The organism is Bacillus sp. B1(2022) (assembly GCF_040259625.1).
GTDB classification, from domain to species: domain Bacteria; phylum Bacillota; class Bacilli; order Bacillales; family Bacillaceae; genus Bacillus; species Bacillus velezensis.
Window position 1 is genome coordinate 401,926 of sequence record NZ_JANIFO010000001.1, and the last position, 226,327, is coordinate 628,252.

Consider the following 226,327-nt stretch of genomic DNA (forward strand, 5'->3'; position numbering starts at 1 on the left):
TTTATGTCAGCCGCGGTGGCAGCAAGCGTCATATGGGGCGCGTCTGCCGGGCCGCTGTCCGAAACTCATGCTTATTCAGCCGTGACTGCGCCGGTTTTTGATGCTGATGAGGCATTGGACACGATGCATGATCTGAGTGAAACCATCGGACCGCGGGAAACCGGAACTGCGAAAGAAAAGGAAGCGGCTGAATACATATCGAATCGCCTGCGGGCTCAGGGCGCCAGTGTCAAAGTACAGTCATTTCCATTGAAAAAGTACTTTTCAGGTTCAGTCACAGCGGGAGATCATGAATTCCCGCTCCGCTCCGCTGATCAATCCGCTGTTGAAAAAGAGCTGAGAATTGAGGGAGGGATTTTTGACGGCGGCTGCGGATCACGCGATGACGTAACAGGAGCCAAAGGAAAGATTGCAGTGATACGCGAAGGAAAGATCCCCGTTTCTCAAAAGATCAAACATGCCGAACAAGCGGGAGCCAAAGCAGTCATTATTTATAATCAGACAACAAAACCGCTCGCCGTCCGTCCGCATACCGATAAAGGAATCACGATACCGGCGGCGGGTATGAAAAAAGAAGACGGTGAAGCACTGCTGCAGGAAAAGCAGGCAGTCATTCAATTTAAAAACTATAAAAACCGCACCTCACAAAATATTATAGGAACGCGCAAAGCGGCACAGGCCAACTCTTCTGATGCTGATATTATTTATGTCACAGCGCATTATGACAGCGTAAAAGGCGCGCCCGGAGCGGATGATAACGCCTCAGGCACATCTGCCGTTCTGGAAATCAGCAAGCAATTCACACACATACCGAAAGACAAAGAGATCCGCTTTATCCTGTTCGGTGCAGAAGAATTATGGTCTGCGGGTTCATCTTATTACGTCAGTACACTCACGAACAATGAAAGAAAGCACAGCCAGGCCAATTTTAATGCCGATATGATTGCGACTGACTGGGAAGAAGCGAGTCAAATGTGTGTCACGACTCCTGACGGCAGGGAAAACCCGAGTGTCCGGTATGCTGAAAAAGCCGCTGAAAAATCCCGCTTGGTCAAGCCCAACCTGATTCAGCTCGGTTACTCAGACCATGTCTCTTTTTATGAAGCAGGGATTCCGTCGGCTAACTGGATTTGGCTCAGCCCCGATACACAGGAGCCGGGGCCTTGGTATCACACCGAGAATGATAATATGAAACACATCAGCAAAGAACGATTAGAGAAAGCGGGATCACTCGTTTCCGCGGCTGTAACTGAGGCAGTGAAAGAATAAAAAAACAGGCTTCGGCCTGTTTTTTTATATTATTTTCTGTATATTCTCTCAATTAAGGGAGATTTTCTCACTCGTTACCAGATATATACCATTTGACAGGATTTTATTTTACAAATAAAAGAAAAATAAATAGATAATACCTAATTTATAAAAGGATGTAAAACTCATTTATCAAATTTTAACTTTTGTTATAATTGCGATATCGATCGATATTTGTTTTAAATTGTAAAAAACAATACTCTTTTCTATCTATTAGGGGGCGAAAAATGAATACTGTCACAAAAGAAGCCAGCAACCTTGGTCAAAAACGGCTGTTACATCTGATTGAAACGAAGCAGGCGATTGTAGGCGTGTTAGGCATGGGATATGTGGGATTCCCTCTTGCGCTGGAATGTGTCGATAAAGGATACAATGTTATCGGATTCGACAAAAACAGTGAAAAGGTTTCCTTGTTAGCCGCCGGAAGCAGCCATATTCAAGATATAGAGGACGACAGACTGAACTCGGCTTTACAAACAAAACGCTTTCAAATCAGCGCCGACATGTCGCTCATCCAAAAATGCGACATCATTGTGATATGTGTGCCGACACCCCTGAACAAAAAAGACAAGATCCCCGATTTAACCTACATCGACAGTGCAGTTGACAGCATGATCGCTTATGGAAGGCAGCATCAGCTTTTAATTTTAGAAAGCACCACCTATCCCGGAACAACGAAAAAAAAGATTGCCGACAGAATGGCATCAAGCCGCGGCATGAAAATAGGAACAGACTTTTTTACGGCTTATTCTCCGGAAAGAATCGATCCGGGCAACAGGCAATATGAAGTTTCAGATATTCCTAAAGTAGTCGGCGGTACCACACAGACTTGCACAGAACTTGCCTCAGCGTTTTACAGCACCATTGTTACAAGCATTCACCCGGTCACCTCACCCGAAGTAGCTGAAACAGCTAAACTCCTAGAGAATACTTATCGTTATGTCAATATAGCTCTTATCAATGAAATGGCGCTTAATTGCCGTGAACTTGATATTGATATATGGGAAGTCATCTGCGCGGCGGACACGAAGCCGTTCGGCTTTCAAAAATTTATCCCGGGCCCCGGAGTCGGAGGCCATTGTATCCCGATTGATCCTTTTTACTTCAAATGGATCGCGAATGAAAAAGGGCTGCAGACAAAATTAATTGATCTCGCGGACGAAATCAATTCCAACATGCCGATTTCTGTCTCTGACTATGCTTTGAAACTGGCGGGCAAAGACAAATGCAGCATCTTAATAATAGGGGCCGCTTATAAAAAAAATACAAATGACCCGCGTGAATCCTCAGTGTTTACGATAATGGAAGAATTGATGGACAAGGGATGCGCGATTGATTATCATGATCCGTTTATCAGCGAGATCCGCTTGAACGACGGAAGCCGCAAACAATCTGTCCCATTCACAAAAGAACAAATCAATCAGTACGACGTCATCATCATTCATACAGATCACGATGTCATCGACTACAGTATTTTGAAGGATGCCTCACCGATTATCTTTGACACAAGAAATGTATGCAAGGAAAAATCAGCCGACAATTGCAGAGTTGTCACTTTATAGGAGGGAACGGTCATTAGTAATCGATTTATCTCTTTTCACAGACCTGATATGACAAACGAAGAAATCGCAAGCGTAACCGAAACGATTCAATCGGGCTGGATTTCGAAAGGCCCGAAGGTAATCGATTTTGAAAAAAAGCTGGGAGAATGTATAGGAGCCGAACACGTCATCAGCTGTAATTCAGGCACCGCTGCATTACATATGGCTTTATTGGCGCTCGGGGTGGGAGAAGGCGATGAAGTCATCGTGCCGAGCTTCACGTTCTGTTCCAGCGTCAATGTCATTCTGCACGCCGGAGCCGTTCCTGTGTTTGCGGATATATGCGAGAAAAGTCTATGTGCCGATCCTGAAGATGTCAGGAAGAAAATAACGCCGCGCACAAAAGCGGTAATTGCGGTTCATTTTGCCGGCTATCCGGCTGATCTGGAAAACTTGCAATCCATTTGTAAAGAAAACGGATTGTATCTGATTGAAGACGCCGCTCATGCGCTCGGTACAAAATATAACGGAAGCATGATCGGCACTCACGGCGATGCCGTGTGCTTCAGCTTTTATGCCACCAAAAATATTACAACGGGGGAAGGCGGAGCCCTCGTCATGAAAGACGAACAGGCCGCAGAAAGAGCGAGGCTGTACGGATGGCACGGCATCACAAAAAATGCCTGGAACCGGTACGGTGAAAAAGGCAGCTGGAGATACGACGTTTTACTGCCGGGCTTTAAATATAATATGACGGATATTCAGGCCGCGCTCGGTCTGGTTCAATTGAAGCGCGCAAACGACATTCAAGAAAAACGGGAACAGATCGCTCAATTTTATGTACGTGAACTTTCAGGCCAATCTGACAAAGCGGCGCTTCCGCTTTCTGACATTCCAAGCGGCATAACGCACTCATGGCATTTATTTATTTTGCGGATTCGAGAAAACGGCGGTATGGACAGAGATCTGTTTATTGAGAAAATGAAAGAAAAACAAATCGGGCTGAGCGTGCACTTTATTCCCGTGCATTTGCATCCTTACTATAAAAAACATTTTCCTGCCGAGCTTCCGGTAACTGAACGTGTTTTCCGGGAGATCGTATCACTGCCTCTTTACAGCCAGTTATCAGATGAGGATTGCAGCTATATTGTCAAGTCTATAAAAGAAGTGTTGACTATCAGCCAGGAGGTAGGATCATGAAACATATTGCGATTATCGGAGGAGCCGGTTTTATCGGAAGCGAACTGGCGGCATTATTACAGGATAAAGGTTATCACACCATCATTGCAGACCAAAAGAAGCCGGCTTTTGACACTGAATACCGCCAAACGGATATCCTTGACCGGACGTCCCTCCGCGAATCACTGCGGGGAGCGGATGCGGTTGTCCATTTGGCGGCAATGGTCGGAGTGGACAGCTGCCGAAGCAATGAAGAGGACGTCATACGGGTCAATTTTGAAGGAACGAAAAACGTCACTGAGGTATGCGGTGAATTGGGAATCAGCACACTTCTTTTCTCATCGAGTTCAGAAGTGTTCGGAGATTCACCGGATTTTCCTTATACCGAGACAAGCAGAAAGCTTCCGAAATCGGCTTACGGAAAAGCCAAACTGCAATCAGAGGAATATTTGAGAGAACAGGCTTCCGACGAACTTCATATTCGGGTCGTCCGGTACTTTAATGTATACGGGCCGAAACAGCGCGAGGATTTTGTCATCAACAAGTTTTTCAGCCTGGCCGAGAATGGCTCTGAGCTGCCTCTTTACGGGGACGGCGGACAAATACGCTGCTTCAGCTACATCAGTGATATCGTCACCGGAACTTATCTCGCTCTCACTCATGAAGGAGCCGTCTTTGAAGACTTCAATATCGGGAACGACCAGCCGATCACGATAAAAGAACTGGCTGAAAAAGTCAATGTGCTCTCAGGCAGAGAGAAGGATAACTATCTGTTTAAAAAGCTGGGCGAAGACGGCGTGAGGGGAAAAGACATCGAGATTTTTAAACGGGCGCCGTCAATCGAGAAGGCGAAACGTTTGCTCGGTTACGCTCCGAAAGTAAGTCTGAATGAAGGCCTGGAGATCATAAAAGATGAAAGACAAAAGCACAAACTTTCACTTTCCTAAAAACCCGGAAGAGATCAAGTATCCCGTTTATCCGGGTCAGTTTTCAGTCAGCGGCCGTCTGCGCGCGGTGAAGCACTTGCTTACTGCCGGACAAAGCGGACTGACTGAAAAACTGGAAAAACGTTACGGAAAAGGGGTCGTGCTGACCTCCAGCGGCAGTGCGGCACTGGTGCTCGCATTAACTTATTCGGGGGCCGGGCCGGGGAAAGAAGTGATTTTCTCATCCTTCAGCTGCCCGAATGTCATTGATGCCGTGCTGCAATCCGGTGCGACGCCTGTGTTTGCGCAGCTGGATGAGCATCTATCCTTATCTTTTGAGGATGTCAAAAAAAAAGCGACGAGGCGTACGTGTGCGGTTATCCTCACACATGTATACGGCCGGAGAGAAAATATCGCTATCATTAACTGGGCGAAGGAAAACGGAATTGCTGTCATTGATGATGCCGCTCAAGCCATGTTTACAAAACAAGCGGATACATTTGCCGGCGGTTTGGGCGATTTCGGCATTTTAAGCTTCGGCCCCTCAAAGCCGCTTGCGAGTATCGGAGGCGGCGCGTTAATCGCGCCGAAAGAATGGCTGCGGCAAAAAGCAAATCTCCCGATGGAACAGCGCAGCCAAGTGGCAGCTGACTATCGAATTTATATCAGAAATCAAAGAATCCAGGCTGTAATGAAACGGAAACGGTATCATCCCATTTCATATATGTTTAGAAAAGCGGGCGCCATGCCTTCCATGAAAGCCACAAAGCTCGAAGCTCTGCCGGATAAACCGGCTGTTGTACCCGTGCTTCGCATGCATCCGGCAAGGGAAGCCATTATTGATGATCAGCTTTCACGTATGGATCAGCTTGTAACAGCTTCGCTCCAAAACTTAGAGACGGCGGGAGAAATCTTTGCAAAGGCGGGAGAAACAAACGGCATAAGAATGATCCAGCCCCAAGAAGGAGAACATCTGAATTATTTAACAATTGTATTTCCCCGGGATGAAGAGCGGTACGGGTGTTCCGTTTATTTAGCTGAAAGAGGCATCCAAACATGCTGGAACTATCTTCCCCTCGGACGTATTCCGATTTATGAAACATACGCGGGGGAAGGCGGGGAAGACCCGCTTTGGAAGAGAGTTCTTTCTCTGCCGTTTAAACCCCCTCTTCAAAAGGAGCAAGTCAGATATATAGCCGAATCCGTTTTATCATATTATGAGCAAAAGAATAAGACTGAATAGTGGTGATAACTATGCAAAAAACAGCAGTATACACGACCCGCCAGCCATGGGATCGGGCCGCTGACATGTATCAGGCGGGATTGTTTCAAAGCTATGATTGGGGAATCCTCATGGAAGAGCTTCCCGGCACGTCATTTCACCCTGTCAGACTGACAACGGACGGAGGACAAGTCATCTATCTTCCGCTTTTTGAACAGAAGGGCGTATTATCCGGCAATATGATCGGATACGGCGGCGTTATTTCAGATCGCCCCATCTCATTTGAATGGCTTCAAAGTGAAATCCAGACCATATTCGGCCGGAACATATCCCGGATGCTGCTGCCGTACGGTCAGACTTCTTTTACAGAAGAAATCGGGGAAGGGTGGACGGAAAAGGCAACACGGATCCTTACGCTTCCGGACACGTTTGACGAACTTTGGACGGGCATTTCCGGAAAAGCCCGGACAGCAGTCAGATACGCTGAAAAAGAGAATATTGTCACCCGGCTGATCGGGCGAAAAGAACTTGGCGCGTTTTATGACCTCTACAAAGAGCATACGTCGGCAATCGGCGCGGCTTATGTGCTGAGCCAGGGCTTTTTCCAAAAACTGCTTGACACGTTTGCGGATCGAATGTTTTGGGTCGGAGCATATCAGGATGAGACGCTGATCAGCAGCAGTATTTTTCTCTATGACCGCTCTCATTTCTATTATTGGCAGAATATAAACAGCCTGGCGGGAAAAAAAGCGCAGGCCTCTTACTTATTGATGCGTGACGCTTTGCAATTCGCCATTAGCCACAAGCTTCAATGGGCTGATTTTGGCTATTCACACAGTAAAGAAATCGCAAGACCGAAACGATATTGGGGAGCTGAAGAAAAACAATGCCGACTTTTTACGAAACCGGAATGAAAACAATAAGCGGCCATCAATCCAGTTATCTGCCGTGGTACGGTTTTTTTGAAAAAATGTATAAGTCGGATCTGTTTGCCATTCATGACACAGCTCAATTTGAGAAAAAAGGATTTCTCAACCGCAACAGAATCAAAACGCCGCAGGGCCCCAGATGGCTGACGGTGCCTTTGCAGATGAAACAATATAAAGACATAGAGCTTCGGCATATGAAAATCGACCAGACACAGGATTGGCGGAAAAAACATTGGATGGCGATTAAAATGAACTATGCGAAAGCTCCCTATTTTGAGCGATACCAGCATTTTTTTCAAGATGTCTATCAGAGGGAGTGGGAATATCTCCATGATTTGAATATGCACATCATTGAATTTTTCCGAAAAGAGCTCCGAATTGAAACGCCGCTCTGTTATGTCTCTGAGCTTGAATGCCGGAAGGAGAAAAAAAGCGATTTTGTTTTAGCGCTTTGTCAGGAGCTGGGGGCGGACCGTTATTATTCAGGCAGTCAGGGTTCCGACTATTTAATAGAAAGCGATTTTGAAAGAAACGGAATTGTCATTGAGTATCAGCAGATCCGACATTTTGGCTATCCTCAATTATTCGGGGAGCATATTCCTCACCTCTCCATGCTCGATATGCTGATGAACTGCGGAGCGGATACAGCTGAAATGTTAGTTAAAGGAGGGCAATATGATGAAAGTAATGGTATTTGCAGCGCATCCCGACGATGAAATTATCGGCGTCGGCGGCACGCTCGCCAAACATGTCCGCCAAGGTGACAGCGTGTCGGCAGTCATTATGGCGGAAGGCAAATCATCAAGAAAAACGGATTACAAAAAGCCTGAAGATTCCGTTATGGAGCATTCTAATCAAGAAACGGAGCAGGCGCTCAGCACTTTGGGCATCCATGATTTTGTCAGGCTGAACCTTCCTGATAACAGAATGGATTCAATGGATTTGCTGGATGTCGTGAAGGAAGCGGAGAAACAAATCAATCGTTTTCAGCCTGACATTGTGTATACCCAGTACGGCGGTGACATTAATATTGACCACTCCGTCGTATTCAGAGCGGTCATGACGGCAACCCGTCCGCTTCCCGGTCATACGGTAAAACGGGTTTTTGCCTATGAAACATTGTCTTCGACGGAATGGAATTACTGCCAGAAGGATCAGTTTCATGCCAACTTCTTCGTTAATATTGAAGACGAGCTTAAAACGAAATTGAAATCGATGGCGTGTTACGGCTCCGAGCTCAGAGACTTCCCTCATCCCCGCTCTTTGCAGGCAATCGAACATAATGCCCGTGTATGGGGAGCAAAATCGGGTTTTTCCGCTGCGGAAGCGTTTATGCTTGTGAGAGGAACATGGTGACTGTCCTATGATTGCTCAAATTCCGTTTTTCGGACTTGATCCGAAGCAAATCGATGAGAAATGGGTGGAAGCGGGATACGGTCTGGAAGCGAATATTTTTGACGGCCATTCCTTTGAGGAAGCGGATTATATCAAAACATTTAATCAGACGCTGGAATATGCGAAACAGCTTGACCCTTCATTATTGACGCTGCATTTCCCGACAGATCATGCCGATTATGTGCATGAAGATCACATCAAAAAACAGCTTTATCACTTTGCGGAGCTCGCTGTGAAATACGGCGCCAAAGGCATAACTGTTCATGCGAATCAATTTATGACGGTTGAGGAATTTCAAGTCTATGACCTGGAAGGAAACCGTAAAAAAATCATTGAATTTTTCGCGGAGTTTGATGAGCAGCTGAAAGGGACGGACATTTGGATCGGTGTGGAAAACCTTCCGATCATCGGGAATATGGGAGAGGATTTTGATCCGGTTTTCATTTATCCTGAGGATTTTACAGAGCTGGTTCAGCTGGATCTGAAGCATGTCGGTATTACGTGGGATCTGTGCCATTGGGCGATTACCTATCAGACTCACTTGTCTTCCGCTCTTATGTTCAGAAATGATCAGCTGAAATATCCCGATTTCTTTCAGTTTCTTTCGATAAAAGAGAGCATTAAGCATTATCACTTCAGCTCATTTCGCCAGCTTGCGTTCCCGCATGGCGGCGTCCGCTGTTTTGAGGGCCGCCATCCGAGTGAAGGGACAATCGCTGAGGAGCTGCTGAGACGGGCTGCAGATACTTTGCAGGAGCTTTATCGGAATCAAGATACCGGTATTGTATTTGAGGTGATGGAAGAGGATTATACGGAAAGACGGGAATCATGGAGAACGCTGGAATGGTTCGGCGGTGTTTCTGATGACGAGGATCAAAAAAGGGTCTGATATGACATATCGAACACCGAACTATGCAAAGCTTTGGTGTGCACAGGTGTTTTCTTCAGCAGCGGACGGGGTCTGGCTCATTGCTCTGCCGCTGCTAGTGCTGGAATTGACCGGCAGCAAAATTCTGGTCGGCGTTATTTCTTTTATCGAACTCGTGCCGTTGACATTTGGCGTGCTGGCGGGGCCGCTGATTGATTTATTCCGGAAAAAGTCGATCTTGTATTTGTGCAATACGGGCCGGGCCGCCATTATGATCCTCTTGGCGGTGCTCAGCGCGAACGATTTATTAACCGTGTGGATAGCCGGGGTGTGCGCCTTTTGTCTATCTCTGCAATCGATGCTGTTTGCGCCGGCGAAAGTCGCGATCATTCCGCTGCTCGTCCGCAAACAGCATCTTGATCAGGCGACATCTCTGATCAATACGAGTGACTTGATCGGACTCATCGTCGGAAAATTGATCAGCGGGATCATGATTGCGGCTATTCCGTTCGGGATGCTGTTTGCCCTAAACGGCACTGCTTTTTTGATCTCTGCGGCATTTATCGCGTTCATTCGTATTTCAGAACAGCCCAATGAAAAAAGCAACGGAACTGAAGATGTAAAAGCCGGTTACAGAATGCTGAAAGGAAATGCGGCATGGCTGACATCGGTCGGATACTTTTTCGTCGTAAATCTCGTCATTGCCGGCCTTATTTCAGTAATGGGGCCGATTCTTGCTGTGGAGCGTTTTCAGCAGAACTATTCTGTATGGTTTGCCGTCATGTATTCAATGTTTCAGGCGGGGATGCTTTTGGGCAATCTGGCCGTATTTTTCAAATGGAATACAAAACGCTTGAACCGGCTGTACCCGCGGACGTTAACGGCAGCGGGACTGCTCATGATGCTGCTGTTTTTTCCCCTTCATGGGTTTGAGTGCATCATTTTCCTGGTGCTTGGCATCATCATCTCGTATATTGATGTGCAAACGGTGCTGTATTTCCAAAAGACGGTTCCGGCCGCATATTTCGGAAGGGTTTTTGCACTGATTTTTTCCATTGTCAAAATGGGTGAACCGCTGTCGGCCGCTGTCTACACAGGGCTTCTGCTGTTGATGAATGCGGATTATATTTTTGCGGCGGTCGGACTGACCCTTACGATCGTTTTTGCTATTTTTTCAGTCAGACAAGGGAGTCAAAGAAATACAGAGAAACAAGCGGATCAATCCGTTTGAATGTTAAACGAAAGGGCGCCGATATCAGCCGGCGCCCTTTTTATCATAAATCCAAATAAAGCCGTATCATATCCCGGCATTGAATGCCGTTTTCAAAAATGTCTTCATCATAATGTCTGATAAAAAAATCATGGTCGACAGCCTGAATGCGGAATCCGCATTTTTGATAGAGTGACAGCTGATGAATACTGGAATTTCCGGTGCCGATTTCAATCGTGTCAGCCCCCGATTGTCTCGCTTTTTCAATGGCATCCCGCACCAGCTGTTTTCCGAATCCCCTGTTCTGCAGCGATTCTTTTACCGCGATGTTTACGATTTCTATCGTTTTAGGCCTTGTTTGCAATAAAACGTAAACCCCTGCAAGCTCGTCTGACGTCCAAGCCGTATAGCATTCTCCTCTTACAAGATAATCATCGACAATCTCTTTCGATGGATCGGCCAGCAGCAATAGTTCATACAGCGCTTCATCCGGCTCCGCGGCTTTTCGGATGCTCAGTTTTTGCATGTCCGTTTCTCCTCCTTCGTTATGATCGACAGCTATTTTTGAAAATAACTCCAAAATCATTCTACTTTATTATAAAATATGAAACATAGGAAAAGTTATACAAGTTTTGCAGATTGAATAGGAGGAAAGTCATGTTTTTTTGTAAGCATTGCGGCCAGCAGAACAATGAAGAAGCGCATTTCTGTAAAGAATGCGGAAAACCGATCGGGAAAGGAAGCCGGCTGGAGCGGCAGGCGGCTGTAAAAGCGGCTGAACCTGCTTCACAAATGAGAAAGCCGATCCCTAAAAAAACGCTCTTCATGTGGGGCGGCATTGCCGCAGCGCTGATCTTATTGATTGCCGCATATAAAACCGGAGCCTGGCTGACATCTGAAAAAAGGCTCACAGATCAATTCGAACAGGCGGTTCATGACGGGGACACGAAAAAGCTCGCAGCCCTGCTCACTCCTTCAGACAAAAAACTGAAGCTGAATGAGACCAATGTCAAACCGCTCCTTGCATACGCAAAGAAACACGATGAACTGCTGGCAGCGCTTCGCGGCAATTCATCAGAAAAAGATGCGGTATACGTCAAAAAAGAGGGAAAAACCCTTCTTTTGTTTGACCATTACGAACTGAAAGTCGATCCGGTTTATTTCCGCGTCACCAGCAATTATAAAGGCGCCGATCTTTATATCAACAGCGAGAAAACAGGTACGGTCAAAAAAGCCGATGAAACCCAAATCTTCGGTCCGTATGCACCGGGTGTCTACACGGCGGAAGCCAAGCTTAAAAATGAGACGGTTGACGTTGTCAAAAAGCAAGAGGCAGAGGCAGCCGGCAGCCGGAATGTTGAGTTTGACCTGCCGTTAGACGCCGAGGATGTGACATTCACTCCGGCAGACAGCTTCAAAAGCGCGAAAGGCGATCTGCTGATAAACGGCAAGTCCGTACATAAAGATCCGTTTACATCCGTTACATACGGTCCGCTCTTAACTGACGGTTCCATGACAGCCGCCGTGGAGGCTGATTTTCCTTGGGGAAAAATGAAAACTGCCGATGTCCCGATCAACAGTACTGATGTGGACTTAACGCTTATCCCGGATCAAGATACACAACAAACAATCATGGACACGATTGTCAAAACAACGAAACAGTATACAAAAGCGATGGCAGACGGAAATACCGATCAGATGACCGAGGCTGGTTCCGCCTGGAAAGAGCAGACGAAAGAAGTGGTATCCGGCATGAAGAGTTCCGGCACCTTTTTGAAGGATCAGTATAAAGAGACAAGCTTTGATCTGGATTCATTTGCGATTTCTCAAGAGAACGGCCGCTGGCAAGTAACTGTTACGGGTAAAGAGCTTCATGAGTCTGCTTATTTCGACGGGAATACGAAGCCTGATATGGAAGAGGCTGAGCCGAGCTTTCACTATGTACTCTCATATGATACAAAACATAAAAAATGGGTTTTCGAAAAAGCTGACCCTGCCTCAGATTCTTCTGGGACAAATGTAAAAAAAATAAAAAACGACCAGCCGAAAACCTATACATCAGCATGGGCATCTTCCGAAGGAAACACAGCTTCAGGCAGCGTGACAAACGAGCAAGTCACATCGTTTATGACTGATTACCTGACAAATCAATCAAGCGCCGTCAGCCTTAACAATTTTGCCATCATGGCGGGCAATTTAGAAGAGGGGAGCCCTTTGTATGCTGATCAGCAGAAACTGGTCAAAAAATTGCACAGCGAGGGGACGACCGAAGTATTTAATGAAGTGAATGTCAAAAGCTTTTCACAGAAAGGCTCTCATCTGACGATTCATACGTACGAGGAGTTTTATATTACGAAAGCCGGCGGCAGTCCGAAGCTCAGAACATACAATTGGACGTATGGCGGCGTTGTTAAAGACGGAAGAATTTATTTAACATCCATTCAATAAAAAAACCCCCGCGCCAATCAGGCGGCGGGGGTTTCCGTTTTTAAAAGAAGAAATAATTCATGAGTTCTTTTATATAATGCTTGATCGTGAATTGAAACGTTACGCAAATGATCAAATAGATGACGATAACAGAATAAATGATATCCGCCTTAGCCGTGAGCTGATGCTGATAGCTCGCCAGCATGAGCGGAGGCACGGCAAACGCCGCTCCTAAAAGACCGACAGCCAGAATGGTGAAGCAAACGGTTGTATGAAGCAGCATAAAAATGAGGGCAAGAAGCAAAATAGCTGTAAACGGAATCAAAAATGCCCCGAATCTGGACAGCGAATCTTTAAATGACACCTGGGCGCCGCCGGCCTTCAAAGCGATAAAAATCAAGAGATACAGGCAAAAAACGCATAATGCAAAGGTAAGCGCCGGTTTGATCACAATCGCGGTAAAACTGACGTCACGAAAGCCGTCTGATAAGAGAATATAAAACATAATCGGCGTCACCAGGCAGAAAAGCACCATGTTGATGATGCTGCTGACAAGCTGTTCGCCGCCTGTCGTTTTACATGTTTGATACGGTCTCTTTAACACATCAAGCACGAATAAGGCAAATTGCTTTGAAGCCTGCTTAGCCGCGGCGCCGGCCTGAGCGGCCTGGCCTTGCGTTTGGCCTGCGCCTCCCTGCCCGGGCTGGGGCGCCCCGCACTTTTCACAAAACTTTCCGCCATCAGTATGATGGCCGCATTGAGAACAATACATTCTAAAACTCCTTTTACAAGTAATATAGGGATTTTGTTCAATATTTACATTATAAAAGAAAATAGGACGGATGTAACGGAGTTTTCTAAAGATATACAAATCACTTTCTCTATGAATTGATAATAGAGAAAAAGTACCCATTATGGTAGAATTTTAATGAAGCTGATGGATATCATGTCTCTCGGCGCATTGATTCAGAGTGAAAAAGGAAATTAACGCATGCTAAAAAAATTGAAAATGCTTTATCGGCTGTTGAAATTCGGAAAAGGCTTATGGAGATAACAAACAGAAAAAACCGTCCTTACAAGGACGGTTTTTTTCTGTTTCCGGATCGTCCGGCTGAGGTTATAAAAAGCAGACCCCGGGGTAAAAACCATGCATAAGAAACAGCGGAGAACAAAACATAACTCAATAACGGCAAGTCATAAGGAGGTACGCATGTTTTCATTCATCATTCATGTCTTCATTTCACTGTTTGCAGTCTCCAATCCCATCGGAAACGTGCCGATTTTTCTTTCACTGACGGAAGGGTACTCGGAGAAAGAACGGACAGCGATCGCGCGCAAGGCTTCCGTGCTGTCGTTTATCATCTTGGCGGCTTTTTTAATCTTCGGCCATCTGATCTTTAAACTGTTTGACATTAACATTCATGCCTTGCGTATCGCGGGCGGCATTTTTATTTTCGGCATCGCTTATAATCTTCTGAACGCGAAGAAATCTCATGTGCAGTCTCTCCATCATGAAGAGAAAGGGGAGAGCAAGGAGAAAGCTGATATATCTGTGACGCCTTTGTCGATTCCGATTATCGCCGGACCCGGTACGATCGCGACGGTGATGAGTCTGTCGGCCGGCCATGGCGGCATCTTCCATTACATCAGCGTGCTTATCGGCATTGCGGCCGTCATCGCGATGACGTTCATCTTCTTTCACTATTCATCTTTCATCAGCAATAAGCTCGGGAAAACCGAAATGAACGTCATTACCCGACTGATGGGGCTGATTTTGGCGGTGGTGGCGATCGGCATGATCGGCGCCGGTCTGAAAGGCATGTTCCCGATATTGGTTTCCTGACTTAAAAAAGCAGCGCCCGGTTATCTTCGGGTGCTGCTTTTTTCTATTTTCGGCACATGCTGAAACACTTCTTCACTCTCAAAAAATTCTATCAAACGGCTCAGCCAGTCATAATAATGGAGCCAATCCGTCAGTTCATCCAAAAGCTGACGGGCTTTTTCTTCAATATCGGGACTGAGATTTTCCGATTCCAGAAGCTCAGTCAGTTCGCGGTTCAGCTTTTTATAGAGCATTTTGTTTTTGCTGACCGCCTTTGTCCAATTTGCCGTAAACAGGGAGATAAACGTCTGGTAATAATCACGCTCGACGTCATAAAGGTCTTTCCGAACGCCTTTTTCAAACACTTTTTCAGCCAGATTGACATCGGTCATTTCGCGGACCACCTGGCTCATCCTCGTTTTGCTCATCCCGGTCGCCTCTGACAGCTCATTTAACGTCATCGGCTTGCGGTTCATATAAATAATACCGAGCACACGTCCGAGTGTGGCCGGCATTCCGAATGTATGCATATTCTCGGCGATTCTCTCAATGAGATGCTCTTCAGCATGCCCGATGATATCAAGAGCGTTTTTTTCCACGGCTGATCATCCCTTCACTGGCTTTTCATGCTGACAATATATCATATTTTTTACAGTTGATGAAAAAGATGATGCGGCAGGATATGCGAGCTATCGGGAGCGATTGTAAGAACATCCGCATTGTCAGCGGGATAACATGAAAAAATACGTATATTGTATATAATTTCAACACATTGTAAACTTTTTATTTTACAAATTTCATCTTATAATAAAGATTATACTTTTCAGAAAAATAACGGAACCCTTCGGAGGTGCACGGATTGCTGAGATTAGAAAATGTATCAAAAGTCTATAAAGGCGGAAAAAAAGCTGTCAACAGCATTGATTTAAATATCGAAAAAGGCGAGTTTATTTGTTTTATCGGGCCGAGCGGCTGCGGAAAAACGACGACGATGAAAATGATTAACAGACTGATTGAGCCGTCATCCGGAAAGATTTTTATCGATGGCGAAAACATTATGGAGCAGGACCCGGTGGAGCTGAGACGGAAAATCGGCTACGTCATTCAGCAGATCGGACTTTTCCCTCATATGACCATTCAGCAGAACATTTCCCTCGTGCCGAAACTGCTGAAATGGCCGGAACAAAAGCGGAAGGAACGGGCGCGGGAGCTTTTGAAGCTCGTCGATATGGGCCCGGAATATTTAGACCGCTATCCTCACGAGCTGAGCGGGGGACAGCAGCAGAGAATCGGCGTGCTGCGCGCCCTTGCAGCGGAACCTCCCCTTATTCTCATGGATGAACCGTTCGGAGCGCTTGACCCGATTACGCGGGATTCCCTTCAGGAAGAATTCAAAAAACTGCAAAGAACATTGAATAAAACGATTGTGTTTGTAACCCACGATATGGATGAAGCCATTAAGCTGGCTGACCGGATCGTCATTTTAAAAGCGGGAGAGATCGTTCAGGCCGGCACTCCTGATGACATTCTCCGGAATCCGGCTAATGAGTTTGTCGAAGAATTTATCGGCAAAGAACGGTTATTGCAATCAAGACCGGATATTGAACGCGTCGAGCAGATGATGAATAAAAAGCCTGTCACCGTTACGGCGGACAAAACGCTTTCACAGGCGATACAGGTGATGCGGGAGCACCGTGTCGATTCCCTGCTTGTCGTTGATGACCTGAATGTGCTGCAAGGGTATGTGGATGTCGAGATCATTGATCAGAACCGGAAAAAAGCGAGCCTTGTCGGCGACGTGCTCCGCTCTGATCTGTATACAGTCGAGCAGGGGACACTGCTGCGCGATACCGTACGCAAAATTTTAAAGCGCGGAATGAAATATGTACCCGTCGTTGATGAACAAAGGCATTTAGTCGGAATTGTCACGAGAGCGAGCCTTGTCGACATCGTTTACGATTCAATCTGGGGCGAGGAAGACCAGCTGGTGACAGGCTGACAAGGGGAGGAACGCTTACAATGAATGAAATGATTAAGTTTTTGCAGACGAACGGCGGAGAACTGTTATATAAAACGTGGGAGCATTTATACATTTCGATCATCGCCGTCATATTAGGCATTGTCGTCGCCGTTCCGCTCGGAGTGGCGCTGACGAGAATGAAAAAGGGCGCAGGCGCCGTCATCGGCGCCGTCAACATTGTGCAGACCTTGCCGAGTCTCGCGATACTGGCGTTTTTTATCCCGCTGTTAGGCGTGGGAAAGGTGCCCGCGATCGTCGCGCTGTTTTTCTATTCGGTGCTGCCGATTCTCAGGAACACGTATACCGGCATTCAAGGCGTAAACAAAAATCTGCTGGAATCGGGAAAAGGCATCGGCATGACGGTCTGGGAGCAGATCAGGCTTGTGGAACTGCCGCTTGCGGTTCCGGTGATCATGGCGGGCATCCGCACATCCACCATTTATCTGATCGGCTGGGCGACGCTTGCTTCCTTTATCGGGGGCGGCGGGCTCGGAGACTATATTTTTATCGGCCTGAATCTCTATCAGCCTGAATATATTATCGGCGGCGCCGTGCCGGTCACCATTTTAGCCATTATCATTGATTATCTGCTAGCGGCGACGGAACGGAAGGTGACGCCGAAAGGGCTGAAAGGACTGAAGGAAGTATCATAAGGAGTTGGCTGTTTTGAAAAAAAACCAAAAGAGATGGATGTGCGCACTGGCGCTGTCAGCTGCTCTGCTTCTAGGCGGCTGTTCCCTTCCCGGCCTGAGCGGGGCTTCCGATGATACGATTAAAATCGGGGCGCAAAGCATGACGGAATCAGAAATTATCGCCAATATGATCGCACAGATGATTGAGCACAATACAGACTTGAATACGGCATTAATTAAAAACCTCGGATCGAACTATGTCCAGCAGCAAGCGATGCTCGGCGGTGAAATCGATATCGCCGCGACGCGCTACTCGGGAACGGATTTAACGAGCACCCTCGGCATGGAAGCGGAAAAAGACCCGAAAAAAGCATTATCCATCGTACAGAAAGAATTTGAGAAACGCTTCCATTACAAATGGTTTGATTCTTACGGATTTGAGAACACATACGCTTTTACCGTCACGAAAGAGCTTGCGGAAAAAGACCATTTAGACAAAGTGTCCGATATTAAGAAGCATGCGGATCAATTTAAGCTCGGTGTAGACAATGCGTGGCTGAAAAGAAAAGGTGACGGCTATAAAGGCTTTACCGACACGTACGGTTTTGAATTCGGCACAACCTATCCGATGCAGATCGGACTTGTATACGATGCCGTGAAAAACGGGAAAATGGACGCCGTCCTCGCTTATTCAACGGACGGACGGATTAAAGCGTACGATCTGAAAATTTTAAAAGACGACAAGCAATTTTTCCCGCCGTATGACTGTTCGCCGGTCATTCCCGACAGTGTGCTGAAGCAGCATCCTGAACTGAAGGGCATTGTGAATAAACTGATCGGCAAAATCGATACGGAAACGATGCAGGAATTGAATTACGAGGTGGACGGCAAGCTGAAAGAACCGTCCGTCGTCGCTAAAGAATTTTTGGAGAAACATCATTATTTTGAATAAGAAATGAGGTGGGGCAAATGGAAGTGCTGCAGCAGCTCGGCACTTATTATTCTCAAAACGGCGCCTATGTGCTTCAGGAGTTTTACCGCCATTTTCTCATGTCGGTATACGGCGTTTTATTTGCGGCGATCGTCGGGGTTCCGCTCGGCATCTTCATTGCCAGGCACAGAACATTAAGCGGCTGGGTATTCGCGGTGACAAACGTGATTCAGACCGTGCCGGCGCTTGCGATGCTTGCGGTGCTGATGCTCGTCATGGGGCTCGGCGCCAATACGGTGATATTGTCGCTGTTTTTATATTCGCTTCTTCCGATCATCCGGAATACGTACACGGGAATCGCCAGCATTGAACACGCTTATCTTGAATCGGGAAAAGCGATGGGCATGACCAAATTTCAGGTGCTCCGCATGGTGGAGCTGCCGCTTGCGCTTTCCGTCATCATGGCGGGGCTGCGGACGGCGCTCGTCATCGCGATCGGTATTACGGCAATCGGTACGTTTGTCGGCGCGGGCGGACTCGGTGACATTATTGTCAGGGGCTCAAACGCCACGAACGGAACCGCGATTATTTTGGCCGGCGCCATTCCGACAGCGCTGATGGCCGTTATCGCAGATCTTGTGATGTCATGGCTGGAGCGGGCGCTGAGTCCGGTGAGAAAGAAAAAACGAACCAAAGCGCCGAATGCGGCATGAAAAAAAACGCCTTGCGGGTCAGGGCGTTTTTTTCTTATGGCTTCGGCACATGCTTGAAAATTTCTTCGCTTTCAAAAAACTCGATCAGACGGCTGATCCAGTTGTAGTAATCAAGCCAATCCTTTAATTCTTTCAGCAGTTCGTTGATTTTTTCCTCAGCTTCTTCCGGCACGCCGTTTTCAAGGACGGCTGTCAGTTCGCGGTTCAGCTTTTTATGCATCATTTTATTTTTGCTGACGACCTTGCTCCATGTGGCCGTAAACAGCGTAATAAAGGTTTGGTAATAATCCTGCTCGACGTCGTATAAATCTTTGCGGACGCCTTTTTCAAACACTTTTTCCGCCAGATTGACGTCAAGCATTTCACGGACCGCCTGACTCATTCTCGTCTTGCTCATGCCGGTCGCTTCTGATAATTCAGTTAAGGTCATCGGCTTGCGGTTCATATAAATAATGCCTAAAATGCGCCCCACCGTCGCGGGCATTCCGAATGTATGCATATTTTCAGCGATTCGTTCTATCAAATGATCTTCAGCTTGTTCGATTACGTGTAACGGATCTTTCTCCAACAGTTTCAATCCTTTCAGTCAGCAATTCCGATGTCAATATACCACATTTTTAAACCGGCGGAAATGCTCTTCCGAGAGAATTTGGCAGTAATCCGGAGCAATAAGAAGAACTTTGCCGGTCAATACGGGTTAATCAGTGCTTACACAACCTTTATATATAATATGGACAAATTGTAAACTTTTTAATTTACAAAGTTTAATTTATAATGGAAAACGTTCAATTGTCTGAAAAGTTAAATTTGAATTTAACGAATTGAATAAACTTAATCGTGGAGGTGTGAGTGTTTGCTGACATTAGAAAATGTCTCGAAAATGTATAAAGGCGGGAAAAAAGCCGTCAACAGCATCAACCTGAATATCGCCAAAGGCGAATTTATTTGTTTTATCGGGCCGAGCGGCTGCGGCAAAACGACGACGATGAAAATGATCAACCGCTTAATTGAACCGACAGAAGGCAGAATCCTGATAGAAGGCCGAAACATTATGGAACAAGACCCGGTGGAACTCAGAAGAAGCATCGGCTATGTCATCCAGCAGATCGGGCTGTTTCCGCATATGACCATTCAGCAGAACATTACGCTCGTTCCGAAGCTTTTAAAGCATCCTGCCGAAAAACGGAAGGAACGGGCGCGGGAGCTTTTAAAGCTCGTTGATATGGGGCCTGAATATTTAGACCGTTACCCTCATGAACTGAGCGGAGGACAGCAGCAGCGAATAGGTGTATTACGGGCACTTGCCGCAGAGCCGCCGCTCATCTTAATGGATGAACCGTTCGGGGCGCTTGACCCGATTACGAGAGATTCCCTTCAGGAAGAATTTAAAAAACTGCAAAAAACCTTACATAAAACCATCGTATTTGTTACCCATGATATGGACGAAGCCATCAAGCTTGCGGACAGAATCGTCATTCTGAAAGCGGGAGAAATCGTCCAGGCCGGAACGCCTGATGAGATTCTCAGATTTCCGGCGAATGAATTTGTTGAGGAGTTTATCGGCAAGGAACGGCTGATCCAATCATCCAGCCCTGATATTGAACGGGTGGAGCAGATCATGAATCCCGATCCCGTGACGGTAACACCTGAGAAAACACTGTCAGCCGCCATTCAGCTGATGCGTGCCGAGCGGGTGGATTCGCTGCTCGTCATTGATGAAAAGAACGTTCTCCAAGGTTATGTCGATGTGGAGATGATTGACCGCAAACGAAGACAAGCGGTAACCGTCGCGGAAGTGCTTGACCGGGATCTGTACACGGTCAGAAGCGGCACTCTGCTCCGCGACGCCGTCCATAAAATTTTAAAAAGAGGCATGAAATTTGTGCCGGTCCTTGATGAAGCCGGCCGGCTAACGGGAATCGTGACAAGGGCAAGCCTCGTTGACATCGTCTATGACTCCATCTGGGGAGAAGAGAATCAGCTCGCGGTGATGTCATGAGGAGGCTTCAATTGATATGAATCAGACCGTGCAATTTTTACAGGCAAATGGAGGAGAGATGCTTTATAAAACATGGGAGCATCTGTACATCTCATTAATCGCCGTCATGGCGGGCATTCTCGCCGCCGTTCCGCTCGGCGTCGTGCTGACGAGGATGAAAAGAGGAGCCGGCGCCGTCATCGGCATCGTCAACATCATTCAAACCTTGCCGAGCCTTGCCATTCTTGCGTTTTTTATTCCGCTTTTAGGCGTAGGAAAGATCCCGGCCGTTGCGGCGCTGTTTTTCTATTCGATGCTGCCGATTCTCAGAAACACGTATACGGGGATTCTCGGCGTCAATCGGCATCTTCTGGAATCGGGAAAAGGAATCGGCATGACGGCATGGGAGCAGATCAGGTTTGTAGAACTCCCGCTTGCCGCTCCGGTCATCATGGCGGGCATCAGGACGTCTTCGATTTATTTAATCGGCTGGGCGACGCTCGCCTCCTTTATCGGCGGAGGCGGGCTGGGAGATTACATTTTTATCGGCTTAAACCTTTATCAGCCGGAGTATATTATCGCAGGCGCCGTTCCGGTCACAGTGCTTGCGGCAGCCGTCGATTACATGCTGGGGATGACAGAACGGAAAGTCACGCCTGACGGGCTGAAAAGCATAAAGGATGCTTCATAAGGAGGAGGTCTCTCATGGGGAATAGATGCAAAAAACGGCTGCTCGCAATCGCCTGTATCGGCATGCTGCTCCTTGGCGGATGCTCGCTCCCGGGATTGAGCGCCGCATCGGAGGATACCATCAAAATCGGCGCGCAAAGCATGACCGAATCAGAAATCATCGCGAGCATGCTCGGACAGATGATCGAACATCACAGCGGGTTGAAGACAACGGTTATTAAAAATCTCGGCTCCAACGCCGTACAGCAGCAATCCTTGATAAACGGTGATATTGATATCGCTGCGACGCGCTATACAGGAGACGCGCTGACCGGGACGCTTCGCATGGAGCCGGAAAAAGACCCGGACAAAGCGCTGCGGCTCGTTCAGCGTGAATTTCAAAACAGATATGACATGAAATGGTTTGATTCTTACGGCTTTGATAATACATACGTCTTTACCGTTTCCGGACAGCTTGCCCGCAAGTACCATTTAGAATCGGTATCCGATGTCAAAAAAGAAGCGTCTCATCTGAAATTCGGCGTCGATAACTACTGGATGAAGCTGAGAGGCAACGGATATCAGGATTTTATGAACACATACGGAATGTCATTTGAAGGCACGTATCCGATGCAGATCGGCCTTGTTTACGACGCGCTGAAAAGCAGAAAGATGGATATCGCGCTCGCTTATTCCACCGACGGAAGAATCATCGCTTACGGACTGAAAACGCTGAAGGATGATAAGCGGTTCTTTCCTCCGTATGACTGTTCACCCGTCGTTCCGGATCAAGTATTAAAAGAGCATCCCGAACTGGAGGGCGTGATCAATAAAATGATCGGCGCGATTGATACAAAGATGATGCAGAAAATGAATTACGAAGTTGACGGCCGATTAAAAGAGCCGTCCGTCGTGGCCAAGGAATATTTAGAAAAACATCATTACTTTGAATAACGGAAAGGAGATGTGCGGATGGACACGATGAAGGAGCTGTTTACGTATTATGCTCAAAACGGCAGTTATGTTCTGTATGAGTGCTGGCGGCACTTTATCATGTCGGCGTACGGCGTCGTTTTCGCCGCCATTTTCGCCATTCCGGCCGGAATTGTGACAGCAAGGCACGGGCGTCTCGCCGGCTGGGTGTTTGCTGCGGCGAACGTGATTCAAACCGTTCCGGCGCTTGCGATGCTCGCCGTCCTGATGCTCGTCATGGGACTCGGCGCCAATACGGTCATCACGGCTTTGTTTTTGTATTCACTGCTGCCGATTCTCAGAAATACGCACACGGGCATTATCAATATCGAGCACGCTTATCTCGAGTCGGGAAAAGCGATGGGCATGACGAAATACCAAATCCTTCGTATGGTGGAGCTGCCGCTTGCGCTTTCCGTCATTATGGCGGGTCTCCGAACGGCGCTCGTCATTGCCATCGGCATCACAGCGATCGGAACTTTCGTCGGCGCGGGCGGCCTCGGGGATATGATCGTCAGAGGGTCGAACGCGACAAACGGAACCGCCATTATTTTGGCGGGCGCCATCCCGACCGCGCTGATGGCGGTAGCCGCAGACCTGCTGATGGCGTGGCTGGAACGAGCCCTCAGCCCGGTGAAAAAACAAAAAAGAAAGCTGATCGTACGCTCAGCCTCATGAAAAAAAGCATTCTTCCGCGTGAAGGATGCTTTTTTTTGATTTCTTGATTAAATTTTGATAACTGCGCTGTAAAGTCTTACTTATCAAATAACAAAGCAGAGGGGTAATCATATGAGCAACATCTTAGAAACGAGACAGCTGCAAAAATCATTCGGCAGACAACAGGCAGTGGCTGATGTGTCTCTATCGGTTAAGCGAAACAGTATTTACGGCCTGCTCGGTCCGAACGGCGCGGGAAAATCAACGACACTTAAAATATTGACCGGCATGCTGCAGCAAACATCTGGCGAAGTTCTGTTCGACGGACATACATGGAAGCGCGAAGATTTGAAAAGCATCGGTTCCCTGATTGAAGCGCCGCCGCTTTACAGCAACCTGACAGCTGCTGAAAATCTGAAAGTCCGCTGCGTGATGCTCGGACTGCCTGATTCAAGGATTGCGGAAGTGTTGGAAATCACGGGATTAACGGGAACCGGAAAAAAGCGTGCCGGACAATTTTCCATGGGGATGAAACAGCGTCTCGGCATTGCGTTAGCATTATTAAACCGTCCGTCGCTTTTAATTCTTGATGAGCCGACAAACGGATTGGACCCGATGGGAATTCAGGATTTGCGGGAATTTATCCGCTCCCTGCCCGGACAGGGAATAACGGTTATTTTATCAAGCCACCTGTTATCAGAAGTCGAGCAGATCGCAGACCATATCGGAATCATCAGTGACGGCGTTTTAGGATATCAGGGAGAAATCAGCCGGGAAGACGATCTGGAGCGGCTGTTTCTGGAGGTTGTCAAATCGACACGGGAGAAAGCGGGGACTGGGAAATGATTCAGTACATGCAGGCGGAACACCTTACATCTAAAAGAACATTTATCAGAAAGCTGATCATTCTGATTCCGCTTCTAAACACGGCTTTTTCTTTTCTGCTGAATACGGCTTATTTTATGACGGGCACGTTCAATTGGTGGGCGGTTATTTTCATGCCGCTCATGATTGCTCTAATGTGCGGTTTATCTGTTAAAAAAGAGAAAAAATCAGCGAATGACCGTGCGGTGTACTCACTGCCGGCTGACTTGAAGAGCATATGGTTCTCAAAAATAAGCTTGATCGCGCTGTATTCACTCCTGTCGCAAATCGTCTTTTTAGTCATCATGTTTTTTCTTGGCCTTGTGTTTCCGGCAATTGCTGCGGTTCAGCTGAAAGGTATTGAAGCAAGTTCCCTTTTGTGGCTGTCTACGCTTTGGGAAATTCCGTTCTGCTTATGGATTGCCAGACAGTTCGGGTTTACGGCAGCCATTCTCGTGAATATGATCGCCGCCTTTGTTTTAGGCATTGTGCCGGCGTCAGGCTCATTGTGGTGGCTGAGTCCATGGAGCTGGTCAGTCCGGTTGATGTCACCGATTCTCGGGATCCATCCGAACGGAATTCCGCTTCCCGCAAACAGCGGCTTATTAAACGGAAACGTGATCATTCCGGCTATTATTCTTTCTATTCTTTCTTTTATCGCAATAAGTTTTGTTTCCGCCGTGTCTTTTTCAAAAGGGGGAAACCGGTCATGACCGTGCTTTTACGATATATGTGGGCCGATGTATTAAAAATGAAGCGTACGCCGCTCATATGGATGCATGCTGCGGCGCCGGTTTTATGCGCGGGATTTTTCCTGTTGTATATGTATGGAAGGGTTCAGGAGCCTTATATGCTGTACAGTGTGTTTTTCAGCGCGATTGCCGTTTTATACCCTTTCATCATCAGTATTGTCTGCGGCATGTCTGCCTCGATTGAGGAACAGGCGGGCCATTTTCAGATGATGCTGGCGGTTCCGCATTCTAAAATCATCAGTTTTGCGGGCAAGCTGCTTCTGCTGCTTCTATTGAATGTGTTATCGGCAGGTCTCGCCGTCTGTCTTTATTTGGCGGGGATGAAATTTGTTCTTCACATCAATGATCTCCCGTATCTTCTCTTTTTAAAAGGAGGGGCGTGGCTGATTGCCGGCAGTATTCCGCTTTATATGATGTCTTTTTTTGTCGGCATAAAGTACGGCATGGGACCGTCCGGGCTTTTAGGGGGAGCGGGTTTATTAATGGCGGCGCTCATGAATACGGGACTTGGCGATACCATCTGGCGTTTTTTCCCGTGGGCATGGAGCGTGCGGCTTTCGGGCCTTGCAGGACTGCTGCATTTTGACAAAGTCAAAAAAGAGTTCCTCCCTTATGTAAGATACGATATGAGATTCGGAGAAATAATGTTATATTTTTCTATAGTGATATTATGTCTGGCCGGCCTCTATTGGTGCAGAAAATGGGAAGGGCGGCGTTCATATGAATAAAGGCAAGGAGCGATTCGGCCGGTGGCAAACATTTTAGCAATTGATGATGAAAAAGATATTCTCGTTCTGATCAGAAACATTTTACAGCGTGATCAGCATACAGTAACGATTCTGGAAAAAGCGGAGGATCAGTCATTGGATTTTTTTCAAGGCTATGATTTGATTCTTCTTGATGTCATGATGCCCGGAACGGACGGGATTGAACTCTGCCGGCGGATTCGGCCGCTGGTGGACAGCCCGATCCTGTTTTTAACGGCAAAGTCTGACGAAGAATCCATTGTGAAAGGCCTCATGACAGGCGCTGATGATTACATCACAAAGCCGTTCGGCGTACAGGAATTGATGGCAAGGGTAAACGCGCATGTCAGAAGGGAACGGCGGGAAAAGCATCAGACGAAACGGCTGATATCAGGCTTCATGTTTGATTTTGACAATAAAGAAGTATGGATTGATGACCGGAAACTGCCTCTTACGAAAAACGAATATAAAATCGTTGAATGTCTGGCACAGCATAAAAACAGAACATTCTCACGGGAGCAGATTTACGAGGAAGTGTACGGCTTGGACGGCGATGCGCTCTATTCAACCATTACGGAGTTTATCAGAACCATCCGGAAAAAATGTAAAGAACACGGGGCTGATCCGATCAAAACGGTGTGGGGTGTCGGATACAAATGGGAATAGCAAAAGGAAAATCCAGCATCCGCAAAGAGCTTGTCAAATTTACGATCACACTGTGTCTGAGCACGATGGGGGTGGCGGCATTATGTGTCGCCTTAAATGCCATTGCTATGAATGCCGGAGCGATCCTGCCCGCAAACTACAGCGAGCATGAGGCGGAACAGATCAAACCCCGCCTGAAATCAGCGGAAAAGATAACAGAAGACATGATCCCCGCAGGTATGACATACGCCGTTTTTGATAAAAAAACAAAGCGGATGACAAAAGGAACGATGACGGAACAAGATGCGGCCAACGCGAGAAAAAAGATTCAGCATCAGCCGTATTTTAATTATGCTCAAAAAGGATTCATGGTGATAAATCGGAAAGATGAATACGGCGTTCTCCAATATTCACTCAGGTCGGAATTTCAGTCGCCGCTGTTAAGGCGCTATCTGCCGAATTATGAATGGACGGGTCTTACGATTCTGATCACTTTGCTTCTTTTGACCGTTTTTATTGTGACGACGCGTTTCGCCAATCAGCTGAGACGGCATTTCAGCACACTCAGCTCCATTACGGCAAGCATTCAAAAACAGAATTTAAATATCAATCCAAAAAGGTCGCGTATAAAAGAATTTGACGATGTCATTGACTCTCTGCTGAAAATGAAAGACGCGCTTCAGGCATCTCTGGCGGCGCAATGGGAGGCGGAGCGGATAAAGAAAGAACAAATCGGCGCGCTTGCGCATGATATTAAAATTCCGGCAACGATCATTAAAGGAAATGCCGAACTGCTTCAGTTAACAGAACCTGATGAGGAGCAGGCGGAATATGCGCAGTATATTCTGGATGCCGGAAACAAAATCGAGCATTATGTCGGACAGCTGATCCAGCTTTCTAAAGCGGAGGAGGCAGTTGCCGTTCATGTGGAATATACCGACCTCAAAGAGTGGATTCAAAACATATATCGTGACGCGGCGGCGCTTGCGGGGCCGAAACAGATTGATCTCGTCCTCAGCGAACGGGGAATTGACCGAATAGAAGCGCCGATCGATCATGAGCTGCTCCACAGGGCGGTCATGAATATCGCGGCAAATGCCGTCGACTATACGCCAGAAGGAGGGGAAATCCGTGTGGACGTCCTGTGCACCGATTCCGCCCTCCATCTCGCCGTATCCGACAGCGGAAGCGGGTTCTCGCCGGAAGCGCTGAAAAGAGCGACACAGCTTTTTTACACGGAAGATAAAAGCAGACATTCGGCGGGGCATCACGGCATGGGGCTTACATTCGCCCATCATGTCGTACATCTTCACCACGGCGAATTAATACTTCAAAATCAGGAGTCTGGAGGAGCCCGGGCGGAGATTCGAATTCCGCTGGAAGGCGTCAGACAAAAACAAGCCCTGCACGCCTGAGGGCTTGTTTTTCTGTTTAAGAAAAGCAAAAATAAAAACGGCTGTCCGTTTGAAAGATCAGCCGCTTATGCGGAAAAGAGTTTATCAGGAAAGATCAATCCATGTTGAAGACCACTTGGAAATTTCCTCTAAAATAGGGGCTAATGCGCAGCCTTTTTCCGTTAAAGAATACTCAATGCGGACAGGCGTTTCGGGGATAACATCCCGTTTGATGACACCTTCTGTTTCAAGTTCTTTCAGACGTTCTGACAAGACTCTTCCGCTTAAATTCGGAAGCGCCGCTTCAATTTCGCTAAATCGCTGCTGTCCGTTCAATAACTGAAAGACGATTAGAGCCACCCAGCGTTTACTTAGGATGTCGACCGCTTTTTCGAATCTGGGGCACATTTCTGATTGGTTCATGCTTTTTCACCTCGTCTTCTGCTATTATACCGCAAAATCGGAGGGAACGTACGTCTGGCGCTTGTTAAGTTGAGGAGAGGATCAAAAAGAGGATGAGAAATCCGGGGAGCGCTTTTTCGCTTCAGCCGCGATAAAATCAAAGTATTTGCTGACGCTTTCAATATCTTCTTTTGTGAAGTGCTGCCACTTTTTGCTGTCAAACAGCGGCAGATGCTCCGCGCCTCTGTCAACGGCGGTCTGATAGATGGCGCAGATGGATTGATAGCTTTCGGAGGTTTCGCGGATTTCTTCCTGAAATGCCTTGATGTGTCCGGCCCGCGCCATTAACTCCTCGTACGGAATTTTTAATGTGTCCGCCAATTTTCGGATGGTCGCGGGTTTAGGAATGCCGCGGTGCCCGTTTTCAATTCTGGAAATGGTCGCCGAGCTGACGCCGGAATAGACGGCAAGCTGATTGACGGTAAGCTTCCGGGCGCGGCGCAGCTCTCTTAATTGCTTTCCGAATGTGTTCAATAAGATCGCCTCACATGTGCAAAGTCATGAGTCTTCATTTGTTCTTTTTTTGGCTTCAGCCGATAAGAACGCAAAGTATTTATCAAGCAGAACCAAGTCTTCTTTCGACAGGTGCCGCCAGTTCTCCCGCTCCAATAGGGATAAATCATGCAGCTCATACGTTTCGGCTTTTTCCAGCAAGGTGCAGCCCGTGTCGTATGGGGCTCTCGTTTCCTGAACGGTCTCTATGTATCCCGCCGTCTGCATCAGTTCCTCATACGGGATTTTTAACGCATCTGCGAGCTTTTTAATGGTTGCAGGTTTCGGCACCCCGCGTTTGCCGTTTTCAATCCGCGAGATTCCCGCGGCGCTGACGCCTGAATACGTTGCCAGCTGGTTCACTGTCAGATGCCTTTTTTCCCGCAATGTCCGCAATTGTTTCCCGAAGCTTTCCACAGTCTCTCCCCCTCCCGCGGTCTATTTATATTCTAGTATGTTTATTGACTAAAGGGAATAGCCAGGCTGGAAAAGTATTGACAAAAGTTAACAAAAGCCGTATCTTATGTATAAGAAAGAAAGTATTTGACAGAACGGAAGGTGAAGAAAGTGGTCGAAAAGATACAGATCAGAAGAGATTATGTGCTGCAGTATATGGTCAATAATGACTACTCGTTAAACCAGCTCGCCCTGGAGATCGGAATATCTCCCGCCACACTGAGCCGTGTACTGAATGGAGAGCGGAGGCCGGGCCAGCTGGTCATCGGAAAAATGCTCTATTACTTTGACATGAAATTTGAAGATCTTTTTTACTACGACTTTGTTGACAAAAGTCAATGATGATGGAAGATTCAAACGCATTTCCGTTTTTCTGACATGATGTGCACCGATACGGCGTGACATGCCTTTGTTTTTCATGTAAAATAGAAGCAATGTAGGCCAGTCAGTCTGGAGGTGTATGGGATGCACACATTATTGATTACCTTATTGGTCATCGTCAGTATTGCACTTATTATTGTCGTATTGCTTCAAACCAGCAAAAGCGCCGGTTTATCGGGTGCAATTTCAGGCGGGGCGGAGCAGCTTTTCGGAAAACAGAAAGCAAGGGGCCTTGATCTGATTCTTCACCGCACAACCGTTGTGCTGGCAGTCTTGTTTTTCGTGTTGACGATTTCGCTGGCGTATATCGTATAAGGCAATGTTTGTATAAGGTCTGATTTAATATCAGGCCTTTTTCTTGTTGAGAGACGGCGTTTGTTTCTCGCAAAACTGTGGAAAACTAAATTGAATGTGCAAAAAAGGGGTTATGAGCATGAAAATTGTGACACCAAAACCATTTACATTTAAAGGCGGAGACAAAGCGGTGCTTCTGCTGCACGGATTTACGGGAAATACGGCAGACGTCAGAATGCTCGGCCGCTACTTGAATGAGCGCGGCTACACTTGTCACGCGCCTCAATATAAAGGGCACGGCGTTCCGCCGGAAGAGCTGGTACATACAGGGCCTGAAGATTGGTGGAAAGACGTCATGGACGGTTATGAATATTTACGGTCTGAAGGCTATGAAAACATTGCGGCCTGCGGACTGTCGCTTGGCGGGGTTTTTTCATTGAAATTGGGTTACACTGTACCCATAAAGGGAATTGTTCCTATGTGTGCGCCGATGCACATTAAAAGTGAAGAGGTTATGTACGAAGGAGTTCTCTCCTACGCGCGCAATTATAAAAAATTCGAAGGAAAACAGCCGGAGCAGATTGAAAAGGAAATGAAGGAGTTTGAAAAAACACCGATGAATACGCTCAAATCGCTTCAGGAGCTGATTGCCGATGTGCGCAAAAACGTCGACATGATCTATTCCCCGACATTTGTGGTTCAGGCACGGCATGACCATATGATTAATACAGAAAGTGCGAACATCATTTACAACGAGGTGGAAACGGACGACAAACAGCTGAAATGGTATGAAGAATCAGGTCATGTCATTACGCTCGATAAAGAACGGGACCTCGTTCATCAGGATGTGTACGAATTTTTAGAGAAACTCGATTGGTAACAAACAGGAGGTCGAATAATGGAAAAAGAAGCGTTTATGGACCGTCTTCTCGCGTTTATGAAGGAAGAGGCGTACAAGCCCCTTACCGTTCAGGAACTCGAGGAGATGCTGAACATCACGGAAGCAGATGAATTTAAAGAGCTGGTAAAAGCGCTGGTGGCGCTCGAGGAGACGGGACAGATCGTCCGCACCAGAAGCAACCGCTACGGGCTTCCGGAAAAAATGAATTTAGTAAAAGGAAAAATTTCCGCGCATGCAAAGGGATTCGCGTTTCTATTGCCGGAGGATACCTCTTTAAGCGATGTGTTTATTCCGCCGAATGAGCTGAATACGGCCATGAACGGCGATATCGTCATGGTTCGGCTCAATTCCCAGTCAAGCGGATCGAGACAGGAAGGCACGGTCATCCGCATCTTGGAAAGAAGCATCGACCGCGTCGTGGGCACATACACAGAAACGAAAAGCTTCGGTTTTGTCATCCCGGATGATAAGAAAATCACGAGTGATATTTTTATTCCGAAACATGCCAATAACGGCGCTGCGGAAGGCCATAAAGTCGTCGTCAAACTGACAAGCTACCCTGAAGGCAGAATGAACGCCGAAGGAGAAATCGTTGAAATACTCGGCCATAAAAATGATCCGGGCATCGATATTTTATCAATCATCCATAAGCACGGCCTGCCGGGAGATTTTCCGGCTGAAGCGATGGAGCAGGCAACAAGTACGCCGGATACCATCGATGAAAAAGACATCAAAGACCGCCGTGATCTCCGCGATCAGGTCATTGTCACCATTGACGGTGCGGATGCGAAGGATCTGGATGACGCCGTCACCGTGACAAAGCTTGATAACGGCAGCTACAAGCTCGGCGTCCATATTGCGGACGTCAGCCATTACGTCACGGAGAATTCCCCGATTGACAAAGAAGCGCTGGAAAGAGGGACAAGCGTGTACTTGGTTGACCGGGTCATTCCGATGATTCCGCACAGACTGTCTAACGGAATCTGTTCTTTAAATCCGAAGGTCGACCGGCTGACGCTTTCCTGCGAAATGACAATCAACCAGCAGGGGCAGGTAACAGAGCACGAGATCTTCCAAAGCGTCATTAAAACGACGGAAAGAATGACCTATTCAGATGTCAACCGGATCCTCACAGAAGACGACGCCGAGCTGAAAGAAAGATATGAGCCGCTCGTCCCGATGTTTAAAGACATGGAACGTCTGGCCGAAATTCTCCGAGCGAAACGGATGGACCGCGGCGCCGTGGATTTTGATTTCAAAGAGGCGAAAGTGCTCGTCGATGAGGAAGGCGCCGTTAAAGACGTCGTCATCAGAGAGCGCTCAGTAGCGGAAAAGCTGATTGAAGAATTCATGCTTGTCGCAAACGAAACGGTGGCCGAGCACTTCCATTGGATGAACGTGCCGTTTATTTACCGGATTCACGAAGAGCCGAACGCCGAAAAACTGCAAAAGTTCTTGGAGTTCGTCACGACATTCGGTTATATCGTTAAAGGAAAAGCCGGAGACATTCATCCGCGCGCGCTGCAAAGCATTCTTGATGAAGTGCGGGACCGTCCGGAAGAAACGGTGATTTCAACCGTCATGCTCCGTTCCATGAAGCAGGCGAAATACGACCCGCACAGCTTGGGCCATTTCGGGCTGGCGACTGAATTTTATACGCACTTCACATCGCCGATCCGCCGCTATCCTGACTTAATCGTTCACAGGCTGATCAGAACGTATTTGATCAACGGACAATCGGACGAAGCGACTCAAGAAAAGTGGGCCGAACGCCTTCCGGAAATCGCTGACCATACGTCAACGATGGAACGGCGCGCCGTTGATGCAGAGCGGGAAACGGACGATCTGAAAAAAGCGGAATATATGCTTGATAAAATCGGCGAGGAATTTGACGGCATGATCAGTTCCGTCACGAATTTCGGAATGTTTGTCGAGCTGCCGAATACGATTGAAGGTCTTGTGCACGTCAGCTTTATGACGGATGATTATTACCGTTTTGACGAGCAGCATTTCGCCATGATCGGCGAACGCACGGGCAACGTTTACCGGATCGGAGATGAAATCACGGTCAAAGTCGTCGACGTCAATAAAGATGAGAGAAACATCGACTTTGAAATTGTCGGCATGAAAGGCACCCGCCGTCCGAGAGAAACGACAGGCGACCGCAGAAAACGCGGCAGACCGGCGCGGAAACGTGTGTTAAACAGCAATACCCCGGCTTCACCGCCGAAATCGGAGGAAAAAGGGGAATGGTTTACAAAACCGAAGAAGAAAAAGAAAAAACGCGGTTTCCAAAACGCGCCGAAACAAAAACGCAAAAAGAAGAAGTAAATGCGAAAAGCAAATGGGGCAAAATGCTCTGTTTGCTTTCTTTCGCAAGCCGCATTTTCATTGTCGCGGAACGCTCCATTTGCTAAAATAAAGCGCATCGCACACATGAACGGTTTTTGCGGAGAGAGGAGGATAAGGCATGCCAAAAGGATCAGGCAAAGTACTATCGCAAAACAAAAAAGCAAACCATGATTACTTTATAGAAGAAACCTATGAAACAGGCATCGTGCTGCAGGGAACGGAGATTAAGTCCATCCGCGCCGGCCGCGTAAACATGAAGGATTCCTTTGCGAAAATCGAGCGAGGCGAAGTGTTCCTCCACAATATGCACATCAGCCCGTACGAGCAGGGAAACCGCTATAACCACGACCCGCTCCGGACGAGAAAGCTTTTGATGCACAGGAAAGAAATCAATAAGCTGATCGGCCTGACGAAAGAGAAAGGCTATTCCCTCGTGCCGCTGAAGCTGTATTTGAAAAACGGCTTCGCCAAAGTGTTAATCGGCCTCGGAAAAGGGAAGAAAACATACGATAAACGCGAAGATTTAAAACGAAAAGACGCCAAAAGAGAAATCGAAAGAGCGTTCAGAGACAGACAAAAAGGCTTCTGATGCCTGAGCCTTGATGTGATAACTGCCGTATGCTATACTGTTCACACATCAGATTCACAGGCTGTTTATTGAAGACATTCCCAATTGAATTTGCCTGTGATCATGGTATAATAACAGTACAGCCAGTTGAGCAAGAGCTTGATAGATCTCCCGTATACCCTTAACAAGGGGACGTTACGGATTCGACAGGGATGGATCGAGCTTGAGCTGCGAGCCGAGAGGCGATCTCGTTAACACGCACCTAAATATAACTGGCAAAACTAAAAGTTTTAACCAAAACTTAGCACTAGCTGCCTAATAAACGCAGCGAGCTCTTCCTGACATTGCCTATGTGTCCGTGAAGAGCACATCCAAGTAGGCTACGCTTGCGTTCCCGTCTGAGAACGTAAGAAGAGACTGACAGACTAGCTCTCGGAAGGCCCGCCCGCAGGCACGAAGACGAGTGAAACACGAAATATGCAGGCTACGCTCGTAGACGCTTAAGTAATCGATGTTTCTGGACGTGGGTTCGACTCCCACCGTCTCCATACATAACAGAGGAACCGCAGTGCTGTCACATGACGCACTGCGGTTTTTTTCATGCCGAAAAATCAAGGAGTGAATGTAAATGGAAATCGTCATCATAGACGGAAAAGATGTTACAAGCACAGAAGCTTTACACCGAATCTTAAAAGATCAATTAGATTTCCCGGACTTTTATGGTGAAAATCTGAATGCCTTATGGGATTGTCTGACAGGCTGGATCGAACTTCCGCTGACTTTGGTGTGGAAGAATTTTGAGATCAGTCAGAAGGAATTGGGTTCGGATGCTGATAATGTATTAAGGATATTAAAAAAGGCTCAGGCAGAATTAGATGGTGAATTTTTCATTCAAATCGATCAGCCGTCAGCCGGGACAACGGACAGGCACTAAAAAGTGCGTACTTCCCCTCATCTATTTTTCTATCCGATAATAGGGACGGAAGGTTTCAGGCTTTCGATTTCTGTCCATATATAAGAAGAGACTTGCGATAGGGAGGAATGGATGATGGATTTGCAGTTGAAAGGAAAGACGGCGCTTGTGACGGGATCTACGTCAGGCATCGGGAAGGCGATTGCGGCTTCGCTGATTGCAGAAGGTGCGGCTGTGATCATTAACGGACGCCGTGAAGAAAAGGTGAACGAAACGATCCGGGAACTAGAGAAACAGACGCCGGATGCCCGTCTCTATCCGGCCGCATTTGATTTAGGCACGGCGGAAGGATGCGGCGCGATTTTTCAGCAGTACCCTGATGTGGATATTCTCGTCAACAATTTAGGAATCTTTGAACCTGCGGAATACTTTGATATTCCTGACGAAGAGTGGCTCCGGTTTTTCGAGGTGAATATCATGAGCGGCGTGAGGCTGACACGCCGGTATGCAAAGCGGATGATTGAACGGAAGGAAGGGCGGGTGATTTTTATCGCGAGTGAAGCGGCCGTCATGCCTTCTCAGGAAATGGCACACTACAGCGCCACGAAAACGACGCAGCTGTCGCTGTCACGCAGTCTGGCCGAGCTCACGGAAGGGACGAATGTGACGGTGAATACGGTCATGCCCGGCTCCACGAAAACAGAGGGCGTCGAAACAATGCTCGAGTCGCTTTATCCCGGTGAAAACCTGACCGCGGCGGAGGCGGAGAGACGATTTATGAAGGAGAATCGTCCGACGTCGATCATTCAGCGATTGATCCGTCCGGAAGAAATCGCCCACTTTGTCGCCTTTTTAAGCAGCCCGCTGTCGTCTGCCATTAACGGATCTGCATTGCGGATCGACGGCGGCTTGGTGCGGAGCATTATATAAGATGAATATACAAAAACCCCCGCAAAGTGGCGGGGGTTTTTGTAATGCGGATCACGCTGAAAACCGGCCGATGATCCTGCTGATTAAATCTTTTGTGGCGCAGTCAAAATGCTCTTCTTTTTGGTTTGTCAACAGCCCGACCGGCGGTGAAATTGTTAAGTTATGGATCGGAATGACCTTCGTGCCCTCGATCGGCTCTGAGTGCGCCGTCGCCGTAAAGATTGAGACGCCGATATTTTCCCTGACATAGTATTGGTGAGCCATGCTGCTGGTCAGCTCCATTTTTCGATAGCGGCTGCCGATGGACCGCTGCAGGTGCTGTTCAATTTGAATCCGGATCGGGCAATTGGCGGGCGTAAAAATCAGGCATTCATTTTCTAAGTCTTCGAGATTGATGCTTGCTTTGGCGGCAAGGGGATGTCTGTCGGACACGATGACATTGAGCGAGTCATGGAAAAACGGATCGAAATAATTCTCCAGAATCAGCTCCGGCTCGCCGCATACGGCAAAATCAATGGCGCCCTCCAGCAGTTTGCGGCTGCATGTATTGGCATCATCCACGCTGACATTGACCGACATGTCAGGATAATCATCTAAAAACCCCCGCAGTACGGCAGGGAAGATCAGGCTTGCCGTCGGTTCGGATATGCCGATGTGAATAAGGCCGGCCTGCCCCTGTCTGATGTCGGCCAGAGTATGGTCAAGCACCTCGTATTGCGCGAGAAGCTGCCCGGCCCGCTCATGAAACAGCCGCCCCGCCCTTGTCAGCTTCAGCTTCTTTCCCCGTTCAAACAGCTGCGCGCCTACATCCTGTTCCAGCTGTTTAATCCGCATTGAAATCGTCGGCTGTGAGTAGTTCAGAATTTCGGCGGCTTTATAAAAGCTGCCTGACTGTACGATCGTATGGAACGTCTTAATGGTGCGTAATTCCAACGAAATCCCCTCCCGGCTGTTCATTAATTTTCTTGAACCTTTCCTTTACTTTTTTTGATTAGTCAAATAAATCAGTTTGCTTTATAGTATAAACAATCAAAGCTTAGTAAACAAATTGGAATTATATATTTTTGCGGGGAGAGTGACCGGAATGAGTGAAGACATATTTCGATTGGCTGAGAAAAAGGATGCGCCGGAGTTTTTAGAGCTGCTGTACAGCGCGTTTCAGCCGATCCGCAATTTGGAGATTGACTGGCCGTCGGCGCGGGCCGACATCGATATGGTAACAGAAAATATTGAAAATCATTCAGCCGTCGTGCTCGAACGGGACGGACGGCTTCTATCAACAATTACGATCCGTTTTCCGTGGGAGAGTGACACGCCTCCGTCAAAATATCCGTTCGTCTGGTGGTTTGCGACGCTTCCTGAGCTGAAGGGGCAGGGCATCGGCAGCAAACTTTTGACTTATGTGGAGGAACACGTGCTGCGGGATACGCTGAAGGCCCCGGCCATCACGCTCGGCACTTCGGCGCGCAAGCATCCCTGGCTTGTAGATATGTACAGACGGAGGGGGTATGAAGTGTATTTTGAGCAGGAGAAAGACGGAGACATCGGAGTCATGATGAGAAAGGTGCTCATACCGGAGCGGTTTGACGCGTCGCTGTTAGGCACACCGAGCTGGGCGCAATGATAAAAAAACGGATCAGAGCCGGCTGTCTGCTTCTGCTGCTCGGTGTGCTGGCCGGGTGCGGGCAAGGAGAAAGCACAAAAGCGGGGAGCGGCGTGCAGACCGTCATTGTCGGCACGGGAACTGATTTTCCGAACATTGCTTTTATGGATGAAAAAGGCGAGCTGACCGGCTATGACATTGAAGTGATGAAAGCCATTGATAAACAGCTGCCGCAATACAAATTTGTCTTTAAGACGATGGATTTTTCGAATCTGCTTACAAGTCTCGGAAACCGGAAAATTGACGTGATCGCGCACAATATGGCGAAAAATAAGGAACGGGAGAAACGCTTTTTGTATCACAAAATCCCGTATAACTACTCGCCGATGTACATCACGGTGAAGGCGGATAATGACGCGATACACACGCTCCGGGATTTAAAAGGGAAAACCGTCATCGTCGGCGCGACGTCAAACGCGGCGGATTATATGACGGCATACAACAAAACCCACGGCAGCCCGATACATTTGAAATACGCCGGGCAGGGCAGCAGTGATACAGCAAACCAAATGGAGACAGGACGCGCTGACGCCACCGTATCCACGCCGTTTGCCGTCGATTTTCAAAATAAGACGCACGCGTTCAAACAAAAAACGGTCGGTGATGTGCTGCTGGATACCGAGGTGTATTTTATGTTCAATAAAAACAGCCAAACCCTGGCCGACGATACGGATCGGGCGATTCAAAAGCTTGAGAAGGACGGCACATTGAAAAGACTGAGTGAAAAATGGCTCGGCGCGGATTATTCAAAATCAAGTTTCACGAAATAATTGAAGCAGAAAACGGGGCGATCACATGAAAATAAGATTGGCGGTCATGTCATTAACAATTGCCGCAACGGCGGCGTTATCAGCCTGCGGCGCGGGCGGGGAGGCGGCATCAGGCAATCAGAAAAACGTGAAGAAAATCACGGTCGGCACGGGAACTCAATTTCCGAATATTTGCTTTATTGATGATAAAGGCAAATTGACGGGCTACGACGTTGAGCTGGTGAAAGAGCTTGACAGGCGCCTGCCGGACTATCGTTTCACTTTTAAAACGATGGATTTCTCCAACCTGCTTGTCAGCCTCGGCCAGCATAAAGTCGATATCGTAGCCCATCAAATGGAGAAAAGCGCCGAACGGGAGAAAAAATTTCTGTTCAATCAAGTCGCGTATAACAACTTCCCGCTGAAAATCACGGTGCTTCAAGAAAACGGGAACATTCACGGCATTGATGACTTGAAAGGAAAGCGGGTCATTACAAGTCCGACGTCAAACGGCGCGCTTGTGCTGAAAAAATGGAATAAAAAACACGGCAGTCCGTTTGAAATCGCTTATGCCGGCCAAGGCTCCAACGATGCGGCAAATCAGCTGAAATCCGGCCGCGCCGATGCGACGATTTCTACGCCGTTTGCCGTCGATTTCCAAAACAAAACGAGCGCGATCAAAGAAAAAACGGTCGGCGGGGTGCTGTCAAATGCCAAAGTGTTCTTTATGTTTAACAAAAATGAACAAACGCTGAGCGATGACATTGATAAAGCCCTGCAGGAAATCATTGATGACGGCACGCTTAAAAAGCTGAGTGAAAAGTGGCTCGGCGCTGATTATTCAAAGGAGCAATATTAAGTGAAAAAGAGAGGGATCGGCAATGGAAAAAGCGTTTGATATCAGTATGATCGCGTCCTTTGTGCCGACATTGCTCGGGTATTTGCCCGTCACGCTGTATATATTGGCGGTGTCTTTGCTGTTCGGCTTTCTATTGGGGCTGCTTTTGGCGCTGCTCCGCATCTATCGTATTCCCGTTTTGAATCAGTTTGCGAAGCTGTATATCTCTTTTTTCAGAGGAACGCCCATCATGGTGCAGCTGTTCATTGTATTTTACGGTATTCCGGCGCTCACGGCGCTCGCCGGGATTGATACCTCCAAAATGGACCCTTTGTATGCGGCCATCGCCACGTACGCGCTGAGCAGCGCGGCAAGAGCGGCCGAAATCATCAGGGGAGGTGTGAACAGCGTCGACCGCGGGCAGGCGGAGGCGGCTTTCAGCATCGGGCTGAACGGGGGGCAGACATTCCGGCGCATCATTCTGCCGCAGGCGCTTGTGCAGGCCTTTCCCAACATCGGAAATATGGTGATCGGTTTCTTAAAAGATACATCACTCGCTTTTTCGATCGGGGTGATGGATATGTCGGGCAGAGGACAGACCTTGATTACATCGAGCAATCATTCTTTAGAAGTGTATATCTCGCTTTCTGTTCTGTATTATGCGGCCGCCCTTTTATTTGAATGTGTCTTCAGATGGGCCGAAAAACGAATCAAGAAAGATGAGACGCGCCTTGTGACGGTTTTTGACATGAGCGCGCACGGCTGAAAAGGAGGGAGAACAGTGGAGCTGGACATTCCATTTATCGGCACTGCGATCAAACAAATGATGAAAACCGTTCCGCTTACATTGGCGATGACGGTCATTCCGATTATTGCCGGATTTTTCATAGCTCTCGGCAATATCACGGTGCGGATATTCCGCATCAAATGGCTGCTGGCCTGCTCAGCGTTTTACGTGTCTTTTTTTCGCAGCACCCCGGCGATTCTCCATATTATGCTGATTTATTTAGGGGTTCCGCTGATTGCCGATCAATTCAGCCGCGCGTTTCATCTCGGCTGGTCGGCCAATCAGATTCCGGTCGCCGTGTTTGTCATCATGGCACTGTCATTAACGGCAGGCGCTTATATGACGGAAATTCTCCGTTCCGGGATCATGGCCGTCGATACGGGGCAGGCGGAGGCGGCATATTCAATCGGCTTGACGCGGGGCCAGATGATTCGGCGCGTGGTTCTGCCGCAGGCGTTCATGATATCGCTGCCGAACTTCACCAACATAGGCATCGGCTTTTTGCATACCACTTCCATCGCGGCAATTGTTGCGGTGCCTGAAATTACAGGAACGGCGACGATTGCGGCATCCGATAACTATGCATTTCTGGAAGCATTTATCGGGGCTGCCGTGATTTATTGGGGATTAACGCTGATTCTCGAAGCTGTAAACAGTCTGGCGGAAAAAAGGGCGGCCAGATATCAAGGAGGCGCATTATGATCGAAATCCGAAACATTCAGAAACATTTTGGCAGTCATCACGTGCTAAAGGGGATCAATTTAAGTGTCCGGAAAGGAGAAGTCGTGACCATCATCGGCCCGAGCGGTTCCGGGAAAACCACGTTTCTGCGCTGCCTTAATTTACTTGAGCGGCCGGATGAGGGCGCCATTTCGCTGCACGGTGAAGTCATTAACTGCAAAAAGCCTGCCAAAAAAGACATTCTCAGACTGAGGAAACAGACGGCGATGGTTTTTCAGCAATATCATTTGTTTTCGCATAAAACGGCGATTCAAAATGTTATGGAAGGCCTGACGGTCGCAAGGAAAATGAAAAAAACAGATGCGTACGCCATTGCCGAGCGGGAACTGGCCAAGGTGGGGCTTCAGGATAAATTGCACGCCTATCCGAATCAGCTGTCGGGAGGCCAAAAGCAGCGGGTCGGAATTGCCAGGGCGCTTGCCATTCATCCTGATGTGATGCTGTTTGATGAACCGACCGCAGCCCTTGATCCGGAGCTTGTCGGCGAGGTGCTCGAGGTGATGCTTAACATTGTGCGGACCGGCGCCACCATGATCATTGTCACACATGAAATGGAATTCGCCAGAAAAGTGTCCGACCGAATTGTGTTTATGGATGAAGGAGCAATCGTGGAACAAGGAACGCCTGAGGAAGTCTTTTACAAGACGAAAAAAGAAAGAACGAAGAAGTTCCTCCGCCGCGTGCTGCCTAATTACGGTTATGACATAAAAGAGCGCATAAAGGAGCCTGTCGTATGATTCGTTTAAGCATTTTAGACCAAAGTGTCACCGCGGAAAACCAAACCGCAGAAGAAGCCTTGCGGCAAACGGTGAGATTGGCTCAGGAGGCCGAACAATACGGATATGACCGTTTCTGGGCGGCGGAGCATCATAACAATGAAGAGATAGCGGGATCAGCGCCGGAAATTGTTCTGGGGTATCTTGCCGCAAGCACGAAAAAAATCCGTCTCGCGTCCGGCGGGGTGATGCTGCAGCATTACAGTCCTTATAAAGTGGCAGAGCAGTTCCGGGTTCTGTCCGCTCTTGCTCCCGGCCGTGTGGCGCTTGGTGTCGGCAAAGCGCCCGGCGGATTTCAGCTGTCAACCGATGCGCTGCAGCGGGAGCTTATCCAGCCCGCCCGTTTATTTGAAGAAAAGCTTGAGGAGCTGACTCATTTCATCCGAAATGATTTTCCGGACTCGCACCGCTACGCGTCATTGCGGCCGGCGCCGCATACTGAGTATGCGCCTGACCTCTTTTTGCTCGGCGGCAGCGCGGAAAGCGCGATATCCGCGGCCAAACTCGGCATTTCCTTCGTTTTCGCCTATTTCATAAACGGTGAAGAGGCTGCGTTAGAAAAAGCGCGCCACGCCTTTGACGAGCATCTGCCGAAAGGGTCTAAGGCGGAATTTCACCTTGCGCCGATGGTCTTTACCGCGCATACAAAAGCAGAAGCGGAAAAACACGTGGTATCGCGTGAGTCGGTCAAAATCATTCTCGAAGACGGCAAAAAGGTGAATGTCGGTTCCCGGGAACAAGCGGAAGCGTTTCTTGAACAAGTCACGCAGCCATACAAGCTGATTACACAAAAGACGGGTGTGATTGCCGGGACAAAAGAAGAGACTGCCGCCGAGCTGCGACGATTATCCGTTCCGTACAGCATTACTGATTTTGTGATTTTGTCGCCTATCAAAAACGCTGAGGAAAAACGATTGTCTTACCGGCTGTTAAGCGAAGCGGTGCAGCCGGCCCCGCAATTATAGGAGGGATGAACATGAGTCATGAAGTAAACGTAGTGGTCTGGAGCAAACAGGGCTGCTCCTATTGCGATGAAGTGAAAGGATATTTGCGGGAAAATGCCGTTGCATACGAAACAATTGATGTGACAGAGCGGGACGAATTGAGTGACGTGCTGCAGACGAAGTACGGCATCCGTCATGTTCCCGTCGTTGAAATCGGCAGCGGTGACAGCCGTGTGTATCAGGCCGTTACTCAAGTCGGCATTGAACATGTAGAACGGGCGCTTGCTGATTACGAGGGGAAAAAGGGGGAGAGAAAATGAGCCGGACGGATCTTATTCAATTCGGAGCCATGATTCACGGTATCGGCGGCACAACGGACGGCTGGCGTCATCCCGACGCCGATCCGACAGCAAGCACGAATGCGGCGTTTTACAGGCAAAAAGCGCAGACTGCTGAAAGAGGGCTGTTCAGCTTTGCTTTTATTGCGGACGGCTTGTTCATTTCTGAAAAGTCCATCCCGCATTTCTTAAATCGGTTTGAGCCGATCACTATCTTATCGGCGCTTGCCGCCTCTACAACCCATCTTGGTTTAATCGGCACATTTTCCACATCGTTCACTGAGCCGTTCACCATCGCAAGACAGCTGATGTCTCTTGACCATATCAGCGGCGGCCGGGCTGGCTGGAATCTCGTCACCTCTCCGCAGGCGGGAGCCGCGCGCAATCACAGCAAAGAAAGCCTTCCCGACCACAGCCGGCGCTACGCCATCGCCCAGGAACATGTGGACGTGGTGCGCGGTCTGTGGAATTCCTGGGAAGAAGATGCCTTCGTCCGCAACAAAGAAACCGGGCAATTTTTTGACCCTGACAAACTGCATCGCCTGTATCACAAAGGCGAGTATTTCAAAGTGGAGGGCCCCCTGAATATCGGCCGGTCCAAACAGGGAGAGCCGGTCGTTTTCCAAGCGGGGTCTTCAGAAACCGGCCGGTCGTTTGCCGCGAGGAATGCAGATGCAGTCTTTACGCACTCCAATTCACTTGAGGAAACGAAGGCTTTTTATGATGATGTGAAGAAGCGGGCGGCGGATTACGGCCGGGACGCTTCCAAGCTACGGATTTTTCCGGGAATCAGTCCGATTATAGCCGGCTCACAAGAAGAAGCGGAAGCGAAATACCAAGAATTTGCCGAGCTGATTCCGATAGAGAACGCTGTTAAATATGTGGCCAGATTTTTTGACGATTATGATCTGAGCCGTTTTCCGCTGGATGAGCCGTTTCCTGATTTGGGCGACGTCGGGAAAAACGCGTTTCAAAGCACGACAGACCGTATCAAAAGGGAGGCGAAAGCCCGGAATCTTACGTTGCGTCAAGTGGCGCGCGAAGCCGCGTTTCCGCGAACCCATTTTATCGGCACACCTGAACGTGTAGCGTCATTAATTGAAACATGGTTTCAGCGGGAAGCGGCGGACGGGTTTATCATTCACTCTGACATCCCGGGCATGCTTGAAGCCTTTGTGGATCATGTCATACCAATCCTCCAGGAAAAGGGGCTGTACCGAAAAAGCTATCCGGCCGATACACTGCGGGGGAATCTCGGGTTGGATATTCCGGTCTGTAAATCAAACCCGATTTTGAGCAGAAACTAAATGTTTCTGCTTTTTCTGCTGCTTGCCATTCCCGTCATTAAAGGGATCCCGCCAGCATTTTGGATAAGAAAAGAGCCGATTTACCCCGTTAACCGTTAAGAGTAAATCGGCTCTTTATTATTTAAAAGACGTAAGGAATGAAAACCTGCTGAATGCAATCCTTCAAACTTATATTCCCTAAGAAATTGTTATAAAAATAAGTTAAATCTTTAAGAGGTTAGCAATATTTCCGCCTAGTACTCGTTGTACGACTTCTTCACTTGAAGCATGGCGTTCAACTGCCAACTTATTTAGGAATGGATCACCATATGGAAAATCAGAACTAAATAAAGTGTTCTCTGGGAGTTCTTTTATAGCCAAAGATAATGCATAGGTTGTATAAAATGCAGAAATATCTAGGTAGGCGTTCTTTGTTTCTTTTGTTAATGCAATAACTTGCTGCCAATGAATCCCTCCCAAATGGCCATAGATTACAGGGACAGTGGGATATTTACGAGTTAAAGCGAACAATTCCTGAATATCATTTAAATTGAGTGGATGGAATGTATGCACCCAAATCGGAAAGGAATTATAATCACTAGCTGCCTGGAATACAGGCTCAAGCATTTTAATTTGGCCTGAACCAAGGGTGAATTCTCCAAGTCCCTTCATTTTATAATCTTTTACAATCTTCTCAACCCAATCATGCAGTTCTCCGGAGGAACTTAAAAGGGGAACTGATCCAAATCCAATAAAACGGTCAGGATATTTTGCGATAGCATCCCTTAATTCTTCTAGAGCTTTTACTCGTGCTTCTAGGGGGTTTATCTCGTTATTTAAAATTTGATTCAGTACATCCATTTCCTGAATAAATTCATCGTAGCTTTCACTTTTTTCTGGATGAACAAGCGTAGAGAATAAAATAGTTTTATCTATCCCGCTTGAATCCATCATTTCAATGTGTTTTTCTACAGGTAGAACTACGTGGGCATGACTATCAATGATCATTTTTTACTCTCCTTCCAATAAATTGGCTGACAGCTGATTTCGTCTTTTAGAAAATACTTCAGTAGCTATTGTTAAAATGGTATTTAATGCGACAGGAAAGCCTGCATAAATTAACATTTGCATCATAGCTTCCACAATTTCTTCTTCGGTCCATCCGACATTTAAAGCTCCGTTAATATAAAACTTTAATTGTTCTGTATTTCCTAAAGCAGTCAGACCAGCAACTGCTGCAAGAAGGCGGGATTTTAAATCTAATCCCGGTCTGGAAAAAATTTGACCATAATTAAATTCCACAGCCAAAGTTCCCAAGTCAGGTGCTGCTGAATCTTTAAAACTGTTCACGATATTTTGATAGTTGTGCGGATCAATTTTTGATAGAACTTCCAATCCCTTTTTGTAGTTTTCTGTATTTTCAGACATTAGATATGACTTCCTTTCTCGAATTCTCTATTTTTTACTGTTCTTTTTTTAGGTAAGCTAAATAAGGAACTAAAAGCAATACCTATCATGAGTATCCCAACTGTACATACTCCATACCAATGCCATTTGCTCCAAGCAAGTACACCTAGATATGATCCTAAAGATCCGCCTAAGAATGTAGATACCATGTATAAACCATTTAATCTGCTTCTCTTTTCAGGAGATAGTTGAAAGATAGCAGCTTGACAAGCAACTTGATTTGCTTGCGTGCCAACTGTTACTAATAGTGCGCCAAGGAGTAATCCCGGTAACCAATATCCTAAGAATATTAAGGTCAGAAAAGCGATTAAAGAAATAAACATACATAAGGTATTAGCAAATTTTGATCCTTTTTTATCGATCACCCGGCCAATCATGGGAGTTGCAAAGGCTCCAGCTATTCCCACTAAACCTATTAAACCTGCCGCGGTGCTCCCATAAGAATAAGGAGAAGTATTTAATAAAAAAATAAGAGTTGTCCAGAAGGCACTAAAGGAACCAAACATCATTCCTTGACTCAGGCAAGCTTTTTGCAACACTTTTTCTTTTTTAAATAACGGGCCTAAAGATGCAAGTAATGTTTTATACTGCATTGCATGATTTCCTTTGCTTTTTGGAAGATACATTGCCATTAAAATGATCATTATCATTGTGCCAGCAAAAGAAGCCCAATACATTGATCTCCATCCAAAATGGGAATCTGCAAAACCACTGATAAATCGAGCGCCTAAAATCCCACACACTAAGCCAATGGCAACATTCCCTAACACTTTTCCTCTGTTCTCTTCTGAAGCTAAATTAGCAGCAAGAGGAACAATAATTTGAGGGACTATGGTAACAAATCCAAGAATTAAGTTTGCTGCAATCAGCCACGTTACATTCATTGATAAAGCAGTTGCGGCTAAAATTATACATACAATAGATAATAAACTTAGGATCAATTTTCTCCGTTCAAAAATGTCACCTAATGGTACCAATAAAAGATTTCCCAATGCATATCCCACTTGAGTTAAAGTTGCTACAATTCCTATATAGTTTTCAGAAACGTGAAAAGTATTTGCCATACTGACTAAGAGCGTTTGATTTAAATAGACATTAGCTACTGTAAAACCACATGCTGCAGCCATGAGGAGAACTAATCCTTTTGGGAAAGGCTCAGCCCTATTTTTGAAAACCATAAAACTCACCTCCTTCATTTATTAGAATAGATGAAGGTTTATAATGGGAATAGGAGTGTGTTTATCCTATTATTAAAACTACTACTTATAAGGGGAGATGTTCATGTTAAGTGACAAAGAAAGAAGGAAAGAACTAGGGGATTTCTTAAAAACACGACGGGCGCGATTATCTCCTCAAGACTTTGGTTTACCTATTGGTCCGCGCAGAAAAACAGAAGGACTGCGCCGAGAAGAAGCAGCTCAGCTGGCAGGAATAGGAGTAACCTGGTATACATGGTTAGAGCAAGGGCGTGATATACAGGTATCTTCAGACGTATTGGAGGCTATTTCGCGTGTATTCAGGTTAAATGAAGAGGAAAAAGAGCATCTATTTTTATTAGCAAATCGGCCATTGCTATCTAAGGTGGGAAGACCTCTCGTTGAAAGTGTAAATAGCGTCCTGAAAAATGTATTGAGTCAATTAGAATACTGCCCTACATATGTAACCGACGAAAAATTGAACATAGTAAGCTGGAATAAAGCTGCTGCCGTGGTTTTTGGTGACTTTAATAAAATGAATGATCGAGATCGTAATGCAGTCTGGCGTTGCTTTACGTCTAAAGAATACCGAGACCTCTTTCTTAATTGGGAAGATCATGCGCAACGCTTGATTGCTCAATTTCGTTTAGCCTATACACGTTTTGTCGGTGATGAGTGGTTTAAAGATATTATTAAAGAACTTACCAATAAGAGCCCTGAGTTTCGTAATTGGTGGTCCAAGCATGAAGTTCTAGGTACTCCTTGCGGCAAAAAAACACTGCTGCATCCTTTAGTTGGAGAAATGATTATGGATCATATTACTCTTCAAGTGTACGATGCCCCTGAACTAAAATTAACCATTTACCAACCTCGCCAAGAAGGTGAAACAGAACAGAAAATGAAGCATTTGTTAAACTGGCAAGCAGACCTGCAATAAAAGAGTGTGATAAATTCGAACGTATGAAGCGGAATTCGTTTGTCTCTAATATAAGAGCAGGAACATTTTGCATGGATAAATTCCACACAACTGTCTGAAATGAAACAGCCGATTTAGGCTTAACATGGTCAAAATCGGTCTTTTCTTTGTCGAAATTTGCTTAACGCGGGTTTTTTTCGATTTGCTGGAGGTACTTCTTGCAGCCTTTTCAAAAAAATATACTGATTTCGAGATATTATTGTTGCGAAAAGATTTTTTTGTAACTATAATTATTACAGAACTGATCAGTATAAAAAAACATTCATATTTCATAATAAATGTGTGTGTAATCTGAAAACGAAAGGGCTGTTTACAATGGCAAAAGTACTTTATATCACTGCTCATCCTCATGATGAAAAGACATCTTACAGCATGGCGACAGGAAAAGCGTTTATCGATTCTTATAAAGAATCAAACCCGAATGATGAGGTTGTACATATCGACCTTTACAAAGAGAACATTCCTCATATCGACGCGGATGTATTCAGCGGCTGGGGAAAACTTCAATCCGGCACAGGTTTTGAAGAGCTTTCTGAAAACGAAAAAGCGAAAGTCGGCCGTCTGAACGAGCTGAGCGATCAATTCGCGGCAGCTGACAAATACGTATTCGTCACACCGCTTTGGAACTTCTCATTCCCGCCTGTTATGAAAGCGTACCTTGATTCTGTGGCTGTAGCCGGAAAATCATTCAAATATACAGAGCAAGGCCCGATCGGTCTGTTGACAGACAAAAAAGCGCTCCACATTCAGGCGCGCGGAGGCTATTACTCTGAAGGACCGGCGGCTGACATGGAAATGGGCCACCGTTACATCGGCATCATGATGAACTTCTTCGGCGTTCCTTCTTTCGACGGATTAATCGTTGAAGGCCATAATGCTGAACCGAATAAAGCACAGCAAATTAAAGAAGATGCGATTGTCCGCGCGAAAGAAGCCGGAAAATCATTCTGATCTTAAAAAAACCTCCCCGCCGTACGGCTGGGAGGTTTTTCATATTAAAGGGCAATCGTCCGTTTTTGTTCGCTGCTTTTCATCGCCGCTTCAATGACACGGATGACATCGATGCCTTCTTTTGCCGTAACGGGAAGCGGTTTTCCGTTTAAGATGCTGTCTGCCAGCAGTTTGTAGTACGTAAGGTAAGAGCCGTTCTCAGAGGGGATTGTTTCTGTATGCCGTTTTTCATCCGCTGCGATTGTCAGCTCTCCGAAGTTGTCAGGATCATCGGCGCCCCAGCTGTCGTCAATCGGCTTTTTGCCCGCTGAAAGCGCATCTTCCTGTCCATCCATTCCGTATTTGATAAAGCTTGCATTCCGTCCGTGAATCTGATAGCGCGGGCCGCTTGCCGCATTCATGGAGCCGGATTGAAGAATGACCTGAAGTTTGCCGTAATGGAGCGCGGCCAGAAAATTATCAACGGTTTCACTGTTGTCCCGCTGTTTCATCACATGTGCGGTGACGGATTTCGGCATTCCGAAAAGCAGAAGTGTCTGGTCAATAATATGTGAACCGAGATCATACAGCGTTCCCGTGGCGGGTCCGTTCTTTTCGCGCCATTTTTCCTGTACAACCGGGTTGTATAGATCGTAGCTGACTTGATATGTATGAATGTCTTGAAGCGCCCCGTCCCGAATCAGCTTTTGTATTGTTAAAAAGTCATTGTCCCAGCGCCGGTTGTGGTACACGCTCAGCAAGACGCCTTTATTTTCAGCCGTTCTTCTCAGCTCCTCCGCTTCTGCTGAAGTCGCCGTCATCGGTTTTTCCACGACGGTGTGTTTTCCCGCCAGGAGACATTTCATCGCTGATTCATAATGCATTCCGCTCGGTGTCGTGACGATGACGAGATCAATGTCAGGATCACCGGTAATGTCTTCAATCGCGCGCACGGCTTCAGCCCCCGGCAGATCACGTTTGACCTCATCCGTTCTGGACGTCATGACTTTTTTGATCTGATAATCATCAAGGACGTCCAAAAGCGGCGCATGAAAAACTTTACCCGACAAACCATATCCCAATATGCCAACTTGTATCGTTTTCAATGAGTTTCCCCCTCTTGATAAGTGATAACATTATATACCCCGCGGGTGTACTGGTAAAACTTGTGTGTTGAAAATTTTTTACACCGGATTTTCAAGTCTGTATAATGAAGATAACGAAGAAAAAAACCGAGGTGGAAAATGGACAAACATACCGAGCATCAATCGTTAAATCATAAAAGCACCAAAGAAAAAGACCAGATCCTGAACCGGCTGAAACGGATTGAAGGCCAAGTCAGGGGCATTCAGAATATGGTGGATAACGAACGATACTGCGTGGATATTCTCGTGCAGATTTCAGCCGTACAGGCGGCCATGCAGAAAGTCGCGTTTCATCTGCTGGAAGATCACGCCCATCACTGCGTAGCCGGCGCCATTGAGAGCGGAAACGGGGAGCAGGCGATTGCCGAGCTGCTTGATGTTGTGAAAAAAATCGCAAAATCATAAAATAAAATGTTTTGAAATACCCTACAGGGGTATGGTAACATAAAAAAGAAAAAACAAGACGTGGAGGGAATTATCATGGAACAAAAAACACTGCAAGTCGAAGGCATGTCATGTCAGCACTGCGTCAAAGCAGTAGAGACCGGAGTAGGAGAACTGAACGGAGTGACGGCGGTTCAGGTGAAATTGGAAGCCGGACAGGTGGATGTGACGTTTGATGAGAACAAAGTCTCCGTATCAGATATAAAAGACGCGATTGAAGATCAAGGTTATGACGTCGTATAGGATTTATCGCGCTGCGGAAACGGGCGCGGTTTTCTTTTATGAAAATGATACCCCCTGGGGGTTTGTGAGAAGAGGTGAGGGCATTGAGTGAACCGAAAGAGATGACCATTCAAGTGGGAGGCATGACATGCGCCGCCTGCGCTTCAAGAATTGAAAAAGGGCTGAAACGGATGGACGGCGTCAATGACGCTTCCGTCAATCTTGCGCTTGAGACCTCAAATATTTCCTATCAGCCTGACAAAATCGAAGCTGGCGCCATAAAGGATAAAATTGAAAAACTCGGCTACCATGTTGTGACGGAAAAAGCCGAGTTTCAGATTGAAGGCATGACGTGCGCCGCTTGCGCCAATCGGATTGAAAAGCGCCTGAACAAAACAGAGGGCGTTGTGGGCGCGCCGGTGAATTTCGCCCTTGAAACGGTCTCCGTTGAATACAACCCCAAAGAGGTGACACCGAAAGAACTGAAAGAGACCGTGGCAAAACTCGGCTACCGATTAGAAGAAAAGGAAGCGGACGGCCAAGACGGCGGATTATCTCAAAAGGAGAAAGAGCAGCGAAAGCAGCTGATCAGGCTGATATTTTCTGCCGTTCTCTCCTTTCCGCTTCTCTGGTCGATGGTCAGCCATTTTTCTTTTACTTCTTTTATCTGGATGCCGGATATCCTGATGAATCCGTGGCTGCAATTCGCGCTTGCCACCCCGGTGCAGCTCGTCATCGGCTGGCCTTTTTATATGGGAGCGTACAAGGCGATGAGAAACAAAAGCGCCAATATGGATGTTCTCGTTGCGCTCGGAACGACGGCCGCTTACGCATACAGCCTGTACATGACGATTGCGTCTCTCGGACGAGACGGACATGTAGAGGGGCTTTATTATGAAACGAGCGCCATTTTGCTGACTTTGATTTTGCTTGGAAAGCTTTTAGAGATGAAAGCGAAAGGCCGCTCATCAGAAGCGATTAAAAAGTTAATGAAGCTTCAGGCGAAGACGGCGGCGGTTGAGCGGGAAGGGAAGGTACAGGTGATTCCGATTGACGAGGTCCGGACGGGGGATATCGTATATGTGAAACCGGGAGAACGTGTTCCTGTCGATGGCGAAGTGATTGAAGGCCATTCCGCAATTGATGAATCGATGATTACGGGGGAGAGCATGCCTGTCGATAAGTCTCCCGGAAGCACCGTCACCGGGGCGACGATCAATGCAAACGGCTTTCTCAAAATCAGAGCGGTGAATGTCGGGAAAGATACCGCGCTTGCACACATTATTAAAATCGTAGAAGAAGCCCAAGGATCAAAAGCGCCCATTCAGCGGCTCGCGGATCACATTTCAGGCATTTTCGTCCCTATTGTGCTGGGGCTGGCCGTGCTGACTTTTCTCATTTGGTATGTATGGGCGGCGCCGGGACAGTTTTCTGAAGCGATCGGCAAATTCATCGCCGTGCTTGTCATTGCCTGTCCGTGCGCACTCGGGCTCGCCACTCCGACGAGCATTATGGCGGGCTCCGGCCGTGCAGCTGAATTCGGCATTCTCTTTAAAGGCGGAGAGCATTTAGAAAAAACAAAGCGTCTGACGACCATCGTACTGGATAAAACAGGAACGGTGACAAACGGCAGACCGGTTCTGACAGATGCCGTACCGGCAGAGGGAATGAACGAAGAGGAACTCCTGCGGCTGGCGGCGGCCGCCGAAACGGGATCAGAGCACCCGCTTGGAGAAGCCATCGTGTCAGGAGCCGAAAAACGGGGGATTGCCATCCCGAAAATCACCCGGTTCCAAGCCCGGATCGGTTCCGGAATATACGCCGAGGCTGACGGCAGAACGATTCTTGCCGGATCAAGACGGCTGATGGAATCGGAACACATCGAACATGAGGCGCTGCTTCCTCACATGGCCCGCTTGGAGGCGGAAGGGAAAACGGTGATGATTATTGCGGCAGACGGCAAAGCGGCGGGCCTTATCGCAGTCGCCGATACAATCAAAGAAACTTCTCCGGCCGCGGTGAAACGTCTGAATGATATGGGGCTTGACGTCATCATGATGACCGGTGACAACAAAAAGACCGCGGAAGCCATTGCAAAAGCCGCGGGCATCGGCAGCGTGATCGCTGAAGTGCTTCCCGAACAAAAGGCGGCGGAAATTTCCCGGCTGCAAAAAGAAGGCCGGCGCGTGGCGATGGTCGGTGACGGCATCAATGATGCTCCGGCGCTGGCTGTGGCCGATATCGGAATGGCCATCGGCACCGGCACAGATATCGCAATGGAAGCGGCGGATATTACGCTGATCCGCGGTGACCTGAACGGCATTGCCGACGCCATCGGCATGAGCAGGCTGACCATGAGAAACATCAAGCAGAATTTAGGCTGGGCATTGGGATACAACAGCATCGGCATTCCGATTGCGGCGGCCGGCTTTCTGGCCCCGTGGGTGGCAGGCGCTGCCATGGCGTTCAGCTCAGTATCGGTCGTCCTTAATGCTTTGCGTTTACAGAGGGTAAAAAAAGACAAAATAGGCTGAGGCCTGTTTTGTCTTTTTTATTGACACTTTATTCAAAGCCTGCATATAATAGAGAAAACACATATATGAGTATATGTTCATATATATAAATTCGTTTAGCTGTATTGATGTTATGGGAATCCTATTACGGAAAGTAGGGTGAGTCGAAAATGAAAGCAGCCAAAGGTGAATTTGTATTAGACGGACTTGATTGCAGCAACTGTGCAAAAAAAATAGAAAACGGCGTAAAAGCCATTGACGGCATCGACGGCTGTGCTGTCAATTTTGCGGCAAGCACCATCACGGTCTCAGCCGGCGGCAAAAACGAACAATGGATGAAAGATGAGGTTGCGAAAAAAGTAAAGTCCATTGATCCTCATGTGACCGTTCGTTCGAAGCACGAAGACAAACCAGGCGAGGATGAATACCGCAAAAAGCTGCAGCTGATGTTAGTGAGGTTGGCTGCGGGAGCCGTTTTGGCCGTCATCGCTTACTTCGCGCACACGGGCGCCGTCCTTGAGTTTCTGCTCTTTTTTGCTTCATATTTGATTATCGGCGGCGATATCGTAGCCAGAGCGGGAAAAAACATTGTCCGCGGCCAGGTATTTGATGAGCATTTTCTGATGGCGCTTGCCACGATCGGCGCATTTATGATTCATCAGTATCCGGAAGGCGTCGCGGTCATGCTGTTCTACCAAATCGGTGAATTGTTTCAGGGAGCGGCCGTCAGCCGATCCAGAAAATCGATCAGCGCGTTATTGGACATCCGTCCTGAGTACGCCAATGTGAAAACGGAAAACGGCATGACTGCCGTTCCGCCGCAGGACGTCAAAGTCGGACAGGTCATCGTCGTGAATCCCGGAGAACGGATTCCGCTGGACGGAAAGGTGCTGAGCGGTTCTTCGATGGTTGATACATCCGCTTTAACGGGCGAATCCGTGCCAAGAAAAGCGGAGCCGGGGCAAGATGTGATGGCCGGATTTATGAATCAGAACGGCGTGCTTCATATTGAAACCTCTAAAGGATATGAAGACTCTGCCGTGTCAAAAATATTGGATCTGGTCGAAAATGCGGCCGGACGCAAAGCGAAAACGGAAAACTTTATTACGAAGTTTGCCAAGTATTATACACCGGTTGTTGTCATTGTTGCGGTGCTTCTCGCCTTTTTACCGCCGCTTCTCGTGCCTTCAGCCGCGCTATCCGACTGGGTGTACCGCGCGCTGATTTTCCTTGTGATTTCTTGTCCGTGCGCACTCGTCGTCTCCATTCCGCTCGGGTTTTTCGGCGGTATCGGAGCTGCGTCTAAAGCAGGGGTGCTCGTGAAAGGAAGCAACTATTTAGAAGCGCTCAATCAGGTGGCATACGCCGTGTTTGATAAAACGGGAACCTTAACGAAAGGCAATTTCGCCGTTACTGATATCAAACCGGCGGCGGGATTTACGAAAGACAGCCTGCTTCATGCGGCCGCGCTTGCAGAAGCCCATTCCAATCATCCGATTGCTTCTTCCATCCGTGAAGCTTACAATCAACCGCTCTCGGCTGAGGAGATTGAAGAATATGAAGAAATACCCGGACACGGCATTCGGGTGAAAACCGGCGGATCAACGATTTTAGCCGGAAATCAAAAACTGATGGCAAAAGAACAAATCGCTTCCGGCACAGCTGAAAACAACGGAACCGTCGTCTATGTCGCCGTTGATCAGCAGTATGCGGGGGCGATCGTGATCGCCGATGAAATCAAAGAGGACGCCAAACAGGCCATTGCCAATTTAAAAGCGCTCGGCGTGAAGCGGACAGTGATGCTGACGGGTGATTCAAAGCAGACCGGAGAAGCTGTCGGCCGAGAGCTCGGTATTGATGACGTGTACACAGAGCTTTTGCCGGGTGACAAGGTAGACCGCGTCGAAGAACTTGAAGCGGCGCTTGCACCGAATGAAAAACTGATGTTTGTCGGCGATGGGATTAATGATACGCCTGTGCTTGCCAGAGCTGACATCGGAGCTGCCATGGGGGCTCTCGGCTCTGATGCCGCCGTCGAAGCGGCCGATGTTGTCCTGATGACAGACCAGCCGTCAAAAGCAGCCGAAGCCATCCGGATTGCACGCCGCACACGCCGGATCGTCTGGCAGAACATCGGATTTGCTTTAGGCGTAAAAATCATTTTTCTCCTGCTTGGCGCATTCGGATTCGCCACCATGTGGGAAGCGGTCTTTTCAGATGTAGGCGTCACGCTGATCGCCGTTGCCAACGCGATGCGCGTCATGAGAGTGAAAGCGGAATAATTGTCAAAGATAATTCGTTTTTCAGGGTTTTCTTAAACAAGGTTGTCTTGGTAAAATAGAGAAGCGGGCCATCCGGCATCCGCTTCTTTTTTATTTTAAAAACAATGAGGTGTCTGAGTGAAAAAGAAACAATCGTCTGCGAAATTTGCGGTGATTCTGACGTTAATCGTTGTCGTTTTATTTGCGGCCATCGTAATTATTAACAACCAAACGGAAAAAGCGGGCGAAACAGTCGCCGAACAGCCTTCCATTAAAGGACAGCCCGTGCTCGGCAAAGACAGCGCGCCTGTTACGGTAGTTGAATTCGGAGATTACAAGTGTCCGTCATGCAAAGTATTTAACAGCGATATCTTTCCGAAAATCAAAAAAGATTTTATCGATAAAGGCGACGTGAAATTTTCATTTGTGAACGTCATGTACCACGGAAGCGGCTCGCGTCTGGCGGCTCTTGCTTCAGAAGAGGTGTGGAAGGAAGACCCGGCATCATTCTGGGCATTCCATGAAAAGCTGTTTGAACAGCAGCCGTCAAGCGAACAGGAATGGGTCACGCCTGCATTGCTTGAAAAAACGGTCAAAAGCACCGCGAAAAAGGTTGATCCTGACAAGCTGAAGGAAAACCTTGATAAAGAGACATTTGCAAAAGAGCTGAAAGCTGACACTGACCTGAATGATAAATTAAACATTACGGCGACACCGACGATTTATGTAAATGACAAAGTGATTAATGACTTCTCTAAATATGATGAGATTTCAAAAACGATTAAGAAAGAGCTGAAAAATGAAAAATAGAATCGTATTTTTATATGCTTCTTGGGTGATAGCTCTTGCTGCCATGCTCGGCAGCCTATATTTCAGCGAGATCAGAAAATTCATACCGTGCGAGCTGTGCTGGTATCAAAGAATTCTCATGTACCCGCTTGTCCTGATTTTAGGAATCGCCACCTTCCAGGGTGACACGCGCGTAAAAAAATACGTGCTGCCGATGGCCGTCATCGGCGCGTTTATATCGATCATGCATTACCTTGAGCAGAAGGTGCCCGGTTTCAGCGGCATCAAGCCGTGTGTCTACGGCGTGCCTTGCTCATCTGAATATATTAACTGGTTCGGTTTCATTACCATTCCTTTCCTGGCATTGACGGCATTTATTCTCATTATTATCTGCATGTGTTTTGTCAAAACGGAACGCACGGCAAAATAAAGAGCCTGCTCCATGGGAGCGGCTCTTTTTCTATTATTTGTACCAAGCTTTGTTTGTCTCAATCTGTCTGTTATGGGAGCTGTCCCAAATATCCACGGAATAGGCATAATCATAATTCATGACGCAGCGGATGCCGCTGCCTTGGGCGTCATGCTGAAGTCCGAAGTTATGGGAAAACTCGTGCTGTGCCGCTTTCGCCGTGTTGGCCGTTCCTTGATCAAGGTTCACGCTGAAAGCCGGGCCGCTCGGTTTGCCGTTATATACATACGCGATACCGCCGGCGTCAAAACTTGATTTTGCGGTAAAACCGACGACAAAATGATAATTTTGATTTCTGAAGCTGCCTTGGAGATTCGATAAAATCTGAGAACTGTTTGAGCCCGAGGAATTCCAAGCCTGCACGGCCTGTACGACGAAATCAATGTTGTGATCACGGTTAAAAGCAACATCCGCCTGCTCCACGATCTGGACGATTCGCGTTTGCCAGTCGCTGTATTTGGCGCGGTATTCAGCGTCCGCCACCGCCAGCACTCTGACCTTCTGGCTGCCCGTGCTGGCTTTAGTCGAGGCTTTATCCTGACTGACATTGGCATTGAATCGTTTCGTGCCGACCTGCTTGCCGTTTTCATCCAGAATTTTTGTGTCAACCGTCTGTTCGACTTGGACCGGGCCCTTCAGATCTTTAAAATGATCGGCTTTCGGAAGCGGGTCCGTATACACCGTTTTCGCCGGCTCCGCATGAGTGTGCGAATGCGTATGGCTTTCGGCTGACGGCAGGCCGGGAATTAATCCGGCGGCCAATAAAACAGGAAAAACAAGTGAACTGATTTTCATCTCATAACCCCCTTTTTGTTAGAGAAAGTATTCAATGAAACTTCCAATAAACCTCCCAAAATAGTATAAAATAGGTAAATGTTCTTGCTCCCAGCCGTTGCGAGTGAGGTTGTCCCGGGTTAGGAATCAGAATCTTTCAAAAATAAGGTTGATTTTAAGAGAAAGCGATTATAAAATCTAATGGTCGTCAGAAAATTTAACAAATAAAAAGGAGCATATGGAATGGCCTGGGAGCTGCTTAGTGTAATCGGCATCATTGCGTTTGCGGTCAGCGGAGCGATTGTTGCGATGGAAGAGGAGTATGATATTTTAGGCGTGTACATCTTGGGGATTGTAACGGCGTTCGGCGGAGGAGCGATCCGAAATCTGCTGATCGGTGTTCCGGTCTCCGCCTTGTGGGAGCAAGGCGCGTTTTTTCAAATCGCTCTCGCATCAGTTACGATTGTCTTTTTGTTTCCGAAGCTGCTGTTAAGACATTGGAGTAAATGGGGCAACCTATCCGATGCCATCGGGCTTTCGGCGTTTGCCATCCAAGGCGCTTTATATGCCGTGAAAATGGGCCATCCGCTCAGTGCGGTGATTGCGGCAGCGGTCCTCACCGGCAGCGGGGGCGGCATCATACGGGATTTGCTCGCGGGCAGGAAGCCGCTTGTGCTCAAGGCGGAAATTTATGCAGTCTGGGCCGCGCTCGGAGGGTTAATCGTGGGCCTCGGCTGGGCCGGGGATGCCGCCGGTTTGTATGTGCTGTTTCTTGTGCTTGTGGCATGCCGCATCTGCAGTTATGTGTTCAGGTGGCGCCTGCCGAATCGTTCCTATCATATAGATCAGTAAAAAACCGATTTCACAAACGAAATCGGTTTTTTTTCATAACGGCTTCTGATAAAAAAAGACGCCCGATATGATAAGAAAAAGGGTATTTGACCATAATGCTGAATAATATGTTGCATATATGTTTGTATGATGAAAGCCGGATTTGTCAGCTTGATGTCGGAGGTGCCGCTGATGGCAAAACGTGATAAAGAGTGGAAAGAAGAGCAGGAAAGAATCAATTTTGTCATGAAGGAACTGGAACAGAAACAAACTCATCTTGAAGCCTCATCGGGCGGATTGAAGCAGGATATTGTCGGGCTGAGAAAAACGTTTTGGGATGATGTCACCGTGAATATGGATGACGCCCACGAAGCGGCTGAGACATTTTCAAGCATTAAACAGCAGGCAGAAATGCTTTCAGAACGTGAACGGACGCATCGGCTTCAATACCGGCAGCTTCAAAAAATCCAAAAGCTGAAAACCTCTCCTTACTTCGGCCGTGTCGATTTTACGGAAAAAGGGGAGTCCTCTTCCGAGCGGATTTATATCGGGCTGACTTCTTTGATGGATGAAAACAACGAGCAATTTCTCATTTATGATTGGCGCGCGCCCATCTCATCTCTTTACTATCAATATTCCCCGGGAAAAGCCCGCTATGAAGTTCCCGAAGAAACGATAGAAGGAGACATCACACTGAAGCGGCAGTTTATCATTAAAAACGGGACGCTTAAAGCGATGTTTAACACGGATATGACGATTGGTGACGAAATGCTGCAAGAGGTGCTGAGCGGGCATTCCGGACAGCATATGAAAAACATCGTGTCAACCATCCAAAAAGAACAGAACGAAATCATCCGGGATGAAAAAAGCAAATATCTCATCGTTCAGGGAGCCGCCGGAAGCGGGAAAACATCCGCGGCGCTTCAGCGGGCCGCTTACTTGCTGTACCGCGGGCGCGGGGTGCTTGATGCCCGTCAGATTGTATTGTTTTCCCCGAATATTTTGTTCAACAGTTATGTGTCCGCCGTATTGCCGGAATTGGGAGAAGAGAATATGGAGCAGGCCACCTTTCAGGAATATATCATCCGCCGGCTCGGACGAAAGTTTGATTGTGAAAGCCCGTACGAGCAGCTTGAATATTGCCTGACTGAACAAAATCAGGACGCACTTTCCGTAAGGCTCGCAGCCGTTGCTTACAAAGCGTCATCAGCTTTCCAGGCCATGATTGACCGCTATGCCGGCTCGCTTTCCGGCTCGGGCCTGATGTGTAAACAGATCAGCTTCCGGGGAGACATCCTGATTTCAAAAGAGCGGATTGAAGCCTATTTTTATTCGCTTGATCAGCAGCTGCCGATTCCGAACAGAGCGGAGCTGACAGCGGAATGGCTTCTCGCGGAAATCAGCGCTCTCGAAAAAAAGGAGCGTAAGAAGGAATGGGTCTTGCAGGAGAGCGAGCTGCTTGATAAGGAAGACTATGCTGAGGTTTATCAAACACTCAAGAAGCAGGCGGCAGATGATGAACCTGCATTTGACGACCATCAGCGCGAACAGCGGCTGCTTGGCGCCATTATTGTCGGCAAAGCCTTTAAACCGATTAAGCAGGCCGTCAGACGGCTCGGCTTTCTCGATATAAAACGGATGTATCTCCGGCTGTTTTCAGACTGGGGAGCTGATGAAAAGCCCGATCATTGGGAGAGCATCGGCGCTTTGACCAGAAACGCATTTGCAGAACGGTCACTTCCGTATGAAGATGCCGCTCCGTATCTGTATTTGCAGGATCTGTTAGAAGGAAAAAGAAAAAACACACAAATGAAGCACGTCTTCATTGATGAAGCGCAGGATTATTCCCCATTTCAGCTCACGTATATTCAAAGCATCTTCCCAGCGGCAAAGATGACGGTGCTCGGTGATGTCAGCCAGTCGATTTATGCCCACACCATTACGGGCCCTTCTTCCCTCGCCGGCTGCTTTCGCAATGGTGCAGAAAAGTATGTCAGCCTGAAGCGGACTTACAGATCGACGCGGCAGATTGTTGAATTTACGAAAGCGCTGCTGGCTGACGGCGATGACATTGAGCCATTTAACCGGAACGGGGAAAAACCGCGTGTTTTGCGGACGGATACAGAAAATGCGCGGCAGGAACAATTGGCGGATACAATCCGGGAGCTCAGACAAAAAGGCTGGGAGACGGTCGCCGTCATCTGCAAAACGGCCGCGGAAGCCAAAAAAGTGTTTCAGGCGGTCAGCGCCGAGAGCGGTGTCCGCTTGATCAATAAAGAAAACCAGCCTTTTCAAAAAGGGGTATGCGTCATTCCCGTTTATTTGGCAAAAGGCATTGAGTTTGACGCCGTCATTGCCGCTGATGCCTCTGCTGCCCAGTACAAAAGCGAACATGACCGTAAGCTGTTATATACGGCCTGTACGCGGGCGATGCATCATCTGACCGTATTGTCTCCGGGAGAACACTCTCCTTTTATTAAAGAAGTGCCCGCCGGCTTATTCGTGTAAGCCCTTTGCCAAGTGCAAAGGGCTTTTTATCATTAGTAATCTTAATCGTTGTCATCATGATTATATATTTTACTTACATACAAACTTTCGGTAAAGTTTCAATTAGAATATTATTTTGACAATTCCTATAGAAATAACGTACGTTACGTTTAATTCCTTGTGAGGTGGATATCGTTGCAACTTCAGGTCATGAACAGTCCGTTTAATCAGGAGCAGGCAGAGCTCCTTAACCGCCTTCTGCCGACCTTGACAGAATCACAGAAAATCTGGCTGAGCGGTTATTTGGCTGCGGCCCGGTCCGAATCCGGTGAAACAGCCGCACCCGCTGCTCCGGCTCCTGCAGAAAGCCCGGCAGTCTCAAGAGAAGTGACCGTATTATACGGATCGCAAACGGGAAATGCGGAAGGTCTTGCGAAACAGACGGTAAAGACGCTTGAGGAACGGGGATTCCAGGTCACCGTCGCGTCGATGAACGATTTTAAGCCGAATAATCTGAAAAAAATAAACAATTTACTGATCGTGGTGAGCACGCACGGAGAAGGCGATCCGCCGGATAACGCGCTGGCCTTTCATGAATTTCTTCACGGCAGACGCGCGCCGAAGCTTGAAGCGCTCCGTTACTCCGTTTTGGCGCTCGGGGACAGCTCGTATGAATTTTTCTGCCAGACCGGCAAAGAGTTTGACGAGCGTCTTCAAGAGCTCGGCGGCACCCAGCTTGCGCCGCGGGTTGATTGCGATCTTGATTATGATGAGCCGTTTTCTGAATGGCTTGACGCGGTCATCGGCGGTTTGAACGAAGGAGCGGGAAATCAAACAGCCGAAGCGCCTGCCGAGACGCCGGCTCTCGGTGAATCCGTTTATTCCAGAACGAACCCGTTTCGGGCGGAGGTTCTTGAGAACATCAATCTGAACGGACGCGGTTCGAATAAAGAAACACGCCATCTCGAGCTTTCGCTTGAAGGGGCGGGCCTCGCGTATCAGCCCGGAGACAGCCTCGGCATCTATCCGGAAAATGATCCGGCGCTCGTTGATGAGCTGATCAATGAGCTGAAATGGGACCCAAAACAGGAAGTGGCGGTGAATAAACAAGGAGAGCGCCTCCCGCTGAAAGATGCGCTTACTTCTCATTTTGAAATAACCGTCTTAACAAAACCGTTCCTGCAAAAGGCCGCACAGTTTACGGCTGACCAAAAGCTGAGTGAACTTCTGGCCGAAGGAAACGAAGAGCAGCTGAAAGCGTACATCAACGGCCGTGATCTGCTTGATCTCGTCCGGGATTTCGGTCCGTGGGAAGCGACAGCGGAAGACTTTCTTTCCATCCTGCGTAAAATGCCGGCCCGGCTCTATTCGATCGCAAGCAGTTTAGAAGCGAATCCGGAAGAGGTGCATCTGACAATCGGAGCGGTCAGATATGACGCGCACGGCAGAGAACGAAAAGGCGTCTGCAGCATTCTGTGTGCGGAAAGACTCCAGCCGGGAGATACGCTTCCGATATACATTCAGCACAACCAAAACTTCAAGCTGCCGGAAAACCCGGATACACCGGTCATTATGGTCGGGCCGGGGACAGGCATCGCGCCGTTCCGTTCCTTTATGCAGGAGCGTGAAGAAACCGGAGCTGGGGGGAAAACATGGCTGTTTTTCGGGGATCAGCACTTTGTCACTGATTTTCTGTACCAGACGGAATGGCAAAAATGGCTGCAAAACGGTGTTCTCACAAAAATGGACGTCGCTTTTTCCCGGGATTCGGAGGAAAAAGTATATGTGCAGCACCGCATGAAAGAACAAAGCAAAGAGCTTTATGAATGGCTGCAGCAGGGAGCCGCCGTATACATCTGCGGTGATGAACAGCATATGGCGCATGACGTGCACCAGGCGCTTCTCGATATCATTCAGGAAGAAGGCGGCATGAGCCGTGAAAAAGCGGAAAGCTTCCTGGCAGACATGCAGCAGAAAAAACGCTATCAGCGTGACGTATATTGATTTTGGTTTGAAAGGAGCATATTCAGCATGGTGAACAACATTTTAAAAGCGCCGGAAGGCCCTCCAAGTGATGTTGAGGAAATTAAAGAAAAAAGTGATTATTTGCGCGGCACATTGAAAGAAGTCATGCTCGACCGGATTTCAGCCGGCATCCCGGACGATGACAACCGGCTGATGAAGCATCACGGAAGCTACTTGCAGGATGACCGCGATCTCCGTAATGAACGTCAAAAACAAAAGCTTGAACCGGCTTATCAGTTCATGCTGCGCGTTCGGATGCCAGGCGGCGTGTCAACTCCGGAACAATGGCTTGTCATGGATGAACTGGCGCAAAAATACGGAAACAATACATTGAAGCTGACAACGCGTGAAACGTTCCAAATGCACGGAATTTTAAAATGGAACATGAAAAAAACGATTCAGAAAATCAATGCGGCGCTGCTTGATACCATTGCGGCCTGCGGAGATGTCAACCGAAACGTCATGTGCGCTTCAAATCCGCACCAGTCTGAAATTCATGCGGAAGTATACGAATGGTCGAAGAAATTGAGCGATGACCTTCTTCCGCGCACGAGAGCCTATCATGAAATCTGGCTTGATGAGGAACGTGTAGCGGGCACTCCTGACACGGAAACGGAACCGATGTACGGGCCGCTGTACCTGCCGCGGAAATTCAAAATCGGAATCGCCGTGCCTCCGTCCAATGATATCGATGTCTTTTCTCAAGATCTCGGCTTCATTGCCATCGTGGAGGAAGGCCGTCTTATCGGATTCAACGTGGCAATCGGCGGCGGTATGGGAATGACGCACGGCGATACGGCCACTTATCCGCAGCTTTCAAAAGTCATCGGCTTCTGCAAACCGGAGCAGCTGTATGATGTAGCGGAAAAAACCATTACGATTCAGCGCGATTACGGAAACCGTTCCGTCAGAAAGAATGCCAGATTCAAGTACACTGTTGACCGTCTCGGGCTGGAAAACGTAAAAGCCGAGCTGGAAAACCGCCTCGGCTGGCAGCTTGATGAAGCGAAACCTTATCATTTTGACCATAACGGCGACCGTTACGGATGGGTGAAGGGTGTAAAAGGTAAATGGCACTTTACGATGTTTATCGAAGGCGGCCGCGTCACGGACTATGAGAATTATAAGCTGATGACGGGATTACGTGAAATCGCCAAAGTCCATACGGGAGATTTCCGTCTCACCTCTAATCAAAACCTGATTATCGGTAATGTCTCGAGCCAGAAAAAGAAACAAATCAGCGCATTAATCGAACAATACGGTCTGACAGACGGCCGGCAGCATTCCGCCCTCCGCCGCAGTTCAATGGCTTGCGTCGCGCTTCCGACATGCGGGCTCGCCATGGCCGAAGCCGAGCGCTATCTGCCGAAATTGATTGATAAGATTGAAGACATTGTTGACGAAAACGGGCTGCGGGATGAAGAAATCACCATCCGTATGACCGGGTGCCCGAATGGCTGCGCCCGCCATGCGCTCGGCGAAATCGGATTTATCGGAAAGGCGCCCGGAAAATATAATATGTATTTAGGAGCGGCGTTTGACGGCAGCCGTTTGAGCAAAATGTACCGGGAAAATATCGGTGAAGAGGAAATTCTGAATGAGCTTCGCACCATTCTCCCGCGCTACGCGAAAGAGCGTGAGGAAGGCGAACACTTCGGCGATTTCGTTATCCGCGCCGGCATCATTAAAGCGACGACAGACGGCACGAATTTTCACGAATAAGATGAGCACTTAAAACCAAGGATAGAGACACACTGACGGTGCGTTCTCTATCCTTTACTAAGCAGCATAAACGCTGCACCGCGTCATGAAACAGATGACGCAGCTTGCGAAAAAGCCTGTTTTCAGAGAAAACAGGCTTTTTCTTTTTCCGGAAAAAATGTAGCCGAAGGCAAAAAAAGTTCGCCGTGAGCACGTTATGAGAAATTTTAAATAAAAACGGGTAAAATAAAAGAAGAATGGTTGCGTGCGGAAAATATATTGAATCTGCCCGATCATCGGCTCCGGCCTTTGGCAAAGGCAGAGAACAGGCAATAATGATATGATGCAGCAGATGAAGGAGGTCATGCTTTGGACATATTTTTAGTCGTACTCGTACTTTTAACCATCATCGCGATCTCAAATATCGTAAATCGGTTTGTCCCCTTTATCCCGGTGCCTTTGATTCAGGTGGCGCTCGGTATCATTGCGGCGTCATTTCCGCAGGGACTTCATTTTGAACTGAATACCGAATTGTTTTTTGTTTTGTTTATCGCTCCGCTGCTTTTTAACGATGGAAAACGGACGCCGCGTGCGGAACTTTGGAATTTAAGAGCGCCGATTCTGCTGCTTGCGCTCGGGCTCGTGTTTGCCACGGTGATTGTCGGCGGTTACACGATTCATTGGATGATTCCGAGCATTCCGCTGGCTGCCGCGTTCGGGCTGGCGGCGATTCTGTCACCGACTGACGTTGTCGCGGTCAGCGCGCTGTCAGGGCGAGTGAAGATGCCAAAAGGCATTCTGCGTCTCCTTGAAGGAGAAGGACTGATGAATGACGCATCCGGCCTGGTCGCTTTTAAATTTGCGATTGCGGCTGCCGTGACGGGCGCATTTTCGCTGGCGCAGGCCGCCTTCAGTTTCGTTCTGATTTCAGCCGGCGGTTTACTCAGCGGTGTCGTCATTTCTTTTTTGATTATCCGTTTCCGGCTGTTTTTGCGCCGCCTCGGCATGCAGGATGTCACGATGCATATGCTGATTCAAATTCTGACGCCGTTCGTCATCTATCTCGCGGCTGAAGAAATCGGCGTTTCCGGCATTTTAGCTGTTGTGGCCGGCGGCATCACGCATGCGGTGGAGCAGGACCGTCTTGAATCAACGATGGTCAAACTGCAAATCGTCTCTTCAAGTACGTGGAATATTATTTTGTTCATTCTGAACGGTCTTGTTTTCGTTATTTTAGGGGCGCAAATACCGGATGTGGTTTCCGTCATCTTTAATGATACCGCGTTTAACAATATGATGGTCATCGGGTACATTATCGTCATTACGCTGACGTTAATGATTCTCAGGTTTTTGTGGGTGCTGTTTTTTTGGAACGGCAAGTGGTTTTTTAACAAGGATCAGAGCATTTATAAACCCGGCTTGCGCTCGACCCTGCTGATTTCGGTTTCAGGCGTCAGGGGAGCGGTCACGCTTGCGGGTTCCTTTTCCATTCCTTACGTGCTCTCTGACGGCTCACCGTTTCCTGAACGGAATTTGATTCTCTTTTTAGCCGCGGGTGTTATTATGTGCACATTGGTACTGGCGACAATCGTACTGCCGATTTTGACAGATAAGCCGGAAGACAATGTGAAAGAGAAGAAAGTCAAATTGCTGACAGCGAGACGGAAGCTGATAAAGGCTGCCTTAACCGCCATTAAAGAAAATATGAATGAGACAAACAAAACGGCTTCTTTTGCGGTCATTGCCGAATACAATGAGAAAATGAAAAATCTCAGATTTCAGCAGTTCACCGTCAAAAACCGCACGAAAAAAGATGAGCGGAAAGTCCGCGCCCAAGGGATACAGGCTGAACAGGAAGAATTGCTGCGGCTGATTGAGCGGGGCGACATACCGGAAGAAACGGCTGACAGCCTTCAGGAACGGTTTGATGAACTGGAAGTGCTGTATACGAATCCGTTTAAAGTCGGCTTATCTAAGAAAAAGCTGAAACGCCTGATGTACTGGATCTTTTTCGGTGAACAAAAAAAGCCGGAAATGACGATTTTAAATGAAGAAGGCCTCATCCGCGCCACAAGGGTTAAAACGGCAAAAGCGGCCATTGAAAGCCTGAAAAAACACATGACTGAAGAAAATAAAGATGTGACGCTTGCCGTCATTTCCTTTTACAATCACTTGATTTTCAGGCTGGGGCACTCGTATCACGAACAGAGTCCGAGCAGCCGTTTTGAAAATCAAAAACTCGAAATCAAACTGCGGGCCGTGCAGGCCATCCGCAACGAAATCCAAACATTATTCGAAGAGCGGGAAATTTCCCGCGACATGTCACATGAGCTTCGCCAATACATCAATGATGTGGAAGCGGCCATGCTTGACGGAGGTGAATAAAAAAAGTCCGGCATCTGTGCCGGACTTTTTTAGATTACGGACGATGGAATTCGACATGATCGCCGTCGCGGTCAAACCAACCTCTGAAGGCCCAGTTGATCCAGCCGCCATCTCCTTTGTTGGTGAAGCTTCCGTCTTCAAACACCCAAATGCCGTACGTGATGCCGTCATATACGGCGGAACCGTAAAACTGAACACCGTTAAAATGATCTTCATATTCCTGGCTTAAATTAAACACCATGACGTTATATTTTTGTCCGGAAGCGTAGAATGAAGATTCCATTAAGTTTTTGACGAAGCCGTCACGGTTTTGCGCCGACTTAATCGCGTCAGCAATCGAATTGCCGATGCCGAGCAGGTCAACGTCAATGTTTAATCCGACATCTTTTGCTGAGACATCTGATGATTGCTGTGCCATGTTTTGAGGGACCGGGGTTTCTTTTGCGGATACAAAGGACAGAGGAGTCAGAGACAAAGCGGCGCCAAGGGCAACGGACATCGGGATACGCATACGTTTCATATGATTTCCTCCTTCAATTGTGTGGTGGCTACAGTAGTGATTTACCCGGACAGTTACCTACTTAACCTGAATTTTTGAAAAATAGGAAAATAATAACGTCAGTGGTGCTTGGGGACTAAAGATGGTTTTTGTGATAACGATGAGCGTATAATTGGTTTCTTACAGCGGAAATGTGAGATAATAATAACCGTTTACATAATGACTAGAAAGGATGGTTCAACGTGGCAAAAAGCTTAAAAGATACTGTAAAGCTTCATAATGGCGTTGAAATGCCGTGGTTCGGCCTTGGCGTGTTCAAGGTGGAAAACGGAAGCGTAGCGGCGGACTCCGTCGAAGCGGCAATCAGAAACGGCTACCGCAGCATTGATACGGCGGCTATTTATAAAAATGAAGAGGGTGTCGGCGAAGGCATCAGAGCTGCGGGCGTTGCCAGAGAAGAGCTGTTCATCACGTCAAAAGTGTGGAATGAAGATCAAGGATACGAAACGACACTTGACGCGTTTGAGAAAAGCCTTGAGCGCCTCGGCCTCGATTACCTCGACCTGTACCTGATTCACTGGCCGGGCAAGGATAAATATAAAGACACATGGCGCGCTCTTGAAAAGCTGTACAAAGACGGCAAAATCCGCGCCATCGGCGTCAGCAACTTCCAAGTGCATCATTTAGAAGAGCTGCTGAAAGATGCTGAAATCAAGCCGATGGTCAACCAGATTGAATTCCACCCGCGCCTGACTCAAAAAGAAGTAAGAGATTTCTGCAAAGCGCAGGGCATTCAAGTGGAAGCATGGTCTCCATTGATGCAGGGACAGCTCCTCGATAACGAAGTGCTGTCTCAAATTGCGGAAAAACATAACAAATCGGTTGCTCAAGTGATTTTGCGCTGGGATCTTCAGAACGAAGTCGTTACCATTCCGAAATCGATTAAAGAGCACCGCATCATAGAAAATGCTGATATTTTTGATTTCGAACTTTCACAGGAAGAAATGGAAAAGATCAGCGCATTGAACAAAGACGAGCGTGTCGGCCCCAATCCGGATGAGCTTCTGTTCTAAGAAAAAACAGCCCTTTACGGGGCTGTTTTTCTTTACATAAATGTCTGTGTCTGACGTTTTACGCTGAACCTGTATGCGGCTATTAATAACAGGGCGGCGGCGAAGGCTCCCAAAATGATGATGTTCAGCATCAGGCTTTGGAGCGTGCGGCCGTGCTGCAATTGATCGACCGTATCGAGCACCCAGCGCTGAGGCAGAAATTCGGCGATTGTCTGCACCGTTTTCGGCATAATATTGCTCGGAAAGAAGCAGCCGGCGAGCAAGCATGTCGGCACGACGATCAAATTCAAAAGCGCCGATGTTGAAGCGCTGCTGTTGGAAAAACCGACGGTAATAAAGGCGATCCCGATCGCGCTTAATGCAAACAGCATCATCAGGACGAACAGCTGCCACAGTGGGAATGACGGATGAATATGAAAAGCGGCGCCCATAAAGAGAACGGCGAATAGAATTTGGACGGCCATGATAATGATATTCACCGCCGCGTTTGCCAGTACATACTGCTTTGATGTGATCGGCGTTGACAGAAGTCTGTAGTACGTTCTGTTTTCCCGCTCTTTAATCATCAGTTCCGTCAGGTTGCCGGCGGAATAGAGCATAATGATAATGAGATACCCGATGACTGAGTAAGTCATTTCTTTATGGTTCGATGTATCTTGTAAAACAGCGGACTCCGTTTGAATGGGAGAATGCTTGAAATCGGCGTACATCGCCTGAAAGGCCTTTGCGTCTCCGCCGGAGGATTTGCCGATTGAGGCGGCGCTGTTCATATAATTGTACAAATAAGAGCTGACATATCCGGTGACCTGGGCGCCTTTCAGCGAGGTCATGCCGATGTGAGACGGTTTCCCGTCTTTTACGCTTTGGGAGAAGCCTTTTTCAAACGTAATGAGCGCCTCCATTTTTCCTGAAGCGATCTTTGATGTGGCGGACGCAGCCGTTTCCTCCGAAATCTTCACATGATCCAGTCCTTTTAAAAACGCGGCCGTATCCTGCGCCACTTCTCCGCCGTCTTGATCGAGAATGCCGATATTGAGCGTTTCGGCCCCGCCGTTGGCATTGGTCATGAAGGAGAGGAAGACGCCGATCAGCGGAGCCCCGATATAAAGAATGAGCTGTTTTTTGCTTTTTGTAATCCCTTTGAGAGTGTGCGCAAACAGCCACCAGAAGTTTTTCATATTACAGTCCCTCCCGTCTTTGAAACGTAAATGCGGCGATCAGCAAAAAGAGTGCCGCCAATGCTGTATTTAAACCGAGTGCAGGCCATGCCGCTGATACATCATTTGCGTAAATGATGCTGTTAATCGCCTTATTGATCCAGGATAAGGGCGACAGAGCGGAAATTCCTCCGCCTTCATATTTGTAATAGGCGCCGCCGATAATGGACATCACCTGAACGATGATGACGGTGATTAATCTGGCGCTTTCGGGTTTTCTGGTCAAATAGCTCAGGCTGAGCCCGAAGCTGACGGCCAAAAGAATTTCAGAAACGAGAATCAAAAGCACAAGTCCCATGTGGCTGCCCCAATTCGCTTTTAAGATAAATTTGCTGAAGGCGACAACGGCAAGAATCGTCAGAACATTCACAGCCAAAATGCCGAGCATCTTTCCGAGAAAGATATCGCTTTTCCGGAGCGGGGCGGCGATCAGGCGATCTGCGGTGTGCCGTATTCTTTCCCCGCGGAATAAGCTGCTTGCAAAAATCGAGGCGTACAGCCCGATCATCGTCGTCATGGATATCGCGTAAAAATCTTTCGCTTTTGGTTCTTTCGCTTTGTGTAAAGACGTCTGCTTCATATAATCGCTTTTGATTTGTCCGGCGGAAGGCGCCTTATGCGCCTTGTAAGCGGCGGCGCCTGCTTTGTATTGATTGGTAAAAGCGGTCAGCATGCCTTGGACGATCGTGCCGTTTATGCCGCTCCGGTCATTTGTAAAGACTTGAAAACCGGTGTTTTTTACAGTGACGAAAGCATCCGCCTGATTTTCTCGAACCTCGTTTTTGCCTTTTGCCTCCGTGTCCGCTTTTTGAAAATAGACATGCTCTTTTTTTGCGGCTTTCATAAACTTAGTAAAATCATGAGAAAGAGGGCCGTTTGACTGGTCCGTATATACCACCTTGATGTTTCCGACCGTCACCTCTGAATCAAAGGCGTTTGATAATGCCGCAGTGAAAATCAGCATGAAGACGATCGGAAAAGCAAGCATGAAAATAAAAGTCCGTCTGTCGCGGAAACTGATTTTGATTTCTTTCCCGGCGATGTGCAGAATATTCATTTGCAATCCTCCTTTCAGTGAGGTCAGTCGCGCAGGCTTCTGCCTGTCAGCGTGAGAAATACCGTTTCTAAGTCAGGGGCCTGTTCCTGCAAGGAGCGGATTTCAATTCCTTTGTCCATGAAGTACCGGATCAGGCGGTTTAAATTGTTGACCCCTGTGTCAGAGCTGATTTTCACGCTGTTTTCTTCCAGTGTGGCGGCTCTGACGCCGGGCAGCTCCTGAATGTCGCCGAGGCTGATGCCGTTTCCGGATGACAGCTCAATCACGACGTCCTTCGTGTCGGTAATGATGGAGGTCAGCTGTTCTTTTGTGCCTTCTGCGATGACCTTTCCGTGGTCGATGATGGCGATGCGCGTGCATATTTCTTCCACTTCCTCCATGTAGTGGCTCGTGTAGATGATCGTGCAGCCCATTTCATTCAGCTTTTTCACTGATTGCAGAATATAATTTCTTGATTGCGGGTCAATGCCGACTGTCGGTTCATCCATGATGATCAGTTTCGGCCGGTGGGCAAGGGCGCAGGCGATATTGAGCCGGCGTTTCATTCCGCCGGAAAAATGCTTCGGCAAATATTTGTGTTTATCGCTCAAGCCGACGAATGTCAGGGCTTCCTCGACCCGTTCTTTCAGAGCGGCCCCTCTCAGGCCGTACAGCCCGGCGAAGAACTTCACATTTTCATAGGCGTTTAATTCTTCGTAAATCGCGAGGTCCTGAGGGACGATGCCGATATTCATTTTTGTTGCTTTGCTATATTTGAAAATATCTTTTCCGAGAAACAGAATGTCTCCGCCTGAAGGTTTTAAAAGGCCTGAGATCATATTGATCGTCGTGCTTTTTCCGGCTCCGTTTGCGCCGAGAAACCCGAAAATCTCACCTTCTTTTACGGCAAGCGACATCTGGTCAACGGCGGCATAATCACCGAATTTCTTACTCAGCTGTTTGAGCTCCAAAATGTTCATGTTTCCACCTCTATGTCTTATGATGCTCTTATTATAAAAAAAAGAATGAACGGCCGTTAGTGCAGCTGTTCATTCCTTTGACATGAGAATCTTCATATTTTTCACATGAAAACATTCACTTATTCAACCGGAAGCAATGTCGTGACGGAAAAACCGGCCGTGCCGTCAAAAATAACGGTTCCGTGCAAAACGGCCGCCCGTTCTTCCATACCGAGCATGCCGAGGCCTTTTTTAAAGCGGACGGCGCCGTTTCCGTTATCTTTCACTTCCGCTTTCACGGCTTTGTTCAGCACATGGATATCAATGAAGATCTGTGTGGCATCGGCGTATTTCATTGCATTGGTCAAGGCTTCGGTTACGTTTTCCTGAATGACTCTCCAATGCATTTGCGTCAGTCTGTCCAAATCGCCTTGATGCGTAAACGGAACCGGCATCCCGTTTTTGGCCGAAAATTTATCAATAAACGTTCTTAATCTGTGAATGCCCATTTGTTCAGCGGGCGGTTTCATATTTTTAAGCGTAATGCGGATATCCTCTATGCCTTCTTTGGAAATGGTAATGGCGTTTTGGAGCAGTTCAGCCGCTTTGTCCGGATGGGAGCCGAGCATCCGCTTCGCCGCTTCCATCTGAATGAGCGCGCCTGTCATGGAATGGCCGATTTTGTCATGGATGGCTTGGGACAACCTGTTTCTTTCTTCGAGTTTGCCGGTATACTCCGATTGTTTGATATATTCTGTGCTGCTGTGCAGCTGTTTCGTCAGTTTTTCAATGCTTGAGCGCATATTGTCTGACTGCTCTTCATATTTTTTCAGCCGGTCGCTGGACCGGGCGGCCAAAACGAATATCGCCAAGCAGAACAAGGTCATGACGATATAAGTCGGAAGGTCGCCGTACGAGATAAATAAAAACGGCAAAAACACGAGCAGGCAGAACACATAGCGGTGAACCGGATATTCGGCAAGAACGGCAAAAATGGCGGGCGGCAAAAGAAATAGAAACGCCGGATGGCCTAAGGCGGAAAGCCAAGCGGTCAATACCAGCGTCATGAGGATGATCCCGCGCCTCCAAGCGGGCGGCCTGATCATGCAGACCGCAATGCCCAAAGACAGATAAAGCAGCAGAAACAAGACGGCGTACGGCGTGTAAGGGCGGTCTGCCGATACGAACAAAAAAGCCGTATAAAAAATGGCGATCAGTCTGCTCATCAGCATCCAAAAATCCATACCGTTCAACGCCCGTTATCCACCTTCCCGGTGATATAATAAATCGCGATCTGCGTTCTGTGCTCAAGCCCTGTTTTCCCTAAAATAGATGAAATATAATTGGCCGTCGTCCCTTCAGAAATGAAAAGCTGTTTTGAAATTTCCCTGTTCGACAGTCCTTTCGCAATAAGCGACATGATACTGAGCTCTCTTTCAGTAAACTGGCTTTCATCAATCTGATGCGCTGCTTCCGCCGGCCGGAAAAGGCTGTCTTTTATTTTATCCAGCACGGTGTCCTGAAGAATGCTGTGCCCGTTGAAAACGCTTTTGATCGCATCGCGTATCCGTTCCGGTTCGGTATTTTTTAATAAATATCCTTTCGCGCCGTTTTTAATCGCTTCTAAAATATACTCATCGTCGTCAAATGTCGTCAGGATCATCGGCTTCGTATCCGTTTCCTCCGCGATCCGTTTTGCGGCTTCGACACCGTTCATCACCGGCATGCGGACGTCCAGCAAGGCGATATCGACGGGATTGTGTTTACAATACTCTGCCGCCTCGAGTCCGTTTTCCAACGTTGCCGATACAGTAAATTCCTCATATGTATGCAAAATGATTTTCATTCCTTCTCTGATGAAAGAATTATCATCCGCGATAATGACATTAATCTTCATGGCCGCACCCTTTGTGTGTTTTTTGTTTCATTATATACCATCCGATTTTAAATCAAAAAGCCTTCCGGCGAAAGGTGCGCGGAAGGCGGATCGGTCAAGCGGGTTTTTTCAATTGAATGAAAAACAGCATCAGGAAAGAAATGATCACAATACAGATCACCCACACCCAGGCGAGTGTTTCATTGCCGGAGTCCATCGCGACGTAAATCGCTGTCGGCAGCGTTTGGGTGACGCCGGGAATATTTCCCGCAAACATTAAAGTCGCCCCGAATTCACCTAGCGCCCTTGCAATACTGAGAATGCTTCCGGTCAAGAGGGAGGGAAAGGCAAGCGGGACGGAAATACGGGTGAACACCTGCCACCTGCCGGCTCCGTCTACTTTCGCCGCTCCCTCAATGTCGGCATCAACCGCGGCGAAGCCCGTTTTAGCGGACTGATACATAAGCGGGAAGGCAACAATGGCCGAAGCGATCACCGCGGCCGACCACGTGAAAATGACGGGCTGGTGAAAAATCCGCTCAATCGCCCGGCCGATAAAGCTGTGTTTCCCGAAAATAATAATGAGAATGAAGCCGACAACGGTAGGCGGAAGAACGAGCGGGAGCATAAACAGGGTCTCCACAGCCGTTTTTCCGGGAAATCGCGCTTTCGCCATCCAGGCGCCGGCAAGCGTCCCGAGAATGATGACGGCGATGCCTGATGTCAAAGCCACCTGAAACGACAGTACGACGGGAGTGAAAAACTCCGAAGCCGTAATGTTACTTGGCAGTAAATCCATATTTCTTAAACACTTTCATCGCTTTATCTGACTGCAGATACTGATAAAACGCTTCTGCTTCTTTACGGTGCTTTGTATCCTTGACGATGCCGAGCGGATAAACGATCTGATCGTGCGTTTTCGCCGGCGCTTCATCGGTGATTTTCACCTTTTTCGAAATCAGCGCGTCTGTTTTATAGACAAGCCCGGCATCGACATTTCCGGTTTCAACATAAGAAAGCACCTGGCGAACGTCTTTTGCATAGACGACTTTATCTTTTACCTTGTCCCACAGGGATAATGCCGTCAATGACTGTTTGGCGTATTGTCCGGCCGGAACGGATTCAGGCGTGCCGAGCGCGATTTTTTCCGCGCTGTCTTTTTTCAGGTCATTCAGATGTGTCAGGTGTGCGCTGTTTTTCTCAGGTACGATCATGACGAGATCATTTTTCAAAAGATCCGTGCTGTCCTTTTTGTCGATATCTCCGTCATGAACGAGCTTTTCGAATTTATCTTCGGCTGCCGAGAAGAATAAATCAGCTCCCGCGCCTTGTGAAATTTGTTTTTGCAATGTGCCTGATGATCCGAAGTTGTCTTGAATGGTTACGTTTGAATGTGATTTTTCGTAGTTGGTCTGGATTTCTTCAAGTGCATCCTGAGCGCTGGCTGCCGCAGAAACGGTCAGCGTGACTTTTTCGTTTTGTCCGCCCTTGGACGATTGTCCGGATGAGCAGCCCGCAGTTGCCAGGAAAACGGCCATAGCCGCAGTTGTGAGTAGTGTCGCTTTCTTTTTCAACATTGTGCACCCCTTATAGCTAAATATCATTAGATCAAACTAATTATAACGCAATTGTACGTGGTGGTGCGGTTTTTTTTCAATATCTGAACAGTTATAATAAAAACGGAGCGTGATAATATGACAGAAGCCACTTCCTATACAATAGAAGAAGTTGCGGGCCTTTTGAAGGTCTCCAAACTGACAGTATATGACTTGATAAAAAAAGGACTCATTCCGGCGTACAGGGTCGGAAGACAGATGAGGGTCGATGAAGAGGACTTAAAACAATATAAAGCAAACATGAGAATGTCAAAAAAGCCATCCGCAGCAGAAGCGCCTGACCCGTCCCGCGGGCGGGAGCCGGAAAAAAGGCAGTCCGTTATCATCAGCGGGCAGGATGTGTCGATGGACCTCCTCAGCAAACAGCTGGAACAAACAATACAGGCGGCTCCGCTCCGCAAGTACAGCGGCAGTTTGAACAGCCTGATCGAGATGTACCGCGGGGCTTGTGACATTGTCAGTCTGCATTTGTACGATGGGGAGACGGGGCAGTATAACATCCCGTATGTGAAGCGCATTCTTTCAGGGGAGCCGTTTGCGCTTTTTCATGTCGTGCTGCGGCAAGCCGGATTATATGTGAAAAAGGGCAATCCGCTGAACATTCAGGGCTTTCAGGATTTGAGCCGAAAGGATGTCCGCATCGTCAATCGCGAAAAAGGATCAGGCGCGAGGGTGCTGCTGGATGAACAGCTCAGATCTTTCGGCATTACGCCGTCTGATGTCGCCGGCTATCATGACATTGTCACGGATCATCTGTCAGCGGCTTCACAAGTATCAAGCGGAAAGGCGGATATCGGAGTCGGGTCGCAGCATGCGGCGCATATGGCGGGCACGGACTTTATCCCGGTGATCAGTGAGCAGTACGATGTGGTCGTCTTAAAACAAAACCGGGAGCTTGTTCAAAGCGTGGAGGACATTCTTAATTCTGAGGAATTCAAGTCTCAGCTTTCTCAATTATCCGGATATGATACGAAAATGACCGGACGGCTCATATATGAAACATGAAAAATCCCTCCATATAACGGAGGGATTTTTTTATTGCTTATAAAACCGCAGCAGGTCGCCGTTTAATATTTTATCGGAAAGCATCAGCTCTTGTTCCGCTTTTTCTTTCTCATCGCTGCACGCGCTCATGTCAGAAAGCGGTTCACCCGTTTTACGGCTGTAACACGTATTTTTCGTATAAATATGATCATCCGTGATAAAGCTGCCGTTTCTCAGCACCGCAAACGGGGTCCGCTCTCCGGAAAACAGATCATTGCCGAACTGAATGCTGCCTTTCGTTTCAATGCCGAGCAGGTGAAGCAGCGTCGGTCTTACATCAACCTGTCCCGCGGCCGAAGCAATCGTTTCCGGCGCACGGTCGGTCACCCCGGGAATATGAATGATAAACGGCACGCGCTGAAGCTGAACCGTATCAAACGGAGTGATTTCCTCTTTCCCTAAGAATTCGGCAAGTCCTTGATTATGGGCTTCGGATATACCGTAATGATCTCCCATCAGGACGATCATCGCGTTGTCATACAGTCCTTCTTTTTTCAGCTTCTTGAAAAAGTGTTTCAGGGCCTCATCTTCATAGCGGACCGTCGTCACATAGCGGTTTAATAACTCGCTGCTTGTGTCCGGTTCTTCAATGAGCTGATCCTGTTTATCAATTTCAAAAGGAAAATGGTTGGTCAAAGTCAGCAGGCTCGCGTAAAACGGCTGCGGAAGCTTCTTTAATTTTTCCGCTGACTGTTCGAGAAACTCCTTATCCTTCAGGCCCCAGCCTGTTGAATTTTCCTGTGTCACCTTAAATTCATCCGCGTCGAAAAAACGGTCGATTCCGAATGCCCCGTACATCTCATCCCGGTTCCAAAAGGCCTTATGATTGGCATGCAGAACGGCTGAATAGTATTGACGGTCTTTTAACATATGGTACATCGTATTGAACCGGTGGCCGCTTTTTGTGAAAAAAACGGCGCCGCTTGAAGACGGATACAGCGAATTCGCAGTAATGAATTCTGAATCTGAGGTTTTTCCCTGTTCAGTCTGCTGATAAAAATGAGTGAAGTCATAACTTTTTTTTCGCAGTTTATTTAAAAACGGGGTAATCTCCCGCCCGTTGACCCGCTCATCCATTACAAAACGCTGTGTTGATTCGAGCGTAACAAAAATCACATTGCGCCCCTTTGCGAGCCCGAACTTTGATTCGGACGGCCTGCTGTAGTCGGCTTGAGTGTAATTCGCGACCGCAGCAAGGCTGTCTTCGTCGGCAAACGCTTTAGCTCCTGCATTCAGCGTCTGCGAAATGGTGTCATACAAATGAAAGTGGAACAGGCCGATTCCTTTTACGAGCGCTTCACGATCAAAAGGGTGCTTGAACAGCTTCGGCTGCTCGGCCTCAGACAGCGCAAGGTTGCACAGCATGAGGCCGGCTGATGCCCACGCATACGCTTTAACGGTACGGGCGCCCGCTTTTCCTTTACCAGCTTTATGCCTTTTACCAAGATAAAACAAAACCGCAATATCCAAAAATAAAGCGATATAAAGCGGGTGAAACAGCTCTTGGACGCTGCTTCCCATATCACCCATATTGCTCGCCTGAAACAAAACCGGTATGGTGATAAAATCAATATAAAACCCGTAAAACACCGTATTCGCGATTAAAATTCCCGTCAGCATCACATTTGCCGAAAGCAGAAAGATCCGCTGTTTTTTTTCCGTCAGCAGCAGGGCGATGCCGAACAGCGGCACAATGAAGCTCAGCGGATTAATGAGAAGCAGACATTCCTCAAGAACCGAATTGTTCTGCAGATCAAAACCGAGCTTATAAACGGCATAGGTTTTCATCCACATGAACAGGATGGACAGGCATAAAAACCGATGATTGCTGAAAAAGGTTTTCTTCATATGTATGACTCCTCACCCTAAAAGCGAAAGATGCTTTTTGTTTAAGAGATGCGGCCGTGAACCAGTTCGTATAAATAATAGCAGGATACAATCGTTAAGCCGGCCAGCACAAGCTGCTCCGAAAAGCTCCCCGTTCTCATATAAAGGGGAAGACGGAAGCGGATGGCGGACGGAAACAGCAGTTTAATGCCGTTGACGGTCCATGCGTCAAGCACAAGATGACTCGCCATTCCGATCATCAGTCCGGCGGAAATGCTCGGATTCGGAATATAGGTTGCCGTAATGAAAAACATAATAAGCATAAACAGCAGGCTGTGTGTAAACGTTCTGTGGCCGAACACCGTGCTTACGATTTTGGACAGAACGGGCAGCGTCCTGCCGATTTTGCTTTTCGTATGGCATATGTCGGGAATCAGCGCCCCGAGGGCACCCGCTGAGGTCATAAGGACCGGATCATACCCGTAATAATACGCAATTGCGGAACAAGAAGCGATGCCTCCCATGATGTGTGTTTTTCCTGTCATTTTTCGCTTCTCCTTTTTATTTTTGCCAAAATCCCCTGAATTACAAATATATCAAGAGAATGCATGTTTGATCAACAAACTTTACCTGTTCCGCCAAAAGGAAGGAGACGCGGATTCCGCATATTCTGCCGCGGAAAAAGACACATTATAGGTGTACCTATATTTGATAAAGAGGTGATACAGATGGCTTTCTTTAACAAAGAAAAAGGAAAAAACAGCGATAAAAACAAAAACGTCATTCAAGGCGCGCTTGAAGACGCCGGTGCAGCTCTGAAAGACGATCCGCTTCAAGAAGCTGTTCAAAAGAAAAAAAACAACCGCTGACCATATAAGACGGGTAGGGCGAACGCTCTATCCGTTTTCCATCTAATTTTTCCCTTTGACAGATCTTTTTATCTCTGATAACCTCTGAGTAGAATTGAATGATAAAAATCCTCACTCTTTCTCGGTGAGGTAGAGGTTGCGCTTGATGATGAGTCGCACATGCCAGGCTGATAGGGGGCCGCAAAACATGTGTTAAAGGCATCAGCGCCGAAGTGTAAAGAAAGCCGATCCTTCTTTATGCTGGGACTGTATCTGAATAAGTGCAGGACTGCCGCGTGCTTTTTCGCGGAGGGCTATCCGGAGATCAAGGGTGTGTGTTTCTTTAAGCATGGACTTTTGTTCAGGCTTTTTTTGCGTGTAAATATGGTCTCGGGGTCTGGTCCGTACGAATGAACAACCAGGAGGTACAGGAATGGAACAGACGAAAAAATGGGGTTTTTGGTTATTAACGGCGTTTGTCGTAGGAAATATGGTAGGCTCGGGCATCTTTTCGCTTCCGAGTACGCTCGCAAAAATCGCGAGCCCGTTCGGCGCTACATCAGCATGGCTTTTAACGGGAGCCGGTGTGTTAATGATCGCGCTGGTCTTCGGCCACTTATCCATCCGCAAGCCTGAGCTGACGGCGGGGCCGCAAAGCTATGCGCGTGCGCTGTTCAGCGATCGGAAAAAAGGGAATGCAGCGGGCTTCACGATGGTGTGGGGCTACTGGGTGGCGAGCTGGATCAGCAACGTGGCGATCATCACGAGCCTTGCCGGATATTTAACATCATTTTTCCCGATTTTAACGGATAAGCGTGAAATGTTTTCGATCGGCGGTCAGGCGGTTACGCTCGGCCAGCTGCTGACGTTTGCCGTATGTACGGTTTTATTATGGGGCACACACACGATTCTCGTCACCAGCATTAACGGTGCGAGTAAATTAAATTTTGTCACGACGTTTTCAAAAGTATTAGGATTTATCTTCTTTATCATTGCAGGTTTATTTGTGTTTCAAACGTCGTTTTTCGATCATTTTTATTTTCCGGTTCAAACAGGTCCTCACACAGTTGAGGGAATCGGCGGACAGATCCACAATGCGGCGATTTCAACATTATGGGCGTTCGTCGGAATTGAATCGGCAGTCATCTTATCCGGGCGCGCCCGTTCGCAGCGCGACGTGAAACGCGCCACCATTACCGGATTATTGATCGCGCTCAGCATCTATATCATCGTGACATTGATTACGATGGGCGTGCTTCCGCATGGTAAGCTTGTCGGCTCGGAAAAACCGTTTGTTGACGTATTGTACGCGATCGTCGGCAATGCGGGAAGCGTCATCATGGCGATTCTGGCGATTTTGTGTCTGTTCGGAACGATGCTCGGCTGGATTCTTCTCGGCTCTGAAGTTCCGTATCAAGCGGCGAAATCAGGAGACTTTCCCGCTGCTTTTGCAAAAACGAATAAACAGGGCAGCCCGGTTGTGTCGTTAATCGTAACGAACGTGATGTCACAGATCTTTATCTTTTCAGTTATTTCCCGGACGATCAGTGACGCGTTTACGTTTTTAACGACGGCGGCGACGCTCGCTTATCTGATTCCGTATCTCGTGTCAGCGTTTTACAGCCTGAAGCTCATTTTTACGGGTGAAACGTATGACGAGATAAAGGGTTCAAGAGTAAGAGACGGTATCATCGCCATCCTTGCCTGCATTTATTCTTTTTATGTCATTATTACCGGAACGGCCGATTTAACGACCTTTATTCTCGGTATCGGGCTGTTTTTCGTCGGTTTGCTGTTATATCCTTTCGTCTCAAAGAAATTTGCAAACAACAGACAATCGGTATGACAAAAAGACATCTCACGTCTGTGAGATGTCTTTTTTATTTGCGGCAGCGGGTTACGTTTTGACGGCGTGTATATAATGAATGGTCTCGAATGCGGTTAAATGGTCAGTGCGTCCGCTGAAAAAACGGTCAAGTGTAAAGCGTAATAAAAAGCCGCTGTGACAGCGGCTTCGGGGTTACTTCGTTAAGCTTTTTGTGATGTAGTCGAGCTGGCCTTCAAGTGAGATCGGGTCTGAGAAATAGAAGCCGATCGGATCAATGCGGTAGACATGGTTTTGTTTGACGGCATCGAGGTTCTTCCAGATTGAGCTGTCAAGCACGCCTTTGTCGTCACCGCCGGCCTGCCATGGCCCCATAAAGATGTAGTCTCCCGCGAAGTCAGGCAGTTTCTCGAGTGAAATGCTGGCGTAGCCCGGCCCTTGATTAATGGCTTTTTCCTGCGTCAGTTTTGTGGCCTTCAGCCCGAGTTTGTCATAAATGATGCTTCCGCCGCGGCCGAAGTCTTTACCGAATACATAGATGTCTTTTCCGTTTGTCTGCATGATGGAGATGGTTTTTGAGCCGACCGCTTTTTGAACCTTTGTTTTAGCGGCAGCGGTTTTCTTATCCCATTCAGCCAGCCATTTGTCTGCTTTATCTTCAGTGCCTGTCATTTTCGCAAACTCTTTGAATTGATCAATGTTGCTGAGCTTGTCATATTTAATGGCGATGGTCGGCGCGATTTTTTCCAGTTTTTCAATATCGGCGCCTTGTGTCGTCCAGACAACGATTAAATCCGGCTTTAAGTCAATGATTTTTTCAACGGACGTGCCGTCGCCGATGTTTGTCACACCTTTTGTTTTCCCTTTGTAATAAGGGTTTTTAAATACGTTTTGCGGCGCGCCGACAACATTGATGCCGAGCTGTTTAAAGTCGCCGTAGTAGCCGTCAGCCATGACGACGACCCGTTTCGGGTGCTTCGGAATTTTAATATTGCCGTTTTCGGCTTTATACGTGATGGTTTCTTCTTTTTCAGAAGAACCTTTCGTGTCTGAAGAATTGCCGCATGCGGCCAAAGCGGCGATGAGCAGCATGGCAATCAGCGCTGCGCCGATTTTCTTGTATGTATGGAACATCTGACATTCCTTCTTTCATGAAAATTAGTGATAAAGAGAATCATTATCAGTGTGATTATATCACTGCTTTCATAGAGAAGCACGCTCTTTTTTAAGAAAAACTTTCTTTTTTTATATGAAATTAGGTCTATTAAAAGAGAAGATAAAAGTGCTATACTGAAACAAGTCATTGATAATCATTATCATTACCATTCTTGTTTTGAGAAAGGAAGAACGAGTGTTGGGTCTATTGAAAAAGAAACAGACAATGACGGCTCTAGGGGCATCAGGGAGTGAAATCCAGTGGACGGCGCGTTCATTCAGAGCGGCTGTGCTGCTGTGTGCCGGGATTGCGGTTTTATTGATCGGCGCGGCTCTGTCTGTTTCCATCGGAGCTGCCGATATTCATCTGCGGACGGTGTGGGATGCTCTCTTTCACTTTCAGCCGCAAAATACATCTCATCAAATCATACGCGATCTGAGGCTGCCGAGAACCGCCGCCGCCGCGCTCGTCGGGGCTTTTTTAGCTGTGTCCGGGGCGATTATGCAGGGGCTGACGCGGAACCCGCTTGCTGAGCCTTCCATTATGGGCGTGACGTCGGGGTCAGGATTTGCGATCGCATTGGCGTTTGCTTTTTTTCCGGGGCTCTCTGCCGCTGGGCTTGTTTTGTGGTCCTTTGCGGGAGCGGGAATCGGAGCGCTTATTGTGTTTGGCATCGGCCTGTTTTCAAAAGGCGGTCTGACACCGGTGAAGCTCGCGCTGGCCGGTACGGCAGTCGGCTATTTCTTAACGGGGCTTTCAAGCGCGATTGCGATCCGTTTTGATGTCGCCCAGGATGTGAAGTTCTGGTATGCCGGAGGAGTTGCTTCCGTGAAATGGGAAGGCGTGCAGCTGCTGTTGGCGGTCGGGGTTATCGGACTTTTGCTGGCATTTCTGATTGCGCGCTCAGTGACGGTGCTGAGCTTGGGTGAGGAGCTGGCCAAAGGGCTCGGGCAGTACACATCGCTTGTGAAAGTAATCGGAATGTTTGTCGTTGTCCTCTTGACGGGGGCTTCAGTCTCAGTCGCCGGAGCCATTTCTTTTATCGGCTTGGTGATTCCGCATATCACCCGATTTTTAGTCGGGGTAGATTACAGGTGGATCATTCCCTGTTCGGCGGTATTCGGCGCCGTTCTGTTAGTCTTCAGTGATATTGCCGCAAGACTCGTCAATGCGCCGTTTGAAACACCGGTCGGCGCTTTAACCGCCCTTATCGGCGTTCCCTTTTTCTTTTATTTGGCGCGCAGGGAAAGGAGAGGGCTGTAATGAATGTAAAATCGAAAAAACCGCTGGCGGTCATGGCCGTTACGTTTTTGCTCATATGCATCGTCTTTTTTATCAGCTTAAACATGGGCGTGATCCGGATTGCGCCTCTTGATACGCTACGTGTCTTTTTCGGACAGGGGGATGCCCGGGATCAGCTCGTTTTATTTGAATTCAGACTGCCGCGCATGGTGCTGTCATTGCTGGTCGGCGCCGGAATCGCAGTTTCAGGCGCGATTTTTCAAAGCGTGTCTCAAAATGACTTGGCGGAGCCGGGCATTCTCGGTATTAACGCCGGGGCGTCTTTGGCGGTCGTTTTGTTTATCTTCTTTTTCCAAGGATCAGCTGCTGATTTAAGCATGGCCGGTACATGGCTGCTTCCGGTGAGCGCTTTGGCGGGGGCTTTTCTGGCTGCGCTGCTCATCTATGTTCTGGCTTGGAAAAAAGGCGTTTCACCTGTCCGGCTCGTTTTGGTCGGGATCGGCGTCAATGCGGGGTTTAATGCGCTGCTCTTGATTTTTCAGCTGAAAATGGACCCGCGGGATTTCATGCAGGCGCTTGTATGGATTTCCGGTTCGATTTGGAACGCCAATTGGAAAATGGTGCTGTCCATTTTGCCGTGGCTGCTGGTTCTTTTACCGTTCAGCCTCTATAAAGCCAGGTATTTAAATGTGCTCCAGCTCGGTGATCAGCTGGCGGCGGGGCTTGGCACCCGGGTTGAAAAGGAGCGGCGCGTTCTGCTGATGTGCGCCGTTGCCCTGACCGCGTCATGTGTTGCGGCAGCCGGCGGAATCGCTTTTCTCGGACTCATTGCGCCGCATTTGGCCAGAAGGCTTACCGGACCGCGCCACCAGACGCTTATCCCGGTTTCGGCTTTAATCGGCGCATTTTTATTTCTGCTTGCCGATACGCTGGCGAGAAATGTGCTTGCACCGTCCGAAGTTCCCGTCGGCCTGGTGATTTCCGTGCTCGGAGCGCCGTATTTTGTATATTTGCTGATGAAAACGAAATAGAGGAAGGAGACTGCCGCGATGAACTCATTATCGGCGGAACAGCTTACTGTCGGTTATGGCGACCGTTTGATAGCGAAAGAATTGGATATCGCCATCCCGAAAGGAAAAATTACAACGCTGATCGGTCCGAACGGCTGCGGAAAATCGACGGTTCTCAAAACGATGTCAAGAATCATGAAACCGAAATCCGGCGCCGTCTATTTAAACGGACAGGCGATCATGCAAAAATCCACGAAGGACATCGCCAAGGAAATGGCAATTCTTCCGCAGACGCCTGAAGCGCCGAGCGGGCTGACGGTGTACGAACTTGTTTCTTACGGCAGGTTTCCGCATCAGTCCGGAATGGGCCGTTTGAGTGATAAAGACCGTGACATGATCAAATGGGCGCTGGAAGAGACGGGGATGGCCGAATTTTACGACCGGCCGATCGAAGCGCTTTCCGGGGGGCAGCGGCAGCGTGTGTGGATCGCCATGGCGCTCGCTCAAGAAACGGAGCTGCTGCTTCTTGATGAGCCGACCACTTATTTAGATCTCGCCCATCAGCTTGAAATTTTGCAGCTGCTGGACAAATTAAACAAGGAGCAGGGCCGTACCATTTTAATGGTCATTCATGATCTGAACCATGCCGCCCGTTTTTCCCATTACATGATCGCCCTGAAAAAAGGGCGCGTCATCAAGGAAGGAACGGCGGAGGAAGTCATGACTCCCGGCATATTGGAAGACGTTTTCCAAATTGACGCACAGATTGTAAAAGATCCGCGCACGAACAAACCGGTCTGCTTAACCTACGATTTAATCCGGCATGAAAACGCAACGGTATGATGAAAAAAAACGCAGAGCCATTCCGGCCTGCGTTTTTTTATTGCGCCCGGGGCTGCTTTTGTCCGGAGACGCATTTATCCAAAACGAAAAAAACCCCCGCCACAATCAGCTCCTCCGTCGTTGACAGCCAAATCTTTTCAATCAGTTTATCCGTCGTATACGCGGTCATCCAGAGGAACAGCAGCTGAACGGTGCTGGCTAAAAGGAGAAAAGGCAGCCTGCCCGTCCCAAAAAAGGTAAAGCTATGTATCATCAGCCGCTCAAGCGGTTCAAAACATAAACCGAGAAGAATAAAAAGCACGGAAAAAAGCAGGACGTACGCTATCGATCCGTAGCTCGTCCCGGCTAATGAAAATACGGCCATCATCACGATAAAATACCCGAATAATACGGCAGCGGCTGCCAGGGCATACCGGAGCACATGAAGAAAAAACATTTTCGTCCCGTTTTGATTGATCATCTGTTCAGCTCCTTTTCACACAGAGGAGACTTGCAGAGACGGAACTCTGCAAGCCGGTGTGTATCTTCAGCATTTCTTTTTGACGACAGGGTGTTTCTCTTTCGAAAGAATATCCGTAAAGTCTTTGCCCAGATCCAGATGCTGCTGGACGAATTTCTCAGGAAGCATGGCAAGCCATTGGTTCAGGGACACATCGGCATAGTGGTCATCCTTGAAGATTTCCAGGAAGACGAGCGGCTCATCTCCCAAATTCTCCACATAGTGGCCCATTGCGAACGGAACGTAACCGACATCCCCGGCCTGATAGTTAAATGTTCTTGCATGGCCGTCTGATGCAAAAACCGTCATCCGCCCTTTACCGGAAATATAATACTGCCATTCATGCGTGTTCGGATGCCAGTGCAGCTCTCTCATTGCGCCCGGTTCGACCACGACAAGCGCTGAAGCGATCGTTTTGGACACTTTGAAGTTTGTGGAATCCGCGATATATACTTTGCCGCCATCCGTCTCAGCAGTCGGGCCTTCATCCAGCAGGCGGTAAGTGAACGGATAAGGCACTTCACCGTTCGGGCCTTCCACAATGTCATCTTTCAGCTTCCCGGGAACCGGCTCTTCAAAGATATATTTTTCTTTCCCGGGCAGGCCGGCGAGGTCTTTTTCTGAAACCCCGAAGTTGTTGGCAATGACATCAAGCGGTGTGTGGGCAAGCCAGTCAGTCACTTGGAATGTGCTGTTTTCTGAGAAAGAACCGTCATCAAAAACCAAGAGGAATTCACAGCCTTCTTTCAGCGCCTGAATGGAGTGCGGCAGGCCTGACGGGAAGTACCACAGATCTCCTTCCTTCACGTCATCGATAAAACTGCGTCCCTGTTCATCAACAATCGTGACCCGCGCTTTGCCCGTCAGCATATATGCCCATTCCGCTTCTTTATGCCAGTGCAGCTCACGGATGGCGCCCGGTTTTAAACGCATGTTGACAGATGCCAGATTCTCAGAAATCGGCAGCTCGCGAACGGTCACCTCACGCGCGTATCCGCCCTTTTCCAGCCGGTTGTGCACATCTGAGAAAGAGAATTTCATATTATCCACTGTGCCGTGATCCGTTTCCGGCGGCGTCAGCATATCCGGATTTTGGCGGTCTCTTTCAAGGTTGCGCGGAATCGTGACGGTCGCCCCTTTGTCTCCTCTGATCGGCTGCGGGATATTGCAGTTATTTTCTTTTGACATGTAAATCGTCTCCTCTCAAGCTTTGTTTTTTCAGAAAGTGAATGTGAAAGGCCTTTCGTTTTCCCTTCTGCTTTGTTAAGTGATGCGTTCCGATGAAAAGTCAACTTCGTGTGAAAATTAATTTTTCATTTTCTGATCTTTCAGTTCCGTCATCAGTTCGATCAGGGCGTCAAACTTCTTCTCAAACCGTGTGAGAAGATACATGGCAATCAGAGCCGGAAAGCCGAGATTGCCGATCTGTCTGACCGCTTCTTCTATAAAAACCTGATCCATTATCAGCCACCTCCTGACTTGACCTGCAGTCATGTATATAAGTGAAAGAAAGAGCGGCTCCTGTAAACCTGATATCGCAGTTGAGGGTCTTTTTTTTGTTCCGGCAAATCCGGGACATAAGGAGTGCGGAATCTTAGTCGGAAAGGAGTAGTTTACTTTTTTTTGCTTTCTTTCATTTAATTTAAATAGGGGGCGGTTTTATGGACTATCAAGTTCTTTTACGGTCAAAATGCAAGGAAATTATGAAACATCCGATCGTTAAACATTTTTTAAGTGACCCAAAGCATTACGAGAAATTTAAAAATGTGCTGGAACATTCAGACGAGAAGGATGCAAAATCACTGGACGACCATTTTAAACAGTTTTATAAGGAAATCCGGATCATCAAATATATGAACTCTATGATCCGGATTTTCTCCATCGATTTTGACAAGCGCATCCGTAAAAATCAGAAGCGCTATCCGCTGACGGTGGATCAGCCGGAGGGAGGTGAAGCGCTTCCCTATGAAATGGGAAAAGACGCGTATGAAGAGTTTCTGCGGAAGCAGGGGGATTTGAGCCAGCATGTCCAAAACCGTGATTTATACGAAGCGCTTCAGACGTTAACCGATAAACAAAAAAGCGTGCTGACGAATATTTATCTTCACGGAGCGACGATGAAGGAGATTGCCGAGTCGCTGGGTGAATCACGGCAGAACATTTCCAATATTCATAAAAAAGGGCTCGACAATCTCAGAAAGCAGCTGGACAAGCAAAAAAAGGGGGAAAATAAGCAGTGAACGGGCCATTTGACTTCAACAAAGAGAACACAGATACCGACGAAATGGAACTTTTGATTTCGCGTTTTTCGCCAATGATAAAAAAAAAACTGAGCAATACATCATACCAGGAAAGAGAAGATCTTGAACAAGAATTGAAGATTAAAATAGTTGAAAAAGCGGACATGCTGTTATGCCAGGAAGTGCCGGGTTTTTGGGAATTTATTCTTCATCTTATAAATGAAAGCTCCTGACAAAAGCGGCGGAATGATGGATATTCCGCTCTGACAACATGAGAAAAACGAGAAGAGATGTCCGGTCTCGTTTTTCTTTTCTGTTTCCCCGCAAGACCTCCGCACTAAAAAAGTACCAAATCTTATCCATATAATGATATGATGAAAAAAACAAAGAGAAAGGAACGTCCAAGGTGGAAAATGCGTCAATTTTAATTGTAGACGATGAGAAGGCGATCGTTGATATGGTCAAACGCGTTCTCGTCAAAGAAGGCTATCACAACATTAAGACAGCCGGAAGCGCTGAGGAAGCGATCGAGTTTGTTAAACATGAAACCGCGGATCTGCTCGTGCTGGATGTGATGATGGAAGGCATGTCCGGTTTTGAAGCATGCACCGAAATCCGGAACTATACCGACGCTCCGATCTTTTTTCTGACCGCCCGTTCTTCTGATGCGGATAAGCTGTCAGGATTTGCATTGGGAGCTGACGATTATATAACAAAGCCGTTTAATCCGCTCGAATTGGCGGCGCGGATCAGAGCGACGTTAAAGAGAACCTATAAGCGCGAAGAGAAAACGGCGGTAAAGACGTATTCATACAGCCATTTTTCCTATTCACCGCAAAACGCCGAGCTGATCGTCGGGGGCGAGCCCGTCAGCTGCTCCGCACAGCTTCTGCAATTGCTTCAATATTTCTGTGAACACCCTGATGTGGTGCTCTCAAAAGATCAGATCTATGAAAAAGTATGGGGATATCCGTCTTACGGCGACAACAACACCGTCATGGTGCATATCCGCAAGCTCAGAGAAAAAATTGAAAAAGACCCCAGCAATCCGTCTTATATTGTAACGGTGCGCGGCCTCGGTTATCGGTTTATTCCCGATCAAGGAGAAAAAGGAACCCGCTCATGAGAATGCGCGGAAAATTTCTGCTCCACTTTTTCGGACAGCTGCTGCTTGTCATCCTGCTGATGTCCGTTTTGGCCGTCGCTTCTTTCTTCTATTTGGATTGGCGTTTCAGCGAAGCGGAAGCCAATGCGGGACTGACCAAAGCGACCGCAGACTCGTTTGAAGCGTGGCTTGATAAAAACGAAGACGGCACATGGGATGTCGATGAGTTTTTAAAGATGTCGGTCCGAAAGCAGAAGGGCTGGCTGCAGATCATTAATGATAATGAAAAAACGGACTACGCGTACAGAGTGCCGAAAGACGTCCCGAGCCATTACAGCAGAAAAGATCTCTTATCCATTTACCAGTACCGGAATTTTGACAACTACAAGCTGAATTACTGGACGGTCACGATAAATGATGAGACCTATTTGATTCTGTTCGGCTGGAAATCCGCCAGTGAGCAGCTTCTCACTTACATCGAATCACAGGAGCCATCCCTCGCTTCCCTTTCTCAATATAAAAAGAGCACGGTTGATTATATTAAACGGGAAAAAGGGGCGGTCTACCTTCTCGAAGACAGCGGCAGACTGCTCGGGGATATCAACAGCACGAAAAAAGAACGGAACACCGTCAATGAGCTTGAATTGCTGAAATACAGTTCCAAGCCGTGGAATTACAAACGGGAAATTTCTTTTAAAAGACTCGATAAAACGAAATGGATGGTCGCGTCGGTGCCGAACCCCGTGTACATCCCCGATCACGAGTTTAACAAATCATTTTTGAGAAATGTGATGAAAACCCTCTTCCTCTTGATCGGAATCTTAGTATTTATGATCTGCATCTTGACCATCTGGTACTCTTTCCGTTTCGGCTGGCCGCTGTTTCATACCATCAAATGGCTCGTCAATTTATCAAAGGGCCGGCTTGAAGAGCCGAAGAACCGCAAAGGACAGCCGGTCAGCAAAAACAAAAAAGGCAAAACAAAGCAGCCGTTCCGCTTTTTCGCCGAGATTTTCGAATCGATGGATCAGCTGACCGACACGCTGAAGCGGGATAAGAAAAACAGAGAAAAAATCCAGGCGACAAGGGAAGAATGGATCGCCGGGCTGAGCCATGACTTAAAAACCCCGCTGAGCACGATTTACGGCTACAGCATGATGCTTGAATCGAAGCAATACGACTGGACCCCGGAAGAAGTCAAAGAAATGGGGCAGATCGTCCGGGAAAAATCAGAATATATGTCCAAGCTGATTGAGGACTTAAACTTAACATACCGTCTCAAAAACGCGGCCCTCCCGATCGAACGGCGGCTGATCAACGTCGTGCCGTTTATCAGAAACGTCACGAACGATTTCACGAAAAACACGTTCTCGGAAGGCTATGACATCGCCTTTGAAACCAAAAAGGAAGACATTCTTTTCGCCATTGATGAAGCGTGGTTCCGCCGTATTCTGGAGAATCTGCTGGCAAACGCGGTTAAGCATAATAAGAAAGGGACCGCCATTCGGGTCGTGCTTGAGGAATCAGCCGAACAGCTCATTCTGAAGGTGAAAGATAACGGAAGAGGAATGGACGACGAAACGATTCACCAGCTGTTTAACCGTTATTACCGGGGAACGAATACGAAGGGACCGTCAGAAGGAACGGGACTCGGGCTCGCCATTGCCAAGGAGCTGGTTCACCTTCATAACGGAACCATCCATGTCAACAGCAGAATCAGCGCCGGAACGGTGATTACGATTCTTTTTAAAAAAGATTGAGTTTGGACGCCGCTTTGTCGGGAATAACAATAGAAGACTGACAAGCAAAAGAGGTGTTCACACATGGAAGCAGCATTACGAGCAGATACGAGAGCAGTTATCGGAGAAGGCCCTTTATGGGACAAGGACAAGCAATGCCTGTACTGGGTGGATATACTGGGCAGCCAGCTGCATATCTTCACTCCGGCTGACGGAATCAACCGTTCCGTTAAATTCAAATCATTTGTCACGGCTCTGGCCTTGTATTCAAAGGAAGAGCTGGTGATGACGATGAAAGACGGTTTTTACCTGTACAATCTTCGGGAAGACACATTGACGAAGATGAAGCAGCCGAAAGATATGCGGGAAGATATCCGTTTCAATGACGCAAAATGCGACCCGTCCGGCAGATTATGGGCGGGAACGACGAGCATGGAAGGCAAAGAAGAGGAGGCTTCGCTGTACCGTCTGAATACGGACGGCAGCCTTGCCAAAATAAAAGACCAGGTCTCCACCTCGAACGGTTTGGATTGGGATCGGGACCGAAACTTGATGTACTATATCGACACTCCGACGCAGGAAATCGTCTGTTATGCATACGATCCTGAAACCGGAGCCGTATCAGATCCGAAAACGGTCTACCGCTTTCCGGAGTCGCAAGGATCTCCCGACGGAATGACCATTGACCGTGACGGAATGCTGTGGGTGGCTCTGTTCGGAGGCGGCCGTGCCGTCCGGATTGACCCGTTTTTGCATAAGGAAATTGCATCTATCGAAGTTCCGGCGAAATACGTCACCTGCTGCGCGTTCGGAGGCAGAGACTTGAACACGTTATACATTACGACCGCGACGGAAAAATTGACGGAAGCCGAAAGACTTGAGCAGCCGCATGCGGGCGGCCTGTTTTCAGCAGAGCTTGAGACGGGCGGCTGGGAGCCGGTTCCGTTTGCAGGCATGATGTAAAAAAAAGCCCTGGCATATGGGGAAGTCCCCATTGTGCCGGGCTTTTTTGTGTTAAATGGAGCGGATGATGCCGCCTTCAACCCGCTGTGCGGTGCCATTAATGGCAGAAGCCGCTGATGAAGCGAGAAATACAATCGTATTGGCGACTTCTTCCGGGGTTGCATAGCGCTGAATCAATGATGTCGGTTCATTCACTTTAAAATAATCCCGGACGAAGCTGTCTGTGTCTTCTCCGGCAGCCTTTGCGGCTCCTTCCATGTAAGAAGCGACGCCTTCGGTCCATGTCGGTCCCGGCAGCACGGAGTTGACCGTGACATTTGTGCCTTTCGTCATTTCCGCCATTCCCCGGGACAAGCTGATTAACGCCGTTTTCGTCATTGAATACGGAATCATTTGCGCAAGCGGTTTGACACCGGCTTCACTGGAGATGTTCAGAATCCGTCCGCTGTTTCTCTCGAGCATTTGCGGCAGAAAACGCCGGCACAGGCGCACGGCGCTCATAACATTCACTTCAAAATACCGAGTCCATTCGTCATCAGACACCTCAGCGAAGTCTTTTACTTCAAAAAAACCGAGATTATTGACGAGAATATCGACTTCCCCGATTCCGCCGGCGCGCTTTATCAAGTCATCCGCCTCATCCTGACGCGATAAATCCGCAGCGATGCCGTGAACCGTTCCGTAAGCGGAAAGCTCCTCAACCGTCTGTTCCACAGTTTCTTTTTTTCTTCCGTTTATAATCACCTCGGCGCCTTCGGCTAAAAAGCTTTTTGCCGCAGCTTTTCCGATGCCTGAGGTTGATCCTGTAATCAACACGAGCTTTCGTTCAAGCTGTAATTCCATAATAATCCTCCTTTTCACACCATTGTGTAACAGTATACATGATGAATTTTAGTGTGTACGAACAATTTGCTTTCATGCAAAAAGGCCGGATATACAAGCCTTAAAGACTTATAGTATAATTACTGCGAAAAAAGGATACGAATGTCAAAGAGACAATCGTTTACCATAATCAGGGGGAGTTAAAAGAATGAAGAAGATCACTGCCGTCTGGGCGGCGCTTTTGGTCACCGCCTTTGTGATCGCCGGCTGTTCCGGCGCACAGGAAGAAGGAAGCGCGGCCAAACAAAAAGCCGTCTCAACCGAAGCATTCCCGGTAACCATTAAGGATGCCGCGAACGAAAAAGTAACCATAAAGCAGGCACCGGAAAAAATCGTTTCCCTCATGCCGAGCAATACGGAAATTACATACGCGCTCGGACTGGGAGATAAGGTCGCAGGCGTCACGACAAATGATACATATCCGAAAGAAGCGGTAAAAAAACCGAAAGTCGGAGATATGAATGTGAACGCTGAAAAAGTCATCGCGCTGAAGCCGGATCTCGTGCTTGCCCACGCGTCCTCTATGTCCGCTTCCGCCGATGCGATGAAGCAACTGAAAGATGCGGGCATCACCGTCTTAACGGTCAATGATGCGCAATCGTTCCAAGATGTGTACAAATCAATCAGCATGATCGGAAAAGCGGCCGGCAAAGAAAAGCAGGCGGATAAGCTGATCAAATCGATGAAATCCGACCTTTCCGGCATAGAAAAGAAAGCGGCGGCCATTTCTGAAAAAGACGAAAAGAAAGTATTCGTCGAAGTGTCTCCTGACGGCTACACGACGGGGAAAGGCACGTTTATGAACGAAATGCTTGAAGATATACACGCGAAAAACGCCGCCGGCAGCCAGACCGGCTGGGTTCAGCTGACGGATGAAGCGATTGTCAAAATGAATCCGGACGTCATCATTACGACAGACGGCGTAAAGGCCGCTGAAGTGGAAAAACGCGCCGGCTGGGGTGCCGTCAATGCGGTCAAACACCACAATGTCTATTCTGTTGATCCCGACCTTGTCACACGCTCAGGCCCGCGCCTTGTCAAAGGGGTCGAGAAGCTTGCAGAAAGCGTTTATCCTGAAACGTTTAAAAAGTAACCGCCCGCTGGCCTACACGGTCAGCCTGCTGTTTTTAGCCGTTTGTACGGCACTCGGCATTTCAATCGGCAGTCTGCATATTCCTTTATCCGACGTTTTTTGGATCGGGATCGGCCGGACATCCTCGGCTGACCCTATGAATGTAAATATTATGATGAATATCCGCCTGCCGAGAGTCGTTCTGGCTGCCCTTGTCGGAGCCGCGTTATCCATTGCGGGAGCGGCGTTTCAGGGACTTCTGAAAAATCCGCTCGCCGACCCTTATACACTCGGGGTATCTTCGGGAGCCTCGGCGGGAGCCGTTATCACCTTGTTTTTCGGCATTCAGATTCCCGTCATCGGCCGGTTCACACTACCGGTTGTCAGCATCGCCGCAGCCATTGCGGTCATGGCGGCGGTTCTGTTTTTCAGCCGCCTCGTTCATGCGTCGATGTCGGTTTCGACGCTCATTTTGACAGGCATCATCATGAATTCTTTTCTCGGGGCTCTCATATCGCTTGTGATCGCTTTAACGGGCAATGATCTGCTCCCGATTGTCCGCTGGCTGTTAGGAAGCGTGTCAATGAGGGGCTGGGGCTATGTCGCGCTGTTTCTGCCTTTTTTTCTGGCCGGGACGGCGCTTCTGCTTATCAATGGCAGAGAATTAAACATTATGACTTATGGAGAAGAAAAGGCAAGGCTGTTAGGCGTCAGTACGGGAAAAAGAAAATGGCTGATGATCGCCGCCGGATCTCTGCTGACGGGAGGAGCGGTTGCCGTCTCGGGGACGATCGGATTTGTCGGCCTTGTCATTCCCCACGTGACACGGCTTTTGTGGGGGACGGATCATCGCCATTTACTGCCGCTGTCAGCATTGACGGGCGCCGGGTTTCTCATTTTGGCGGATTTGTTTTCCCGCACCGTCATTGAGCCTGTCGAATTGCCGATCGGCATTATGACGGCTTTGGCGGGAGCGCCTGTGTTTGCCTTGATTCTGCTTCGCCAGCATCATGGAGGGAAACGCTTATGATCAGGGTGAGCAGCCTGTCCGGCGGGTACGGAGGCCGGATGATTGTGGAAGATGTCAGCTTTACCGCGGGAAAAGGTGAATTTGTCGGCATACTCGGTCCGAACGGCTCGGGAAAAACAACGCTGTTGAAATTGCTGACGGGAATGCTCTCTCCGTCAAAAGGCGAGGCGCTCGTAGCAGGCAGGCCCGTCGGCGGATACAAGCCGCGGGAACTTGCGAAAATCATGGCCGTTTTGCCGCAGCATACGGAGCAAGCTTTTACATTTACCGTTAAGGAAACAGTGTCTTTCGGCAGATACCCGTATCAAAAAGGACTCTTCAGACAGATGGATCAACATGACGAAGACATTGTCCGGGAAGCGATGGAAATGACGGGCATCGACCGATATGCGCAACAATCCGTCCGCAATCTGAGCGGCGGGGAGCGGCAGCGCGTCTTTCTGGCGCAGGCGCTGGCTCAGCAGCCTGAGGTGCTGTGTCTGGATGAGCCGACGACCTTTCTTGATCTCAAATATCAGAAAGACCTGCTTGATACGGTGAAGCGGTTGACGAGAGAAAGAGGCCTGACGGTCATCAGTATTTTTCACGACCTAAACGCCGCAGGCCAATATTGTGATCAGCTCCTGATGATGAAAGACGGACGCGCTTTTCCGAAGCAGACGCCGGATCAGGCTTTGAAAAAAGAGACGATTGAAGACATTTACGGCATCACCGTCAGCGCTGTTGCCCAGCAATCGTCACCGAAACCGCTGATCGCTTTCATGCCGGAAGCGCAGGAGGAAAGAGAGCCTGTCAACGTTCCGTTCGCCTCTCTGATAAACAAAAGCGGAAATACCGTAACGCTTCATACAGAACGGCCGTTCAGAATGTTGTCAACCGCATCTGACGGCCCGGGCTTTTCGTGGAGCCGCCGGCTTTCCGGCTCAGCGGCCGCTGGTTTGATCTGCCGTACGTTTGATTCGGTCACAATTGCCGTGACTGCGCAGCATACCGTTTGGGTGCTGATCAGCGGACGTTTATCGGAACAGGGATTTGTACGGCTGTTAACGGCAGCGGCTGAAGCGAGAATGCAGGCTCTTTCCGGCAGACAGGCAAAAGGCGACATTGTCATTTGCGCCTTGCAGACAGGAGAGGCGATGGATGTCCCTCACGCGGAAAGAGCCGTCAGAAGAGGAACCGCGGCATGTGTAAAAGCGGCGGAAGAAGGAGGAATACAACGATGAAGCTGTATACGAAAACCGGTGATAAAGGACAGACAAGCCTGATCGGCGGCAGAACGGATAAAGACAGTCTGCGGGTTGAAAGCTACGGGACGATTGATGAGCTGAACAGCTTTATCGGGCTTGCGCTTGCGGAGCTTGATGATTGTGAGAATTGCGGTGATGTGAAAGCCGAACTCCGAAACATTCAGCATGAGCTGTTTGACTGCGGCGGCGACTTGGCGACGGTCACTGAACATAGAAGCTATACATTAAGAGAGACATCTATTTCCGCATTGGAGGACTGCATAGACCGTTACACGGCTGAAGCGCCCCCGCTTGAGAAATTTATTCTTCCGGGCGGGCATAAGGCGGCTGCTCAGCTTCACATCGCGCGGACCGTCACGAGACGGGCTGAGCGTCTCATCGTGAAACTCGGCAAAACAGAAGAGATAAATGATACGGTGATGCGTTACTTGAACCGCCTGTCTGATTATTTTTTCGCGGCGGCAAGAGCAGTTAACGCAAGACAGGGCGTTCAGGATATAGAGTATGAAAGAAGCGCCGCGGTATTCCGTGATGATGAATAATGTTTTGTTCAGCCGGCAGCAGCAAGCCGGCTGTTTTTTTATAGAGATATCCATCAATTGAACCTTTATTGACAGGAGGAAAATGTATCTTATGCATTATTGACTGAAAAATTAAAAAATGAGATATTATAAGAAACATTGTAAAATAATGGGGGATTTGATAGATGGATACATATAATAAGAGCGAGAGTATCTGGAATAAAAATTTCACCCTTCTGTTTATCTCAAGGCTGGTTAAATTGTCAGGCGACGGTTTTGCCTTTAATTCCATTCTGTGGTTTTTGATTTTTGACGGGGAAGGCGCGATCGGCACGTCCCTGCTCATTGCGGTCACGTTCCTTCCGGAGGCGATGCTGGCGCCGATTACCGGGCCTTTTATGAAGCAGCATACGCTGAAATTCTGGATGTATTTCTCCGACCTGACGCGCGCGGCGGTCGTGTTGATCATTCCGGTCTGTTACTTTAACGGTTTTTCTCCTTTATGGTTTGTCATGCTTCTCATGATTGTGCATTCAGCCACGGGAGCCGCTTATAATCCTGCATCTATCTCATTAATCCCCAATATTGTCAGAGAAAACAGCCTGCAGAAAGCGAATGCGGTCATCCAGTCATCAGGCCAGATCGTCAGGCTTGCCGCCATTACGCTGAGCGGGGTGTTCTTAACATTTATCAGTCCCGCTTATTCTTTGTTTATCGCTCTTATATTCTATCTTCTATCAGGTTTTCTCGTACTCTTTATGTCATACCAAGTCCAGCATGCCAAACAGGATACAGTCGCCGTCAGACAGCGCGGGACGTATTTCGGAAGGCTCAAACGGGGTTTCGTTCTTGTCAGGAAACACCAGATTTTATACCCGCTCGCCATCTATTGTATCTTCATGAATTTTGCGGCCGCTCCGTGGGAGGCGCTCTCTGCCGTTTATGTCGCCGAAGATTTAAACATGCCGCCGATTATCTACTCGCTTTTGAAAGCGACAGGCACGGGCGGAGCCTTTTTAATGGGTTTTATTTTGGCTAAGGTGAAGGTGAACAAATACGGTCTCCTGTTTGTGTCAGCGGGAATCATAGAAGGAGCGGCATTTTTCATCACCGGCCTCAACACTTTTCTGCCGCTCGTCTTCCTCGCCGCGTTTGCGTTCGGATCTGCCGTCAGCGCGATTAATGTGCCGGAATATACGATTATTCAGACGTCTGTGGACCATGATGACCAGCCACAAGTCTATGCCGTCATCCATATGATCTCAAACATATCCATTCCGCTCGGCGCGGTTCTTTGCGGATACGCGGCTAACGCCTTCGGTCCCGGAAAAGTCATTGCCGCCGGCGGTCTCGTTGAAGTCCTGTCCGGTCTCGGAATATTGTTCTTTACGAAGCTGGCCAAAGCCGAACGCTCAGATCTCATCAGGGAAAAAGAAGCGAGCATCAGAATATAGATTTTTCGTGAAACGCCCTGCGCCGTCCGGTGCAGCGGCGTTTTTTTATGCGAAGGTCCGGGGGCTTATACGACTCCGGTCTGATATGAAAATCAATCTCTGACTCGTTTTGCCGGCCGCGGGATTTGTTTATAGTAAAGACAAGGAAAACGAAAGGAGGATCTGCATGAATATAAATGGCAAAACGGCAGGCGGCTTTCTGCTGATTGTGTTCGGACTTTCTGTCTTTTTCGGAGGAGGCCATTTCGCATTTATCATCCCGCTGGCGATCGGAGGCCTGATGCTTTACTGGGGAATCAAACGTTTTTCAAAAGGCCGGGCGGTATCGGGTATCATCGCGGGCGTCATCGGAGCTATGATTCTCGTCGGTTCTCTTCCATTTATCGTTGCGATCGGACTGGCCGGCGCCATGGTGTATTTCGGGTGGAAGATGATGAAGCAGGGCAGCTCAGATACCGCTTCCCGCCAGTATGAACCGGAAGCGGCATCACCGGGCTATCAATCCGGATTTGACTCTGAATGGGAAGAATTTCTGAAGAAAAAATAAGGAGGAAGACAAAATGGTCTTAAAAAGAATAAGAAATATGTTCGTCGCATCTGTTAACGAAGGGCTTGATAAATTAGAAAATCCGAAAGTCATGCTGAATCAATATGTGCGTGATATGGAAAGTGACATCGCTAAGGCGAAACAAACGATTGTCAAACAGCATACGATCGTCCATCAGTTTAAGAAAAAACAGGAAGACGCCTCCGAAACGGCGGCAAAACGGAAAAACCAGGCTCAGCTTGCTTTTGATGCCGGGGAAGAGGAGCTGGCGAAAAAGGCGCTGACTGAAATGAAATACCTTGAGGGAAAAGCGGCCGAACATGAAAAAGCGTATGAGCAGGCGAAAACACAGCTGGCAGAGCTGAAAGAGCAGCTGGAAACTTTAGAAACGCGCCTCCGCGACGTAAAGGATAAAAAACAGGCGCTCATCGCCCGCGCAAACGCGGCAAATGCGAAGGAACATATGAACGCTTCTTTCGACAAAATTGACAGCGAAAGCGCCTACAGAGAGTTCCTTCGAATGGAAAGCCGCATTGAAGAAATGGAAGTCCGCGTCAAATACGGCACTTCAGCTGAGGCGAACACAGAATACAGCCGCTCCCAATATTCAGACGAGGTGGAAGCTGAGATTGAAAAAATGCGCTCGCTTTCTCTGGAAAAAACAGAGCGTCAAAAAGCGGCTCATGAATAATGTGCACAAGGGAAGATCGGCGCGTTTACGCCTCTTCCCTATACGCACGTATCAATTATCCGGCTTTTCCTTTATAATAAAATGAATGAAAAAGGATGGAACGTAATGAAGCGTAAGATTGCCAAAGGACTGATGGCGGCGTCCGTTCTGATCTGCTGTCTGTTTTTGGTGAAAGAAGTGTTTGCCGGGCGTTTTTTTCCGTTGTGCGAAACAGAAGCGGAATCGGCAAGCATACCGCCGCGTGCCGTCAACAGCCTGTCGGTTTCATCGGAACAGACGGATGTAAAAATCATCGCGGAAGCGCGGAATGATATCGCGGCAAACATGACGGGACCGGCGGGGAAAATGTTTGTCCAAAGCAGGGGAAAGACCCTCAATCTTAAAGCGAAGGAGAAAGGGTTCCAATTTCTGAATCTCTTTCAGCGCCCTCTGCTGATTGTCCGCATTCCGTATGATTATCATCGGGACATCACCGTCCATACATCAAGCGGCAGCATTGCCGTCGACGGAAACAAGGGGCTGTCTCTTGCGCACCTCGGCGTCCGTTCTGTAAGCGGGAACATGTCGCTGAAGCACGTGAAGACGGATGTGTTTGAAGCGAAGGGGCTGTCGGGCAATCTCACAGCAGCAGGCCTTGCGGCAAAAACGGGGGCTGTCCGTTTATCCTCGGGACATGTCGGGCTTCAACATGTGGCGGGCGCCCTTGACGTGCGGGTCGCTTCTGGCAGTGTCGATGCCTCGCTTGAGACGGCGGATGCTCCCGTATCCGTCAGGCTTGCGAGCGGCAGCGCAGCGATCAGCCTGCCGAAAGACGGAAGTTTTACGGTGAACGCCGAGACGGCAAGCGGAAGGATTCGGCCGTCTTATTCCTTTGAGAAAACGAGTAAGGAAGGCGGGGCATTTACCGGCATGAAAGGCAGCGGCGCCAGGCCGATTGATATAAAAGTGACGAGCGGCAATATTGCACTGCAATAGTCAAGGAAAGGAGGGGCAAGCAGCTGATGGCAAAAAAACAGATTCTCGGACTTATCATCGCCTTATTAGGCGTCAGCATGTTTTTGCGTATTATCGGCATCGGCGACTTCTTGTTTTGGCCGCTCTTTTTTCTGATCACAGGTTATATTTTTAATAAATATTCCCGCGGCTGGCTCGGCTCCGTCCTGTATATCTTCGCCGCTTTTTTATTTTTGAGGAACCTGTTCAGCGCCACCTTTAACCTGTTCGGCTATGCCTTCGCCGCCTTTCTCATATACGCGGGCTACAGGCTCCTGAAAGGAAAGCGCGTGTATGAACATAAAGAGAAGAAAATCAATCTTGAAAAAGAAGAAAAGCCTTCCGCCCAGACGGAAAGCAGACAGCCGGACCTCCGCAGCTTTTTTATCGGCGAGCTCCGGATGATGAAGGACCCGTTTGAGCTGAATGATTTAAATGTTTCCGGATTCATCGGCGATGTGAAAATTGATTTGTCAAAAGCGATGATTCCCGAAGGAGAAAGCACGATGACCATCAGCGGTGTCATCGGCAATGTCGATGTGTACGTCCCGCCGGATATCGAAGTGTCCGTCAGTTCATCGGCTTTTATCGGCGATATGAACCTGCTCGGCTCTAAGAAAAGCGGCATGAGCCCGAATCTGTATAAAGTATCGTCTGAGTACGGCGACTCGCCGCGGCGGATTAAAATTTCAATTTCGTTATTCATCGGCGATGTGGATGTGAAGTATTTATGAGGAAAAAATTACTCGCCAATATTCAGTGGCGCGCCATGCGGATGACCGCGGGACTCAGTCTGCTCCTTTGCGCGGTGTTTATTACGCTGATGCTGCTGTATTACGGGCTTGACCCGATGCTGCTGTTTTCTTCCGGCTGGTTCGGTATTCCGTTTGTGGTGATCCTGCTTCTGGCGTCTCTTTCGGCGGGATTGATTTCCGGTTATGTATACGGCGGCCGCCTGAAAACAAGGATGGATACACTGATTGAAGCGGTTTTGAAATTTGAAAACGGCAATTTTGCTTATCGGGTGCCGCCGCTCGGCGATGATGAAATCGGTCTGGCGGCAGACCAGCTCAACGAAATGGCCAAGCGGGTCGAGCTCCAGGTCACATCGCTGCAAAAGCTCTCCAACGAACGGGCGGAATGGCAGGATCAAATGAAAAAATCGGTCATCACTGAAGAACGCCAGCGGCTGGCGCGCGATCTGCACGATGCCGTCAGCCAGCAGCTCTTTGCCATTTCTATGATGACATCCGCCGTCTTAGAGCAGGTGAAAGATGCGGATGACAAAATCGTCAAACGGATTCGCATGGTTGAACATATGGCGGGGGAAGCGCAAAACGAGATGAGAGCGCTGCTATTGCATTTGCGGCCCGTCACTTTAGAAGGAAAAGGCTTAAAAGAAGGGCTGATTGAGCTGTTAAAAGAGTTCAAAGCGAAGCAGCCGCTGGATATTGAGTGGGACATCAGCGATACGGGTGTGTCAAAAGGCGTTGAAGACCATCTGTTCCGCATCGTGCAGGAGGCGCTTTCCAACGTTTTCAGACATTCAAAGGCGACCAAGGTCACCGTCAGGCTCGGCGCGAAACATCAAAAACTTCAGCTTAAAGTCATTGATAACGGGGCGGGTTTTACGATGGATCAAGTGAAAGCATCCTCATACGGCCTGCATTCCATCAAGGAAAGAGCGAGTGAAATCGGCGGCATAGCGGAAATTATCTCCGTAAAGGGAAAAGGCACGCAGATCGACGTGAAAGTCCCGATTTATCAGAAAACAAAAGGAGAGAACGACAGTGATTCGAGTGTTACTGATTGATGATCATGAAATGGTCAGGATGGGTCTGGCCGCATTTTTAGAAGCACAGCCGGACATTGAAGTCGCCGGTGAAGCATCAGACGGGCAGCAGGGCGTCGATCTGGCCGCAAAGCTTTTGCCGGATGTGATTTTAATGGACCTCGTCATGGACGGCATGGACGGTATCGAAGCGACAAAACAGATCTGCGCGACACTCAATGACCCGAAAATCATCGTGCTGACGAGCTTTATTGATGACGACAAAGTGTATCCGGTGATCGAAGCGGGAGCGCTCAGCTATTTGCTGAAAACGTCCAAGGCGGCAGAAATAGCCGAAGCCATCAGAGCGGCTGCCAAGGGCGAACCGAAGCTTGAATCGAAGGTGGCGGGAAAAGTGCTGTCAAGGCTGCGCCATTCAGAGAATCAGCTTCCGCATGAAACGCTGACAAAAAGAGAACTGGAAATCCTCTGTCTCGTCGCGGAAGGCAAGACGAATAAAGAGATTGGTGAAGAGCTGTTCATTACGATTAAAACGGTGAAAACCCACATTACGAATATATTGTCAAAGCTTGATGTCAGTGACCGCACGCAGGCAGCCGTATATGCCCACCGCAATCATCTCGTGACATAAGAAAAGGAGAGCGGTGCCAGCACACTCTCCCGAGGAACGGGGTCATTGGGACATTCCCTTTGTTCCGAAATCCCTGATGGCGACTTTGACTTTGTATTCAATATCCGATTCACTGAAGTGATGATCCCAGTCAGAGGATATCTTTTTCCATTTATCGGGATAATGAATCCGGACTTGATCGCCTAACCCGGTAATATCCACTTTCAACTCATGCTGCATGTAATCAATGAATGCCATGACATCTGAATGAATGCTGCGTTTTACCGCGTTTTTGATTTCATTTATATAGGACTCCTTGAAGGAATCTTCTTTCGGGTTCCAATCCTCAGATAGACGGCCTTCAACAAACCGGGTAACGATAAACTTGAATTTTCCGTTTTTATATTGTGTTTTTACATCATATTTGCTGGAAAATACCTCGAAAGACAAATAATAATTGTCATGCTTTGCAAACGTAACGCCTCCCTTTACCGTGCCTGTGAACAGGTTCATATTCTGGACTTGTAAAGGAGTTAGATTCGCATACCAGAATTTATTTTTAATAATGGTAGCGCCCCAGATTTCCAGTCTGCTGCCCACTTGGCGAACTTGAGGAAGGGCAAAGGTCTCGCCCTTGGCGATTCTCTCGGATATTTCCCCCAATGTCACGGGCTCCATCATCCGGATGGTGACCGCATTATTCTCCGTTAAGTCATAGATCGTATTTGACGCAGGCTCTCCTTGGTCACTGATTTTGAAAATATCTTTCGTTTTATCCGGCACCGTCATCACATTGCAGCTTCTTCTCGTACCGTTGTCCCTGATAAATTGGTTCATCAATGCGTCAAGCGGGATGTCGTCCTTTAACAGCGCCTCGGAAAACAGCATGATACGCAAGTGCTGGGAGAAAGCGGGGTGATTTTTTAATGATGCCGTTCGTAAGGCTTGATGGACGGTTTCTCCGGAAGTGGAAGTCACCTTTGTCGTGTCGCTCCCTGACGACGACTGCTGGGAACTTGCTTTTTGCGGAACCAGAATCTGCTGCGTCACTTCCACGTTTTCTTCCTCGGGTTTATCGAGCCCGACGCCGATAACGAGACTCAAATCTTCTATATTGCGGCTGTCCCAGCATCCGGCTAAAAGCAATGTGCAAAGAATGATTACGATATATTTCTTCATTGCGCTTTTTTCACCTTCCTTTTCACAGCGACGACTGCAAACATCAGTAAAGGCAGCAAAAAGAAAACCAAGAAGATATAGCCTAGAATATCACTGAACAGCATCAGCTTGTTAGCGTCTTTGGGCATCAATGATCCGAAGAATGTCGCAATGCCTACGAAAATGATGCCCTTTTTGTGCTTCAGCCCGAAAATTTTATTAAGACCCGATGTCGCGAAATATCCGTACGATACATAGGTGGCGAAAAATTGGATAATCCAGACGGCAAGCAAAAAAGACTCGAATCTTTCGATAAAAAGCCCTTTGATTTCAAATGATTGAAAAAGCGCAATCGTAGGCCAGATCATTGTTTTGACATCCTGGGTGGTTAAGGCGCCGACGACGAGCACGTAGGTAATGATGTATAAAATAATCGGGATGCCAAAGCCCATGGCCGACATACGGAACGTGTGCTTTTTATTTTTGATGTGCTCAGGGAGAAACAGCATAATCTCAATTCCTAAGAATGAAACAGAAACGACGGTCAAGGAAGCCATAACGGGAGAAAACCCCTGTCCGAGCACCGGCCGCAGGTTGTCCAGATCAAATATTTTAAAGCTGAAAGAAAACACCACCAGCAAAATAATGATCGTAATCGTTAAATAGAAAGGAAAGAGCCTGCCGAGATCGCTCATGCCGCCGATAATTAAATAAACGGAACAGGCGATAAAGATAAACAGCGTAACCGGCACAGGCGTTCTTTCCAATAAAAAGAATTTGACCATTTCCGCCATCGCCCGGGCTTCGAAGCTGGCGACTCCTATAAAATAGAGACAGATCATAAGATTGACGATATTTCCCGCCCATTTGCCGAGGCCTTCGTTCATATAATCAAACAATGATCCGTACTGATGCTTTTTCATAATGAGCGTATTGAGATAAATCAAAAAGATAAAGATGACGCCTTCCAGACATAATGCAATCCAGCCGTCCGGCGAATTCGCCCTTGATGACAGCGACCGCGGCATGGTAAGGAGTCCCGCCCCGAGCATCGTGTTGGAAATCAATGCCGTCCCTTGATAGCTTGTAAGCTTATTGAGAGTTGTTTTCTGGCTCATTTACGTTTTTCGCCTCTTTTGGTTGATTTTTAATAGGGAGACGGAGAATAGAGTCGTTTGCGTTTTTTAAGCTGAAAAATCCATTCGGCGAGAAATATGGAGAACCGAAGCTTCGCTGTCTCGATAAATGAGTGTAGATCGCCAGCATAAATAAAATCATGCCGTACAGCCCGAAAGCTGCGGCGGTAAACATCGAAATGAAACGGAGCACACGGAATGACAGACCCATCCCGTACTGCGGCACCGTAAATGAAGCAAGCGCGACAATGCTGACCACGATGACCATGATGGAGCTGACAATATTCGCTTCAACGGCCGCTTGGCCGATGACGACTCCGCCCACCAATCCGATCGTCTGGCCGAGCGGGCTGGGAAGCCTCAAGCCCGCTTCTCTCAGCAGCTCTATCGTAATTTCCATTACCATCGCTTCAATGATAGGCGGGAAGGGAACGTTTTCTCTGTTCGCCGCGATGGTGACTGCAAGCGACGTCGGCAGCAGCCCTTGGTGAAACGAAACGAGGGCGATATAAATGGACGAAAAAAACAGCGTAATAAAAATAGACGTAAACCGCAGCACCCGGATGAGCGAGGCGGAAATCCACCGTTCATAATAATCATCGGGAGACTGCATTAAAATTCCTAAAGAAGCCGGAACCACCAGCGCAAACGGCGAGTTGTCGACAAGGATGGCGACGCGGCCGTTGAACAAGGCGGAAGAGACTTTATCAGGCCGTTCCGTATTTTGTATTTGCGGAAAGGGCGAATACTTATTATCCTCAATAAGCTCCTCAAGCGTTCCGGAATCCTGGATGTCGTCCATCTTCACTTCGCTGAGGCGCTTTACAACATCGCTGACGACAGACGGGTCCGCCTTATCATCTATGTACATGACCGTGGCGTATTTTAACTTATTTTCTCCGATCGGAACCTTTGTCGTTTTCAGCTTCGGATGGTTCGTGCGCTGCCTGATCATGGCGACGTTTGTGTCAGAATCTTCTATGAAGGCGATTTTCGGACCTCTTACGACCTTTTCGGATGTGGGTTCATTCACGCTTCTTTTTTCTCTTTTTCCCGTGGACAAAATGTATACGCTGTCAAGTCCGTTAATAAACACGGCGCATTTTCCCCGCAGAATGGAGATGACGGCTTCCTTCGACGTAAAGACGGGACGGGCGTCGATCTTATCAAGACGTTTCGTCACCGTATCCAGCGTCAGAGTGTCTTCCTCCTGAAGCAGCGTTTCAATCGCCTCTTTTATTTTGTCTTCGTCGTTCATTTCACTCAGATACATATAATAAAAAACCAGCCCGTTCGGAAGCATCTTTTTATTTTGAACCAGGTCATCATTCTGCTCTACGTGGGGAAGCACCAGTGCCAGATTAACGTGTATGTATTCCTTGAATTCCGATTGCGCCATCGACAGTCACCCGCCTTCCAATCCTTAATTGAGGTTATCTTTTCCTGTTAAAAAAATGATATACTATGATAAAGTATTTAATGGTACAAGTTTTTTTATGAAAGCGGAGGAGAGATGTGGCACAAGTCAGACTGGCAGGAAATGCCGAAGAAATTGAACAGCTCATCAAATCATTTGAAGCGCATTACGAAGTGGCTTACACGTCGAAAGAATACCGTAAAACAAATCCGAAGTATAAATACTCTAAGGATTCGCGCGTCTATCTTGAGCTGAAATTAAAAACGGCCAAGGCCGAAAAATAAAAAGGGTTTCATCTGTTACTGGCGAATAATACTCAGGGTGAAGCAACTGTTATGGAGGGATACATAAATGGACTACAGAATTGAAAAAGACACCATGGGAGAAGTTAAAGTTCCGGCAGATAAATTTTGGGGCGCTCAGACACAGCGCAGCAAAGAGAACTTCAAAATCGGTTCGGAAAAAATGCCTCAGCGTGTTGTGAAGGCGTTTGCAATATTGAAAAGAAGCACAGCGATCGCCAACGAACGCCTCGGCAACTTAGAGTCTGAAAAAGCACAGGCGATTGCCGCTGTATGTGACGATGTTTTAAACGGCAAATACGACGATAACTTTCCGCTCGTTGTCTGGCAGACGGGAAGCGGCACGCAAAGCAACATGAACATGAATGAAGTGGTGGCCAACCGCGCGACTGCTTTATTGAAAGAAAAAAATTCCGAGCTGAAGATTCATCCGAATGATGACGTCAACCGCAGCCAAAGCTCAAACGATACATTCCCGACGGCGATGCACGTTGCGGCGGTTCTTGCCGTATATGAGCAGCTCGTTCCGGCGCTTGATCAGCTGCGCGCGACGCTTGATGAAAAAGCGAAAGCTTATCAGGATATTGTGAAAATCGGACGCACGCATTTGCAGGACGCCACTCCGCTGACGCTCGGACAGGAAATCAGCGGCTGGGTATACATGCTTGACCGTTCGAAAGAAATGATTCTTGAGTCAACGGAAAAAATCCGCGCGCTTGCCATCGGAGGCACGGCAGTCGGCACGGGAATCAACGCCCATCCGCAGTTCGGTGAATTCGTCGCGGAAGAAATCACAAAAGTAACGGGGCAGACATTCAAGAGTTCGCCTAACAAATTCCACGCGCTCACAAGTCATGATGAAATCACTCACGTTCACGGCGCGTTAAAAGCATTGGCTGCCGACCTGATGAAGATTGCCAACGATGTCAGATGGCTGGCAAGCGGCCCGCGCTGCGGAATCGGCGAAATCGTCATTCCTGAAAATGAGCCGGGAAGCTCTATCATGCCGGGCAAAGTCAACCCGACGCAAAGTGAGGCGCTGACAATGATCGCCGCGCAAGTGATGGGAAATGACGCGACAATCGGATTTGCGGCCAGCCAAGGAAACTTCGAGCTGAATGTCTTCAAACCGGTTATCATTTATAACTTCCTGCAGACCGTGCAGCTGCTCAGTGACGGAATGAATTCCTTCCATGACAAATGCGCTGTCGGTATTGAGCCGAACCAAGAGACGATTCAGGAAAATCTCTCTAACTCATTAATGCTTGTTACGGCGCTTAACCCGCACATCGGTTATGAAAACGCCGCGAAAATCGCCAAGCTTGCCCACAAAGAAGGCCTGACGCTGAAAGAAGCGGCATTACAGCTGAACCTTTTGACAGAAGAACAATTTAATGAAATGGTGCGTCCGGAAGATATGGTGCACCCGAAAGCATAAAAAGAAAGAACGGCTGCAGTCATTGCGGCCGTTCTTCTAAATAAACTGCTGTTTCAGTAAAAATCTGAGCTGTTCTGCATCTTCAGCCAGCAGGTCGGATTCCTTCAAATTCAAAATCATTCCTTTGATGATTGCCGGTTTCGGCGACTTTTTCTTCATTTCCGCTTCCAGAATATCCAAGCTCTCGGTGAATTCAGATGCTTGCGTCTTGTCCATCGTGCCGATGCGCGTGCGGAGGGTCTGCAAGATCGATTGGCTTAAAGGATCGGGCTGCCCGTTATGAAGGGGGCCAAACAGTGAGCTTGCCTCATCAAGAGAAATAAACGCTTCATCATGTCTGTCTGCCATTCCGTTTACGATGTCATCAATTCTGTGAATCACGGTATTTGCCAAAAGCGAAGGCTGTACGGACCGGCCGGTCAGAATGAGATATTCAAGATACATCTGACTGATTCCTTCTATTAAAAAACAAAGCTCGGCTGTGTATGGTTCAGCTTTTTCTCCGTAAATCGCAAGAAGACTGTCGATATGAAACTGCAGGATCGACCGGCGGATTCTCTTTCCGCACTGCGCCGCTTCTTCGGTATAAGGAAGTGAACCGTCTTTCATCTGCACGGTAATAAAATCCTGATGGGCGAGAATCGATTCGTAAAACACCGCAAGCTGTTTTTGGTAAGCAGCTCTCGGACTGTCACCCTCCGTTTGGATCGTCGTGATTCGGGTAAACGTTTTATCATAGTAGTAATTCAGCATGGATAGAAGCAGTGCTTCTTTGGAAGGAAAGTATAGATAAAAAGCGCCTTTTGAGATTTTGCATTCATCGGCGATTTCCTGAACCGATGTAGATTTGTACCCTTTTCGGGCAAACAGTTTAATTGCTGCTTCAATGATCAGCTTTTCTTTTTCCTTCAATGGTTCCACCCTTTCGGAGCCAGGAGGCTGGCTTGTGCTTCTCATGTATGACTATATGGTCATATTGATATTCCGTAAATTTAACCTGATTGTAACTTGTTTTTTTGTTTTGTTTTATTTATATTATAAAGTGAGCTGACCGAATGGTCAAAGTTCTGGCGAAAGGGTGAATCTGAAAATGAAAGAATTAGATGAAATGATCAGCCGCTTGCGAAACAGAGGAATTAAAGTCGAAAAGGTGAAATATCCGAAAAAGACAATTTGTGAAAAGAAATGGGTTCATCAATGCCAAAAACCGCTGAAAGCAAACTACAGAGATTTTAACGGCTATTCCTTCACATAAAAAAGACTGCAATGAAACACTACAGTCTACTTTGGTATGATAATTCGGTAGATTACACCCGATTGGTCATTTTCAATTGAAATTGATGCTTTATGCAGGGTTAAAATCCGTTTTACGATGCTGAGTCCTATGCCGAACTCGCCTTTCTTCCCTTTATTAAAAGGCTCGTACAAGCTGGATAGCATCTCATCCTCAATCGGAGGCCCGTCATTTTCAACCGTCATGACAATCTGCTGCTGATTTTGGCTGATCCGAATGTGAATCGCCGTTTCTGCATAGCGGATTTGATTTTCGAGAATGTTTTCAAGAAGTTTGCTCCATTGTTCCGGATCACCGGGCATCATTAATGCATCTTCTGTTTCAACGGTCCACGATAATTCCTTCCGGGCCCATTTGAGCCGTTCAATGACTTCTTCCGTGACCTTCACAATGTCAAATGTCTCATGGTGCACCCGCTGCTTCATTAAATAATCAAGCTTCGTTAAATATAATAAATCCTTAATTTTCTTCTCAAGTTTTTCTGCTTCGCCTTCAATGACATCAATTGTGGTTTCCAGATCCCCCTTAGGAAAAATCCCGTCCTTTATTGATTGAGTATAGCCCCTTATCACCATGACAGGCGTTTTTAAATCATGAGAGATATTTTGCAGGAGCGTTCTTTCCGTTTCGTCTTTTTGCACCAGCTTGCTCCGCATGTCTTCAATGGTATGGCCTAATTTTCCGATTTCGTCTTTTCTGTCGACGATGACCGGATCATCCCAATCCTGTTTTGAAATCCGTTTGACATGCTTCTCTAAGGAAACGAGCGGGCGCGAGAGATATTTGGCAAGCCAAATCGCCGGAATCCAGCTTAACAAAATCACGCCGGCAATGATAAAGAGCAGCTGCTTGAACAGGGTGAATGCCAGATCATCACGATAAGAATCAAGGGCGTAAGACAGCATCATCGCATCCTGGCCGTTAATGGTGAGGCCTTTTTTAATGACGAAAAATACTTTTTCACCGCTGATATCCGCGCTGTATCGTTTCGTGACGCTGTGCTGGCGGCCCGCGAGCTTGTACACCTTATGGATAAAGGAAGAAGAAAAGTAGTTCAAGTCTTTGTCACTGGCCGATTCCTCCCGTTCCGGCAGAAGAACGTGCTGAACGGATCGGAAAGTCGTCGGCGCGGTCGCATCCTCGCTGTAATATCCCCGCTCGATCGATCCGGGCAGCCGGTACTCCGTCAGTACATGCTGTTCATTTTCAATGGTCGTATACGTTTCATCCGTGAAAAAATTACGCAGCGTATTTGAGAACAGCACGAGAAGCAGAATCGAAATGGCTAAGAGGATGCCTGAGATGACCACCCATATTTGAAAAGCAAGCGGCTTATTTTTCATGACGTCATCATCCTGTAGCCGAATCCGTAAATGGTTTCAACCTTTAACCCGGGCATTTTTTTTCTCAGCCTCCGCACAAGATCATCGACCACCCGGTCAGTGCCGAAATAATCATGGCCCCATATTTTCAGCAGGATATCTTCTCTGGAAAAGGGGTGTCCTTTATGGTGAAGAAATAAAAGCAGCAGATCAAATTCCTTAGACGTCAAATTGACCAGGCTGCCGGTTTCATCATAAACCTCTCGGGCATCTTCGATCACATTGTAGGAAGAAACGGTGATGCCGGTTTTCTTTGCGGCGGGCTGTTCTTTATACACGAGCTCGAGCAGCTTCTGGACCCGTATAATAAGTTCTCTCGGCAAAAAAGGCTTGGCGATATAATCATTGCTTCCAAGCTCCAACCCGAGGACTCTGTCAATATCGGCATCCCGCGCGGAAATAAAAATGACCGGCACATCGGGATCTTTTTCTTTTATTTCTTTTATCAATGTATAGCCGTCCGTATCCGGAAGCATGATGTCAAGAATCCACAAGTGGGGAGACGGCTGCATCTGCTTTCTGGCATCTTCGCCTTTTGTGAAAGATGTAATGTTCCAGCCTTCATTCTCTAAATATTTTGTGAGCAGTTCATTCAGGTTATCCTCATCTTCAACTAGATAAATGGTGTATGACAAGGCATTTCACATCCTTTCAACGTCATTATACTAGTTTTAACACACTCAAGCCGCATTTTCATAATTTCACATATTCTTTTCATTTTTATCCCACAATGTTTGTTTATGATGTGTATAAGGGAAGAAAGGAAGAAAAAAAGCGGGGAAGATAACATGTTCAAACACATTTTGTTTTGGAGCTTTGCTTTTCTCCTTATTATTGGGACAATAGAACTTGTACATGCGATGAATATGTAATCGATAGAATGAAAACATGCTGAAGGAGTGTGCGTGAATATGAATGATCATCGAGATGACGGCAGAAGCCGCGATCAGTCAGATCTTTCACATACGGAACAAAACAGAAATGAACAGCAGCAGATCAGCCATCAGGAGCCCGAGCTGCTCGAAGGGCCCGTCTCGAAAGAAGCGGAAAACGAGACGGCGGCCGGTACGGAATTTGAAAAAACGGCTGCCGTGAAAAAAGAAAAAAAACGGAGAGCCGCTTGGCTGAGCCCGATTTTAGGCGGCATTATCGGCGGCGGCCTCGTGCTTGGCATTGTGCCAAACCTGCCGGGTGAGCAACATAAGACAGAAGCCGTTTCTGATACGAAACAAGTTCAGTCTTCGAATTTTACGTCAACGCCTTTGAAAAATACCTCAAGCGTAGCGGATATGGTGGAAGATTTGGAGCCCGCGATTGTCGGAGTGTCCAACTACCAAGCTTCACAAAGCAGCCAGTTCGGACTTGACGGCGGTTCAAGCTCTGAAACGGAGAGCGGTACGGGGTCAGGCGTCATCTTCAAAAAAGACGGCGAAAAAGCGTACATTATTACAAACAACCATGTCGTAGAAGGGGCGAACAAACTGTCGGTCACTCTTTACAATGGGAAAACCGAAACGGCAAAGCTTGTCGGAAAGGATGCCATCAGTGACTTGGCTGTATTGGAAATCAGCTCGTCCAATGTCAAAAAAGCGGCCAGCTTCGGGGATTCCTCCAAGCTCCGCATTGCCGATAAAGTGATTGCCATCGGCAACCCGCTCGGCCAGCAGTTTTCCGGCACCGTCACACAAGGTGTCATCAGCGGGCTGAACAGAACGGTAGACGCCGATACATCCCAAGGCACAGTGGAAATGAACGTGATTCAGACGGATGCGGCGATTAACCCCGGAAACAGCGGCGGCCCGTTAATCAACTCAAGCGGCCAAGTTATCGGGATCAACAGCATGAAAGTCAGTGAAAACGGCGTGGAGTCACTCGGCTTTGCCATTCCGAGCAATGATGTAGAACCGATAGTCGACCAGCTGCTTGCAAAAGGAAAAGTCGAGCGCCCATTTTTAGGTGTGCAGATGATTGACATGGCGCAAGTGCCGGAAACCTATCAGGAAAACACGCTCGGACTGTTCGGCGACCAGCTGTCTAAGGGTGTTTACGTAAAAGAAGTGCAGTCCGGCTCACCGGCTGCGAAAGCGGGCATCAAATCAAATGACGTCATTGTACAATTGAACGGCAAAGATGTCGGCAGCAGCGCAGATATCAGACAAATCTTATATAACCAGCTGAAAATCGGCGATAAAACGACTGTTCAAGTTCTCAGAAGCGGAAGCAAAAAGACGCTGAACGTCACATTAACGAAACAAACCGAAAGCGCAAGCTGAACACATAAAAAAAGCTGAACCTGCAACTGAGGTTCAGCTTTTTTCGTTATTCTCCCAAGTAGGCTGACAGCATCCACACATGCTTGTCCGCTTCTTCAACTAATCCGACAAACAGGTCGGCAGTTGACGGGTCATTTTGTTCCTCGGCAATGCCGATGACAAATTTTGATTCGCGGCTGATTTGTTTATAGTCTTGAACCAGTGATTCCACCATTTCAGAAGCCGTTTTTTCTTGGCCTTCATCCGTAATGGAAGCTTGTTCAAGGTAAGTGTGTAAAGTCGCCGCAGGCTGTCCGCCGATGGCCAGAAGTCGCTCTGCGATGGCATCCGCCGTTTCCGCCGCTTCGTTATACAGCTCTTCAAATTTTTCATGAAGCGTAAAGAAATGAGGGCCTTTTACATACCAATGGAAGCGGTGCAGTTTAGAGTAAAGGATAAACCAGTTTGATAATTGTGTGTTCATTGATTTCTCAACAAGAGTTTCAGTTTTTTTCGCGTTTTGTGTATTCATATCCATCGTCCTCCCTGTGATCTGATAATTTAATTATATCACGTATTAAATAAAAATCAATACTAAATTATAATAATTATAATTTAGGTTTAAGTGAACAGCTTTTTCTTTATAATCGATTCCCAGGCAGACCACGGAAAGAGTGAGCGGAAAGCCAATGTCAGCTTAACGCCCCTGCCGATCGGATACCGCAGTTTCTTCAGCCGTTTCCTTTGTGCCAATTGATAAATCAGCTCCGCTACGTCATCAGGATCCCCGCTTTTGGATGCGTTGGCTTTGAAGTAAGCTTCGATTTGCTGATAATAGCGGTAATAGGGCGAATCTTTGCCGGGTGCCGTAAGATGATTGGACAGAGACGTCTCCCATATAGACGTTTTATAGGAGCCCGGTTCTATTAAAGCGGCATCAATTCCTAAAGGCAGCAGTTCGAGGCGCAGGCTCTCTGTAAACCCTTCAACCGCGAATTTGGAAGAGACATACGGAGATAGAGCCGGGAAACCGGTCAGTCCGCTGATACTGCTGATATTGAAGATTTTCGCCCCGCTATGTTTTCGCATATAAGGCAGCACGGTTTTTGTGACGTGAATCAGACCGAATACATTTGATTCATACTGCTGTCTGTAATGTTCCATCAGTACATCGTCAATAAACCCCCCGTACGCAGTGCCGGCGTTATTGACGAGCAGGTCAATTGGTTCGAAACCGCTGATGGTGTTCCCGAAGTCAGACACCGACTGCTCATTTGTCACATCTAAAGAAACGACCGTAACATGTTCGGATGCACCCGCTTGAGCGGCGGCCTCTTTCAGTATTTCAGCTTTCTCCGGCTGTCTGGCTGTTGCGATGACGTGATAAGACCGGGCGAGCTTCAGCGCTGTCAGCAGCCCGAATCCGCTCGTCGCGCCGGTTACAATGGCAATTTTTCTGTTCATAATAATCCTCCCCGTTTGTTCTTATCTCATAGTGTATAACATCTCGCAGAAAGAAGGAGAAATCGTTCGGAAATGTGTCAGAATTGTTTTATAATGGAGTCAGCTTCGGATAGAAAGGGGTAAAGAAAAGATGGCATTAGAGGGATTGAAGGAAACATGGGATTTAAACTCCATTTTTGAGGGCGGGAGCCGGTCGGAAGAGTTTCAGCAATACATACAAGAGCTCAAAAAGCATCTAAGCGCTTTTCAACATGCGGTTGAAGCGTTTACAGCTCCGACGCATGCGGATGAAAGCCGGGAGCTGATCAATCTGATTGATAGGTTTGAACGGTCGGCGATCATGATCAGGCAGGCGGGAGCGTTCGTCGGCTGTCTTCAGGCTCAGAACACTCATGATCAGAAAGCGAATGAATGGAGGGCGCGGATCAATCAGCTGAGCAGTGATTTTAAATCCGCTCTGGTCACCCTTGACGATACACTTGCCCGGATTGACGAGCGGGTCTGGGAGGAGCTGCTGCAAAAACCGGAACTTCAGGATCTCACATATGTTTTAAATGAGAGAAGAGACCGGGTCAAAGAGAAGCTCAGCGCTTCAGAAGAAAGGCTGATTGAAGGCCTGGCCGTTGACGGCTATCACGCATGGGGCGACCTGTATAATGCGGCTGTCGGCAGAATGAAGATTCCGTTTGAGGATAAAGAGCTGTCGGTCGGCCAAGCGGAAAATATGATGGCGCACCCGGACCGGCGGATCAGACGTCAAGTGTTCAAAGAGCTTAATGAAGCGTGGAAAGGAGAAGAGGAGCTTTTCGGCAGCACGCTGAACCATCTGGCCGGCTTCCGCACGGAAATCTATAAAGCGCGGGGCTGGAAAAGCGCTTTGGAAGAACCGCTTGCGATCAACCGGATGAAAAAAGAAACGCTGGATGTCATGTGGCAGGTCATTACCGATCATAAAAAGCCTTTTGCCGAATACCTGAATCGAAAGGCGTCTCTTTTAGGGCTTGAGCGGCTGAACTGGTATGATGTGGACGCGCCGATCGGCGAGGCTCCGAAAGAATACACATATGATGAAGCGGCCAATCTGATCGTCAGCCAATTTTCGACGTTTGGCAAAAAGCTGTCCGCATTTACGGAAAAAGCGTTCCGTGATCGGTGGATAGAAGCGGAAGACCGCAGCGGCAAACGGGTCGGCGGTTTCTGCACCAGCTTTCCCGACAGCGGAGAATCCCGGATTTTTATGACGTTTTCCGGAAGCGCTTCGAATGTATCGACGCTGGCGCATGAGCTCGGTCACGCGTTCCATCAGGAGGCCATGCTTCAAGTGCGGCAGCTGAACAGAGCCTACGCTATGAATGTGGCTGAAACAGCCTCGACCTTTGCGGAAATGATCGTCGCCGACGCCGCTTTGAAACAAGCGGAGACAAAGGATGAAAAGCTGTTCTTGCTTGAAGATAAAATTCAAAAAAGCGTAGCCATGTTTATGAATATTCATGCGAGATTTTTATTTGAAACGCGTTTTTATGAAGAGCGCAAGCAGGGCGTCGTTCCGGCTGAGAAACTGAATGAACTGATGGAAGCGGCGCAGAAAGAAGCGTTTTGCGATTCATTAGGGGAGTACCACCCTCATTTCTGGGCGTCGAAACTGCATTTTCATATTACGGGAGTGCCGTTTTACAACTTTCCGTATACGTTCGGTTACTTATTTTCGCTTGGAATATATGCAAGAGCTCTTCGGGAAAACGCGGATTTTGAAGAAAAATATATCGCGCTTTTGTGTGACACGGCTTCGATGACTGTTGAGGATTTGGCGATGAAGCACCTTGGAGCGGATCTGACGGAACGGTCGTTTTGGGAAGACGCGGTCCGCCTTGCCGTACAGGATGTGCAGGAATTTTTAGAGCTGACTGAATGATAATCTTGAGATGAACCGGCCGGAGTGTTACCGCTCCGGTTCTTTTTTGTTTAATGAATGACAGCCGCCTCCCTTGGAAATACCTAAAAACGATCGGAATGGAATGGGAGTGAACCGCATGAAATGGATCAGAACGGCGGGCGTTTTATGTCTTACGCTGATGCTGATTGCCGGCTGCCGATTGAATGAAGAAAAACGGGAAGCGGAACAAGACAGCACACCCGTGTCATCCGCGAAGCCGGTTCCTTACAGCAGCTTTTCCCTTCGCGTCAGCTACGGAGCCGGAGAGCATAACCGCTATGAAGGTTTGTATGAAAGAAAAGACGGTCATGAAAAGGCTGACATCCGGGACAAGCTCTCAGGGGTTCACAGAGAGGGCGAGGAAGCGCTTGATGAAATGAAGATGATCCTCGGAGAACTTGCCGTAAACAGCCGGATGCAGGAAAGCGAGGTCGTCCGGCAGGTGCTCTCGGCTTTTAATTTGGACAGCCGCTATGACCATTTTTATCTGAAACTGAAAAAGAATGATGGAGAAATGACGGAAATAAAAAAATAACCGCCGCCCGCTGCTTTTTTGCCCAAAACTAATTGATAATGATATTCAGAGTCATTAATTTCTGTTACAATATAATCATGATCTCACGTTGAATGTTTAGGCAATTTGTTTATATACATAGTGTTGGGAAACTCAAAAAAGGAGCGGTTAGCGGTATGAGTGCAATTTCTACAGAGACGCTGAGCTTAGGGTACGGAGAAACTGTTATCATTGACGAATTGGATGTCGCGATTCCAAAAGGCGAAATCACTGTATTGATCGGAAGCAACGGCTGCGGAAAATCGACGCTTTTACGTTCATTGGCCCGGCTGATGAAACCGAGGGGCGGTTCTGTGCTTTTAGAAGGAAAAGCCATCGCTAAGCTTCCGACGAAGGAAGTGGCAAGAGAGCTCGCTATTTTGCCGCAGAGTCCGTCAGCTCCCGAAGGCCTGACGGTGCATCAGCTTGTGAAGCAGGGAAGATACCCTTATCAAAGCTGGCTGAAGCAATGGTCCAAAGAGGACGAAGACGCAGTGGCAAAAGCGCTTAAAGCGACGAAGCTTGAGGAAATGGCCGACCGTCCGGTGGATTCCTTGTCAGGCGGACAGCGCCAGCGCGCATGGATTGCGATGACACTCGCTCAGGATACGGATATCATTCTGCTTGACGAGCCGACAACCTATCTCGACATGACGCATCAAATTGAAATTCTTGATTTGCTGTTTGAATTAAATGAAAAAGAAAAACGCACAATCGTCATGGTGCTGCACGACCTGAATCTGGCATGCCGTTATGCCCATTATCTGGTCGCCATTAAGGATAAACAGATTTACGCAGAGGGCCGTCCCGAAGAAGTCATCACTTGCGAGCTTGTACAGCAGGTCTTTGCGATGAACTGCCAGGTAACGCAAGACCCGCTGTTCGGCACGCCGCTTTGCATTCCGCACGGACGCGGCAGATGTATCGTGCAGGAAGCGGCCCTCACCGCCCGATTGTCATAATCATGAAAAAGGGAAGGGAACGGTATGGAAGAAAAACTGCAGCAGCAGCTGGACGGCCTGCTTGAGAAATACACGGAACTATTGCTTGGCGAAACAAACCCGGATGTAAAGGAAGAAGTCAGGCAGTGGATTTTGTATACACATATCGCAAAAAGCATGCCTCCGCTCGTCAAACATTGGAATCAATCCTACCCGGACGCCAAAGAGGGCATCAAAGCTGCGATACAGCATATTAAACAGCTCAATGAAGCACACAGAAAAAAACAATAAAAAAGCTTTCGGCATCAAAGAGAGGTGCCGGAAGCTTTTTTTGCTGAAAAGGAATCAATAAAGGCGCCGTTCAATTCATAGCGAAGAACATTAATGTAACTAATGCACCCGTTTGTTAACGTATATTTCTTCCGCTCGCTGAACCAAGAAAAAAGGACCGCCGCAGCAATCCCTTTCTCTCTTTCCTATATATCACATTTCCTTTCGGATACGTAATAACTCTTCAAATGCTTTTATATTTGTATCAAAATTGGGCACTGTTTGAGATTCCTCGGCACATTTGACTTGTGCTACAACCAAATCATGAAAAGGTGTTGAAATGCCAGTACCTTCTGCCATTTTGGGAATAACTCCATTAATATAATCAATTTCAGTTTTGCGTTTTTTCTCAAGATCCTGGAGCATACTTGCTCTTAGCAGCCTAGATGGTTCCATGGCTGACCTAAATGTTTGGATACGTTCAGGAATATCATTTTCACTTCTTAATTCCAAAGATTCTAAATCAAGGCCGCCCATTTTCGCAAATTTGACACCATTGGCGTGTCCAACCTTAATCGTCTCATCTGCGATATGGACTGCACTAACAATGCCGATTTCATGGTCAAGAATGTCTCCGTATTCTCCGTTTAATGCAGCCGATAAACCACTGAATGCATTATTGATAAGTAATTTTGACCACTTCGTTCCAACTAAATTATCGGAAATATGTGTTCCGCCGATAAGGTCTAAAACCGATTTAATACGCTGGATTCTTTCTGTTGTTTCACCATGTAATTCTCCAATTTGAAAAGCGTACTCTTTAAATTGAGTATACTCAGTTGTAAGTCTGGATACGCCTGGTTCAATAAACGTGGCACCAAACTCAACAGAACCTGCAATAACACGTTCATCACCAACGATCGAAGCAACTTTCTGTTCAGGTATACCGTTTTGCAAGGAACATACTACACTGTCATCCTTTAAAAAAGGCAGCAACTCTTTAAGGATGGAGTCATTATATAATTGTTTCGTCAGAAGTAATATTAAATCATACTTGCCTGATTTGTTTTCAGGGGTGATGGCTTTCACCTTTGCTTGAAATTCCGTTGTACCAACTACTTTAGCACCAATTTGATTTAGAGTATCTACATGTTCTTTGTACGAATCAATCAATTCGACATCCATTCCGCCAGCAGACAGATATGCTCCAACAATGGTTCCTAAAGAACCTGCTCCTAAAACTGCAATTCTCATTGTAAACGTCTCCTTATTTTTCCTCTAAGTAGTTATAAACCGGCTGTGCTGCATTTAAGGTTAAATCCGTAATAATATGAGATGCTGAAACGACTTCTAATACAGGCAAATCTGCAAGAGGTGCCAGAGCATGTTCAAATAATTGAAGCCGCGCCGGTCCAGTCCAGGCACCTTTAACTTCTATATTCGTTATTTGCGTCCGCACCAAATCACAAACCCTTAAATCACCATTGTAATCAGTGGCAATCTTAACCATAAAATTAGGTCGGCAAATTTCCCTTTTCGCTTTTTCCTTATCCATTTCGAAATGTTTATATCCCATAGTCGCAGTTGCCACACGAAGACTGCCATAATCCAATGTGCCAACAAGAGTATCAGAGTCTATATACAGCTTAGGGGCACCCAATTTCTTTGGATATGCAGTAAGTTCCCGTCCGCTTGCAATAGCCGGGAAATTGTCAACATACATAGAATGTACATAATCTCCTTCGTCACCATTAAAGCTGACAGGGATGACTTGTCCTGCCTCTGTATAGGCACCAAGTCCGGAAACATCGGGCATCCACATGACTTCGAATTTCACTAAAGGTTCAGTAATTTCAAGAGGTTCCGGCACTGCCGCACGTAAAGCTTTTTCATCCGTTCGGTAAATAATATTTAAATATTCACGGTTAACAAATTGATAATTTGGGATAGGATAAGCAGGGGCTGTTAGTGGCGTACTTAAATTTTTTGCTATATCTTTCACATCAATTTTCATTGAATGACACCCTTTCCTTTTCTTTAACTATGCTATTATCTTACATTCGCATTTACATTTAATCCAATACATAATAAGGTATATATATATTTATTGAAATAAATGAGGGGGGTGCAGACAGATGGAATTGCTGCAGCTAAAATACTTTCAGACAGTTGCCTATACTGAACATATTTCTAAAGCAGCAGAACAATTAAAGATTGCCCAGCCTTCTTTAAGTCTCACTATAAAAAGACTTGAGAATGAACTGGGAACAACCTTGTTTGAGAGAAAAGGCAGAAATATTAAGCTGAGTTCAGCAGGGAAAATTCTTTTAAAACATGTAAACAGGATTTTTACTGAGATTGAAAATGCACAAACGGAAATTCAATTGGAGGAACATCAAATTTCTGGCACCATCAGAATATCTATTTCCAATCCAAGATTCCTTGCAGGACTGATGAGTGAATATATCAACCGCTCTCCTCAATCAAAAATTCTCCAAGCAATCGGAGTTAAAAGCGAGATCATAACAAGTTTAAAAAAAGGGGACATTGATTTAGGAATAACAGGTCATCCGATTCAAGATGAAGAGATAGAGAGTTGTGTGCTGGTAAATGAAGATATCGTTCTGGCTTTGCCCTCAAACCACCGATTTACGGGTAAAACTGAAATTTCTTTACGTCTTGTCGCCGATGAACCATTTATTACCCTTGCTAATAATGAAGAGTATAGAGGTTTCACAGCCTCGCTTTGTGAGAAAGCTGGTTTCACCCCAAATATTGCATTTGAGGCAGATTCTCATTTACTGGTCGAGATTATAAAGCTGGATCAAGGTGTGGCGTTGCTTCCTATTTCAGTTTGCAGAACATTGGGGCTGAATTTTATAAAAGTGACTGATCACTCTGCTTCATATCCAGTCGGCTTATCTTGGTTGAGACATAAGCTATTATCTTCTTCGGTAAGAAATTTTCGTGACTTTATTATGTCGTACTATAAAGATAACTATGAAATGTTTAAGGTTTATTAAAGAATTCCATCACTATTTTTTTGAATTTTCACCCCCCATTTCCAATGAGGCGGAAGACTGGTCATTCCCAGATGATATAAAAAAATCCCGCGGCATCCGCGGGATTTTTCTTTGTTAAACGGCTTTCGCCTTTTCTTCTTGTTTGCCTGTCTTTTTATTTGTCAGCTTAATTGATTTAACAAACAGCGTGAGGATCAATCCGGCAGCGATAAAGGCCAGGCCTGTGAAAAACACGCTGTGAAGCGAATCCATCAGTGACGTTTTCAAAACCGGCACGATATGGGAAGAAAATGCGGCCGGAATCTGCTTAATCGATTCCTGGCTGAACAAGGATTGAAGCAGCCCTTCAGGATTCTTGTCAATCATACCTTTAAACTGGGCGGCAAAGGCACTTGCCTGTTTCGGGAGTGAGTCTAAGTAAGGCACCAGTCTGTCGGTTAAAAGGCTTCCTGATCTGGCATTCATGACAGCGCCGAGCACCGTAATGCCGAACGTTCCCCCGATCATCCGGAAAAATTGGCTTGAAGAGGTCACAACACCCAGCTCTTCTTTTGAAAACGTTTCTTGCAGAGCGAGTGTGAGAAGCGGCATGACGAGCCCCATTCCCAGACCGATCACGGCCATATAGCATGTAGCCGCGAGCTTGCTTGTATCCAGCTGCAAAGTCGTTAATAAGAAGAAGCCGACGGCCATGATCAGCATGCCGATCATGATTTGCGGTTTAATACCGATCTTATAAACCAGCTGGCCTCCGATAATACTTGTGATAATCATAGATACCATCATCGGCGTCATAATCGTGCCGGAAGCGGTGGCGCTGACTCCGATAATTCCCTGCATAAAGAAAGGAACGAACGTAACGGCGCCGAACATGCCGATACTCATGAAAAAGCCGATCAGATTCAGTACGGTAAACGTTCTGTTTTTAAACAGGTACATCGGCAGAATCGGCTCTTTTGCTTTGATTTCAGCGAAAATGAATCCGACAATCCCGGCAAGTGCAAGCGCAAAGAGACCGAGAATCTGCCAAGAGCCCCATGCGTAATCCTTTCCTCCGAAGCTGAGCGCGAGGAGGAGGCTGACGATTCCGACGATCATTGTGAAAATGCCGGCGATGTCAAAGTTAATCGGCCCGGTCTGTTTTCTGCCTTGAAGTCCTCTTGCGATAAAGATCACGGCTAAAATTCCGACAGGCAGGTTGATATAGAAAACCCATTTCCAATTTAATGAGTCAACAATCCAGCCCCCGATTTGCGGGCCGATCACGGAAGCAAGCCCGTAAATCGCCCCGAAAAGCCCTTGGAACTTGGCACGCTGTTTCCCTGTGAACAAATCCCCGATGACGATCATAGCCATCGGCATCATGACACCGCCGCCGATTCCCTGAAGTCCGCGGAAAATAATCAGTTCCGTCATGTTGCTGGCCATTCCGCACAGTGCGGAAGCTCCCATAAAAATCAATAAACCTGATACATAGACGACGCGGCGCCCCAATAAATCTGCAAGTTTCCCCGCAATCGGAACGATCGTCGTCGAAGTTAAAAGATATGCCGTGGTCAGCCACGTCATCATGCTTAATCCCCCGAGGTCACCCACGATTTTAGGAATCGCCGTTCCTACGATGGTGCCGTCAAGGGCTGAGAAAAACATGGCGATGATTAAGCCGGTTATTAATAATGTGCGTTTTGGATCTTTCTTTTCAATGCTCATGTTTCGGCAGCTCCTCTTTTCTATTCGTTTTCTTTTTGCTCAGCCGCGTATTTCTCGGCGGCTTCCGCTACTTTGCGGATGATGTTCACGGACTGAATCAGTTCATCTTCAGTCAGAACGGATAGGTTTCGCGCCAGTATCGCTTTCCGTCCTTCCACAACATCTTCGAATTTTGTTTCGCCTTTTTTGGTGAGGCTGATGTCGATGACGCGTCTGTCCTGCTGGTTATGTTTGCGGACGATAAGTCCTTTTTGTTCGAGGCGGTCGGCCATCAGCGTCACTGCACTCGGCTTTACCTCCATGCGTTCTGCAATTTCGGAAACTTTGCAGCTCCCGTGTTTTTTCAGGCTGGCTAAAACAAATAATTGGGCAGGCGTCACCTCGTGTTTTGCCATGCTTTCCACCATTTCAGGCTGTATGTTTTGCAGCAGCGTCTGAAGAGATTTCTGGATGTCAGACACATATTGATCCGCGTTTTTCATAACTCCTCCTCATCTTGTTCCTTGAGAAAATAATTAACATTAGTTAAATATAAATAAGGATTAATGACAAGTCAATCTTTTTGTGCAAAAATAAAAAAAGGATTGATGCTTGTCGAAAACATCAAATCCTTCTTCGTTTTACTGCTGGTAGGGAGACTGCTGCTGAATGGTCTGCCGGAACTTCTGATACGATTGCTGAAGCTTTTGGGTATCGGCTGCTTCAATGGAATACCAGCCATTTTGAAACATCACATCGTATAATCTTCTTTGCGCTTTTTGTGACTCATCGAAAATCGCCTGAATATCTTGATAAAGAGACTCGTGGCTGAACTCGTGCAGGGCTGTGCAATATGAAGCCGTGATGTATTTTTCCGTCGTCAGCAGCTCATTCACCAAGTCTCTGTCATTCATTTGCGCCGTATTGGGCACGGGCGTTTGCGGATTCGTGATTTTTTGGTTTTGCTGTTCCATGTATTGTCCTCCTATTGCATATAGCCTGTTGTTGTCTGTCCGCCTTGATCGGGGTTCAAGCGGCCCAATATGTGCTGATAATGCTTCTGATGCATCCGGCCGATTTGATCAAGCTCTTGTTTTAACGTCTGATTCTGGCAGTGATCCGCCATAAAATGCGCTTTTTTCATGGCAAGCAGATTCCAGTTCAGCATGTCCTCAAGATACAAATGGTCTTTCGTTGAGATGACGGCAGGCGGCAAGTTTCCGTGCTGCTCTTGGTTGTTCATATAAACGCCTCCTTCAATTCTGTTCTTTTTAGCTTTCTCTGCGATCGGGATTTCATACACGAATAAAAGAAAAAGGAGGGAGTTCATCCTTGCTGCGGAGCATATGTTTATTTTTGTCGAAAAATAAAATGCTTACAAAATTCGCCCAGGCTTACGGAATCCGCTTCGGCGCGGGAAGGTTCGTTGCGGGGGAAACACTCACGGAAGCTGTGAAAACGGTAAAGCGGCTGAACCAAAAAGGGCTGTCGGCTTCGATTGATTATCTAGGTGAATATGCGGGTTCAGAGAAGGATGCGAAAAGGACGGCGGAAGAATGTAAAAAAGCAATCAGGGCCATTGCCGAGAATCAACTGGATTGTGAGCTGTCGCTGAAATTAACATCCATCGGTCTGGATATTTCCGAGAAGCTCGCGGAACAGCATGTCAGAGACATATTGACGGAGGCAAAAGAACGCGGCGTGCCTGTAACGATTGATATGGAGGACTATTCAAGATGCGGCCGTACGCTTGAGCTGTATAAGCGGTGCAAGCCGGATTTCCCGATGCTCGGCACCGTCATTCAGGCTTATTTGTACCGCGCAGCTGAAGATATCAGCGGTCTGATGCCATACAAGCCGCGGCTCAGGCTTGTAAAAGGCGCTTATAAAGAATCGGCGGCTGTTGCATTCCCTGATAAAAAAGCAACCGATCTTCATTTTCAGCAGCTGATTAAGCTGCAGCTTTTGAGCGGCCATGAAACGGCGGTGGCGACACATGATGATGACATCATTTCTTTTACGAAAACACTCATCAGCGAACATCAGATTCCCCGGGAGCAGTTTGAATTCCAAATGCTGTACGGCATCAGAACGGAGCGCCAGAAGGAGCTTGCCGAAGAAGGATACAGGATGAGGGTGTATGTCCCGTACGGAACCGATTGGTACGGGTACCTGATGAGAAGAATTGCCGAGCGCCCGGCAAATGCGGCATTTGTGCTGAAAGGGATCTTCAAAAAATAACGGCTGCTCCAAAAAGCAGCCGCAGCATGTTATTCCATGTTGTCTTTTTTATATTGCTGATTTTGGCTCGTCCGTTTGCCGCCGCCGTATTTTTGCTTCGGTCCCGCATTTCCTTTCATGCTGGCCGCGCTCACTGCGGCAGAAGACGGATCTTTTCTCCCTCGCACCATTCCCTTCACCTCCGGGTTTAAGTTTCCCGCCCGCGCCATGGAACATGCGGAAGCAGAAAAATTTAAAAAAATTCCATATTTGCTATTGAAGTCATCCTGAAAATCTTTTAAGATGTAAGAAGAAAAGGGTTTCATTTTTTTTGCCGAAAAAATGAATGACTATTCATTCAAAGTTCAAGGGGGATGACTCATGCACAAGTTTATAAAGAAAGCAGCCGTTCTCGGATCAGGCGTCATGGGGTCCGGAATTGCCGCGCACTTGGCTAACATCGGAATTCCCGTCCTGCTGCTTGATATTGTGCCAAACGAGCTGACAAAGGATGAGATGAAAAAAGGGCTGACATTAGAAAGCCCGGAGGTCCGCAGCAGACTGAGCCGATCGGCCATGCAAAAGCTGCTGAAGCAAAAACCGGCGCCGCTGACTTCGGCTGCCAATCTCGACTATATAACGGCGGGGAATTTGGAAGATGACGCAGCTCAATTGAAGGATGCTGATTGGATTATTGAAGTCGTCGTCGAAAATCTTGACGTAAAAAAACAGATTTTCTCACTCGTTGATGAATACCGGAAACCGGGAAGCATCGTGTCGAGCAATACGTCCGGTATCTCCGTCACAAAAATGGCGGAAGGCCGATCTGCCGATTTTAAAGCTCATTTCTTAGGAACCCATTTCTTTAATCCGGCCCGCTACTTAAAGCTTCTGGAAATCATTCCGATTCAGGAAACAGATCCTGACGTGCTGGAGTTTATGACTTCATTTGCAGAAAACACGCTCGGGAAAGGGGTCGTCATCGCAAAAGACACGCCTAACTTTATCGCCAACCGCATCGGTACGTACGGCCTGCTGGTCACGGTAAGAGAAATGCTTTCTTCCGGCTGCCGCATCGGCGAGGTGGACACGGTGACCGGGCCTTTGATCGGCAGACCGAAAAGCGCGACCTTCAGAACCCTTGACGTTGTGGGGCTTGATACTTTCGCCCATGTGGCAAAAAATGTGTATGATAAAGCCGATGGCGCTGAAAAAGACATGTTTAAGCTTCCTGAATTTATGAATGACATGCTGAAAAACAATTGGCTGGGCAGCAAATCAGGCCAAGGTTTTTACAAAAAAGAAGGTAAAACAATATATGAACTCGATCCGCTGACCATGACATACGGTGAGCGCTCGAAAATGAAGACACCCGCTTTAGAAGCCGCCAAACAGGCAAAGGGTGCCAAAGGCAAAATGAAAGCGCTTATATACTCTGATGACCGCGCCGGGCGCCTGCTTTGGAATATTACATCGCAAACACTCTTATACTCAGCCCGGCTTTTAGGTGAGATCGCTGATGATATCAAAGCAATTGATGACGCCATGAAATGGGGCTTCGGATGGGAGCTCGGACCGTTTGAGATGTGGGATGCCATCGGCGTCAGAAAATCAGCGGAGCGGCTCGAAGAAGAAGGCGCAGCACTCCCCGGCTGGGTGAAAGAAATGCTTAATCAGGGCCATGAAACATTTTATATGAAGGAAAACGGAACACCATTTTACTATTCAGACGGCCAATACAGGGCTGTGAAAGAAAATCCGAAACGGATCAGCCTGCAAACGTTAAAAGAAACAAAAGGCGTTATCACTAAAAACAGCGGAGCCAGTCTGATTGATCTCGGCGATGATGTCGCGCTGCTGGAATTTCATACGAAAAGCAACGCGATCGGCTTAGACATTATTCAGATGATTGACAATGCGCTTGAGGAAACGGAGCGGAATTATAAAGGTCTTGTCATCGGTAACCAAGGCAGACATTTCTGCGCGGGGGCAAACCTTGCGATGATTTTGATGGAAGCTCAGGATGATAACTTCATGGAAGTCGATTTTGTCATCCGCCGTTTTCAGCAGACGATGCTGAACATCAAATACAGCGCTAAACCCGTTGTCGCGGCGCCATTTGGGATGACACTCGGCGGCGGCACGGAAGTCTGTCTCCCGGCGGCACGCGTTCAGGCGGCGAGCGAATCGTATATGGGTCTTGTTGAAACCGGCGTCGGCCTTATTCCGGGCGGCGGAGGAAACAAAGAGCTGTACATGAATTATTTGGACGGCGGAAGTGAACTGATGGACGCAGCGATTAAAACCTTCGAAACAATCGCGCTTGCCAAAGTGTCCGGTTCGGCACACGAAGCCCGTGATATGAAGATTTTGTCCGCGGCAGACCGTATCAGCATGAATCAGGATCACCTGCTGCACGATGCGAAACAGCTGGCTGCTTCCTTATATGACAGCGGATACCGCCCGCCTGCCCGCAAAAAAGTGAAAGTCACCGGGGAAACCGGGTGTGCGGCATTACTGCTCGGAGCAGACCAAATGAGACGGTCGGGTTATTTATCCGATCACGATATGAAGATTGCGAAGAAGCTGGCCCATGTCATTGCCGGCGGAAGAGTCCCGTTCGGCACGGAGGTTTCAGAAGAATATTTACTTGAGATTGAAAGAGAAGCCTTTTTAAGCCTCGCTGGCGAGGCGAAATCTCAAGCGAGAATGCAGCATATGCTCGTCAAAGGCAAACCTTTACGGAACTAGGAGGGTGTTTATGAGAGAAGCAGTCATTGTGGCCGGTGCGAGAACCCCGGTCGGTAAAGCGAAAAAAGGATCGCTTGCAGCCGTTCGTCCTGATGATTTAGGTGCGCTTTGTGTAAAAGAAACGCTGAAACGGGCAGGCGGCTATGAAGGAAATATCGATGACTTAATTATCGGCTGTGCAACACCTGAAGCCGAACAAGGATTAAATATGGCGCGGAATATCGGTGCGCTGGCGGGGCTTCCTCATACGGTGCCGGCCATTACGGTGAACCGCTACTGCTCTTCCGGGCTCCAATCCATCGCTTACGGTGCTGAAAAAATTATGATCGGCGCGGGTGACACCGTCATTGCGGGCGGTGCGGAATCCATGTCGCAAGTTCCGATGATGGGACATGTGACCCGCCCGAATATCGCTTTGGCGGAGCATGCGCCTGAGTATTACATGAGCATGGGGCACACAGCGGAGCAGGTCGCCGAAACGTACGGCGTATCCAGAGAAGACCAGGATGCATTTGCCGTCCGCAGCCATCAGAATGCCGCAAAAGCCCTTAAAGAAGGGAAATTCAATGACGAAATCGTGCCGGTTGAAGTATCGCTGACAGAAGTCGGTGATGACCATAAGCCGCGGAAAAAACAATTTATCTTTTCTCAAGATGAAGGCGTTCGTCCCGGCACATCGGCTGACGTCTTGGCGAAGCTCCGTCCGGCTTTTTCTAAAACGGGGACCGTGACGGCCGGGAACTCTTCACAAACAAGTGACGGCGCGGCGGCTGTCATGCTGATGGATCGCGAAAAAGCTTCGTCGCTCGGATTGGCGCCGCTTGTCAAATTCCGTTCCTTTGCCGTAGGGGGCGTTCCGCCTGAGGTAATGGGGATCGGTCCGATTGAAGCCATCCCGCGGGCGCTCAAGCTTGCCGGACTCGAATTGCAGGATATCGGGCTTTTTGAATTGAATGAGGCCTTTGCTTCACAGGCCATTCAAGTCATCAGATCGCTTGGGATAGATGAAGAAAAAGTGAACGTCAACGGAGGCGCCATCGCGCTCGGACATCCGCTCGGATGCACGGGAACGAAGCTGACCCTGTCACTCATTCATGAAATGAAACGGAGAAACGAGCAATTCGGCGTGGTGACGATGTGCATCGGAGGCGGCATGGGAGCTGCCGGCGTATTTGAACTCATTTAAAAAAAGGGGGAAACGAACATGAAACAGGAAACGGTCAACGTCAAAAAAGGCGGCAGCTTTCTGATTGAAGAGACGGGATATGATCAAATATTCACTCCGGAGGACTTTACAGACGAACACAAAATGATCGGCAAAACGACAGAAGACTATGTCGTAAACGATGTGCTTCCTTATATCGATGAAATTGAAAATCATCAGTTCGAGCATTCGGTCAGACTGCTGAAAAAAGCCGGAGATCTCGGCCTCCTCGGAGCAGACGTGCCTGAAGAGTACGGCGGAATCGGCCTGGATAAAATCAGTTCAGCTTTCATTACGGAAAAGTTTTCACGTGCCGGCAGCTTTTCGCTGTCTTACGGCGCCCACGTCGGGATCGGCTCATTGCCGATCGTGTTCTTCGGAACGGAAGAACAGAAAAAAACCTATTTGCCGGACTTGGCTTCAGGACAAAGAATCGCGGCATACGCCTTAACTGAGCCCGGTTCAGGTTCAGATGCCCTCGGCGCGAAAACCACGGCTGTTTTGAATGAAGCGGGCACACACTATATTCTTAACGGAGAAAAGCAATGGATTACAAACTCCGCCTTTGCAGATGTCTTTGTCGTCTACGCTAAAGTGGACGGAGATAAATTTTCCGCATTTATCGTAGAAAAGAACTATCCGGGCGTGTCAACGGGCCCGGAAGAGAAAAAAATGGGGATTAAGGGTTCATCGACAAGAACGCTGATTTTAGATCAGGCGGAAGTCCCGAAAGAAAACCTTCTCGGCGAAATCGGAAAAGGACATGTCATCGCCTTTAATATTCTGAATATCGGGCGCTACAAGCTTGCCGTCGGCACAATCGGCGCTTCAAAACGGGTGATTGAGCTGTCTGCCGCTTATGCGAACCAGCGCCGGCAATTTAAAACGCCGATCTCAAGCTTCACGCTCACTCAGGAAAAGCTTGCGACGATGTCAGCTCGGCTTTACGCGATGGAGAGCTCTGTATACAGAACAGTGGGCTTATTCGAAGATAATATGAGCAGACTGACGGAAGAGGAGCAAAAAGACGGACGCGAAGTCGCGAAGTCAATCGCCGAGTACGCGATTGAATGCTCGCTCAACAAAATGTGCGGTTCTGAAACGCTTGATTATATTGCCGACGAAGGCGTTCAAATTCACGGCGGTTACGGATTTATGCAGGAATATGAAGTGGAGCGCGCTTATCGCGACTCAAGAATCAACAGAATTTTTGAAGGCACAAATGAAATCAACCGCCTGATCGTCACGAGCACGTTCCTGAAAAAAGCCGTAAAAGGTCAGCTGCCGCTCTTTGAAAAAGCAAAAGCGCTCCAAGAAGAACTCATGATGCTGATGCCTGAAGAGCCGGGCTCAGAACCTCTTGAACAGGAAAAATACATTGTCAGACAGGCGAAAAAGATCGCCCTCTTGACAGCGGGTCTCGCGGCGCAGAAATACGGCAAAGAGATCGAAGGCGAGCAGGAAATCATGGTGAACATTGCCGATATTGTCAGCGCGCTGTACGCTTTGGAATCAGCCGTCCTCAGAACGGAAAAAGCAATTGCGGCGGACGGTGCCGAAAAAGCCGCGCAGAAGCTGTTATATACGGAAATCTTTGCCCAGGAAGCCCTTCAGAACATTGAAGCGCACGCCAAAGAATCACTGATCGCCATGGAGGAAGGAGATTCCCTCCGGATGATGCTTTCCGTGCTGCGCAAACTGACGCGCCTGACGCCGAAAAACCTCATTCAGAAAAAACGTGAAGCGGCAGCCGCCGTCTTCCGTGAAGAAAAATATACGGTCTGATCACATGCTGAAAGCGCTCCTTCATCAGGGGCGCTTTTTCATGAAGCAACGTTATAGGTTTTTACAAGTGATTGTGTTAAAATAACGACGATCATTTACAAGGGGTGAAGAAGATGTCGTTAAATTTTTACTGGTACCCTAAATGCGGAACGTGCCGTAATGCGAAAAAATGGCTGGAAGACCGCGGTAAGGAAATAAACGAAATACATATCGCGGAGGAAACTCCGTCGAAAGAAGAAATTAAAGACCTTTATGAAAAGAGCGGTCTTGAGCTCAAAAAGTTTTTCAACACGAGCGGAATGAAATACCGCGAGCTGAACTTAAAGGAAAAACTGTACCACATGTCAGAGGATGAACAGCTTGAACTCCTGGCATCAGACGGTATGCTCCTGAAACGCCCGATTACGACAGACGGCGAAAAAGTCACTGTCGGCTTTAAAGAAGACCAATTCGAAAAATATTGGATGTAATGCCAGGTTCAAAGAATTATGGTATCTTCTTATTATAAGAAAAAAATGGAGGGATTTAGATGAGCACACCGAAAGATATGCGTTATTCCAAAGAGCACGAATGGGTCAAAGTTGAGGACGGAAAAGCCCGCATCGGGATTACACATTTCGCGCAAGCCGAACTTGGCGACATCGTCTTTGTCGAGCTTCCGGAAGTCGGCGCCGAAATTAAAGCGGACGAGCCATTCGGCAGCGTGGAATCCGTCAAAACCGTTTCCGAACTGTACGCACCGATTAACGGAACGGTGACGGAAGTGAACGAAGACCTTGATGACAGTCCTGAATTCGTAAACGAGTCTCCGTATGAAAAAGCGTGGATGATCGTCGTGGAACCGGCTGATGCTGAAGAAATCGAAAACCTCATGACTTCCGAGCAATATGACGAAATGACACAGGAAGACTGATCGGATAGCAAAGGGGCCATTTGGACATTCTATCTGTAACGGGAGGTGTCTAAAATGGCTTTTGATAAACAAAAGGTCGATGTGACGGAGAACGTTACGGGCCGCTTTCAAAACGGCCGGTTTTCCTTATTTCATGAAAATGAAGCCATCGGCGAGATGACAGGCATGGACCAGTACGAGCTCAAACAGGGCTTTTCATTTGAAAATCAAAAATTTTATAAAACAGCCGATGTCATAAACGGCAGCGATCCGAAATATGTCGATTGCGATTATGAGAATGGCTGGTGTTAACAGTTGGCGGTGAATTTCACTGCCTTCTTTTTCAATCTGACGCTAAAACAATCGGCAGGTGACGCGCTTATGTACAACGGAGATGAAAAGGTCATTATCGTAGAAGGAAAATCTGATAAAATCAAAGTCAGGGAAGTGCTCATCGAACCCGCGGAAATCATCTGTACAAACGGGACGATCGGCCAAACCGAACTGGAAGATTTGGCGGACCGCCTGTTTGACAGAGACGTCTATATTTTAACGGACGCAGATGACTCCGGAGAAAAATTAAGAAAACAGCTGAAACGGGAGCTTCCCGAAGCGCGCCATATTTATATAGACAGAACATACAGGCAAGTCGAGTCGTGCCCGGGCCATCATCTCGCATCCGTGCTGCTCAGAGCCGGCTTTGATGCTGACACTGTATTTTTGAAAAAGAACGACCTGAGGTGGTAATCATGAAAGAACTCCAAGAAAATGAACTCGAATCGATTCAGGATGACGTTTATCTCCTGTATTTGTACACCCCGTTTTGCGGCACATGCCAGCTGGCGTCCAAAATGCTTACTGTCGTCGAAGAAATGCTGCCCGGCGCCGCCTTCTATAAAAACAACGTGAATTATTCCCCCGCATTCGCCAAAGCCTATCAGATTGAAAGCGTTCCGTGCTTTTTGCTGTTTAAAGGCGGAGAGCTTGTTGAGAAAGGATACGCCTTCCGCTCCGTTTCCTATTTATATGAGCTGATTAAACAAAAAACATCGCAAACGTTCCCGATGTGACAATATTTACAGGAAAATGTCGTGCGGTTTATAAAGGGTTCTGTCCGTTAAAAAGAGAAAGTGTATGTATGGCCATTAAAACGGGAGGTTATACGAGTGGAGAAAATAGAAGTTTCAGAGAATGACGGACAGCATCTGTTTTTGAAACCGCTATTAAACGCCTCAACGCTGCTGATTACATTCCAAGGAGAAACAGAAGCCTTAACGGTCTCAATTAACGGACAGGGAGAAATGAGAAAAACGTCGGTTTCAAAGGAAAAATCTAATTTGACCTTTTACGGAAACCAGACGGAAATCATCCATCTCCTGCATGGTGATGTCTCTTTGCAAAAGCTTATCCAAAGCGGAAAACTCAAAGTGAAAGGATCATTCAGAGCTCTGCTGAAGCTGGAGGCCATCCTCTGGCTGACAAACGGATTTTTTCAGGCGATCAGTAAACGGCCGTAACTGCCAATCTACTATGTGACAATAGCTTCCAATATTTATTTTATTGACTTTTTATCATTCGCCGTGCTATTCTACAGTAAGAATTTCCGGACGAAAATACGATATGTTTTCTCTTATCAAGAGAGGTGGAGGGAAGTGCCCTATGAAGCCCGGCAACCATCAACAATGTTGAAATGGTGCCAATTCACTCGAAGCGGTCTGCTTTGAAAGATGAGAGAAAGGCCTTTTTCAATAAGCCTTTCTGCTCATTTTTGCAGAAAGGCTTTTCTTTTGCGGAGAAACCCGGAAGATTTCTTAGAATAGTGTAAGGCGGGTGATTGCTTTGATCCATCTTCAAAATGTTTCAAAAATTTACAAAGCGAAGCATGGGGATGTCAATGCTGTCCAAGATGTCACTCTTGATATCAAAAAGGGCGAAATATTTGGAATTATAGGATATAGCGGAGCTGGTAAAAGTTCCTTAATCCGTCTCCTGAACGGCCTTGAAAAGCCGACGTCGGGAACCGTGGAAGTCGCGGGGACGGAATTAAATAAAGTAAGCAGCCGCGGGCTGAGAAAAGCGCGCCAGGAAATCAGCATGATCTTCCAGCATTTTAACCTTCTGTGGTCGCGCACCGTTCGGGAGAACATTATGTTCCCGCTGGAAATCGCCGGCGTGAAAAAAAGCGAACGGGTCCGCCGCGCTGATGAATTGATTAAACTGGTCGGATTAGAGGGGAAAGAAAAATCTTATCCGTCGCAGCTGAGCGGCGGTCAAAAGCAGCGTGTCGGCATCGCCCGGGCGCTCGCCAATAATCCGAAAGTCCTTCTGTGCGATGAAGCGACATCAGCGCTTGATCCGCAGACGACCGATTCAATTTTGGATCTTTTATCCGATATAAATGACAGACTCGGCCTGACGATCGTGCTCATTACCCATGAAATGCACGTCATCCGAAAAATCTGCAACAGAGTCGCCGTCATGGAAAACGGGAAAGTCGTTGAAGAAGGCGAAGTACTCCAAGTTTTCAGAAACCCGCGCGAACCGATGACCAAGCGTTTCGTTCAGCAGGTGACAGAACCGGAGGAGACGAAAGAAACCATCCAGCATTTTCTGCAGGAAACAGCGACAGGAAAAACGATTCAGCTTTCATTTGTCGGGCAGGCCGCCGAGCAGCCACTCATTACGGAAATGATCCGAAACTTTGATGTGGACGTCAATATTCTGCAGGGGAAAATTTCACAGACGAAGGACGGAGCCTACGGTTCTTTATTCATTCATATTGACGGTCAGGAAAAAGAAGTAGAAAACGTGATCCGGTTCATCAAAGACAAACAGGTAGAAGCAGAGGTGATCACAAATGTTTGAAAAATGGTTCCCGAACGTTGATATAACCGAGCTGTGGACGGCCACATACGAGACCCTTTATATGACGGTCATCGCATTAGTTTTTTCATTTGTCATTGGAGCGATTCTCGGTCTTCTGCTCTTTTTAACGGGCAAGGGAAGCTTATGGGAAAATAAAATCATTAACACCGTGATTGCGGCGGTCGTTAATATTTTCAGGTCTATTCCGTTTCTTATTTTAATTATTCTGCTTCTCGGCTTTACTAAGATTTTGGTCGGATCGATTTTAGGACCGAACGCCGCATTGCCGGCGCTGATTATCGGCTCCGCGCCGTTTTACGCCCGTCTTGCGGAAATTGCGCTGCGGGAAGTCGATAAAGGAGTCATCGAAGCTGCCAGATCAATGGGAGCAAAGACATCGACGATTATCTTCAAAGTGCTGATTCCTGAATCAATGCCTGCGTTAATTTCAGGCATCACCGTTACGGCCATCGCCCTGATCGGATCTACCGCCATTGCCGGCGCCATCGGTTCAGGCGGACTCGGAAACCTTGCATATGTAGAAGGCTACCAGTCCAATAATACGGATGTAACGTTTGTAGCGACAGTATTTATACTCATCATCGTCTTTATCATTCAGATTATCGGTGATGTAATTACAAATATAATAGACAAAAGATAAGGGAGGATTTACATTGAAAAAGATTGTATTAAGTGCGCTGCTGCTTGTGTTCGCGGGAGTTTTGGCGGCCTGCGGATCAAACGGCTCAAATAAAAAGGAAATCGTCGTCGCCGCGACAAAAACACCGCATGCTGAAATCTTAAAAGAAGCGGAACCGCTCTTGAAGGAAAAAGGCTATACATTAAAAGTAAAAGTGCTGAACGATTACAAAATGTACAACAAAGCGTTAGCTGATAATGAAGTGGATGCGAACTACTTCCAGCACGTTCCTTACCTTGAACAGGAAATGAAAGAAAATAAAGATTACAAACTCGTGAATGCAGGAGCCGTTCACCTTGAGCCATTCGGAATTTACACGAAAAAATACAAATCACTGAAAGACCTGCCTAAAGGCGCGACCATCATCATGACTAACAATGTCGCTGAACAAGGCCGTATGCTGGCGATGCTTGAAAAAGCCGGACTGATCACACTTGATCCGAAGGTAAAAACGATTGAAGCCACTACGAAGAACATTACGAAAAATCCGAAAAACCTGACATTCAAAAAAATCGCCCCTGAATTAACGGCGAAAGCATATAATGAAGAAGAAGGCGATGCAGTCTTCATTAACGTCAACTATGCGATTCAAAACAAACTGAATCCGTTAAAAGATGCGATTCAAGTGGAATCAACGAAAAACAACCCATATGCAAACATCATCGCCGTACGCAAAGGTGACGAAAAATCAGAGAAAATCAAAGCGCTTATGGAAGTGCTTCACTCTAAGAAAATCAAAGACTTTATTGAGAAAAAATACGACGGAGCCGTGCTTCCCGTATCTGAATAAAACGAAAACCCCGGATGAATCATCCGGGGTTTTTTTCGGGTATTAATCAGAGAACTGTCCATAATAAAAAGGAAGGTTAACTTATTGGAGGGAATGGCAGTGGCTCAATACCAGGATAACGGAAAAAGCGTGCATGACGCATTGAAACAATATAAAGAAGGTTTAGGCATATTCGAGCAAAAAATGCCGATGATGGGGCGGAAGTTTAATGAATTTACTGAACAGTGTTTCTCAGCGGATTCATTAACTGAAAAAGAGAAACAATTAATCGCTCTGGGCATCAGCATCAGCGCTCAAGATGAATTTTGCATGATTTATCATACGAAGGGCTGCCTTGACCAAGGGGCGACAGAAGAAAACATTCTTGAGGTCATCGGCGTCGCGGCGGCATTCGGGGGCGGCGCGGCTCTCAGTCAGGGAGTGACCCTCGTGCAGCAGTGTATTCAGGAATTCGGACATACGACGCATTAGAAAGAGCAATCGTGTGAATACCGTTTTTCAGATAAAGCGAGCGCCGGATTCCGGCACATTCGAAAGGATTCAGGGGCACACTCTCTTTGGCCGGAGCAGCGGATCATTGTTACAATAGAAACAAATAGATGAAGGGATTGATTCATTATCTGCACCAGCCACGAGAGACTGGACCTTGACTATACGCCTGAAATGGAAAAAGCGATGCAGAAGTCACACGGCATCGGCTACGAGGAATACGGACGGCGTCTTTCAAAAAGGATGGAAGTCGAACGGCAGAGGGAGCTTGAATATCAAAAAAGCAAGTTCCTCGCAGCGCAGCTTAATGAGAAAATCGGTCAGTAAAAAAGGGTGGATTTCCGCCCTTTTTCTGTTTCAAACAGCTTTAATTACGCCTTGATCTTTGATAAACTTTAGGAATGTTCCGGGTAATATAAAAAGTTGTATTTACTTTTCATTTGTTATAAAATTAGAATGAGAATAAATTGAGAATAATGATTATATATTTTGGAGGTATAGATATGGCTGCTTCAACATTAACGATCAAGGATCTTCACGTTGAAATCGAAGGAAAAGAGATCTTAAAAGGTGTAAACCTTGAAATAAAAGGCGGCGAATTCCACGCTGTCATGGGGCCGAACGGTACCGGTAAATCCACGCTCTCAGCAGCGATTATGGGACACCCGAAATACGAAGTTACAAAAGGCAGCATCACGCTTGACGGCAAGGATGTACTGGAAATGGAAGTGGACGAGCGCGCTCAGGCGGGTCTTTTCCTGGCGATGCAGTACCCAAGCGAAATCAGCGGTGTGACAAATGCCGATTTCCTTCGCTCTGCGATTAACGCCCGCCGTGAAGAAGGCGATGAAATTTCTCTTATGAAATTCATCCGCAAAATGGACGAAAACATGGAGTTCCTTGAAATGGACCCTGAAATGGCGCAGCGTTACCTGAACGAAGGTTTCTCAGGCGGGGAGAAAAAACGCAACGAAATCCTTCAGCTTATGATGATCGAGCCGAAAATCGCCATTCTTGACGAGATCGATTCAGGTCTTGATATCGATGCACTTAAAGTCGTTTCTAAAGGAATCAACAGAATGCGCAGCGAAAACTTCGGCTGCTTAATGATCACTCACTACCAGCGTCTTCTGAACTACATCACGCCTGATGTCGTTCACGTTATGATGCAGGGACGCGTAGTGAAATCCGGCGGCGCGGAGCTTGCACAGCGCCTTGAAGCGGAAGGTTATGACTGGATTAAACAAGAACTAGGCATTGAAGACGAAACTGTAGGCCAAGAAGCGTAAGCGTTAGGGGGATAATCATGACATTGGAAACGAAACTATCCGTAGATCAGGAATATGTCAAAGGCTTTTCCGAAAAGCATCAAGAACCTGCCTGGCTGAAAAACCTGCGCTTACAGGCTCTTGAAAAAGCTGACGATCTGCCGCTGCCTAAGCCTGATAAAACAAAAATCACAAATTGGAACTTTACAAAGTTCAACAAGCATACAGTAGAAAATGCGCCGCTTGCTTCTTTAGAAGATTTAGCTGATGAAGCAAAAGCGCTGATCGATATCGAAAACGAAGACAAAACGTTATACGTGCAGCGTGACCAAACGCCCGCTTTCCTTTCTCTTTCTAAAGAATTGAAAGACAAAGGCGTCATCTTTACGGACATCTTAACGGCTGCCCGTGAGCACAGCGACCTCGTTGAGAAGTATTTCATGAAAGACGGCGTTAAGGTCGACGAACATAAACTGACTGCGCTTCATGCAGCATTAATGAACGGCGGGGCATTCCTTTATGTTCCTAAAAACGTTCAGGTGGAGACGCCTGTTCAGGCCGTTTACGTTCATGAAAGCAATGACACGGCATTGTTCAACCACGTGCTGATCGTCGCTGAAGACCACAGCTCCGTCACTTACGTTGAGAACTACATCAGCACGGTGAACCCGAAAGAAGCGGTATTCAACATTATCAGTGAAGTGGTCACAGGTGATAATGCCAGCGTGACGTACGGTGCCGTTGACAACCTGTCAGCAGGTGTCACAACATACGTCAACCGCCGCGGAGCCGCGCGCGGACGCGACAGCAGAATCGAGTGGGCGCTCGGACTGATGAACGACGGCGACACGATTTCTGAAAATACGACAAACCTCTACGGAGACGGCACATACGGCGATACGAAAACCGTAGTTGTCGGAAGAGGAGAACAGACGGAAAACTTTACGACGCAGATCATCCACTTCGGTAAGGCTTCTGAAGGCTATATCCTGAAGCACGGAGTCATGAAAGATGCCGCATCTTCCATCTTTAACGGAATCGGCAAAATCGAGCACGGCGCGTCTAAAGCAAACGCTGAACAGGAATCCCGCGTTCTGATGCTGAGTGAAAAAGCACGCGGAGATGCAAACCCGATTCTTTTAATTGATGAAGACGATGTAACTGCAGGACATGCGGCATCTGTCGGCCGTGTGGACCCGATCCAGCTTTACTACTTAATGAGCCGCGGAATTCCGAAAGAAGAAGCGGAGCGCTTAGTCATTTACGGATTCCTTGCTCCGGTGGTAAAAGAGCTTCCGATTGAAGGAGTTAAGAAACAGCTCGTCTCCGTCATCGAAAGGAAAGTAAAATAATGAATATCACCGATATTCGTGAACAGTTCCCGATCCTTCATCAGCAAGTGAACGGACATGACCTCGTGTACCTTGACAGCGCGGCGACTTCCCAGAAGCCGCGTGCTGTCATTGAAGCAGTGGATCAGTATTACAGCAAATACAATTCCAATGTCCACAGAGGCGTTCATACTCTTGGCACGAGAGCGACAGACGGCTATGAAGGTGCGCGTGAAAAAGTCCGTAAGTTTATCAATGCGAAATCAATGGCTGAGGTCATTTTCACAAAAGGCACGACAACTTCACTGAATATGGTGGCGCTAAGCTATGCCCGCGCCAGCTTAAAACCCGGTGATGAAGTGGTCATCACCCAAATGGAGCATCATGCGAATATCATTCCGTGGCAGCAGGCTGTAAAAGCAACCGGCGCGACTTTAAAGTATATCCCGATGCAGGAAGACGGCACGCTTTCGTTAGATGACGTCCGGCAGACTGTCACAAGCCATACGAAGATCGTGGCAGTCGCTCATGTGTCAAACGTGCTGGGCACGATCAACCCGATTAAAGAGATCGCCAAAATCGCTCATGACAATGGCGCGGTCATCGTGGTGGACGGGGCGCAAAGCACACCGCACATGAAAATCGACGTTCAGGACTTGGATTGCGACTTCTTCGCGCTTTCTTCCCATAAAATGTGCGGCCCGACGGGAATCGGCGTGCTGTACGGCAAGAAAGAACTGCTTGAGAATATGGAGCCGGCCGAATTTGGCGGCGAAATGATCGACTTTGTAGGGCTTTATGAATCAACTTGGAAAGAGCTTCCGTGGAAATTTGAAGCAGGCACACCGATTATCGCAGGCGCGATCGGATTGGGAGCCGCGATTGATTTTCTTGAAGAGATCGGACTCGACGAGATTTCCCGGCATGAGCATAAGCTTGCAGCCTATGCGCTTGACCGTTTCGAGCAGCTAGACGGCGTGACGGTATACGGTCCGAAAGAGCGGGCGGGACTTGTGACATTTAATCTTGATGAGGTTCACCCTCATGATGTCGCGACTGTCCTCGATGCTGAGGGCATTGCGGTCAGAGCCGGCCATCATTGCGCCCAGCCGCTCATGAAATGGCTGGATGTATCTGCTACTGCGAGAGCGAGTTTTTATCTGTATAATACAGAGGAAGAGATCGATAAGCTCGCGGAAGCCCTCCAAAAGACAAAGGAGTACTTTACAAATGTCTTTTAATGCAAATTTAGATACATTATACAGACAAGTGATCATGGATCATTACAAAAATCCGCGCAACAAAGGGGTTTTGGATGACAGCATCGTCGTCGATATGAACAACCCGACTTGCGGCGACCGGATCAGACTGACAATGAAGCTTGACGGCGATACCGTTCAGGAAGCGAAGTTTGAAGGAGAAGGCTGTTCTATCTCCATGGCTTCAGCTTCCATGATGACGCAGGCGATTAAAGGAAAAGATATTGATACCGCCCTTTCCATGTCTAAGATTTTCTCAGACATGATGCAAGGGAAAGAGTATGACGACTCGATAGATCTCGGGGATATTGAAGCTCTTCAAGGCGTTTCGAAATTCCCGGCCCGGATTAAATGTGCCACCCTTTCATGGAAAGCACTTGAAAAAGGAGTCGCTGGCGAAAAAGGCGGCAATTAAAAGATTGGAGTGAAAATGGATGGCTAAAAAAATGCCTGAAATTGGTGAATACAAGTACGGTTTTCACGATAAGGACGTTTCCATTTTCCGTTCAGAGCGCGGATTGACAAAAGAAATCGTAGAAGAAATTTCACGCATGAAAGAAGAGCCTCAATGGATGCTTGATTTCCGCCTGAAATCTCTTGAGCATTTCTACAACATGCCGATGCCGCAGTGGGGCGGGGATTTAAACTCTTTAAACTTTGACGAAATTACGTATTACGTAAAGCCGTCTGAGCGTTCAGAGCGTTCTTGGGATGAAGTGCCTGAGGAAATTAAACAGACATTCGACAAACTCGGTATTCCTGAAGCTGAGCAAAAATACCTTGCCGGTGTTTCTGCACAGTACGAATCCGAAGTTGTTTACCACAATATGAAAGAAGATCTTGAAGAGCAAGGCATCGTCTTCAAAGACACAGACAGCGCGCTGAAAGAAAATGAAGACATTTTCCGCGAGCACTGGGCGAAAGTCATTCCGCCGACTGATAACAAGTTTGCGGCGCTGAACTCAGCTGTTTGGTCCGGCGGATCTTTCATCTACGTGCCTAAAGGCGTGAAGGTTGAAACACCGCTTCAAGCTTACTTCCGCATCAACTCTGAAAACATGGGTCAGTTCGAACGTACGCTGATCATCGTTGACGAAGAAGCAAGCGTTCATTACGTAGAGGGCTGTACGGCTCCTGTGTACACAACAAACTCGCTTCACAGCGCGGTTGTTGAAATCATCGTCAAAAAAGGCGGCTACTGCCGTTATACAACAATTCAAAACTGGGCGAACAACGTTTACAACTTAGTAACGAAACGTACGGTTTGTGAAGAAAACGCGACGATGGAATGGGTTGACGGAAACATCGGTTCTAAATTGACGATGAAATATCCGGCTGTCATTCTGAAAGGTGAAGGCGCGCGCGGAATGACGCTTTCTATCGCTCTTGCGGGTAAAGGACAGCATCAGGACGCAGGCGCGAAAATGATTCACCTTGCACCGAATACGTCATCCACAATCGTATCAAAATCGATTTCGAAACAGGGCGGAAAAGTAACATACCGCGGTATCGTCCACTTCGGACGGAAAGCGGACGGCGCCCGTTCAAACATCGAGTGTGATACGCTCATTATGGATAACAAATCAACTTCTGATACAATCCCTTACAATGAAATCCTGAACGACAACATTTCATTGGAGCACGAAGCGAAAGTATCAAAAGTTTCTGAGGAACAGCTTTTCTACTTGATGAGCCGCGGTATTTCTGAAGAAGAAGCAACAGAAATGATCGTTATGGGTTTCATCGAGCCGTTCACAAAAGAACTTCCGATGGAATACGCAGTTGAAATGAACCGTTTGATTAAGTTCGAAATGGAAGGCTCCATCGGTTAATAGTAAAACCCCGCCATATGGCGGGGTTTTTTTGTTTATTGAATAGTGAAATTACCGTATTCGCTTGACCGGACATGAATCGGCCCGTTTAAATTGTAGTTCTTCTCTTTGACAATATCGCGGAAAACGTCGACACGGGCAACCGATTCTCTCCATTCATCCTGGGTGTCCTCATCTGACGGATTCATCAGATCGTCATAGCGCACATCCAAGAATTTATTGAGCCATTTCTTCTCGTCAGTTCCGTCTTTCGGTGACCCGCCCATTTTTTTGTTCGTGCGTTTAATCAGGGCATAAAAGGAGTCTGGATCATCGCCGTCGCCATGCTGAATCACCGTATCGTACATCACTGCTTTTGCCAAGGCCGTTTTCAGTCCGGCATTTTCTGAACGTTCCATCGCCGGCTGATAATACAAGCTGTCATTTACCTTATCCTGGGCAGCGCGGAAGGCTTTATCATTGCCAAGTGAGCGCCAGGCAGAAGCGAATCCTTTCAAATTGCTGATGTCATCGCTTTCGTCCTTCGCAAGACGCCGCAATTCAGGCAAATACTTTTTCAATTTGTTATTCGGCACCGCTTTCGTGTATACTTCGACTACTTCCAGCGCATCTCCGGTAGCCGTCGTAAAGCCGGCCCGCCCGCAAGTGTAACCTCTTCCGTCATCCAACGCTTCAACATATCCGTATTGGATTTCCGTCTTTCCGTTTTCAAAGATGCTGGTCAGCTGTTCCGCCCGGCGCTTCTGATCCTTATTCAGCCCGGCCGCTAAAACCGTACCGCTCATCATCAGGGTAAAAAACATGGTGAAAATAAGTGACGAAACCGCCGTCTTCTTCCAAAAATCTGCTTTTTTCTTCAAGCTGATTTTCATTGCCATACCCCTTTCATATGTAAGTTACGCACTCAGTATACATGAGAGGGTTGTTTTTTTGTTGAAAACACACGAATTTGTTAATATTTTGAATCCTAAGCCCTATCAGGCGCTTCATAAAAAGAACGCACCTTCATCAGACAGACAATCCCGTTCTCGCATCATTCTCATCTGTAACATAGTCAACGCGGAGAAATCCGCATTGTACAGCCTGCTGATAAAGGGCTTCGAGCATATCCGGATCTTTGCAATATAACGTTACATACGAGCAATCTGCAATGAGAAGCACAAGCTCACAGGAACTCTCCAAATACTCCTCGTACGTATTGATTTCCGTTACCATCCCGCCCGGGAAAGCTTTCAATTCAGCAAAAATCATATAATAAGGGTTTCCTTCCAGACGCTGACGGAGTTCTTGACCCTGAATGATGCGCTGATTTTGCGGAAACAGGTCTGTATCGGTGTCTTCTTTGAATTCAGTATACGCCTCTCCATCACCGATAAACCACGTATAGGAAGAGATGGGGAACGGTTGTAATATATCTGCCGCAAACCGTCCGAATTGATTTGGGATGTTAAATGTAATGCCGCGTTTCATATGGTCGTATCTCCTTTCAGCTTTTGTTAGAATAATATGGTATACCATTTGGATAAATATTGAAAGGGGTGAGTGTTATGACAGCACGATACGGAATTGATGCGCCTTATGGAGCGTTTGGATTTATCTTTCTTGCGCTCCTTTATGCTGCAGCCACGTTATGCGGTATGATTCCTCCTTACTGGGGCTGGCTGACGGGCACCTTGTTTTTATTGCTCGGTCTTTGGATGCTCTTGTATTCAACGGCCATTAAACTTTTACACCGCCATCGTATTCTTGCGCTATCCGGTTTAAAGCCGGACATGAAGGTGCTTGATGTCGGTACGGGGCGGGGGCTATTAGCCATCGCCGCGGCTCAAAAAGGCGCTGACGTCTCAGCGATTGACAAATGGTCAAGCTGGGACCTGGTCGGAAACGGAAGAGACGCATTTGAAAAGAACAGACAGGCTGAAAGAGCGCCGGAAATTGATCTGTATGACGGACTGGCGCAAGACATGCCGTTTCCTGATGAGACGTTTGACCTTGTCATTTCGCATTTTACCGTACACAACATTTCAGGCAGAAAAAAGAGGGAACGGGCGATTGCGGAAATGGTGAGGGTGCTGAAGCCTGGCGGCACATTGGCCGTGTCAGATATAAAAAATACATCACAATACAGAGCAATTCTTGAGGAAAACGGCTTTCAGACAAGAACGTATTCCTTTTATTATACGTTTCCGTTTTCGAAACTCATCATTGCCGTCAGGACTCCGGTAGGAACCGGGCGCTCCATTTGTTAAAATAAATAAGACAAAACAGATAGAAAAGGTGTTACACATGAAGTCTTATATAATTATCGGGGGCGGCATTCTCGGTGCGTCCGCGGCTTATCATCTCGCAAAGGCCGGGGCGGATGTAACGGTCATTGACCGGAAACACCCGGGGCAGGCGACTGACGCCGCGGCGGGGATCGTCTGCCCGTGGCTGTCACAGCGCCGCAATCAGGCATGGTATGCGATCGCAAAAGGCGGAGCCCGTTATTATGAACGATTGATACAGCAGCTTGAAGCGGACGGAGAAACAGAAACCGGTTATCAAAAGGTCGGAGCCGTCAGCCTCCATACGGATGAAAAAAAGCTCAGCCAAATGGAGGAAAGAGCTTATAAAAGAAGAGAGGACGCCCCTGAAATCGGTGACATTACAAGACTGACTCCGGAAGAAACGAAGGCGCTGTTCCCCGCGCTGTCGGAGGAATACGGGGCGGTTCATGTCAGCGGCGCGGCCCGGGTGAAAGGGAGGGCGCTTCGTAAGGCGCTGTTGAACGCGGCCGTTAAGCACGGCGCGGCGGTTTACAATGAAGAAGCGTCAATATTGACAGAGGACGGTGCCGTCATCGGTGTGAAAACCGCAGAACGCACGCTTACTGCCGATCAGGTTCTCGTAACGGCCGGTGCTTGGGCGAGAGAGCTGCTTGAGCCGCTCGGCATCCGCTTTTCAGTATCGTTTCAAAAGGCGCAGATCGTTCATTTAGAGCTTCAGGGAGAGGAGACGGGCGGCTGGCCCGTCGTCATGCCCCCAAACGATCAATACATTCTCGCCTTTGACAGCGGCAGAATCATAGCGGGCGCGACTCATGAAAACGATACCGGCATGGATTTGCGGGTGACGGCCGGCGGTCTCCGCGAGATTTTTGACAAAGCATTAACCGTGGCGCCGGGGCTTTCAGACAGTACTGTAATAGAGACAAGAGTCGGTTTCAGGCCGTTTACTCCCGGTTTTCTTCCCGTCATCGGCAAAGTGCCGAATATCAGCGGACTCCTCGTTGCCAACGGGCTGGGCGCCTCAGGACTGACGAGCGGGCCGTATCTGGGGGCTGAACTGGCGAAACTCGCGCTCGGGCAGCAGACGGAAATTGATTTAAGCCTTTATGATCCGGCCGGGGCGCTTGAATAAAAAATAGCTTTTGGCGCATTCTTATGATAGGATGGAGCTTTAATGAATAAGAGGACGTGACCCATTTGATAAAAATAAACCTTCCTGCTCCTGATGTAACCATTACGGAACGGCAGCAGTCACCGTCGGAGAATGAACCGGCGATTAAAGCGATTTACGGTTTCATTGATTTTCACCAAATTCCGAGAGACAAAGGCGGCATCTTTATGTTTTATAACATTCATGATGAGCTGCTGTTTGTCGGGAAAGCCCGTAAATTAAGACAAAGAATCAAAAAGCATTTTGAAGACAATGTGTCGCCTGTTAAACATCACAGGGACGAAGTGTATAAAATTGAAGTATGTGTCGTAAATGATCCCATGGAAAGGGAGATTTACGAAACGTACGCGATCAATACCCTTCAGTCGAAATACAACATTGAGAAAGTATTTTATAAATAAGAAAAACCGGAGCTTAAGGGCTCCGGTTTTCTTTATGTTTACAGTGCCAGCCACATCACGGCAATATGCACGATCAGCAGACAGTAAACGATGAGGAATAGCTGGACGACCTTTTTTCTGAATAACATGCAGATCATCATGAGCACGGGAAAAATCAGGACGCCGGCCGTTTTATTGATTGATGTATTCGGACGGTTCGACACGTCATAGTGAATGGCCATATCAGCAGGAAGAAACGGATAAAACACAATCGACAGAATAAAGGCGAGAACCACAGCTCCCCACAGCACTTTATCATTCATCAAAAACATATGAACACTCCCTTTTTACATATAATAGTATATTAGTCCGAAAAATCTGATTTATCAATATTTTACCTGTTGATTGGTGTATAATCATGTCAATGAAATTTCCATACGCTAGGAGGGTTTCAATTGACTGACAAGAAGCAAACCAGCATGTTTTCATTCTTTCTTTTTATCATGGCCGCCTGGATCATCGTTTTGTTTTTTACCATCATCGCGGCATTGCCAAGCTCCGCCATCCAATTAACCAAGCATCAATCCAAAACCGTTTCCATGATTTATCCGCAAAGCTGGGGATTTTTCAGTAAAGATCCGAGAGAAGACAGCTTGAACATCTATCTTCTTGATGCCGATGAGGAGCTCAGATGGCCGAATAATTCTCTGAAAAATGTCATCGGCTTAAACCGCTACGGCCGGACGCAAGGGATAGAGCTCGGCCTTATGCTGGAAAAGCTGCCTTCCAAAGAGAAGTGGAACGACTTCACGACTGGCCAAGACATTAAGGATACCACATTTTTGAAAATGAAAAATGAGTCTCCCTCCCCAAGGCTGAAAGGGAAAATGATCATTACATATGAACGCATTACCCCATGGGCATGGAGCCAACATACCGAAACGAAAAGAACCATCAAAAAATACATCGGAGTGGATGTCAATTGATTCAGGATGCAAAAAAGCAGCTCACCTTATGGATGATGAAGAATCCGCCTTGGACAAATGTGTACGGGCTTGCCAGAAGCTTAATCGCGCTCGGCACGCTGCTGACATTGCTGTTCAATCCGGCGTCTGTCTTCTTCAAAACGCAAAATCAAATGCTCAGTTTTTCCGACACGTTCAGCCTGTTTCTGCTGTTTCCCGATTTCCGTTACATTGAGATCGTCAAAGCCGTTTGTATCTGTATGTTAATCCTTGTCGTCATTGGCTGGCGGCCGCGAATCACCGGTTTTTTTCACTGGTGGATTTCGTACAGCTTCCAAAACTCCGCCGTTACCCTTGACGGAGGAGATCAGGTGGCTGCCGTTTTTACACTGCTGCTGCTCCCGCTGACATTAACCGATCCGCGGAAATGGCACTGGTCTCCGTACGAGGCGTCTTTTGAGAAAAGGCCGCTTGAGCCTTATTACCGCTCCTTGTGCTGGGCGACGCTGACAATCATCAGAATACAGGTCGCAATGCTGTATTTTAACTCCGTCATTGCCAAACTGATGGAAGAAGAGTGGCAGAACGGAACTGCCGTTTATTACTATTTGAACGATCCGATGCTGGGTCTGCCGGATGCGCTTCACGGTCTGTTTGACTTTATCCTGCAGTCCAAGCTTGTCATCATCCCGACGTGGGGCACGCTCATTGTGCAAACCATTATGTTCTGCGCTTTGTTTGCTCCGAAAACATATTGGCGTTTGATATTGTTTATCTCCATTTTTATGCACGAAATCTTTGCCGTTATGCTGGGGCTTACCTCGTTTTCCATTACGGTGGCTGGTATTTTGGTCCTGTTTTTGGTGCCGGCAGAGAAAACAGTAGCTTTGAACCATTACAATCCCCTTTTTATCAGATACAATTTTTTCAATAAAAGGAAAAGGAGGAAATTATATGGTTAAAAGCAAAAAGTCTGCTGCCGCCATGATGCTGGTGTTTGTTTTAATGGTTGCATTAGTCGGCCCGCATGCCGCGGCGAAAACTGAGCCATCCGTCTCTTATTCGGGTGAAGACATTTTTTCCGGCATCTTTTTCGGACAAGGTGAGGTCGCAAAGCTCCTTCCTGAAGTATGGGATACCAAGGCTGTCAAAAAGATTGATCAGGATGAATTGAAGCAAGTTTCCGATCAGGTGATCGCTGATATTAAAAAGTCATCGCCGAATTATTTTAAAGAGTTGAAAGCGGCGGTCTACAGCGGCGATTATGAGAAAGTGAACAGCGTCATTGATCAAGGTTCGCAGATTATGGCGAAAGTGCTGAAAGAAGAGTTTGACAAAAAGAGCATGGACAAAGGAAAATCAACGGCCATCGGCCAATGCGCAACGGCTGTATGGGTATTTTTAAACGCGGCGGCCGCCATTGAGACGATCGCTCTTGCGGTAGCGGCCATCATTTTGACAGTAGCAAGCGTTGACGAAGATTCCGACTTAGGAAAAGAGCAGCTCATCGCTAATGTCGTTGACCGCATTAACGCGCAGCACTGAGGCTGAAGAAAGAAAACGCTAAGGAAACGAACCTTAGCGTTTTTTTGATTGAAGCATCTGTTTTAAATATGCTTCTGAATCAAAGCCGAGTTCCTCGTCGGCTTCTTTTTTCAGTTCAAGCTGAAGTCGCACGTACGTGTCATATTTTGGGCTGAGCTTTTGAAGAAGATTGCTGAAAGGCGATCCCTCCTTCAGCGCGGGCAGATCAGAAGCTGATTCTCCGACCTTGATCAGGCTTTCCCTGTATTCTTCATCTGTCTGCACTCTTTTCACAAGCTGAATGATGATGTTTTTATGAGTGTCCCAAGTGGCGGGGTCTCTCTCTAAAATCCGCTCGATAAATTGATCATGCTGTACTTTGTGCTGCTGGAGCTGAGCCGGATCCTCCTTGCCGACCAGCTGCATCATCGGGTGTGCAGCCGGAACTTCTTCCATATCATCCAATACTTTAATAAGCTCCGCCCATATCGTTTTTTTCTCATCTGTATCAATAGAAAAGTCGAGGAACGGTTCAAACAGCGCGGCGATAAATTCTCCGAAATCTCCCGGGAACAGTTTTTTCAGCTGAAGTCCCATATACTTCGGTTCATCTATTTTGACCTCGCCGATATCATGCAGAATTGAATCGACATTTTCCGCATCTTCCACGCGCTTGATCAGCATTTCAGTCAGTTTCCGTTCCTGCTCAAGCTCTTCAATCTGCCGGCTGAGCTTTTGATGCTGCCGGCGCAGTATATCATGCAGACTGCTGCCCTCTAAGAGGAACGCTTTAATATCGCTTACAGACAGTGCCAGCATTCGGAGGGCGGCAATCATTTTCAGCGTATTCACGTTCTGATCGGAATACTCACGGTATCCGTTATCAGGGTTTTTGCTGACGGTGATTAAACCTTCCTGCTCATAATATTTGATGGCTTTTTTCGTGAGACCCGTCTGTCTGGCGGCTTCTTTTATATTCATTCTGAATCACTCCCTGTTTTTCATTCTAAACGTGTCTCTAAGGGTCAGGTCAAGAGAGGGCGGGAAATAAGCCGGGTTTATTTTATATTTTAGAAATTTCAGAAAATATGATTGACAACGCACCTTTGCTGCGATTAATATAACGTTATATAATGTTATATAACGTTATATAATAAAACACTGAGGAGTGAAGGATTTGAGTCAAACTGCCGCACAAGTGAATCACAAGGTTCAGGCTTTCTTGGATGATCTGAAAGGAAAAACGATTGACCACGTCTTTTTCGTCGCTTGCGGGGGTTCTTCAGCCATTATGTATCCGAGCAAGTACGTGTTTGACAGAGAGGCGAAAGCCATCAGCTCTGATCTCTACAGTTCAAATGAATTTATTCAGCGCAATCCCGTTCAGCTCGGAGAGAACTCTCTCGTGATTTTATGTTCTCAGTCAGGCAATACGCCGGAAACGGTGAAAGCCGCCGGTTTCGCCAGAAAAAAAGGCGCGCTTACGATTGCGATGACCTTTGAGCCTGATTCGCCGCTAGCGAAAGAAGCCGAATATGTCGCGGTGTATGACTGGGGTGAGAACGCACAGGCGATAAATACGAATTACGGGGTTCTGTATCAAATCGTGTTCGGCGCTTTACACGTGCTGGAAAACCATCCCGCGTTTGAGCCGGCGATCGACGGACTCAATAAGCTCCAGACCGTATATGACAAAGCGCTTAAACAAGAAGCGGATCACGCAAAGGCATTCGCGAAAGCCCACGAAAAAGAAGATATCATTTACACGATGGCAAGCGGTGCGAACTACGGTGTCGCTTACTCCTACAGCATCTGCATTCTCATGGAAATGCAATGGATTCATTCCCACGCCATTCATGCCGGAGAATATTTTCACGGACCGTTCGAAATCATTGATGAATCCGTTCCATTTATTATCCTGCTCGGCTTAGACGAAACAAGACCCCTTGAAGAGCGGGCGCTTTCCTTCTCAAAAAGATACGGCAAAAAACTGACTGTGCTTGATGCGGCAGCATATGATTTTTCCGGAATTGACGATTCTGTAAAAGGCTATCTGGCTCCTCTCGTATTAAACCGGGTGCTCAGAAGCTATGCGGATGCGCTGGCGGAAGCAAGGAACCATCCGTTAAGCCAGCGGCGTTACATGTGGAAAGTCGAATATTAAGAACGCGCATTATATTTCACCGGACTATAATGATATATAACGTTATAGTCCGGTGACAAAGGAGGAAAAGCATCTGAAAAAGCTCATCTGCCTGTTCGTTCTGTTAGCCGTATGTCTGTCAGCCGCCGCCTGTTCAAGCCAAAGCAGTTCCTCTGACGGAAAAGTGACTCTGAAGTTTTTTCACAGGTGGCCGAAGGAGCCGGAAAAAAGCTATTTTGAAGAAGCGGTCAAAGAATTTGAAGCCGCTCATCCGGATATTCATATCCAAACGGAAGCGGTCTTAAACGATTCTTATAAAGACAAGGTGAAAGTCATGCTCGGAACAACGAGCCCCCCTGATATTTTCTTTTCATGGAGCGACCGGTTTGCTTATAAATTCATCAAAGGAGACAAAGCCCTCGATCTGTCGTCTTACTATCAGCAGGATAAAGATTGGTCCTCACAGCTGGTGCAGTCACAAATCAAACCCTTTACGCATGACGGAAAACAGTACGGTGTTCCGTGGCAAATGGACGCTAAATCATTCTTTTATAATAAGGACATTTTTAATTCATTACATTTGAAGCCCCCGGCGACATGGGATGAACTGATCACAGTCTCTGAGAAATTGAAAGAGAACGGATATATTCCGATCAGTTTCGGCACAAAAGCGCCTTGGACCATTTCTCATTATATCGGGACGCTGAACCAGCGTATGGTGGATGAAAAAACGCGGGCGAAAGATTACAGCCCGGAAACCGGGGAGTTTACGGACGAAGGCTATGTCAAAGCGCTTGAAAAGCTTCAGGAACTTCTGCCGTACTTTACAAAGCACGTGAACTCCGTCGATCACGAATACGTGCGCCAGCAGTTTACGAGCGGAAAAGCGGCGATGATTTATGCGGAAACGGCAGAAATTAAGCTCGTCGAACCGGTCAATCTGGGCTTGTTTCCTTTCCCGAAAATCAGCGGCGAAAAGGGATCTCCCCGTGCACTGACCGGATCTCCGGAAGGATTTATGATTTCCTCAAAAACGAAGCACCCGAAAGAAGCCATGGAATTTCTTCAGTTTTTAACCTCGAAAAAAATGGGAGAGAAGCTGATAAAAGACGTCGGTAAATACAGCGCGGTTCAAGGAACGGCGACAGAAAACAATTCCGCCCCGATCCAGCGTGAAGCCGTGCAGGATATCGTCCGCGCCGAAACAATGGTGCCGTGGTTTGATATGGATGTTGACGTTGAAATCGCCGATGTGTATGCGGCAGGCGTTCAGCAGATGCTCGGCGGCACAATGACACCGCGCGAGGTGATGAATTCCGTGCAGAAAGCGGCGCGTCAGGTCAAAGCGTCATCTGAATAGAACAGATTTCTTTGGAGAAAGGAGATGAGGATTTCCTTGGTCAGCCGAAAACGTTTCATTCCGTATCTGTTTCTCGCGCCCGCGCTGATTTTTCTGCTGTTCGTTTACATTCCGATTATTGAGAATGTGTTTTTCAGTCTGTTTGAATGGAGCTCATTTCAACCCGAAAAGACGTTTATCGGTTTGAAAAATTATATTGACCTGTTTCACGATCCCATATTTTTTACAGCGCTCCGCAACAATGTGCTGTATGCGGTCATATCGCTGATTTGCCAGGTTGGCGGCGGCTTAATTCTGGCGGCCGTGCTGGAAGACAGACTGGTAAGAAAATGGTCGCCGTTTTTCCGCACGGTCTTTTTTCTTCCGGTCGTCATTTCCATGACCGTCATTGCGCTGTTGTTTGATTTTATTTATAACCCGGAAATCGGGCTTTTGAATCAGCTGCTGGAAGCCGTCGGACTTGATGAACTGACCCGCGCGTGGCTGGGCGATGAAAACACCGCTATGCTGTCTGTCATTTTTGTGTCTCAATGGCAGTCTGTCGGTTACATCGCCATGCTGTACATTGTCTCGATTCAGAGCATTCCCGCTGAATTATATGAATCGGCGCAGCTGGACGGAGCCGGAAAAATCCAGCAGTTTTTTCACATTACGGTGCCGCAGACGAAAGAAATGTCGTTTGTTGCCGTGGTGATGACGCTGACCGGCGCATTTACCGTATTTAATGAACCGTATATTCTGACCGGCGGAGGGCCGGGCAATGCTTCAGAAGTGCTGAGCACATTTTTGTATAAGAGTGCTTTTACAAAGGATATGATGGGCTACGCTTCTGCGATCGCGACGGTGGTGCTTTTGCTGACGCTTGCTCTGTCGCTTATTCAGATGAAATTCTTTAAGACCGGAAAGGAGGAGTAGCCGATGCTTCCTGAAAAGACGGACTTGCGTCATGCCCATCAGGCCGTCAGAACAGGCGGAAAACCGAGAAAATGGAATGTCGGGGAAACGTCTGTGTGGCTGTTTCTCTTTATCTACCTCATTGCCGTTGCATATCCGCTGTTATGGATGGCGGTCAGCGCCTTTAAAAGCTCGGATGAGATTTTTGAGCACAGCTGGTCGCTGCCCTCTGTCTGGCATCCCGAAAACTTCGTATCCGCATGGAACCAAGGGATTTCCGCTTATTTTATGAACAGCGTCATTGTGACCGTGCTGACTTGTCTCATCACCGTATTTGTGAGCGCCTGGGCGGCATACGGGCTGGCCCGTTTTCAATTTAAAGGAAAAGGGTTTGTGCTGATCATTTGTCTTGGCGGCTTGATGCTGACGCCGCAGGTCAGTCTTGTGCCGCTGTACTCCATTATCCAGTCATTGGGACTGTACAATACGTATTGGGCATTGATTCTTCCGTACGCCGCCTACCGTATTCCGTTTACCGTGATTCTGATCCGGTCCTATTTTTTGTCGATTTCCAAAGAGCTTGAGGAAGCTGCCTATCTGGATGGATGTACAAGTTTCGGAATATTTTTCAGAATATTCTTACCTATGAGCGTGCCGATTCTGGTGACATCAGGCATTTTGACGGCTTACCATACATGGAATGAGTTTATGTTTGCGATTATTTTTATCGATGATGAAAATTTACGGACGATTCCGGCCGGGCTGATGCAGTTCAGAGATGCGCTGCAGACGGATTGGGGCGTGCTGCTGGCCGGGCTGACGATTTCTGCTGCTCCGATCATCGCGCTGTTTTTATTGATGCAGAGATATTTTATCCGCGGCATTGCTGCGGGAAGCGTGAAAGGATAAGGAGGATGAAAAGATGAAACTGATAGCGGCCGGAGATAATGTAGTAGATTATTATCAGGATCAGGAAACGTTTTACCCGGGCGGAAATGCGTTAAACGTAGCCGTGCTTGCCCGGCGCTTAGGCCACGAAACTTCTTATATCGGGATTCTCGGCAGTGATGAAGCGGCGGATCACGTATTGAATGTGCTGAAACTGGAAAAGGTGAATGCCGATCTGATCCGCCGGGCATACGGAGAAAACGGGATGGCGGTCGTCACGCTTGATGAAAGAGGGGACAGGATATTTGCCGGATCAAATAAAGGCGGCGTGCAATCGCGTCTGACGCTCGCTTTTCAGGAGAATGACATCTCATTTATCGCCGGACATGATCTGCTGCATACGAGCGTATACAGCAGGATAGAACGTGACCTCCCGATGCTGAGCGGCCATGTGCCGATTTCCTTTGACTTCTCTGTAAAACGTGACGAAGCCTATTTAGAAGCGGTCTGCCCGTACGTGACGTATGCGTTTTTTTCCGGGAGTGATTTGAGTGAAAGTGAATGTGTGCGGCTTGCCGAAAAAGCCCGCGGTTTCGGAGCGAAAATCGTCTGTCTGACAAGGGGAGAATATGGCGCGGTGTTATCGGATGGGGAACGCGTCTATCATCAGCCGGTGGTAAGAGCTGATATAATAGATACATTGGGCGCGGGTGATTCTTTTATCGCCGGGTTTCTTACCGATTTTTTCGAGCATCAGGATATTCGGCGAGCGCTTACTGCGGCCGCCGGGACGGCTGCCAAAACATGCGGAGGGTTCGGAGCATTCGGTTACGGGCATCCCTACAGGCCGGGCGGCGGGAAAAGCAGTGAAAAAACGAGAATACGATAAGCATTGTCTCGTTTTTTATACTTGTTACGCATAGGGACTGTTAATGGTAAACGTGACGCGGTCGGTATGCATTACAAACAGCGAGCTGTATATCGGCTGGTCTTTTGACATAAAAGCGGTTTTGTCAATTTCAAAAAGCGCATCCCCGATATCACAAGCCAGATAGCGGCTTTCTTCCTGCTTGGCGTATACGACATTTAACAGCTTCGTATTATGGGTGGGCACCACCTGATAGTGCTGTTTCAAAATGTCATGCATCGACACGCCGCCTTTAATATGCTTGCCGATGTCGGGAAATAAACTGAGCGGATAGTGGGCGATTTCGAATGAGAGCGGCTGGTCGTCGTGAAATAAAATGCGTTTTAATTCAAGAACGGGACTTTCGGAAGCGACGCGAAGTTTTTGGGCGATGGATTTAGGCGCTTCAATGATTTCATAGGAAAGGATCTGGTGTTTCGGTTTTTTCCCCGTTGATTCCATAAATTCAGAGTAGCCGTTGACCGCGATGAGCTCCCGCTTCAGTTTAGGGCTTTTAACGAACGTTCCTTTTCCCTGCTGCCGGACGAGCCAGCCTTCTTCCACAAGATCAAGGATGGCCTTCCTGACCGTTATGCGGCTGACGTTGTACGTTTCGCACAGCTCATTTTCGGTCGGCAGTTTTACGGACGGCGAATAAACGCCCTTCTTGATATCGTCCGCGATAATTTGTTTCAGCTGAATATATAAAGGTTTCGAGCTCCCGTTATTTAACAATGGGACGGACCTCCTTTGTCAAGTAGTAGTACTATTATATGTATTATGACGTTATAATACAAATTTGCTTTTCATTTATGAATCTGTCAGAAACCCCGAACATTTTTAACATAACAGAAAGATGTGGCGGTTTCCAGTATTGGAGGAGTTTTTCGAATGGCATCATTAACATTTGACCATATCAAAAAAACATACGGCGCCCAATCGGCGGCAGTGAAGGATTTTCACTTAGATGTAAAAGATGAGGAGCTGCTGGTGCTAGTCGGGCCCTCCGGCTGCGGCAAATCTACGACACTCAGAATGATTGCCGGACTGGAGAGCATTTCTGAAGGGAAGCTTTATATCGATGGAGACGCGGTGAACGATCTGCCCCCGAAGGATCGCGATATCGCGATGGTTTTTCAGAATTACGCGCTGTATCCCCACATGACGGTGTTTGATAATATGGCGTTCGGTTTGAAGCTCAGAAAGCTGCCGAAAAAAGAAATCGCAGAGCGAGTCCGGACGGCCGCTGATATTTTGGAAATCGGGCATCTGCTCAAGCGGAAACCGAAGGCTCTTTCAGGCGGACAGCGGCAGCGGGTTGCGCTCGGCCGGTCGATCGTGCGGGAGCCGAAAGTGTTTCTGATGGACGAGCCGCTTTCCAACTTAGACGCGAAATTGCGAGTGACGATGCGCGCCGAAATCAGCAAGCTCCATCAGCGTTTGAAAGCGACCATCGTTTATGTGACGCATGATCAGACGGAAGCGATGACAATGGGCGACCGGATTGTCGTGATGAATGAAGGAGATATTCAGCAGGCCGCAAGCCCCCATGAGATTTATCATTATCCGGCGAATCTGTTTGTGGCGGGTTTTATCGGTTCTCCGAGTATGAATTTTATAAAAGGCGCCATTGAAGAAAGTCACGGGCAATGGTATTTTGCCGGTTCGTCCGTTCGTCTGCCCATTCCGAAAGAAAAAGCGGCCGTTCTTGTGCAGAAAGGATACAGCGGTAAGGAGATGATTGCGGGGCTGCGTCCGGAGCATTTGACGCTTGCCGGACAATCAGAGCACCCGGCTGAAGCGGTGTGCCGCGCTGTGGCGGAAGTATGTGAAAACTTAGGCGCGGAGATGTACGTTCATGCGGTGAGCGGAGATGACCGCATGACGATCCGTCTTGACGGCGCTTCACAGGTGAAACCCGGCGATGCCATTCTGCTTGCGGTCAATATGAACCGGGCCGTCTTTTTTGATGCCGACACTGAAAACGCCGTATATTGAAAAAGGGAGCCTGATGATCGGGGCTCCCTTATCACTTCTTATGATACGATTACCAGATTTCGTCCGCCCATTCCGGATGGTCGATAAACGGATTGCGGTTATGCTGATAGTCTTCGTAAATGATTTCGTTCCGCCGTTTTTCCTTACTGTCGACGGGGTCTTGTTGATTCCATTTGAGCAAAACGGACAGTTTTCCCATGTAAGGAGCTGAGCCGTTTCCGGTTTTATCATTCAGCTCAAGGTCGGGATACCCGTCGTCTCCTTCATAACGCACCGCCATGTAAAACAGCATGCGGGCGACGTCTCCTTTGACCTCATCGCGCGGCTCCCAGGAATCGCCGTCGTAATAATTGCCCGGCGCTTTCGGGTATTCTGAGCCGCCGTTATCAAAATCCATGTTTCCTCTGGCACTGTTCACCTGGACGTCTGCAGGGCGCAGATGATGAATGTCCGTCCCGGGGCCGGCAGCTGTTCCGAAGTTTCCGTGTGACTTTGCCCACACGTGTTCGCGGTTCCAGTCCCCGACGCTTCCGCCGTTTTTACTTTTGGCCCGTGATTCCTGGGTGTAGAGCAAGATGACATTGTTCGGGTTTGCCGGATCTTCGTCAGTTTCCTTCAATGCATTCCATACTTGGCTGTAAGACAGCTTTGTATGTCCGCTGATGATACGGTGCAGGGCGCTCTTTAAGGCCGTTCCGCTTTTTCCGGAAGCTTCTTTGTAATATGTGTCCGTATCCGCAGACGGAGTGATGACAGCTGAGGCAGTTTGCGGAAAAAGAGTTGTGCCGCCGGCAGTTGAAACCGCCATCCGGCTGTACAGATTCGTGTCAGCCGGCGCGCCCGCAGAGGCTGACGGCGCGGCCCATCCAAAAATGAAAAACAGGCAGACAATCGGCAGAAACCAAAGTTTTTTTGTCATGACTTGCCCTCCTTTACCTCTATTATCCAAAAAGTAAATCTAATATTCTATCTTTTTTGAAAAATGGTTCCTTCGACTTATTGGTCAAAGTATCCGGAAAATCATTGATTTTTTAGAGGATATGATAATGAACTCGTTATGCGCTCCTTCTATAATGAAGATCATCTTGTCAGTTTTTCAGTTTAAAAGGAGGGCGTGTATGGAACATCAGCAGCTTTCGGCGGCGAATATCGGGATTTCCGATGACATACAATGGCTGTCTCAATTCGGCGCTTCCGCTTCCGGCGGAGTGACGAGGCTTTTATATACGAAAGAATGGATGGACGCCCAGCTTGCCGTCAAAAAGAAAATGGAGGCGTTCGGGCTGGAAACGGCATTTGACGATGTCGGTAACGTATTCGGCCGGCTGAACGGCACAGAATCGCCTGATGAGGTGATTCTGACCGGGTCGCATATTGACACTGTTATTGACGGCGGCAAATATGACGGTGCGTTCGGCGTGCTGGCGGGCATGCTGGCGATCCGGCATTTGCATGAGACGTGCGGGCGTCCGAAAAAAACGCTGGAGGCTGTGTCGCTCTGTGAAGAGGAAGGGAGCCGTTTTCCCATCACCTATTGGGGCTCAGGCAATATCACCGGTGCTTTCTCGCTTTCAGATGCGGAAACGCCGAAAGACGCGTCCGGCATTTCTCTGAAAGAAGCCATGCGGCAGAACGGCTTCGGTGCAGGCCGTTATCCAGCACCGCTGCGCACTGATATTAGTGCCTTTCTGGAAATACATATTGAACAGGGGCAAACGCTTGAACGATCGGGAAGGGATATCGGGATTGTCACCGGGATTGCCGGACAGAGACGCTATACCGTTACGCTTGACGGTGAATGCAACCATGCCGGCACCACTTCAATGAAATGGCGGAAAGACCCGCTCGCGGCGGGAAGCAGCATTATCCACGAACTGATGCTCTCAGCGGAAAGACAGCCGGAAGAGCTCCGCCTGACGTGCGGGAAAATGACGGTTGAACCGAATATGGCGAATGTCATTCCGGGCCGTATCCAGTTTTCCGTTGATATTCGCCACCCGGAGGAAGACGTGCTGGCAGCCTTCCATCAGAAACTGGTATCGATTGTTGAAAACATCAGCCGCAGCAAAGGAGTCAGGCCCGTTATTGATGAATATATGAGGATAGAGCCGGTTCAAATGGATCAGACCCTGACACGAACCGCAGCAGAGGCTGCAAAAGAGCAGGGGGCGGACCCGGAGAAAATCGTAAGCGGAGCGGGACATGACGCCCAGATGCTCGGCAGAACCTTTCCGGCCTGCATGCTGTTTGTGCCGAGCCGTGGCGGGATCAGCCACTCGCCGCTTGAATTCACACCCGCACATCAGCTTGAAACCGGCGTCCTTACGCTGGCGAATGTATTACATAAACTTGCCTATTAACGTAAAGGGGGAATCGGCGTGCCGACCAGAAAAGAATTGTGCATTCCGCAAAGAACGATTATGACACCGGGACCGACAGAAGCTGAACCGAGGGTGCTGAGGGCGATGGGCGCTCCGATCATCGGCCAGTTTGACCCGGCATTTACCGGCATTATGAACGAAACGATGCAAATGCTCCGTGAATTGTTTCAAACGGAAAACCGCTGGGCCTATCCGATTGACGGCACATCAAGAGCGGGGATTGAGGCTGTTCTCGCAAGTGTGATAGAACCGGGCGACAGCGTGCTCGTTCCGATATACGGACGCTTCGGATACCTGCTGACTGAAATCGCCGAGCGATACGGAGCGGACGTTCATACGATCGAGTGTGAATGGGGAACGGTCTTCCGGCCTGAAGAGATTATCAGCGAGATGAAAAAGATTTCCCCGAAAATCGTCGCTATGGTGCACGGAGAAACATCAACGGGGCGGATTCACCCGCTGAAAGAAATCGGGGAAGCGTGCCGCGCCCAAGACGCACTCTTTATCGTGGATGCCGTGGCCACGATCGGAGGCTGCGCCGTAAAAACGGATGAGTGGAAGATTGACGCAGTCATCGGGGGAACGCAAAAATGCCTATCGGTCCCTTCCGGAATGGCTCCGATTACTTATAATGACCGGACGGCCGCTGTCATTGCCGCGCGTAAAAAGGTAGAACGGGGCATTGCGACGGCGGCTGACGGCAACATGCTGTCCGGTCATCGCCCGATTACGAGCAACTATTTTGATCTGAGCCAGCTCGAAGATTATTGGAGTGAAAGAAGGCTGAATCACCATACAGAAGCGACAGCAATGCTTTATGCGCTGCGGGAGGGTGTGCGCCTTGTCCTGGAAGAAGGACTTGAAGAACGGTTCCGCCGGCATCGGCGTCACGAAAAAGCGCTTACGGCGGGACTTGCAGCGATGGGCCTTGATTTATTCGGTGATCCGGAGGCGAAGCTGCCTGTCGTCACATGTGTGAAGATTCCGCCGGAAGCAGACGGCGAATCGATCAGAAGGATGCTTTTGTCTCAATTCGGAATTGAAATCGCCAGCTCGTTCGGTCCGCTGCAGGGGGAAATTTGGCGAATCGGAACGATGGGCTACAGCTGCAGAAAGGAAAATGTGCTGTTTGTGCTGGCCGGACTTGAAGCGGTTCTGATCAGACACGGTGTTGCCGTTAAAGCCGGGGAAGCGCTGCAGGCGGCCCTTAACATATATGATCTGCCGGCTGAAACCGGTGTGCTGTCATGAGACTTGAAAACGAGATTGAAATCATCTGGACTTTTTTCCCTTTTCCCCGTTATACTGAATGGTATAAAAAATGACAAATATGGAATGATCATCTGTTTGTCTGGGGAGAAGGTAAGAAATCATGGCGTACATGGGCCGATTGTCAATTTTAATGCTGAATATGTTTATTGCGATGCTTGGAATCGGATTGATTATTCCGATTATGCCCGCATATATTACCGAATTCGGAGCGACGGGGAGCACGATGGGTCTGCTTGTTGCGGCGGCGGGGCTTACACAGCTTTTATTTGCGCCTATTGCCGGGGAAATAACCGACAAATACGGACGGCGGAAACTGATTATTTTCGGCATCGCCGCCTTTGCCGTGTCACAATTGATCTTCGCTTTTGCCGGAAGCCTGTGGCAATTGTTCGCATCCCGCCTTTTGGGCGGAATGGGCGCGGCGTTTTTAATGCCGTCAATGTTCGCTTACATAGCGGATATTACGACCGAAGAAGAACGCGGGAAAGGAATGGGGCTGTTCAGCGCGGCGATGACGCTCGGTGTCGTCATCGGGCCAGGTGTCGGAGGCTATTTGGTTCATTACGGCATGTCTGTGCCGTTCATCGTGTCTGCAAGTCTCGCCTGCTTTTCAACGGTGCTTTCATTTTTCTTTCTGCCTGAAACGCTGGGACGTGAAAAGCAGCTGGAAGCCCGGGCAAAAACGGAAAAACGTGAGCATCTGTTTAAGCAAATGTCACGCGCGCTCAAATCGCCGTTCGCGTTTATGCTGATTCTGGTTTTTGTGCTGAACTTCGGAATTATGAACTTTGAATCCGTTTTCGGCCTTTACGTTGACCATAAACACGGATTTAAAGCCTCTGATATTGCCTTTATTATTACGGCCGCGGGTCTCATCGGCGTGTTTGTGCAGGCGGTCGGCGTCAGTTATCTCGTCCGCAGGTTCGGGGAAAAGCGCGTCATTAACGTGACGTTGATCGGGGCTGCTGCAGGACTTGTGTGGTGCCGGTTTGCGGGTTCATATTGGGCCGTTTTTGCCGCGGCAATCTTTTTCCTGACGCTGACATCGCTGCTCCGGCCGGCCGTTAACACGATGCTGTCGAAGCTCGCCGGTGACCAGCAGGGATTTGCCGGAGGGATGAACACCTCATTCATCAGCTTAGCGAATATCGCCGGACCGTCAGCCGCCGGTTTTCTCTTTGACGTAAATATAGAATTTCCGTATATGCTGGGAGCGGCCATTCTCACCATCAGTTTTCTGGCCGCGCTTGGCTGGGGCAAAAAGACACAGACCCGGCCGTTCACGCAGCAAGGATAGAATCAAAAGCCTCCGGGTATCCGGAGGCTTTTTGCTATCTCATAGGGAGGAAAAAAATGAGTAGACTTAAGACCCTGTTTATTTTCATTTGCATACTGATAGTCACAACCTCTTGCGGTCTCATCCAAACTGGGAATGAAAAAGAGGAAAGAAGCAGCAATAAAAAGACTGTATTAAAGGATATTGACAATGCAAAATTTATTGTTGGTTTTTCTAACACTTTAGATAGGGGAAGTGAGATTGGGGTTTACGGTGAAGATGGTGCTAAAATGGATAGCTTGGAATTGAAAGATGGTATAAATTTCACGATGTCTTCATATAACAAAAACGATACGTTCTTCTCATCAAATAGAAGCAATAATCACTTGATGATAGACAATAAAACCGGAAAAATAAACAAAATAAATGAAAAGAGTTTGTCAAAAACAACTGAGGATGAAGGTGCTTTCTTTATAAATAGTTCTGACGGTTATATCATCCATGACATTAACGTTGGATATACAGACAAAGGGCTGGAAAGTGAACTGGTATATTGGAAGGGAAACAGCCGAAAAAACAAGAAACAAATAAAGCTTGACGGAGAACTTGGATCAGCAATCGTCGCTAAAAATAAAATTTATGTCATTTCAAGTGATGAAGAAAGTATGTCCATCCTTTCAATTAACCCAGAGACAAATAAGCAAGAGAACAAGGCATCCATACCGAATAAAGGGATATACTTCATGGATGAAAAGGATGCATTCCAAGCTCTAGATGAAAATACATTTGTACTGGCAGTTAATGATAACGTGAATGAGAAAGAGAATTCTAAGCTCATATTAATAGACAGAGAGACTCTTAAGGTAAAAAAAGAAGTCGAGATGGAGAAAGGGTTTCATCCTGCAAAATTGAAAATATTAAAAGATAGCATCTTAGCTGTTTCTTTTGCTGGGAAGCTGCAGATGTTTGATAAAAAAATGGGTAAGAAAAACTCTTTCAATTTTTATGCGGGGAATGATAACAAATTAATGAATGATGTTCAATTCACTGACAGAGAGATGTATGTTTTACTCAAAAACTTTGATATCCAGCGCGATAAGAAGCTTGGAGACATGACGTCTTATGATTTGAAATCAGGCAAAAAGCTAAAAACAATCCCGCTAAAAGCAAACAAAGAGTGGGAAATTGCACGTTTTGAAATTTTAAAATAAGTTGAGGTGATTAGATCAGCTCCAGTTATATCTGCATATATTATACTCAGCATTACCGGGAGATTCCAGCATGGTTCAGGTTACCCTGTAAAGGGCATTAAGATAAGCGAAGGGATGGATTGACATAAATAGTATCAGGTACATATTGTATTTTGTGATTTCTTTCGTTTTACAACTTCTCTGGTTCTTCTTAGTAAAAGAAAATTCTAATGCAACTATACTAGACATATTGATAATGTCTCTATTATTCACATTATTTATGTTCATCTTAGATAAATTTCTCAAAAAAAAGCAGGCTGCATAGGGCCTGCTTTTTTTGTTGTAGACTTAAAACTTAAAACTAAGATTTATGATCAAGCCGAATGAAATTTTGCGGTTTTATTGCGGATATACATAATTTTGGAAATGTTAGAATATTATATAAAAGGAGGAGTGGCCTTGTGAGTTCTGTTTTACCATCATCGGAGGTTGGCGTTAAGATTAATGAATGGTACAAAATGATACGTCAGTTCAGTGTTCCGGATGCGGAGATTTTGAAAGCGGAAGTGGAACAAGAAATAAATGAGATGGAAGAAGACGAATATCTACTGATTTACTACACCCTCATGAAATTCCGCCATCAGCTCATGCTGGATTATTTAGAACCGGTGACTACCCGTGTGAGACCGACAATTGACGAGCTGTTGGAAAAAATCGAAGCATCAAATAAAGGAATTTCCGGCCTGCTGTGCTATTATTCTTTATTTTTCCGCGGCATGTATGAATTTGATCAAAAGCAGTATGTAAAGGCGATCGGCTTTTATAGAGAGGCTGAAAAACAACTCGTTCATGTGCATGATGAAATTGAGAGAGCGGAGTTTCATTTTAAACTGGCTGAAGCATATTACGGTATGAAACAAAGCCACGTCTCTATGCATCACGTAAAGCAAGCGCTCGATATTTACGATCAGTATGAGTTGTATAAGGTCCGGAAAATTCAATGTCTATTTGTCGTATCAGGGAACTATGTAGACTTTAAACGTTATGAAAAAAGCTTGCCGCATTTAGAAAAAGCTTTAGAGTTGTCGAAACAAGTAAACAATAATGAAAGGCTGCTCAGTTCTGCTTATTACAACATAGGAAAGAATTACGGAGACTTAGAAGAATACAGTAAAGCTGAAATCTACTTAAAAAAAGCAGCGGAGATATCTGAAAAGTATAAATTGGGTAACCTTCCACATTCCTTGTTTACATACGCAAAGCTTCTATTTAAACAAGGGAAAACAAGCGAGGCGATTCAAATCAGCAAAAAGGGACTTTCATCAGCGATATTTCAAGGAGATAAGCTGTTTGAATCTCTGCAAAAATATTTGGAGGCTTTATATATTAATGCAATAGACCAAATAGGAATCAAAAAAACAATTGATTACCTTGAGAAACATAAAAACTATTCGTATGTAGAAGATATTGCTCTTGATACGGCTGCTGTTTATGCAGAGTCAAAGCAATATGACAAATCTTATTTTTATCATCAAAAAATGATTCAAACGCAAAAACAAATTCAGAGGGGAGAATGCCTGTATGAATTTTAGAAAAGGCGTATTTATCATTGTGTCGGCTGTCGTTTTAATGTCAGGGGTCGGTCTAGCAACATCGGCTGTTTCATTTGATGGATCATATCAAGTTTCGTCTGATCGTAATCAAACCTAAGAAGGAGAATGCCTGTATGAATTTTAAAAAAAGCATCTTCATTATTTTGGGTCTGTCGTTATCTTTAGTATGCGGATTGGGTGTGAACACAGTGGAAAAAACACATGATACCTTTCAAACTGCTTCGGATCGTTTTCAGACTTGAACAGCAAAAGCCTTTTCTTCGGGAAAGGCTTTTTTAGTTTAGATTAGAGTCTGCTGAAAATCATAACTAACGGCTGATGATGTCAATGGAAGCAGATGTTGATGGCAGCATTTTTTGAGAATTAAGCTGAATCAATCCCCCTTAAATAGGATGCGGGAGAACACCCGCATCCCTGTCTCTAACGATTCCTTAACCGATCAGCCGCTGCATTCTCAGCGCGAGCCGCAGGCGCATCGTCGTCTCCGGATCTTTTAAGCTTTTGCCGAGCAGTTCCTCGCATTTTTCTAAACGATAGATCACCGTATTTCGATGGACGTACAGGCGCTTAGCCGTTTCTGAAATCTGGCAGTGGGTCTCCAGATAAACAGACAGCGTATGAAGCAGGCTCTGGTCCTCCTTTTGCCGGTCGGCCAGGCTTTGGAGGGTGGCTTCGTAAAACTTCTTCACATCTTCCGCCGGAAGCAGGCGGAGCAGCTCCGGCACGTCTTTGGCATGATAGATTTGAATAAACTCCGCGCTTCTGGACAAATGCCCGGATGAAATGGCGTCTGAAGCTTCAGTAAAAGCGTCAGGGACGTCGATCAGCTTTTGGCATATGTTTGAGATGCCGAAGGAGACAGTCCGTTTAAACTGCGTCCGGACCTGCTTTTGAAACTGCTCCAAAAAGCTGATGACAGACGCGTGCATTTCATTCCAGCTGTCTGTCGCTTCAATTAAAAGAATACCGACATTTCCTTTAATAAAGAGATGAGGGGGAAACGGGAAGGATGACAGCTCCCCTTCAAGCAGATCAAATACATGATCGGAAACGAGCTGATTTTCGGTAAAGCTGATCGTTTTCTCATTTCGGTCAAGCTTTCCGCAAATGCACATGTATTTCTGATCCCAGCGGAGCCGGAATTCTTTGGCGCGGCTTTTGATTTCTTCATGGCCGGTAAACGAGCGGTCGATGAAATTACTGAAAAATTCATTGCGTGCCCGTCTGCTGAATTGTTTGACGGCATTTTCTTTCAGCAGTTCAAAGGAAATGACGTTAGCCGCCTGTTCAATAGTCAAAATCACGCCTTTATCAGCGGTCTGCACCAGCTCCGGTATCACCAGATAACCGCAGTTTTTTTCAACATTCAGAATCGGCAGGACAGAATACGCCTTTCTGTCGGACAGCATGGAAAAGCAGGTGAAATAAGGCCCGGAAAGGGAATAACAGATGTTTTTCAATAAAGACGTGTCAATGGGTATGCGGTGGGACGATGATAAGAGTTTTGTATGCTGATCCAAAAGCAGCACGGGAAGCCGGAGAATGTCTGAGAGCTTCTTAAGCAGGGATTGCAGCCCTTTGCCGCTCATGATGTGGTTTGTGAATTTTTTATGGGCGTAAATGGCCTGCTGGAGCTCATTTGAACGCATATCAAGAATATGGCTCAGTGTGGCGTTGACGATATCTCCGAGCCTGATGTCTTCCGGCAGCTCAATAATCGGAAATTCATACCGGTCGGCAAGCTCCGCGGCATCTTTCGGAATGACATTAAGGTAACGCTTCGTTTTGATCCCCAGTCCCGCGCAGCCCCGTTTTGCCATGAGGCGGATCAAATCTTTCAACAGCTGAGGGCGGTCCTTCAAGTGGTAAGCCGTGGTGACGAGCAATTCGTTTTTATGTAAAAAATCAGCGATGTCCGGCGCATCCATCATGTTGACGTGCTGCACCTCCCTCCAGCCGCCGGATTTGCCTGCGATTAATGCGGCCCGCTCATAAGCGGGAATCTTCATCACGTCATAAATGTTCATCAGTCAGTCTCCTTTCAGGTTCTAAAGACAACCATTGGTTAATATGAATAAAAATCATCAAAAATTATAGCGGTTTTGCTGATGTATTACGATCATAGTAGCAGTAAACTGGCAATCATAGACGCATGTTGTGATAAAAACTGACAGAAAATCGTCATCCTTACAGGGAGGAAGATAAAATGGCCTATGACGTAATTGTAAAGGGTGCGAAAGCTGTACGAAAAGGCGGAACAGAGCGGGCTGATATCGCCGTCAAGGACGGGAAAATCGCCTTGATCGGACCCGGCATTGACGAAAACGCGGAACAAGTGGTGCAGGCGGACGGCATGTATGTGTTTCCGGGCGCGGTCGATTGTCACGTCCATTTCAATGAACCCGGCCGAGAAGAATGGGAAGGCATTGAAACCGGCTCAAACATGCTGGCTGCCGGCGGCTGTACGGCTTATTTTGATATGCCGCTTAACTGCATCCCTTCGACGGTAACTGCTGAAAACCTGCTGGCAAAGGCGGAAATCGCCGAACGGAAGTCAGCGGTTGATTTTGCGCTTTGGGGCGGTTTGATGCCCGGATATACCGAACATATCCGGCCGATGGCAGAAGCGGGGGCAATCGGGTTTAAAGCGTTTCTGTCTAAATCGGGAACGGATGAATTTCAATCAGCCGATGAACGGACTCTTTTAAAGGGAATGAAGGAAATCGCGGCGTGCGGCAAGATTTTGGCCCTGCACGCAGAAAGCGACGCCCTCACCCGATTCCTTGAAGCCGAGTACGCGCTCCAAGGGAAAATTGATGCCCGCGCTTACGCTTCCTCACGTCCGGAAGAAGCCGAATGCGAGGCTGTGCAGCGGGCGATTGAATATGCAAGAGCGACGGGATGCGCGCTTCATTTTGTACATATCAGCACGAAACGGGCCGTGCTCTCCATTCAGCAGGCGAAAAAAGACGGATTGGATGTCACCGTTGAAACGTGTCCGCACTACGTATTATTCAGCTTTGAAGACTTCCTCAAAAAAGGGGCGGCCGCCAAATGCGCTCCGCCGCTCCGCTCAGAGGCTGATAAAGAGGAATTGATCGGAGTTTTGGCTGAGGGCCTGATTGATATGGTGTCTTCGGATCATTCTCCCTGTCATCCGTCTTTGAAACGCGAGGATAATATGTTTCTGTCGTGGGGCGGGATCAGCGGAGGCCAATTTACGCTTCTCGGCATGATTCAATTAGCGATCGATCATGGGATTCCGTTTGAACATGTGGCCCGATGGACGGCCGAAGCACCTGCCAAGCGCTTCGGTTTAACGAATAAAGGACGGCTTGAAGAGGGATTTGACGCTGATTTTGCCATCGTCCGGCCGGAACCTTTTACTGTCACAAAAGAAACGATGTTTTCCAAACATAAGCAAAGCCTGTATGAAGGCTACACCTTTCCATACCAAATTGCTGCGACCTACAGCAAGGGACGCTGTGTGTATCAGGATGGCGGCCGTAAGCAGAGCGGGGCTTTCGGAACATTCCTGAAGCCTTCTGAAATAAAAGAGCCGATTCTCTGATGAGAATCGGCTTTTTTTGTCGTTTGGAAAGCGGGTCTCGTGGTATCTTTTTATAAAAAGGAGTAAAACACATTGTATGATCAAATCTTGAACATATTAACGGCATCCTGGTCGCGCAAGACTAGTACAAAATGGACGGAAGATTGCCCGGCCAAAGGCCAGTGCGGCGTGACGGCTTTAGTCATCCAAGATGTTTACGGCGGTGACATTCTCAAAACAAAAACCGGCGCAAGCTGGCATTTTTATAACCGGATAGACGGGGAGATATATGATTTCACGAGCGGTCAGTTTTCAGAGCCGATCGTCTATCAGCACATTCTTTCATCCAGGGATGAGGCATTTTCGGACACCAATGAACATCAGTACCGGTTCCTGAAAAGTGCATTCAGAAAAAACATGGAAACAGAAAGAGAAAAACACCTGTGATAAACTAGAGTGAGAGGTGAAGGATTGTGATTTATATCGGACTGACGGGGTGGGGGGATCATGACAGCATCTATCCGCCTAAAACAGCGGGCCCGCAAAAACTGCAGGCGTATTCCTCCCATTTTCCCATCGTTGAGCTGGACGCGAGCTTTTACGCGATACAGCCCGCCCGCAATAATGAAAGATGGGTCAAAGAGACGCCGGAATCTTTTCAATTTGTCATTAAGGCATATCAAGGAATGACGGGCCATCAGCGCGGCGATATTCCCTTTGAATCGAAGGAAGAAATGTTTGAGGCGTTTAAGCTGTCATTATCGCCGTATATAGAGCATGGAAAGCTTGCCATGGTGCTGTTCCAATTCCCGCCGTGGTTTGACTGCAAGAAAGAAAACGTCGCATATTTAAGATGGTGCAGGCAGCAGATGGGCGATATCCCGTGCGCGCTTGAATTCCGCAACCGGTCTTGGTTTTCACCGCCATTTTATGAACAGACGCTTTCCTTTATGAAGGAGGAAGGCTGGATTCACAGCATATGTGACGAGCCGCAAATCGGCGAGGGCAGCATTCCGACCGTCCTGAAAGCAACGGATGAAGAAAAAACGCTTGTCCGTTTTCACGGGCGGAACAAGCAGGGCTGGATCAAACCAGACGGCGGACAAAACTGGCGTGAGGTCAGATATTTATACCGCTATAACAAACAGGAGCTCAAAGATTGGAAAAACAATCTTCAGGAGCTGAAAAAACAGTCGCGCAATCTGTATGTGCTCTTCAACAATAACTCAGGCGGAGACGCCGCCGATAACGGGCTTGAGATGCTTGAAATGTTAAATATCTCATATACCGGGCTTGCTCCGAAGCAGCTCGACCTATTCAGCTAGAAAAGAGGTTTCAAGACACATGTCTTATCTTATTTTGATCATATTAGGATTTATCGCGGGAACGGTCGGCAGCCTGATCGGGCTTGGGGGAGGAATTATCATCGTGCCGGCAATGCTCTATTTAAGCACGATGACTCCGTTTTTCCATGACGTAACACCGCAGACTGCCATCGGCACGTCCCTTTTGGTGATTATTTTTACGGGCCTGTCATCAACTCTGGCCTATATGAAATATAAAACCGTTGACTATAAAAGCGGACTGATCTTTTTTATCGGTTCCGGCCCGGGAAGCATCATCGGCGCGTATTTGTCTAAACTTTTTAATGCGCATACGTTTTCCGTCTGGTTCGGGCTTTTTATGATTTTGATTTCCATTACATTAATGCTGAAGGCGAAAGCAAAACCGGTCAATAAAGCGCATAAAGGCATGATCCGGACATATGAGGATGAATCGGGTGAGCTTTATACATATTCGTACCGTATTTTCACCGGTATCGTGATTGCCTTTTTCGTCGGTTTATTGGGCGGTCTTTTCGGCATTGGCGGCGGCTCTCTTATGGTTCCGGCCATGATGCTGTTATTTTTGTTCCCGCCGAAAGTGGCTGTGGCGACGTCAATGCTCATTATTTTCTTATCCTCCGTGACGGGTTCCGTGTCACATATCGCAGAGGGCCATGTCAATTGGCTGTATGCGCTGTGCCTCGTTCCGGGCGCGTGGTTCGGCGGCAAAATGGGCGCGTGGGTTAATAAGCGGGTGCAGACGAAAACGATCGTGCTTTTCATGCGGGTCGTCTTGATTTTGATCGGCTGTGAATTGATTTATCAAGGGATATTCAGCTAAAAGGTAGGAGAGATGGTATGTTAGAGAAGCTCCGTTTATATCATACGAATGATTTGCACAGCCATTTCGAAAATTGGCCGAAAATCGTACATTATATTGAGCAGAAGAGAAATGAACATGAAAAAGACGGGGAGGAAACACTCGTATTCGACATCGGCGATCATATGGACCGATTCCAAATGATAACTGAAGCGACCTTCGGCAAAGCGAATGTCGACTTGTTAAACCGGCTTGAGATCGATGCGGCTGCCGTCGGGAATAATGAAGGAATTACGCTGCCTCACGATGAGCTGGCGGATTTATATACCCATGCCGCGTTTCCCGTCATTGTGTCTAACCTGTTTGACGCGGACGGACAGCGGCCGGAATGGGCCGAGCCCTACGTGATCAAAACGCTGAAAAACGGGATGACCGCCGGCATACTCGGCGTCACGGTGCCGTATTATCCCGTCTATCAAAAACTCGGCTGGACGGTGACGGATGCGGAAAAAAGCATTCAAGAATCACTTGACGATATCAAGGGCAAAGCGGATATCATCATTCTGCTTTCTCATTTAGGCCTGATCGATGACCGGGCCGCAGCGGAAAAATTTCCCGATATCGATGTCATTCTTGAATCACATACGCACCACCTTCTTGAGGACGGACAAGACATAAACGGCGTATTGCTTGCATGTGCGGAGAAATACGGGAACTATGTCGGCTGTGTCGAGCTGACGATAGAAAGTGAATCACGAACCATTGTCAGCAAACAGGCGTCTGTACAGAAAATGGCTGATTGGCAAGGGGAATCTGAGGATACGGCGGCTTTTCTGAAAGAGAAAGAACGGGAAGCGGAAAACCTGCTCTCCGAACAAGTCGCCAACCTGAAGGAAGAAGCCGGCGTGAAGTGGTTTGAGGAATCGCCCCTCCCGCTTCTATTAGCCGAAGCGCTGAAAAGCTGGTGCGGCTGTGAAGTCAGCATGGTGAATTCAGGCGTTATTTTGGGGCCTTTACAGAAGGGGCCTGTCACAAAGCTTGACCTGCACCGTATCTGCCCTCATCCGATCAATCCGGTGGCCGTTCGTCTTTCAGGCAGGGAACTCCAGGAAACAATCAGCCAGGCCGCCTCGGAACAAATGGAGCAGCTGCGGATAAAAGGCCTCGGCTTCCGCGGGGAAGTGATGGGCAGGATGGTATATGCCGGAGCGGAGGCAGAGGCCGGCATTCTTGAAGACGGTGTGACGCATCTCCTCAATGTGAAAGTGAACGGAGAAGAGATTGATCCGGAGCGGATATACTCGGTTGCCGTTCTCGATATGTTTACACTCGGAAAGCTGTTCCCTTACATCCGCGATTCAAAAGAAAAGCAATACTTTATGCCGGAGTTTTTAAGGGATCTGCTCGCCTGGAAGCTCGCGCGGCAGCCGTAATGTCAGATATCCGCCGGCCGTTCCATTACATCCGAGTGAAGGTAAGCGGGACTTTTTAAGAGTGAAAATAAAATACTATGTCCCCTCTTACAAGCATACATTGTGATATGTAAGGGGGGATTTTTCTTGCCTAGATACCGGAGCGCTCTTCGCAAGAGAGGGCCTTTGCCTTTTCGATATGTGCTTCTTCTGTCGTTTGCTTTTTTTATCATATCGACGGTCATCAGCCTTTGGATGATCAACTCCTCAATCAAACCGGTGCTGATGAACATAGGAGAAATGGAAACCAAACGGGTGGCGACAGAGGTCATTACGGAATCCATTGAAGAATACATGTCTCACAGCGACAATGTGAAAGATATGGTCGATATGAAAACGGATGAAAACGGAAAAGTCACAACGATGGATTTTAATACACAAATGGTCAACAGTATGAAGGCGAAAGTGACAAAGCAGCTTCAGGCTCATCTGAAGGAAGCGGAGTCGAACAATAAGCAGCATGAAACAGAAAAAGGCGCGAAAACGGCCGATGAAATTATGATCGATATTCCCTTAGGGCAGGTCACGGGAAACAGCATTCTCGGAAATCTGGGGCCGAAAATCCCCGTGCGCTTTAACCTGATCGGTGATGCGTTAACTGATGTGAAAACAAAAATAAAGCCGTACGGCATTAACAATGCCCTGATCGATATCAGTATTTTTGTGGAAATAAAAGTGAAGGTCATTATTCCGTTTGCCAGTAAGACATCAGTCGTGACAAATAATATTCCGGTCTCCATTAAAGCGATTCAAGGAGAGGTGCCGCAGTTTTATAACGGAAGCGGCGGGTCAGGTGTGACGCCTTCCGTCCAGCTGCCGAATGAAAAACAGAAGAAAGATAAATAAAAACACACAGCCGCAATCTTTCCTGGCGGCTGTGTGTTTACTTTTTCCCGCGGATTTCTTTACGTTCCCATGCCCTTAAATGAGGATACGGATCAAAAGACCATTCCGATCTGCCGTTATCTTTATACATCCCGTAGTGAAGATGCGGCGGAAATTTTCCCGCGGTGCCCGGCGGTCCGTATCCGGAACTGCCGACAGAGCCGATCACCTCTCCGGGTTTGACGATCCGGCCTTTATGCATACCTTTTGCAAAGCCGTTCAGGTGAGCGAAGTAGTGATACGTGTTATTGATATCCCTGATGCCGATTCTCCAGCCGCCGAAACGGTTCCAGCCCTTCATTTCAACAATACCGTAGCAGGTCGATCTGACGGGAAGCCCGTAATGAGCGAACAGATCCGTTCCTTCGTGAATCCGGCGCCCGCCGAAACCCCGGGCGGCGCCCCATGTGCTGCGGTAGCTGTAATCCGTCTTCACGGGAAGCGGAAAGGCGTGCTCTCCGAGATCAAGGCGGCCGAACGTTTTAAACAGTGTCATGAATTCGGTGATAATGCCGACCGTCTGATCACGGCGGTAATAATTCCAGAGGCCGATGCGGATATGGTCAAGATCCGTTCCGAATCCCGCTAAATACTGAGCAAATGTATAAAGGATATCCTCATCATTGCTGACCTCGGCTTTTCCGTCGCCGTCGCCGTCCAGGCCGATCCCGTCAAATACTTTAATGCTGAGAGGCGCATCGTCCTTAGGATTTGGATTTTCAGGGCCGCTCCACAAATGATCCGGAATATAAATGCTGATGATTCCTGCTTTTTCCGGCAGATCCTTTCGGTTCGAGCGGACATTTTCTTCATATTGATCAACCGCCGCAAGCACATACCAAGGAATCTGCGTGACTGCTTCGGCTTTGCGGTACAACTGCATCCGTTCGCCGTAAACAGGAGCCGATTGTTCTTTCCCGCTTGCAGCCGGACAGAAAACTGAAAAAAGGAGAAGAGCAGATAACAGAACTTTCACAACATGATCTCCTTTCAGGATTGAATACAAATAGTTTGCGGCAACAATCCGAGAAAATGTAAGTAATTCTCTTCCCTTGTCGAGAAATTTTTCCTATGTTAAAGTGACTATTGAATAGAAATCCGCAAGTTTTATATCCATCGTGAAATAGAAATTTTTCGCACACGAACATGAATAAAGGGATAATGGAGATGATGGGGAAATGGCAAAGAAAGACGAGCATCTGAGAAAGCCGGAATGGCTCAAAATAAAGCTGAACACGAATGAAAACTATACGGGTCTGAAAAAATTAATGCGTGAAAATAATCTGCATACCGTATGTGAAGAAGCAAAATGCCCGAACATCCATGAATGCTGGGCTGTCAGACGTACGGCGACGTTCATGATTCTCGGTTCCGTCTGTACGAGAGCATGCCGCTTCTGCGCTGTAAAAACGGGACTGCCGACTGAGCTGGATCTGCAGGAACCGGAACGCGTAGCTGATTCCGTCGCGCTGATGAATTTAAAACACGCCGTCATCACGGCCGTAGCGCGTGATGATCAGAAAGACGGCGGAGCAGGCGTCTTTGCGGAAACGGTCCGGGCGATCCGCAGAAAAAGCCCGTTCACGACAATTGAAGTGCTGCCATCCGATATGGGCGGAAATTACGACAACCTGAAAACATTAATGGATACCCGTCCTGATATTCTGAACCACAACATTGAAACCGTCCGCCGCCTGACACCGAGAGTCCGGGCCCGCGCAACATATGACCGTTCTTTGGAATTCTTGCGCCGTGCGAAAGAAATGCAGCCTGACATCCCGACGAAATCAAGCATTATGATCGGTCTCGGCGAAACGAAGGAAGAAATTATTGAAGTGATGGACGACCTGCTTGCGAACAATGTCGACATCATGGCGATCGGCCAATACCTGCAGCCGTCGAAAAAACATTTAAAAGTCCAAAAATATTATCATCCGGACGAATTTGCCGAACTGAAAGAAATCGCGATGCAAAAAGGCTTCAGCCACTGTGAAGCAGGCCCGCTTGTCCGTTCTTCCTACCATGCGGATGAACAAGTGAACGAAGCGTCTAAAAAACGCCAGGCCCAAGCATAAGATAAGCCGAAAAAACCCAAAACGCCGCAGGTTTTGGGTTTTTTGTGATGGAGCCGTTTTTGCAGGGAAAAATCATTCTTGAATAAGGATCGTCTGAACCGCTACACTGGATATAAAGAGGAAAAATTCTCCGTCCGTCCGAACCGTCTCATTTTGCAATTGATGGACAGAAGTCAATGAATTATGATAGTAAAGAGTGATAAAAGAGGTGAAGACATGATTCTTATTCAAAATGCCGAGTTTGAACTCGTACACGATTTTAAAAACGGCTTTAATGAAGAAGCGTTCAAAGCCCGCTATTCAGACATATTAAATAAATATGATTACATTGTGGGAGACTGGGGATACAGTCAGCTGCGGCTCAAAGGCTTCTTTGATGACCAGAATCAAAAAGCAACCTTTGAAACGAAAATCAGCACATTGGACGAATACATTTACGAATACTGCAATTTCGGCTGCGCGTATTTTGTTTTAAAACGAATCAGAAAATAATTGATGCAGAAGGGGATGCTGTCACGTGTATTTTGTTGACAGAAATAATATCGAACAAACACTCCGTTTTTTTGAGACCCAGCTGGCGCTGTTTGACAGCACGCCTGCATGGGAGAGCGAGATCGAAAAAAGGGCGCTTGAGCGGATCAGCCATCTTATGATCGAATGCATTCTCGATGTCGGAAATGATATGATTGACGGCTTTATCATGCGCGATCCGGGCAGTTATGACGACATCATGGATATTCTGACGGATGAAAAGGTGGTAGCTGAGGATGAAGGAAATAAGCTGAAGCAACTGATCTCTTCCAGAAAGCAGCTTGTCCAGGAATATCAGCACGCCGATTATCAAGAGCTGTTTACGCTGATCACGTCAAACAGAGATGTGCTGAAAGCCTTTCCGGCCCGTGTAAGAACCTATCTGGAAACAGAATTAGGGCCTGTTTCCGCATTTAAATAACAACGAGTGAGAAAATCCACAGGAGTGTTGAGTATGAAGGATTATAAAGGATATTTGATAGATTTGGACGGCACAATGTACAACGGGACGGAAAAAATCGAAGAAGCGTGTGAATTCGTGAGAACGCTTAAAGCGCGCGGCATTCCGTATTTATTCGTGACGAACAATTCTTCCCGGACGCCGAAGCAGGTGGCGGACAAGCTGATGAGCTTTGACATTCCGGCATCTGAAGAGCAGGTCTTCACGACGAGCATGGCGACTGCGCAGCATATCGCCCAGGAGAAAAAAGACGCGTCGGTGTATGTGATCGGCGAAGAAGGCATCCGTCAGGCCATTGAAGAAAACGGGCTGAGCTTCGGAGAAGAAAACGCGGACTTTGTCGTTGTGGGAATCGACCGCGGCATTACATATGAAAAGTTGGCAACGGGATGTCTTGCGATCAGAAACGGCGCCCGGTTCATTTCAACAAACGGCGACGTCGCCATTCCGACTGAAAGAGGGCTTTTACCAGGGAACGGTTCGCTCACATCCGTTTTGACGGTGTCAACGGGCGTTGAGCCTGTCTTTATCGGCAAGCCTGAATCCATTATTATGGAACAGGCGATGCGTGTGCTCGGAACGGATATTTCCGAAACACTCATGGTCGGCGATAACTATGCAACGGATATTATGGCCGGCATCAATGCGGGCATGGATACGCTGCTGGTTCATACCGGAGTGACAAAGCGTGAGCATATGGCAGATTACGGCCAGAAGCCGACATATGCGATTGACTCTTTAACCGAATGGATTGAACATCTATAAAAAAAGGGACGGCCATGACGGCCGTCCTTATTCTGTATTTCTGGCGCTGTGAGCAAGCCGGCTTGAAGCCGCTGCTGCGATTGCGCCGACGATATCATCAAGAAACGTATGGCATTCGCCCGTAGATTTATCATTTAACCGCCCGAGAATACCGGGTTTTTCTTTGTCAATGTAGCCGTAATTCGTAAAGCCGATTGAGCCGTATATATTCACGATAGAGAAGGCGAGCACCTCGTCAACCCCATACAGGCTTTCATCAATCGCCAGAATGGTCTGAAGCGGTTCAGACAGCTTTTTTTGTTCGGCGAGCACATCTAATTCTATTCCTGTTAAAATGGCGTTTTGCACCTCGCGTTTTGCGATGACACGGTCCACATTGAGCCTGCATACTTCCATCGTCAAATCAGGATGATATTTTTTTTGAAGGAAATACACCAGCTCGGCAATATCGTCCGTCTCAACCCCCCGTTCTTTTAAACGCGCCCTGGCGACAGCTTCCACCTGATTCAGTTGTTCCTTTTCTGACATTTGCTTCACCCAATCTTTTTTTACTAGTTTATACAACACTCTTCCGATGTGTACGATGTTTCTCCACTTGATTCAAAGGATTACAATATGTATTCATAATTCCGCCGGCGTATGACTACGATGTGAATAGCTCTAATTTTTCAGGCAGGTGATTATGATGAAAAGCATCATTAAAGAAAAGTACGGCATCCACGTCAGACAGCTTTCCGTTTATCAGAAATACCAATGCTTCCAGACGCCTAATTCCTTCTTTCTTATAATTCCCGTTTCCGGGTTTTCGCAATCAGAGCTGACGGAGCTTTACTACATGAGTCAGTATTTACAAGAACAAAGTGACCCATACGTTTCAGTGTTTATCTTTACGAAGGAAGGAGAACTGACCTTTGAGGACGAAGGCAAAACGTATGCGCTCTTAAAAGCGCCGATTCCCGTCTCAAACCGGTCGTTTTCCGTCGGAGGGGAGCTTGCCGAATTTCACAGAAAAGGGCGGGGTTTTCCGTACGAAGTGAAAGAAGCGGGCAGGATCGGCCAATGGAAGGACTTATGGGGAAAACGGGTGGATCAGCTGGAATCATTCTGGATGCAAAAAATTCATATGTCTCCGCTTGAACCGTTCGAAAAGAAAATGATCGAAGCATTTCCTTATTATTCAGGCTTAGCGGAAAACGCCATTCAATATTTAGTGGATACGGAGCTGGATGACAATCCCGGCGCAGAAGACTCGGGGACAATCTGCCATCAGCGGATGGAACGGGATACCTGGTCGGAGGAATCATTGATCCGCATTCCGGGCGATTGGGTATTCGACCATGCCGCCCGTGATATTGCGGAATATATGCGCAGCACATATTTGTATCATCGTGACGACCTGCTCAAAGATGGGTTTTTGTTTCTGCAGGAATATGAGCAAGTTACGCCGTTATCCTCCTTTTCCAAACGCCTGTTTTACAGCCGCCTGCTGTTTCCGCTCCATTTCTTCGAGACGGTGGAGAGCTATTACATTTCTCATGATTCTGAAAAACAGTATTACGAAGAGCAGCTTGACTACATTCTTGCCGACTGCACCCGCTATGAACAGTTTTTACAGACATGTCACAACATGATGAATGTCAGGTCGGCGCAGGTTTTTGTCCCGCCTGTGGCGTGGCTCGGGAAAGGAATCAGTTCGTAAGAAAATATGACGTAAAAATATTTAGAAAATAGGGAATCTTGTCATATCAGTGTGTTAAGCGTTTTCATAGCCGTAGAAACAATATTCAGCCGCTTGTCAAAACAAATGCGGGCTTATATAATATTTGTAACTTAAATGTCTGTGAAGGGTTAACAATTGTCCTTTTCTAGTGGACAAAAGGAAGAAAGGTGGAGTTTCTCTTTGGAAGCGATTCGTATTGGACTGTTAGGACTGGGAACCGTGGGAAGCGGAGTCGTCAAAATTATACAAGATCATCAGGATAAGCTTATGCACCAGGTCGGCTGTCCGGTGACGATCAAAAAAGTGCTAGTTAAAGATATTGATAAAAAACGAGACGCAGATCTGCCGAAAGAAGTGCTGACGACAGAGGTCTATGATGTGATCGATGACCCTGAAGTCGACGTGATTATTGAAGTCATCGGCGGTGTCGAACAGACGAAGCAATATCTTCTTGATGCCTTGAAAGCGAAAAAACATGTTGTGACCGCAAATAAAGATCTGATCGCCGTATACGGGTCAGAGCTTTTAGCCGCCGCAAAGGAAAATGGCTGTGACTTGTATTATGAAGCGAGTGTCGCCGGCGGAATCCCGATTTTACGCACGCTCGAAGAAGGCCTTTCCTCTGACCGGATCACAAAAATGATGGGAATCGTCAACGGAACGACAAACTTCATCTTAACGAAAATGATTAAAGAAAAAAGCCCGTATGAAGAAGTGCTGAAGGAAGCGCAGGATCTCGGATTCGCGGAAGCGGACCCGACCGCCGATGTAGAAGGGCTCGATGCCGCGCGCAAGATGGCGATTTTAGCCCGTCTCGGCTTCTCTATGAATGTCGATCTGGACGATGTCAAAGTAAAAGGAATTTCCCGGATAACGGATGAAGACATCAGCTTCAGCAAACGGCTCGGCTATACGATGAAGCTGATCGGCATCGCCCAGCGTGATGACAATAAAATCGAAGTCAGCGTTCAGCCGACACTGCTACCGGATCATCATCCGCTCTCTGCGGTGCATAACGAGTTTAATGCCGTTTACGTGTACGGAGAAGCCGTCGGCGAAACGATGTTTTACGGCCCCGGAGCCGGAAGCATGCCGACTGCGACATCGGTCGTTTCCGATCTGGTCGCGGTCATGAAAAACATGCGTCTCGGCGTAAACGGAAACAGCTTTGTCGCCCCGCAGTTTGAAAGAAATCTGAAGCAGCCGTCTGATATCTATGCCCAGCAGTTTTTAAGAATTCACGTCAAAGACCAGGTCGGCTCTTTTTCAAAAATCACATCGGCCTTCTCAGAGCGCGGCGTCAGCTTTGAAAAAATTCTGCAGCTGCCGATCAAAGGCCATGACGACCTCGCGGAAATCGTCATCGTCACGCATCATACATCGGAAGAAGATTTCAGTGACATTCTGCAAAACTTAAATGACCTCGAAGTCGTACAAGAAGTAAAAAGCACATATCGCGTAGAAGGGAACGGTTGGAGCTAATGTGGAAAGGACTCATCCATCAATATAAAGAATTTCTGCCGGTGACGGATCAGACGCCGGCCCTGACATTGCATGAAGGCAACACGCCGCTGATTCACCTGCCGAAACTTTCCGAAAAGCTCGGAATTGAACTGCATGTGAAAACAGAGGGCGTTAATCCGACGGGATCCTTTAAAGACCGCGGCATGGTCATGGCGGTCGCCAAAGCGAAAGAAGAAGGCAATGATACCATCATGTGCGCCTCTACAGGGAACACATCCGCGGCAGCTGCGGCATACGCGGCGAGAGCCGGCATGAAATGCATCGTCATCATCCCGGACGGAAAAATCGCCTTCGGAAAACTTGCGCAGGCCGTCATGTACGGTGCGGAAATCATCGCGATTGACGGAAACTTTGACGACGCGCTGGCCATCGTCCGGTCGATTTGCGAAAAATCACCGATTGCATTAGTGAATTCAGTAAACCCTTACCGGATTGAAGGGCAAAAAACAGCGGCCTTTGAAGTATGCGAACAGCTCGGCGAAGCGCCGGACATTCTGGCGATCCCGGTAGGAAACGCCGGGAATATCACAGCCTACTGGAAAGGGTTCAAAGAATACCATGAGAAAAACGGCACCGGACTTCCGAAGATGCGCGGTTTTGAGGCGGAAGGTTCTGCGGCTATCGTCCGCGGCGAAGTCATTAAAAATCCAGAGACCGTTGCGACGGCAATCCGAATCGGGAATCCTGCCAGCTGGGACAAAGCGGTGCTCGCTGCGGAAGAATCAGCCGGAAAAATTGATGAAGTCACAGATGAAGACATTCTTCACGCTTATCAGCTGATTGCCCGTGAAGAAGGCGTGTTTGCCGAACCGGGCTCCTGTGCATCCATCGCCGGCGTTTTGAAACAGGTAAAATCCGGTGAAATTCCAAAAGGCAGCAAGGTTGTCGCAGTTTTGACCGGAAACGGCCTGAAAGATCCGAACACGGCTGTAGACGTATCTGACATAAAACCGATTACGCTGCCGACAGATGAGGACAGTATCCTGGAATACTTAAATGGAGCGGCGCGTGTATGAATGAGGCGGAGATGCTGTTTTCCATTACGGTTCCGGGAAGCACCGCCAACTTAGGGCCTGGGTTTGATTCCATCGGGATGGCGCTCAGCAGGTACTTGAAGCTTTCGGTTTTCCGAAACGATGAATGGCAGTTCTCGGCGGAAACCGAAACTGTCGCGGGCATCCCTCAAGGAACGGACAACCTCATCTATCAAGTCGCCAAACGGACGGCTGACCGCTATCAGAAAGAGCTGCCGCCCGCCCATGTCAAAGTATGGAGTGACATCCCCCTTGCGCGGGGTCTCGGAAGCAGCGCGGCCGCTATCGTCGCCGCCATTGAGCTTGCGGATGAGTTATGCGGCCTGCAGCTGTCTGAAAGCGACAAGCTGCACTTAGCCAGTCTTGAAGAGGGACACCCTGATAATGCCGCTGCTTCTCTTGCAGGAGGGCTTGTGATCGGCCTTCACGAAGAAGATGAAACACATATCGTGCGTGTTGCCGAAGCGGATATCGACGTTGTGGCAGTGATTCCGTTTTACGAAGTTCTGACCAGGGACGCAAGAGACGTGCTCCCGAAAGAGCTGCCTTACCGGCACGCCGTTAAAGCAAGCGCCGTCAGCAACCTTCTCGTTGCTGCGATCATGTCAAATGACTGGGCGCTCGCCGGGAAAATGATGAGAAAAGACATGCTGCATCAGCCGTACCGCGCCATGCTTGTTCCTGAGCTTTCAAAGGTGGAACATGCGGCCGAAATGAAAGGCGCCTACGGGACGGCGCTGAGCGGAGCGGGACCGACGATTCTTGTCCTGATTGAAAAAGGAAAGGGAGAAGAGCTGAGAAAGCAGCTTTCTGAGCATTTCCCCCACTGTGAGATTGCGGCGCTTACCGTCCCGTCAGAAGGAAGCGTAATTGAACGGAATCCTTTAGAGCAGGTGAAAAGTGTATAATGATAAAAAAGCGTTCTTCCCATCAGAGAAGGACGCTTTCTTTTTCTGGAGAAGGATTTTTATTTAGGGAAGCGAAATAAAAAAGAAAAGGAGGAGAAACGATTGAAAAAACTCATAACCGAGGAGGACATTGCGACTCTCGTATCCGTGACAGACCCGCAATATGCCCCTGACGGCAGAAGAGCCGCTTACGTCCGGACAACAGTCAATCATAAGCGTGATTCCTATTCCTCAGCCATTATGGTATATGACACAGAATCCGGCATCTCAAACCCGTGGACTTTCGGGGACAACAGAAATACAAGTCCGCGGTGGTCACCTGACGGACGGCGCCTCGCCTTTGTTTCTGACAGGGAGAACGGCGTCCCTCAGCTGTACATCATCAACGCTGCCGGAGGAGAGGCGGAGCAGGCGGCCGATATTCCTTGGGGCGTATCAGATCCGATATGGGCGCCCGACGGCAGATCCGTGCTTGTGTCCGTCAGTCTGACATCAGCGGAGCGCGCCGATGAGAAAGAAAAAAAGAAGCATGACGAGTATGAGCCGGTTGACATTCAGTCATTAACATATAAACGTGACGGGAAGGGTCTGCTGAACGGAAGCTGGGCCCAGCTTGTGCTGATTCATCTTGAAACGGGGGAGATTCGGCAGCTGACGGATCATGAAGCGGATCATTATGGCGCGGCCTTTTCACCGGATGGCAGGCAGCTTGCGTTTACCGCCAATTTATGCGAGCCGGGTGACGCCGGAAAGCCGAGCGATGTCTATCTGATGAATCTGGCGGACGGAAGCCTGAAGCAGATTACGCCGCACCGCGGTTCTTTCGGTTCCTGCGTGTTTTCACCGGACGGTTCTTATATCGCGATGCTGGGCCATGAAAATGAATTTCGCAATGCGACTTTAGAGAAAGCGTGGCTGTACGACGTGAAAACTGAGCGGCTGTCCTGCCTGACCGACATGCTGGATGTTCATTTGAGCGATGCGCTGATTGCGGATTCAATCATAGGAGGAGTGACGCCTCGGCCGGTATGGACAAACGACGGGCAGGGTTTTTACGTTCTCGGGAGCGAGCAGGGAAGCACCGGTATTTATTATATCTCGATTGACGGCCTCGTATATCCGATCCGATTAGAAGAAGAGTATGTGAACGGTTTTGCTTTTCATCCTGATCAGAAAAGCTGTATCGCTGTCATTGCCAAACCCGCACAGCCTTCCGAGCTTTACAGCATTTCGCTCGAAGATGGGGAAGAGAAGCAATTGACATCCGACAATGATCGGTTTATTGAGGAGCGCATCATATCCGTGCCGGAAAAGCTGCAATATGAAACAAAGGACGGGCTGACGGTAAACGGCTGGTTTTTAAAGCCCGCCGTTTTTGAAGAGGATCAAACTTATCCGCTCATTCTATACATACACGGCGGGCCTCACATGATGTACGGCCATACGTATTTTCACGAATTCCAAGTGCTGGCCGCACAAGGATATGCTGTCGTGTATGTCAACCCGAGAGGAAGCCACGGCTACGGGCAGGATTTTGTCAATCGTGTCAGGGGTGATTACGGAGGCGGAGATTACCGTGATGTCATGCAGGCGGTGGATGAAGCCGTTCAGGCGTATCCGTTTATTGACAGCGGCCGTCTCGGTGTGACGGGCGGAAGCTACGGAGGGTTTATGACGAATTGGATTGTCGGGCAGACCGGCCGTTTTAAAGCAGCCGTCACGCAGCGCTCCATTTCAAATTGGTTCAGTTTCCACGGTGTCAGCGATATCGGTTTCTTTTTTACTGACTGGCAGCTCGGACATGATTTGTTTGAGGAAGCGGATAAGCTTTGGGATCGTTCTCCTGTAAAATATGCGTCCAGCGTTTCGACGCCGCTTTTGATCCTGCATGGTGAGCGAGATGACCGCTGTCCGATAGAGCAGGCGGAGCAGCTCTTTACCGCATTGAAGAAACTGAACAAAACGACGTCGTTCATCCGGTTTCCGAAAGCCACGCATGAGCTGTCGAGAAGCGGCCATCCGGAACAGCGGATGAAACGCATCCGTTATATTTGTTCATGGTTCGATGACTATTTGTAAAAAATAAAAAACCAGGCTGTCATGCAGCCTGGTTTTATGATTAAAATACTTGTTCTACTTCAACGACACCCGGTACTTCTTCAAGAAGGGCGCGTTCGATTCCGGCTTTCAGCGTAATCGTTGAACTTGGGCAGCTGCCGCATGCGCCAAGGAGGCGAAGCTTTACAATGCCTTCGTCTACGTCAACAAGCTCACAGTCACCGCCGTCACGAAGCAGAAACGGACGTAATTTATCCAATACTTCCTGTACTTGCTCTTTCATTTCAACCTCAGTCATGAGATTCGCTCCTTTCATATACATAAAACCATTATATTCACAGTAACGGTAAAAATCTAATGTTTGGTTTGCAAAGCTGCTTTCCCCATTATAGCATATTTAAACTTGAACATAAAAACCGTTTTTTATACAAAAGCTGCCCCGTCCTTTGTATACTGGTGTAAAGGGGATGATATACATGATTAAGCCGGTTACGCTCAGTGTTTACGGCGCTGAAACGCTTTGCGCAAGCTGCGTGAATATGCCGAGCGCCAAAGATACGTTTGAATGGCTGGAGGCGGCGCTGCAACGGAAATATCCGGAACAGCCTTTTCATATGCGGTATATTGATATTGACGCACCGCCTCAGCAAAAGGAGACAGAAGAACTTGCGGAGCGCATCAGAAACGATGAATTTTTCTATCCGCTCGTGCTGGTGGAGGATGTCATTGTGGGGGAAGGGAATCCGCATTTAAAAGATATATATGAAGAAATGGAAAAGCGCGGCTATGTTGCGGGCTCTTAAAAATGGCCGCTGATCGCAATCAGCGGCTTTTTTCTTATCAGCCGTTATGATGCTTGTACATCCATAAAAGGCCTGATTTTAATAAACGGGGCACACGCCCGATGAGCGGACGGTCGTTGACAAGACCGAAGCCCGCTTTTTTTCCGAGTGAACCGAGAACGCCTTTCAGCTTAAATTGCGGCATTGTTTCCGGCAGCTCTTCATTGTTCCAGCGTTTCAGGAGGATCTGCACAATTTGTTCCGCCTGTGCTTCAGCCAGCTGGGCGCTCGGCGCATGCGGCAGGCTCGCGCAATCACCGACGACGTAAACATGCTCATCGCCCGGAAGGTTGTGATGCGGTGTTAAAATGATGCGCCCCTGCGGATCTTTTTCAGCGTCCAGTTCTCTGACGGCTTTATTCGGCTGAATTCCCGCCGTCCACACGATGGCATCGGCCGCTATTCCTTCATCATGATTATAAACGATCCCGTCTTCCACTTTTGTAATATTCGCATTATTGATAATGGCGACGCCGTGTTCTTCAAACCATTTCTGAACATACTTGCTGAGTCTTTTCGGAAAGCTTGATAAAATCAGGTCGCCCCGGTCAAATAACATAATCTTCAGATCGTCACGGCTCTCTCTTAATTCACTGGCAAGCTCCACGCCGCTTAATCCCGCTCCGACGATAGCGACAGATGCATTGGCGCCGAGGTTGTTCAGCTTTTGATAGGCTTCGCGTGACTGATCAATGGTCTGAATGCTGTAAGTATGTTCCGGCGCGCCGGGCACGTTATGATACTTATCCTCGCAGCCCAGTCCGATCACCGCGTCATCGTAAGAAATCGGTTCGCGGTCATGAAACAGAACCTGTTTGTTTTTCGTGTCGACGGAAGCCACCTCACCGTATTGAACATCCAGATTCGGATGCTCAGGAAAAGACACCCTGATATGATGATCAGAAATCGTGCCGGCGGCGAGCGCATAATATTCTGTTTTTAAGCAGTGATACGGGTTTCTGTCAATCAGCGTGATGGATATATCTGACGGAAGCTGGTTCGGCAGTAAGCGGTGCAGCACCCGCATGTTTCCGTAACCCCCGCCGATCAAGACCAATTTTTTCATAATGATTCCCCTTTTGCCCGAAAAATATGGTAGTCAATGTTGTTACAAAATAACGAACTATGTAAAATAACATCTAGAATTATATCGAATTTGATCTAAAACCACAATAATAGTTTTAAAATAACCTACAAATTGACCAGAAAACACGTAATAGTAAAACCTTTAACCTGAATTAATATGTTACGATAACATTGAGCGTGAAACCGGATCTTTGACGAATAGAGGAAATTCCGTTAGGATAAGGTACATATGTGAGGTGAAACCGCATGAATCCGATGATTGAATTCTGTGTCAGCAATTTAGCGCGCGGTTCCCAGGAAGCACTTGAGATCTTAGAGAAGGATCCGAACTTGGACGTGCTTGAATACGGCTGTTTAAGCTATTGCGGGAAATGCATGGAGTCCCTGTTCGCCCTGGTCAACGGCGAAGTGGTCACGGGAGGCACGCCTGCTGAACTGGTTGACAACATATATACATTCATAGAAGAAAATCCGATGTTTTAATCAGAGGCTCCGAATGGGGTCTCTTTTTTATTGCGCCCCGGGTTTTGCAAAATAAAAAATTTGTAGACAGCAAAAATAAATATTGTTATCTTAATAAAGACTTTTTTTAAATAAAATTTTAGAGGTGGATTCATTGAATATCGTTTGGGGGCTGCTCGGGGCAGTTGCTATATTAGCCATTGCTTTTTTGTTATCAGAGAAGAAAAGCAAAATTAACCTGCGAACCGTCATTGTCGGTTTATGTTTACAAATGGCCTTCGGATTCATCGTATTAAAGTGGGACGCCGGACGGGCCGTATTTTTATGGTTCTCAAGCCGTGTGCAGCTTCTCATTGATTATGCGAACGAAGGCATCAGCTTTATTTTTGGCCCGCTGTTAAAAGTGGGCAGCAGCCCGGCTTTTGCGCTGAGCGTTCTGCCGGTCATTATCTTTTTCTCAGCGCTGATTGCCGTTTTGTATCACTTGAAAATCATGCAGCTCATCTTTCGCGTCATCGGAGGCGGACTGTCAAAACTTCTTGGGACAAGCAGAACGGAATCGCTTGCGGCGGCTGCGAATATTTTTGTCGGACAGTCTGAATCACCGCTTGCCATTAAACCGCTGATTGCGGGATTGACCCGTTCCGAGCTGTTTACGATTATGACGAGCGGCCTTTCGGCTGTAGCGGGTTCGACGCTTTTCGGTTACGCCCTGTTAGGCATTCCGATCGAATACCTGCTGGCGGCCAGCTTTATGGCGGCTCCCGCCGGTCTCGTTTTCGGAAAAATTTTAATACCTGAAACGGAAAAAACGCAGACGATAAAAGGCGATTTTAATATGGACGAAGAAGGCGAAGGCGCCGCTAATGTGATTGATGCAGCGGCAAAAGGCGCGTCCACGGGCCTTCAGATTGCTCTAAATGTCGGCGCCATGCTGCTTGCGTTTGTCGCGCTCATCGCCGTAGTGAACGGAATTCTCGGCGGTATCGGCGGCTGGTTCGGTTTCAAACATATTACATTAGAATCCATTCTCGGTTACGTGTTTTCACCGATCGCATTTGTAATCGGCGTTCCTTGGCATGAAGCGCTCGGAGCGGGAAGCTATATCGGACAGAAACTTGTGCTGAATGAGTTTGTCGCTTATTCAAACTTCGGTCCGCATATTGCGGACTTTTCTAAAAAAACGTCTACGATTATCAGCTTTGCGCTGTGCGGATTTGCCAACTTCTCTTCGATTGCGATTATGCTCGGCACACTGGGCGGTTTGGCCCCAAGCCGCCGTTCGGACATTGCGCGCCTCGGATTAAGAGCGGTTATTGCGGGAACACTCGCAAACCTTCTCAGCGCGGCAATTGCCGGCATGTTTATTTAGTAAACGATAAAAGCTCCCTGCATATGCAGGGAGCTTTTATGTATGAAAAACGGGGGATATTTGTATTGTGTCCTAGCAGAAGAGCTTTTATACTAAGTAAAAGAAAAAAAGTTGGAGGCCGATATGAATTCATTCCGTTTTACCAAGATGCACGGTCTTGGAAACAGTTATATATATGTAAATCAATTTGAAGAACAGCTGCCGGAAGAACGGCTGGCTGAGATTGCCGTTAAAGTGTCCAGCATTCACACGGGCATCGGCTCTGACGGAATGATCCTCATCTGTCCGTCAGAAAAAGCGCCCGTCAAAATGCGGATTTTTAATAATGACGGCTCAGAAGGGAAAAATTGCGGCAACGGCCTTCGCTGTGTGGCAAAGTACGCATACGAACATAAGCTGACAGAAGAAACGTCCTTTTTCATTGAGACGCTTTCAGGTCTAGTGAAAGCAGACATTACAGAGGACAACGGGATTGTGCGTGAAGTCGCCGTCGATATGGGCGAACCGCGCCTCACCAAAAAAGAGCTGCCGATGCTCGGCAATGAAGATGAACGGACGATCGATGAAACCTTTGTTTTTGGAGAAACGGAGCTTTCCGGAACAGCCGTATCAATGGGAAACCCCCATATTGTTTTTCCGGTTGCGGATATTAATCAAGCGCCTCTTACAACGCTCGGTCCCGTCATTGAAAAAGACCCGAGATTTCCGGAAGGCGTCAATGTCGAATTTGTGGAAACCGTCAGCGCCGATGAACTTCATTTCCGCGTATGGGAACGCGGCTCCGGCATTACACAGGCTTGCGGAACAGGCGCCTGTGCGGCGGCTGTCGCATCCGTATTGAACGGTGTTTCCGAACGAAACCGGGATATCACCGTTCATTTAGCGGGAGGCGACCTTGTGATTAATTGGCAGGACAACGGGCACGTACTGATGACGGGACCCGCCGAAACCGTATGCAGCGGCGTCTATTATTTGTAAACAGCTCGTTTGAGAAATACTCTCCTCAAGGTTTATAATAGATATCAGCATCCGTTTTTAAAAAAAGGAGGTCTACCTATGAGTGTTCCAGTAACCATCACTGAAGCAGCGGCTTTGCATATAAAAGATATGATGAAAGAGCATGAAGAAGAAAACGCGTTTCTCCGTGTGGGCGTAAAAGGCGGCGGCTGCAGCGGCCTGTCTTACGGAATGGGATTTGAGCACGAAAAAGGCGAAAAAGACAGCATGTTTGAACAGCACGGAATCACCGTTTTGGTCGACAGCGAAAGCCTTGATATTATGACCGGCACGATCATTGACTTCAAACAGTCCATGATGGGCGGCGGTTTCACCATTGACAACCCGAATGCCATCGCTTCCTGCGGCTGCGGTTCATCTTTCCGCACGGCCAAAAACGCCGGTACGCCGGAAGAGTGCTAAGGGTCAACCCGTTGGTATATCAACGTTTTTCTGCTCGATCCTATTTCCGAGATATGAATCGATCATCTAATCGGAAACTGAATCGGAGGATTACGGATTGCAGCGAAAAATCCGCGATTAATCGTTATTATTCGGAATAAAAACAACCCTGTTTTACGGTTGTTAGGATTGTTGATGACGCTTTTCTTAGCGATGTAACTTAAATCATCGTTAAGGGAGGCGTTTTTATTATGGCGTTAAATAAGAAACGACGAAGAGTTACGAATGTTTCGGCGGCCAAAAAAGACTACCCGCGGTTACTACTTAGCGAAGCATTAGAGATCGCTTTGGCCGGTAAAAGAACGGAAGGACTTCGCGAAAGAACGCTCACAGATTATAAAAAGATGTGGCGGTATTTTACCGAATGGCTTAACGACAACTATGAAGTTACATATATCGATGAGATCACCACGGAGATTTTAAGGAACTATATTAACTACATGAAATACGACAAGCCACGGTATCACGGGCACAAGTATATAAAATCAGACGATAATAAAGTCGGGCTTTCAGATACGACGATAAATATTAATTTGCGGACTATTAAAGCGCTGTTTAATTACCTTGACCGCGAAGAGTTGATCGAGGTAAATCCGGCCGCACGTGTTAAGTTGCTCCGGCAGGACATCGATCTTACAAACTGTTTTACTGATGATGAAATTAAAGACATATTGCGGCAACCGAATTTACGGGATTATGTGGGCTTTCGTGATTACTGCGCTATGAATTGCCTGCTGGATTCCGGGCTTCGCATCGAGGAGTTGTTGAGTCTACGCGAAAAGGATATAGATTTTTCAAGCCGATTCATAACGATTAACGCCGATGTTAGTAAAAACAGAAAGCATCGGTTAGTGCCTATATCTGCTCATTGTGTAAAGCTTTTGCTTCAGCTTATCACAGAAAATAAATCACACTTTACGACTGATCGTATTTTTCTATCCAGTTATGGCGAGCCCTTGGGCGCAAATCATTTTAATAAGAGGCTGAAGTATTATGCGGAAAAAGCCGGTGTAAAAGATAAGAAGGTTACTGCGCACGTATACCGTCATACTTGGGCTAAAACGATGATACTAAACGGCTGTGATCCGTTCACGTTACAGAAGATCGGAGGATGGTCGGACATTAGAACAATGCGTCGTTATATACAAATGGATACGAGAGCAATGAGAAGAAGCCACGACGACTTTTCACCGCTAACGACAATTAGAAAGAAAAAAGCCTAAAAACAAAAAAAAAGAACGCCAACCCATCGGAAATGAATCCGATAAATTGAACGCCCTAGACCTGTGTTCATTATATCGGAAAAAAGCGTACTCGTCAACGCTTATTTAAGTGCGCCCATTTTTCCGACGGACCGGCGTCTCTTATCGAGGAGAGAGCCGAATGTATACGAAAGAAGCCTCTAAAATGGCGTCGTTCCGTTCAGTGGACGAGCTTAACGGCGCCATCCGCACGCACATATACCGCAATAAATCCGATCTAACGCCTGCCGCAATCGAGGTTCTAAAGGTGTTGTCTCGTCATGCCGTCAAAACGCCGGGCGTGGCGTATCTGAAGCTCGCAACGATCGCAGAGCTAATCGGCAAGCACCGCGTTACTGTGATTCGGGTCATTAAGCGTTTAGTCGATCTCGGAATTATCCGCAAAGAAATTAAATACCGGCCAGTATCCGGCGGCAACGGCGCAAATATGTACGTTATCCTGCCGGCGGCCGATGTTACTCCGTCCGTGTTACCCCGTCAAGAAGCCGAAAAGCCAACGGAGACAAAGCCGGAAGCGCCGAAACGGGAAAACGAAGCTGTTATTTCTCAAAGCAAATTAAAGTTCTTACAGAATACGTATGCTGCGTTTAAGTCTGCGGTCAATACGTTTGTTAGCGATCGGAAATTAACGAGCAAGCTGTACGGCATATACCTTGCGCATACGTCGTATTTAAAAGGCGTGTATGCTGCCGATATTCTTCAAGGAATCGGACTGGAAGCCGTTCGTCAAACGTTTATAGCGACTAAACGGAAGCCTATCCGCAACTTGGCCGGCTATTATAATGGTGTACTGGACCGGATGCTCGACCGGCTATTTGCTACGCGGTTTGACGAGATGATCGATAAACAATAAGAAAACGAGGTGTTACATAATGGCAAACGCTGTGGATGCAATTAAAACGAAGCGAGACATTAACCGTATGAAGAACGCACTGAACGGACGTGACAAGGACATGTTTGTTTTCGGTGTGTCGTTGGGGCTGCGTATCTCCGACTTATTAACGCTGAAGAACGGCGATCTACGCGGACAAACGCATTTAAAGCTACGGGAAGGGAAAACGGGGAAGATGCGGCCGATAAAGCTATCGAAAACGGTTCAGCTTGCGGCCGCTAAGTTGGCCGGCCCTGATGATGCGTATATCTTTCGTTCGCGCAAAGGTGTAAATAAACCGATTAGCCGTGTGCAGGCGTATAACATTTTAAAAGCTGCCGCTGATCGGGCCGGCTTAGACATTGCGATCGGTACGCATACGCTGCGTAAAACATTCGGCTATCAACTGCACGCCAAAGGAATCGATATCACACGGATTATGAAGATATTCGGCCATAGTTCGGAGGCGCAGACGTTGAGATATATCGGCATTACTGCGGAAGAGATCGAAGCAGCTTACGAGGCTATCGAAGTATAGGGGCCGCAGTAACCAGCCGTGCCTACCGAGGACGGCCGCCCCGAACTCATGGGGTGGCGGCATGTTACGCCAGCAATACGGCACAGAGTCGTAGGCATGCGGTAGGTAGCACAGGAATGAAGGCGCAACAAACCGCGTCAGATCAACGATTAGACGGATAATAGGCCGCAGTATATTCGGGACATATTGCGTCCATGTGTATTACTGCATGTAACACTAACGCATAACCAGTATGCAGTATCTTATACATTGTATGCGGCATAGGGCATCCGGCATGACGTTGATACGGCGCGGTTTAAGCGTTGCATAAAATACGTAAGAAACAATGCGCGTTCGAAACGTCTTTAAACGTTGTTGTATCAATGATTGTCGATGATTGCGAATGTAACTCAAGTTCATTCTGTTAAATTCATTATTCAATTATATGAATGAAGTATACAGAACCATCCGAAAAGAATATTTTTCAACCACCCGACCCCCAAAGCCCCCGAACACGACCCCCGCAACTGCTGTTTTTAATTAGCGCACAAAATTTTAAACTCGGCGGGTTGCTTTGCGCATAAAAAAAAGACGCTGATTGTTCAGCGTCAGTAATCTATCGAATGCGGACCGTTTTGCAATCCGGGCACATAACTAGTTTAGCTGGGTCTCTATCGTTAGTTGCCGAGTTCAATCCTCTACTTTTCACGAGAAAAACGTAGTCCTTATCTGCCGCAATTGTGACAAAACTTCGCTCACCTTCTTCGAATCCACAAGCCGCACATTTTATATTTCCCATTAAAAACACCTCCCTACGTCAATTATATCAGCGTAGGAAGGCGTTGTGTGGAGGGTGGGTCAGTCTTGGCGTTCGAATTGGACGACATCTTCGATAGGGCAGTCTAAGTATTCGCAAATATAAGCGATTGTAGTCAACGAAACAAACTCGCCGGCTGAGAACTTCGCCATGATTGTCGGGGAGATGCGTAGATCATCCTTTAGTTGTTTCTTTGTTATGTCTTTCTTTAATAAAGTCATCTCTAGTGGTTTATAGTTTGGTTTTAAGGTTAATGATTTCTTCGTCATTCTAATACCTCCGAAAATGCTTGCTATGTTTATGCACTTATTATAACATATATGCATAGGAATGATACAAAAAAGTGTAGAAAAAATACATAAATGTGTTGACTTAAACTACACAAAAGTGTATTATAGTATTAGAAGGACGGAACAGCAGTCCTTCAAAAACAGAAAGGAGGACGGAAGATTGATTGAACTAATCACAAAGCTTTCCGTTATCGCCGCATCTTGGCTAACGATTCTGAAACTCGCGTTAGAACTTCGCAAGATGCGAAAAGAGACGAAAAGCAAAAAGCGACGCTCTCCCTCCAAGAAGAAACGTCGCAAGTAACCAAGACGGGGCGAAAGCCCCGGCTGTTCAATCAATTATACCACATATGAAAAAGATTAATACAATCGAAATTTTCCTAATCGTTGCCCTTTGTTTCTGGATCGCAAGCATGAATTTTACAGCACTTTCTGTTTTAGACTTCATCGGACTTGGCACAGCGGTCGTATATTGCGGTTTGATCGTGTGGAAGTTGCTGTCCCGATGAATAACAAAACGGCGTTCGGCGGCAGCGAAGTCGTCGGACGTCACTAAACGAAAGGATGATCCGTTATGACAAACGTTATCAATAAAAACAGCCTTATTCCGGCTGAGTACGTTATATATAATTTCGCAGGAGAAGGAAAAGACTTGCGGAAGGACAAACAGCTCGTTCACTTAGGCGGTAATTTAGCGATTGGCTACGAAGAGGGTTGCGGTATCATGCTTTATGAAATGGCTGGCGATCCCGGTGCGTGGGAGATCGGAGACAATGACCACGTCTTACACGATATATACGATGATGGTTGGCTCTCCGATGTCCCGATCCAAAAGCTCGCGAGTATGTCGGTTCTTGAATTCATGCTCACGGTTGCCGAAAGGAAAGCGAAGAAAAAGGCGGTGGTTTCATGAATATCCGTAGTACGCTTTACCTGATTGCGCGAATTCTCGGTGATGTCAACGCAGTCAAACGCGGGAAAATCGGTCAAAGAATTGTCCGGAGGGCGGCCGGAAAAGCCATCGGCAGGCTTTTCAAGTAGTTTAGACTCGTTTGTCAACAATTACCTCTAAAAACTTTGTGACTTTCGACATATTTCGACGGAAAAATTCTCAATAATCAGGTAATATAGTGAACAACAAGGGAACACTTGTACGGGTGAAAATTCAGGTGGCTTATGTAAGCCACTTCTCGGTTGACGGGTGATGCTTAATCCCGCCAGCGACTGTCTATTCTTGCGGAATCCATTCGTACAGATCATCTATGGTGCAGTTTAAGATCTGCGCAAACGTTCGAGCAGTTCCGAGAGTCATTTCTTGTTTACCCTGTACGTACTTAGAGATATGACTCTTATCGTAACCGCTTTTGTCCGCAAGCATCGTTTGTGTAAAGCCACATTCGACTAACAAGTCGCGAAGTAGACACCGTCCCGGTCTGTACTTCACCGATTAAACACCTCCGCAAAGCTTTTATCGGGCTTTACGAAGGAAATTATAAACTATTGCCGTCTGTTTTTCTATTCGTTTCTGGATGCACAATCACTTCGAGGAAGAAGGGGAAAAGGTTGAAAAGTTTATCTGATGAAATATTGAACTTAATTGAGGACAGCGACTTAAGTTACAAAGAGGTCGCCAGCATGGCGGGAGTTTCTGCCCGCAGTATTTATGAAATAAAAAATCGTGGAACTATAGGATTTATAACTATGCTCAAAATCGCCCAAGTCTGTAATGGTGCGGACTATCACACAAAAATGAATAAATGGTGTCATTTACTCACTACCACTGAAGGCATAAAACATGCCTTTGAATACGCAGCGATAAAAAGAGATATTGAGCTGCTGGGGGACTTGTTAGACAGTGCAGAAGGCGACGATGCTTTAAGTGCATACTATGGCATTTACAGCTTGATTTATAGATTTATGAGGAAAGAGATTGCTTTCCTAGACTTGTATGATTTGCTGAAACAGGTTCGAATTTCAAAGGATAAAAACCTTGCGGTTATAGTGGATATCTACAAATGCTATTTGCTTTACTATCAAAAGGACTTTCTAGGCATACTCCAGTCGGCAAATATAATTGAAAAAGAAATACAAAACATCAGCCAAGAAAGAAGCGCCTTCTTTAGACAGTGCTACATTTACCGATTGGCTGAGGTGTTAATGCCGGTACACTTACATTTTAATAATTTTGAAGCTTCGCGCAAATTTGCAAAAATTCTACTTTACAGTAATATCAGCAATAAAACTATGTCAGACGGTTATTATTGTATTGGGATGACATACCTAGGCAGAGACAAGGATGTTTGCATAAAGAGTTTAGAACGCAGTTATGAATTGATGAAAGAGATTGAACGCACTGACTTGATCGAAGAATCCCGAATGCATTTAGAACTAGCGCGATTGTACTATGACGTAAAAGAAGGAGCGGCCATCCAAGGCGTGGCGGGATTTGCGGAAAGAATGAGATTGAAAAGTGATTCAGATTTCATAAAGTATTTTGAGTATCGGCTAGAAAACTCGCTGTCAAAAATCTACGAGGGTTATAAATACTTTTTTAGTCGAAAGAATTTCTTGTTTGCTAATTTAATAGCCGATGACCTTGCGTGTTTTGGAGTCGACCTAGCGCAAGTAGAGGCTCTCAAGTCGATAAATCTAAGCGAAAAGGTGGAGTTTAATTTTGAAGAAGAAGTTGTTAACTGTTTTAGCTATTGGAACCGTATTAGTATCGCTAGGGTATCTTAACAAGGACGAGGTGTCGACGAAAGAGGCGAAGTCAGAATATAAAGTGGCCGAGATAAGCCCGGGGGCGTAGAAACAAACATAGCCCGCTGATAAAAACTTGGCGGGCATACTCATTATTAAAATTTGGTTAACGCGTTTTGGCGAACGCATAACAAAAAGGCCGACCCGTTGGCGCGGGCGACCCGTAAATCTCAGTTAGAAGATACAACAAACACGACATTTACACTCTTGGCGGAGTAATCGTATTTGTCAATCGCTGTTACTTGCACATAACAGCTTTTTAAACAACCAAAAGAACCCGAAGGTTTTGTTACTTATTTTGTATTTTATCCGTTGTCACCGGATTTTACAAGGCGAACAGTATGCGAACACCTTCGGGAAATTGAATGGAGGTCAATGATATGCCAGTCGATTTCACATGGATATTTCCAATATCCGCAGTAATCGTAGTGTTTATCTTAGGCTGCATGGTATGGGCGGTTTGGAAAACGGATTCCGGCGCTCAAAACAACAACTTCGGAGGGTTCGACAATGAATAAATATAACGTTTCTCGATCGGCAGTAAAAAACGCGGTAGCTCGTCTCGGTCTTACAAAAACGCAAGCACAAAACGTATTGCCGAAATATGCGCAAGGTTCTTCATTCGTTTGGTCGCTCGAATCAACAAGCGGAAGCCAAGCCGTTTACGATAACTATAACGAAAGAGTGCGCCTTGTTATCGCTGAGAATGGCATCGTCTTGGACGTTTTCCCTATTGATTACGCGCTACAGTCACCGCACAACCTCTCGGAAGAGGTACGCCAATCGCTTAAGGAATCGACTAAAAAGACTCTGATCGCGAGAAGAGACGAGATCCACCGCAAATGGTGCGAAGCTGAACTCGCTTTTCACGAAAATAGTTACGAAATCGCTAAAGTGCGCTTCGAATTAATTGACGCAGGTACCGAAGAAACTGCGGCGTTAAACAGCCGTTTAGCAGCTCTTTGCGCAGATAATAAGCGACTACATGAGGATAGATCAGCGCTTAGAAAAGAAAGGACCGACTTAGAACGTGCGATTGTACCTTATATCTAAGCTTGCCGAATTACTTACAACTAAAGGAGGAAATAACATGGAGAAAATCAATATCACACACTTTTATTTTATGGAAGAAGGCAAGCGGATTGAGGAGACAGTCGAGGCTATTGATCTTGGTAACGGCTGCGTGTTCACAATGACCGGCATTTACTCGATATATGACGGTCCACATGGTCCAGAAATCGGCTGGCACTCCGAAATAAGCGAAAATGTGATGTATTCAACGCCAAAAAATGGACGCATTCCGGGGTTAGAGGAGATCGCAGCCATGTCCGCGGTCGAGCTTATGTTGTTCATGGTAGGTAAGTACGGAAAGGAGATGCTGCCGGCATGAGCCAGTTCCAAGCGCAGAAGGTGCATCTGGTCCGACACGGATCGGCGGATTTTCCCTATAAAGAAACCCACGACGCCTATTTAATCGCAGCGGATACGGTAGCATTGTGCGACTTTGATGCGTGGGGCGGCGGCAGATTTGCGTTTTACGACACGGGCGGCCTAACGCAAAAGAATGACGGATACCACTTGTACGACGATGCACACCCGGAATCGTTCTCATTTGAATTCGCTAAGGCTACGGCGGCCCTAAAGATGCTCGACGGCCGCGAAATAATAGACATGAGTGTCGCGCAGTTCATGCGGATGTTTTTCACGGGAGGCGAAAACCGTGTATAAAGTAGGCGAAACTGTGCGTTATTGGGGAACGCGGTCGGAGGGCCTGACGTGGTTATCAGCCGAAGCCATGACCGGTAAGATAATCGGCCGGCAGCACGAAGAGCGGATCTATAAGATCGAGGGACAGTCGGGAACTGTTCACGATGTTCCGGAAAAGTTAATTGATTGATGTTCCGCAATAAAAGCCGGTTAAACGCAGGGCCGATATGAAAATTGCGCGAAAGTGTCCGCGGCTGCATCTAATTAAGTGCGTCCTGTTCCGGAAATTTATTCGCAGTTAATAAGTGGGAGGTCGATGACGATGCTTAGAAGAGGAACGAAGGCGGAAGTAAAACATGGCGCCCGGCTCCGCCGTCCGCAGATATTTATTCTAATACCTTTATCGCGATTAATGTATCCGCAACGACTGTCCTTAAAGGAGTTGCTATGTTTATCAGAACAAACGTGATAAACGAACACTGCAAGCCTTGATACGTAAGGGTTTGCGCGTTTTTTCCGTAAAGAGAGAAACGATAAAAAGCGGTAATGAGTAGCTCTGCGTCATCGCTTTAATTGACTAAAGAAAAAGAGGTGTATCATGAACATAACAGTAATTGACTCGATAATGGGAAGCGGAAAAACAACGTGGGCTATCGATTACATGAACAAGGCTCCCGCTGACCATAAGTTCATTTACATTACGCCATTCCTTAACGAAGTAGATCGTATTAAAGAGTGCGTCACCGGCAGGAAGATGTACGAACCCAATAATCGGAACGGAGAAGGATCGAAGCTCCGGTCATTAAAGGAATTAATCGCGGATGGGTACGACATAGCGTCTACGCATGCTCTCTTCAGATCGGCCGATGATGAATTGATCTCTTTGATTGAAGAAGAGGACTATACACTGATTTTGGATGAGGTCATGAATGTGGTTGAGCGGGCCGAGATCGGGAAGGCGGATATATCTGCGCTCATGACAAGTGGGCTAATAAAAATCGAGAAAGACTCGAACCGTGTCGTCTGGATAGATAGCGGATACGATTCTGGAAGATTCAATGATATTAAGATGCTGGCCAACGCGGGGAACCTCTATAAGTTTGGCGAGGGAATGTTGGTATGGACTTTTCCGCCCCACGTCTTCAAAGCGTTCAGCACTACGTATGTTATGACGTACTTATTCGACGCGCAGATACAAAGATGCTATTTTGACCTTTTCGATATACCTTACTCAAAGCAGTCTTTAAATGGTGGGGAATTAGTGACTTATGATCGGCTAACCGAGAAGCGCGAAGATGTTTACAATCTCATAAACTTGTATGAAGGCCCTTTAAATAATATTGGGGAGTCTAGGAACGCACTAAGTTCGAACAGACTTAAAAACTATTCTCCGAGTGTCATAAAAGAGATAAAAAACAACCTTAATAACTACCTAAGAAACATCATGGGGGCAAAAGGAAAGGAAATCCTTTGGACTACTTTAAAACAGAAAAGAGATTCGCTGAAGGGTCCGGGGTTTACAAAAAGCTTCGTAGAATGGAATATCAGGGCCACCAATGAATATTCGGATAGGTCAGTGCTTGCGTTTATGTATAACCGGTTTATTCGGCCAGAAGAAAAGAAGTTTTTTGAGGGGCAGGGGCGAAACATCACTGTGGACGACGACCTGCTCGCGGTTTCTGACTTACTTCAGTGGGTTTGGAGGTCACGTATCAGAAACGGGCAGCCCATCAGCCTATACTTACCTTCTTCGCGAATGCGTTCGTTGTTGGAAGCGTGGGCTTCTTACGAAATTTGATAGGAGGCGAGAAAGTGGACGTACGCCCGACAAAAGCTGTACTGAGTATGAAAATTGCACGGTGCTTAATAAAGAAAGGGTACGAGCTGATTGATATAGAGCCGAGTATAAAATATAAGGAAAAACTTGTGTTCATCTTCAAAAACACGCCGCAACTAGATGAGGAATTCAAAGCATTCAGTAGAAAATAACTTCATAAGGGGCGAATCAATTGGGGCAGCCGAAAAATATCAGCCAAAATTTTAAAAACCCAGGAGAAGGAGCCGTCGAATTTGCGATAGGGTTTGTCAAAAATAAAACGAGAGCAGAAGCTCTGCCGATAATAAAGCGTTTGCTTCAAGGTGACGTACACGACGCGGGTGACAAGCGGATTAAACGATGCGCGTACTGCGGCTACTACTATAGGGATCAAACAAAGCCAAATAACAGCAAGACATGCTCACAGTTCTGTAAAACAGATCTGGATACTTTAAGAAGAAAGAAGAAAAACGCAGATAAGGCGTTACTTACTTCGGATAAGTCGTTGAAGAAAATGGAAAAACTTTACGTGTGGTGGTTGGATTACCCTTTTTGGATTAGTGAGCGAGAAATGATAAACCGGTCTTGGAAGCACGAGAAGCCCGTAACCAGCGAAAAGTTGGCGATGCATGACGCTGCTAAACAGAGAGATAAGGGGTTCGGTGGCAAGCGGGCCCCAAAACGTTAGGCGGTACGTTTTAGCCGCAGTAAAAAAGTATATATGAAGGCAAAGCACTAGGCTGGCGCTTGGTGCTCTTTTTTATGCCATTTAGTGAAGTTTTATTCACTAACTAGGAAAACGAGGGGGAGGCAAGGTGCTAACTGAGACTTCACTGTATCAAATTCGAAAAGTTTATCGGCTATCGCAATATGACGTCGCCAAGATTACCGGGGTTTCTGTGCCAATGGTTTCCATGATCGAATCCGGCCACCGGCGGCTTCCTGAAAAGGTCGCTACTCGATTTACGGAAGCGTTACAGCTCACTCCGGAGAAGATTATCAAACTAGTTCAGTTCTACGAGGAAACGGAGGTGCCTCGGTGAATGAGCTTTGGAAGCTGGATAAAGGGTGGATCGCCGGATATACGGAGGATAAAGATCTCATACGACGCGTGAAGAGACATAAGAAGGACTGGAAGATTATTGCGGATTACATCAAGTACGGGCGGCTGATCGGCGTACACTTCAAAATACCGATTGAGCAGCGGCGGCCGGCGGAAAGAATGTTCGATACGAGGTTATCAAATTCTTAACAAAATAAACGCCTATTAGCCTTTATTAAAGCTGCATTACTGTTCCTATTCGAAAGTGAAAATGACGTCTAATTTCGTGCGTTTTACAACAAAAATCTGTTTATTATGACCACTAATAAGGAGGCATTCGCTTGTATGAAGTTTTCATCTATGTAAAGCCCGAAGAAGTGCTCACGGTAGATGCAGAAACCGGAGAAATTTTGCGGCGTGTGACTGGCTGTCATCGAGATTTACTAGTTTCACAGGCCATTCTTTACAGTCAAAGTGTCGATGAATTACCGAAAATCGTTTATCAAAAGGAGGATTCCGCATGTATTGCGTATCAAGAATGACCGAATTTTGGGGGAGTTACGGAGAATCAGGCGGCTCATACATCCGAGAGGCAAAAGGCGGGAGCTTTACGGGGTTGCTGCCCGGCCGCATCGCACTTATCGAACTGGATACGGAAAGAGGAACCTATATTGTAACGGGTCGCGATGGCGGAATCATAGCTATGTCGACCATCAAAAGGAATAAGAAGGCCAGTGACACCGATTTCCGACGTGTACTCCTTGAAGCGGCCACCGATGCCGCAATACACTTCGGCGCCAAGAATGCGTTTGTGCTACGCGGATCGGAAAGAATGCCGTTAGATGAGTATGAGGCGGAATTATTTGCGGAAGAGAAGGCGGACATATGAAGCATACACTCTATATCGCGAAGGTGGGCGACGAGAAACGGTCGGCCTACGCTTACATCGTTACAAATTACGAGGGCATACAGTCCGCCGGCCATTTCATCACTGCGGGCAAGCGCAGGCACGACGGCCGGCTGACCGATCATATCGCTTTTCAGCGCGCTTTACGAGCTGCATCGGCTTTAGCGGGCGTTGTCGACCTAACGATCGTCTTTGACCACTCGCTCATTGACTTGGCATTCGAAATGGTTGCAGCAGAGCGTCCGAAGTACCCAGCCATCCATCAGAATTCTGTACGTTTGACCGGCCGGTTTCAGTCGCATGAATTTGCGTCGACAGATTTTAACGAAACGGGAGCGTGTCCGGAAGAAGTTTCCGTAATGGATGATGCGATGGAGGTTCTGGGTAATTGCCGGACGTTTAAGGGGCGTTTATTACTGCTGAAAAATTGCCTTTTCAACAATAAAATTATCATTTCTTAGGAGGGGTACGATGAAGTTTAAGTATTCAGGTGAACTCAAAGAAAAATTGTCGGAGCTTGAGGGACTAGAGGAGCAGAAGAAAAAAGCACTCGAAAGGCTTCAGGAACACGACGAAAAGTTAGCGAAGGAGCTTCAAAAGGCTGAGGAAGATTTGAAAGCGGCCACAATGGAACTAGCGCTCGACGCATCTTCAGCAAAGAGAACGAAAGAGCGTAAGGCGAGAGAAGCCGTTACATCGCTGCGGTTGGAAGTTTCGGGCGGATCCGAGAGGAAAACGTCCGTTAAGCAGGCGCACGAACAAAAGATACACGCGGTGAAAGAAGAGATCCTCCGGAAGTTATCAGATGAAGTAATTGCACATAAGAGCAAACATGAGCAGGCAGCGCTTGACCGTGTACGTAAAGCTAAGATGGAATACTTAGAAGCCGCAGCCAGTTACCACGATTTAATTGATATCCAATGCCGACAAACATACTTCGATATAGGACGACAGATAGGCGAAGCGCAATTCGCTACCTATGACGGGCTATTCGAAAGGTACAAACCGAGAATTTACGTCACAGAGCCGACCTTCACGTATAGACCTAACGGGACAAACCCATACGGGATCATTGAGCCGGAAATACACCGGGCATGGTTAAAAGGAGAAATCCCCGCTGAATAAACAACCAGTAAGACAAAATAAAGGAGGACTTTATAATGAATAGATTTGAAAAGATGAGCCAGAGTTACGCGCAAATGGAACAAATTCGTGAATCAGTCAAAGGCTTGGTTAGGGAGGCTAAACAGGGTTTTGAGAGGCGCGAAACGGAGATACTTCAAGACGTTACCCTTACACATGTAGGCCAAAAACAGCAACTAGATAAGGTGCGTGGTCAATATTTAAACCAACTATTAGGGCAACTTCAGAGTGCTAAAAAGGAATTCGATAAGACTTCCGATAATGCGGTCGCTTTTGCGGATGAAATCCTTCTCGCCGAGCCCGAAAAACCGTCCGCAGCAGCAGAAGCCGAATTTGAGCGACGTCTTACCGCCCTGAAAACGGATACTGTACTGGCGGCAAATACTAAATCAGGTTTGAGTAAACTAGAAGCTTTCGTCAACACGATTGATAACCCGTATTTTGCTCGGAAAATGATGGCTGAGTTTCCGGCGTTGGCAGCCTCTTTTGTTAATAAAGACGTATCAAGCCAACTAAAGCTCGGCCATATAAATACGAAGCTGACAAATGTGGCGTCTACCGAAGAACAAAAACAAGCTCAACAGATTAAGGAATCCGCATTGAGTAAAAAAGATCAGCCACTTATTCCGGAATATGATCAGTATTATAATGTTGCGACTAAAACGTTCGGCCATCAGGTGGCTGACTATCTCCGTAATCCAGAAGCGTATTCCAGCCAAGAGTAATTTAATAGAGTACGAATCAAGCAAGGGTGTCCGAAATGGGCGCCCTTTTTATTTTACCTAAAAGGAGCGGATGAGATGGGAAAAGTAATTCCTTTTGTAACGAAAGAAGAAGCGGACAGAGTCGCATACGCAGTCGGTGTTATCGAATGGGTGACAGAAAAAGTCCTTAAAGGCGACGGGGATTTTACAGACGAGCAGGGAGAAAAAATAGTCGAAGCAACTAAGGTCTTAGATCAATACAGCGCAGAGGAGATTGTGCTTTTCTTCAATCGCTCGCAAGAAGGCGATAAAGAATGAGCGGAGCGACGGTAGGTGAGATCCGGGCGCGCCTTGTACTTGATATGAATGACTGGTCGCGGAGACAGACGCAAGTCAGGGGCGACATGACGAGAATGGGACGATCAGCCGAAAACTTGTCGAAGCAAATGGGCCTCATCCAAAAGGCTTCGCTTGCGGTCGGAGGCGCAGTCGTAGCCGGTATCGGTGTTTCCGTTAAAAAAGCGGCTGACTTCGAGGAGGCCATGTCGCGAGTTAAAGCAATCAGCGGCGCGACCGGTCAGGACTTCGAAGATCTGAAGAATATCGCGGCTAAGATGGGCGCCGAAACAAAATACACCGCAGTCGAGGCAGCCGAGGGTCTTCAATACCTCGCGATGGCGGGCTTCAGCGTAAAAGCGCAAGTGGGGTCGTTGCCGGCCGTGCTTAACTTGGCTGCGGCTTCGGGCGAAGGGCTCGGACGTTCAGCGGATATCGTTTCGAATATCATGACCGGCTTTGGCATTAAAGCGGAAGACTCCGGGCATGCCGTTGACGTACTCGTAAAAGCGATGACGACGGCCAACACGGATCTACCGCAATTAGGCGATGCAATGAAATTCGTCGCCCCTGTCGCGCACTCTCTCGGTTACTCCATCGAAGATACTGCGACGGCCGTTGCGAAAATGTCAGACGCCGGTATTCAGGGATCGATGGCGGGTACGGCGCTTCGTGCGTCACTCTTGCACCTTACGAATCCGGTAGGGCAGTCGGCAAAGGCGATGAAAAAGTACGGCATCGAAGTAAAGGACGCGCACGGAAATTTAAAGCCGATTCCAGAGCTCGTCGGCCATATCTCGAAACAATTCGAAGGGATGACGTCGGCGCAGAAAACGGCCGCGGCGGCACAGCTCGTGGGAGTTGAAGCGGCTTCCGGATTCGTTACGCTTTTGGGCGTCGGAGAAAAGGGACTGCGCAACTATTCGAAGTCGCTGAAGGAAGCCGGCGGGACAGCGGACAAAGTAGCAAAAACGCAGATGGATAACCTCAAAGGGTCATTCGAACAGTTTACGTCTGCGCTTGACGGTCTCGGAATTGCGATCGGTAACGAGTTTTTACCTACTTTCCGAAAAATTGTCGATACCGGTACGAAGGTGGTCGAGTTCCTTAGCGAACTGAATCCGGGAATCATTACGACGGGCCTCGAAATGGCGGGCGCGGCGGCAGCTGTGGCGCTGGTTGCGTCGTCCATGATGAAACTCGGAATCGCAGTGCGGGGTTTGTTCGTTGCGATGGGTCCGGCCGGATGGGTAATCACCGGGCTTTCGATTCTTGGCGGCTTATTAGCCGGTGTCAAGTCCGGTTATGACGAAATGAATACCGTGAGCTTAGAATCGGCTGAAGCTAAGCAGAAGGAAGTTGAATCGCTTAACGATTTATCTGCGGAGTTTGAAAAACTTCAGACTAAGACAAAATTGACTGCGGATGAATTTGCGTATTACCTCGATTTGAACGACCGAATTAAAGCGGAAACGGATTCCGACGCAATTAAGCGTATGAAGGAAGAGCAGGAAGGGCTGCGTAAGAAATCCGGACTGACAAACAGTGAATTTGATCGCTATCTGTCGCTTAACGACAAGGTTTTAGAGAAGGCACCGCAAACAAGCGCTGCGATCACCGATCAAGGTAATGCGTTCGCGAAAAATACTAAGGCGTTAAAGCGGCTGACTGAGGAAAAGGCGGAAGATCTGCGACTAGATCTGGAAAAGCAGAAAAACCTCGCAAATAAAAATTATGAAGACAACCTAAGTAAGCAGAAGCAGCTTACAGGAGAAATAAAAGACCTGACAAAAGAGAGACACAAAAGCGAGAGTGAGGTAGCGGATCAGCTTGCTCTAATTGAAAAAACTGAAGGGAATATAAGAGACGCTAAACTCGAAGGAAACACGAAAGAAGTAGCTTCACAAGAGACTGTCCTTGAAGTTCAGAAAGGGACCTTAAAGACTCTAAGAAGCCAATTAGACACCAGCTTACAGAAAATTTCAGCTAAAAAGACCGAGCTTGGTAAGGTGAATGAAGAATTATCTAAGCTGGATACTATTCGTCAGAAAATGATCGACCTTGAGCTCCGGCAAGTTGGATTAACCGCGAAAAAGGGCGAAGGTGTTAAGGTACTCAACGAAGAAATCGGCCGTCTACAGGCTGCAAGAGCAAACCTTGTCAATAACACCAATGCGGCGGACAGAAAGAAGAAGAAATATAAGGATGCCGTAAAAGCGATCGACGACGAAATAGCTAACCTCCGGACTGCTAAGGGGCGCGTTCAAGATATCACCGAAGAAGCACAACGGATGAACAGCGAGCTTGGCAAAGATGTAAACAAAAAAGTTCTAGTCACGTATAATACGGCCGGCGAAGAGATTAAGATTTCGAAGAAAACGTTTAAGAAAACGCACGGTCACGGAGGTCAGGAAGTAGCCTACCACACCGGCGGCATTATCGGCCTCGGACAGATCAATAAACTTCACATCGGCGGATTAGCGTCTCAATTCGCTAATCCGATGAGCCACGAAGTCGATATCCGGGCCCTACGAAACGAAATGGTGCTTACTGAAGCGCAACAGGCGAATCTTATGCGGATGATAGACGCAGGACACACGACGGGACTCGGAGGAGATTCTGGCTTATCCTCGGATATGCTGCGCGCGCTCGGATCGATTGAGCAGGCGATTAAGACGAAGGGTGGCGCTCCTATCGTGATGGATAGTGAAGTTGTTGGCCGTATTGTAGAGCCGCACATCAGTCGTATTCAGCAGGACGGATATGATTTAGAACGGATGAGAGACGGGAGGTGGTAGCGTTTGAGTAATACAGATTTTATAAAGAAAATCGCCCCGGATGCGCAGAAGATATTTGTAAATTATAAAATCCTCGCAAGCCTTGTAATCGCACAGGGATGTCTCGAAAGTGCATACGGAACCCTAAAGTAACGGAACTTTTTGCGGGCGCTTGCGTATGAATACGTAGGTGTCCGTTTACATAACGAACAGGTATTGCGGAAAAAGTTGGTCGGATAGTATAATTTAACTACGAATAGGGGAGGCGTGGAATTTGGTTAAATTTATTCAATGCGTTGGATTTGCTATACTTGCAGTAGGTATTATCGCGTTTTTGTATCTTGGATTCGGCTTGAAAACATATACACCGGGCTTATCGGAAGGCTATACGTATGCCGAACCGCATCCGCTACGGTGGATTTACGCCACGGCTTCCTTTTTAGGATCGGCTTTCTTTGGCAGCGTGCTGATCGGGCTAGCTCGTATTTTACACCACAAGGAATCCGAATCTAGTTACATTCGAGAAATACAAAGCGATCTCCGCCTGATGAAAGCGCGCGAGGGAATTACGAAATGATAAACAGCCCCGTCCTTAACCGGATGGGGCGTTTTTTTGTGCACATGTGGACAACAACGCTTGTCATTCGAGGAAAGTTTGGGTATTATGTTGTTAACGAGATTCGTCGCTAGGAATATGCGGCGTTAACAATCTAACCGAACAATAACAATCGTACAATGCGTATATAAACGTTGATATGATCGAGTTTTCATCTAACGTAAACTGATCGTATGATTCACCATTGACAACCCGAATGCCATCGCTTCCTGCGGCTGCGGTTCATCTTTCCGCACGGCCAAAAACGCCGGTACGCCGGAAGAGTGCTAAGGGTCAACCCGCCATTATTAGGATGAAAAAATATGACGTCTTTCTTTCGGTGGCGCTTGCACCATTGTTAAAAAAGGCGTTTATCTGTTTAATAAAAGGAAAACCCGCTCAACAGAAGCGGGTTTTCCTTTTTCAAAGAGGTTATTCGATTGTATGTTTCATCGCATGGTACATATTTGCCGTATGTTCATCGGCTTTATCCCGTGACATGCGCAGCCGTTCTTCTGAAGAACCATATCCGATTTCTTGTTTGCCCTCTTTCAGTCCTTTAAAAATCCCATCAGCGAATTCATCCAGCGGTTCCCCTTGCGTATGCAGCCCTGCTCCGCCTAAATCTGTATTCACCGCCGGAGGCGCAACTTCAATCACTTCTACAGATGAATCAGAAAGCTGATGTCTCAGACTCATTGTAAATGAATGAAGCGCCGCTTTCGTTGCTGAATAGATCGGTGCAATGGCAAGCGGTGTAAAAGCCAATCCCGAAGAGACGTTAATGAAAGCCGCATCTTCTTTTCCGGCAAAAAACGGAGCGAACAGCATAGACAGGTGGAAGGGAGCTTCAATGTTCGTTGTGATTTCTTTATTGAAATAGTCCCAATTGTCCTTCGCATCCGCTTTCAGCACATGAAAACGTTGTTGAATCCCCGCGTTGTTTACTAACACATTCACTTCCGGATAATTTTTTTTCACCCAATCAAACAGTGATATACGTTCAGATGGAATGCTCAAATCACTGACATATGTAATAAGTTCCGGGTATGTTTCCTTTGCTTTTTGAAGAGCGTGCTCACGCCGTCCGGTCACGATGACTTTATTTCCCGCTTTTAAAAACCGTTCTGCGAAAGCCAATCCTATTCCGGCATTTCCGCCTGTAATCAGTATTGTATTTCCCGTCAGTTTCATATTAACTCCTCTTTTCCGATTGTTTTTACATTTCTTTGTCAACATTTCAGCTTTGATCCAATCAATATATTCATCCCGCAAATAGGCATGAAATAAGACAGCAGTGATTCTGTAAAATTGATTTTTAGATCATCGGGAAACCCGCCAAAACTATTCTTTCCTTGTCACAATATGATGATACGGCTTAAAGCACGGTTTAAGTCAACAAAAGAACCTTGTGCTTCCGTTTCGGTTACTCACATCAGACATAGGTCACGAAAGGAAAGGTGAACGTAAAGTCTTGGAATTTTCTTGATGCGATAAAGCGTACCGTATCATATGGGTGAGAGGCAATTAAAAAAACGTTTCTGATCAAAACAAAAGGACGGCGATGCATATGCAGGAAGGAAACAGCGTTGATATCAGGCCGCTCAGCTTGAATGATGCAGAGCAGGAACTGGTTTTGCAGAGGGAGAACCGCATGTTTTTTGAACGGTTTGCCATGTCGAGACAAGGGGATTTTTATACGCTGGAAGGCCGGAAAAAACGAATTGAACAATCACTGAAGAATGCGGAAAATGATACTGAATACAGCTTCGGCATTTTTCTTCAGGATCAGGCCCTGATTGGCACGATCAGCCTTTTTCAGGTGGTTCGGGGTTCCCTCCAAAGCGCTTTTATCGGTTATTTTTTAGATGGCAAATATAACGGGAAAGGCTATGCGACGAAGGCTGTCAAGCTGGCAGTCGATTATGCATTCAATGAGCTGGAACTGCATCGGATAGAAGCCGGAGTCATGCCGAACAATAAGGCGTCAATCCGGGTGCTCGAAAAAGCTGTCTTTCATAAAGAAGGCATTGCGAGAAAAAAAGTAAAAATAAATGGAAAATGGGAAGATCATCAGGTGCTGGCGATCATACATCCGGAGGATACATGACGATATCCTCCTTTTTTATATCCTGCGTCTCTTTCGACAGGTTCTTCCTAAAACTTCAAATCAATTGTCTAAATCATACTATTTGCAAATTCGAAAAAAAATAAAGGGTACATAGCACCAAAAACTCTGAAAGATGTGCTCTTTGTCAACACGTTCTAAAGTCATATTTTTCGAAAGGATATTGATTTTTTGATAGGATTAAACTAAATTGTAAAAGTATAGAATAGTTAATTTATTTTGTAAGAAAAGGATGATAATATGATAGGTCAATTGAGCAATAAAAAAATATTTTTAAGTTCTTTTTTCATCATTTTGATCTGTTCATTACTCTTCCAATTCAGTATTTCAGATAAAGTTCTGCAGTCGTATTATTCTTCCGTCGGAGAAAATACCTACGATATCGGGGAGAAAAGTGTTCGTACGATTGTCATGTTTCTGCAAGGGTTTATGATCTTCACAACTTTTGTGGAAATTCTGATAGGCGGATTTCTGTTATTCGTTGCCGCTTTTATTCTCGGTACAAAAAAACCGAAAAAAATATATTTGCTTCTATATACGCTGACTTCTTTAATCTCGGCATTTAAAATGTTGATTCTTTCAGTTGTTAACTACTTAACGGCTGATTCCTCGCTTATATATTCTGCCGGCGGCACCAGCTTGAGTCTGCAGCTGCTGGATCCATTTCTGCTCATATCAATCGCGGCTCTTTATGCTGCTGCGGGAAAACTGACCGATCTCAGTAAAGGCAAGAGAATCATTTTGACTGGATGTTTTGTTTTACTAAAACTCTTTACTATTTTCTTAAACTATTTTATGGCGGATAAAATTTAGCTCGGGAGAGAGTCAATTAAGCTGAATTTTATTATAAATTAAAAAAACAGAGTAGGGAGATGTTATGATGAACTTAGTAAAATCTAATAAAAAGTCTTTCATTTTGTTTGGCGCGGCTCTTGCTGCAGCAACATTGGTTTATGCACTATTATTAACGGGAACTGAATTAAACGTGGCGGCGGCTCATGCATTCTCAGCCAATGCTGAATTAGCTTCAACTCTAGGCATCTCTACAGCAGCAGCTAAAAAAGCAATTGATATTATTGATGCGGCATCAACAATTGCTTCTATCATTTCTCTCATCGGTATCGTTACAGGCGCAGGCGCGATTTCTTATGCAATCGTTGCAACAGCAAAAACAATGATTAAGAAATACGGCAAAAAATACGCAGCTGCTTGGTAAAATCGATCAATAAATAATTGCTCTTTTTGTACAAGCTGCAAAAAGAGCCTCTCTCCCAAATACATATGTAAGGATTGAAAGTATGATAGTCAAACAAATTGCGGCTCTTATCAAATATAATACCCTGTCATCGTTTCGAAAAAGAAAGGAAGATTGGGGCATTCCTCAACTCAACAGCAAACTGCTGTCTGCCATTATTATTTCTCTGTTATGTTTATATCTCGTTTTCCTGGGATGCGGTGTTGTATTCGGGACAAAACTGATTCAGCTGCCCCTCAGCGCATGGGGGCAATTTGTTTTAATCGCCGTTTCACTTGAGCAGCTGTTTTGGGCTGCCGGCTTCTTTAAAGAACACCACAATGCCTTTCTGCTGGATACGCGCAAGGTCATTCATCAATTAAAAAAGGTTCGTTTTTTACAGCTGTTTTCTGTTTTTGCCGGCCAGGCGATCAAAAAAACCATTTTCGTATGGTATCTTTTTGTTTTTCCGGTCTTTTTGTTTTTATCAAGCGCAGGCATGACCGGGTCTGCGGCGGTCATCGTATTTTTCTTGGGCTTCGTTTATTTTCTTCTCAATTTATTTTTATCTATGCTGTTTTCTTATGTTGTTTATCTTCTTACAAATATGTGGAGCAAATTGTTTTACTTGAAAATCATGAAAGGCATTTTATTCAGCATCAGCTTGCTGGTTCCGCTTGCAATTGGGTATGCCGTTTATCTTCTCGTGTTTGGGGAGTATACCGCAAAGGATATTTCAAGCTTTACGGAGTCACCGGCTTTCCGGAACATCCTCATGAATACGCCGTATGTATGGTTAGCATTCCGCTCACATTCCGTGCTCGTTTTCGCTGCGGTGTTTGCGGCCGCCGTCCTTTTAACGGCGGGGATGTTTAAACTGTGGTCGGCCACGCTGAAGAAAATGGACCTTATTCCTTATATGTTTTTGACAAACGCAGATTTTGCGCCAAAGCTGAAATTATATAGAAATAACAAAATATTTCATGCCGTTTTTCAAAAGGATCTGCTGTTCTTATCGAGAATTGACGGGTTTTTTATCAGGAACTTCGGCAGTATGATGTATTTGTTCATGCTGTTTTTAGGTTTTTGTATTCCGCTTCTATCGCATCATTTTATCGGGTATTCGGCAGCCGCCATCGTGTCTGCGGCGGTTATCATTGCGAACTTTTCGTATCAGCTCGTCGGAGATGCGCTCAAAACAGTATTATCAGTTGACGGAGAAATAAAAAATCAGCATCTGTTTCACCGGAATATCAAACATGCGTGGCAGCTGGTGTTTCCGAAAGTATGTATTTATAATCTCGCCGCTCTTATCTATTCGTTCATCATCACCATTTTGATTACGGTGTTTTTTCCGTCTTCCGCTGCGCTGACGATTTACTTGTTTATTGTGTTTTTATGTTCGGGTTTTTTATACAGTCTTGTCCAGATTTCAAGCACCGCCCTGTATCCTAAGAAAAACTGGGAGCATATGTACGAAATTGGAGAAGCGGGGAAAGCAAAGACGTATAACAACTTATACGGATCTTTCATTTTCATTGTGTCGCTTCAAATCGCTGCGATCACGTCGTATTTTATCTATAAAAAGCCGGAACTTGAAACGATGCTTATTCATTCTGCATCAGGTATTTTTGTCCTGTTCACACTATTAAACTATGGAGTCATGTTTCTGTTTCTTCGCAGAATCAATATGGCGGAAAGGTTTGCGAACAATGATTAAATTAGTGAATATACAAAAAAACTATAGTGAAAAACAGGTGTTGAAAGATATTTCGTTTGAGGTGAAAAAAGGCTCAATTTATGCTTTGCTGGGGACTAATGGAGTCGGGAAAACAACGACTTTGAAAATCATTTCGGGCCTGCTTAAACCGACTTCAGGCAGCGTCATGATTGACGGTAAGGAACTGGATTCAGAAGAGGGGGGGCAAATATCGGCTGATATCGGTTTTGTGCCCGACCATGCCTTTTTATATGATTACTTAACGGGAGTCGAATACCTGCGTTTTACAGCGGAGATGTTTGAAGTACCGTCTCAGCGGACAAATGAGTATATAAAGAATATGTTAGAGACGCTGAAGCTTGCTCAAGACGGAAATCAGCTGATTAAAACATATTCACATGGAATGAAACAAAAATTATCAATTGCGGCTGCGCTCATTCATCAGCCAAAGATATTAATTCTTGACGAACCGCTGACGGGCATTGATTTAATCAGCGGTAAAACGATACGGACGTTATTAAAGGAGTACGTCAAGCAGGGGCATACGGTCCTGTTATCGACCCACCTGTTGGAGCTGGCGCATTCGCTGTGTGATACGATCGGTATTATACATGAAGGCGTTTTTGCTGCGGAGTATCAGTCATCCGAGCATTCATTAGAAGAGATTGAAGAATTGGCTGAGAGTATCTATACATGATGAACCGCATGTTGCCGGCAATCAGGACGTCCGTCATTCCGTTAACCGCGTCATTGCTGTTTTTTTCAGGCGGTGTGATCGCTGCGTTTTTTTCCGATCACTTTGTTTCAACCGCGTCTTACAACGGCTCGTCAGGCGCGGTTGAACTGCTGAAAAACAATGCAATCGCTTGTCTGTTTTTAGCCGCGGGTTTTTTTACCTTTGGGTTGACCTCAATCTTTTATTTATTCACCAACGGGTTTATTTTAAGCGGCTCTATTATAGAAAATCTGCATAGCGGGGTTCCTTTTTATCAGATTTTTTTACTGCTAATTCCTCATGGTATATTTGAAGTTCCCGCGTTATTATTAAGTGGCGCCATTGGTTTTAAGGGCGTTGAATTGGTTATCAGGCTGTGTTTTTCTAAGGAAAAAAAGATAATGGCTTCAATGTTCAGGCATATTGGAATATTGGTGCTCATAATTATTTGTCTGCTGATCGCCGCTGCCATTATTGAAGCTTACATCACACCAATTTTTAAGTAAAAGGGGCAGAAATCATATGAGAAGTAAATTATCATTAATCGGTGTGCCGATTGTTATGATTATCGGTTATATCATTTCTTTATCCTTTGAGTGGCTGTTTCCTGTTCTTACTTTTGGGGTGGCAGGACTATATCTCTTTATATTTGCTCCGGTGCAAAATAAATTCATTCGTTACATCTTTTTGTTTATTTTTGTGATTAATCTGTTGGCCAGTGCGGCTCTTTATTTCGGTATTTAATGAAAAAAATGACATTCATATTGAATGTCATTTTTTTATCTTTGAGCGGCCCTGCTGCGTGTTAAAATCTGTCGCCGTTGAAAATAGAGTTTTTTACGATCACGTAGTCGACATTACGAATGGCTTCGAGTGTATTGCCGCCGGCGTAAGAGATGGAAGATTGCAGATCCTGCTCCATTTCAACCAGCGTGTCCTGTAAAGACCCTTTATGTTCGACATGCATTTTTTTGCCTTCGACGTTTTTCTTTTCGCCTTTTTGAAATTCAGAAGCGGAGCCGAAATATTCTTTGTACAGCTTTCCATCGATTTCGATCGTTTGTCCCGGTGATTCTTCGTGGCCGGCGAATAATGATCCGATCATGACCATGGATGCGCCGAATCGGATGGATTTCGCAATATCGCCGTGCGTGCGGATGCCGCCGTCAGCAATGATCGGTTTGCTCGCCGCTTTCGCGCACCAGCGAAGCGCGGCTAATTGCCATCCGCCGGTTCCGAAGCCGGTTTTAATTTTGGTGATGCAGACTTTCCCGGGGCCGATTCCCACTTTTGTCGCGTCAGCGCCCGCGCGTTCCAGCTCCCTTACGGCTTCAGGCGTCCCGACATTCCCTGCGATGACAAAGCTTTCCGGGACATGTTCTTTAATAAATTGAATCATGCTGATCACGGCATTGGAATGGCCGTGCGCGATATCAATGGTAATATAATCCGGCACAAGCTCCTGTGCTTTCAGCTCCCGGATGAATTCATAATCATTTTCCTTCACGCCGACACTGATGGAAGAAATCAGTCCGCGCACTTTCATATCCCGGACAAAAGCCAGGCGTTTTTCCGGCTCGAAGCGGTGCATGATATAAAAATACCCGTTTTCCGCGAGCCAGGCCGCGATGTTTTCATCTATAATCGTCTGCATGTTGGCCGGCACGACCGGAAGTTTAAACGTGTGTCCGCCCAATGTAACTGATGTATCACATTCAGATCGGCTGTCCACAATGCATTTTGCAGGAATCAGCTGAATATCTTCGTAATCAAATACATTTTCCATATATAACACCCCTAAAAGCGAATGATAGAATTAAATAAAATTAAAATGTTCGTCTTTTTATAATGTACTTTGTTTTGTCAGGAATGTCAAATGATTTCATGCTGCCTCATATGCGGTCAGCTTGTCATCCATTTGCAGTTTGGTTATCATAGTAGTATTGGGTGTGGTAAGACATTTGTTACGATAGATAGATTTGCAAAGAAGGGAGGGGCCGGTGTGGAACAAAAACAGCCCGGGCACAGCCCGAAAGCCCAGAAAATTCAGGACCGGATTATTTTAGGCACGATTTGGGTCGTGTCGGCGCTTGTCATTGCGCTCGTTGTCGGAACCGTCATGAATTATATTTGGATGTTTAAATAAAAAAGAGTCTGTGCCGGTATGACACAGACTCTTTTTTATATTATTTTTCAAACATGCTTGTAGAATGCAGAGGCTGGACGCGCGCTTTCGGGTCCATGTAAGCCTTCGCGTTGTTCACGGCTGTCGGAGCTTCGCCGAAACCGCTGGCGATCAGCTTGACTTTGCCTTCATATGTGCAGATATCTCCGGCGGCAAAGAAGCCTTCAATATTCGTTTCCATCGTGCTTTTGACGACGATGGAATTTTTCTCGATGTCAAGGCCCCAGTTTTTAATCGGGCCGAGAGAAGAAACAAAGCCGTAGTTTACGATCAGGTCATCAATTTCGATGATTTCTTTACGGTCGCCTTTCATTTCTTCGAGAACGAGCTGTTCGATCCGGTCTTCACCGACAAGTTCAGCGGGAACAAACGGTGTCAGCACGTTGACTTTAGAATTATGAAGGTTTTCGACACTGTGCTCATGCGCGCGGAATTTATCACGGCGGTGGATGATGCTGACTTCTTTCGCGATCGGCTCAAGCATGAGCGCCCAGTCAACCGCGGAATCGCCGCCGCCCAGAACGGCAACGCGTCTGCCTGCGAATTGATTGAGGTCGTCAATGAAGTAGTGCAGGTTTTTGCCCTCATATTGTTCCGCTGATTCCAGCTCAAGCTTTCTCGGCTTAAATGCGCCGTTTCCCGCGGTGATAATAACCGTTTTTGAATAATGCGTTTCTGAATTCGTGACAAGCTTAAACACACCGTCCGCCTGTTTTTCAACAGATTCAACGGCCTGCTCTAAGCAGATGGTCTGATCAAACTTTGCCATTTGCTCTTTTAAATTGTTCACAAGTTCTTGGGCGCGGATTTTCGGGAATCCGGCTACATCATAAATATATTTTTCAGGGTACAGCGCGCTGAGCTGGCCGCCAAGCTGAGGCAGGCTCTCGATGATTTTGACGCTCGCCTGTCTCATTCCCCCGTAAAAAGCGGTAAACAGGCCGACCGGGCCGCCGCCGATGACCGTAATATCGTAAACCTTTGAATCCTCTTGCATACCAAATTGCCTCCTAATTGAAAATTGTTATTAATTATAACATACAATTTAAAAGGATGACGAGTGCCGAAAACCGCCCGGCCGCTTCATTCTTGAAAAAAATTGCGGCCGCCGCTAATATGGGGACAAATTCCAATCTGTTTTTTCCTGAATGTTTTCTGATTTTTCCGGATAGTATGGTGATATGCAGACATGTGCGGTTTTCTAAAAAATTTTATATTTCATTTCATAAAATCCCGCCAATAAGCTGAAGCTAATACAAATGTTGATTTGATTATGCGTCTAACAGCAAAAAAAAGAAGGTGGATGTGATGGCATTGAATAAACCCAGAATCGTGGTTTTAGGTGCAGGTTATGGTGGATTAATGACAGTAACAAGGCTTCCGAAGCATATCGGGGCAAATGACGCTGACATTACTTTGGTCAATAAACACAATTATCATTATGAAACGACATGGATGCATGAAGCGAGCGCAGGAACGCTGCATCATGATCGCTGCAGATATCAAATAAAAGATGTAATCAATGAATCACGGGTCAAATTTGTGCAGGATACCGTAAAAGCGATAGATGTGCAAAATAAAAAGGTGACGCTTTCACAAGGGGACATCCCTTATGATTATCTTGTCATCGGGCTTGGCGCCGTCCCTGAAACATTTGGGATTAAAGGCTTAAAAGAATTCGCTTTTCCGATCGCGAATATTAATACGTCGCGCCAGCTGAAAGACCATATTGAGCTCCAATTTGCGACATACAATACGGAGGCCGAAAAACGCCCTGACCGCTTAACCATCGTTGTCGGCGGAGCGGGCTTTACGGGAATTGAATTTCTCGGTGAGCTTGCGAACCGCAAGCCGGAGTTATGCAGATATTATGATATAGATGAAAGTCTCGTCCGGATCGTCTGTGTCGAGGCCGCCCCGACGGTTTTGCCGGGATTTGATCCGGAGCTTGTCGATTACGCCGTTCAATACCTTGAGAGCAAAGGCGTTGAATTTAAAATCGGCACCGCGGTTCAAGAATGCCGCGCAGACGGTGTCACAGTCGGCAAGAAAGATGAAGAGCCGGAAGAAATCAAATCCCAGACCGTTGTCTGGGCGGCGGGCGTGCGCGGACATCCGATCGTGGAGGAAGCGGGTTTTGAAAATATGCGCGGCCGTGTCAAGGTCAACCCTGATCTTCGGGCGCCGGGACATGATGACGTTTTTATACTCGGCGACAGCTCGCTCTTTATCAATGAAGAGACGGAACGGCCGTACCCGCCGACTGCTCAGATCGCGATGCAGCAAGGAGAAACGGTCGCCAAAAATCTGGGCGGTTTGATTAAAGGAGGCCAGCTTGAAGAGTTCAAGCCTGACATTAAAGGAACCGTTGCCTCCCTCGGTGAGCATAACGCTGTCGGAGTCGTATACGGCAGGAAGCTCAAAGGCACGCCGGCGTCCTTTATGAAAAAGGTCATTGACAACCGCTCGCTCTTTATGATTGGCGGGCTGGGCCTGACGCTGAAAAAAGGGAAGTTTAAATTCTTCTGAAAACCCGCGGCCGCGGGTTTTCTCTTCTTTTAAAAAAGAGCGCTATCAAAAGAATGTAAAAGAAAAAAATAAATGTTTTCGCTTACATGAGTTATTTTGTTACATATTCTGACTTGGTGCTTGACAAGTAAATATGATATATTATCAGAAAATTAAGAAAAAGGGTGATCCGCATGAAAACGACAGCAAAAAGCACGGCGGCGTGTCCGTTCTGCTCAGGTAAAGGGTATTTTCAATTGCTTCTTGGCGGCTCCGAAACATGTCCCTCCTGCCAGGGAAGCGGCAAAGAGAGACGCTGATTTTTCCAGACGTTGACTTTTTTACCGCCCCCGAGGTACACTGAAAGTGCTGTAGGGGGTGGATGTTTGTGATTAGTTTGCCGGTTGTCCTGATCTCAATCGTACTATTTTTCGTACTGTTTTTTGGCATAGGCTTTCTGTTGAACATGCTGCTTAGAATGTCGTGGATTATGGCTGTTGTCTATCCGATTGTATGCCTTTTCATTATCAGCAATAAAAAGATGATCAGTTACGTGCAGGCGCCGGGGGAATCCTTTCAAAGCCTGTTTCAGCGTATCATGTCATTAGCGGTTGCGGATGTCGTGATTTTGGCGGGCGGACTGGCGGGAGCTATCACGTCAGGCATTGCCATAAAGGCGCTCAGAAAAAGAGGATATCAAATGTTTTAAGCCGCTTTCTTATTTGAGAAAGTTTTTTTGTGCCGCGGCGCTTTTTGTATAGCACCTCACCGAGTTGGGAACAATGACTCGGAGGAGAGTGATTTCAGATTGACGATAATCAGACGCGTATTCATGATCGTGCTCTTTTTGGGCGCATGCCATGCGACATACTTTTCCATAACCGGTGTTGAAGCAAAGGATCTGACAAATTGGATGACCGAGCATCGCGGCGCCGTTTTGAAAAACATGGGCACTCCGTTTCAATCCTTACAGAATCAGCCGGAAAAGAAGGCATCAGGCAGGATGAAACCGCTGGAAGAAGCTTTTGACTGGGAACGCTATCCGTCACAAAAGGTGACGGCCACCGGTTATACCGCCGGAGCGGAATCTACCGGAAAATCTCCGGGTCATCCGCAGTACGGAATTACATATTCAGGCGTGAAGGTCAAACGCGATTTATATTCAACTGTTGCGGCCGATCCGTCTGTTTTCCCGATCGGGACGATTCTGTTTATACCGAATTACGGTTACGGGGTTGTCGCCGATACCGGCTCAAAAATTAAAGGCAGCCGCCTTGACCTCTACTTTGACACCGTCAAGGACGTCTATAACAATTGGGGCAAAAAAACACTTGAGGTCTACATGATTAAAAAAGGGAACGGCACAGTGACCGAGGACGAACTTGTAAAGCTGAACGAAACAAAGTCGATGCAAGTGTTCAGAAATCAATACAAAACGGTAAAAGAATAAAAACGCTTCAGCATCCGCTGAAGCGTTTTTTACATAAAGAAATAATCTAAAATCAATGTCAGCACAATACCGGTGACGCCGCCGAAGAAGACTTCAATCGGCTGATGGCCGAGCAGTTCTTTCAGTTTCTTCTGTTTTTCCTTCTCTTCCGCTTTCTGAAAGTCCTTCGCTTCGCTGACAAACCGATTAAAGTCGATGACCAGTCTATTAATGACCGTCGCCTGTTCACCCGCATGCCGCCTGACACCTGTAGCGTCGAACATCGTAATGACGGCGAAAATCGCGGCGACTGCAAACAGGGGCGAATCCAGTCCCTGTTCCAAAGCGACTCCGGTTGACAGCGCGGTGACGGCAGCGGAATGGGAGCTCGGCATGCCGCCGGTGCTCGTCACAAGAGACCAGTCAAGTTTTTTTGATACGATAAATTGAATAGGCACTTTTACAACTTGGGCAAAAATAATGGCGGCAAAACTCGCCAGTAAAGGAAAATTCATAAGTACATCCATATGCAACATCCTTTCTGTATCTGCTGATTCCGATCGTATCGAAAAACTGCAGAAAACGCCCTTAGTTTGGTAAAATAAAATCAATGAAAAATGTTTTTTCATTATACCACTTTACATAATAAATACCCACATAAGGAGTGTGTACTCATGTTTTATGCATCTGATCAACTGCGGCATCCCGAAACACTGGTCATCGGTCTTTTTCAAAAAAGCACGCTGAACGGATTTACGAAGGAATTGGATGATAAATTGGACGGTCATCTGACCCAGCTGTTAAAGGATGGTGATGTGTCCGCCAAACGCAATCGTGTATCAAAAGTATACCCTCCGGCTGCGACCGGTATGAAACGTATTTATTTTATCGGCCTGGGAAGAGAAGCGGATTATTCGTTTGAAGATACGAAAGAATGCTTTGCACGAGTATTTCAGCAGATTCATCAAGATAAAAAACAGGAAGTATCCGTTTTGCTCGATACATTCGTCTCCGGGGAAGTGCCTGCCGCCGATGCCGCTCATGCGCTTTCAGAAAGCTGTCTGCTTGCGGTTTACGAAGTGCAGGATTATAAACATAAATCAAATGAGCCGGATCAGGAACTGAAATCAGTCTGCGCCGTGACCGAAGAAGACCTGAGGGAAGTGCAGGCCGGCCTGAACGTCGGAGCGGCATACGGCCAAGGGACGAATTCAGCCCGCACGCTTGTGAATATGCCGGGTAATATGCTGACGGCCACTGATTTGGCGTCATATGCCGCCGAGCTTGCGGCAAAATACGATTTCGAGTGTGAAATTTTAGAAAAAGATGAAATGGAAGAGCTCGGCATGGGCGGGCTGCTTGCTGTTAACAAGGGCTCATCCGAACCGCCGAAAATGATCGTTCTGAAGTATCAGGGCAAAGATCAGTGGGAAGACGTTATCGGCCTGGTCGGTAAAGGAATTACCTTTGATACGGGCGGATATTCAATTAAGCCGAAAACCGGCATCGTCGGCATGAAAAGCGATATGGGAGGGGCCGCCTCGGTATTAGGGGCAATGGAAATTATCGGCGAACTGCGGCCTGAACAAAACGTGCTCGCCGTCATACCGTCTACGGACAACATGATTTCGTCTGATGCTATGAAGCCGGATGATGTCATCGTTTCGCTCAGCGGAAAAACCATTGAGATCCTGAACACCGATGCGGAAGGGCGTCTCGTGCTTGCCGACGGCATCACATACGCCAAGCAGCACGGAGCCTCTGTCCTTGTAGACGTCGCAACGTTAACGGGCGGTGTCATTGTCGCGTTAGGGAACGAAATGACGGGCGCCATGACCAATCACGCCGCGTTTTATGAACAGGTGGCGGAATCGGCGAAAGAATCCGGCGAGCCGATCTGGCAGCTTCCGATTACAGAAAAGGATAAAAAACGGGTGAGAAACAGTCAGATGGCTGATTTGAACAATTCTCCGGGAAGAGAAGGCCACGCGATTATGGCGGGGGCATTCATTGGTGAATTCGCGGAAAACACGCCGTGGGTTCATCTCGATATTGCGGGAACCGCAACGGCGAATAAAGCGACATGCTTCGGCCCTGCCGGCGCAACAGGCGTCATGGCAAGGACGTTGGCTGTTTTGACTGAGCGCTTTACGCCCGAAAGATAACAGCATCCCGCTGCCTTGATGCAGCGGGTTTTTTGATTTCCAAAATCTTTAGTTGACTAAAGCGCAGAATATATGGTAACTTTAATTATCTACTACATTAGCAAACTAAAGGATTTTTGGAGGGACTCATCAATGAATGCTGTTGTTGTCGCAGTATTGCTTATGCTCGTCTTAAGCCTGCTGCGTGTCAATATTATTATAGCTTTAATGATCGGCGCGCTTGCCGGCGGGCTGACCGGCGGCTTAGGCCTAGGAGAGACGGTGAAGGCTTTTACGGACGGTCTCGGCGGAAATGCCACCGTCGCGGTCAGCTACGCGCTGCTCGGAGCATTTGCCGCGGCGCTGACAAAGACGGGGCTTCCCGATGCAATGGTGGAAGCGTCTGTCAAACTAATTGGAAAAAAGGAAGATTCGCGGAAAAAAGCACTGTCAAAAGTGTTAATCGTACTGATTATTTTAATCATATCCTGTTTCTCGCAAAACGTGGTGCCCGTTCACATTGCGTTTATTCCTGTATTGATTCCGCCGCTTTTAAAAATATTTAACGAACTTGAAATAGACCGCAGACTGATCGCGTGTGTGATGACATTCGGACTGACTGCGCCTTATATCGTTCTGCCTGTCGGATTCGGACAGATTTTCCAGGGGATGCTGAGAGATAATATGGCGTCAGCCGGTTTAAAGGTGCCGCTCAGTGATATCCCGTATGCTTTAATCATTCCGACGGCCGGGATGGTAGTCGGTTTAATTTTAGCCGTCATCGTCTTCCGGAAACCGAAGAAATATGAGACGAAGGAGATTGCCGGACTATCGTCTTCTCCTTATACGAAAAAAAGCATTGCCATCGCCTTGATCTCCATTGCCGTGTCGCTTGCCGTTCAGCTCTATCTGTCACAAGTGCTCGGAGTGGAAGGTATGATCATGGGTGCGCTTGCCGGCTTGTTTACGCTGTTTATCAGCGGAGTCATGAAGCGCAATGAAGCGGATAAGCTGATCACGGACGGCATGATTCTGATGGCTTTTATCGGGTTTGTCATGCTTGTTGCGGCCGGTTTTTCAAATGTATTGAATAAAACGGGTGATGTGGCTTCCTTGGTCAAAGCATCAACAGGCTTTATCGGCCACAGCCAATCATTAGGCGCGCTCCTGATGCTGGTGGTCGGTTTATTAATCACGATGGGAATCGGATCATCATTTGCAACCGTACCCGTCATTACGACCATATTTGTCCCGCTGTGCGCTCAGCTCGGATTCAGTCCGATGGCGACGATTGCCGTAATCGGAGCGGCCGCCGCGGTCGGTGATGCGGGTTCTCCTGCAAGTGACAGTACGCTCGGGCCGACGTCAGGCCTCAGCGCCGACGGACAGCACCACCACATTTGGGATACGTGCGTACCGACATTTATTTTCTATAACATTCCGCTTGTGATATTCGGCTGGATTGCCGCGCTTGTTCTGTAAAAAAAGGCTCCCGGAAAGGGGAGCCTTTTTGTATGCTGAGAACATCTTACGCCGGGTTTCTGCTGAACCCCGTCGCTTTATGAATAGACCTGTAAACGGCAGGCGCGATTGATGCCAATAACAGTGCTAAAACGATATCTTTTATGAAAAACCATATCATGTAAAACCAGGCCATTCCGTAGCTGATCGGAGCATGAAGCCATAATTTCAGCGCAATATACGTATAGGTCGTGCCAATGATATAAATGACGGCGGTACCGATCAAAGAGGCCCATGCATAATGCAGGCGGCCGGGTTTTTTTGTTTTTTCCAGCAGCCATCCGGCTGCAAATGCCGCCGGGATATAAGCGAGAATAAATCCGCCGCTCTTTCCGATAAACGGCGCAAAGCCTGCTGAGAATTGAGCGAAAACAGGCGCCCCCGCGAGTCCGGCCAATGCGTATACCGTCATTGCAATGGCTGCCCGTCTGGCGCCGAGAAGCATCGCGGCTAACAGACAAAAGAAAGGCTGCAGCGATAACGGAATTCCCGCAACTTGCAAAAAAGGAGCCATTGATGTAATGTTGGCGCCGACGGCCATCAGTGCGGCAAACATGCCGATAAGCGCCATATCGCCCGCGCGAAGGTTGCGTTGTTTCATTTGTTTTTCCCCCTTACACTTGTACCAGATTAGCGTAATCGAAGGGTGATTGATTGTCAACAAAGATTTAATACAGGTTTACTAAATGGAGGGAGCCATATGTTTTTCGGGAAAACGAAACAAACAAAACAGTCGGAACGGATTCCGCCAAACCAAAATGTCACAACGAAGTTTCCCGTGCTTCACGCCGGAAATGTTCCTTATTATGAAGATATGTCAAAATGGAATCTGCAAGTGTACGGACTTGTTGACCGTCCTATGCTGTTAAGCTTTGAAGATATCAAAGCCTTTCCTGAAGCCGAAGTGAAAAATGATATTCATTGCGTTACGGGCTGGTCCCGTCTTGATAATATCTGGCAGGGAATACGCGCCAAAGACATCGCTGAGAAAGCGGGCGTGCACAAAGAAGCAGGATTCGTCATTCTGCACGCTGAAGAGGGCTGGACGGCCAACCTGCCGCTTTCTGATTTTGCGCGGGAAACATCCCTGCTGGCATATGCGCATAACGGCGAGCCGTTAACGCCAGAGCACGGCTATCCGCTCAGAGGCGTTTTCCCCCATCTTTATTTTTGGAAAAGCGCAAAATGGCTGCGCGGCATTCAGTTCACAAAGGAAAACCACCCCGGCTTTTGGGAGAAAAACGGCTACCATATGAGGGGAGATCCATGGAAGAATGAGCGCTTTACATGGGATTAAGCCCCTATCACTATATAGTTCTTAGGTACCTTATTGAAATAAGGTGCTTTTTTTATATCAAAAATCCATTGACTTTGTTTGGCAAAAAACCTATTATTTGAGGTGTCTTTTGATATTGAAAATCATTATCAATAAGCATAGATAAAGCAATTGCCGCAAAGGGGATGAACACATAATGGACGGAAAACAAATAAAGCGGGGTTTCGCGCCGGCCGGCCGATACGCGGTTCCGGGCACAGAAGTAAGAGAAATGCGCTCAAAAGGAGGCCGTACGTATCGTATCTTTGTCTCTTTTCCTCAGGAAGAACCGCCTGCATCCGGCTTCCCCGTCATATACCTGCTCGATGCGAATTCCGTATTCGGCACAATGGCCGAAGCTTTGCGGGTGCAAAGCCGACGGCCTGAAAAAACAGGCGTTGTTCCGGCGGTGATTGTCGGAATCGGCTACCCGACAGATCAGCCGTTTTCCGCCGAACGTCACAGTGATTTTACGATGCCGCTTTCTGAATCAGAACTGCCGGTGCACCCGCGCGGCGCGGCATGGCCCGAACAGGGAGGGGCGGAAGCGTTTCTGAGTTTTATAGAAGAAGAAGTAAAGCCCGCGATGGAGCGGGATTATCCGATCGACAGAGGCAGGCAGACGATTTTCGGCCATTCGCTGGGCGGTCTTTTTGTGCTGCAAGTGCTTTTGACGAGGCCGGACATGTTCCAGACCTATGTTGCCGGGAGTCCGTCAATTCACTGGAACAAGCGTTTTATTCAGGAAAAAGCGGAGCGTTTGTCAGACCGGCTCTCTGCGGAAAATCTTCAAGTCAGCGTATTGCTGGCTGCGGGAGAAATTGAAAAAACACATAAAAGCAGAATCCCGCAGCACGCAGAGGCGCTGTACTCTTTATTATCCGGATTTGAAGATGATGGAGTCCGTGCTGAATACAGCGAGTTTGAAGGAGAGGGCCATATTTCTGTCCTGCCCGTTTTAATCAGCAGGGCCCTGCGTTTCTGCCTGAATCCGGGAGGACCGCATACCCCGTATTCTCCCGCATGAGAAAAAACAGGCCCTTCGAACTAAATGCGGCTGATTCTAATTTTCTAATTGACTGCGTGTTTTGATTTGGATATGATTGTCTTGAATCATAGTTGATAATGATAATCATTATCAATATAGAAGGGGAATGATAATATGGACGCATTGGGAATGAAAGGGAAAACGGCCGTTGTCACCGGCGCCGCTCAAGGCATCGGAGAAGCAACAGCGCTTGCCCTTGCTGAACAAGGCGTAAATGTGGCAGCTATAGATACAAATGAAGACCTGCTTCTCGGGCTTACTGACAGACTTCGGCAAAAAGGCGTGCAGGCGCAGGGGTTTGCCGCAGATGTATCTGACAGTGCGGCTGTCGATGATATCATCGCCGCCGTTGAACGCGACATGGGGCCTATTGAAATATTGGCGAACGTTGCGGGCGTGCTGCGGCCGGGTCCGGTGCAATCCCTCAGTGATGAAGATTGGGATCAAACATTTTCAGTTAATTCGACCGGCGTATTTCATGTGTCGCGGGCTGTAAGCCGGTACATGATTGAGCGGAAAAAGGGCGCCATCGTTACGGTCGGTTCGAATGCAGCCGGCGTTCCGCGTGCTTCCATGGCGGCTTATGCGGCGTCAAAAGCGGCTGCCGTCATGTTTACGAAATGCCTCGGACTGGAGCTTGCGGCCCATCATATCCGCTGCAACATCGTATCTCCGGGTTCAACGGAAACCGACATGCAGCGGGCGCTGTGGCAGGACGAGAACGGAGCCCGGGACGTCATCAGAGGTTCGCTTGATACATATAAAACGGGAATTCCGCTTCAAAAGCTGGCGAAGCCTTCTGATATTGCAAATGCCGTTTTGTTTCTGGCTTCTGAACAGGCAAACCATATTACGATGCATGATTTATGCGTTGATGGCGGCGCTACTTTAGGCGTTTGATGTAACGAGAAGGAGGGACAAACATGACAAATCAACATTTATTGGCGGAAGTGTCTGCAAAAGAGGTGCTGGACGCTTACAAGCCCGGGGCGTTCTTTTTAGCTTCCCCGAAAAGTACGATGCTTGCGGAAGGAATGTTTGCGGAAGTGCCTGATACAGACGCGGAAAATCAGCTGGATTCACTGCCTGAACGCGTGAGACAGACGCTTCTTGAGGCAAAGCAAGCCGGCATCAAACATCCGATTGCGGCCGGCGCCATTCCTTTTGACGGCAGAAAAGCTTCCCGGCTTTTTGTACCGAAGAATGTCCATACGGCAGGCCCGCTTTCGTTTGCGGAATCTTCCGCAGAAAAGCCGCAATCCAATACATATGACATCCGTCCCGTTCCGGAGCCTGAGGGCTTTATGAGCGGTGTGGAACAAGGCGTATTCAGCATTACGGACGGTCCGCTCAGCAAAATCGTGCTGTCAAGGACGCTTCATCTGACCGCTGAAAAGGATATCGACATTCCACAGGCCGTCAAGCATTTGGCGCAGCACAACCCGCGCGGCTATACATTCGCTGCGGATGTGACGGGAACGTCAGAAACAAGAAAAACGCTTTTCGGCGCAAGTCCTGAACTGCTGCTGTCCAAAAACGGGACATCGATTCTGTCCAATCCGCTGGCAGGCTCCAGACCTCGCAGCACAGATCCCGCCGAGGATCAGAGAAGAGCGGAAGAACTGCTGCAATCAGCAAAAGATCTGCATGAACATGCCGTAGTCGTGGCCGCCGTGGCTGCCGCCCTTAAACCGTTCTGCCGTGTGCTTGATGTGCCGGAAAAACCGTCACTCATTAAAACTGAGGCGATGTGGCACCTGTCCACCGAGGTAAAGGGAGAGCTGCGTGATCCGTCAACGACATCACTTGAGCTGGCCATCGCCCTGCATCCGACGCCCGCGGTATGCGGAACACCGACAAATGCGGCGAGAGAAGCGATTCAGGATATTGAGCCGTTTGACCGCAATTTCTACACGGGAATGGCGGGCTGGTGTGATGGTGAGGGTGACGGAGAATGGATTATCGCACTCCGCTGCGCCGAAGCGGAAACAAGGTCTCTCCGGCTCTTTGCGGGTGCCGGGATTGTCGCCGGATCAAAGCCGCAGGATGAACTGGACGAGACCTCGGCCAAATTCCGCACCATGCTCCGGGCGATGGGGCTTTACCAAGATGAGTTGTAAAAAAGGAGGGAACGGATCGTGCTGACTGGATTTACGCCATGGCCGGAAGAATGGGCTGACAAATACCGAAAAGGCGGCTGCTGGAAGGGTGAGACGTTCGGAGGAATGCTGAAAGAGCGCGCGGCTTTATACGGAAATCAAACTGCCGTGACGTGTAAAGATGTACATTGGACCTACAAAGAATTAGATGAAAGGGCAGATCGTTTAGCGGCGGGGCTGCATAAGCTCGGAATTCAAAAGGAAGACCGCGTTGTCGTTCAGCTGCCGAATATCGCTGAGTTTTTTGAAGTGATTTTCGCGCTGTTCCGGCTCGGAGCGCTGCCCGTTTTCGCGCTGCCTTCTCATAGAAGCAGTGAGATTACGTATTTCTGCGAGTTTGCAGAGGCGAAAGCATACATCATTCCTGATATGCATTCAGGTTTTGATTACAGGGCGCTTGCCAGACAGGTGAAAGACAAACTTCCTGATTTGGCGCATGTCATTGTGGCCGGCGAAGCTGAAGAGTTTCAGGAACTGAGCAGCCTGCATAGAGAGCCTGTTCAGCTGGAAGAGGTAAGCCCGGCGGAAGTCGCCTTTTTACAGCTTTCAGGAGGCAGTACGGGGCTGTCCAAGCTGATTCCGCGAACACACGACGATTACATATACAGTTTGCGCATCAGCGCGGAAATATGCGGCTTGGATCAACACAGCGTTTATTTGGCCGCTCTGCCGACAGCGCATAATTATCCGCTCAGCTCGCCAGGTGTGCTGGGAACTT

At 47.4% G+C, this 226,327-nt stretch carries 246 protein-coding genes, 1 other RNA gene, 3 pseudogenes and 2 riboswitches (2 of these 252 running past the window's edge); of the genes and pseudogenes, 189 read left to right on the forward strand and 61 right to left on the reverse strand.

Translation table 11 applies throughout. The features are described from left to right. From NQS30_RS02040 to NQS30_RS02085, 10 genes are all read left to right on the forward strand, one after another. A protein-coding gene (locus tag NQS30_RS02040; RefSeq protein WP_122504205.1) for a M28 family peptidase crosses the window boundary here: on the forward strand, nt 1-1,269 show its 3' portion. Its footprint begins 12 nt before the window's first position; only the last 1,269 of its 1,281 coding nucleotides appear in the window; its start codon lies beyond the left edge, outside the window; it ends in the stop codon at nt 1,267-1,269. 266 nt (nt 1,270-1,535) lie between these two features. Continuing rightward, nucleotides 1,536-2,870, forward strand: coding sequence for a nucleotide sugar dehydrogenase (locus NQS30_RS02045; RefSeq protein WP_043020631.1), 1,335 nt, complete (start codon nt 1,536-1,538; stop codon nt 2,868-2,870). Between the two features lie 48 nt (nt 2,871-2,918). Then, nucleotides 2,919-4,049, forward strand: coding sequence for a DegT/DnrJ/EryC1/StrS family aminotransferase (locus NQS30_RS02050; RefSeq protein ID WP_012118481.1), 1,131 nt, complete (start codon nt 2,919-2,921; stop codon nt 4,047-4,049). After that, entirely contained in the window at nt 4,046-4,975 is a 930-nt protein-coding gene (locus tag NQS30_RS02055; RefSeq protein ID WP_122504204.1) for an NAD-dependent epimerase/dehydratase family protein, read from the forward strand. Before NQS30_RS02050 ends, NQS30_RS02055 begins: the two co-directional genes overlap by 4 nt. After that, nucleotides 4,941-6,197, forward strand: a complete 1,257-nt coding sequence (locus NQS30_RS02060) for an aminotransferase class V-fold PLP-dependent enzyme (RefSeq protein WP_218791383.1) — start codon at nt 4,941-4,943, stop codon at nt 6,195-6,197. Before NQS30_RS02055 ends, NQS30_RS02060 begins: the two co-directional genes overlap by 35 nt. Nucleotides 6,198-6,208: 11 nt before the next feature. Beyond that, nucleotides 6,209-7,090: a GNAT family N-acetyltransferase gene (locus NQS30_RS02065; RefSeq protein WP_218791382.1), complete on the forward strand. Its 882-nt coding sequence runs from the start codon at nt 6,209-6,211 to the stop codon at nt 7,088-7,090. Beyond that, nucleotides 7,063-7,821 (forward strand): WbqC family protein, encoded by a 759-nt coding sequence (locus NQS30_RS02070; RefSeq protein ID WP_007409964.1) that lies wholly within the window; start codon nt 7,063-7,065, stop codon nt 7,819-7,821. The genes NQS30_RS02065 and NQS30_RS02070 overlap by 28 nt, the downstream gene beginning before the upstream one ends. Beyond that, entirely contained in the window at nt 7,784-8,461 is a 678-nt protein-coding gene (locus NQS30_RS02075; RefSeq protein ID WP_218791770.1) for a PIG-L deacetylase family protein, read from the forward strand. The genes NQS30_RS02070 and NQS30_RS02075 overlap by 38 nt, the downstream gene beginning before the upstream one ends. Nucleotides 8,462-8,468: 7 nt before the next feature. After that, nucleotides 8,469-9,389 (forward strand): TIM barrel protein, encoded by a 921-nt coding sequence (locus NQS30_RS02080; protein ID WP_218791381.1) that lies wholly within the window; start codon nt 8,469-8,471, stop codon nt 9,387-9,389. After that, entirely contained in the window at nt 9,364-10,599 is a 1,236-nt protein-coding gene (locus NQS30_RS02085) for an MFS transporter (protein ID WP_218791380.1), read from the forward strand. The genes NQS30_RS02080 and NQS30_RS02085 overlap by 26 nt, the downstream gene beginning before the upstream one ends. A gap of 43 nt (nt 10,600-10,642) precedes the next feature. Here NQS30_RS02085 and NQS30_RS02090 read toward each other — a convergent pair whose 3' ends face one another. Beyond that, a complete protein-coding gene (locus NQS30_RS02090; RefSeq protein ID WP_007409969.1) occupies nt 10,643-11,104 on the reverse strand; it encodes a GNAT family N-acetyltransferase in 462 nt (153 codons plus the stop codon). 131 nt (nt 11,105-11,235) lie between these two features. On the opposite strand from NQS30_RS02090, the gene NQS30_RS02095 reads away from it, so the two are divergent. Continuing rightward, nucleotides 11,236-13,026: a zinc ribbon domain-containing protein gene (locus tag NQS30_RS02095; protein WP_218791379.1), complete on the forward strand. Its 1,791-nt coding sequence runs from the start codon at nt 11,236-11,238 to the stop codon at nt 13,024-13,026. Nucleotides 13,027-13,066: 40 nt separating this feature from the next. On the opposite strand, the gene NQS30_RS02100 is transcribed toward NQS30_RS02095, so the two are convergent. Further along, nucleotides 13,067-13,777 carry a zinc ribbon domain-containing protein gene (locus NQS30_RS02100; RefSeq protein ID WP_218791378.1) on the reverse strand — a complete coding sequence of 237 codons (711 nt, stop codon included), beginning with the start codon at nt 13,775-13,777 and terminating at the stop codon, nt 13,067-13,069. Between the two features lie 438 nt (nt 13,778-14,215). Here NQS30_RS02100 and NQS30_RS02105 point away from each other — a divergent pair, with 438 nt between their 5' ends. Next, nucleotides 14,216-14,848 (forward strand): NAAT family transporter, encoded by a 633-nt coding sequence (locus NQS30_RS02105; RefSeq protein ID WP_007409973.1) that lies wholly within the window; start codon nt 14,216-14,218, stop codon nt 14,846-14,848. Nucleotides 14,849-14,868: 20 nt separating this feature from the next. On the opposite strand, the gene NQS30_RS02110 is transcribed toward NQS30_RS02105, so the two are convergent. Beyond that, the gene (locus NQS30_RS02110) at nt 14,869-15,426 is read right to left on the reverse strand and encodes a GbsR/MarR family transcriptional regulator (RefSeq protein WP_007409974.1); all 558 of its coding nucleotides are present in this window, start codon (nt 15,424-15,426) and stop codon (nt 14,869-14,871) included. Nucleotides 15,427-15,686: 260 nt separating this feature from the next. Here NQS30_RS02110 and opuCA point away from each other — a divergent pair, with 260 nt between their 5' ends. From opuCA to opuCD, 4 genes are read left to right on the forward strand one after another with little or no spacing between them, the layout of a single operon-like run. Further along, on the forward strand, nt 15,687-16,826 hold the full coding sequence (opuCA, locus tag NQS30_RS02115; RefSeq protein ID WP_003151651.1) for an osmoprotectant ABC transporter ATP-binding protein OpuCA: 1,140 nt from the start codon (nt 15,687-15,689) through the stop codon (nt 16,824-16,826). A 20-nt stretch (nt 16,827-16,846) separates the two neighbouring features. Then, nucleotides 16,847-17,500, forward strand: a complete 654-nt coding sequence (locus tag NQS30_RS02120) for an ABC transporter permease (protein ID WP_003151654.1) — start codon at nt 16,847-16,849, stop codon at nt 17,498-17,500. Between the two features lie 37 nt (nt 17,501-17,537). Continuing rightward, nucleotides 17,538-18,431, forward strand: a complete 894-nt coding sequence (opuCC, locus tag NQS30_RS02125; protein ID WP_087920808.1) for an osmoprotectant ABC transporter substrate-binding lipoprotein OpuCC — start codon at nt 17,538-17,540, stop codon at nt 18,429-18,431. Between the two features lie 17 nt (nt 18,432-18,448). After that, on the forward strand, nt 18,449-19,123 hold the full coding sequence (opuCD, locus tag NQS30_RS02130) for a glycine betaine/carnitine/choline/choline sulfate ABC transporter permease OpuCD (protein WP_124692724.1): 675 nt from the start codon (nt 18,449-18,451) through the stop codon (nt 19,121-19,123). 34 nt (nt 19,124-19,157) lie between these two features. Here the strand turns inward: opuCD and NQS30_RS02135 are convergent, their stop codons facing one another. After that, a complete protein-coding gene (locus tag NQS30_RS02135; protein WP_003151660.1) occupies nt 19,158-19,691 on the reverse strand; it encodes a GbsR/MarR family transcriptional regulator in 534 nt (177 codons plus the stop codon). A gap of 285 nt (nt 19,692-19,976) precedes the next feature. Between NQS30_RS02135 and NQS30_RS02140 the strand changes: the two genes are divergently transcribed. The 9 genes from NQS30_RS02140 to NQS30_RS02180 all read left to right on the forward strand — a co-directional run bounded on the left by NQS30_RS02140 (nt 19,977) and on the right by NQS30_RS02180 (nt 27,821). Next, entirely contained in the window at nt 19,977-21,122 is a 1,146-nt protein-coding gene (locus NQS30_RS02140; RefSeq protein WP_031378328.1) for a betaine/proline/choline family ABC transporter ATP-binding protein, read from the forward strand. A gap of 16 nt (nt 21,123-21,138) precedes the next feature. Next, nucleotides 21,139-21,792 carry an ABC transporter permease gene (locus tag NQS30_RS02145; protein ID WP_099567092.1) on the forward strand — a complete coding sequence of 218 codons (654 nt, stop codon included), beginning with the start codon at nt 21,139-21,141 and terminating at the stop codon, nt 21,790-21,792. Nucleotides 21,793-21,806: 14 nt separating this feature from the next. After that, complete coding sequence (locus NQS30_RS02150) at nt 21,807-22,724, forward strand: osmoprotectant ABC transporter substrate-binding protein (RefSeq protein ID WP_015240602.1); 918 nt, start codon at nt 21,807-21,809, stop codon at nt 22,722-22,724. Nucleotides 22,725-22,742: 18 nt separating this feature from the next. After that, on the forward strand, nt 22,743-23,420 hold the full coding sequence (locus NQS30_RS02155) for an ABC transporter permease (protein ID WP_218791377.1): 678 nt from the start codon (nt 22,743-22,745) through the stop codon (nt 23,418-23,420). 111 nt (nt 23,421-23,531) lie between these two features. Then, entirely contained in the window at nt 23,532-24,245 is a 714-nt protein-coding gene (locus NQS30_RS02160) for a lantibiotic protection ABC transporter ATP-binding protein (protein WP_025285281.1), read from the forward strand. After that, complete coding sequence (locus NQS30_RS02165) at nt 24,242-24,976, forward strand: lantibiotic immunity ABC transporter MutE/EpiE family permease subunit (RefSeq protein WP_150941427.1); 735 nt, start codon at nt 24,242-24,244, stop codon at nt 24,974-24,976. The genes NQS30_RS02160 and NQS30_RS02165 overlap by 4 nt, the downstream gene beginning before the upstream one ends. Next, the gene (locus NQS30_RS02170; protein ID WP_108654970.1) at nt 24,973-25,743 is read left to right on the forward strand and encodes a lantibiotic immunity ABC transporter MutG family permease subunit; all 771 of its coding nucleotides are present in this window, start codon (nt 24,973-24,975) and stop codon (nt 25,741-25,743) included. Before NQS30_RS02165 ends, NQS30_RS02170 begins: the two co-directional genes overlap by 4 nt. Nucleotides 25,744-25,764: 21 nt before the next feature. Then, a complete protein-coding gene (locus NQS30_RS02175) occupies nt 25,765-26,427 on the forward strand; it encodes a response regulator transcription factor (protein ID WP_007613820.1) in 663 nt (220 codons plus the stop codon). Then, a complete protein-coding gene (locus NQS30_RS02180) occupies nt 26,418-27,821 on the forward strand; it encodes a sensor histidine kinase (RefSeq protein WP_063094466.1) in 1,404 nt (467 codons plus the stop codon). The genes NQS30_RS02175 and NQS30_RS02180 overlap by 10 nt, the downstream gene beginning before the upstream one ends. An 84-nt stretch (nt 27,822-27,905) precedes the next feature. Here NQS30_RS02180 and NQS30_RS02185 read toward each other — a convergent pair whose 3' ends face one another. The 3 genes from NQS30_RS02185 to rghR form a co-directional block, all read right to left on the reverse strand. Beyond that, entirely contained in the window at nt 27,906-28,223 is a 318-nt protein-coding gene (locus NQS30_RS02185; RefSeq protein ID WP_218791376.1) for a catDE operon transcriptional regulator CatR, read from the reverse strand. 81 nt (nt 28,224-28,304) lie between these two features. After that, nucleotides 28,305-28,736, reverse strand: coding sequence for a helix-turn-helix domain-containing protein (locus tag NQS30_RS02190; RefSeq protein ID WP_218791375.1), 432 nt, complete (start codon nt 28,734-28,736; stop codon nt 28,305-28,307). Nucleotides 28,737-28,760: 24 nt separating this feature from the next. After that, nucleotides 28,761-29,171, reverse strand: coding sequence for a transcriptional repressor RghR (gene rghR / locus NQS30_RS02195; RefSeq protein WP_003151677.1), 411 nt, complete (start codon nt 29,169-29,171; stop codon nt 28,761-28,763). 195 nt (nt 29,172-29,366) lie between these two features. Here rghR and NQS30_RS02200 point away from each other — a divergent pair, with 195 nt between their 5' ends. The 8 genes from NQS30_RS02200 (at nt 29,367) to NQS30_RS02235 (ending at nt 35,549) form a co-directional block, all read left to right on the forward strand. Then, nucleotides 29,367-29,552 (forward strand): helix-turn-helix domain-containing protein, encoded by a 186-nt coding sequence (locus NQS30_RS02200; protein WP_087920807.1) that lies wholly within the window; start codon nt 29,367-29,369, stop codon nt 29,550-29,552. A 123-nt stretch (nt 29,553-29,675) separates the two neighbouring features. Next, a complete protein-coding gene (gene secG, locus NQS30_RS02205) occupies nt 29,676-29,906 on the forward strand; it encodes a preprotein translocase subunit SecG (protein ID WP_003151681.1) in 231 nt (76 codons plus the stop codon). 118 nt (nt 29,907-30,024) lie between these two features. Next, on the forward strand, nt 30,025-30,765 hold the full coding sequence (locus NQS30_RS02210; protein WP_007409986.1) for an alpha/beta hydrolase: 741 nt from the start codon (nt 30,025-30,027) through the stop codon (nt 30,763-30,765). An 18-nt stretch (nt 30,766-30,783) separates the two neighbouring features. After that, entirely contained in the window at nt 30,784-33,117 is a 2,334-nt protein-coding gene (gene rnr / locus NQS30_RS02215; protein WP_025285276.1) for a ribonuclease R, read from the forward strand. Between the two features lie 139 nt (nt 33,118-33,256). Next, on the forward strand, nt 33,257-33,727 hold the full coding sequence (gene smpB / locus NQS30_RS02220) for an SsrA-binding protein (RefSeq protein WP_003151688.1): 471 nt from the start codon (nt 33,257-33,259) through the stop codon (nt 33,725-33,727). Nucleotides 33,728-33,894: 167 nt separating this feature from the next. Next, nucleotides 33,895-34,257: a transfer-messenger RNA gene (gene ssrA, locus NQS30_RS02225) on the forward strand. Nucleotides 34,258-34,334: 77 nt separating this feature from the next. Beyond that, entirely contained in the window at nt 34,335-34,640 is a 306-nt protein-coding gene (locus NQS30_RS02230; protein ID WP_218791374.1) for a barstar family protein, read from the forward strand. Nucleotides 34,641-34,754: 114 nt separating this feature from the next. Further along, on the forward strand, nt 34,755-35,549 hold the full coding sequence (locus NQS30_RS02235) for an SDR family NAD(P)-dependent oxidoreductase (protein WP_015418226.1): 795 nt from the start codon (nt 34,755-34,757) through the stop codon (nt 35,547-35,549). Nucleotides 35,550-35,600: 51 nt separating this feature from the next. Here NQS30_RS02235 and NQS30_RS02240 read toward each other — a convergent pair whose 3' ends face one another. Next, nucleotides 35,601-36,482: a LysR family transcriptional regulator gene (locus NQS30_RS02240; RefSeq protein WP_023357134.1), complete on the reverse strand. Its 882-nt coding sequence runs from the start codon at nt 36,480-36,482 to the stop codon at nt 35,601-35,603. 151 nt (nt 36,483-36,633) lie between these two features. Between NQS30_RS02240 and NQS30_RS02245 the strand changes: the two genes are divergently transcribed. The 9 genes from NQS30_RS02245 to NQS30_RS02285 are packed head-to-tail and all read left to right on the forward strand — an operon-like array spanning nt 36,634 to nt 43,692. Continuing rightward, nucleotides 36,634-37,173: a GNAT family N-acetyltransferase gene (locus NQS30_RS02245; RefSeq protein ID WP_003151702.1), complete on the forward strand. Its 540-nt coding sequence runs from the start codon at nt 36,634-36,636 to the stop codon at nt 37,171-37,173. Further along, nucleotides 37,170-37,982, forward strand: coding sequence for an amino acid ABC transporter substrate-binding protein (locus tag NQS30_RS02250; RefSeq protein WP_069007348.1), 813 nt, complete (start codon nt 37,170-37,172; stop codon nt 37,980-37,982). Before NQS30_RS02245 ends, NQS30_RS02250 begins: the two co-directional genes overlap by 4 nt. Nucleotides 37,983-38,007: 25 nt before the next feature. Continuing rightward, on the forward strand, nt 38,008-38,820 hold the full coding sequence (locus tag NQS30_RS02255; RefSeq protein ID WP_218791373.1) for an amino acid ABC transporter substrate-binding protein: 813 nt from the start codon (nt 38,008-38,010) through the stop codon (nt 38,818-38,820). Nucleotides 38,821-38,842: 22 nt separating this feature from the next. Then, on the forward strand, nt 38,843-39,565 hold the full coding sequence (locus NQS30_RS02260; protein ID WP_012118458.1) for an amino acid ABC transporter permease: 723 nt from the start codon (nt 38,843-38,845) through the stop codon (nt 39,563-39,565). A 15-nt stretch (nt 39,566-39,580) separates the two neighbouring features. Continuing rightward, nucleotides 39,581-40,288 carry an amino acid ABC transporter permease gene (locus tag NQS30_RS02265; RefSeq protein ID WP_020956345.1) on the forward strand — a complete coding sequence of 236 codons (708 nt, stop codon included), beginning with the start codon at nt 39,581-39,583 and terminating at the stop codon, nt 40,286-40,288. Next, nucleotides 40,285-41,064, forward strand: a complete 780-nt coding sequence (locus NQS30_RS02270) for an amino acid ABC transporter ATP-binding protein (RefSeq protein WP_218791372.1) — start codon at nt 40,285-40,287, stop codon at nt 41,062-41,064. Before NQS30_RS02265 ends, NQS30_RS02270 begins: the two co-directional genes overlap by 4 nt. Then, a complete protein-coding gene (locus NQS30_RS02275; protein WP_085342324.1) occupies nt 41,061-42,068 on the forward strand; it encodes an LLM class flavin-dependent oxidoreductase in 1,008 nt (335 codons plus the stop codon). Before NQS30_RS02270 ends, NQS30_RS02275 begins: the two co-directional genes overlap by 4 nt. Before the next feature lie 11 nt (nt 42,069-42,079). After that, nucleotides 42,080-42,367: a glutaredoxin family protein gene (locus tag NQS30_RS02280; RefSeq protein WP_072589568.1), complete on the forward strand. Its 288-nt coding sequence runs from the start codon at nt 42,080-42,082 to the stop codon at nt 42,365-42,367. Then, nucleotides 42,364-43,692, forward strand: coding sequence for an LLM class flavin-dependent oxidoreductase (locus NQS30_RS02285; protein ID WP_218791371.1), 1,329 nt, complete (start codon nt 42,364-42,366; stop codon nt 43,690-43,692). Before NQS30_RS02280 ends, NQS30_RS02285 begins: the two co-directional genes overlap by 4 nt. A 201-nt stretch (nt 43,693-43,893) precedes the next feature. On the opposite strand, the gene NQS30_RS02290 is transcribed toward NQS30_RS02285, so the two are convergent. Genes NQS30_RS02290 through NQS30_RS02300 form a run of 3 tightly spaced genes read right to left on the reverse strand, consistent with a single transcriptional unit; the run spans nt 43,894 to nt 46,316 of the window. Next, on the reverse strand, nt 43,894-44,679 hold the full coding sequence (locus tag NQS30_RS02290; protein ID WP_015240588.1) for an amidohydrolase family protein: 786 nt from the start codon (nt 44,677-44,679) through the stop codon (nt 43,894-43,896). Nucleotides 44,680-44,682: 3 nt separating this feature from the next. Next, nucleotides 44,683-45,099: a carboxymuconolactone decarboxylase family protein gene (locus NQS30_RS02295; RefSeq protein WP_007410005.1), complete on the reverse strand. Its 417-nt coding sequence runs from the start codon at nt 45,097-45,099 to the stop codon at nt 44,683-44,685. Continuing rightward, on the reverse strand, nt 45,099-46,316 hold the full coding sequence (locus NQS30_RS02300; protein ID WP_015418216.1) for an MFS transporter: 1,218 nt from the start codon (nt 46,314-46,316) through the stop codon (nt 45,099-45,101). Before NQS30_RS02300 ends, NQS30_RS02295 begins: the two co-directional genes overlap by 1 nt. A 103-nt stretch (nt 46,317-46,419) precedes the next feature. Between NQS30_RS02300 and NQS30_RS02305 the strand changes: the two genes are divergently transcribed. Both NQS30_RS02305 and NQS30_RS02310 read left to right on the forward strand, forming a co-directional pair. Beyond that, complete coding sequence (locus tag NQS30_RS02305; protein ID WP_007410007.1) at nt 46,420-47,271, forward strand: helix-turn-helix transcriptional regulator; 852 nt, start codon at nt 46,420-46,422, stop codon at nt 47,269-47,271. A gap of 354 nt (nt 47,272-47,625) precedes the next feature. Beyond that, a complete protein-coding gene (locus NQS30_RS02310) occupies nt 47,626-48,261 on the forward strand; it encodes an FMN-dependent NADH-azoreductase (protein WP_025285267.1) in 636 nt (211 codons plus the stop codon). 44 nt (nt 48,262-48,305) lie between these two features. Here NQS30_RS02310 and NQS30_RS02315 read toward each other — a convergent pair whose 3' ends face one another. Further along, nucleotides 48,306-49,346, reverse strand: coding sequence for an oxidoreductase (locus tag NQS30_RS02315; RefSeq protein WP_025285266.1), 1,041 nt, complete (start codon nt 49,344-49,346; stop codon nt 48,306-48,308). 138 nt (nt 49,347-49,484) lie between these two features. Here NQS30_RS02315 and csoR point away from each other — a divergent pair, with 138 nt between their 5' ends. The 6 genes from csoR to NQS30_RS02345 all read left to right on the forward strand — a co-directional run bounded on the left by csoR (nt 49,485) and on the right by NQS30_RS02345 (nt 56,044). Beyond that, nucleotides 49,485-49,790 carry a copper-sensing transcriptional repressor CsoR gene (csoR, locus tag NQS30_RS02320; RefSeq protein ID WP_025285265.1) on the forward strand — a complete coding sequence of 102 codons (306 nt, stop codon included), beginning with the start codon at nt 49,485-49,487 and terminating at the stop codon, nt 49,788-49,790. 75 nt (nt 49,791-49,865) lie between these two features. Beyond that, a complete protein-coding gene (gene copZ / locus NQS30_RS02325) occupies nt 49,866-50,072 on the forward strand; it encodes a copper chaperone CopZ (protein ID WP_015240581.1) in 207 nt (68 codons plus the stop codon). 83 nt (nt 50,073-50,155) lie between these two features. Beyond that, nucleotides 50,156-52,585: a heavy metal translocating P-type ATPase gene (locus tag NQS30_RS02330; RefSeq protein ID WP_218791370.1), complete on the forward strand. Its 2,430-nt coding sequence runs from the start codon at nt 50,156-50,158 to the stop codon at nt 52,583-52,585. Nucleotides 52,586-52,734: 149 nt separating this feature from the next. Then, nucleotides 52,735-54,846, forward strand: a complete 2,112-nt coding sequence (locus NQS30_RS02335; RefSeq protein ID WP_063094447.1) for a heavy metal translocating P-type ATPase — start codon at nt 52,735-52,737, stop codon at nt 54,844-54,846. 117 nt (nt 54,847-54,963) lie between these two features. Continuing rightward, nucleotides 54,964-55,635 (forward strand): disulfide bond formation protein BdbD, encoded by a 672-nt coding sequence (locus tag NQS30_RS02340; protein ID WP_012118444.1) that lies wholly within the window; start codon nt 54,964-54,966, stop codon nt 55,633-55,635. Further along, on the forward strand, nt 55,625-56,044 hold the full coding sequence (locus NQS30_RS02345; protein ID WP_007410015.1) for a disulfide oxidoreductase: 420 nt from the start codon (nt 55,625-55,627) through the stop codon (nt 56,042-56,044). The genes NQS30_RS02340 and NQS30_RS02345 overlap by 11 nt, the downstream gene beginning before the upstream one ends. Before the next feature lie 33 nt (nt 56,045-56,077). Here NQS30_RS02345 and NQS30_RS02350 read toward each other — a convergent pair whose 3' ends face one another. Then, nucleotides 56,078-56,878, reverse strand: a complete 801-nt coding sequence (locus tag NQS30_RS02350) for a zinc-dependent metalloprotease (RefSeq protein WP_015418210.1) — start codon at nt 56,876-56,878, stop codon at nt 56,078-56,080. Between the two features lie 222 nt (nt 56,879-57,100). Here NQS30_RS02350 and NQS30_RS02355 point away from each other — a divergent pair, with 222 nt between their 5' ends. From NQS30_RS02355 to NQS30_RS02375, 5 genes are all read left to right on the forward strand, one after another. Further along, nucleotides 57,101-57,709 carry a trimeric intracellular cation channel family protein gene (locus NQS30_RS02355; protein WP_007410017.1) on the forward strand — a complete coding sequence of 203 codons (609 nt, stop codon included), beginning with the start codon at nt 57,101-57,103 and terminating at the stop codon, nt 57,707-57,709. 171 nt (nt 57,710-57,880) lie between these two features. Beyond that, complete coding sequence (gene helD / locus NQS30_RS02360) at nt 57,881-60,196, forward strand: RNA polymerase recycling motor HelD (RefSeq protein WP_124692734.1); 2,316 nt, start codon at nt 57,881-57,883, stop codon at nt 60,194-60,196. A gap of 174 nt (nt 60,197-60,370) precedes the next feature. Continuing rightward, complete coding sequence (locus tag NQS30_RS02365) at nt 60,371-62,179, forward strand: assimilatory sulfite reductase (NADPH) flavoprotein subunit (RefSeq protein WP_218791369.1); 1,809 nt, start codon at nt 60,371-60,373, stop codon at nt 62,177-62,179. A 27-nt stretch (nt 62,180-62,206) separates the two neighbouring features. After that, nucleotides 62,207-63,922 carry an assimilatory sulfite reductase (NADPH) hemoprotein subunit gene (gene cysI, locus NQS30_RS02370; protein ID WP_003151735.1) on the forward strand — a complete coding sequence of 572 codons (1,716 nt, stop codon included), beginning with the start codon at nt 62,207-62,209 and terminating at the stop codon, nt 63,920-63,922. Nucleotides 63,923-64,270: 348 nt separating this feature from the next. Further along, nucleotides 64,271-66,286, forward strand: coding sequence for a Na+/H+ antiporter (locus NQS30_RS02375; protein ID WP_218791368.1), 2,016 nt, complete (start codon nt 64,271-64,273; stop codon nt 66,284-66,286). Nucleotides 66,287-66,320: 34 nt separating this feature from the next. Here NQS30_RS02375 and NQS30_RS02380 read toward each other — a convergent pair whose 3' ends face one another. Beyond that, nucleotides 66,321-66,806 (reverse strand): hypothetical protein, encoded by a 486-nt coding sequence (locus NQS30_RS02380; protein ID WP_007613741.1) that lies wholly within the window; start codon nt 66,804-66,806, stop codon nt 66,321-66,323. Nucleotides 66,807-67,027: 221 nt separating this feature from the next. Here NQS30_RS02380 and NQS30_RS02385 point away from each other — a divergent pair, with 221 nt between their 5' ends. Continuing rightward, complete coding sequence (locus tag NQS30_RS02385; protein ID WP_007410023.1) at nt 67,028-67,858, forward strand: aldo/keto reductase; 831 nt, start codon at nt 67,028-67,030, stop codon at nt 67,856-67,858. 32 nt (nt 67,859-67,890) lie between these two features. Here NQS30_RS02385 and NQS30_RS02390 read toward each other — a convergent pair whose 3' ends face one another. The 7 genes from NQS30_RS02390 to modA all read right to left on the reverse strand — a co-directional run bounded on the left by NQS30_RS02390 (nt 67,891) and on the right by modA (nt 74,523). Beyond that, nucleotides 67,891-69,036, reverse strand: coding sequence for an ABC transporter permease (locus NQS30_RS02390; RefSeq protein WP_218791367.1), 1,146 nt, complete (start codon nt 69,034-69,036; stop codon nt 67,891-67,893). Between the two features lies 1 nt (nt 69,037). Then, nucleotides 69,038-70,132 (reverse strand): ABC transporter permease, encoded by a 1,095-nt coding sequence (locus tag NQS30_RS02395; protein ID WP_218791366.1) that lies wholly within the window; start codon nt 70,130-70,132, stop codon nt 69,038-69,040. Nucleotides 70,133-70,155: 23 nt separating this feature from the next. Continuing rightward, the gene (locus tag NQS30_RS02400) at nt 70,156-71,091 is read right to left on the reverse strand and encodes an ABC transporter ATP-binding protein (RefSeq protein ID WP_020956334.1); all 936 of its coding nucleotides are present in this window, start codon (nt 71,089-71,091) and stop codon (nt 70,156-70,158) included. A gap of 119 nt (nt 71,092-71,210) precedes the next feature. Continuing rightward, a complete protein-coding gene (locus tag NQS30_RS02405) occupies nt 71,211-72,323 on the reverse strand; it encodes a sensor histidine kinase (RefSeq protein ID WP_218791365.1) in 1,113 nt (370 codons plus the stop codon). After that, complete coding sequence (locus tag NQS30_RS02410; protein ID WP_007410028.1) at nt 72,320-72,967, reverse strand: response regulator transcription factor; 648 nt, start codon at nt 72,965-72,967, stop codon at nt 72,320-72,322. Before NQS30_RS02410 ends, NQS30_RS02405 begins: the two co-directional genes overlap by 4 nt. A 94-nt stretch (nt 72,968-73,061) precedes the next feature. Next, nucleotides 73,062-73,745, reverse strand: a complete 684-nt coding sequence (modB, locus tag NQS30_RS02415; RefSeq protein WP_020956333.1) for a molybdate ABC transporter permease subunit — start codon at nt 73,743-73,745, stop codon at nt 73,062-73,064. Beyond that, nucleotides 73,726-74,523 carry a molybdate ABC transporter substrate-binding protein gene (gene modA / locus NQS30_RS02420; RefSeq protein ID WP_007410030.1) on the reverse strand — a complete coding sequence of 266 codons (798 nt, stop codon included), beginning with the start codon at nt 74,521-74,523 and terminating at the stop codon, nt 73,726-73,728. The genes modB and modA overlap by 20 nt, the downstream gene beginning before the upstream one ends. Nucleotides 74,524-74,640: 117 nt before the next feature. On the opposite strand from modA, the gene NQS30_RS02425 reads away from it, so the two are divergent. Next, complete coding sequence (locus NQS30_RS02425; protein WP_218791364.1) at nt 74,641-75,567, forward strand: substrate-binding domain-containing protein; 927 nt, start codon at nt 74,641-74,643, stop codon at nt 75,565-75,567. 30 nt (nt 75,568-75,597) lie between these two features. Here NQS30_RS02425 and NQS30_RS02430 read toward each other — a convergent pair whose 3' ends face one another. Beyond that, complete coding sequence (locus NQS30_RS02430) at nt 75,598-77,454, reverse strand: LTA synthase family protein (RefSeq protein WP_206583730.1); 1,857 nt, start codon at nt 77,452-77,454, stop codon at nt 75,598-75,600. A 41-nt stretch (nt 77,455-77,495) separates the two neighbouring features. Next, nucleotides 77,496-77,978 carry a metal-dependent hydrolase gene (locus NQS30_RS02435; protein ID WP_003151759.1) on the reverse strand — a complete coding sequence of 161 codons (483 nt, stop codon included), beginning with the start codon at nt 77,976-77,978 and terminating at the stop codon, nt 77,496-77,498. 183 nt (nt 77,979-78,161) lie between these two features. Between NQS30_RS02435 and sspJ the strand changes: the two genes are divergently transcribed. Together sspJ and NQS30_RS02445 are read left to right on the forward strand one after the other, a co-directional pair. Beyond that, complete coding sequence (gene sspJ / locus NQS30_RS02440) at nt 78,162-78,302, forward strand: small acid-soluble spore protein SspJ (protein ID WP_007410034.1); 141 nt, start codon at nt 78,162-78,164, stop codon at nt 78,300-78,302. Nucleotides 78,303-78,424: 122 nt separating this feature from the next. Beyond that, a riboswitch (Lysine riboswitch) is annotated at nt 78,425-78,606 on the forward strand. A 108-nt stretch (nt 78,607-78,714) separates the two neighbouring features. Continuing rightward, nucleotides 78,715-80,127: an amino acid permease gene (locus NQS30_RS02445; RefSeq protein ID WP_014418866.1), complete on the forward strand. Its 1,413-nt coding sequence runs from the start codon at nt 78,715-78,717 to the stop codon at nt 80,125-80,127. 174 nt (nt 80,128-80,301) lie between these two features. Here NQS30_RS02445 and NQS30_RS02450 read toward each other — a convergent pair whose 3' ends face one another. Continuing rightward, entirely contained in the window at nt 80,302-81,240 is a 939-nt protein-coding gene (locus NQS30_RS02450) for an iron-hydroxamate ABC transporter substrate-binding protein (protein WP_012118425.1), read from the reverse strand. Nucleotides 81,241-81,487: 247 nt separating this feature from the next. Between NQS30_RS02450 and NQS30_RS02455 the strand changes: the two genes are divergently transcribed. Genes NQS30_RS02455 through NQS30_RS02465 form a run of 3 tightly spaced genes read left to right on the forward strand, consistent with a single transcriptional unit; the run spans nt 81,488 to nt 84,357 of the window. Then, nucleotides 81,488-82,525: a FecCD family ABC transporter permease gene (locus NQS30_RS02455; RefSeq protein ID WP_031378357.1), complete on the forward strand. Its 1,038-nt coding sequence runs from the start codon at nt 81,488-81,490 to the stop codon at nt 82,523-82,525. Then, entirely contained in the window at nt 82,525-83,535 is a 1,011-nt protein-coding gene (locus NQS30_RS02460) for a FecCD family ABC transporter permease (RefSeq protein ID WP_007410040.1), read from the forward strand. Before NQS30_RS02455 ends, NQS30_RS02460 begins: the two co-directional genes overlap by 1 nt. A gap of 18 nt (nt 83,536-83,553) precedes the next feature. Beyond that, nucleotides 83,554-84,357, forward strand: a complete 804-nt coding sequence (locus NQS30_RS02465) for an ABC transporter ATP-binding protein (protein WP_007613715.1) — start codon at nt 83,554-83,556, stop codon at nt 84,355-84,357. Between the two features lie 37 nt (nt 84,358-84,394). On the opposite strand, the gene NQS30_RS02470 is transcribed toward NQS30_RS02465, so the two are convergent. The 3 genes from NQS30_RS02470 to NQS30_RS02480 form a co-directional block, all read right to left on the reverse strand. Beyond that, on the reverse strand, nt 84,395-84,817 hold the full coding sequence (locus NQS30_RS02470) for a regulatory YrvL family protein (protein WP_218791363.1): 423 nt from the start codon (nt 84,815-84,817) through the stop codon (nt 84,395-84,397). Nucleotides 84,818-84,883: 66 nt separating this feature from the next. Then, nucleotides 84,884-86,044 (reverse strand): oxalate decarboxylase family bicupin, encoded by a 1,161-nt coding sequence (locus tag NQS30_RS02475; RefSeq protein ID WP_007410043.1) that lies wholly within the window; start codon nt 86,042-86,044, stop codon nt 84,884-84,886. A gap of 117 nt (nt 86,045-86,161) precedes the next feature. After that, nucleotides 86,162-86,317, reverse strand: a complete 156-nt coding sequence (locus NQS30_RS02480; RefSeq protein ID WP_012118419.1) for a YvrJ family protein — start codon at nt 86,315-86,317, stop codon at nt 86,162-86,164. Nucleotides 86,318-86,559: 242 nt separating this feature from the next. Between NQS30_RS02480 and NQS30_RS02485 the strand changes: the two genes are divergently transcribed. From NQS30_RS02485 to NQS30_RS02505, 5 genes are all read left to right on the forward strand, one after another. Continuing rightward, nucleotides 86,560-87,096 (forward strand): sigma-70 family RNA polymerase sigma factor, encoded by a 537-nt coding sequence (locus NQS30_RS02485; protein ID WP_087920805.1) that lies wholly within the window; start codon nt 86,560-86,562, stop codon nt 87,094-87,096. Next, entirely contained in the window at nt 87,093-87,329 is a 237-nt protein-coding gene (gene rsoA, locus NQS30_RS02490) for a sigma-O factor regulator RsoA (protein WP_003151778.1), read from the forward strand. Before NQS30_RS02485 ends, rsoA begins: the two co-directional genes overlap by 4 nt. A gap of 173 nt (nt 87,330-87,502) precedes the next feature. Next, nucleotides 87,503-88,222 (forward strand): response regulator transcription factor, encoded by a 720-nt coding sequence (locus NQS30_RS02495; RefSeq protein ID WP_003151779.1) that lies wholly within the window; start codon nt 87,503-87,505, stop codon nt 88,220-88,222. After that, nucleotides 88,219-89,961 (forward strand): HAMP domain-containing sensor histidine kinase, encoded by a 1,743-nt coding sequence (locus NQS30_RS02500; protein WP_015240563.1) that lies wholly within the window; start codon nt 88,219-88,221, stop codon nt 89,959-89,961. The genes NQS30_RS02495 and NQS30_RS02500 overlap by 4 nt, the downstream gene beginning before the upstream one ends. A gap of 63 nt (nt 89,962-90,024) precedes the next feature. Next, entirely contained in the window at nt 90,025-90,903 is an 879-nt protein-coding gene (locus NQS30_RS02505; RefSeq protein ID WP_012118417.1) for an SMP-30/gluconolactonase/LRE family protein, read from the forward strand. Between the two features lie 51 nt (nt 90,904-90,954). On the opposite strand, the gene NQS30_RS02510 is transcribed toward NQS30_RS02505, so the two are convergent. Next, a complete protein-coding gene (locus tag NQS30_RS02510) occupies nt 90,955-91,746 on the reverse strand; it encodes an SDR family NAD(P)-dependent oxidoreductase (RefSeq protein ID WP_150941411.1) in 792 nt (263 codons plus the stop codon). Nucleotides 91,747-91,933: 187 nt separating this feature from the next. On the opposite strand from NQS30_RS02510, the gene NQS30_RS02515 reads away from it, so the two are divergent. The 11 genes from NQS30_RS02515 to liaR all read left to right on the forward strand — a co-directional run bounded on the left by NQS30_RS02515 (nt 91,934) and on the right by liaR (nt 101,763). Beyond that, the gene (locus tag NQS30_RS02515; RefSeq protein ID WP_012118415.1) at nt 91,934-92,878 is read left to right on the forward strand and encodes an ABC transporter substrate-binding protein; all 945 of its coding nucleotides are present in this window, start codon (nt 91,934-91,936) and stop codon (nt 92,876-92,878) included. After that, entirely contained in the window at nt 92,841-93,887 is a 1,047-nt protein-coding gene (locus NQS30_RS02520; RefSeq protein ID WP_025285248.1) for a FecCD family ABC transporter permease, read from the forward strand. The genes NQS30_RS02515 and NQS30_RS02520 overlap by 38 nt, the downstream gene beginning before the upstream one ends. Further along, nucleotides 93,884-95,110 (forward strand): ABC transporter ATP-binding protein, encoded by a 1,227-nt coding sequence (locus tag NQS30_RS02525; RefSeq protein WP_119027097.1) that lies wholly within the window; start codon nt 93,884-93,886, stop codon nt 95,108-95,110. The genes NQS30_RS02520 and NQS30_RS02525 overlap by 4 nt, the downstream gene beginning before the upstream one ends. Beyond that, nucleotides 95,107-95,676 carry a cob(I)yrinic acid a,c-diamide adenosyltransferase gene (locus tag NQS30_RS02530; RefSeq protein ID WP_007410054.1) on the forward strand — a complete coding sequence of 190 codons (570 nt, stop codon included), beginning with the start codon at nt 95,107-95,109 and terminating at the stop codon, nt 95,674-95,676. The genes NQS30_RS02525 and NQS30_RS02530 overlap by 4 nt, the downstream gene beginning before the upstream one ends. 164 nt (nt 95,677-95,840) lie before the next feature. After that, entirely contained in the window at nt 95,841-97,109 is a 1,269-nt protein-coding gene (locus tag NQS30_RS02535; protein ID WP_007410055.1) for an MFS transporter, read from the forward strand. Nucleotides 97,110-97,275: 166 nt separating this feature from the next. Continuing rightward, complete coding sequence (locus tag NQS30_RS02540) at nt 97,276-97,656, forward strand: protein liaI (RefSeq protein ID WP_218791362.1); 381 nt, start codon at nt 97,276-97,278, stop codon at nt 97,654-97,656. 13 nt (nt 97,657-97,669) lie between these two features. After that, nucleotides 97,670-98,347 (forward strand): stress responsive protein LiaH, encoded by a 678-nt coding sequence (gene liaH / locus NQS30_RS02545; protein WP_007410057.1) that lies wholly within the window; start codon nt 97,670-97,672, stop codon nt 98,345-98,347. Between the two features lie 105 nt (nt 98,348-98,452). After that, the gene (liaG, locus tag NQS30_RS02550; protein ID WP_007410058.1) at nt 98,453-99,322 is read left to right on the forward strand and encodes a LiaG family protein; all 870 of its coding nucleotides are present in this window, start codon (nt 98,453-98,455) and stop codon (nt 99,320-99,322) included. Nucleotides 99,323-99,348: 26 nt separating this feature from the next. Next, on the forward strand, nt 99,349-100,074 hold the full coding sequence (gene liaF / locus NQS30_RS02555) for a cell wall-active antibiotics response protein LiaF (RefSeq protein WP_020956324.1): 726 nt from the start codon (nt 99,349-99,351) through the stop codon (nt 100,072-100,074). Beyond that, nucleotides 100,071-101,153, forward strand: coding sequence for a two-component system sensor histidine kinase LiaS (gene liaS / locus NQS30_RS02560; RefSeq protein ID WP_003151796.1), 1,083 nt, complete (start codon nt 100,071-100,073; stop codon nt 101,151-101,153). Before liaF ends, liaS begins: the two co-directional genes overlap by 4 nt. Further along, a complete protein-coding gene (gene liaR / locus NQS30_RS02565; RefSeq protein ID WP_007410060.1) occupies nt 101,131-101,763 on the forward strand; it encodes a two-component system response regulator LiaR in 633 nt (210 codons plus the stop codon). The genes liaS and liaR overlap by 23 nt, the downstream gene beginning before the upstream one ends. Nucleotides 101,764-101,805: 42 nt before the next feature. On the opposite strand, the gene NQS30_RS02570 is transcribed toward liaR, so the two are convergent. From NQS30_RS02570 to gerAA, 3 genes are read right to left on the reverse strand one after another with little or no spacing between them, the layout of a single operon-like run. Next, nucleotides 101,806-102,921, reverse strand: a complete 1,116-nt coding sequence (locus NQS30_RS02570) for a Ger(x)C family spore germination protein (protein WP_020956323.1) — start codon at nt 102,919-102,921, stop codon at nt 101,806-101,808. Continuing rightward, complete coding sequence (locus NQS30_RS02575; RefSeq protein ID WP_007410062.1) at nt 102,918-104,018, reverse strand: spore germination protein; 1,101 nt, start codon at nt 104,016-104,018, stop codon at nt 102,918-102,920. The genes NQS30_RS02570 and NQS30_RS02575 overlap by 4 nt, the downstream gene beginning before the upstream one ends. After that, a complete protein-coding gene (gerAA, locus tag NQS30_RS02580; protein ID WP_218791361.1) occupies nt 103,993-105,435 on the reverse strand; it encodes a spore germination receptor protein GerAA in 1,443 nt (480 codons plus the stop codon). The genes NQS30_RS02575 and gerAA overlap by 26 nt, the downstream gene beginning before the upstream one ends. A 116-nt stretch (nt 105,436-105,551) precedes the next feature. On the opposite strand from gerAA, the gene NQS30_RS02585 reads away from it, so the two are divergent. Further along, nucleotides 105,552-105,737, forward strand: a complete 186-nt coding sequence (locus tag NQS30_RS02585) for a YvzF family protein (RefSeq protein ID WP_003151806.1) — start codon at nt 105,552-105,554, stop codon at nt 105,735-105,737. Nucleotides 105,738-105,804: 67 nt separating this feature from the next. Continuing rightward, a complete protein-coding gene (gene fumC, locus NQS30_RS02590) occupies nt 105,805-107,193 on the forward strand; it encodes a class II fumarate hydratase (RefSeq protein ID WP_007410064.1) in 1,389 nt (462 codons plus the stop codon). 36 nt (nt 107,194-107,229) lie between these two features. Here the strand turns inward: fumC and NQS30_RS02595 are convergent, their stop codons facing one another. Further along, nucleotides 107,230-108,105 (reverse strand): TetR/AcrR family transcriptional regulator, encoded by an 876-nt coding sequence (locus NQS30_RS02595; protein ID WP_007410065.1) that lies wholly within the window; start codon nt 108,103-108,105, stop codon nt 107,230-107,232. Nucleotides 108,106-108,283: 178 nt separating this feature from the next. On the opposite strand from NQS30_RS02595, the gene spxO reads away from it, so the two are divergent. Continuing rightward, nucleotides 108,284-108,448: an anti-adapter protein SpxO gene (spxO, locus tag NQS30_RS02600; RefSeq protein WP_003151811.1), complete on the forward strand. Its 165-nt coding sequence runs from the start codon at nt 108,284-108,286 to the stop codon at nt 108,446-108,448. 26 nt (nt 108,449-108,474) lie between these two features. On the opposite strand, the gene cssS is transcribed toward spxO, so the two are convergent. Continuing rightward, complete coding sequence (gene cssS, locus NQS30_RS02605; RefSeq protein WP_032876591.1) at nt 108,475-109,830, reverse strand: two-component system sensor histidine kinase CssS; 1,356 nt, start codon at nt 109,828-109,830, stop codon at nt 108,475-108,477. Then, nucleotides 109,827-110,504, reverse strand: a complete 678-nt coding sequence (gene cssR / locus NQS30_RS02610; RefSeq protein ID WP_007410069.1) for a two-component system response regulator CssR — start codon at nt 110,502-110,504, stop codon at nt 109,827-109,829. Before cssR ends, cssS begins: the two co-directional genes overlap by 4 nt. Nucleotides 110,505-110,780: 276 nt before the next feature. On the opposite strand from cssR, the gene NQS30_RS02615 reads away from it, so the two are divergent. After that, nucleotides 110,781-112,142, forward strand: coding sequence for a S1C family serine protease (locus NQS30_RS02615; RefSeq protein ID WP_025285242.1), 1,362 nt, complete (start codon nt 110,781-110,783; stop codon nt 112,140-112,142). A gap of 46 nt (nt 112,143-112,188) precedes the next feature. Here the strand turns inward: NQS30_RS02615 and NQS30_RS02620 are convergent, their stop codons facing one another. Both NQS30_RS02620 and NQS30_RS02625 read right to left on the reverse strand, forming a co-directional pair. Then, nucleotides 112,189-112,653 carry a Dps family protein gene (locus tag NQS30_RS02620; RefSeq protein WP_007410071.1) on the reverse strand — a complete coding sequence of 155 codons (465 nt, stop codon included), beginning with the start codon at nt 112,651-112,653 and terminating at the stop codon, nt 112,189-112,191. Between the two features lie 89 nt (nt 112,654-112,742). Next, nucleotides 112,743-113,585, reverse strand: a complete 843-nt coding sequence (locus NQS30_RS02625; protein ID WP_218791360.1) for an oxidoreductase — start codon at nt 113,583-113,585, stop codon at nt 112,743-112,745. Between the two features lie 130 nt (nt 113,586-113,715). On the opposite strand from NQS30_RS02625, the gene NQS30_RS02630 reads away from it, so the two are divergent. From NQS30_RS02630 to NQS30_RS02645, 4 genes and pseudogenes are all read left to right on the forward strand, one after another. Continuing rightward, entirely contained in the window at nt 113,716-115,497 is a 1,782-nt protein-coding gene (locus tag NQS30_RS02630) for a M3 family oligoendopeptidase (RefSeq protein WP_209783213.1), read from the forward strand. Nucleotides 115,498-115,615: 118 nt separating this feature from the next. Continuing rightward, a complete protein-coding gene (locus NQS30_RS02635) occupies nt 115,616-116,053 on the forward strand; it encodes a YusW family protein (protein ID WP_012118398.1) in 438 nt (145 codons plus the stop codon). A gap of 155 nt (nt 116,054-116,208) precedes the next feature. Further along, nucleotides 116,209-117,033, forward strand: coding sequence for an ABC transporter ATP-binding protein (locus NQS30_RS02640; RefSeq protein ID WP_012118397.1), 825 nt, complete (start codon nt 116,209-116,211; stop codon nt 117,031-117,033). Nucleotides 117,034-117,035: 2 nt separating this feature from the next. Next, nucleotides 117,036-117,303: pseudogene (locus NQS30_RS02645) on the forward strand (YusU family protein). Nucleotides 117,304-117,495: 192 nt separating this feature from the next. Here NQS30_RS02645 and NQS30_RS02650 read toward each other — a convergent pair. Both NQS30_RS02650 and NQS30_RS02655 read right to left on the reverse strand, forming a co-directional pair. Then, nucleotides 117,496-118,536, reverse strand: a complete 1,041-nt coding sequence (locus NQS30_RS02650; RefSeq protein ID WP_025285238.1) for a ketopantoate reductase family protein — start codon at nt 118,534-118,536, stop codon at nt 117,496-117,498. Nucleotides 118,537-118,549: 13 nt separating this feature from the next. Beyond that, nucleotides 118,550-119,296, reverse strand: a complete 747-nt coding sequence (locus tag NQS30_RS02655) for an acetoacetate decarboxylase (RefSeq protein WP_218791359.1) — start codon at nt 119,294-119,296, stop codon at nt 118,550-118,552. A gap of 121 nt (nt 119,297-119,417) precedes the next feature. On the opposite strand from NQS30_RS02655, the gene NQS30_RS02660 reads away from it, so the two are divergent. Next, complete coding sequence (locus NQS30_RS02660; protein ID WP_218791358.1) at nt 119,418-120,305, forward strand: LysR family transcriptional regulator; 888 nt, start codon at nt 119,418-119,420, stop codon at nt 120,303-120,305. A gap of 114 nt (nt 120,306-120,419) precedes the next feature. Here NQS30_RS02660 and NQS30_RS02665 read toward each other — a convergent pair whose 3' ends face one another. From NQS30_RS02665 to NQS30_RS02680, 4 genes are all read right to left on the reverse strand, one after another. Further along, nucleotides 120,420-122,015, reverse strand: coding sequence for an MDR family MFS transporter (locus NQS30_RS02665; RefSeq protein WP_007410079.1), 1,596 nt, complete (start codon nt 122,013-122,015; stop codon nt 120,420-120,422). Between the two features lie 20 nt (nt 122,016-122,035). Next, a complete protein-coding gene (locus tag NQS30_RS02670) occupies nt 122,036-122,497 on the reverse strand; it encodes a MarR family winged helix-turn-helix transcriptional regulator (RefSeq protein ID WP_032868005.1) in 462 nt (153 codons plus the stop codon). A gap of 138 nt (nt 122,498-122,635) precedes the next feature. Continuing rightward, complete coding sequence (locus NQS30_RS02675; protein ID WP_003151830.1) at nt 122,636-122,968, reverse strand: spore coat protein; 333 nt, start codon at nt 122,966-122,968, stop codon at nt 122,636-122,638. Between the two features lie 11 nt (nt 122,969-122,979). Beyond that, a complete protein-coding gene (locus NQS30_RS02680) occupies nt 122,980-123,237 on the reverse strand; it encodes a hypothetical protein (protein ID WP_015240543.1) in 258 nt (85 codons plus the stop codon). Between the two features lie 89 nt (nt 123,238-123,326). Between NQS30_RS02680 and NQS30_RS02685 the strand changes: the two genes are divergently transcribed. Continuing rightward, nucleotides 123,327-124,235: a proline dehydrogenase family protein gene (locus NQS30_RS02685; RefSeq protein ID WP_094032468.1), complete on the forward strand. Its 909-nt coding sequence runs from the start codon at nt 123,327-123,329 to the stop codon at nt 124,233-124,235. Between the two features lie 29 nt (nt 124,236-124,264). Here the strand turns inward: NQS30_RS02685 and NQS30_RS02690 are convergent, their stop codons facing one another. Next, nucleotides 124,265-124,405 carry a YuzL family protein gene (locus NQS30_RS02690; protein WP_003151836.1) on the reverse strand — a complete coding sequence of 47 codons (141 nt, stop codon included), beginning with the start codon at nt 124,403-124,405 and terminating at the stop codon, nt 124,265-124,267. Nucleotides 124,406-124,595: 190 nt separating this feature from the next. On the opposite strand from NQS30_RS02690, the gene NQS30_RS02695 reads away from it, so the two are divergent. From NQS30_RS02695 to sufB, 19 genes are all read left to right on the forward strand, one after another. Beyond that, nucleotides 124,596-126,965 carry a 3-hydroxyacyl-CoA dehydrogenase/enoyl-CoA hydratase family protein gene (locus tag NQS30_RS02695; protein WP_038464257.1) on the forward strand — a complete coding sequence of 790 codons (2,370 nt, stop codon included), beginning with the start codon at nt 124,596-124,598 and terminating at the stop codon, nt 126,963-126,965. A 10-nt stretch (nt 126,966-126,975) separates the two neighbouring features. Next, complete coding sequence (locus NQS30_RS02700) at nt 126,976-128,151, forward strand: acetyl-CoA C-acetyltransferase (protein ID WP_015418168.1); 1,176 nt, start codon at nt 126,976-126,978, stop codon at nt 128,149-128,151. Nucleotides 128,152-128,169: 18 nt separating this feature from the next. Next, nucleotides 128,170-129,954: an acyl-CoA dehydrogenase family protein gene (locus NQS30_RS02705; RefSeq protein WP_007613612.1), complete on the forward strand. Its 1,785-nt coding sequence runs from the start codon at nt 128,170-128,172 to the stop codon at nt 129,952-129,954. A 113-nt stretch (nt 129,955-130,067) separates the two neighbouring features. Then, nucleotides 130,068-130,424, forward strand: a complete 357-nt coding sequence (locus tag NQS30_RS02710; protein WP_003151843.1) for an arsenate reductase family protein — start codon at nt 130,068-130,070, stop codon at nt 130,422-130,424. A gap of 59 nt (nt 130,425-130,483) precedes the next feature. Beyond that, nucleotides 130,484-130,867 (forward strand): glycine cleavage system protein GcvH, encoded by a 384-nt coding sequence (gene gcvH, locus NQS30_RS02715; protein WP_003151844.1) that lies wholly within the window; start codon nt 130,484-130,486, stop codon nt 130,865-130,867. A gap of 54 nt (nt 130,868-130,921) precedes the next feature. Then, a complete protein-coding gene (locus NQS30_RS02720; RefSeq protein ID WP_003151845.1) occupies nt 130,922-131,158 on the forward strand; it encodes a YusG family protein in 237 nt (78 codons plus the stop codon). 69 nt (nt 131,159-131,227) lie between these two features. Further along, a complete protein-coding gene (locus tag NQS30_RS02725) occupies nt 131,228-131,593 on the forward strand; it encodes a toprim domain-containing protein (protein WP_081211918.1) in 366 nt (121 codons plus the stop codon). 2 nt (nt 131,594-131,595) lie between these two features. Further along, the gene (locus NQS30_RS02730) at nt 131,596-131,916 is read left to right on the forward strand and encodes a thioredoxin family protein (RefSeq protein ID WP_003151847.1); all 321 of its coding nucleotides are present in this window, start codon (nt 131,596-131,598) and stop codon (nt 131,914-131,916) included. Nucleotides 131,917-132,012: 96 nt separating this feature from the next. Beyond that, complete coding sequence (locus NQS30_RS02735; protein ID WP_007410085.1) at nt 132,013-132,363, forward strand: SCP2 sterol-binding domain-containing protein; 351 nt, start codon at nt 132,013-132,015, stop codon at nt 132,361-132,363. A 110-nt stretch (nt 132,364-132,473) separates the two neighbouring features. Then, nucleotides 132,474-132,580, forward strand: a riboswitch (SAM riboswitch). Nucleotides 132,581-132,685: 105 nt separating this feature from the next. Then, the gene (metN, locus tag NQS30_RS02740) at nt 132,686-133,711 is read left to right on the forward strand and encodes a methionine ABC transporter ATP-binding protein MetN (protein ID WP_003151850.1); all 1,026 of its coding nucleotides are present in this window, start codon (nt 132,686-132,688) and stop codon (nt 133,709-133,711) included. Then, nucleotides 133,704-134,372: a methionine ABC transporter permease gene (locus NQS30_RS02745; protein WP_012118383.1), complete on the forward strand. Its 669-nt coding sequence runs from the start codon at nt 133,704-133,706 to the stop codon at nt 134,370-134,372. Before metN ends, NQS30_RS02745 begins: the two co-directional genes overlap by 8 nt. Nucleotides 134,373-134,385: 13 nt before the next feature. Then, nucleotides 134,386-135,201 carry a methionine ABC transporter substrate-binding lipoprotein MetQ gene (gene metQ / locus NQS30_RS02750; RefSeq protein ID WP_012118382.1) on the forward strand — a complete coding sequence of 272 codons (816 nt, stop codon included), beginning with the start codon at nt 134,386-134,388 and terminating at the stop codon, nt 135,199-135,201. A 93-nt stretch (nt 135,202-135,294) separates the two neighbouring features. After that, nucleotides 135,295-135,672: a carboxymuconolactone decarboxylase family protein gene (locus NQS30_RS02755; protein ID WP_029973602.1), complete on the forward strand. Its 378-nt coding sequence runs from the start codon at nt 135,295-135,297 to the stop codon at nt 135,670-135,672. 192 nt (nt 135,673-135,864) lie between these two features. After that, nucleotides 135,865-136,017 carry a YuzK family famiily protein gene (locus tag NQS30_RS02760; RefSeq protein WP_003151857.1) on the forward strand — a complete coding sequence of 51 codons (153 nt, stop codon included), beginning with the start codon at nt 135,865-135,867 and terminating at the stop codon, nt 136,015-136,017. A gap of 176 nt (nt 136,018-136,193) precedes the next feature. Then, complete coding sequence (gene sufC, locus NQS30_RS02765) at nt 136,194-136,979, forward strand: Fe-S cluster assembly ATPase SufC (protein ID WP_003327022.1); 786 nt, start codon at nt 136,194-136,196, stop codon at nt 136,977-136,979. Between the two features lie 17 nt (nt 136,980-136,996). Then, a complete protein-coding gene (gene sufD / locus NQS30_RS02770; protein WP_015240539.1) occupies nt 136,997-138,310 on the forward strand; it encodes a Fe-S cluster assembly protein SufD in 1,314 nt (437 codons plus the stop codon). Next, complete coding sequence (gene sufS / locus NQS30_RS02775; RefSeq protein ID WP_007410089.1) at nt 138,310-139,530, forward strand: cysteine desulfurase SufS; 1,221 nt, start codon at nt 138,310-138,312, stop codon at nt 139,528-139,530. Before sufD ends, sufS begins: the two co-directional genes overlap by 1 nt. Next, nucleotides 139,520-139,963 carry a Fe-S cluster assembly sulfur transfer protein SufU gene (gene sufU / locus NQS30_RS02780; protein ID WP_003151877.1) on the forward strand — a complete coding sequence of 148 codons (444 nt, stop codon included), beginning with the start codon at nt 139,520-139,522 and terminating at the stop codon, nt 139,961-139,963. Before sufS ends, sufU begins: the two co-directional genes overlap by 11 nt. A 19-nt stretch (nt 139,964-139,982) precedes the next feature. Continuing rightward, nucleotides 139,983-141,380 (forward strand): Fe-S cluster assembly protein SufB, encoded by a 1,398-nt coding sequence (sufB, locus tag NQS30_RS02785; protein ID WP_007410090.1) that lies wholly within the window; start codon nt 139,983-139,985, stop codon nt 141,378-141,380. Between the two features lie 35 nt (nt 141,381-141,415). Here sufB and csn read toward each other — a convergent pair whose 3' ends face one another. Together csn and NQS30_RS02795 are read right to left on the reverse strand one after the other, a co-directional pair. Beyond that, nucleotides 141,416-142,252, reverse strand: a complete 837-nt coding sequence (gene csn / locus NQS30_RS02790) for a chitosanase (protein WP_015240537.1) — start codon at nt 142,250-142,252, stop codon at nt 141,416-141,418. A 136-nt stretch (nt 142,253-142,388) separates the two neighbouring features. Then, nucleotides 142,389-142,850: a DUF2691 family protein gene (locus NQS30_RS02795; protein WP_025285234.1), complete on the reverse strand. Its 462-nt coding sequence runs from the start codon at nt 142,848-142,850 to the stop codon at nt 142,389-142,391. Between the two features lie 77 nt (nt 142,851-142,927). Between NQS30_RS02795 and NQS30_RS02800 the strand changes: the two genes are divergently transcribed. The 3 genes from NQS30_RS02800 (at nt 142,928) to NQS30_RS02810 (ending at nt 145,222) form a co-directional block, all read left to right on the forward strand. After that, nucleotides 142,928-143,629 carry a class I SAM-dependent methyltransferase gene (locus NQS30_RS02800; protein WP_132105871.1) on the forward strand — a complete coding sequence of 234 codons (702 nt, stop codon included), beginning with the start codon at nt 142,928-142,930 and terminating at the stop codon, nt 143,627-143,629. A gap of 37 nt (nt 143,630-143,666) precedes the next feature. Continuing rightward, nucleotides 143,667-144,782 carry an NAD(P)/FAD-dependent oxidoreductase gene (locus NQS30_RS02805; RefSeq protein WP_218791357.1) on the forward strand — a complete coding sequence of 372 codons (1,116 nt, stop codon included), beginning with the start codon at nt 143,667-143,669 and terminating at the stop codon, nt 144,780-144,782. Nucleotides 144,783-144,847: 65 nt separating this feature from the next. Beyond that, the gene (locus NQS30_RS02810; protein ID WP_007410094.1) at nt 144,848-145,222 is read left to right on the forward strand and encodes a nucleotide excision repair endonuclease; all 375 of its coding nucleotides are present in this window, start codon (nt 144,848-144,850) and stop codon (nt 145,220-145,222) included. 38 nt (nt 145,223-145,260) lie between these two features. Here the strand turns inward: NQS30_RS02810 and NQS30_RS02815 are convergent, their stop codons facing one another. Next, nucleotides 145,261-145,533 (reverse strand): DUF1648 domain-containing protein, encoded by a 273-nt coding sequence (locus tag NQS30_RS02815; protein ID WP_015240532.1) that lies wholly within the window; start codon nt 145,531-145,533, stop codon nt 145,261-145,263. 123 nt (nt 145,534-145,656) lie between these two features. On the opposite strand from NQS30_RS02815, the gene NQS30_RS02820 reads away from it, so the two are divergent. The 3 genes and pseudogenes from NQS30_RS02820 (at nt 145,657) to NQS30_RS02830 (ending at nt 147,711) form a co-directional block, all read left to right on the forward strand. Then, nucleotides 145,657-146,187 (forward strand): SdpA family antimicrobial peptide system protein, encoded by a 531-nt coding sequence (locus NQS30_RS02820; RefSeq protein ID WP_025285231.1) that lies wholly within the window; start codon nt 145,657-145,659, stop codon nt 146,185-146,187. A 32-nt stretch (nt 146,188-146,219) separates the two neighbouring features. Further along, nucleotides 146,220-147,036: pseudogene (locus NQS30_RS02825) on the forward strand (sporulation-delaying protein SdpB family protein); the annotation flags it as partial. 84 nt (nt 147,037-147,120) lie between these two features. After that, nucleotides 147,121-147,711, forward strand: a complete 591-nt coding sequence (locus NQS30_RS02830) for a sporulation delaying protein family toxin (protein WP_025285229.1) — start codon at nt 147,121-147,123, stop codon at nt 147,709-147,711. Nucleotides 147,712-147,744: 33 nt separating this feature from the next. Here NQS30_RS02830 and NQS30_RS02835 read toward each other — a convergent pair whose 3' ends face one another. Beyond that, the gene (locus tag NQS30_RS02835; protein WP_069007325.1) at nt 147,745-148,671 is read right to left on the reverse strand and encodes a MerR family transcriptional regulator; all 927 of its coding nucleotides are present in this window, start codon (nt 148,669-148,671) and stop codon (nt 147,745-147,747) included. Between the two features lie 196 nt (nt 148,672-148,867). Here NQS30_RS02835 and NQS30_RS02840 point away from each other — a divergent pair, with 196 nt between their 5' ends. The 5 genes from NQS30_RS02840 to NQS30_RS02860 all read left to right on the forward strand — a co-directional run bounded on the left by NQS30_RS02840 (nt 148,868) and on the right by NQS30_RS02860 (nt 153,864). Next, nucleotides 148,868-149,854: an SIS domain-containing protein gene (locus NQS30_RS02840; RefSeq protein WP_032867108.1), complete on the forward strand. Its 987-nt coding sequence runs from the start codon at nt 148,868-148,870 to the stop codon at nt 149,852-149,854. Nucleotides 149,855-149,927: 73 nt separating this feature from the next. Continuing rightward, on the forward strand, nt 149,928-151,193 hold the full coding sequence (locus NQS30_RS02845; protein WP_038456488.1) for an ABC transporter substrate-binding protein: 1,266 nt from the start codon (nt 149,928-149,930) through the stop codon (nt 151,191-151,193). A gap of 24 nt (nt 151,194-151,217) precedes the next feature. Then, complete coding sequence (locus NQS30_RS02850) at nt 151,218-152,108, forward strand: carbohydrate ABC transporter permease (RefSeq protein WP_371136938.1); 891 nt, start codon at nt 151,218-151,220, stop codon at nt 152,106-152,108. Nucleotides 152,109-152,111: 3 nt separating this feature from the next. Continuing rightward, nucleotides 152,112-152,996, forward strand: a complete 885-nt coding sequence (locus NQS30_RS02855) for a carbohydrate ABC transporter permease (RefSeq protein WP_218791356.1) — start codon at nt 152,112-152,114, stop codon at nt 152,994-152,996. Between the two features lie 13 nt (nt 152,997-153,009). Continuing rightward, nucleotides 153,010-153,864, forward strand: a complete 855-nt coding sequence (locus NQS30_RS02860; RefSeq protein ID WP_007613586.1) for a PfkB family carbohydrate kinase — start codon at nt 153,010-153,012, stop codon at nt 153,862-153,864. A 24-nt stretch (nt 153,865-153,888) separates the two neighbouring features. On the opposite strand, the gene frlR is transcribed toward NQS30_RS02860, so the two are convergent. After that, complete coding sequence (frlR, locus tag NQS30_RS02865) at nt 153,889-154,617, reverse strand: transcriptional regulator FrlR (protein WP_150941389.1); 729 nt, start codon at nt 154,615-154,617, stop codon at nt 153,889-153,891. A 156-nt stretch (nt 154,618-154,773) separates the two neighbouring features. Here frlR and NQS30_RS02870 point away from each other — a divergent pair, with 156 nt between their 5' ends. Continuing rightward, nucleotides 154,774-155,880 (forward strand): ABC transporter ATP-binding protein, encoded by a 1,107-nt coding sequence (locus tag NQS30_RS02870; RefSeq protein WP_163113448.1) that lies wholly within the window; start codon nt 154,774-154,776, stop codon nt 155,878-155,880. Between the two features lie 49 nt (nt 155,881-155,929). On the opposite strand, the gene NQS30_RS02875 is transcribed toward NQS30_RS02870, so the two are convergent. Next, nucleotides 155,930-156,799 carry an endonuclease I family protein gene (locus NQS30_RS02875; RefSeq protein WP_007410107.1) on the reverse strand — a complete coding sequence of 290 codons (870 nt, stop codon included), beginning with the start codon at nt 156,797-156,799 and terminating at the stop codon, nt 155,930-155,932. Nucleotides 156,800-156,998: 199 nt separating this feature from the next. On the opposite strand from NQS30_RS02875, the gene allC reads away from it, so the two are divergent. The 5 genes from allC to NQS30_RS02905 all read left to right on the forward strand — a co-directional run bounded on the left by allC (nt 156,999) and on the right by NQS30_RS02905 (nt 163,591). Continuing rightward, a complete protein-coding gene (gene allC / locus NQS30_RS02880; RefSeq protein ID WP_124692744.1) occupies nt 156,999-158,240 on the forward strand; it encodes an allantoate deiminase in 1,242 nt (413 codons plus the stop codon). Between the two features lie 60 nt (nt 158,241-158,300). Further along, nucleotides 158,301-159,512: a pyridoxal-phosphate-dependent aminotransferase family protein gene (locus NQS30_RS02885; protein ID WP_371136943.1), complete on the forward strand. Its 1,212-nt coding sequence runs from the start codon at nt 158,301-158,303 to the stop codon at nt 159,510-159,512. Between the two features lie 121 nt (nt 159,513-159,633). Continuing rightward, nucleotides 159,634-160,830 carry an MFS transporter gene (locus tag NQS30_RS02890; protein ID WP_052827813.1) on the forward strand — a complete coding sequence of 399 codons (1,197 nt, stop codon included), beginning with the start codon at nt 159,634-159,636 and terminating at the stop codon, nt 160,828-160,830. Nucleotides 160,831-160,886: 56 nt separating this feature from the next. After that, nucleotides 160,887-162,020 (forward strand): hypothetical protein, encoded by a 1,134-nt coding sequence (locus NQS30_RS02895; RefSeq protein ID WP_124692746.1) that lies wholly within the window; start codon nt 160,887-160,889, stop codon nt 162,018-162,020. A gap of 440 nt (nt 162,021-162,460) precedes the next feature. Beyond that, nucleotides 162,461-163,591, forward strand: a complete 1,131-nt coding sequence (locus tag NQS30_RS02905; RefSeq protein WP_099567065.1) for a Rap family tetratricopeptide repeat protein — start codon at nt 162,461-162,463, stop codon at nt 163,589-163,591. A gap of 452 nt (nt 163,592-164,043) precedes the next feature. Here NQS30_RS02905 and NQS30_RS02910 read toward each other — a convergent pair whose 3' ends face one another. Further along, nucleotides 164,044-165,639, reverse strand: a complete 1,596-nt coding sequence (locus tag NQS30_RS02910; protein ID WP_218791355.1) for a PucR family transcriptional regulator — start codon at nt 165,637-165,639, stop codon at nt 164,044-164,046. Between the two features lie 179 nt (nt 165,640-165,818). Between NQS30_RS02910 and NQS30_RS02915 the strand changes: the two genes are divergently transcribed. The 6 genes from NQS30_RS02915 to yunB all read left to right on the forward strand — a co-directional run bounded on the left by NQS30_RS02915 (nt 165,819) and on the right by yunB (nt 171,625). Next, entirely contained in the window at nt 165,819-167,183 is a 1,365-nt protein-coding gene (locus tag NQS30_RS02915) for an allantoinase (RefSeq protein ID WP_218791354.1), read from the forward strand. 72 nt (nt 167,184-167,255) lie between these two features. Next, nucleotides 167,256-167,609, forward strand: coding sequence for a YunG family protein (locus NQS30_RS02920; RefSeq protein ID WP_015240516.1), 354 nt, complete (start codon nt 167,256-167,258; stop codon nt 167,607-167,609). Between the two features lie 26 nt (nt 167,610-167,635). Next, nucleotides 167,636-168,487, forward strand: coding sequence for a DUF72 domain-containing protein (locus NQS30_RS02925; protein ID WP_014305754.1), 852 nt, complete (start codon nt 167,636-167,638; stop codon nt 168,485-168,487). Nucleotides 168,488-168,506: 19 nt separating this feature from the next. Beyond that, the gene (locus tag NQS30_RS02930; protein ID WP_007613562.1) at nt 168,507-169,328 is read left to right on the forward strand and encodes a sulfite exporter TauE/SafE family protein; all 822 of its coding nucleotides are present in this window, start codon (nt 168,507-168,509) and stop codon (nt 169,326-169,328) included. A gap of 17 nt (nt 169,329-169,345) precedes the next feature. Beyond that, nucleotides 169,346-170,740, forward strand: a complete 1,395-nt coding sequence (locus tag NQS30_RS02935) for a bifunctional metallophosphatase/5'-nucleotidase (RefSeq protein ID WP_064107700.1) — start codon at nt 169,346-169,348, stop codon at nt 170,738-170,740. 126 nt (nt 170,741-170,866) lie between these two features. Continuing rightward, complete coding sequence (yunB, locus tag NQS30_RS02940; RefSeq protein WP_014418800.1) at nt 170,867-171,625, forward strand: sporulation protein YunB; 759 nt, start codon at nt 170,867-170,869, stop codon at nt 171,623-171,625. 37 nt (nt 171,626-171,662) lie between these two features. On the opposite strand, the gene lytH is transcribed toward yunB, so the two are convergent. Then, complete coding sequence (lytH, locus tag NQS30_RS02945) at nt 171,663-172,640, reverse strand: L-Ala--D-Glu endopeptidase (protein WP_160223252.1); 978 nt, start codon at nt 172,638-172,640, stop codon at nt 171,663-171,665. A gap of 202 nt (nt 172,641-172,842) precedes the next feature. Here lytH and lipA point away from each other — a divergent pair, with 202 nt between their 5' ends. The 4 genes from lipA to NQS30_RS02965 all read left to right on the forward strand — a co-directional run bounded on the left by lipA (nt 172,843) and on the right by NQS30_RS02965 (nt 175,495). Further along, entirely contained in the window at nt 172,843-173,739 is an 897-nt protein-coding gene (lipA, locus tag NQS30_RS02950; protein ID WP_003151923.1) for a lipoyl synthase, read from the forward strand. A gap of 216 nt (nt 173,740-173,955) precedes the next feature. Continuing rightward, a complete protein-coding gene (locus NQS30_RS02955; protein WP_003151928.1) occupies nt 173,956-174,231 on the forward strand; it encodes a YutD family protein in 276 nt (91 codons plus the stop codon). A gap of 25 nt (nt 174,232-174,256) precedes the next feature. Continuing rightward, nucleotides 174,257-174,691, forward strand: coding sequence for a DUF86 domain-containing protein (locus NQS30_RS02960; protein ID WP_007408729.1), 435 nt, complete (start codon nt 174,257-174,259; stop codon nt 174,689-174,691). A gap of 33 nt (nt 174,692-174,724) precedes the next feature. Further along, complete coding sequence (locus NQS30_RS02965) at nt 174,725-175,495, forward strand: TIGR01457 family HAD-type hydrolase (protein WP_007408728.1); 771 nt, start codon at nt 174,725-174,727, stop codon at nt 175,493-175,495. 27 nt (nt 175,496-175,522) lie between these two features. On the opposite strand, the gene NQS30_RS02970 is transcribed toward NQS30_RS02965, so the two are convergent. Beyond that, nucleotides 175,523-176,023 carry a phosphatidylglycerophosphatase A family protein gene (locus tag NQS30_RS02970; protein ID WP_003151934.1) on the reverse strand — a complete coding sequence of 167 codons (501 nt, stop codon included), beginning with the start codon at nt 176,021-176,023 and terminating at the stop codon, nt 175,523-175,525. Between the two features lie 154 nt (nt 176,024-176,177). Here NQS30_RS02970 and cotNH point away from each other — a divergent pair, with 154 nt between their 5' ends. The 5 genes from cotNH to NQS30_RS02995 all read left to right on the forward strand — a co-directional run bounded on the left by cotNH (nt 176,178) and on the right by NQS30_RS02995 (nt 182,760). Then, nucleotides 176,178-177,194 carry a spore coat-associated protein CotNH gene (gene cotNH, locus NQS30_RS02975; RefSeq protein ID WP_020956292.1) on the forward strand — a complete coding sequence of 339 codons (1,017 nt, stop codon included), beginning with the start codon at nt 176,178-176,180 and terminating at the stop codon, nt 177,192-177,194. 201 nt (nt 177,195-177,395) lie between these two features. Then, complete coding sequence (locus NQS30_RS02980; RefSeq protein WP_003151938.1) at nt 177,396-178,697, forward strand: homoserine dehydrogenase; 1,302 nt, start codon at nt 177,396-177,398, stop codon at nt 178,695-178,697. Then, on the forward strand, nt 178,697-179,755 hold the full coding sequence (thrC, locus tag NQS30_RS02985; RefSeq protein ID WP_007408726.1) for a threonine synthase: 1,059 nt from the start codon (nt 178,697-178,699) through the stop codon (nt 179,753-179,755). The genes NQS30_RS02980 and thrC overlap by 1 nt, the downstream gene beginning before the upstream one ends. Continuing rightward, a complete protein-coding gene (gene thrB, locus NQS30_RS02990) occupies nt 179,752-180,681 on the forward strand; it encodes a homoserine kinase (protein WP_017419454.1) in 930 nt (309 codons plus the stop codon). The genes thrC and thrB overlap by 4 nt, the downstream gene beginning before the upstream one ends. A gap of 102 nt (nt 180,682-180,783) precedes the next feature. Continuing rightward, entirely contained in the window at nt 180,784-182,760 is a 1,977-nt protein-coding gene (locus tag NQS30_RS02995) for a S9 family peptidase (protein WP_169510377.1), read from the forward strand. Nucleotides 182,761-182,800: 40 nt separating this feature from the next. Here the strand turns inward: NQS30_RS02995 and NQS30_RS03000 are convergent, their stop codons facing one another. Then, nucleotides 182,801-183,136: a NifU family protein gene (locus tag NQS30_RS03000; RefSeq protein WP_169510385.1), complete on the reverse strand. Its 336-nt coding sequence runs from the start codon at nt 183,134-183,136 to the stop codon at nt 182,801-182,803. A gap of 79 nt (nt 183,137-183,215) precedes the next feature. Between NQS30_RS03000 and NQS30_RS03005 the strand changes: the two genes are divergently transcribed. Beyond that, nucleotides 183,216-183,542 (forward strand): YuzD family protein, encoded by a 327-nt coding sequence (locus NQS30_RS03005; protein ID WP_015418136.1) that lies wholly within the window; start codon nt 183,216-183,218, stop codon nt 183,540-183,542. A gap of 37 nt (nt 183,543-183,579) precedes the next feature. On the opposite strand, the gene NQS30_RS03010 is transcribed toward NQS30_RS03005, so the two are convergent. Continuing rightward, nucleotides 183,580-184,647: an NAD(P)/FAD-dependent oxidoreductase gene (locus NQS30_RS03010; RefSeq protein WP_025285213.1), complete on the reverse strand. Its 1,068-nt coding sequence runs from the start codon at nt 184,645-184,647 to the stop codon at nt 183,580-183,582. 266 nt (nt 184,648-184,913) lie between these two features. Here NQS30_RS03010 and NQS30_RS03015 point away from each other — a divergent pair, with 266 nt between their 5' ends. The 7 genes from NQS30_RS03015 (at nt 184,914) to NQS30_RS03045 (ending at nt 190,630) form a co-directional block, all read left to right on the forward strand. After that, nucleotides 184,914-185,150 (forward strand): YuzB family protein, encoded by a 237-nt coding sequence (locus NQS30_RS03015; protein WP_007408721.1) that lies wholly within the window; start codon nt 184,914-184,916, stop codon nt 185,148-185,150. Nucleotides 185,151-185,283: 133 nt separating this feature from the next. Beyond that, nucleotides 185,284-186,501 carry a NupC/NupG family nucleoside CNT transporter gene (locus tag NQS30_RS03020; protein WP_012118346.1) on the forward strand — a complete coding sequence of 406 codons (1,218 nt, stop codon included), beginning with the start codon at nt 185,284-185,286 and terminating at the stop codon, nt 186,499-186,501. Between the two features lie 123 nt (nt 186,502-186,624). Continuing rightward, entirely contained in the window at nt 186,625-187,479 is an 855-nt protein-coding gene (dapF, locus tag NQS30_RS03025) for a diaminopimelate epimerase (RefSeq protein ID WP_012118345.1), read from the forward strand. Nucleotides 187,480-187,557: 78 nt separating this feature from the next. Then, entirely contained in the window at nt 187,558-187,920 is a 363-nt protein-coding gene (locus NQS30_RS03030; protein WP_003151967.1) for a HesB/IscA family protein, read from the forward strand. A 230-nt stretch (nt 187,921-188,150) separates the two neighbouring features. Further along, nucleotides 188,151-189,182, forward strand: a complete 1,032-nt coding sequence (locus tag NQS30_RS03035) for a tyrosine-type recombinase/integrase (protein WP_095352686.1) — start codon at nt 188,151-188,153, stop codon at nt 189,180-189,182. 160 nt (nt 189,183-189,342) lie between these two features. Beyond that, nucleotides 189,343-190,074 (forward strand): helix-turn-helix domain-containing protein, encoded by a 732-nt coding sequence (locus tag NQS30_RS03040; protein WP_218791353.1) that lies wholly within the window; start codon nt 189,343-189,345, stop codon nt 190,072-190,074. A gap of 19 nt (nt 190,075-190,093) precedes the next feature. After that, nucleotides 190,094-190,630 (forward strand): tyrosine-type recombinase/integrase, encoded by a 537-nt coding sequence (locus tag NQS30_RS03045; protein ID WP_095352688.1) that lies wholly within the window; start codon nt 190,094-190,096, stop codon nt 190,628-190,630. Between the two features lie 837 nt (nt 190,631-191,467). Here the strand turns inward: NQS30_RS03045 and NQS30_RS03050 are convergent. After that, entirely contained in the window at nt 191,468-191,695 is a 228-nt protein-coding gene (locus NQS30_RS03050; protein ID WP_095352690.1) for a helix-turn-helix domain-containing protein, read from the reverse strand. A 181-nt stretch (nt 191,696-191,876) separates the two neighbouring features. On the opposite strand from NQS30_RS03050, the gene NQS30_RS03055 reads away from it, so the two are divergent. From NQS30_RS03055 to NQS30_RS03065, 3 genes are all read left to right on the forward strand, one after another. Then, the gene (locus NQS30_RS03055) at nt 191,877-192,020 is read left to right on the forward strand and encodes a hypothetical protein (protein ID WP_179288764.1); all 144 of its coding nucleotides are present in this window, start codon (nt 191,877-191,879) and stop codon (nt 192,018-192,020) included. Between the two features lie 270 nt (nt 192,021-192,290). Beyond that, nucleotides 192,291-192,629 (forward strand): hypothetical protein, encoded by a 339-nt coding sequence (locus NQS30_RS03060; protein ID WP_095352691.1) that lies wholly within the window; start codon nt 192,291-192,293, stop codon nt 192,627-192,629. Continuing rightward, a complete protein-coding gene (locus NQS30_RS03065) occupies nt 192,626-192,757 on the forward strand; it encodes a hypothetical protein (protein WP_014470969.1) in 132 nt (43 codons plus the stop codon). Before NQS30_RS03060 ends, NQS30_RS03065 begins: the two co-directional genes overlap by 4 nt. Nucleotides 192,758-192,944: 187 nt before the next feature. On the opposite strand, the gene NQS30_RS03070 is transcribed toward NQS30_RS03065, so the two are convergent. Continuing rightward, entirely contained in the window at nt 192,945-193,160 is a 216-nt protein-coding gene (locus tag NQS30_RS03070) for a helix-turn-helix domain-containing protein (protein WP_014470968.1), read from the reverse strand. A gap of 119 nt (nt 193,161-193,279) precedes the next feature. Between NQS30_RS03070 and NQS30_RS03075 the strand changes: the two genes are divergently transcribed. The 20 genes and pseudogenes from NQS30_RS03075 to NQS30_RS03170 form a co-directional block, all read left to right on the forward strand. Beyond that, nucleotides 193,280-194,455, forward strand: a complete 1,176-nt coding sequence (locus tag NQS30_RS03075; RefSeq protein ID WP_095352692.1) for an AimR family lysis-lysogeny pheromone receptor — start codon at nt 193,280-193,282, stop codon at nt 194,453-194,455. A gap of 401 nt (nt 194,456-194,856) precedes the next feature. Next, nucleotides 194,857-194,994, forward strand: coding sequence for a hypothetical protein (locus NQS30_RS03080; RefSeq protein ID WP_165406495.1), 138 nt, complete (start codon nt 194,857-194,859; stop codon nt 194,992-194,994). Continuing rightward, complete coding sequence (locus tag NQS30_RS03085) at nt 194,987-195,529, forward strand: hypothetical protein (RefSeq protein WP_095352693.1); 543 nt, start codon at nt 194,987-194,989, stop codon at nt 195,527-195,529. The genes NQS30_RS03080 and NQS30_RS03085 overlap by 8 nt, the downstream gene beginning before the upstream one ends. A gap of 37 nt (nt 195,530-195,566) precedes the next feature. Further along, on the forward strand, nt 195,567-195,866 hold the full coding sequence (locus NQS30_RS03090; protein WP_218791352.1) for a hypothetical protein: 300 nt from the start codon (nt 195,567-195,569) through the stop codon (nt 195,864-195,866). Beyond that, the gene (locus NQS30_RS03095) at nt 195,863-196,204 is read left to right on the forward strand and encodes a hypothetical protein (RefSeq protein WP_218791351.1); all 342 of its coding nucleotides are present in this window, start codon (nt 195,863-195,865) and stop codon (nt 196,202-196,204) included. The genes NQS30_RS03090 and NQS30_RS03095 overlap by 4 nt, the downstream gene beginning before the upstream one ends. Continuing rightward, entirely contained in the window at nt 196,197-196,373 is a 177-nt protein-coding gene (locus NQS30_RS03100) for a hypothetical protein (protein ID WP_164461506.1), read from the forward strand. The genes NQS30_RS03095 and NQS30_RS03100 overlap by 8 nt, the downstream gene beginning before the upstream one ends. A 408-nt stretch (nt 196,374-196,781) precedes the next feature. Further along, nucleotides 196,782-197,981, forward strand: coding sequence for a hypothetical protein (locus tag NQS30_RS03105; protein ID WP_232603437.1), 1,200 nt, complete (start codon nt 196,782-196,784; stop codon nt 197,979-197,981). A 47-nt stretch (nt 197,982-198,028) separates the two neighbouring features. Beyond that, nucleotides 198,029-198,172, forward strand: coding sequence for a DUF5659 domain-containing protein (locus tag NQS30_RS03110; RefSeq protein WP_223203794.1), 144 nt, complete (start codon nt 198,029-198,031; stop codon nt 198,170-198,172). A gap of 20 nt (nt 198,173-198,192) precedes the next feature. Then, nucleotides 198,193-198,687, forward strand: a complete 495-nt coding sequence (locus tag NQS30_RS03115; RefSeq protein WP_218791350.1) for a hypothetical protein — start codon at nt 198,193-198,195, stop codon at nt 198,685-198,687. Between the two features lie 127 nt (nt 198,688-198,814). Further along, nucleotides 198,815-199,042: a helix-turn-helix domain-containing protein gene (locus NQS30_RS03120; protein ID WP_025853904.1), complete on the forward strand. Its 228-nt coding sequence runs from the start codon at nt 198,815-198,817 to the stop codon at nt 199,040-199,042. Next, nucleotides 199,039-199,251 carry a hypothetical protein gene (locus NQS30_RS03125; RefSeq protein WP_110085454.1) on the forward strand — a complete coding sequence of 71 codons (213 nt, stop codon included), beginning with the start codon at nt 199,039-199,041 and terminating at the stop codon, nt 199,249-199,251. Before NQS30_RS03120 ends, NQS30_RS03125 begins: the two co-directional genes overlap by 4 nt. Nucleotides 199,252-199,382: 131 nt before the next feature. Then, nucleotides 199,383-199,583, forward strand: a complete 201-nt coding sequence (locus NQS30_RS03130) for a hypothetical protein (RefSeq protein WP_039063552.1) — start codon at nt 199,383-199,385, stop codon at nt 199,581-199,583. Further along, on the forward strand, nt 199,562-199,930 hold the full coding sequence (locus NQS30_RS03135; RefSeq protein WP_095352699.1) for a hypothetical protein: 369 nt from the start codon (nt 199,562-199,564) through the stop codon (nt 199,928-199,930). Before NQS30_RS03130 ends, NQS30_RS03135 begins: the two co-directional genes overlap by 22 nt. Continuing rightward, nucleotides 199,927-200,409, forward strand: coding sequence for a hypothetical protein (locus tag NQS30_RS03140; protein WP_218791349.1), 483 nt, complete (start codon nt 199,927-199,929; stop codon nt 200,407-200,409). The genes NQS30_RS03135 and NQS30_RS03140 overlap by 4 nt, the downstream gene beginning before the upstream one ends. 10 nt (nt 200,410-200,419) lie before the next feature. Then, on the forward strand, nt 200,420-201,073 hold the full coding sequence (locus NQS30_RS03145; RefSeq protein WP_095352701.1) for a hypothetical protein: 654 nt from the start codon (nt 200,420-200,422) through the stop codon (nt 201,071-201,073). A 35-nt stretch (nt 201,074-201,108) separates the two neighbouring features. Next, on the forward strand, nt 201,109-201,816 hold the full coding sequence (locus tag NQS30_RS03150) for a hypothetical protein (RefSeq protein WP_218791348.1): 708 nt from the start codon (nt 201,109-201,111) through the stop codon (nt 201,814-201,816). A gap of 75 nt (nt 201,817-201,891) precedes the next feature. Beyond that, entirely contained in the window at nt 201,892-202,113 is a 222-nt protein-coding gene (locus tag NQS30_RS03155; protein WP_095352703.1) for a hypothetical protein, read from the forward strand. Continuing rightward, nucleotides 202,110-204,929, forward strand: coding sequence for a phage tail tape measure protein (locus NQS30_RS03160; protein WP_218791347.1), 2,820 nt, complete (start codon nt 202,110-202,112; stop codon nt 204,927-204,929). Before NQS30_RS03155 ends, NQS30_RS03160 begins: the two co-directional genes overlap by 4 nt. Nucleotides 204,930-205,182: 253 nt before the next feature. Beyond that, the gene (locus NQS30_RS03165; protein WP_095352705.1) at nt 205,183-205,485 is read left to right on the forward strand and encodes a hypothetical protein; all 303 of its coding nucleotides are present in this window, start codon (nt 205,183-205,185) and stop codon (nt 205,483-205,485) included. 216 nt (nt 205,486-205,701) lie between these two features. Further along, a pseudogene (locus NQS30_RS03170) lies at nt 205,702-205,794 on the forward strand (iron-sulfur cluster assembly accessory protein); the annotation flags it as partial. A gap of 141 nt (nt 205,795-205,935) precedes the next feature. Here NQS30_RS03170 and NQS30_RS03175 read toward each other — a convergent pair. After that, on the reverse strand, nt 205,936-206,697 hold the full coding sequence (locus NQS30_RS03175; protein WP_122504172.1) for an SDR family oxidoreductase: 762 nt from the start codon (nt 206,695-206,697) through the stop codon (nt 205,936-205,938). Between the two features lie 376 nt (nt 206,698-207,073). Here NQS30_RS03175 and NQS30_RS03180 point away from each other — a divergent pair, with 376 nt between their 5' ends. From NQS30_RS03180 to NQS30_RS03210, 7 genes are all read left to right on the forward strand, one after another. Continuing rightward, nucleotides 207,074-207,613: a GNAT family N-acetyltransferase gene (locus NQS30_RS03180; RefSeq protein ID WP_025285210.1), complete on the forward strand. Its 540-nt coding sequence runs from the start codon at nt 207,074-207,076 to the stop codon at nt 207,611-207,613. 258 nt (nt 207,614-207,871) lie between these two features. Continuing rightward, nucleotides 207,872-208,444, forward strand: a complete 573-nt coding sequence (locus NQS30_RS03185; RefSeq protein ID WP_007408715.1) for a hypothetical protein — start codon at nt 207,872-207,874, stop codon at nt 208,442-208,444. A gap of 67 nt (nt 208,445-208,511) precedes the next feature. Next, nucleotides 208,512-208,847, forward strand: coding sequence for an uberolysin/carnocyclin family circular bacteriocin (locus NQS30_RS03190; RefSeq protein WP_003151973.1), 336 nt, complete (start codon nt 208,512-208,514; stop codon nt 208,845-208,847). A gap of 82 nt (nt 208,848-208,929) precedes the next feature. Then, entirely contained in the window at nt 208,930-210,585 is a 1,656-nt protein-coding gene (locus NQS30_RS03195) for a hypothetical protein (RefSeq protein ID WP_124692750.1), read from the forward strand. Further along, complete coding sequence (locus NQS30_RS03200) at nt 210,578-211,282, forward strand: ABC transporter ATP-binding protein (RefSeq protein WP_015240505.1); 705 nt, start codon at nt 210,578-210,580, stop codon at nt 211,280-211,282. Before NQS30_RS03195 ends, NQS30_RS03200 begins: the two co-directional genes overlap by 8 nt. Beyond that, nucleotides 211,279-211,806 carry a stage II sporulation protein M gene (locus NQS30_RS03205; protein ID WP_025285208.1) on the forward strand — a complete coding sequence of 176 codons (528 nt, stop codon included), beginning with the start codon at nt 211,279-211,281 and terminating at the stop codon, nt 211,804-211,806. The genes NQS30_RS03200 and NQS30_RS03205 overlap by 4 nt, the downstream gene beginning before the upstream one ends. A 16-nt stretch (nt 211,807-211,822) precedes the next feature. Further along, on the forward strand, nt 211,823-212,044 hold the full coding sequence (locus NQS30_RS03210; RefSeq protein ID WP_003151978.1) for a DUF5970 family protein: 222 nt from the start codon (nt 211,823-211,825) through the stop codon (nt 212,042-212,044). A gap of 61 nt (nt 212,045-212,105) precedes the next feature. Here NQS30_RS03210 and guaC read toward each other — a convergent pair whose 3' ends face one another. Further along, complete coding sequence (gene guaC / locus NQS30_RS03215) at nt 212,106-213,086, reverse strand: GMP reductase (protein WP_015240502.1); 981 nt, start codon at nt 213,084-213,086, stop codon at nt 212,106-212,108. 216 nt (nt 213,087-213,302) lie between these two features. Between guaC and NQS30_RS03220 the strand changes: the two genes are divergently transcribed. After that, the gene (locus NQS30_RS03220; RefSeq protein WP_003151982.1) at nt 213,303-213,446 is read left to right on the forward strand and encodes a hypothetical protein; all 144 of its coding nucleotides are present in this window, start codon (nt 213,303-213,305) and stop codon (nt 213,444-213,446) included. A 40-nt stretch (nt 213,447-213,486) separates the two neighbouring features. On the opposite strand, the gene yumC is transcribed toward NQS30_RS03220, so the two are convergent. After that, complete coding sequence (yumC, locus tag NQS30_RS03225; RefSeq protein WP_124692751.1) at nt 213,487-214,482, reverse strand: ferredoxin--NADP reductase 2; 996 nt, start codon at nt 214,480-214,482, stop codon at nt 213,487-213,489. Between the two features lie 311 nt (nt 214,483-214,793). On the opposite strand from yumC, the gene NQS30_RS03230 reads away from it, so the two are divergent. The 4 genes from NQS30_RS03230 to NQS30_RS03245 all read left to right on the forward strand — a co-directional run bounded on the left by NQS30_RS03230 (nt 214,794) and on the right by NQS30_RS03245 (nt 217,443). Further along, nucleotides 214,794-216,014 (forward strand): NAD(P)/FAD-dependent oxidoreductase, encoded by a 1,221-nt coding sequence (locus NQS30_RS03230; protein WP_218791346.1) that lies wholly within the window; start codon nt 214,794-214,796, stop codon nt 216,012-216,014. A gap of 173 nt (nt 216,015-216,187) precedes the next feature. Beyond that, on the forward strand, nt 216,188-216,313 hold the full coding sequence (locus NQS30_RS03235; RefSeq protein ID WP_007408708.1) for a YuiA family protein: 126 nt from the start codon (nt 216,188-216,190) through the stop codon (nt 216,311-216,313). A gap of 68 nt (nt 216,314-216,381) precedes the next feature. After that, nucleotides 216,382-216,702, forward strand: coding sequence for a YuiB family protein (locus tag NQS30_RS03240; protein WP_025285206.1), 321 nt, complete (start codon nt 216,382-216,384; stop codon nt 216,700-216,702). Between the two features lie 99 nt (nt 216,703-216,801). Beyond that, entirely contained in the window at nt 216,802-217,443 is a 642-nt protein-coding gene (locus NQS30_RS03245; protein WP_032867151.1) for a 3D domain-containing protein, read from the forward strand. A gap of 29 nt (nt 217,444-217,472) precedes the next feature. Here the strand turns inward: NQS30_RS03245 and NQS30_RS03250 are convergent, their stop codons facing one another. Then, complete coding sequence (locus tag NQS30_RS03250) at nt 217,473-217,949, reverse strand: divergent PAP2 family protein (protein ID WP_025285204.1); 477 nt, start codon at nt 217,947-217,949, stop codon at nt 217,473-217,475. Nucleotides 217,950-218,096: 147 nt separating this feature from the next. On the opposite strand from NQS30_RS03250, the gene NQS30_RS03255 reads away from it, so the two are divergent. Together NQS30_RS03255 and NQS30_RS03260 are read left to right on the forward strand one after the other, a co-directional pair. Further along, nucleotides 218,097-219,587: a leucyl aminopeptidase gene (locus NQS30_RS03255; RefSeq protein ID WP_007613484.1), complete on the forward strand. Its 1,491-nt coding sequence runs from the start codon at nt 218,097-218,099 to the stop codon at nt 219,585-219,587. A gap of 132 nt (nt 219,588-219,719) precedes the next feature. Further along, on the forward strand, nt 219,720-221,048 hold the full coding sequence (locus NQS30_RS03260; protein WP_025285203.1) for a Na+/H+ antiporter NhaC family protein: 1,329 nt from the start codon (nt 219,720-219,722) through the stop codon (nt 221,046-221,048). Between the two features lie 46 nt (nt 221,049-221,094). On the opposite strand, the gene NQS30_RS03265 is transcribed toward NQS30_RS03260, so the two are convergent. Continuing rightward, nucleotides 221,095-221,688, reverse strand: a complete 594-nt coding sequence (locus tag NQS30_RS03265) for a biotin transporter BioY (RefSeq protein ID WP_007408702.1) — start codon at nt 221,686-221,688, stop codon at nt 221,095-221,097. Between the two features lie 99 nt (nt 221,689-221,787). Between NQS30_RS03265 and NQS30_RS03270 the strand changes: the two genes are divergently transcribed. The 5 genes from NQS30_RS03270 to NQS30_RS03290 form a co-directional block, all read left to right on the forward strand. Next, nucleotides 221,788-222,384, forward strand: a complete 597-nt coding sequence (locus NQS30_RS03270; RefSeq protein ID WP_020956283.1) for a sulfite oxidase-like oxidoreductase — start codon at nt 221,788-221,790, stop codon at nt 222,382-222,384. 175 nt (nt 222,385-222,559) lie between these two features. After that, a complete protein-coding gene (locus tag NQS30_RS03275) occupies nt 222,560-223,429 on the forward strand; it encodes an alpha/beta hydrolase (protein WP_012118332.1) in 870 nt (289 codons plus the stop codon). 135 nt (nt 223,430-223,564) lie between these two features. Next, complete coding sequence (locus NQS30_RS03280; protein ID WP_015240494.1) at nt 223,565-224,350, forward strand: 2,3-dihydro-2,3-dihydroxybenzoate dehydrogenase; 786 nt, start codon at nt 223,565-223,567, stop codon at nt 224,348-224,350. A gap of 23 nt (nt 224,351-224,373) precedes the next feature. Continuing rightward, nucleotides 224,374-225,570, forward strand: coding sequence for an isochorismate synthase DhbC (dhbC, locus tag NQS30_RS03285; RefSeq protein ID WP_032867158.1), 1,197 nt, complete (start codon nt 224,374-224,376; stop codon nt 225,568-225,570). Between the two features lie 18 nt (nt 225,571-225,588). Beyond that, a protein-coding gene (locus NQS30_RS03290; RefSeq protein ID WP_218791345.1) for a (2,3-dihydroxybenzoyl)adenylate synthase crosses the window boundary here: on the forward strand, nt 225,589-226,327 show its start. 887 nt of this gene lie beyond the right edge of the window; 739 of the gene's 1,626 nt are visible here — the first part of the coding sequence; it begins with the start codon at nt 225,589-225,591; the stop codon falls past the right edge of the window.

Excerpts from the sequence above, each read along its gene's own strand:
- NQS30_RS02045 (WP_043020631.1), top strand. The coding sequence starts at position 1,536 with ATGAATACTGTCACAAAAGAAGCCAGCAACCTTGGTCAAAAACGGCTG.
- NQS30_RS02050 (WP_012118481.1), top strand. The coding sequence starts at position 2,919 with ATGACAAACGAAGAAATCGCAAGCGTAACCGAAACGATTCAATCGGGC.
- NQS30_RS02055 (WP_122504204.1), top strand. The coding sequence starts at position 4,046 with ATGAAACATATTGCGATTATCGGAGGAGCCGGTTTTATCGGAAGCGAA.
- NQS30_RS02060 (WP_218791383.1), top strand. The coding sequence starts at position 4,941 with ATGAAAGACAAAAGCACAAACTTTCACTTTCCTAAAAACCCGGAAGAG.
- NQS30_RS02065 (WP_218791382.1), top strand. The coding sequence starts at position 6,209 with ATGCAAAAAACAGCAGTATACACGACCCGCCAGCCATGGGATCGGGCC.
- NQS30_RS02070 (WP_007409964.1), top strand. The coding sequence starts at position 7,063 with ATGCCGACTTTTTACGAAACCGGAATGAAAACAATAAGCGGCCATCAA.
- NQS30_RS02075 (WP_218791770.1), top strand. The coding sequence starts at position 7,784 with ATGAAAGTAATGGTATTTGCAGCGCATCCCGACGATGAAATTATCGGC.
- NQS30_RS02080 (WP_218791381.1), top strand. The coding sequence starts at position 8,469 with ATGATTGCTCAAATTCCGTTTTTCGGACTTGATCCGAAGCAAATCGAT.
- NQS30_RS02085 (WP_218791380.1), top strand. The coding sequence starts at position 9,364 with ATGACGAGGATCAAAAAAGGGTCTGATATGACATATCGAACACCGAAC.
- NQS30_RS02090 (WP_007409969.1), bottom strand. The coding sequence starts at position 11,104 with ATGCAAAAACTGAGCATCCGAAAAGCCGCGGAGCCGGATGAAGCGCTG.
- NQS30_RS02095 (WP_218791379.1), top strand. The coding sequence starts at position 11,236 with ATGTTTTTTTGTAAGCATTGCGGCCAGCAGAACAATGAAGAAGCGCAT.
- NQS30_RS02100 (WP_218791378.1), bottom strand. The coding sequence starts at position 13,777 with ATGTATTGTTCTCAATGCGGCCATCATACTGATGGCGGAAAGTTTTGT.
- NQS30_RS02105 (WP_007409973.1), top strand. The coding sequence starts at position 14,216 with ATGTTTTCATTCATCATTCATGTCTTCATTTCACTGTTTGCAGTCTCC.
- NQS30_RS02120 (WP_003151654.1), top strand. The coding sequence starts at position 16,847 with ATGAATGAAATGATTAAGTTTTTGCAGACGAACGGCGGAGAACTGTTA.
- opuCC (WP_087920808.1), top strand. The coding sequence starts at position 17,538 with ATGTGCGCACTGGCGCTGTCAGCTGCTCTGCTTCTAGGCGGCTGTTCC.
- opuCD (WP_124692724.1), top strand. The coding sequence starts at position 18,449 with ATGGAAGTGCTGCAGCAGCTCGGCACTTATTATTCTCAAAACGGCGCC.
- NQS30_RS02145 (WP_099567092.1), top strand. The coding sequence starts at position 21,139 with ATGAATCAGACCGTGCAATTTTTACAGGCAAATGGAGGAGAGATGCTT.
- NQS30_RS02150 (WP_015240602.1), top strand. The coding sequence starts at position 21,807 with ATGGGGAATAGATGCAAAAAACGGCTGCTCGCAATCGCCTGTATCGGC.
- NQS30_RS02155 (WP_218791377.1), top strand. The coding sequence starts at position 22,743 with ATGGACACGATGAAGGAGCTGTTTACGTATTATGCTCAAAACGGCAGT.
- NQS30_RS02160 (WP_025285281.1), top strand. The coding sequence starts at position 23,532 with ATGAGCAACATCTTAGAAACGAGACAGCTGCAAAAATCATTCGGCAGA.
- NQS30_RS02165 (WP_150941427.1), top strand. The coding sequence starts at position 24,242 with ATGATTCAGTACATGCAGGCGGAACACCTTACATCTAAAAGAACATTT.
- NQS30_RS02170 (WP_108654970.1), top strand. The coding sequence starts at position 24,973 with ATGACCGTGCTTTTACGATATATGTGGGCCGATGTATTAAAAATGAAG.
- NQS30_RS02180 (WP_063094466.1), top strand. The coding sequence starts at position 26,418 with ATGGGAATAGCAAAAGGAAAATCCAGCATCCGCAAAGAGCTTGTCAAA.
- NQS30_RS02185 (WP_218791376.1), bottom strand. The coding sequence starts at position 28,223 with ATGAACCAATCAGAAATGTGCCCCAGATTCGAAAAAGCGGTCGACATC.
- NQS30_RS02200 (WP_087920807.1), top strand. The coding sequence starts at position 29,367 with ATGGTCAATAATGACTACTCGTTAAACCAGCTCGCCCTGGAGATCGGA.
- secG (WP_003151681.1), top strand. The coding sequence starts at position 29,676 with ATGCACACATTATTGATTACCTTATTGGTCATCGTCAGTATTGCACTT.
- NQS30_RS02210 (WP_007409986.1), top strand. The coding sequence starts at position 30,025 with ATGAAAATTGTGACACCAAAACCATTTACATTTAAAGGCGGAGACAAA.
- rnr (WP_025285276.1), top strand. The coding sequence starts at position 30,784 with ATGGAAAAAGAAGCGTTTATGGACCGTCTTCTCGCGTTTATGAAGGAA.
- smpB (WP_003151688.1), top strand. The coding sequence starts at position 33,257 with ATGCCAAAAGGATCAGGCAAAGTACTATCGCAAAACAAAAAAGCAAAC.
- NQS30_RS02230 (WP_218791374.1), top strand. The coding sequence starts at position 34,335 with ATGGAAATCGTCATCATAGACGGAAAAGATGTTACAAGCACAGAAGCT.
- NQS30_RS02235 (WP_015418226.1), top strand. The coding sequence starts at position 34,755 with ATGGATTTGCAGTTGAAAGGAAAGACGGCGCTTGTGACGGGATCTACG.
- NQS30_RS02245 (WP_003151702.1), top strand. The coding sequence starts at position 36,634 with ATGAGTGAAGACATATTTCGATTGGCTGAGAAAAAGGATGCGCCGGAG.
- NQS30_RS02250 (WP_069007348.1), top strand. The coding sequence starts at position 37,170 with ATGATAAAAAAACGGATCAGAGCCGGCTGTCTGCTTCTGCTGCTCGGT.
- NQS30_RS02255 (WP_218791373.1), top strand. The coding sequence starts at position 38,008 with ATGAAAATAAGATTGGCGGTCATGTCATTAACAATTGCCGCAACGGCG.
- NQS30_RS02260 (WP_012118458.1), top strand. The coding sequence starts at position 38,843 with ATGGAAAAAGCGTTTGATATCAGTATGATCGCGTCCTTTGTGCCGACA.
- NQS30_RS02270 (WP_218791372.1), top strand. The coding sequence starts at position 40,285 with ATGATCGAAATCCGAAACATTCAGAAACATTTTGGCAGTCATCACGTG.
- NQS30_RS02275 (WP_085342324.1), top strand. The coding sequence starts at position 41,061 with ATGATTCGTTTAAGCATTTTAGACCAAAGTGTCACCGCGGAAAACCAA.
- NQS30_RS02280 (WP_072589568.1), top strand. The coding sequence starts at position 42,080 with ATGAGTCATGAAGTAAACGTAGTGGTCTGGAGCAAACAGGGCTGCTCC.
- NQS30_RS02285 (WP_218791371.1), top strand. The coding sequence starts at position 42,364 with ATGAGCCGGACGGATCTTATTCAATTCGGAGCCATGATTCACGGTATC.
- NQS30_RS02290 (WP_015240588.1), bottom strand. The coding sequence starts at position 44,679 with ATGATCATTGATAGTCATGCCCACGTAGTTCTACCTGTAGAAAAACAC.
- NQS30_RS02295 (WP_007410005.1), bottom strand. The coding sequence starts at position 45,099 with ATGTCTGAAAATACAGAAAACTACAAAAAGGGATTGGAAGTTCTATCA.
- NQS30_RS02300 (WP_015418216.1), bottom strand. The coding sequence starts at position 46,316 with ATGGTTTTCAAAAATAGGGCTGAGCCTTTCCCAAAAGGATTAGTTCTC.
- NQS30_RS02305 (WP_007410007.1), top strand. The coding sequence starts at position 46,420 with ATGTTAAGTGACAAAGAAAGAAGGAAAGAACTAGGGGATTTCTTAAAA.
- NQS30_RS02310 (WP_025285267.1), top strand. The coding sequence starts at position 47,626 with ATGGCAAAAGTACTTTATATCACTGCTCATCCTCATGATGAAAAGACA.
- csoR (WP_025285265.1), top strand. The coding sequence starts at position 49,485 with ATGGACAAACATACCGAGCATCAATCGTTAAATCATAAAAGCACCAAA.
- copZ (WP_015240581.1), top strand. The coding sequence starts at position 49,866 with ATGGAACAAAAAACACTGCAAGTCGAAGGCATGTCATGTCAGCACTGC.
- NQS30_RS02335 (WP_063094447.1), top strand. The coding sequence starts at position 52,735 with ATGAAAGCAGCCAAAGGTGAATTTGTATTAGACGGACTTGATTGCAGC.
- NQS30_RS02345 (WP_007410015.1), top strand. The coding sequence starts at position 55,625 with ATGAAAAATAGAATCGTATTTTTATATGCTTCTTGGGTGATAGCTCTT.
- NQS30_RS02350 (WP_015418210.1), bottom strand. The coding sequence starts at position 56,878 with ATGAAAATCAGTTCACTTGTTTTTCCTGTTTTATTGGCCGCCGGATTA.
- NQS30_RS02355 (WP_007410017.1), top strand. The coding sequence starts at position 57,101 with ATGGCCTGGGAGCTGCTTAGTGTAATCGGCATCATTGCGTTTGCGGTC.
- helD (WP_124692734.1), top strand. The coding sequence starts at position 57,881 with ATGGCAAAACGTGATAAAGAGTGGAAAGAAGAGCAGGAAAGAATCAAT.
- cysI (WP_003151735.1), top strand. The coding sequence starts at position 62,207 with ATGGTGAACAACATTTTAAAAGCGCCGGAAGGCCCTCCAAGTGATGTT.
- NQS30_RS02380 (WP_007613741.1), bottom strand. The coding sequence starts at position 66,806 with ATGAAACGTATGCGTATCCCGATGTCCGTTGCCCTTGGCGCCGCTTTG.
- NQS30_RS02390 (WP_218791367.1), bottom strand. The coding sequence starts at position 69,036 with ATGAAAAACTTCTGGTGGCTGTTTGCGCACACTCTCAAAGGGATTACA.
- NQS30_RS02395 (WP_218791366.1), bottom strand. The coding sequence starts at position 70,132 with ATGAATATTCTGCACATCGCCGGGAAAGAAATCAAAATCAGTTTCCGC.
- NQS30_RS02400 (WP_020956334.1), bottom strand. The coding sequence starts at position 71,091 with ATGAACATTTTGGAGCTCAAACAGCTGAGTAAGAAATTCGGTGATTAT.
- NQS30_RS02410 (WP_007410028.1), bottom strand. The coding sequence starts at position 72,967 with ATGAAGATTAATGTCATTATCGCGGATGATAATTCTTTCATCAGAGAA.
- modB (WP_020956333.1), bottom strand. The coding sequence starts at position 73,745 with ATGGATTTACTGCCAAGTAACATTACGGCTTCGGAGTTTTTCACTCCC.
- modA (WP_007410030.1), bottom strand. The coding sequence starts at position 74,523 with ATGTTGAAAAAGAAAGCGACACTACTCACAACTGCGGCTATGGCCGTT.
- NQS30_RS02425 (WP_218791364.1), top strand. The coding sequence starts at position 74,641 with ATGACAGAAGCCACTTCCTATACAATAGAAGAAGTTGCGGGCCTTTTG.
- NQS30_RS02430 (WP_206583730.1), bottom strand. The coding sequence starts at position 77,454 with ATGAAGAAAACCTTTTTCAGCAATCATCGGTTTTTATGCCTGTCCATC.
- NQS30_RS02435 (WP_003151759.1), bottom strand. The coding sequence starts at position 77,978 with ATGACAGGAAAAACACACATCATGGGAGGCATCGCTTCTTGTTCCGCA.
- sspJ (WP_007410034.1), top strand. The coding sequence starts at position 78,162 with ATGGCTTTCTTTAACAAAGAAAAAGGAAAAAACAGCGATAAAAACAAA.
- NQS30_RS02445 (WP_014418866.1), top strand. The coding sequence starts at position 78,715 with ATGGAACAGACGAAAAAATGGGGTTTTTGGTTATTAACGGCGTTTGTC.
- NQS30_RS02450 (WP_012118425.1), bottom strand. The coding sequence starts at position 81,240 with ATGTTCCATACATACAAGAAAATCGGCGCAGCGCTGATTGCCATGCTG.
- NQS30_RS02455 (WP_031378357.1), top strand. The coding sequence starts at position 81,488 with ATGACGGCTCTAGGGGCATCAGGGAGTGAAATCCAGTGGACGGCGCGT.
- NQS30_RS02460 (WP_007410040.1), top strand. The coding sequence starts at position 82,525 with ATGAATGTAAAATCGAAAAAACCGCTGGCGGTCATGGCCGTTACGTTT.
- NQS30_RS02465 (WP_007613715.1), top strand. The coding sequence starts at position 83,554 with ATGAACTCATTATCGGCGGAACAGCTTACTGTCGGTTATGGCGACCGT.
- NQS30_RS02470 (WP_218791363.1), bottom strand. The coding sequence starts at position 84,817 with ATGATCAATCAAAACGGGACGAAAATGTTTTTTCTTCATGTGCTCCGG.
- NQS30_RS02475 (WP_007410043.1), bottom strand. The coding sequence starts at position 86,044 with ATGTCAAAAGAAAATAACTGCAATATCCCGCAGCCGATCAGAGGAGAC.
- NQS30_RS02480 (WP_012118419.1), bottom strand. The coding sequence starts at position 86,317 with ATGGATCAGGTTTTTATAGAAGAAGCGGTCAGACAGATCGGCAATCTC.
- NQS30_RS02485 (WP_087920805.1), top strand. The coding sequence starts at position 86,560 with ATGAAACATCCGATCGTTAAACATTTTTTAAGTGACCCAAAGCATTAC.
- NQS30_RS02500 (WP_015240563.1), top strand. The coding sequence starts at position 88,219 with ATGAGAATGCGCGGAAAATTTCTGCTCCACTTTTTCGGACAGCTGCTG.
- NQS30_RS02505 (WP_012118417.1), top strand. The coding sequence starts at position 90,025 with ATGGAAGCAGCATTACGAGCAGATACGAGAGCAGTTATCGGAGAAGGC.
- NQS30_RS02510 (WP_150941411.1), bottom strand. The coding sequence starts at position 91,746 with ATGGAATTACAGCTTGAACGAAAGCTCGTGTTGATTACAGGATCAACC.
- NQS30_RS02515 (WP_012118415.1), top strand. The coding sequence starts at position 91,934 with ATGAAGAAGATCACTGCCGTCTGGGCGGCGCTTTTGGTCACCGCCTTT.
- NQS30_RS02525 (WP_119027097.1), top strand. The coding sequence starts at position 93,884 with ATGATCAGGGTGAGCAGCCTGTCCGGCGGGTACGGAGGCCGGATGATT.
- NQS30_RS02530 (WP_007410054.1), top strand. The coding sequence starts at position 95,107 with ATGAAGCTGTATACGAAAACCGGTGATAAAGGACAGACAAGCCTGATC.
- NQS30_RS02535 (WP_007410055.1), top strand. The coding sequence starts at position 95,841 with ATGGATACATATAATAAGAGCGAGAGTATCTGGAATAAAAATTTCACC.
- NQS30_RS02540 (WP_218791362.1), top strand. The coding sequence starts at position 97,276 with ATGAATATAAATGGCAAAACGGCAGGCGGCTTTCTGCTGATTGTGTTC.
- liaH (WP_007410057.1), top strand. The coding sequence starts at position 97,670 with ATGGTCTTAAAAAGAATAAGAAATATGTTCGTCGCATCTGTTAACGAA.
- liaG (WP_007410058.1), top strand. The coding sequence starts at position 98,453 with ATGAAGCGTAAGATTGCCAAAGGACTGATGGCGGCGTCCGTTCTGATC.
- liaF (WP_020956324.1), top strand. The coding sequence starts at position 99,349 with ATGGCAAAAAAACAGATTCTCGGACTTATCATCGCCTTATTAGGCGTC.
- liaS (WP_003151796.1), top strand. The coding sequence starts at position 100,071 with ATGAGGAAAAAATTACTCGCCAATATTCAGTGGCGCGCCATGCGGATG.
- NQS30_RS02570 (WP_020956323.1), bottom strand. The coding sequence starts at position 102,921 with ATGAAGAAATATATCGTAATCATTCTTTGCACATTGCTTTTAGCCGGA.
- NQS30_RS02575 (WP_007410062.1), bottom strand. The coding sequence starts at position 104,018 with ATGAGCCAGAAAACAACTCTCAATAAGCTTACAAGCTATCAAGGGACG.
- gerAA (WP_218791361.1), bottom strand. The coding sequence starts at position 105,435 with ATGGCGCAATCGGAATTCAAGGAATACATACACGTTAATCTGGCACTG.
- fumC (WP_007410064.1), top strand. The coding sequence starts at position 105,805 with ATGGACTACAGAATTGAAAAAGACACCATGGGAGAAGTTAAAGTTCCG.
- spxO (WP_003151811.1), top strand. The coding sequence starts at position 108,284 with ATGAAAGAATTAGATGAAATGATCAGCCGCTTGCGAAACAGAGGAATT.
- cssS (WP_032876591.1), bottom strand. The coding sequence starts at position 109,830 with ATGAAAAATAAGCCGCTTGCTTTTCAAATATGGGTGGTCATCTCAGGC.
- NQS30_RS02615 (WP_025285242.1), top strand. The coding sequence starts at position 110,781 with ATGAATGATCATCGAGATGACGGCAGAAGCCGCGATCAGTCAGATCTT.
- NQS30_RS02620 (WP_007410071.1), bottom strand. The coding sequence starts at position 112,653 with ATGAATACACAAAACGCGAAAAAAACTGAAACTCTTGTTGAGAAATCA.
- NQS30_RS02625 (WP_218791360.1), bottom strand. The coding sequence starts at position 113,585 with ATGAACAGAAAAATTGCCATTGTAACCGGCGCGACGAGCGGATTCGGG.
- NQS30_RS02630 (WP_209783213.1), top strand. The coding sequence starts at position 113,716 with ATGGCATTAGAGGGATTGAAGGAAACATGGGATTTAAACTCCATTTTT.
- NQS30_RS02635 (WP_012118398.1), top strand. The coding sequence starts at position 115,616 with ATGAAATGGATCAGAACGGCGGGCGTTTTATGTCTTACGCTGATGCTG.
- NQS30_RS02640 (WP_012118397.1), top strand. The coding sequence starts at position 116,209 with ATGAGTGCAATTTCTACAGAGACGCTGAGCTTAGGGTACGGAGAAACT.
- NQS30_RS02650 (WP_025285238.1), bottom strand. The coding sequence starts at position 118,536 with ATGAGAATTGCAGTTTTAGGAGCAGGTTCTTTAGGAACCATTGTTGGA.
- NQS30_RS02655 (WP_218791359.1), bottom strand. The coding sequence starts at position 119,296 with ATGAAAATTGATGTGAAAGATATAGCAAAAAATTTAAGTACGCCACTA.
- NQS30_RS02660 (WP_218791358.1), top strand. The coding sequence starts at position 119,418 with ATGGAATTGCTGCAGCTAAAATACTTTCAGACAGTTGCCTATACTGAA.
- NQS30_RS02665 (WP_007410079.1), bottom strand. The coding sequence starts at position 122,015 with ATGAGCATTGAAAAGAAAGATCCAAAACGCACATTATTAATAACCGGC.
- NQS30_RS02670 (WP_032868005.1), bottom strand. The coding sequence starts at position 122,497 with ATGAAAAACGCGGATCAATATGTGTCTGACATCCAGAAATCTCTTCAG.
- NQS30_RS02675 (WP_003151830.1), bottom strand. The coding sequence starts at position 122,968 with ATGGAACAGCAAAACCAAAAAATCACGAATCCGCAAACGCCCGTGCCC.
- NQS30_RS02680 (WP_015240543.1), bottom strand. The coding sequence starts at position 123,237 with ATGAACAACCAAGAGCAGCACGGAAACTTGCCGCCTGCCGTCATCTCA.
- NQS30_RS02690 (WP_003151836.1), bottom strand. The coding sequence starts at position 124,405 with ATGGTGCGAGGGAGAAAAGATCCGTCTTCTGCCGCAGTGAGCGCGGCC.
- NQS30_RS02695 (WP_038464257.1), top strand. The coding sequence starts at position 124,596 with ATGCACAAGTTTATAAAGAAAGCAGCCGTTCTCGGATCAGGCGTCATG.
- NQS30_RS02700 (WP_015418168.1), top strand. The coding sequence starts at position 126,976 with ATGAGAGAAGCAGTCATTGTGGCCGGTGCGAGAACCCCGGTCGGTAAA.
- NQS30_RS02705 (WP_007613612.1), top strand. The coding sequence starts at position 128,170 with ATGAAACAGGAAACGGTCAACGTCAAAAAAGGCGGCAGCTTTCTGATT.
- NQS30_RS02710 (WP_003151843.1), top strand. The coding sequence starts at position 130,068 with ATGTCGTTAAATTTTTACTGGTACCCTAAATGCGGAACGTGCCGTAAT.
- gcvH (WP_003151844.1), top strand. The coding sequence starts at position 130,484 with ATGAGCACACCGAAAGATATGCGTTATTCCAAAGAGCACGAATGGGTC.
- NQS30_RS02720 (WP_003151845.1), top strand. The coding sequence starts at position 130,922 with ATGGCTTTTGATAAACAAAAGGTCGATGTGACGGAGAACGTTACGGGC.
- NQS30_RS02725 (WP_081211918.1), top strand. The coding sequence starts at position 131,228 with ATGTACAACGGAGATGAAAAGGTCATTATCGTAGAAGGAAAATCTGAT.
- NQS30_RS02730 (WP_003151847.1), top strand. The coding sequence starts at position 131,596 with ATGAAAGAACTCCAAGAAAATGAACTCGAATCGATTCAGGATGACGTT.
- NQS30_RS02745 (WP_012118383.1), top strand. The coding sequence starts at position 133,704 with ATGTTTGAAAAATGGTTCCCGAACGTTGATATAACCGAGCTGTGGACG.
- NQS30_RS02755 (WP_029973602.1), top strand. The coding sequence starts at position 135,295 with ATGGCAGTGGCTCAATACCAGGATAACGGAAAAAGCGTGCATGACGCA.
- NQS30_RS02760 (WP_003151857.1), top strand. The coding sequence starts at position 135,865 with ATGGAAAAAGCGATGCAGAAGTCACACGGCATCGGCTACGAGGAATAC.
- sufC (WP_003327022.1), top strand. The coding sequence starts at position 136,194 with ATGGCTGCTTCAACATTAACGATCAAGGATCTTCACGTTGAAATCGAA.
- sufD (WP_015240539.1), top strand. The coding sequence starts at position 136,997 with ATGACATTGGAAACGAAACTATCCGTAGATCAGGAATATGTCAAAGGC.
- sufS (WP_007410089.1), top strand. The coding sequence starts at position 138,310 with ATGAATATCACCGATATTCGTGAACAGTTCCCGATCCTTCATCAGCAA.
- sufU (WP_003151877.1), top strand. The coding sequence starts at position 139,520 with ATGTCTTTTAATGCAAATTTAGATACATTATACAGACAAGTGATCATG.
- sufB (WP_007410090.1), top strand. The coding sequence starts at position 139,983 with ATGGCTAAAAAAATGCCTGAAATTGGTGAATACAAGTACGGTTTTCAC.
- csn (WP_015240537.1), bottom strand. The coding sequence starts at position 142,252 with ATGAAAATCAGCTTGAAGAAAAAAGCAGATTTTTGGAAGAAGACGGCG.
- NQS30_RS02795 (WP_025285234.1), bottom strand. The coding sequence starts at position 142,850 with ATGAAACGCGGCATTACATTTAACATCCCAAATCAATTCGGACGGTTT.
- NQS30_RS02800 (WP_132105871.1), top strand. The coding sequence starts at position 142,928 with ATGACAGCACGATACGGAATTGATGCGCCTTATGGAGCGTTTGGATTT.
- NQS30_RS02805 (WP_218791357.1), top strand. The coding sequence starts at position 143,667 with ATGAAGTCTTATATAATTATCGGGGGCGGCATTCTCGGTGCGTCCGCG.
- NQS30_RS02815 (WP_015240532.1), bottom strand. The coding sequence starts at position 145,533 with ATGTTTTTGATGAATGATAAAGTGCTGTGGGGAGCTGTGGTTCTCGCC.
- NQS30_RS02830 (WP_025285229.1), top strand. The coding sequence starts at position 147,121 with ATGGTTAAAAGCAAAAAGTCTGCTGCCGCCATGATGCTGGTGTTTGTT.
- NQS30_RS02835 (WP_069007325.1), bottom strand. The coding sequence starts at position 148,671 with ATGAATATAAAAGAAGCCGCCAGACAGACGGGTCTCACGAAAAAAGCC.
- NQS30_RS02850 (WP_371136938.1), top strand. The coding sequence starts at position 151,218 with ATGAGGATTTCCTTGGTCAGCCGAAAACGTTTCATTCCGTATCTGTTT.
- NQS30_RS02855 (WP_218791356.1), top strand. The coding sequence starts at position 152,112 with ATGCTTCCTGAAAAGACGGACTTGCGTCATGCCCATCAGGCCGTCAGA.
- NQS30_RS02860 (WP_007613586.1), top strand. The coding sequence starts at position 153,010 with ATGAAACTGATAGCGGCCGGAGATAATGTAGTAGATTATTATCAGGAT.
- NQS30_RS02870 (WP_163113448.1), top strand. The coding sequence starts at position 154,774 with ATGGCATCATTAACATTTGACCATATCAAAAAAACATACGGCGCCCAA.
- NQS30_RS02875 (WP_007410107.1), bottom strand. The coding sequence starts at position 156,799 with ATGACAAAAAAACTTTGGTTTCTGCCGATTGTCTGCCTGTTTTTCATT.
- allC (WP_124692744.1), top strand. The coding sequence starts at position 156,999 with ATGGAACATCAGCAGCTTTCGGCGGCGAATATCGGGATTTCCGATGAC.
- NQS30_RS02885 (WP_371136943.1), top strand. The coding sequence starts at position 158,301 with ATGACACCGGGACCGACAGAAGCTGAACCGAGGGTGCTGAGGGCGATG.
- NQS30_RS02890 (WP_052827813.1), top strand. The coding sequence starts at position 159,634 with ATGGCGTACATGGGCCGATTGTCAATTTTAATGCTGAATATGTTTATT.
- NQS30_RS02895 (WP_124692746.1), top strand. The coding sequence starts at position 160,887 with ATGAGTAGACTTAAGACCCTGTTTATTTTCATTTGCATACTGATAGTC.
- NQS30_RS02910 (WP_218791355.1), bottom strand. The coding sequence starts at position 165,639 with ATGAACATTTATGACGTGATGAAGATTCCCGCTTATGAGCGGGCCGCA.
- NQS30_RS02915 (WP_218791354.1), top strand. The coding sequence starts at position 165,819 with ATGGCCTATGACGTAATTGTAAAGGGTGCGAAAGCTGTACGAAAAGGC.
- NQS30_RS02930 (WP_007613562.1), top strand. The coding sequence starts at position 168,507 with ATGTCTTATCTTATTTTGATCATATTAGGATTTATCGCGGGAACGGTC.
- NQS30_RS02935 (WP_064107700.1), top strand. The coding sequence starts at position 169,346 with ATGTTAGAGAAGCTCCGTTTATATCATACGAATGATTTGCACAGCCAT.
- lipA (WP_003151923.1), top strand. The coding sequence starts at position 172,843 with ATGGCAAAGAAAGACGAGCATCTGAGAAAGCCGGAATGGCTCAAAATA.
- NQS30_RS02955 (WP_003151928.1), top strand. The coding sequence starts at position 173,956 with ATGATTCTTATTCAAAATGCCGAGTTTGAACTCGTACACGATTTTAAA.
- NQS30_RS02965 (WP_007408728.1), top strand. The coding sequence starts at position 174,725 with ATGAAGGATTATAAAGGATATTTGATAGATTTGGACGGCACAATGTAC.
- NQS30_RS02970 (WP_003151934.1), bottom strand. The coding sequence starts at position 176,023 with ATGTCAGAAAAGGAACAACTGAATCAGGTGGAAGCTGTCGCCAGGGCG.
- cotNH (WP_020956292.1), top strand. The coding sequence starts at position 176,178 with ATGATGAAAAGCATCATTAAAGAAAAGTACGGCATCCACGTCAGACAG.
- thrC (WP_007408726.1), top strand. The coding sequence starts at position 178,697 with ATGTGGAAAGGACTCATCCATCAATATAAAGAATTTCTGCCGGTGACG.
- thrB (WP_017419454.1), top strand. The coding sequence starts at position 179,752 with ATGAATGAGGCGGAGATGCTGTTTTCCATTACGGTTCCGGGAAGCACC.
- NQS30_RS03005 (WP_015418136.1), top strand. The coding sequence starts at position 183,216 with ATGATTAAGCCGGTTACGCTCAGTGTTTACGGCGCTGAAACGCTTTGC.
- NQS30_RS03010 (WP_025285213.1), bottom strand. The coding sequence starts at position 184,647 with ATGAAAAAATTGGTCTTGATCGGCGGGGGTTACGGAAACATGCGGGTG.
- NQS30_RS03015 (WP_007408721.1), top strand. The coding sequence starts at position 184,914 with ATGAATCCGATGATTGAATTCTGTGTCAGCAATTTAGCGCGCGGTTCC.
- dapF (WP_012118345.1), top strand. The coding sequence starts at position 186,625 with ATGAATTCATTCCGTTTTACCAAGATGCACGGTCTTGGAAACAGTTAT.
- NQS30_RS03030 (WP_003151967.1), top strand. The coding sequence starts at position 187,558 with ATGAGTGTTCCAGTAACCATCACTGAAGCAGCGGCTTTGCATATAAAA.
- NQS30_RS03035 (WP_095352686.1), top strand. The coding sequence starts at position 188,151 with ATGGCGTTAAATAAGAAACGACGAAGAGTTACGAATGTTTCGGCGGCC.
- NQS30_RS03040 (WP_218791353.1), top strand. The coding sequence starts at position 189,343 with ATGTATACGAAAGAAGCCTCTAAAATGGCGTCGTTCCGTTCAGTGGAC.
- NQS30_RS03045 (WP_095352688.1), top strand. The coding sequence starts at position 190,094 with ATGGCAAACGCTGTGGATGCAATTAAAACGAAGCGAGACATTAACCGT.
- NQS30_RS03050 (WP_095352690.1), bottom strand. The coding sequence starts at position 191,695 with ATGACGAAGAAATCATTAACCTTAAAACCAAACTATAAACCACTAGAG.
- NQS30_RS03060 (WP_095352691.1), top strand. The coding sequence starts at position 192,291 with ATGACAAACGTTATCAATAAAAACAGCCTTATTCCGGCTGAGTACGTT.
- NQS30_RS03065 (WP_014470969.1), top strand. The coding sequence starts at position 192,626 with ATGAATATCCGTAGTACGCTTTACCTGATTGCGCGAATTCTCGGTGAT.
- NQS30_RS03080 (WP_165406495.1), top strand. The coding sequence starts at position 194,857 with ATGCCAGTCGATTTCACATGGATATTTCCAATATCCGCAGTAATCGTA.
- NQS30_RS03085 (WP_095352693.1), top strand. The coding sequence starts at position 194,987 with ATGAATAAATATAACGTTTCTCGATCGGCAGTAAAAAACGCGGTAGCT.
- NQS30_RS03090 (WP_218791352.1), top strand. The coding sequence starts at position 195,567 with ATGGAGAAAATCAATATCACACACTTTTATTTTATGGAAGAAGGCAAG.
- NQS30_RS03095 (WP_218791351.1), top strand. The coding sequence starts at position 195,863 with ATGAGCCAGTTCCAAGCGCAGAAGGTGCATCTGGTCCGACACGGATCG.
- NQS30_RS03105 (WP_232603437.1), top strand. The coding sequence starts at position 196,782 with ATGAACATAACAGTAATTGACTCGATAATGGGAAGCGGAAAAACAACG.
- NQS30_RS03110 (WP_223203794.1), top strand. The coding sequence starts at position 198,029 with ATGAAAATTGCACGGTGCTTAATAAAGAAAGGGTACGAGCTGATTGAT.
- NQS30_RS03135 (WP_095352699.1), top strand. The coding sequence starts at position 199,562 with ATGTATTGCGTATCAAGAATGACCGAATTTTGGGGGAGTTACGGAGAA.
- NQS30_RS03140 (WP_218791349.1), top strand. The coding sequence starts at position 199,927 with ATGAAGCATACACTCTATATCGCGAAGGTGGGCGACGAGAAACGGTCG.
- NQS30_RS03145 (WP_095352701.1), top strand. The coding sequence starts at position 200,420 with ATGAAGTTTAAGTATTCAGGTGAACTCAAAGAAAAATTGTCGGAGCTT.
- NQS30_RS03150 (WP_218791348.1), top strand. The coding sequence starts at position 201,109 with ATGAATAGATTTGAAAAGATGAGCCAGAGTTACGCGCAAATGGAACAA.
- NQS30_RS03155 (WP_095352703.1), top strand. The coding sequence starts at position 201,892 with ATGGGAAAAGTAATTCCTTTTGTAACGAAAGAAGAAGCGGACAGAGTC.
- NQS30_RS03160 (WP_218791347.1), top strand. The coding sequence starts at position 202,110 with ATGAGCGGAGCGACGGTAGGTGAGATCCGGGCGCGCCTTGTACTTGAT.
- NQS30_RS03175 (WP_122504172.1), bottom strand. The coding sequence starts at position 206,697 with ATGAAACTGACGGGAAATACAATACTGATTACAGGCGGAAATGCCGGA.
- NQS30_RS03180 (WP_025285210.1), top strand. The coding sequence starts at position 207,074 with ATGCAGGAAGGAAACAGCGTTGATATCAGGCCGCTCAGCTTGAATGAT.
- NQS30_RS03185 (WP_007408715.1), top strand. The coding sequence starts at position 207,872 with ATGATAGGTCAATTGAGCAATAAAAAAATATTTTTAAGTTCTTTTTTC.
- NQS30_RS03190 (WP_003151973.1), top strand. The coding sequence starts at position 208,512 with ATGAACTTAGTAAAATCTAATAAAAAGTCTTTCATTTTGTTTGGCGCG.
- NQS30_RS03195 (WP_124692750.1), top strand. The coding sequence starts at position 208,930 with ATGATAGTCAAACAAATTGCGGCTCTTATCAAATATAATACCCTGTCA.
- NQS30_RS03200 (WP_015240505.1), top strand. The coding sequence starts at position 210,578 with ATGATTAAATTAGTGAATATACAAAAAAACTATAGTGAAAAACAGGTG.
- NQS30_RS03205 (WP_025285208.1), top strand. The coding sequence starts at position 211,279 with ATGATGAACCGCATGTTGCCGGCAATCAGGACGTCCGTCATTCCGTTA.
- NQS30_RS03210 (WP_003151978.1), top strand. The coding sequence starts at position 211,823 with ATGAGAAGTAAATTATCATTAATCGGTGTGCCGATTGTTATGATTATC.
- guaC (WP_015240502.1), bottom strand. The coding sequence starts at position 213,086 with ATGGAAAATGTATTTGATTACGAAGATATTCAGCTGATTCCTGCAAAA.
- yumC (WP_124692751.1), bottom strand. The coding sequence starts at position 214,482 with ATGCAAGAGGATTCAAAGGTTTACGATATTACGGTCATCGGCGGCGGC.
- NQS30_RS03230 (WP_218791346.1), top strand. The coding sequence starts at position 214,794 with ATGGCATTGAATAAACCCAGAATCGTGGTTTTAGGTGCAGGTTATGGT.
- NQS30_RS03235 (WP_007408708.1), top strand. The coding sequence starts at position 216,188 with ATGAAAACGACAGCAAAAAGCACGGCGGCGTGTCCGTTCTGCTCAGGT.
- NQS30_RS03250 (WP_025285204.1), bottom strand. The coding sequence starts at position 217,949 with ATGGATGTACTTATGAATTTTCCTTTACTGGCGAGTTTTGCCGCCATT.
- NQS30_RS03255 (WP_007613484.1), top strand. The coding sequence starts at position 218,097 with ATGTTTTATGCATCTGATCAACTGCGGCATCCCGAAACACTGGTCATC.
- NQS30_RS03260 (WP_025285203.1), top strand. The coding sequence starts at position 219,720 with ATGAATGCTGTTGTTGTCGCAGTATTGCTTATGCTCGTCTTAAGCCTG.
- NQS30_RS03265 (WP_007408702.1), bottom strand. The coding sequence starts at position 221,688 with ATGAAACAACGCAACCTTCGCGCGGGCGATATGGCGCTTATCGGCATG.
- NQS30_RS03270 (WP_020956283.1), top strand. The coding sequence starts at position 221,788 with ATGTTTTTCGGGAAAACGAAACAAACAAAACAGTCGGAACGGATTCCG.
- NQS30_RS03275 (WP_012118332.1), top strand. The coding sequence starts at position 222,560 with ATGGACGGAAAACAAATAAAGCGGGGTTTCGCGCCGGCCGGCCGATAC.
- NQS30_RS03280 (WP_015240494.1), top strand. The coding sequence starts at position 223,565 with ATGGACGCATTGGGAATGAAAGGGAAAACGGCCGTTGTCACCGGCGCC.
- dhbC (WP_032867158.1), top strand. The coding sequence starts at position 224,374 with ATGACAAATCAACATTTATTGGCGGAAGTGTCTGCAAAAGAGGTGCTG.